The 213,112-nt window shown below is 74.6% G+C and carries 191 protein-coding genes and 3 pseudogenes; 119 read left to right on the top strand and 75 right to left on the bottom strand.

All coding sequences use genetic code 11. The annotated features are described in order from the left end of the window. Together C5N14_RS16575 and lpdA are read right to left on the bottom strand one after the other, a co-directional pair. On the bottom strand, positions 1–149 hold a 149-nt coding region (locus C5N14_RS16575), incomplete at its 3' end, for a biotin/lipoyl-containing protein (protein ID WP_305792066.1). Positions 150–222: 73 nt separating this feature from the next. Then, complete coding sequence (gene lpdA, locus C5N14_RS16570) at positions 223–1,614, bottom strand: dihydrolipoyl dehydrogenase (protein ID WP_117668974.1); 1,392 nt, start codon at positions 1,612–1,614, stop codon at positions 223–225. A gap of 177 nt (positions 1,615–1,791) precedes the next feature. On the opposite strand from lpdA, the gene C5N14_RS16565 reads away from it, so the two are divergent. Continuing rightward, positions 1,792–2,121 (top strand): hypothetical protein, encoded by a 330-nt coding sequence (locus tag C5N14_RS16565; RefSeq protein WP_117668973.1) that lies wholly within the window; start codon positions 1,792–1,794, stop codon positions 2,119–2,121. 105 nt (positions 2,122–2,226) lie between these two features. Here the strand turns inward: C5N14_RS16565 and C5N14_RS16560 are convergent, their stop codons facing one another. After that, positions 2,227–3,798: a leucyl aminopeptidase gene (locus tag C5N14_RS16560; protein WP_117668972.1), complete on the bottom strand. Its 1,572-nt coding sequence runs from the start codon at positions 3,796–3,798 to the stop codon at positions 2,227–2,229. A gap of 163 nt (positions 3,799–3,961) precedes the next feature. On the opposite strand from C5N14_RS16560, the gene gcvT reads away from it, so the two are divergent. Further along, positions 3,962–5,092 (top strand): glycine cleavage system aminomethyltransferase GcvT, encoded by a 1,131-nt coding sequence (gene gcvT, locus C5N14_RS16555; RefSeq protein WP_117668971.1) that lies wholly within the window; start codon positions 3,962–3,964, stop codon positions 5,090–5,092. An 89-nt stretch (positions 5,093–5,181) separates the two neighbouring features. On the opposite strand, the gene C5N14_RS16550 is transcribed toward gcvT, so the two are convergent. From C5N14_RS16550 to C5N14_RS34205, 4 genes are all read right to left on the bottom strand, one after another. Next, positions 5,182–6,468 carry a DUF2314 domain-containing protein gene (locus C5N14_RS16550; protein ID WP_117668970.1) on the bottom strand — a complete coding sequence of 429 codons (1,287 nt, stop codon included), beginning with the start codon at positions 6,466–6,468 and terminating at the stop codon, positions 5,182–5,184. Between the two features lie 64 nt (positions 6,469–6,532). After that, entirely contained in the window at positions 6,533–7,342 is an 810-nt protein-coding gene (locus tag C5N14_RS16545) for an adenosylcobinamide-GDP ribazoletransferase (protein WP_207892764.1), read from the bottom strand. After that, positions 7,332–9,317: a bifunctional adenosylcobinamide kinase/adenosylcobinamide-phosphate guanylyltransferase gene (locus tag C5N14_RS16540; RefSeq protein WP_117668968.1), complete on the bottom strand. Its 1,986-nt coding sequence runs from the start codon at positions 9,315–9,317 to the stop codon at positions 7,332–7,334. The genes C5N14_RS16545 and C5N14_RS16540 overlap by 11 nt, the downstream gene beginning before the upstream one ends. Before the next feature lie 130 nt (positions 9,318–9,447). Further along, positions 9,448–11,511, bottom strand: a complete 2,064-nt coding sequence (locus C5N14_RS34205; protein WP_371685854.1) for a protein kinase — start codon at positions 11,509–11,511, stop codon at positions 9,448–9,450. A gap of 153 nt (positions 11,512–11,664) precedes the next feature. Between C5N14_RS34205 and C5N14_RS16530 the strand changes: the two genes are divergently transcribed. Together C5N14_RS16530 and C5N14_RS16525 are read left to right on the top strand one after the other, a co-directional pair. Continuing rightward, positions 11,665–11,865, top strand: a complete 201-nt coding sequence (locus tag C5N14_RS16530) for a hypothetical protein (RefSeq protein WP_117669006.1) — start codon at positions 11,665–11,667, stop codon at positions 11,863–11,865. Beyond that, positions 11,865–12,665, top strand: a complete 801-nt coding sequence (locus C5N14_RS16525; RefSeq protein WP_117668967.1) for a site-2 protease family protein — start codon at positions 11,865–11,867, stop codon at positions 12,663–12,665. Before C5N14_RS16530 ends, C5N14_RS16525 begins: the two co-directional genes overlap by 1 nt. Before the next feature lie 64 nt (positions 12,666–12,729). Here the strand turns inward: C5N14_RS16525 and C5N14_RS16520 are convergent, their stop codons facing one another. Together C5N14_RS16520 and C5N14_RS33190 are read right to left on the bottom strand one after the other, a co-directional pair. Next, on the bottom strand, positions 12,730–13,728 hold the full coding sequence (locus C5N14_RS16520; protein ID WP_117668966.1) for an aldo/keto reductase family protein: 999 nt from the start codon (positions 13,726–13,728) through the stop codon (positions 12,730–12,732). Between the two features lie 61 nt (positions 13,729–13,789). Continuing rightward, a complete protein-coding gene (locus C5N14_RS33190) occupies positions 13,790–19,450 on the bottom strand; it encodes a WG repeat-containing protein (RefSeq protein ID WP_243639665.1) in 5,661 nt (1,886 codons plus the stop codon). A 161-nt stretch (positions 19,451–19,611) separates the two neighbouring features. Between C5N14_RS33190 and C5N14_RS16510 the strand changes: the two genes are divergently transcribed. Genes C5N14_RS16510 through C5N14_RS16500 form a run of 3 tightly spaced genes read left to right on the top strand, consistent with a single transcriptional unit; the run spans position 19,612 to position 22,308 of the window. Next, positions 19,612–20,463: an ABC-2 family transporter protein gene (locus C5N14_RS16510; RefSeq protein WP_117668965.1), complete on the top strand. Its 852-nt coding sequence runs from the start codon at positions 19,612–19,614 to the stop codon at positions 20,461–20,463. After that, positions 20,456–21,313 carry an ABC transporter permease gene (locus C5N14_RS16505; RefSeq protein ID WP_243639663.1) on the top strand — a complete coding sequence of 286 codons (858 nt, stop codon included), beginning with the start codon at positions 20,456–20,458 and terminating at the stop codon, positions 21,311–21,313. Before C5N14_RS16510 ends, C5N14_RS16505 begins: the two co-directional genes overlap by 8 nt. Beyond that, positions 21,310–22,308, top strand: a complete 999-nt coding sequence (locus C5N14_RS16500) for an ATP-binding cassette domain-containing protein (RefSeq protein ID WP_117668964.1) — start codon at positions 21,310–21,312, stop codon at positions 22,306–22,308. Before C5N14_RS16505 ends, C5N14_RS16500 begins: the two co-directional genes overlap by 4 nt. Before the next feature lie 25 nt (positions 22,309–22,333). Here the strand turns inward: C5N14_RS16500 and C5N14_RS16495 are convergent, their stop codons facing one another. The 3 genes from C5N14_RS16495 to nadA form a co-directional block, all read right to left on the bottom strand. Then, the gene (locus C5N14_RS16495; RefSeq protein ID WP_117668963.1) at positions 22,334–22,939 is read right to left on the bottom strand and encodes a DUF3043 domain-containing protein; all 606 of its coding nucleotides are present in this window, start codon (positions 22,937–22,939) and stop codon (positions 22,334–22,336) included. A 147-nt stretch (positions 22,940–23,086) separates the two neighbouring features. After that, complete coding sequence (gene murA / locus C5N14_RS16490) at positions 23,087–24,442, bottom strand: UDP-N-acetylglucosamine 1-carboxyvinyltransferase (protein WP_117668962.1); 1,356 nt, start codon at positions 24,440–24,442, stop codon at positions 23,087–23,089. 214 nt (positions 24,443–24,656) lie between these two features. Next, the gene (gene nadA, locus C5N14_RS16485; protein WP_117669003.1) at positions 24,657–25,853 is read right to left on the bottom strand and encodes a quinolinate synthase NadA; all 1,197 of its coding nucleotides are present in this window, start codon (positions 25,851–25,853) and stop codon (positions 24,657–24,659) included. 71 nt (positions 25,854–25,924) lie between these two features. Between nadA and C5N14_RS16480 the strand changes: the two genes are divergently transcribed. The 3 genes from C5N14_RS16480 (at position 25,925) to C5N14_RS16470 (ending at position 28,971) form a co-directional block, all read left to right on the top strand. Continuing rightward, positions 25,925–27,085 carry a glycerate kinase gene (locus C5N14_RS16480; protein ID WP_207892761.1) on the top strand — a complete coding sequence of 387 codons (1,161 nt, stop codon included), beginning with the start codon at positions 25,925–25,927 and terminating at the stop codon, positions 27,083–27,085. Positions 27,086–27,352: 267 nt separating this feature from the next. After that, entirely contained in the window at positions 27,353–27,721 is a 369-nt protein-coding gene (erpA, locus tag C5N14_RS16475) for an iron-sulfur cluster insertion protein ErpA (RefSeq protein WP_117669002.1), read from the top strand. 272 nt (positions 27,722–27,993) lie between these two features. After that, positions 27,994–28,971, top strand: coding sequence for a carbohydrate kinase family protein (locus tag C5N14_RS16470; protein WP_117669001.1), 978 nt, complete (start codon positions 27,994–27,996; stop codon positions 28,969–28,971). 131 nt (positions 28,972–29,102) lie between these two features. Here C5N14_RS16470 and C5N14_RS16465 read toward each other — a convergent pair whose 3' ends face one another. Both C5N14_RS16465 and C5N14_RS16460 read right to left on the bottom strand, forming a co-directional pair. Further along, complete coding sequence (locus C5N14_RS16465) at positions 29,103–29,330, bottom strand: DUF397 domain-containing protein (RefSeq protein WP_117668960.1); 228 nt, start codon at positions 29,328–29,330, stop codon at positions 29,103–29,105. A gap of 15 nt (positions 29,331–29,345) precedes the next feature. Next, positions 29,346–30,194: a helix-turn-helix transcriptional regulator gene (locus tag C5N14_RS16460; RefSeq protein ID WP_117669000.1), complete on the bottom strand. Its 849-nt coding sequence runs from the start codon at positions 30,192–30,194 to the stop codon at positions 29,346–29,348. A 108-nt stretch (positions 30,195–30,302) separates the two neighbouring features. On the opposite strand from C5N14_RS16460, the gene C5N14_RS16455 reads away from it, so the two are divergent. Continuing rightward, positions 30,303–30,605, top strand: coding sequence for a hypothetical protein (locus C5N14_RS16455; RefSeq protein WP_117668959.1), 303 nt, complete (start codon positions 30,303–30,305; stop codon positions 30,603–30,605). Positions 30,606–30,624: 19 nt separating this feature from the next. On the opposite strand, the gene C5N14_RS16450 is transcribed toward C5N14_RS16455, so the two are convergent. Both C5N14_RS16450 and C5N14_RS16445 read right to left on the bottom strand, forming a co-directional pair. After that, a complete protein-coding gene (locus tag C5N14_RS16450) occupies positions 30,625–30,888 on the bottom strand; it encodes a sulfurtransferase TusA family protein (RefSeq protein WP_243639661.1) in 264 nt (87 codons plus the stop codon). Next, complete coding sequence (locus C5N14_RS16445) at positions 30,885–32,036, bottom strand: cysteine desulfurase family protein (RefSeq protein WP_117668958.1); 1,152 nt, start codon at positions 32,034–32,036, stop codon at positions 30,885–30,887. Before C5N14_RS16445 ends, C5N14_RS16450 begins: the two co-directional genes overlap by 4 nt. A gap of 169 nt (positions 32,037–32,205) precedes the next feature. Between C5N14_RS16445 and coxB the strand changes: the two genes are divergently transcribed. Further along, on the top strand, positions 32,206–33,177 hold the full coding sequence (coxB, locus tag C5N14_RS16440; RefSeq protein ID WP_117668957.1) for a cytochrome c oxidase subunit II: 972 nt from the start codon (positions 32,206–32,208) through the stop codon (positions 33,175–33,177). Between the two features lie 10 nt (positions 33,178–33,187). Then, positions 33,188–33,616: a cytochrome c oxidase subunit 4 gene (locus C5N14_RS16435; RefSeq protein WP_117668956.1), complete on the top strand. Its 429-nt coding sequence runs from the start codon at positions 33,188–33,190 to the stop codon at positions 33,614–33,616. A 290-nt stretch (positions 33,617–33,906) separates the two neighbouring features. Here the strand turns inward: C5N14_RS16435 and C5N14_RS16430 are convergent, their stop codons facing one another. The 4 genes from C5N14_RS16430 to C5N14_RS16415 all read right to left on the bottom strand — a co-directional run bounded on the left by C5N14_RS16430 (position 33,907) and on the right by C5N14_RS16415 (position 37,302). After that, entirely contained in the window at positions 33,907–34,110 is a 204-nt protein-coding gene (locus tag C5N14_RS16430; protein ID WP_117668955.1) for a hypothetical protein, read from the bottom strand. A gap of 540 nt (positions 34,111–34,650) precedes the next feature. After that, complete coding sequence (trpD, locus tag C5N14_RS16425) at positions 34,651–35,697, bottom strand: anthranilate phosphoribosyltransferase (RefSeq protein WP_117668954.1); 1,047 nt, start codon at positions 35,695–35,697, stop codon at positions 34,651–34,653. A 135-nt stretch (positions 35,698–35,832) separates the two neighbouring features. Then, on the bottom strand, positions 35,833–36,228 hold the full coding sequence (locus C5N14_RS16420; protein ID WP_117668953.1) for a hypothetical protein: 396 nt from the start codon (positions 36,226–36,228) through the stop codon (positions 35,833–35,835). 105 nt (positions 36,229–36,333) lie between these two features. Continuing rightward, positions 36,334–37,302 carry a cytochrome c oxidase assembly protein gene (locus tag C5N14_RS16415; RefSeq protein WP_117668952.1) on the bottom strand — a complete coding sequence of 323 codons (969 nt, stop codon included), beginning with the start codon at positions 37,300–37,302 and terminating at the stop codon, positions 36,334–36,336. Between the two features lie 108 nt (positions 37,303–37,410). Between C5N14_RS16415 and C5N14_RS16410 the strand changes: the two genes are divergently transcribed. The 5 genes from C5N14_RS16410 to C5N14_RS16390 all read left to right on the top strand — a co-directional run bounded on the left by C5N14_RS16410 (position 37,411) and on the right by C5N14_RS16390 (position 42,583). Then, positions 37,411–38,010, top strand: a complete 600-nt coding sequence (locus tag C5N14_RS16410) for a heme-copper oxidase subunit III (RefSeq protein WP_117668951.1) — start codon at positions 37,411–37,413, stop codon at positions 38,008–38,010. Between the two features lie 72 nt (positions 38,011–38,082). After that, positions 38,083–38,919 (top strand): cytochrome c, encoded by an 837-nt coding sequence (locus C5N14_RS16405; protein WP_117668950.1) that lies wholly within the window; start codon positions 38,083–38,085, stop codon positions 38,917–38,919. Positions 38,920–38,986: 67 nt separating this feature from the next. Beyond that, positions 38,987–40,075 carry a ubiquinol-cytochrome c reductase iron-sulfur subunit gene (locus C5N14_RS16400; RefSeq protein ID WP_117668949.1) on the top strand — a complete coding sequence of 363 codons (1,089 nt, stop codon included), beginning with the start codon at positions 38,987–38,989 and terminating at the stop codon, positions 40,073–40,075. Then, a complete protein-coding gene (locus tag C5N14_RS16395) occupies positions 40,072–41,697 on the top strand; it encodes a ubiquinol-cytochrome c reductase cytochrome b subunit (protein WP_117668948.1) in 1,626 nt (541 codons plus the stop codon). Before C5N14_RS16400 ends, C5N14_RS16395 begins: the two co-directional genes overlap by 4 nt. A 190-nt stretch (positions 41,698–41,887) precedes the next feature. After that, positions 41,888–42,583, top strand: a complete 696-nt coding sequence (locus C5N14_RS16390; RefSeq protein ID WP_117668947.1) for a DUF4142 domain-containing protein — start codon at positions 41,888–41,890, stop codon at positions 42,581–42,583. A 66-nt stretch (positions 42,584–42,649) separates the two neighbouring features. Here C5N14_RS16390 and C5N14_RS16385 read toward each other — a convergent pair whose 3' ends face one another. The 5 genes from C5N14_RS16385 to C5N14_RS16365 all read right to left on the bottom strand — a co-directional run bounded on the left by C5N14_RS16385 (position 42,650) and on the right by C5N14_RS16365 (position 48,284). After that, entirely contained in the window at positions 42,650–42,937 is a 288-nt protein-coding gene (locus tag C5N14_RS16385) for an Lrp/AsnC family transcriptional regulator (RefSeq protein WP_117668946.1), read from the bottom strand. 121 nt (positions 42,938–43,058) lie between these two features. Then, the gene (locus tag C5N14_RS16380; RefSeq protein ID WP_117668998.1) at positions 43,059–43,886 is read right to left on the bottom strand and encodes a sugar phosphate nucleotidyltransferase; all 828 of its coding nucleotides are present in this window, start codon (positions 43,884–43,886) and stop codon (positions 43,059–43,061) included. Between the two features lie 131 nt (positions 43,887–44,017). Next, positions 44,018–44,554, bottom strand: a complete 537-nt coding sequence (locus C5N14_RS16375) for an NUDIX hydrolase (protein WP_117668945.1) — start codon at positions 44,552–44,554, stop codon at positions 44,018–44,020. A 53-nt stretch (positions 44,555–44,607) separates the two neighbouring features. Beyond that, a complete protein-coding gene (locus tag C5N14_RS16370) occupies positions 44,608–46,398 on the bottom strand; it encodes a bifunctional (p)ppGpp synthetase/guanosine-3',5'-bis(diphosphate) 3'-pyrophosphohydrolase (RefSeq protein ID WP_117668944.1) in 1,791 nt (596 codons plus the stop codon). A gap of 128 nt (positions 46,399–46,526) precedes the next feature. After that, positions 46,527–48,284, bottom strand: a complete 1,758-nt coding sequence (locus C5N14_RS16365) for a DEDD exonuclease domain-containing protein (RefSeq protein ID WP_117668997.1) — start codon at positions 48,282–48,284, stop codon at positions 46,527–46,529. A gap of 214 nt (positions 48,285–48,498) precedes the next feature. Here C5N14_RS16365 and C5N14_RS16360 point away from each other — a divergent pair, with 214 nt between their 5' ends. The 5 genes from C5N14_RS16360 (at position 48,499) to C5N14_RS16345 (ending at position 52,940) form a co-directional block, all read left to right on the top strand. Next, on the top strand, positions 48,499–49,836 hold the full coding sequence (locus C5N14_RS16360) for an NYN domain-containing protein (protein ID WP_371685856.1): 1,338 nt from the start codon (positions 48,499–48,501) through the stop codon (positions 49,834–49,836). Positions 49,837–50,014: 178 nt separating this feature from the next. Further along, the gene (locus C5N14_RS16355; RefSeq protein WP_117668942.1) at positions 50,015–50,230 is read left to right on the top strand and encodes a hypothetical protein; all 216 of its coding nucleotides are present in this window, start codon (positions 50,015–50,017) and stop codon (positions 50,228–50,230) included. Positions 50,231–50,428: 198 nt separating this feature from the next. Then, positions 50,429–50,563, top strand: a complete 135-nt coding sequence (locus tag C5N14_RS33775) for a hypothetical protein (RefSeq protein ID WP_256371523.1) — start codon at positions 50,429–50,431, stop codon at positions 50,561–50,563. Further along, on the top strand, positions 50,560–51,819 hold the full coding sequence (locus C5N14_RS16350) for a M48 family metallopeptidase (protein ID WP_117668941.1): 1,260 nt from the start codon (positions 50,560–50,562) through the stop codon (positions 51,817–51,819). Before C5N14_RS33775 ends, C5N14_RS16350 begins: the two co-directional genes overlap by 4 nt. After that, positions 51,816–52,940, top strand: a complete 1,125-nt coding sequence (locus C5N14_RS16345) for a glycosyltransferase family 4 protein (RefSeq protein ID WP_117668940.1) — start codon at positions 51,816–51,818, stop codon at positions 52,938–52,940. The genes C5N14_RS16350 and C5N14_RS16345 overlap by 4 nt, the downstream gene beginning before the upstream one ends. A gap of 149 nt (positions 52,941–53,089) precedes the next feature. Here C5N14_RS16345 and C5N14_RS16340 read toward each other — a convergent pair whose 3' ends face one another. The 5 genes from C5N14_RS16340 to C5N14_RS16320 form a co-directional block, all read right to left on the bottom strand. Continuing rightward, entirely contained in the window at positions 53,090–54,910 is a 1,821-nt protein-coding gene (locus tag C5N14_RS16340) for a bifunctional diguanylate cyclase/phosphodiesterase (RefSeq protein ID WP_117668939.1), read from the bottom strand. Next, positions 54,903–55,715, bottom strand: a complete 813-nt coding sequence (locus C5N14_RS16335) for an SAM-dependent methyltransferase (RefSeq protein ID WP_117668938.1) — start codon at positions 55,713–55,715, stop codon at positions 54,903–54,905. Before C5N14_RS16335 ends, C5N14_RS16340 begins: the two co-directional genes overlap by 8 nt. A gap of 195 nt (positions 55,716–55,910) precedes the next feature. Next, positions 55,911–56,579, bottom strand: a complete 669-nt coding sequence (locus tag C5N14_RS16330) for a response regulator transcription factor (RefSeq protein WP_007072219.1) — start codon at positions 56,577–56,579, stop codon at positions 55,911–55,913. Between the two features lie 7 nt (positions 56,580–56,586). After that, positions 56,587–58,284 carry a GAF domain-containing sensor histidine kinase gene (locus C5N14_RS16325; protein ID WP_117668937.1) on the bottom strand — a complete coding sequence of 566 codons (1,698 nt, stop codon included), beginning with the start codon at positions 58,282–58,284 and terminating at the stop codon, positions 56,587–56,589. A 14-nt stretch (positions 58,285–58,298) separates the two neighbouring features. After that, a complete protein-coding gene (locus C5N14_RS16320; protein WP_117668996.1) occupies positions 58,299–60,116 on the bottom strand; it encodes a long-chain fatty acid--CoA ligase in 1,818 nt (605 codons plus the stop codon). Positions 60,117–60,287: 171 nt separating this feature from the next. On the opposite strand from C5N14_RS16320, the gene C5N14_RS16315 reads away from it, so the two are divergent. The 6 genes from C5N14_RS16315 to C5N14_RS16290 all read left to right on the top strand — a co-directional run bounded on the left by C5N14_RS16315 (position 60,288) and on the right by C5N14_RS16290 (position 65,545). Next, positions 60,288–60,743 (top strand): SRPBCC family protein, encoded by a 456-nt coding sequence (locus tag C5N14_RS16315; RefSeq protein WP_117668936.1) that lies wholly within the window; start codon positions 60,288–60,290, stop codon positions 60,741–60,743. Positions 60,744–60,786: 43 nt separating this feature from the next. Continuing rightward, the gene (locus tag C5N14_RS16310; protein ID WP_117668995.1) at positions 60,787–61,473 is read left to right on the top strand and encodes a hypothetical protein; all 687 of its coding nucleotides are present in this window, start codon (positions 60,787–60,789) and stop codon (positions 61,471–61,473) included. Positions 61,474–61,540: 67 nt separating this feature from the next. Next, on the top strand, positions 61,541–62,497 hold the full coding sequence (locus C5N14_RS16305; RefSeq protein WP_207892760.1) for an ROK family glucokinase: 957 nt from the start codon (positions 61,541–61,543) through the stop codon (positions 62,495–62,497). A gap of 11 nt (positions 62,498–62,508) precedes the next feature. Continuing rightward, a complete protein-coding gene (locus C5N14_RS16300; RefSeq protein ID WP_117668934.1) occupies positions 62,509–63,213 on the top strand; it encodes an endonuclease/exonuclease/phosphatase family protein in 705 nt (234 codons plus the stop codon). Between the two features lie 104 nt (positions 63,214–63,317). After that, entirely contained in the window at positions 63,318–64,724 is a 1,407-nt protein-coding gene (locus C5N14_RS16295) for an NAD(P)/FAD-dependent oxidoreductase (protein ID WP_117668933.1), read from the top strand. Positions 64,725–64,750: 26 nt separating this feature from the next. Beyond that, positions 64,751–65,545: an alpha/beta hydrolase gene (locus C5N14_RS16290; protein ID WP_117668994.1), complete on the top strand. Its 795-nt coding sequence runs from the start codon at positions 64,751–64,753 to the stop codon at positions 65,543–65,545. Positions 65,546–65,564: 19 nt separating this feature from the next. On the opposite strand, the gene C5N14_RS16285 is transcribed toward C5N14_RS16290, so the two are convergent. From C5N14_RS16285 to C5N14_RS16270, 3 genes are all read right to left on the bottom strand, one after another. Next, the gene (locus C5N14_RS16285) at positions 65,565–66,983 is read right to left on the bottom strand and encodes a trehalose-6-phosphate synthase (protein WP_117668993.1); all 1,419 of its coding nucleotides are present in this window, start codon (positions 66,981–66,983) and stop codon (positions 65,565–65,567) included. A gap of 241 nt (positions 66,984–67,224) precedes the next feature. Then, positions 67,225–68,052: a DUF308 domain-containing protein gene (locus C5N14_RS16280; RefSeq protein WP_117668932.1), complete on the bottom strand. Its 828-nt coding sequence runs from the start codon at positions 68,050–68,052 to the stop codon at positions 67,225–67,227. A gap of 646 nt (positions 68,053–68,698) precedes the next feature. Further along, entirely contained in the window at positions 68,699–72,319 is a 3,621-nt protein-coding gene (locus C5N14_RS16270; RefSeq protein ID WP_207892759.1) for an AAA family ATPase, read from the bottom strand. Positions 72,320–72,420: 101 nt separating this feature from the next. Here C5N14_RS16270 and C5N14_RS16265 point away from each other — a divergent pair, with 101 nt between their 5' ends. Beyond that, a complete protein-coding gene (locus C5N14_RS16265) occupies positions 72,421–72,678 on the top strand; it encodes a hypothetical protein (RefSeq protein ID WP_117668930.1) in 258 nt (85 codons plus the stop codon). A gap of 81 nt (positions 72,679–72,759) precedes the next feature. Here the strand turns inward: C5N14_RS16265 and C5N14_RS16260 are convergent, their stop codons facing one another. Continuing rightward, positions 72,760–73,452, bottom strand: coding sequence for a Crp/Fnr family transcriptional regulator (locus C5N14_RS16260; RefSeq protein ID WP_117668929.1), 693 nt, complete (start codon positions 73,450–73,452; stop codon positions 72,760–72,762). Positions 73,453–73,689: 237 nt separating this feature from the next. Here C5N14_RS16260 and C5N14_RS16255 point away from each other — a divergent pair, with 237 nt between their 5' ends. The 6 genes from C5N14_RS16255 (at position 73,690) to C5N14_RS16230 (ending at position 77,998) form a co-directional block, all read left to right on the top strand. Beyond that, positions 73,690–74,187 carry a polyadenylate-specific 3'-exoribonuclease AS gene (locus C5N14_RS16255; protein ID WP_117668928.1) on the top strand — a complete coding sequence of 166 codons (498 nt, stop codon included), beginning with the start codon at positions 73,690–73,692 and terminating at the stop codon, positions 74,185–74,187. Positions 74,188–74,267: 80 nt separating this feature from the next. Next, positions 74,268–74,771, top strand: a complete 504-nt coding sequence (locus tag C5N14_RS16250) for a pyridoxamine 5'-phosphate oxidase family protein (RefSeq protein ID WP_117668927.1) — start codon at positions 74,268–74,270, stop codon at positions 74,769–74,771. Positions 74,772–74,934: 163 nt separating this feature from the next. Continuing rightward, the gene (locus C5N14_RS16245) at positions 74,935–75,963 is read left to right on the top strand and encodes a 6-phosphofructokinase (protein ID WP_117668926.1); all 1,029 of its coding nucleotides are present in this window, start codon (positions 74,935–74,937) and stop codon (positions 75,961–75,963) included. A 150-nt stretch (positions 75,964–76,113) separates the two neighbouring features. Further along, positions 76,114–76,932: a pyrroline-5-carboxylate reductase gene (gene proC / locus C5N14_RS16240; RefSeq protein ID WP_117668925.1), complete on the top strand. Its 819-nt coding sequence runs from the start codon at positions 76,114–76,116 to the stop codon at positions 76,930–76,932. Between the two features lie 76 nt (positions 76,933–77,008). Next, a complete protein-coding gene (locus C5N14_RS16235) occupies positions 77,009–77,359 on the top strand; it encodes a DUF2203 domain-containing protein (protein WP_117668924.1) in 351 nt (116 codons plus the stop codon). 153 nt (positions 77,360–77,512) lie between these two features. After that, positions 77,513–77,998 carry a GNAT family N-acetyltransferase gene (locus tag C5N14_RS16230; RefSeq protein WP_117668923.1) on the top strand — a complete coding sequence of 162 codons (486 nt, stop codon included), beginning with the start codon at positions 77,513–77,515 and terminating at the stop codon, positions 77,996–77,998. Positions 77,999–78,003: 5 nt separating this feature from the next. Here the strand turns inward: C5N14_RS16230 and C5N14_RS16225 are convergent, their stop codons facing one another. Next, positions 78,004–78,534, bottom strand: a complete 531-nt coding sequence (locus tag C5N14_RS16225) for a flavoprotein (RefSeq protein WP_117668922.1) — start codon at positions 78,532–78,534, stop codon at positions 78,004–78,006. A gap of 218 nt (positions 78,535–78,752) precedes the next feature. Here C5N14_RS16225 and C5N14_RS16220 point away from each other — a divergent pair, with 218 nt between their 5' ends. Next, complete coding sequence (locus tag C5N14_RS16220; RefSeq protein ID WP_243639659.1) at positions 78,753–79,280, top strand: hypothetical protein; 528 nt, start codon at positions 78,753–78,755, stop codon at positions 79,278–79,280. Between the two features lie 69 nt (positions 79,281–79,349). Here the strand turns inward: C5N14_RS16220 and C5N14_RS16215 are convergent, their stop codons facing one another. After that, positions 79,350–79,757, bottom strand: coding sequence for a hypothetical protein (locus C5N14_RS16215; RefSeq protein WP_207892758.1), 408 nt, complete (start codon positions 79,755–79,757; stop codon positions 79,350–79,352). Between the two features lie 222 nt (positions 79,758–79,979). Between C5N14_RS16215 and C5N14_RS16210 the strand changes: the two genes are divergently transcribed. Next, a complete protein-coding gene (locus C5N14_RS16210) occupies positions 79,980–80,783 on the top strand; it encodes an SGNH/GDSL hydrolase family protein (protein ID WP_117668920.1) in 804 nt (267 codons plus the stop codon). 93 nt (positions 80,784–80,876) lie between these two features. Here the strand turns inward: C5N14_RS16210 and C5N14_RS16205 are convergent, their stop codons facing one another. Further along, the gene (locus C5N14_RS16205; RefSeq protein WP_117668919.1) at positions 80,877–81,365 is read right to left on the bottom strand and encodes a glutathione peroxidase; all 489 of its coding nucleotides are present in this window, start codon (positions 81,363–81,365) and stop codon (positions 80,877–80,879) included. A gap of 148 nt (positions 81,366–81,513) precedes the next feature. Between C5N14_RS16205 and C5N14_RS16200 the strand changes: the two genes are divergently transcribed. From C5N14_RS16200 to C5N14_RS16185, 4 genes are all read left to right on the top strand, one after another. Then, positions 81,514–83,139 (top strand): glycosyl hydrolase family 18 protein, encoded by a 1,626-nt coding sequence (locus C5N14_RS16200; RefSeq protein WP_117668918.1) that lies wholly within the window; start codon positions 81,514–81,516, stop codon positions 83,137–83,139. 279 nt (positions 83,140–83,418) lie between these two features. Next, on the top strand, positions 83,419–83,901 hold the full coding sequence (locus tag C5N14_RS16195; RefSeq protein ID WP_117668917.1) for a hypothetical protein: 483 nt from the start codon (positions 83,419–83,421) through the stop codon (positions 83,899–83,901). A 90-nt stretch (positions 83,902–83,991) separates the two neighbouring features. Then, complete coding sequence (locus tag C5N14_RS16190; RefSeq protein WP_117668916.1) at positions 83,992–85,398, top strand: class II 3-deoxy-7-phosphoheptulonate synthase; 1,407 nt, start codon at positions 83,992–83,994, stop codon at positions 85,396–85,398. A 108-nt stretch (positions 85,399–85,506) separates the two neighbouring features. After that, positions 85,507–86,538, top strand: a complete 1,032-nt coding sequence (locus C5N14_RS16185; protein ID WP_117668915.1) for a low specificity L-threonine aldolase — start codon at positions 85,507–85,509, stop codon at positions 86,536–86,538. Between the two features lie 374 nt (positions 86,539–86,912). Here the strand turns inward: C5N14_RS16185 and C5N14_RS31775 are convergent, their stop codons facing one another. Both C5N14_RS31775 and C5N14_RS16180 read right to left on the bottom strand, forming a co-directional pair. After that, a complete protein-coding gene (locus C5N14_RS31775) occupies positions 86,913–87,353 on the bottom strand; it encodes a hypothetical protein (RefSeq protein ID WP_128763591.1) in 441 nt (146 codons plus the stop codon). Positions 87,354–87,665: 312 nt separating this feature from the next. Next, positions 87,666–90,812: a BTAD domain-containing putative transcriptional regulator gene (locus C5N14_RS16180; protein WP_117668991.1), complete on the bottom strand. Its 3,147-nt coding sequence runs from the start codon at positions 90,810–90,812 to the stop codon at positions 87,666–87,668. 198 nt (positions 90,813–91,010) lie between these two features. Here C5N14_RS16180 and C5N14_RS16175 point away from each other — a divergent pair, with 198 nt between their 5' ends. Next, complete coding sequence (locus C5N14_RS16175; RefSeq protein ID WP_117668914.1) at positions 91,011–92,180, top strand: serine hydrolase; 1,170 nt, start codon at positions 91,011–91,013, stop codon at positions 92,178–92,180. A 301-nt stretch (positions 92,181–92,481) separates the two neighbouring features. On the opposite strand, the pseudogene C5N14_RS16170 reads toward C5N14_RS16175, so the two are convergent. The 4 genes and pseudogenes from C5N14_RS16170 to pknB form a co-directional block, all read right to left on the bottom strand. After that, positions 92,482–92,712: pseudogene (locus C5N14_RS16170) on the bottom strand (ATP-binding cassette domain-containing protein); the annotation flags it as partial. Positions 92,713–92,731: 19 nt separating this feature from the next. Beyond that, on the bottom strand, positions 92,732–93,229 hold the full coding sequence (locus C5N14_RS16165) for a GntR family transcriptional regulator (RefSeq protein ID WP_117668912.1): 498 nt from the start codon (positions 93,227–93,229) through the stop codon (positions 92,732–92,734). Between the two features lie 428 nt (positions 93,230–93,657). After that, positions 93,658–94,527, bottom strand: coding sequence for a deoxyribonuclease IV (locus C5N14_RS16160; RefSeq protein ID WP_117668911.1), 870 nt, complete (start codon positions 94,525–94,527; stop codon positions 93,658–93,660). Between the two features lie 2 nt (positions 94,528–94,529). Further along, positions 94,530–96,515, bottom strand: coding sequence for a Stk1 family PASTA domain-containing Ser/Thr kinase (gene pknB, locus C5N14_RS16155; protein ID WP_117668910.1), 1,986 nt, complete (start codon positions 96,513–96,515; stop codon positions 94,530–94,532). A 176-nt stretch (positions 96,516–96,691) separates the two neighbouring features. Between pknB and C5N14_RS16150 the strand changes: the two genes are divergently transcribed. Then, positions 96,692–97,084 (top strand): Rv2175c family DNA-binding protein, encoded by a 393-nt coding sequence (locus C5N14_RS16150; RefSeq protein WP_117668909.1) that lies wholly within the window; start codon positions 96,692–96,694, stop codon positions 97,082–97,084. Positions 97,085–97,226: 142 nt separating this feature from the next. Here C5N14_RS16150 and C5N14_RS16145 read toward each other — a convergent pair whose 3' ends face one another. Both C5N14_RS16145 and C5N14_RS33975 read right to left on the bottom strand, forming a co-directional pair. Next, complete coding sequence (locus tag C5N14_RS16145; protein WP_117668908.1) at positions 97,227–98,309, bottom strand: polyprenyl synthetase family protein; 1,083 nt, start codon at positions 98,307–98,309, stop codon at positions 97,227–97,229. 95 nt (positions 98,310–98,404) lie between these two features. Beyond that, a complete protein-coding gene (locus C5N14_RS33975; RefSeq protein WP_305792065.1) occupies positions 98,405–98,848 on the bottom strand; it encodes a helix-turn-helix domain-containing protein in 444 nt (147 codons plus the stop codon). Between the two features lie 290 nt (positions 98,849–99,138). On the opposite strand from C5N14_RS33975, the gene metF reads away from it, so the two are divergent. Together metF and C5N14_RS16130 are read left to right on the top strand one after the other, a co-directional pair. Continuing rightward, a complete protein-coding gene (gene metF, locus C5N14_RS16135) occupies positions 99,139–100,056 on the top strand; it encodes a methylenetetrahydrofolate reductase [NAD(P)H] (protein ID WP_117668907.1) in 918 nt (305 codons plus the stop codon). A 43-nt stretch (positions 100,057–100,099) separates the two neighbouring features. Continuing rightward, positions 100,100–100,789, top strand: coding sequence for a CDP-alcohol phosphatidyltransferase family protein (locus C5N14_RS16130; protein ID WP_117668906.1), 690 nt, complete (start codon positions 100,100–100,102; stop codon positions 100,787–100,789). A gap of 121 nt (positions 100,790–100,910) precedes the next feature. On the opposite strand, the gene C5N14_RS16125 is transcribed toward C5N14_RS16130, so the two are convergent. From C5N14_RS16125 to C5N14_RS16095, 7 genes are all read right to left on the bottom strand, one after another. Continuing rightward, positions 100,911–102,398 (bottom strand): NAD(P)/FAD-dependent oxidoreductase, encoded by a 1,488-nt coding sequence (locus C5N14_RS16125; protein ID WP_117668905.1) that lies wholly within the window; start codon positions 102,396–102,398, stop codon positions 100,911–100,913. Between the two features lie 11 nt (positions 102,399–102,409). After that, positions 102,410–103,537, bottom strand: a complete 1,128-nt coding sequence (locus tag C5N14_RS16120) for a glycosyltransferase family 2 protein (protein WP_117668904.1) — start codon at positions 103,535–103,537, stop codon at positions 102,410–102,412. Then, the gene (locus tag C5N14_RS16115) at positions 103,534–104,355 is read right to left on the bottom strand and encodes a carotenoid biosynthesis protein (RefSeq protein WP_371685853.1); all 822 of its coding nucleotides are present in this window, start codon (positions 104,353–104,355) and stop codon (positions 103,534–103,536) included. Before C5N14_RS16115 ends, C5N14_RS16120 begins: the two co-directional genes overlap by 4 nt. After that, on the bottom strand, positions 104,352–104,942 hold the full coding sequence (locus C5N14_RS16110; protein WP_117668903.1) for a GNAT family N-acetyltransferase: 591 nt from the start codon (positions 104,940–104,942) through the stop codon (positions 104,352–104,354). The genes C5N14_RS16115 and C5N14_RS16110 overlap by 4 nt, the downstream gene beginning before the upstream one ends. Beyond that, positions 104,939–105,676, bottom strand: a complete 738-nt coding sequence (locus tag C5N14_RS16105; protein ID WP_117668902.1) for a monooxygenase — start codon at positions 105,674–105,676, stop codon at positions 104,939–104,941. The genes C5N14_RS16110 and C5N14_RS16105 overlap by 4 nt, the downstream gene beginning before the upstream one ends. Beyond that, a complete protein-coding gene (locus C5N14_RS16100) occupies positions 105,673–106,161 on the bottom strand; it encodes a YbaK/EbsC family protein (protein WP_117668901.1) in 489 nt (162 codons plus the stop codon). Before C5N14_RS16100 ends, C5N14_RS16105 begins: the two co-directional genes overlap by 4 nt. A gap of 117 nt (positions 106,162–106,278) precedes the next feature. After that, a complete protein-coding gene (locus tag C5N14_RS16095) occupies positions 106,279–107,334 on the bottom strand; it encodes a DMT family transporter (protein ID WP_128763590.1) in 1,056 nt (351 codons plus the stop codon). A 526-nt stretch (positions 107,335–107,860) separates the two neighbouring features. On the opposite strand from C5N14_RS16095, the gene C5N14_RS16090 reads away from it, so the two are divergent. The 9 genes and pseudogenes from C5N14_RS16090 to C5N14_RS16050 all read left to right on the top strand — a co-directional run bounded on the left by C5N14_RS16090 (position 107,861) and on the right by C5N14_RS16050 (position 118,956). Further along, positions 107,861–108,310 carry an SAV_6107 family HEPN domain-containing protein gene (locus C5N14_RS16090; protein WP_117668899.1) on the top strand — a complete coding sequence of 150 codons (450 nt, stop codon included), beginning with the start codon at positions 107,861–107,863 and terminating at the stop codon, positions 108,308–108,310. 281 nt (positions 108,311–108,591) lie between these two features. Continuing rightward, positions 108,592–109,326, top strand: a pseudogene (locus tag C5N14_RS16085) (hypothetical protein); the annotation flags it as partial. Between the two features lie 128 nt (positions 109,327–109,454). Beyond that, entirely contained in the window at positions 109,455–111,080 is a 1,626-nt protein-coding gene (locus C5N14_RS16080) for a DNA polymerase Y family protein (RefSeq protein WP_117668898.1), read from the top strand. 372 nt (positions 111,081–111,452) lie between these two features. Then, positions 111,453–114,725 carry an error-prone DNA polymerase gene (locus C5N14_RS16075; RefSeq protein ID WP_371685855.1) on the top strand — a complete coding sequence of 1,091 codons (3,273 nt, stop codon included), beginning with the start codon at positions 111,453–111,455 and terminating at the stop codon, positions 114,723–114,725. A gap of 89 nt (positions 114,726–114,814) precedes the next feature. Further along, entirely contained in the window at positions 114,815–114,994 is a 180-nt protein-coding gene (locus C5N14_RS16070; RefSeq protein WP_117668896.1) for a hypothetical protein, read from the top strand. 79 nt (positions 114,995–115,073) lie between these two features. After that, complete coding sequence (locus C5N14_RS16065) at positions 115,074–115,841, top strand: methyltransferase domain-containing protein (protein ID WP_117668895.1); 768 nt, start codon at positions 115,074–115,076, stop codon at positions 115,839–115,841. Beyond that, complete coding sequence (locus C5N14_RS16060) at positions 115,838–117,136, top strand: alkaline phosphatase family protein (protein ID WP_117668894.1); 1,299 nt, start codon at positions 115,838–115,840, stop codon at positions 117,134–117,136. Before C5N14_RS16065 ends, C5N14_RS16060 begins: the two co-directional genes overlap by 4 nt. Positions 117,137–117,185: 49 nt before the next feature. Beyond that, on the top strand, positions 117,186–118,445 hold the full coding sequence (locus C5N14_RS16055) for a DNA polymerase IV (protein WP_117668893.1): 1,260 nt from the start codon (positions 117,186–117,188) through the stop codon (positions 118,443–118,445). Positions 118,446–118,560: 115 nt separating this feature from the next. Then, positions 118,561–118,956, top strand: a complete 396-nt coding sequence (locus C5N14_RS16050) for a DUF3040 domain-containing protein (RefSeq protein WP_117668892.1) — start codon at positions 118,561–118,563, stop codon at positions 118,954–118,956. 195 nt (positions 118,957–119,151) lie between these two features. Here C5N14_RS16050 and C5N14_RS16045 read toward each other — a convergent pair whose 3' ends face one another. Beyond that, a complete protein-coding gene (locus C5N14_RS16045; RefSeq protein WP_117668891.1) occupies positions 119,152–119,325 on the bottom strand; it encodes a DUF397 domain-containing protein in 174 nt (57 codons plus the stop codon). Further along, positions 119,322–120,176, bottom strand: coding sequence for a helix-turn-helix transcriptional regulator (locus C5N14_RS16040; protein WP_117668890.1), 855 nt, complete (start codon positions 120,174–120,176; stop codon positions 119,322–119,324). Before C5N14_RS16040 ends, C5N14_RS16045 begins: the two co-directional genes overlap by 4 nt. Before the next feature lie 229 nt (positions 120,177–120,405). Here C5N14_RS16040 and C5N14_RS16035 point away from each other — a divergent pair, with 229 nt between their 5' ends. After that, entirely contained in the window at positions 120,406–120,591 is a 186-nt protein-coding gene (locus C5N14_RS16035) for a hypothetical protein (protein ID WP_117668889.1), read from the top strand. Between the two features lie 2 nt (positions 120,592–120,593). Then, on the top strand, positions 120,594–121,823 hold the full coding sequence (locus C5N14_RS16030) for a helix-turn-helix domain-containing protein (RefSeq protein ID WP_243639654.1): 1,230 nt from the start codon (positions 120,594–120,596) through the stop codon (positions 121,821–121,823). Between the two features lie 8 nt (positions 121,824–121,831). Here C5N14_RS16030 and C5N14_RS16025 read toward each other — a convergent pair whose 3' ends face one another. The 3 genes from C5N14_RS16025 to C5N14_RS16015 form a co-directional block, all read right to left on the bottom strand. Then, positions 121,832–124,303, bottom strand: a complete 2,472-nt coding sequence (locus tag C5N14_RS16025) for a DUF3488 and transglutaminase-like domain-containing protein (RefSeq protein WP_117668888.1) — start codon at positions 124,301–124,303, stop codon at positions 121,832–121,834. A 145-nt stretch (positions 124,304–124,448) separates the two neighbouring features. After that, on the bottom strand, positions 124,449–125,747 hold the full coding sequence (locus C5N14_RS16020) for a DUF58 domain-containing protein (protein ID WP_117668988.1): 1,299 nt from the start codon (positions 125,745–125,747) through the stop codon (positions 124,449–124,451). 2 nt (positions 125,748–125,749) lie between these two features. Continuing rightward, complete coding sequence (locus C5N14_RS16015; RefSeq protein ID WP_117668887.1) at positions 125,750–126,805, bottom strand: MoxR family ATPase; 1,056 nt, start codon at positions 126,803–126,805, stop codon at positions 125,750–125,752. Positions 126,806–127,350: 545 nt separating this feature from the next. On the opposite strand from C5N14_RS16015, the gene leuS reads away from it, so the two are divergent. After that, positions 127,351–130,188: a leucine--tRNA ligase gene (gene leuS, locus C5N14_RS16010; protein ID WP_117668886.1), complete on the top strand. Its 2,838-nt coding sequence runs from the start codon at positions 127,351–127,353 to the stop codon at positions 130,186–130,188. A 127-nt stretch (positions 130,189–130,315) separates the two neighbouring features. On the opposite strand, the gene C5N14_RS16005 is transcribed toward leuS, so the two are convergent. From C5N14_RS16005 to C5N14_RS15995, 3 genes are read right to left on the bottom strand one after another with little or no spacing between them, the layout of a single operon-like run. Next, positions 130,316–130,990: a TVP38/TMEM64 family protein gene (locus tag C5N14_RS16005; RefSeq protein WP_117668885.1), complete on the bottom strand. Its 675-nt coding sequence runs from the start codon at positions 130,988–130,990 to the stop codon at positions 130,316–130,318. Continuing rightward, entirely contained in the window at positions 130,987–131,706 is a 720-nt protein-coding gene (locus tag C5N14_RS16000) for a type 1 glutamine amidotransferase (RefSeq protein WP_117668884.1), read from the bottom strand. The genes C5N14_RS16005 and C5N14_RS16000 overlap by 4 nt, the downstream gene beginning before the upstream one ends. Continuing rightward, entirely contained in the window at positions 131,696–132,943 is a 1,248-nt protein-coding gene (locus tag C5N14_RS15995; RefSeq protein ID WP_117668987.1) for a MurT ligase domain-containing protein, read from the bottom strand. The genes C5N14_RS16000 and C5N14_RS15995 overlap by 11 nt, the downstream gene beginning before the upstream one ends. 355 nt (positions 132,944–133,298) lie before the next feature. Between C5N14_RS15995 and mraZ the strand changes: the two genes are divergently transcribed. From mraZ to C5N14_RS15870, 25 genes are all read left to right on the top strand, one after another. Then, the gene (gene mraZ, locus C5N14_RS15990) at positions 133,299–133,730 is read left to right on the top strand and encodes a division/cell wall cluster transcriptional repressor MraZ (protein ID WP_117668883.1); all 432 of its coding nucleotides are present in this window, start codon (positions 133,299–133,301) and stop codon (positions 133,728–133,730) included. Between the two features lie 204 nt (positions 133,731–133,934). Beyond that, positions 133,935–135,032, top strand: coding sequence for a 16S rRNA (cytosine(1402)-N(4))-methyltransferase RsmH (gene rsmH, locus C5N14_RS15985; RefSeq protein WP_117668986.1), 1,098 nt, complete (start codon positions 133,935–133,937; stop codon positions 135,030–135,032). Continuing rightward, a complete protein-coding gene (locus tag C5N14_RS15980; RefSeq protein ID WP_117668882.1) occupies positions 135,032–135,634 on the top strand; it encodes a hypothetical protein in 603 nt (200 codons plus the stop codon). The genes rsmH and C5N14_RS15980 overlap by 1 nt, the downstream gene beginning before the upstream one ends. A 3-nt stretch (positions 135,635–135,637) precedes the next feature. Beyond that, positions 135,638–137,857, top strand: coding sequence for a penicillin-binding protein 2 (locus C5N14_RS15975; RefSeq protein WP_117668881.1), 2,220 nt, complete (start codon positions 135,638–135,640; stop codon positions 137,855–137,857). Between the two features lie 52 nt (positions 137,858–137,909). After that, entirely contained in the window at positions 137,910–139,472 is a 1,563-nt protein-coding gene (locus tag C5N14_RS15970) for a UDP-N-acetylmuramoyl-L-alanyl-D-glutamate--2,6-diaminopimelate ligase (protein ID WP_117668880.1), read from the top strand. After that, on the top strand, positions 139,469–140,869 hold the full coding sequence (gene murF, locus C5N14_RS15965) for a UDP-N-acetylmuramoyl-tripeptide--D-alanyl-D-alanine ligase (protein ID WP_117668879.1): 1,401 nt from the start codon (positions 139,469–139,471) through the stop codon (positions 140,867–140,869). The genes C5N14_RS15970 and murF overlap by 4 nt, the downstream gene beginning before the upstream one ends. After that, entirely contained in the window at positions 140,866–142,002 is a 1,137-nt protein-coding gene (gene mraY / locus C5N14_RS15960; RefSeq protein ID WP_117668878.1) for a phospho-N-acetylmuramoyl-pentapeptide-transferase, read from the top strand. Before murF ends, mraY begins: the two co-directional genes overlap by 4 nt. Before the next feature lie 293 nt (positions 142,003–142,295). Then, on the top strand, positions 142,296–143,702 hold the full coding sequence (locus tag C5N14_RS15955) for an FtsW/RodA/SpoVE family cell cycle protein (protein ID WP_243639667.1): 1,407 nt from the start codon (positions 142,296–142,298) through the stop codon (positions 143,700–143,702). Beyond that, positions 143,702–144,808 (top strand): undecaprenyldiphospho-muramoylpentapeptide beta-N-acetylglucosaminyltransferase, encoded by a 1,107-nt coding sequence (murG, locus tag C5N14_RS15950; protein ID WP_117668876.1) that lies wholly within the window; start codon positions 143,702–143,704, stop codon positions 144,806–144,808. The genes C5N14_RS15955 and murG overlap by 1 nt, the downstream gene beginning before the upstream one ends. A 34-nt stretch (positions 144,809–144,842) precedes the next feature. Further along, positions 144,843–146,324 (top strand): UDP-N-acetylmuramate--L-alanine ligase, encoded by a 1,482-nt coding sequence (gene murC, locus C5N14_RS15945; RefSeq protein ID WP_117668875.1) that lies wholly within the window; start codon positions 144,843–144,845, stop codon positions 146,322–146,324. Beyond that, positions 146,321–147,139: a cell division protein FtsQ/DivIB gene (locus C5N14_RS15940; RefSeq protein ID WP_117668874.1), complete on the top strand. Its 819-nt coding sequence runs from the start codon at positions 146,321–146,323 to the stop codon at positions 147,137–147,139. The genes murC and C5N14_RS15940 overlap by 4 nt, the downstream gene beginning before the upstream one ends. A gap of 274 nt (positions 147,140–147,413) precedes the next feature. Next, entirely contained in the window at positions 147,414–148,529 is a 1,116-nt protein-coding gene (gene ftsZ / locus C5N14_RS15935) for a cell division protein FtsZ (protein ID WP_117668873.1), read from the top strand. A 9-nt stretch (positions 148,530–148,538) separates the two neighbouring features. After that, positions 148,539–149,285: a YggS family pyridoxal phosphate-dependent enzyme gene (locus C5N14_RS15930; RefSeq protein ID WP_117668872.1), complete on the top strand. Its 747-nt coding sequence runs from the start codon at positions 148,539–148,541 to the stop codon at positions 149,283–149,285. A 192-nt stretch (positions 149,286–149,477) separates the two neighbouring features. Next, positions 149,478–150,188 (top strand): cell division protein SepF, encoded by a 711-nt coding sequence (locus tag C5N14_RS15925; RefSeq protein WP_117668871.1) that lies wholly within the window; start codon positions 149,478–149,480, stop codon positions 150,186–150,188. Between the two features lie 29 nt (positions 150,189–150,217). Then, on the top strand, positions 150,218–150,517 hold the full coding sequence (locus C5N14_RS15920) for a YggT family protein (RefSeq protein ID WP_117668870.1): 300 nt from the start codon (positions 150,218–150,220) through the stop codon (positions 150,515–150,517). 52 nt (positions 150,518–150,569) lie between these two features. Continuing rightward, the gene (locus C5N14_RS15915) at positions 150,570–151,370 is read left to right on the top strand and encodes a DivIVA domain-containing protein (RefSeq protein WP_117668869.1); all 801 of its coding nucleotides are present in this window, start codon (positions 150,570–150,572) and stop codon (positions 151,368–151,370) included. A 73-nt stretch (positions 151,371–151,443) separates the two neighbouring features. Then, positions 151,444–152,160 (top strand): hypothetical protein, encoded by a 717-nt coding sequence (locus C5N14_RS15910; protein WP_117668868.1) that lies wholly within the window; start codon positions 151,444–151,446, stop codon positions 152,158–152,160. Positions 152,161–152,166: 6 nt separating this feature from the next. Further along, positions 152,167–152,466, top strand: coding sequence for a DUF167 domain-containing protein (locus C5N14_RS15905; RefSeq protein ID WP_117668867.1), 300 nt, complete (start codon positions 152,167–152,169; stop codon positions 152,464–152,466). A 22-nt stretch (positions 152,467–152,488) separates the two neighbouring features. Further along, complete coding sequence (locus C5N14_RS15900) at positions 152,489–153,994, top strand: potassium/proton antiporter (protein ID WP_117668866.1); 1,506 nt, start codon at positions 152,489–152,491, stop codon at positions 153,992–153,994. Between the two features lie 224 nt (positions 153,995–154,218). Beyond that, positions 154,219–154,638: a TraR/DksA family transcriptional regulator gene (locus tag C5N14_RS15895; RefSeq protein WP_117668865.1), complete on the top strand. Its 420-nt coding sequence runs from the start codon at positions 154,219–154,221 to the stop codon at positions 154,636–154,638. A 62-nt stretch (positions 154,639–154,700) separates the two neighbouring features. Then, complete coding sequence (gene lspA, locus C5N14_RS15890) at positions 154,701–155,315, top strand: signal peptidase II (RefSeq protein ID WP_117668985.1); 615 nt, start codon at positions 154,701–154,703, stop codon at positions 155,313–155,315. Next, positions 155,312–156,256: an RluA family pseudouridine synthase gene (locus tag C5N14_RS15885; protein ID WP_117668864.1), complete on the top strand. Its 945-nt coding sequence runs from the start codon at positions 155,312–155,314 to the stop codon at positions 156,254–156,256. The genes lspA and C5N14_RS15885 overlap by 4 nt, the downstream gene beginning before the upstream one ends. Positions 156,257–156,299: 43 nt before the next feature. After that, the gene (locus C5N14_RS15880) at positions 156,300–157,289 is read left to right on the top strand and encodes a hypothetical protein (protein ID WP_117668863.1); all 990 of its coding nucleotides are present in this window, start codon (positions 156,300–156,302) and stop codon (positions 157,287–157,289) included. Between the two features lie 97 nt (positions 157,290–157,386). Continuing rightward, positions 157,387–159,051: an AAA family ATPase gene (locus C5N14_RS15875; RefSeq protein WP_371685852.1), complete on the top strand. Its 1,665-nt coding sequence runs from the start codon at positions 157,387–157,389 to the stop codon at positions 159,049–159,051. A 56-nt stretch (positions 159,052–159,107) separates the two neighbouring features. Further along, positions 159,108–160,064: a DUF2567 domain-containing protein gene (locus C5N14_RS15870; RefSeq protein WP_371685851.1), complete on the top strand. Its 957-nt coding sequence runs from the start codon at positions 159,108–159,110 to the stop codon at positions 160,062–160,064. On the opposite strand, the gene C5N14_RS15865 is transcribed toward C5N14_RS15870, so the two are convergent. Continuing rightward, positions 159,979–160,680, bottom strand: a complete 702-nt coding sequence (locus C5N14_RS15865) for an LON peptidase substrate-binding domain-containing protein (RefSeq protein ID WP_117668861.1) — start codon at positions 160,678–160,680, stop codon at positions 159,979–159,981. The genes C5N14_RS15870 and C5N14_RS15865 overlap by 86 nt on opposite strands. A 106-nt stretch (positions 160,681–160,786) precedes the next feature. Between C5N14_RS15865 and hisD the strand changes: the two genes are divergently transcribed. The 10 genes from hisD to hisF all read left to right on the top strand — a co-directional run bounded on the left by hisD (position 160,787) and on the right by hisF (position 168,158). After that, entirely contained in the window at positions 160,787–162,109 is a 1,323-nt protein-coding gene (gene hisD / locus C5N14_RS15860; protein WP_117668860.1) for a histidinol dehydrogenase, read from the top strand. Positions 162,110–162,176: 67 nt separating this feature from the next. Next, entirely contained in the window at positions 162,177–163,250 is a 1,074-nt protein-coding gene (locus tag C5N14_RS15855; protein WP_117668859.1) for a histidinol-phosphate transaminase, read from the top strand. Positions 163,251–163,287: 37 nt separating this feature from the next. Then, positions 163,288–163,899 (top strand): imidazoleglycerol-phosphate dehydratase HisB, encoded by a 612-nt coding sequence (gene hisB / locus C5N14_RS15850; protein WP_117668858.1) that lies wholly within the window; start codon positions 163,288–163,290, stop codon positions 163,897–163,899. A 28-nt stretch (positions 163,900–163,927) separates the two neighbouring features. After that, entirely contained in the window at positions 163,928–164,098 is a 171-nt protein-coding gene (locus C5N14_RS32210; protein ID WP_165878132.1) for a hypothetical protein, read from the top strand. Continuing rightward, entirely contained in the window at positions 164,098–164,733 is a 636-nt protein-coding gene (gene hisH / locus C5N14_RS15845) for an imidazole glycerol phosphate synthase subunit HisH (RefSeq protein ID WP_117668857.1), read from the top strand. The genes C5N14_RS32210 and hisH overlap by 1 nt, the downstream gene beginning before the upstream one ends. Positions 164,734–164,808: 75 nt before the next feature. Further along, positions 164,809–165,132 (top strand): hypothetical protein, encoded by a 324-nt coding sequence (locus C5N14_RS15840; protein WP_117668856.1) that lies wholly within the window; start codon positions 164,809–164,811, stop codon positions 165,130–165,132. A gap of 32 nt (positions 165,133–165,164) precedes the next feature. Next, the gene (gene priA / locus C5N14_RS15835) at positions 165,165–165,890 is read left to right on the top strand and encodes a bifunctional 1-(5-phosphoribosyl)-5-((5-phosphoribosylamino)methylideneamino)imidazole-4-carboxamide isomerase/phosphoribosylanthranilate isomerase PriA (RefSeq protein WP_117668855.1); all 726 of its coding nucleotides are present in this window, start codon (positions 165,165–165,167) and stop codon (positions 165,888–165,890) included. Next, on the top strand, positions 165,887–166,318 hold the full coding sequence (locus C5N14_RS15830) for a RidA family protein (protein WP_117668854.1): 432 nt from the start codon (positions 165,887–165,889) through the stop codon (positions 166,316–166,318). The genes priA and C5N14_RS15830 overlap by 4 nt, the downstream gene beginning before the upstream one ends. Further along, on the top strand, positions 166,302–167,300 hold the full coding sequence (locus C5N14_RS15825; protein WP_117668853.1) for an NADP-dependent oxidoreductase: 999 nt from the start codon (positions 166,302–166,304) through the stop codon (positions 167,298–167,300). Before C5N14_RS15830 ends, C5N14_RS15825 begins: the two co-directional genes overlap by 17 nt. Positions 167,301–167,390: 90 nt before the next feature. After that, positions 167,391–168,158 carry an imidazole glycerol phosphate synthase subunit HisF gene (hisF, locus tag C5N14_RS15820; RefSeq protein ID WP_117668852.1) on the top strand — a complete coding sequence of 256 codons (768 nt, stop codon included), beginning with the start codon at positions 167,391–167,393 and terminating at the stop codon, positions 168,156–168,158. A 34-nt stretch (positions 168,159–168,192) separates the two neighbouring features. Here hisF and C5N14_RS15815 read toward each other — a convergent pair whose 3' ends face one another. After that, a complete protein-coding gene (locus C5N14_RS15815; protein WP_117668851.1) occupies positions 168,193–168,654 on the bottom strand; it encodes a hypothetical protein in 462 nt (153 codons plus the stop codon). A gap of 68 nt (positions 168,655–168,722) precedes the next feature. Beyond that, positions 168,723–169,457, bottom strand: coding sequence for a YitT family protein (locus tag C5N14_RS15810; protein WP_165878131.1), 735 nt, complete (start codon positions 169,455–169,457; stop codon positions 168,723–168,725). A gap of 59 nt (positions 169,458–169,516) precedes the next feature. Here C5N14_RS15810 and C5N14_RS15805 point away from each other — a divergent pair, with 59 nt between their 5' ends. Next, positions 169,517–170,974: a PLP-dependent aminotransferase family protein gene (locus tag C5N14_RS15805; RefSeq protein ID WP_117668850.1), complete on the top strand. Its 1,458-nt coding sequence runs from the start codon at positions 169,517–169,519 to the stop codon at positions 170,972–170,974. A 325-nt stretch (positions 170,975–171,299) separates the two neighbouring features. Here C5N14_RS15805 and C5N14_RS15800 read toward each other — a convergent pair whose 3' ends face one another. The 3 genes from C5N14_RS15800 to C5N14_RS15790 form a co-directional block, all read right to left on the bottom strand. Further along, positions 171,300–173,126: a long-chain fatty acid--CoA ligase gene (locus C5N14_RS15800; protein ID WP_117668849.1), complete on the bottom strand. Its 1,827-nt coding sequence runs from the start codon at positions 173,124–173,126 to the stop codon at positions 171,300–171,302. A 118-nt stretch (positions 173,127–173,244) separates the two neighbouring features. Beyond that, entirely contained in the window at positions 173,245–174,183 is a 939-nt protein-coding gene (locus C5N14_RS15795) for a terpene synthase (protein ID WP_117668848.1), read from the bottom strand. Positions 174,184–174,312: 129 nt separating this feature from the next. Next, positions 174,313–174,942 (bottom strand): TIGR03085 family metal-binding protein, encoded by a 630-nt coding sequence (locus C5N14_RS15790; RefSeq protein WP_117668847.1) that lies wholly within the window; start codon positions 174,940–174,942, stop codon positions 174,313–174,315. A gap of 151 nt (positions 174,943–175,093) precedes the next feature. Here C5N14_RS15790 and C5N14_RS15785 point away from each other — a divergent pair, with 151 nt between their 5' ends. The 3 genes from C5N14_RS15785 to C5N14_RS15775 all read left to right on the top strand — a co-directional run bounded on the left by C5N14_RS15785 (position 175,094) and on the right by C5N14_RS15775 (position 179,879). Then, positions 175,094–176,968, top strand: coding sequence for an ABC transporter ATP-binding protein (locus tag C5N14_RS15785; RefSeq protein ID WP_207892757.1), 1,875 nt, complete (start codon positions 175,094–175,096; stop codon positions 176,966–176,968). A gap of 213 nt (positions 176,969–177,181) precedes the next feature. Then, positions 177,182–178,969: an ABC transporter ATP-binding protein gene (locus C5N14_RS15780; protein ID WP_371685850.1), complete on the top strand. Its 1,788-nt coding sequence runs from the start codon at positions 177,182–177,184 to the stop codon at positions 178,967–178,969. A gap of 157 nt (positions 178,970–179,126) precedes the next feature. Continuing rightward, positions 179,127–179,879 carry a DUF2470 domain-containing protein gene (locus C5N14_RS15775; RefSeq protein WP_117668981.1) on the top strand — a complete coding sequence of 251 codons (753 nt, stop codon included), beginning with the start codon at positions 179,127–179,129 and terminating at the stop codon, positions 179,877–179,879. Between the two features lie 107 nt (positions 179,880–179,986). Here C5N14_RS15775 and C5N14_RS15770 read toward each other — a convergent pair whose 3' ends face one another. From C5N14_RS15770 to C5N14_RS15760, 3 genes are read right to left on the bottom strand one after another with little or no spacing between them, the layout of a single operon-like run. Next, positions 179,987–180,580: a TetR family transcriptional regulator gene (locus C5N14_RS15770; protein WP_117668846.1), complete on the bottom strand. Its 594-nt coding sequence runs from the start codon at positions 180,578–180,580 to the stop codon at positions 179,987–179,989. A 46-nt stretch (positions 180,581–180,626) separates the two neighbouring features. Next, positions 180,627–181,382, bottom strand: coding sequence for an ABC transporter permease (locus C5N14_RS15765; RefSeq protein ID WP_117668845.1), 756 nt, complete (start codon positions 181,380–181,382; stop codon positions 180,627–180,629). After that, the gene (locus C5N14_RS15760) at positions 181,379–182,167 is read right to left on the bottom strand and encodes an ABC transporter ATP-binding protein (RefSeq protein WP_165878130.1); all 789 of its coding nucleotides are present in this window, start codon (positions 182,165–182,167) and stop codon (positions 181,379–181,381) included. The genes C5N14_RS15765 and C5N14_RS15760 overlap by 4 nt, the downstream gene beginning before the upstream one ends. 25 nt (positions 182,168–182,192) lie before the next feature. Between C5N14_RS15760 and C5N14_RS15755 the strand changes: the two genes are divergently transcribed. The 6 genes and pseudogenes from C5N14_RS15755 to C5N14_RS15735 all read left to right on the top strand — a co-directional run bounded on the left by C5N14_RS15755 (position 182,193) and on the right by C5N14_RS15735 (position 187,017). Next, positions 182,193–182,420 carry a hypothetical protein gene (locus tag C5N14_RS15755; RefSeq protein WP_243639651.1) on the top strand — a complete coding sequence of 76 codons (228 nt, stop codon included), beginning with the start codon at positions 182,193–182,195 and terminating at the stop codon, positions 182,418–182,420. Next, entirely contained in the window at positions 182,417–183,421 is a 1,005-nt protein-coding gene (locus C5N14_RS15750) for an aldo/keto reductase (protein WP_117668844.1), read from the top strand. The genes C5N14_RS15755 and C5N14_RS15750 overlap by 4 nt, the downstream gene beginning before the upstream one ends. An 88-nt stretch (positions 183,422–183,509) precedes the next feature. Next, a pseudogene (locus tag C5N14_RS34200) lies at positions 183,510–184,232 on the top strand (phosphoribosyl-AMP cyclohydrolase); the annotation flags it as partial. Positions 184,233–184,412: 180 nt separating this feature from the next. Then, a complete protein-coding gene (hisI, locus tag C5N14_RS33175; protein WP_117668980.1) occupies positions 184,413–184,850 on the top strand; it encodes a phosphoribosyl-AMP cyclohydrolase in 438 nt (145 codons plus the stop codon). Next, a complete protein-coding gene (locus C5N14_RS15740) occupies positions 184,847–186,400 on the top strand; it encodes an anthranilate synthase component I (protein WP_117668843.1) in 1,554 nt (517 codons plus the stop codon). Before hisI ends, C5N14_RS15740 begins: the two co-directional genes overlap by 4 nt. An 80-nt stretch (positions 186,401–186,480) precedes the next feature. Further along, positions 186,481–187,017 (top strand): Trp biosynthesis-associated membrane protein, encoded by a 537-nt coding sequence (locus tag C5N14_RS15735; protein ID WP_117668979.1) that lies wholly within the window; start codon positions 186,481–186,483, stop codon positions 187,015–187,017. Between the two features lie 7 nt (positions 187,018–187,024). Here the strand turns inward: C5N14_RS15735 and C5N14_RS15730 are convergent, their stop codons facing one another. Further along, positions 187,025–187,282 carry a hypothetical protein gene (locus C5N14_RS15730; RefSeq protein ID WP_117668978.1) on the bottom strand — a complete coding sequence of 86 codons (258 nt, stop codon included), beginning with the start codon at positions 187,280–187,282 and terminating at the stop codon, positions 187,025–187,027. A 523-nt stretch (positions 187,283–187,805) separates the two neighbouring features. Here C5N14_RS15730 and trpC point away from each other — a divergent pair. The 5 genes from trpC to C5N14_RS15705 all read left to right on the top strand — a co-directional run bounded on the left by trpC (position 187,806) and on the right by C5N14_RS15705 (position 193,223). Beyond that, positions 187,806–188,609 carry an indole-3-glycerol phosphate synthase TrpC gene (gene trpC / locus C5N14_RS15725; protein ID WP_207892762.1) on the top strand — a complete coding sequence of 268 codons (804 nt, stop codon included), beginning with the start codon at positions 187,806–187,808 and terminating at the stop codon, positions 188,607–188,609. Between the two features lie 41 nt (positions 188,610–188,650). Next, positions 188,651–189,886 carry a tryptophan synthase subunit beta gene (gene trpB, locus C5N14_RS15720; RefSeq protein ID WP_117668841.1) on the top strand — a complete coding sequence of 412 codons (1,236 nt, stop codon included), beginning with the start codon at positions 188,651–188,653 and terminating at the stop codon, positions 189,884–189,886. A 4-nt stretch (positions 189,887–189,890) separates the two neighbouring features. After that, complete coding sequence (gene trpA, locus C5N14_RS15715) at positions 189,891–190,694, top strand: tryptophan synthase subunit alpha (protein ID WP_117668840.1); 804 nt, start codon at positions 189,891–189,893, stop codon at positions 190,692–190,694. 161 nt (positions 190,695–190,855) lie between these two features. Then, positions 190,856–192,019: a prolipoprotein diacylglyceryl transferase gene (lgt, locus tag C5N14_RS15710; RefSeq protein WP_117668839.1), complete on the top strand. Its 1,164-nt coding sequence runs from the start codon at positions 190,856–190,858 to the stop codon at positions 192,017–192,019. A gap of 16 nt (positions 192,020–192,035) precedes the next feature. After that, on the top strand, positions 192,036–193,223 hold the full coding sequence (locus C5N14_RS15705; RefSeq protein WP_117668838.1) for an NAD(P)/FAD-dependent oxidoreductase: 1,188 nt from the start codon (positions 192,036–192,038) through the stop codon (positions 193,221–193,223). Between the two features lie 70 nt (positions 193,224–193,293). Here C5N14_RS15705 and C5N14_RS15700 read toward each other — a convergent pair whose 3' ends face one another. After that, positions 193,294–194,145 (bottom strand): GNAT family N-acetyltransferase, encoded by an 852-nt coding sequence (locus C5N14_RS15700; protein WP_117668837.1) that lies wholly within the window; start codon positions 194,143–194,145, stop codon positions 193,294–193,296. A 145-nt stretch (positions 194,146–194,290) separates the two neighbouring features. Here C5N14_RS15700 and gltB point away from each other — a divergent pair, with 145 nt between their 5' ends. Together gltB and C5N14_RS15690 are read left to right on the top strand one after the other, a co-directional pair. Next, the gene (gene gltB, locus C5N14_RS15695) at positions 194,291–199,018 is read left to right on the top strand and encodes a glutamate synthase large subunit (protein ID WP_117668836.1); all 4,728 of its coding nucleotides are present in this window, start codon (positions 194,291–194,293) and stop codon (positions 199,016–199,018) included. Next, entirely contained in the window at positions 199,011–200,519 is a 1,509-nt protein-coding gene (locus tag C5N14_RS15690; protein WP_117668835.1) for a glutamate synthase subunit beta, read from the top strand. The genes gltB and C5N14_RS15690 overlap by 8 nt, the downstream gene beginning before the upstream one ends. Positions 200,520–201,246: 727 nt before the next feature. Here the strand turns inward: C5N14_RS15690 and C5N14_RS15680 are convergent. Further along, the gene (locus C5N14_RS15680; protein WP_117668833.1) at positions 201,247–202,791 is read right to left on the bottom strand and encodes a M1 family metallopeptidase; all 1,545 of its coding nucleotides are present in this window, start codon (positions 202,789–202,791) and stop codon (positions 201,247–201,249) included. 199 nt (positions 202,792–202,990) lie between these two features. Between C5N14_RS15680 and C5N14_RS15675 the strand changes: the two genes are divergently transcribed. The 3 genes from C5N14_RS15675 (at position 202,991) to C5N14_RS15665 (ending at position 207,434) form a co-directional block, all read left to right on the top strand. Then, positions 202,991–203,803 carry an SGNH/GDSL hydrolase family protein gene (locus C5N14_RS15675; RefSeq protein WP_117668832.1) on the top strand — a complete coding sequence of 271 codons (813 nt, stop codon included), beginning with the start codon at positions 202,991–202,993 and terminating at the stop codon, positions 203,801–203,803. 214 nt (positions 203,804–204,017) lie between these two features. Further along, the gene (locus tag C5N14_RS15670; RefSeq protein WP_117668831.1) at positions 204,018–206,591 is read left to right on the top strand and encodes an FtsK/SpoIIIE domain-containing protein; all 2,574 of its coding nucleotides are present in this window, start codon (positions 204,018–204,020) and stop codon (positions 206,589–206,591) included. 3 nt (positions 206,592–206,594) lie between these two features. After that, positions 206,595–207,434 (top strand): hypothetical protein, encoded by an 840-nt coding sequence (locus C5N14_RS15665; protein ID WP_117668830.1) that lies wholly within the window; start codon positions 206,595–206,597, stop codon positions 207,432–207,434. Positions 207,435–207,462: 28 nt separating this feature from the next. Here the strand turns inward: C5N14_RS15665 and C5N14_RS15660 are convergent, their stop codons facing one another. Beyond that, positions 207,463–208,419, bottom strand: a complete 957-nt coding sequence (locus C5N14_RS15660) for an FAD-dependent oxidoreductase (protein WP_117668829.1) — start codon at positions 208,417–208,419, stop codon at positions 207,463–207,465. A 189-nt stretch (positions 208,420–208,608) separates the two neighbouring features. Here C5N14_RS15660 and C5N14_RS15655 point away from each other — a divergent pair, with 189 nt between their 5' ends. Next, positions 208,609–209,517 (top strand): LysR family transcriptional regulator, encoded by a 909-nt coding sequence (locus C5N14_RS15655; protein ID WP_165878128.1) that lies wholly within the window; start codon positions 208,609–208,611, stop codon positions 209,515–209,517. Positions 209,518–209,746: 229 nt separating this feature from the next. Then, positions 209,747–210,151 carry a hypothetical protein gene (locus C5N14_RS15650; RefSeq protein WP_117668976.1) on the top strand — a complete coding sequence of 135 codons (405 nt, stop codon included), beginning with the start codon at positions 209,747–209,749 and terminating at the stop codon, positions 210,149–210,151. 198 nt (positions 210,152–210,349) lie between these two features. Here C5N14_RS15650 and C5N14_RS15645 read toward each other — a convergent pair whose 3' ends face one another. Continuing rightward, positions 210,350–211,018 (bottom strand): hypothetical protein, encoded by a 669-nt coding sequence (locus C5N14_RS15645; RefSeq protein WP_117668828.1) that lies wholly within the window; start codon positions 211,016–211,018, stop codon positions 210,350–210,352. A 146-nt stretch (positions 211,019–211,164) separates the two neighbouring features. Between C5N14_RS15645 and C5N14_RS31770 the strand changes: the two genes are divergently transcribed. Both C5N14_RS31770 and C5N14_RS15640 read left to right on the top strand, forming a co-directional pair. Beyond that, the gene (locus C5N14_RS31770; protein ID WP_128763589.1) at positions 211,165–211,425 is read left to right on the top strand and encodes a hypothetical protein; all 261 of its coding nucleotides are present in this window, start codon (positions 211,165–211,167) and stop codon (positions 211,423–211,425) included. Between the two features lie 47 nt (positions 211,426–211,472). Continuing rightward, positions 211,473–211,877: a hypothetical protein gene (locus C5N14_RS15640; protein WP_117668827.1), complete on the top strand. Its 405-nt coding sequence runs from the start codon at positions 211,473–211,475 to the stop codon at positions 211,875–211,877. 55 nt (positions 211,878–211,932) lie between these two features. Here C5N14_RS15640 and C5N14_RS15635 read toward each other — a convergent pair whose 3' ends face one another. Continuing rightward, positions 211,933–212,148 carry an AlpA family transcriptional regulator gene (locus C5N14_RS15635; RefSeq protein ID WP_243639649.1) on the bottom strand — a complete coding sequence of 72 codons (216 nt, stop codon included), beginning with the start codon at positions 212,146–212,148 and terminating at the stop codon, positions 211,933–211,935. Positions 212,149–212,228: 80 nt separating this feature from the next. On the opposite strand from C5N14_RS15635, the gene C5N14_RS33170 reads away from it, so the two are divergent. Next, positions 212,229–212,627 (top strand): hypothetical protein, encoded by a 399-nt coding sequence (locus tag C5N14_RS33170; protein ID WP_243639647.1) that lies wholly within the window; start codon positions 212,229–212,231, stop codon positions 212,625–212,627. Beyond that, entirely contained in the window at positions 212,624–212,926 is a 303-nt protein-coding gene (locus tag C5N14_RS15625; RefSeq protein WP_117668975.1) for a hypothetical protein, read from the top strand. Before C5N14_RS33170 ends, C5N14_RS15625 begins: the two co-directional genes overlap by 4 nt. Positions 212,927–213,112 lie beyond the last annotated feature (186 nt).

The raw sequence follows: 213,112 nt of genomic DNA, 5'->3' as shown, positions 1-213,112 counted from the left end.
GACGGGATCTCGGTGTCGACCTTGTCGGTCGAGACCTCGAGCAGCGGCTCGTCGACCTCGACGGTGTCGCCCTCCTGCTTGAGCCAGCGGGTGACGGTGCCCTCGGTGACGCTCTCGCCGAGCCGAGGCATGGTGACCGATACCGGCATGTTCTAAGACTCCTTCATTCCCCTGGTGCGATCTCGCCCGTCTGCCGCCGGACGCCGCGGAATCAGTTCTCGATCAGGCGTGCGCGTGCAGCGGCTTGCCGGCGAGGGCGAGGTGCGCCTCGCCCAGGGCCTCGTTCTGGGTCGGGTGGGCGTGCACGAGCTGCGCCACCTCGGCCGGGTACGCCTCCCAGTTGTAGATGAGCTGCGCCTCGCCGACCAGCTCGCCGACCCGGGCGCCGACCATGTGCACGCCGACCACCGGGCCGTCCTCGACCCGCACCAGCTTCACGAAGCCGGCGGTCTTGAGGATCTGGCTCTTGCCGTTGCCGCCCAGGTTGTAGTTGTACGTCTTGACCTTGTCGGCGCCGTACTGCTCCTTGGCCTTGGCCTCGGTGAGGCCGACCGACGCCAGCTCCGGGTCGCAGTAGGTGACGCGCGGGATGCCGGCCTCGTCGATCACGGCCGGGTTCTGGCCGGCGATCTCCTCGGCGACGAAGATGCCCTGCTGGAAGCCGCGGTGGGCGAGCTGGAGCCCGGGCACGATGTCGCCGACGGCGTACACGTTCGGCACGCCGGTGCGCAGCCGCTCGTCGGTCAGCACGTAGCCGCGGTCGGTCCTCACGCCCTGCTCCTCGTACCCGAGGCCGGCGGTGTTCGGGCCGCGACCCACGGCGACCAGCAGCAGCTCGGCCTCGACGGTCTCGCCGCCGGCGATGGTGACCTTGACGCCGCTGGCGGTCTTCTCGACCTTCTCGAACGGCTTGCCGACCTTGAAGTTGATCTTCCGCTTGCGGAAGGCCCGCTCCAGCGCCTTCGACGACTCCTCGTCCTCGGCGGCGACCAGCCGGGGCAGCGCCTCGACGATCGTCACGTCCACGCCGAAGGACTTCCACACGCTGGCGAACTCGACGCCGATCACGCCGCCGCCGAGCACGATCGCGGAGGAGGGGATCCGGTCCAGGGTCAGCGCGTGGTCGCTGGTGATGATCTTCTCACCGTCGACGTCCAGGCCGGGCAGGCTCTTCGCGTACGAGCCGGAGGCCAGCACGACGTTGCGGCCGGTGTACCGCCTGCCGTCGACCTCGACGGCGTTCGGGGCGACCAGCTTGCCGTGGCCCTCGACGATGGTGATCGACTTGTTGCCCTTCAGCATGCCCTGCAGGCCCTTGTAGAGCCGGGAGACCACGCCGTCCTTGTACGAGTTGACCGCCGCGATGTCGATGCCGACCAGCTCGGCCTTCACGCCGAACTGCTCCGACTCGCGGGTCTGGTCGGCGATCTCGGCGGCGTGCAGCAGGGCCTTCGTCGGGATGCAGCCGTTGTGCAGGCAGGTCCCGCCGAGCTTGCCCTTCTCGACCAGCGCGACGGTCAGACCCAGCTGGACGGCGCGCAGTGCGGTCGCGTAGCCGCCGCTGCCACCTCCGAGGATGACGATGTCGAAGGTTGCGTCGTTCGGCTCGCTCACGTCCAACTCCCAGTTCGCGTCACTGCATCGGGGGTCACGGCAGGGTGGCACGGACAGACCCCACCTCGGTCATCTTGTCACCACCACGCATCGGACGCGTACTGAGGTGCCCAACGACACGTCCCCGACACGTACGCTTGGCACCGGTTTCGATGACGGATCTGGGGGAGACGGTCGGTGGCGCTGTTCCGACGACGCAAGCAGGCGCGCCCGGCGGGCCGGGACCGTCCCGCGGACCGGGGTGATCTCGATCATCTCGAGAACTTCGTCCGGACCCGGCGGGGCGTCGAGGCGTACATCGAACCGCGGACCACCGTCACCGAGACCACGGTGATCCTGATCGCCGACGACGGGGAGTGGACCCGCCGGCGCATCGACGGCCCCGAGGGGGCCCGCCGCTTCGCCCACAAGCTGGCCATCCCGGTCTACGACGTGCGCCTGATGGGCTACCCGCAGCGCATGCGCGACTACAACGAGCGCCGCAAGCGCCGCCCCCACCACCCCTGACCCCCGCAGCCCCTGCGGGCCCCTCTTTCACGGAAAGAGCGGCCATCCCGCGCGGAATGGCCACTCTTTCCGTGAAAGTGCGCGTCTCTACGTGTGCGCGGGGGGTCAGCCGTTGGTGGCGACGTCCTCGACCAGGTGGACCAGGGTACGGACCGGGACGCCGGTGCCGCCCTTGGTCCAGTAGCCGGTCGGCTCGCCCGAGTGGTAGCTGGGGCCGGCGATGTCGATGTGCGCCCAGGCCACCTCGTCGGTGACGAACTCGCGCAGGAACACCCCGCCCTGCAACATGTGCCCGGCCCGGTCCATGCCGGCGTTGACCTGCGAGATGTCGGCGACGTCGGAGTCCATGCCCTTGCGCACGTCGTCCGGCAGCGGCATCGGCCAGGCCGGCTCGCCGACGGCGTCGCCGGCCACCCGGACCCGCTCGCACAGCTCCGGGGTGCCCATCACGCCGGCGATCCGCTTGCCCAGCGCGATCACCTGGCCGCCGGTCAGGGTGGAGGTCTCGAACAGGTAGTCGGCGCCGTCCTCGCAGGCCCGGGCGAGGGCGTCGGCCAGGACCATCCGGCCCTCGGCGTCAGTGTTGAGCACCTCCACCTTCTTGCCGTTGTACATGGTGATCACGTCGCCCGGCCGGTAGCTCGTGCCCGACGGCATGTTCTCGGCCATCGGCAGGTACCCCGTCACCGCGACCGGCGGCTTGAGCGCGGCGATCGCCAGCATGGCCGCGCCGACCGCCGCCGCGCCGCCCATGTCGGACTTCATCTCCCACATGCCCTGCGCCGGCTTGATCGAGATGCCGCCGGTGTCGAAGGTGATGCCCTTGCCGACCAGCGCCACCCGCTTGCCGGTGCCGCCGCCCTCGGGCGTGTAGGTCAGCTTGACCAGGCGCGGCGGGGCCTCGGAGCCCTGGCCGACGGCGATGATGCCGCCGTAGCCGCCGGCCGCCAGGGCCGCCTCGTCGAGCACCTCGACGCCCAGCCCGGCCGCCCGCGCGGCCTCGGCCACCGCGTCGGCGAACGCCGGCGGACGCAACATGTTCGGTGCGGTGTTCACCCAGTCCCGGGTGAGCCGGACCGCGCCGGCCACCGCCTGCGCCCGCTCGACCTCCGCCCGGGCGGTCGCGTCGCCGGCCTCCGGGACGGCGATCAGCACCTCGGCCACCGGCTCCCGCCGGGCCGGCTGCGGCCGGGTCTTGTACCCGGCGAAGCGGTACGAGCCGAGCAGCGCGCCCTCGGCGACCGCGCGCAGCGCGGCGGGGGCGTCGGCGTCGTCGGGCAGCGGCAGGGTCAGCGCCACCCGGCGCGCCCCGGCCAGGGCCCGGACCACCGAGCCGGCGGCCCGGCGCAGCGTCTCCGGCGCCGGGGCGGCGCCGGTCGGCTCCGCGCCGAGCCCGACCGCGGCGACGACCGGGGCGGTGACGGTGCCCAGGGTGGCCAGCTTGATCACCTCGCCCGGGGCGCCGGTCGCGCCGAGCAACGCCAGCGTCTCGGTCAGCTTGCCGTCGAAGGCGGCGGCGATGCTCTCGGCGCCGCTGGCGAGCAGCAGCGCGCCGGCCGGACCGCTGGCGGCGTCCTGCTCTGCGGTCTGACTGTGCAGGCCGATCACGATCGCGTCGACGGCGAGTTCGGCGGGGTCGGTGTCGACCAGGCTGATGGTGGTGCTGGACGATGTCACTGAAGCTACTCCGGGCGGGCCGGGCCGGCCGCGTCGTCGCGTACCGGCGATGAAGGTCTCCGGCGGCAACCTACCCGCCGGACGATTGGCTGTCCCACCGAACTGCTCCGGCGGGGTCCCGCCGATGCTAACCAGCCGTTCAGACACCGGTAAGTTGCCACCCATGACCGACGTGACCTCCGACGCCGCCGCGACCCGGCTGCGCCGTTCCCCGTTGCACGGGCGGCACACCGCCCTCGGCGCCAAGTTCGCCCCGTTCGGGGGCTGGGAGATGCCGCTGGAGTACGCCGGCGGCGGGGTGCTCAAGGAGCACACGGCGGTCCGCGCCGGGGTCGGGGTGTTCGACGTGTCGCACCTGGGCAAGGCCCGGGTGGTCGGGCCCGGGGCGGCGGACTTCGTCAACGCCTGCCTCAGCAACGACCTCGGCCGGATCGGCCCCGGCCAGGCGCAGTACACGCTCTGCTGCGACGACGCGACGGGCGGCGTGGTCGACGACATCATCGCCTACCTGCACGCCGAGGACCACGTCTTCCTGGTCCCGAACGCCGCGAACACCGCCGAGGTGGTACGCCGGCTGCGTGCCGCCGCCCCGGAGTCGCTGGTCGTCACCGACGAGCACGAGGCGTACGCGGTGCTGGCCGTGCAGGGGCCGCGCTCGACGGAGCTGCTCGGCGCGCTGGGCCTGCCCACCGACCACGGCTACATGAGCTTCCGCCCGGCCACCCTGGCCGGCGCCGACCTGGTGGTCTGCCGCACCGGCTACACGGGCGAGCTGGGCTACGAGCTGGTGGTGCCGGCCGAGCACGCCGTCCCGGTCTGGGACGCGATCTTCGCCGCCGGCCAGGCGTACGAGCTTCGGGCCTGCGGGTTGGCGGCCCGGGATACCCTGCGCACCGAGATGGGGTACCCGCTGCACGGGCAGGACCTGTCGCCGGAGATCACCCCGGTGCAGGCGCGCTCGGGCTGGGCGGTCGGCTGGGACAAGCCGGCGTTCTGGGGGCGCGACGCGCTGCGCGCCGAGAAGGCCGCCGGCCCGGCGCGCACGCTGCGCGGCCTGGTGGCGGTCGACCGGGCCATCCCGCGCCCCGGCATGCCGGTGTACGCCGGCGACACGCGGGTCGGCACGGTGACCAGCGGCACCTTCTCGCCGACCCGCAAGCAGGGCATCGCCCTGGCCCTGCTCGACACGTCCGCCGCCCTCGCCGACGGCGACACGGTCGAGGTGGACATCCGGGGCCGCCGGGCCCCCATGCGCCTCACCCGCCCCCCGTTCGTCACCCCCTCGGTCCGCTGACCCACCCCACCCCTCACCCCACCCCCACCCGGCCTCGGGCCCGGTCCAGCCCCGTTGGGCGAGGAAGGGGGTGGGATGGGGTGGGTGGGTTAGGCGGGGGGGTCGCCGGCGTCGAGGACTGCTTGGGTCCAGCCGCCCTCGACGACGCCGGTGCCGTCGAGCACCGCCCAGTCGACGACGTCCGCCGCCTCGATCGCCACGGGGGAGCCGATGCGGACCGTGGGGTCGGTGTCGGCGTCGGTGGCGCTGGCCCCGACGATCCGCTCCGGGGACTCCCACGAGGTCACCCCGGCCCAGACGTACTCCGGGCCCTCGTCGCCCGGCAGGCCGTACTTGACCACGAGCTGTGACTCGCCGGGCAGCCGGCCGGCCAGGAACCGGGCCCGGACGTCGTCCAGGCCGGCCCGGGCGGTGGCGATCGCCGTGCTCATCGCGTCGCCCCGGCGGGCGTAGCGCTTGTCCGGCTGGATGCCGTTGAACAGGGTGGCGCAGGCCGCCGCGAAGTACTTTCCGGCCGGCCCCGGGTGCCCCGGCGGCGGGCGCAGGCTCAGGAACGAGTCGGCCTCCGGGTCCGTGGCCGGGTCCAGCTCCAGCCGCAGTAGCACCGGCGCGGTAGCCCCGTGCTGCTCCGGATTGCCGTACGCCACCGCGATGTCGTGCCCGGTGATCGTGGCGAGCACCGGAAGCTGCACGAACGCCGGCACCTCCTCGCCGGCCAGCGCGTCGGTCCAGTCCCGCAGCAGCCGGCGGGCCGCTCCGGTCAGCACCGCGCCCCAGGCCCGGGTGAGGTGGTCGGGCACCCCCTGGGTCTGCAACTCCATCAGCCCGAACCGGCGCAACCCCTTGGTGGTGAACCACAGCCCGTCGGCGTCCGAGGAGTACGGCACCAGCACCCAGTCGACGAGCCGGATCCGGCCCTGCTCGTCGGGCAGCGAACGCAGCGCCGCCGCCGGGCCGAGGAACTGGAGGCCGAAGACGTCCACCACGTCGCCGTCGACGGTCTCGGCGACCGCGGCGGCGACCGCCCGGGCCGCCCACTCGTGCGCGGGCGGCCAGCCCGGCCGGTACTCCGCCTGCACGACCACCAGGTGGGTGGCCGCGGCGAGCCGGTCGAGCTGCGCCCCGGTCGCCCCGAACGCGGTGAGCAGGTCCGGCGGCAGCGCGGGGAACTCGGCGATCGACCGGGTGTCCACGCTCATCAGCGGGCTGTCCAGCATCTGGGTGGCCAGCCCGTGCACCGGCTCGGCGAGCCGGCCGGCCAGCGCCCGCACGGCGGTCTTCGCGCTGACCCTCGGCAGCCCCGTCATCGGCACCAGGTAGGTGGCGCTGAGCGACTCGGGGACCGGGACGGGCAGGAAGTCGTCGGTGATGAGCATGTGGGTCCCCCGTCTCCCCGCGCCGGCCTGTCGCCCGAAACGCTACCCGGCCGGCGTGCCCGGATCAGCGGGTCAGCACCAGACCCAGGTAGACCAGCGTGGTGACCAGTTCCACGGCGGCGCCGAGCACGTCGCCGGTGATCCCGCCGAGGCGGCGTACCACGTGGCGCAGCAGCGGGACCGCGACGGCGCCGGCGGCGAGCACGACGAGCGGCCCCTGCCACGGGCGGCCTGGCACGGCGGCGATCGAGACGGCCACGACGGCGGCCGTGCCGAGCGCCGCCGCGACCGGGCCGACGGTGCCGGCGACCAGCGCGCCCAGCCCGTCCGGCCGGGCCGCCGGCACGCCGCGGCGGCAGGCCAGGGTGACCCCGAGCCGACCGGCCGCCGTCGCCGTCACCACCGCCGCGAGCGCCGCCGGCCACGACCGGCCCGCCAGCTCCGCGAGCGCCGCCGCCTGCACCAGCAGTACGACCACCAGCGCGGCCACCCCGAACGGGCCGACGTCCGGCTTCTTCATGATCTCCAACGCCGCCGACCCCCGCCGGTACGACCCGAGCGCGTCCACGGTGTCGGCCAGCCCGTCCAGGTGCAGCCCCCGGGTGAGCAGGGCGCCCGCCGCGACCGTCACCCCCGCCGCGACCAGCGGCGCGGCGGCGGCGGCGAGGAGCAGCAGGGTCCCGGCCAGCACCGCTCCGAGCAGCGCGCCGACCGCCGGGGCCAGCGCCATCGCGATACCCGCCGTGGCCCGGTCCACCCGACCGGCGCGCACCGGCAGGACGCTGAACGTGGTGAGCGCGAGCCGGACGCCGTCGGCGAGACCTCGCCCGGCCCGCCGGTCGGTCCCGGACCGTTCGTCGGGTTCAGCCGGCACGCCAGCCGGCCGGGTCCGGCTGGGCCGGCTCGTCCGGCCCGGTGGTGGCCGGCCCGGGGCCGGCCGGCTCCGGCTCGCGGAAGTCGGGCTCGCCGGCGTCCGGGTCCGCATCAGCACCGCGGTCCGCCCCGCCGTCGCCCGCCCCGCCGTCGCCCGCCTCGTCGCCGTCCTGCCCGCCGTCGCCGCCGGGCCCCGGGCGGGTGGGCAGCGCGGCGGCCAGCGACAGCACCGAGCGCAACAGCGGCAGGGCGGTCAGCGCGTTGGCGCCCTCGCCCAGGTCGAGGCGCAGGTCCAGCAGCGGGGTCAGGCCCAGCACGTCGGCGGCGAGCCGGACCGCCGGGTGGCCGCCGCAGTCGGCGAGCAGGCACCAGTGCCGGGCCTGCCCGGCCAGGTCCCGGCTGACCATGCCGGCGGCCAGGCCGACCGGGCCGTCCAGCAGCACCGGGATCCGGCGGGCGGTCGCGCCGAGCAGCACGCCGGTCGCCACCGCGATGTCGCCGCCGCCCAGCTCGGCCAGGATGTCCTTGGCGTCCCGGGGGGACCGCCGGGTCCGGTGCATCGCGTCCCGGACCGCCGCGCAGCGCCGCATCCAGGCCGCGTCGTCGATCTCGCCGCTCGCCGTCACCACCCGGCCGAGCACGGCCGGCGGCTCCGCGCCGGCGGTCGCCGCGAGCACCGCCGCCGCGGCGGCGTCGGCACCCGCGCCGCACGCCGCCAGCACGAGCAGCCGTACGCCCGCGTCGGCGGCCCCCTCGGCCAGCCGCCAGCCGTACCGCAGGGCCTTCTCCACCGCCTCGTGGTCCAGCGCGGGCGCGTCCTCCATCGGCCCGGCGCTCGGCGCGTCCACCACCTGGAGGCCGGCGCCGCTGTCGGCGGCCAGCCGGGCCAGCACGCCCCGGCCGGCGCGGGCCTGCGCGGCCAGCCGGGCCGACTCGCCGGGCACGGACCCGGCGGCGGCGTTCCCGGCGTGGTCGCCGTGCAGCAGCAGCACCCGCACGTTGTCCCAGGGCGTCGGGGTGGCGGTGCCCTGGGTGGCGGCGGCGAAGCCGACGACCCGTTCCAGCACGCCCAGCCCGGAACCGGGCACGTCCAGGGTGGCGAGCCGTTGCACCGCCTGCGGCCCGGCGTACTCGTCGGGCATGGGCAGCTCCATGCCGGCCTGGATGACCAGGCCCGTGGTGACCATCGGCAGCGCCATGGTCGGTGCCGACCACGGCGCGCCGGCCGGCTCCGGCGGGGCGGCCGGGGTGAGCACGTCCGGCAGCGCGGCCTCCCGCTCGCCGCCGTCGGGCCGGGCGGTGGCCGGCTCCGACCGCGTGGACGCGTCGCCGGTCGCCGGCACCGGCGCGGCCCGGCCGGTGACCTGCCCGGCCGGCGTGCCCTGGCCCTGCCCGGCCTGCGTCGGGACGGTGGCGGTGCGCGGGACGGCGGCGGGCTTCAACCAGCACGCCTGGCCGGCGACCACCAGGACCACCGCGTCGCACGCGTCGGCGACCGCCCGGTTGGCCGCCCCGAGGGCGTCGGTGAACGCCCGGCCCAGCGGGGTGGTCGGCACCAGCGACAGCCCCACCTCGGGACTGACCAGCACCACCCGTGCCGGGCAGTCACGGACCGCCGCGGCCAGCTCGGCGATGGTCGCCGTGTCGTCCGCCGGCTGGTGGGCCGGGTCGAGCAGCACCGTCACCCAGCCGCCGAGGTCGTCGACGAGCAGCGTGTCGTTCGGCCCGGCCGAGGAGACGACGTCGGCCAGCCGGCGCGGGTCGTCGGCGGTCTCCTCGGTGGTCCAGCTCCCGGGGCGGCGGCTCCGGTGCGCCTCCAGCCGGGCCGCCCACTCGGCGTCCTCCGGGTCGCCGGTCGCCGAGGTCGCCACGTAGCGCACCGTGGGCGAGTCGGCCACCAGCGACTCCGCGAACTCGGACTTGCCGGAGCGGATACCGCCGAGCACCAGGACCGTGTTCCACCCGTCAACGGACATGCCCGTACCTTAAGGCCGCCGGACGCCGCCCCGCCCGCCGGCCCGTACCGGTGACCGGTGGCCGGGCGTCGCCGCCGTCCCGGCCCACCTGCGTCGACCGGTCCCCTGGTGTCGCCGCCGCCGGCCCGGCTCAGCCGCAGTGCTCGAACGGGCTGCCGTAGCCGACCCCGCCGACCGCGCCGCCCCACCGCACGCAGGTCCGGTCGGCGTCGGCCCGCACGGGCCCGGCGTAGTACGCGAAGGAGCCGCTGTCGGTGCTGCGGGCCTTCCCCTTCACCTCCAGGTACGCCGACACGGCCGACTTGACGCCGACGGCGGTGTCCTTGAGCGTGACCACGCAGTTCCGGCCGGTCGAGGTCTGGTAGAGCAGGAACACCCGACCCCGCCGGACCCCGTCGGAGCCGGTGAGGGTGGCCGTGTCGATCACCTGGTACCCGCTGCCGCAGGCCTGCGCCGCCGTGTACGGGTTCGGCTTCGGCTTCGGCGGGGCGGCCGTGGTCGGCGCGGTGGTGGCACTCCCGGCGCCGGAGGGGTGGGGCGTGGCCCCGTCGGCGGCCGAGCGTGTCGGCCGGGCGGAGGCGGTGGGGCGGGCGGACCCGGCCGGCGCGGTCGGGTCGGCGGCCCCGGTCGCGCCGGGCCGGGCCGGGTGCGCCGGACCGGTGCCGTCCGGCGCGGGCGTGGCGGACGCCGAGCCGACGGTCAGCGCCGTCCGCCGTTCCGGCGACGCCGGCTCCCCGGCCGGCCACAGCTTCGTCACGGCGACCACGGCGACCAGCACCGCGACCACCGCGCCGGCGACCCCGGCCAGGGCGAGGCGCCGGCTGCGGCCCGGCCGGCCCGCCGAGTCCTCCCGGGTGGCTGCCGAGCCGGCATCCGCCCAGCCGGGCCCGCCGGTCGCCGGGGCGGGACCCGCCGGGTACGGCCCCGGGCCGCCCGGCCGCAGAGCCCCGTCCGCGGGGCGGGCCGGCGGGCTCGCGGGCCGGGCCGCCGGCCCGACCGGCCACGGGGCCGACCCGCCGGGCAGTGGGGTCGGCGGTTGGTGCGGCGGGGGCGGCGGTTGGATCGGCGGGCCGGGTCGGGCGGCGGGGTCGGTGGGCTGCCGGGCCGGCCCGACGGACCACGGCGCCGGATGCTCCGGGCCGGGCGCCGCCACCGGACCGGCCGCGCCGGGTCCCCGCGCCGGCCGGGCCGGGCCGGGTTCCTCACCCGACGGGACCGCGCCGGCCACTCCCGTCGGATGGGCCGCGCCGGGTTCTCCCGTCGTCCCGGCCGGGCCGGGGACAGCCTCGGCCGGGCCGGGGACAGGGTGGGCCGGGGCGGGGACCGCCCAGGGCGGGCGGGCCGAGACCGGGAAACGGGCAAGGGTCGCGTCGCGGGCCTGCCACGCCGCGTCGGCCAGCTCCGCCGCGCTGGCGTACCGGTCGGCCGGGCGTTTCGCCATCGCCCGCGCGACCAGCTCGACCACCGGCGGCGGGATACCCGGTGGCAGCGGCGCCGGCTCGTCCTGGGCGTGCCGCAGCGCCACCTGCAACGGGTTCTCCCCGTCGAACGGCGGCCGGCCGGCCAGGCAGAAGTAGGCGACCGCGCCGAGGGCGTAGACGTCGGAGGACGCCGACACCGGCTGCCCGGTGGCCTGCTCCGGGGACATGTACGAGGCGGTGCCGAGCACCATGTGCGCGGCGGTGATGCCGGCCGTGCTCCGGGACCGGGCGATGCCGAAGTCGACCAGGACCACCGAGCCGTCCCGCTCGACCAGCAGGTTCCCCGGCTTGACGTCGCGGTGCACGATCCCGCCGGTGTGCGCGGCGTGCAGCGCCTCCGCCGCCTGCGCCACCACCGACATGGTCGACGCCGGGTCCAGCCGCCCGGCGCGGCGCAGCCAGACCACCAGCGGCTCGCCGTCGACGTACTCCATGACCAGGTAGCTCACCCGGCTGCCGTCGTCGAGGGCGGCCTGCCCGACGTCGTGCACGGCGACGATGCCGGGGTGCCGCAGCGCGGCCATCATCCGGGCCTCGGCCTGGAACCGGGTGATGAACTCCGGATCGTCGACCAGCGACGGCAGCAGCACCTTGACCGCCACCTCGCGGTCGAGCAGCGTGTCGGTGCACCGCCAGACGGCCCCCATGCCCCCGGTCGCGACCCGCTCGTCGAGCCGGTACCGGCCGTTGAGCACCATCCCTTGAGTCAGCACCGCGTCACCGTACCGGCGGCGCCGACCCCGGTCACCCACCGGCCGCCGGGGCCGGTGGCGGTCCCCGGGTGGAGCGTCGGGCCGTCCGGCGCCGCGGCCGACTACGCTTGCGGGGTTCGTCCCAGGGACTTCAGCGGCGAGGGGAGACGCGGCATGGCGTGGAGCTGGCGGTACGAGGGCGCGAACGGCGAGTCGACCGAGGGGCCGGCGGAGACGTTCGGGAGCCAGGCGGACGCCGAGTCGTGGATCGGCCAGACCTGGCGGGAGCTCGCGGCGTCCGGCGTCACCTCGGTCGCGCTCGTCGAGGACGACCGGGTGGAGTACCGGATGAGCCTGCAACCCCCGGCCGAGTGATGACGGGGGACCGCCCGGGCGGCGGCGAGCCGCTGGTGCTCGGCGTGCCCCGGGCGGCGTTCCGGCCCAGCCCGGTCTTTCTCGCCCTGGTCGCGCTCTTCGCGGCCAGCGGCGTGATGGCCTGGAACCGGTTCGGCAACGTCCGGTTCGACGTGTTCCTCTTCGTCGTCTCGGGCTGGCTGGTCTCGCTCTGCCTGCACGAGTACGCCCACGCGGTGGTCGCGTACCGGGCCGGGGACCGCAGCGTCGCGCACCGGGGCTACCTGACGCTCAACCCGTTCAAGTACACCCACCCGCTGCTGTCGATCGCGCTGCCGGTGCTGGTGGTGCTGCTCGGCGGCATCGGCCTGCCGGGCGGCGCGGTGTGGGTGGACCGGCACGCCATCCCGGGGCGGCTGCGGCACACCCTGGTCAGCCTGGCCGGCCCGGCCACCAACGTGCTGTTCACCCTGCTGCTGGTGGCCGTGCTGCGGATCGGGTTCGGCGGGGGCGGGTCGGTGGAGTTCTGGGCCGGGCTGGCGCTGCTGGCGTTCCTCCAGCTCACCGCCAGCGTGCTCAACCTGCTGCCGGTGCCCGGCCTGGACGGCGGCAACATGATCCAGCCGTGGCTGAACCCCCAGTGGCGGCGAATGTACGACCTGTTCGCCCCGTTCGGGTTCATCCTGCTCTTCGCGCTGCTGTGGAACCCGCGCATCGGCGGCTGGTTCTTCGACGCGGTCTTCGCCGTGGCGAACCTGCTCGGCCTGCCCCCGTGGCTCTACGCCGTCGGCCTGGAGCTGATCCGCTTCTGGCGCGGCTGACCCGGCGGCTGGGCGCGGCCGATCCGGGTCCGGCCGGCGCGCCCACGCCGGCCGGACCCGAGGGTCACGGCCGCTGGGGCGGGGACTGGGTCTTCGCCGCGTCGCGCTCGACGATCGGGTCGAAGATGTCGTCGATCGCCTTCAGCAGGCCCGCGTCCAGCTGCACGCCGGCCGCCTTGACGTTGTCGTGCACCTGCTCCGGGCGGGACGCGCCGATGATCGCCGAGGAGACGTTCGGGTTCTGCAACACCCAGGCGATGGCGAGTTGCGGCATGGTCAGCCCGGCCTGCTCGGCCAGCGGCTTGAGCTGCTGCACCCGGGTCAGCACGTCGTCGGTGAGGAACTTGGCGATGAAGCTCGCTCCGGACTTCTCGTCGGTGGCGCGGGAGCCGGCCGGCGGCGGCTGGCCCGGCAGGTACTTGCCGGAGAGCGCGCCCTGGGCCATCGGCGACCAGACGATCTGCCCGAGGCCCAGCTCCTCGCTGGTCGGGATGACCTCGGTCTCGATGACCCGCCACAGGATCGAGTACTGCGGCTGGTTGGAGACCAGCGGGACGCGCAGCTCGCGGGCGAGCCGGTGGGCCTGGCGGATCTCCGACGCCGTCCACTCGGAGACGCCGATGTAGTGCGCCTTGCCGGAGTGCACGACGTCGGCGAACGCCTCCATCGTCTCCTCCAGCGGCGTGCTGTGGTCGTACCGGTGGGCCTGGTAGAGGTCCACGTAGTCGGTCTGCAACCGGCGCAGCGAGCCGTTGATCGACTCCATGATGTGCTTGCGGGACAGGCCGCGGTCGTTGCGGCCCGGCCCGGTCGGCCAGTAGACCTTCGTGAAGATCTCCAGGCCCTCGCGACGCTCGCCCTTGAGGGCCCGCCCGAGCACCTCCTCGGCCTTCGTGTTGGCGTACACGTCGGCGGTGTCGAAGGTGGTGATGCCCGTCTCCAGCGCGGCCCGGACGCAGGAGGTCGCCGCGTCCTCCGCGACCTGTGAGCCGTGGGTGATCCAGTTGCCGTACGAGATCTCGCTGACCATCAGGCCCGAGCGGCCTAGGTGTCGGAATTCCATGCTCCGACCCTAGCCCGCTCGGATCATGGTCACCTGACGGCGGGCCGGCGCCCGGCACGGGTCACAGCAGCGGGCTGGTGTCGGCCAGGAGCCGGTCGATCTGCTCCACCACCCGGTCCCGGCTCGGGTGCACCGGGTCGAGCAACGGCTCGCCCCGCCGGTCGAGCGCGCCCCAGCGGCCGGCACCGTCGCCGACCAGGAACGCGACCGGGTGCACGACCAGCGCGGGGTGCGCCGGCGCCACGACCATCCGGCCGGCGCGGTCCACCACCCCGCGTCGGCCGTTCAGCTCCACCACGGCCAGGCCCTCGTCGGTGAAACCGTCGACGTAGCGGCCGTCGGCGAGCGCCGTGGTGAGGCCGTGGTACCGGGTCGGCACGACCACCGCACCGGTCCGGTCGACGGCTCCCCAGCCGCCGTCGGCCCGGACCGCCGCCACGCCACCCCGGAACGGGCGTACGTCGTCGAAGCCCGGCGGGATCGCCACGATGTTGGCCGGGTCGATCGCCATCCAGTTGCCGGCGCCGTCCATCGAGACCCAGGCCAGGCCGTCGGAGAACGAGCCGACCGCGCGGTAGCCGTTGTTCGCCTGGATCAGGGTGCGTCCGGTTTCGTCGATCAGCGCCCACCGGGTGCCCTCCGGGCGGCGTACCCAGGCCAGCCCCTCCCGGAACGGCTGCACCTCGGCGTAGTCGGTGCCGACGGCAAGGTTGCCGTCGGCGTCGGCGTACCCCCACCGGTCCAGGTCCTCGTCGTACGTGGGCACCGGCGGCCGGCCGGGGCGCAGGATCTCGTCCCGGCTGCGCGGGTGCGGGCCGAAGCCGTCCCGGGCGGCCCGCTCGGCGATCGCGTCGAGCGCCACCCGGGTCCGGCCGGTCAGCTCGGCGTCGGCCGCCCGGCGTAGGTCCAGCGCCCGCTCGAAGTGGTGGCACGCCTCGACCAGCCGGCCCTGGTCGTAGCTGCACCGGCCGGCGTGCTCGTGCAGGGCCGCGCGCAGCCGGTCGGGCAGCTCCGTCGAGTTGGCCTCGGCGAACAGCCGGTCGGCCTCGGCGAACTCGCCCCGCCAGCGCAACACGTGGGCCAGCCGCGCCCGCGCCAACGCGGTCCGCCGCAGCTCGCCGGTGGTCTCGGCGTACGTCAGGGCGAGCCGGGCGTCGTCGAGCGCGTCGTCCAGGTCGCCGAGGATCCGGGACGCGACGGCCCGCAGGCTGAGCAGCCGGGCCCGGGACCGGTTGTCCAGGGCGACGGCCAGCTTGGCGGTCAGCGCCTCCCGCACCGCACGCAACCGCTCCGGGTCGTCGGTCTCCTCCCGCAGCGTCCCGGGGTGCAGTCGCCACCGGAACGCCGCGAGGGTCCGCTCCGGGTCGGCCGCCCCGTCGGCCGGGGCGGCGCCCCGCTGGTCCTGCCCGACCCGCGCGCCCGTCCCGGGCACGGGCTCCGACCCGGCCGGCGACACCGGCCGTCCGGGCGGCCCGGAGGCGGGGTACGCCGGCACACCCGACCCGGAATACGCCGGTGGCCCGGAGACCGACTGCGCCGGTATCCCCGAGGCGGGCCGCGCGGGTGGCGCGGACACGGGCCGCGCGGGTGGCGCGGACACGGGGTGTGCGGGTGGCGCGGAGGCGGGGTGTGCGGGTGGCGCGGAGACGGGGCGCGTCGGCTGCTCCGGCGTCGGGGGCGCCGACACCGGTCCTGCCGGAGCCCTGTCCTCCGGCGTGGAGGCCGGTCCCTGCTCCGCCGGCCCGGCAACGGACGAGCCTCCCGCACTGGCCGTCTCGGCCGGCGGGCGGGCCGCGTCGGGGGCCGGCGGCTCGGGGGCCGGCGCCGGCTCGGCGGCCGGCGGTGCGGTCCTGCTCGGCCGGAACCAGGCGTCCGAGTGGTCCGGAGCAGGCGCGGGGGCGCGTGGCGTCTCGGTCGACACCGGGGCGTCGGGGAGGTTCGGTGGCGGTCCGGTCCGCGCTGCGGGGGAGTCGGCCGGCTGCTGGCCGGGCCGCCCCGGTTCCTGCCGGGACCGCGACGTCGGCTCACCCTCCGCCGTCTCCCCGAGATCCTGGACGGCAAGGCTCCCGTGCTCGTCGGCAACGACACGAGGCTCGTCGGGTACGACACGAGGCTCGTCGGGTACGTCGCGTGGTTCGTCCATCCAGACGCGCGGCTCGTCGGGTACGACACGCGACCCGGCGGCGCTGCCGAGAGCGTCGGCGTCCAGTCCGTGTGAGCCCAGTCCGTCCGGGTCCAGTCCGTCCGCGCCGTCGACGTCCGTGCCGGGGTCTTCGACGTCCGCGCCGGGGTCTTCGACGTCCGCCCCGGGGTCTTCGACGTCCGTGCCGACGGCGTCGTCGAGGTCCACGGGGAGGTCGGTGTTCTTGTCAGCGGGCAGCGGAACGTCCGGCGGCTCCGGGAATTCGTCCGGCGCGGCGTCGGCGTCGAGGCCTGGCCGGTCGCTGTTCGCCTCGTCGGGGTCCGTCGAGCTGGCGTCCGGCTCGGCGGTGCGTGGATCGGCGGTGCCCGAACCCGGCTCGACCGGCGGCTCCGGGGTGTCCGGGGCCGGAGGCAGCGGGCCGCGCGACGCCTCGGCGGGGTCCGGCTGACGCGGAACCGACTGTGATCCCGTGTCCTCGGCGGGGCTGTCGTCCTCGGCTGGGCGAGCCGACGACAACTCGCCCGCGTCGGGCGTCCCGACACCGGCGTCCGGCTCTGCGGGACCGGCGTCCGGCTCTGCGGGACCGGCGTCCGGCTCTGCGGTACCGGGGGCCGGGCTGCGGTCGGCGGGTGCTCCGGCGAGGGCCGGAGGGCGATCCGCCCGGGTGCGCGGTACCAACCCGGCAACGTCCACCGGTACGGATTCGTCAGCCACCGCGTCCGTCGGGCCCGCCACCGCCGGCACGTCGACCCCCGGGGCGGATCCCACCAGTGGTTCGTCCCACAGTGCGGGTGCGGGTGCGTGCTCGACCGGCTCGGGGGCCGGCAGGAACTCCAGTCGCAGCCGGGCCGCTGGCGGCCCGGAGACCGGCTCGACCGGCACAGTGGACGCCGCGCCCTCGGGCGGCCCGAAGACGGGCCGTACCGGCGGCCCGGGCTGGCTGGGTGGCCCGGTTACCGGTGCTGCCAGCGGCCCGGACACCGGCGCGACGGACGTCGGGCCCTTGGCCGCCGGGGCGGCGGGTGGCGGGGCAACCGGCTCCACCGGAGGCGCGGAAACGGGTGGCGCGGAAACGGGTGGTGTGGGTACGGGCGGCGCGGAGTCGGACGGTGCGGGAACGGGTGACCCGGAGACGGGTGGCCCGGAGACGGACGGTGCGGGCATGGGTGGCCCGGAGAGCGGCGGGCCGGATCCGGGGACACCCGCAACCGGCACGCCCCGGGCGGGCTGTTCGGGGCCGGCCGTGCCGGGAGCCGGCGGTCCGGCCAGTGGCGGGCCGGAGCTCGGAGGACCCGAGACCGGCCGACCCGGAGCAGACAGTCCGGCCACGGGTGGACCCGAAACCGGCGGACCCGTCACCGACCGGACCGGGATCGGCGGACCCGAAACCGGCCGTCCCGGGGCCGGAGCGCCGGAGGTAGGAGCGCCCGACACCCGCGCGCCCGACACCGGAGCGCCCGACACCGGAGCGCCCGAGACGGGCGCGTCGGTCGTGGACGGGGTGCGTCGCTCGTCGTGCGGTGCGCCGGCGGCCGGCTCGACCGGTGACCGGTGCGGCGCAGCCGGTCGGTGCGGCGGTGGGCCGAACCGGGGCGCGTCGCCGGGCCGCTGTTCGGTGCCCGGGCGTGCGGCCGGCCGGTCCGCGTGGACCGGATCCGGCCCGGGGCGACGGGCGGCCGGCGGGCTGGCCTCGGGGATGGGCCGGACCGGGGTCACGGGCGGGTGCCCGGCGGGCCGCGGGTCGTCGCGGCGCGGCAGCGTGCCCCGGTCGTCATGGCGCGGCGGGGCGAGCCGCCCGTCGTGGGTGGGCGCAGCGGGCCGGTTCTCGTGGGCCGAGGCGTCCCGGTCGACCGGCGTGGGATGCCCGTACCGGTCGGTGCCGGGCCGCGCGTCGGGCCGGCCTTCGACCGGTCCGGCCGGGCGGTGCGGGTCGGCCCGGGCGGGGTCCGCGAACCAGGGGTCCTGACGCATGCCGTCGACCCGTCCTGCGCCGTCGCCGGGCCGTGCGCCGTCGCCCGGCCGTGCCGGGTGGACCGGGTCGGTCGGGCGTGCGTCGGGGCGGGGAGCGTCGCCGGGGCGTCCGGGTGCCGGGCCCGGGTTGGGCCGCAGGGGACCGGGCTCCGGCCAGGGCAGCCCGCCGTCGCGGGCCGCCGCCGGCCGGACGGTCGGGTCGCGGTACGGCTCCGCCCACGAGGCGGCCTCCCGGCTGGCCTCCCGGTACGGTTGCCCGTCCCGCTCGACGGGACGGTGCGGTGCGCCGGGAGCGGGTCGGCCGACGTCCGGCTGGCCGACGCCGGCTCGGCCGGCATCCCGCTGCTCGTGCCCGGGCACCGGTCGGTCGGCGGGGCGCGCGGAGCCGGTGCCGGGCGGCGCCGGTCGGCCGTCGCGGTCCCGGGCCGGGCGGGCCTCCCGATCCGGGCTGGGCCGCCCGGCCCGGCCCGGGGCCGGCCAGCCGTCGCGCTCGAAGCTGGGTCGGCCGTCGCGCTCCTGGCTCGGGCGGCCGTCGTGGTCGACGGCGGGTCGGCCGTCGCGGTCCAGGGTGAACCGGGGACGTTCCGGCCAGCCGGATCGGTCGGGACCGGGCCGGTCGCCGGTCGTCCGGTCGTAGGGGTGGTGCGGGAATTCCTCCGGCTCGGGCAGCCAGCCCGGCTCGTGCCGGTGCGCGGGGGACACCGGCGCCGTCGGCCCGACCGGGGGAGTCCGCCGGCCGGGGCCGGTCGGGTGTCGCTGGTCGTACCGGTCGCCGTGCCAGCCGGCCGCCGGGTCGCGGTCCACCGTCCACTCGGGACGGCGCGGCTCGTGGCGCGCGGGCAGGTCCGGATCGGGCCGCGGCGGGTACGCCTCGACCGGGCCCCGGTCCGCCGGGCGCTGGTCGCGGCGCCACCCGCCGTCGTCGTGGCCCCGGCGGCCGTACCCGTCGTGGTCCGCCGCCGCCGGCCGGCGGTCCTCGCCCCGCCGGCCGTACCCGCGCTCGTCGTGTTCGGTGGTCCCGGCGCCACGCGGGCGCCACGCCTGTTCGCGCTCGTCGTGGCCGTGCCGGCCGGGATCCCGCTCGTCGTGGCCCCGGCGGGGGTACCCGTCCTGGTCGGCCGGGCCCGGGCGGTGGTCGACCCCGCCCCGCCACTGCTGGCCGCCGGGCGCCGGGATCCGTTGCTCGTGCACCGGCGACCGGGTGTCGTAACCGGCAAGGCGATCGTCGACGGGGGCGGCGTGGTCCCGCACCGGGCCGGCCCAGGCCGGGCGGGCGTCGGGCCGGCGCGGCTCGGCCGGGCCCGCGCGGCGGTCGTCCCGGTCGCGTCGGGTCTGGCCGTCCGGGGCGAGGCCCTCCCGGGGGTACGCCCCCTCGCGCCTGCCCGGCGCGGGGCTCACCGGCCCGGGGTCGGGGGCGGGGCTGACCGGCTGCACCCCGGCCCGGCCGACCACGGCGGCCCGGCCGCGGTGCTGGGGCGGCGGGTTCCGCAGGCCGATGTCGCCGGGGTAACGCTGCCCCGGGAACTGCGGCTGCCACTCGGTGGTCGGCTCGAACACCCAGGACGGCTCGGCCGGATCACGCCAGCGGTCGTAGAAGTCGCCGTTCATCGCAAGGCCTCGTCGCCGCCCGCGTGGCAAGCCCCGGTGCCCGGCTCGCGTCGCTCGCTCACGGCGATGTCACCTCGTTGGAAATTGTCGCGCTGGGCGCCCAGCCTGCCGGTAAAGTCGCCCGGTCCGGCACGGTGTGGCTGCGGAAGGAGGGTAACGGCGTGGGCTCGGTCACCGCCACTGTGGCACCGGCCACCGAGTCAAACGTTATCCTATGGTTTCGGACATTCGGGGCTATAGCGGGATCGGGATTCCGACGATACGCCACGTACCGCCAGGCGGCGGTGGCCGGCGCCGTCACCAACACCGTCTTCGGTTTCCTGCGCTGCTACGTCCTGCTCGCCGTGGCCGGCGCGGCCGGCGGCGCCGCCGGGTACGACCGGGAACAGCTCGCCACCTTCGTCTGGGCCGGGCAGGGCCTGCTGGCGGTGGTCCTGCTCTGGGGCTGGACCGACCTGGCCGACCGGATCCGCACCGGGGAGGTGGCCAGCGACCTGCTGCGGCCGGTCCACCCGGTGACCAGCTACCTCGCCACCGACCTGGGACGGGCCGGCTGGGCCGGCGTGTCCCGGCTGCTGCCGCCGGTGCTCGTGGGCCCGCTCTTCTTCGACGTCCACCTGCCCGCCCGCTGGCCGACCGTGCCGCTGTTCGTAACCTCCGTGCTGCTCGCGGTGGTGCTCAGCTTCGGCTGCCGGTTCCTCGTCAACGCCACCGCCTACTGGCTTGAGGACGTCCGGGGCCCGCAGATCCTCTGGGTCCTCGCCTCGGGGATGCTCGCCGGGCTCTACTTCCCGCTGCCCTTCCTGCCCGACGCGGTGTACCTGGCGTTGCAGTTCGGCACCCCGTTCCCGAGCCTGTTGCAGATCCCGCTCGACGTGCTGGTCGAGCGGGATTCGACGGCCACCCAGGTCGGGCTGGTCGCGGTGCAGGTCGGCTGGGCGGCGGCGGTCCTGGCGCTCTGCCGGCTGGTGCAGCGCCGCGCCGAGCGCCGGCTGGTGGTGCAGGGTGGCTGAGCCGGTCGCCCTGCCCCGGCAGCGGCCACCGGGGCGTCCCCGGCCGCGGTCCGGCCGGCTCGCCGCGTACCGGGCGCTGCTCGGGGCGCAGGCGCGGTCGCAGGCCGCGTACCGGACGTCGTTCGTGGTGGACCTGGTCGGCAACGTCGGGGCCACCGTCTTCGACGTGGTCACCGTGCTGGTGATCTTCGGGGTCACCCGGGAACTGGGCGGGTTCACCCTCCGCGAGACGCTGGTGATGGTGGGCCTGTCCACCGCCGCCTTCGCCACCGCCGACCTGCTCGTCGGCAACATCGAGCGGCTGCCCCGGTACGTGCGCACCGGCCTGTTCGACGCCGTGCTGGTGCGTCCGCTCGGCGCGCTGCCCCAGCTCCTGCTGATGGACCTGCCGCTGCGCAAGGTGTCCCGGGCGCTCTTCGGCCTGGCCGTGCTCGTCGTGGCGGTCGGCTCGGCGGGGATCGACTGGACCCCCGGCCGGGTGGCGCTGGTGCTCCTCGCCCCGCTGGCCGGGGTGGTCTTCTTCGGCTCGGTCTTCGTGGCCACCGCCACCGTCTCGTTCTACTGGACGGAGTCGGGGGAACTGGCCAACTCGGTCACCTACGGCGGGCGCGACTTCACGTCGTACCCCGTCACGGTCTTCGACGGCTGGTTCCGCGCGGTCTTCGCGTACGGGATGGGGTTCGCCTTCGTCAGCTACCAGCCGGCGCTGGCGCTGCTCGGCCGCGCCGACCCGCTCGGCCTGCCGGCCTGGGCCGGGTGGGCCGCGCCGGCGGTCGCGCTGGTCGCCGCCGCGCTCGCCGCCACCGCCTGGCGCGTCGGGGTCCGCCACTACCGGAGTACGGGGTCATGAGCGTCATCGAGGCACGCAACCTGCGCAAGGAGTTCACGGTCCGGGTCAGGGCGGGGCGGCTGCGCCGCGAGAAGCGCAGCGTCGGCGCGGTCGACGGGATCGACCTGCTCGTCGCGCGGGGCGAGATGCTCGGCTACATCGGCCCGAACGGCGCCGGCAAGTCCACCACCCTGAAGATGCTCACCGGCGTGCTCACCCCCACCTCCGGCGAGGTGCGCGTCTGCGGACTGCGCCCGGTGCCCGAGCGTACCCGGCTGGCGTTGCGCATCGGCGTGGTCTTCGGCCAGCGCTCCCAGCTCTGGTGGGACCTGCCGCTGCGGGACTCGTTCGACCTGCTCCGGCACGTCTACCGGGTGCCGGCCGCCGAGCACGCCGCCCGGCTGCGCCGCTGCCGCGACCTGCTCGACCTGGACGGCTTCCTGGACACCCCGGTCCGCCAGCTCTCCCTCGGCCAGCGGATGCGCGGTGAGCTGACCGCCGCCCTGCTGCACGGTCCGGAGGTGCTCTTCCTCGACGAGCCGACCATCGGGCTCGACGTGGTGAGCAAGCAGGCCGTGCGGGGATTCCTGGGTGAGCTGGGCCGGGCCGGCGACACCACCCTGGTGCTCACCACCCACGACCTGGCCGACATCGAGCGGCTGTGCCGGCGGCTCGTGGTGGTCGACCACGGTCGGGTGGTGCACGACGGCACGATCGCCGCGCTGCACGACCGGTACGGCTCGCGCCGCCTCGTCGTCGCCGACCTGGACGCCGCCCTGCCGGAGCCGCCGGAGCTGCCCGGCGCGCCGCTGCGCCGGGTCGAGGCCGAGGGGCACCGACTGGTCTTCGCGCTGGAGTCGGCGGGCGCCGCCGAGGTGGTGGCCGCACTGGCCGGGCTGGCCAGCCTGCGCGACATCTCGATCGTCGAGCCGGACATCGAGGAGGTCGTCGCCCGGCTCTACGCCGGCCCGGGAGGGCTCCCCGAAACGTTCGGCAGGGCAGGAATCACTTCCTGACCGCCGCCGTCCCGCCCGGTACGGGTCAGACCGGGTCGCCGATGTTGACCCGGGGCTCCGGCGCGCGCATCCGGCGGAAGGTGATCGACCGCATGATCGCGTACAGGTAGAGCGAGCCCAGCCGCTCGCCGCTGTTCGGGAAGCGTTCCCGGACCAGCTTCTTGATCTTGCGGCTGATCAGGACCGAGTCGATCACCACGCCGAGGGCGAGCGCGCCCCAGAGGATGTTCGAGATCAGCCGGACGATCGGCGGCATCGCCTGGTTCGAGCCGAGCAGCACGATCAGCGCCCCGCCGAAGAACCAGGTGCCCACCGTACGGCGGGAGTCGACCACGTTGCGGGCCAGCAGCTTCTCCGGACCGCGATCGCGCGGGCCGCCCTCGCGGCGGAACTCGGCCGACGACTCGGCGCGCAACCGCCGTCGCCGCTCCCGGGCCTCCTCCTTGGTCAGCGGCTTGGTCGGGCCGGCCGGCCGGCGGCCGGCGACGGGCCGCTTCGGCGTCTCCCGCCCCAGTTCCTTCTTGCTCGGGGTGTAGCCCCGGCGGGCGGGCGCGGACGCCTCGTCGGGCGTCACCGAGGTGACGGACTCGTCGACGAGGTCGGAGGACTTGCGGCGAAACAGCGACGGCACGGGGAAAGGGTAGCCAAACGCCCGCGCCCGGTGCACATCGCGGTGCACCGGGCGCGGGGCGGAGGTGAGCGAGGTTACTGGCGACCCCCCGCCGTGGGCGGTGTCACGGCCGTCCGACGTGGCCGGGGCCGCTCGGCGTGGGCGGTGTCACGGCCGCTCGGCGTGGGCGCCCAGGTCGGCCAGCTTGGCCTCGAAGTCCTCGTAGCCCCGGTTGATCAGGTCGACGCCGTACACCCGGGAGGTGCCCTCGGCGGCGAGCGCGGCGATCAGGTGGCTGAACCCGGCGCGCAGGTCCGGGATGACCAGGTCGGCCGCGTGCAGCTTGCTCGGGCCGGCGATCACCGCGGAGTGCTTGAAGTTGCGCCGGCCGAACCGGCACGGGGTGCCGCCGAGGCAGTCGCGGTAGACCTGGATGTTGGCGCCCATCGTGTTCAGCGCCTCGGTGTAGCCGAGCCGCTGCTCGTACACCGTCTCGTGGACGATCGACAGGCCCCGGGCCTGGGTCAGCGCCACCACGAGCGGCTGCTGCCAGTCGGTCATGAAGCCGGGGTGCACGTCGGTCTCCAACGCCACCGACTTCAGCTCGCCGCCCGGGTGCCAGAACCGGATGCCGCCCTCCTGGCCCGGGTCGCCCAGCTTCGGCGGCCGGGCGTCGGTGACCTCGTACTCGCCGCCGACCGAGCGGAAGACGTTCAGGAAGGTCATCATGTCGGCCTGCTGCGCGCCGAGCACCTCGACGTGGCCGCGGGTGGCCAGCGCCGCCGCCGCCCAGCTCGCCGCCTCGATCCGGTCCGGGATCGGCCGGTGGGTGTAGCCGTGCAGCTTCGGCACGCCCTGGATCTCGATCACCCGGTCGGTGTGTACCTTGATGATCGCGCCCATCTTCTGCAGCACGCAGATCAGGTCGATGATCTCCGGCTCGACGGCCGCGTTGCGCAGCTCGGTGACGCCCTCGGCCATCACGGCCGTGAGCAGCACCTGCTCGGTGGCGCCGACGCTCGGGTACGGCAGGGCGAACTTGGTGCCGTGCAGCCCGTTCGGGGCGGACAGGTGCAGACCTTCCGGGGTCTTGTCGACCGTGGCGCCGAACTCGCGCAGCGCCTGGAGGTGGAAGTCGATCGGGCGCGGCCCGATGTGGCAGCCGCCCAGGTCCGGGATGAACGCGTGGCCGAGCCGGTGCAGCAGCGGCCCGCAGAACAGGATCGGGATGCGGCTGGAGCCGGCGTGCACGTTGATCTGGTCGGTGCTGGCGCTCTCGACGTTGGCCGGGTCGAAGACCAGCTCACCGTCCTCCTCGCCGTCGGTGACCTTGACCCCGTGCAGGCCGAGCAGCCCCCGGACCACCTCGACGTCGCGGATGCGCGGCACGTCGAACAGCCGGCTGGGGCTGTCGCCCAGCAGGGCGGCGACCATCGCCTTGGAAACCAGGTTCTTCGCGCCGCGCACGCGGATCCGCCCTTCCAGCGGAGTACCTCCGTGTACGACCAGGACGTCGTCGGTCAACGCAACCTCCAGCGCGTCGGTGCTGCCGTGTTTGTGGTGATGCGGGAGTGGGTGGGGTGGTACCCGCGATGCGGCCGGCGGTAAACAGGCCCAGGTGTGTCGTCGCACCGGCAGCATAGCCCTCGGTGACCAGAATGGATGCGGTCACATCGCCCCGGAGGGCATGAATCGGGGTGTCAGGTGCGTAAACGCATCAGACTGTCACGCAGGGTGATCAGGATGTCGGCGCTGGAGTGTCGGCGCCGGGGAGGGCCAGCATCTGGTCCAGCGCCACCCGGGCGTGGTGCGCGGTGTCCGGGTCCACCGTGATCTGGTTGACCACCCGGCCGGCCACCAGCTCCTCCAGTGCCCACACCAGGTGCGGCAGGTCGATCCGGTTCATCGTCGAGCAGTAGCAGACCGCCTTGTCCAGGAACATGATCTGCTTGTCCGGGTGGGCCAGCGCCAGCCGGCGCACCAGGTTCAGCTCGGTGCCGACCGCCCACGCCGAGCCGGCCGGGGCCGCCTCGACGGCCCTGATGATGTACTCCGTCGAGCCCACGAAGTCGGCGGCGGTGACCACCTCGTGCCGGCACTCCGGGTGCACCAGCACGTTCACCCCCGGCACCCGCTCGCGGACGTCGTCGACGCTGTCCAGGGTGAACCGGCCGTGCACCGAGCAGTGCCCGCGCCACAGGATCATCTTCGCGTCGCGGAGCTGCTCGGCGGTGAGCCCGCCGTTGGGCTTGTGCGGGTCGTAGAGCACGCAGTCGTCGAGCGAGAGGCCCAGCTCCAGCACGGCGGTGTTGCGGCCCAGGTGCTGGTCGGGCAGGAACAACACCTTCGACCCCTGCGCGTACGCCCAGTCCAGCGCCCGCCTGGCGTTGGACGAGGTGCAGACCACGCCGCCGTTGCGGCCGACGAAGCCCTTGATGTCCGCCGAGGAGTTCATGTACGTCACCGGGACGGTGTCCTGCGCCACGCCCAGCTCGGTCAGCACGTCCCACGCGGTCTCGACCTGGGACAGCACCGCCATGTCGGCCATCGAGCAGCCGGCGGCCAGGTCGGGCAGGACCACCTTCTGGCTGTCGGTGGTGAGGATGTCGGCGCTCTCGGCCATGAAGTGCACACCGCAGAAGACGATGTACTCCGCGTCCGGCCGGGCCGCCGCCTCGCGGGCCAGCTTGAACGAGTCGCCGGTCACGTCGGCGAACTGGATCACCTCGTCGCGTTGGTAGTGGTGGCCCAGCACGAAGACCCTGTCGCCCAGCGCCGCCTTCGCCGCCGTGGCCCGGGCCACCAGGTCGGGGTCGCTGGGCGCCGGCAGGTCGCCCGGACACTCCACGCCACGCTCGGTGGCGGGGTCGCTGCCGCGGCCGAGCAGCAGCAGGGCCGTCGCGGTGTTGGAGGGTTCCACCCAGGTCGAAGTCACGACCACATGGTTCCACAGCCGGGCGAGAAGGCGGTCCGTGCCGGTGTGGGCTGCCGCACTGCCCCGTGCCGATGTGTCCTGCCACACTGCTCGGCATGCGCGTGCTGCTCTGCCCCGACAAGTTCGCCGGCACGCTGTCGGCCCAGGAGGTCGCCGCGGCGGTGGCCGAGGGCTGGCGGGAGGTGGCCGACGCCGACGACCTGCTCATCCGCCCGCTCACCGACGGCGGTCCGGGCTTCGTCGCCGTCCTCGCCGAGGCGCTCGGCGGGCGCCGGGTGCCGGTGCCGACCGTCGACCCGCTCGGCCGGCCGGCCGACGGTGAGATCCTGCTCACGGGCGACGGCACGGCGTACCTGGAGAGCGCCCAGGCGTGCGGCCTGCACCTGCTCGCCGCCGCCGAGCGCGACCCGAAGACCACCACCTCGTACGGGCTCGGCGCGCTGGTCACCGCCGCGGTGGAGCACGGCGCCCGGACGGTGGTGATCGGGCTCGGCGGTTCCGGCACCAACGACGGCGGGGCCGGTCTGCTCACCGCGCTCGGCGTCACCGCGCTCGACGAGGCCGGCCGCGCCCTGCCGTACGGCGGGGCGGCGCTGGCCGGGGTCGCCGGGCTGGACGGCGCGCCCCGGCTGCGGGGCGCCACCCTGGTCGCCGCGACCGACGTGGACAACCCGCTGCTCGGGCTGCACGGGGCCAGCAGCGTCTACGGCCCGCAGAAGGGCGCGACCCGCGCCGACGTGCTGCTGCTCGACGCCGCGCTGGAGCGCTTCGCCGGCGTACTGGAACGGGACCTGCCCGGCTGCCCGGCGGGCCTCGGCGCGCTGCCCGGCGGCGGCGCGGCGGGCGGCCTCGGCGCGGCGATCCTGGCCCTCGGCGGCCGGTGCGAGTCCGGCATCGGCCTGGTCACCGAGGCCATCGGGCTGCCCGCCGCGCTCGACGCGGCCGACCTGGTGGTCACGGGCGAGGGCTCCTTCGACCACCAGTCGCTGCGCGGCAAGGTCGTCGCCGGGGTGGCCGGGGCCGCCCGGGACCGGGGGGTGCCCTGCGTGGTGCTGGCCGGGCAGGTGAGCACCGGGCGGCGCGAGGCGGCCTCGGCCGGCGTCACCGACGCGTACAGCCTGGTGGAGCACTTCGGTGGGGAGGAGCGTGGCGGGCTCGCCGCGGCGCTCAGCCGCCCGGCGGAGGGGCTGCGCCAGCTCGGCGCCCGGCTGGCCCGCCAGTGGAGCCGTTGAGCGCCGGCCGGGTGGGCGGCCGACGGCCCGCTCACCCCCGCGGCTGGCGGCGCCGTCGAACGTCCGCTTCCCACCTATCCTCCTAGGACGGCCTCGCGGGGTGTGTGCGGGCCCCTATCCGGCGGGATCCCGGGCCCGGATCACGTCGAAGGGGTGGTCCCGGCCGAGGCGGCGTACGATCGGGTCTGCGACCACATCGGGAATCACTGGACGACGCGAGACGTTGGCCAGTGCGTCCAGACCCAGACCGCGCAGGGAGATTTCCACGTGACCACGCCAGCGCAGACCGAGTCGACCGAGGCCAAGACCCCTACTTCCGTCGTCCTCACCGACGTCGCGGCGCAGAAGGTCAAGGCCCTGATCGAGCAGGAGGACCGCAACGACCTGCGGCTCCGGGTGGCGGTGCAGCCAGGCGGCTGCTCCGGCCTGCGGTACCAGCTCTTCTTCGACGAGCGCTCGCTCGACGGCGACGTCGTCACCGACTTCGACGGCGTCGAGGTCGTCGTCGACCGGATGAGCGCCCCCTACCTGTCCGGCGCCACCATCGACTTCGCCGACCGGATCGACGCCCAGGGCTTCACCATCGACAACCCGAACGCGGGCAGCTCCTGCGCCTGCGGCGACTCGTTCAGCTGAGTCGGCGCCCCTTCGGCCGATGCGGCGGGGCCACCCCCGATCCGGGGGTGGCCCCGTTGTCTTTTTTGCCGGACGGCTGCGCCGTCCGTAGCCGCCCACGGGCGCTGTCGCGGCGGACCGACCAGGGTGGATCCGTCCCGGGCTGACGCCGGGTGTCCGGCCGTCGACGCGGGGCCGAACGGAACGTGACCGATCCTCGTCCGACCCGCGACCACGACACCGGCCGGCCCGGTAGGCTGACCCGCGCCGTGCTCCCGACCGCGAGGGTTGACATGAAGATCGCCGTGACCGGCTCGATCGCGACCGACCATCTGATGAGCTTCCCCGGCCGGTTCGCCGACCAGCTCATCGCCGACCAGCTCGACAAGGTCTCGCTGTCCTTCCTCGTGGACGACCTGGTGCTGCGCCGGGGCGGGGTGGCCGCCAACATCGCCTTCGGCATGGGGCAGCTCGGCCTGCGCCCGATCCTGGTCGGTGCGGTCGGCGCCGACTTCGCCGACTACCGCTCCTGGCTGGAGCGGCACGGCGTCGACTGTGACTCGGTGCACGTCAGCGAGGTGGCGCACACCGCCCGGTTCGTCTGCACCACCGACACCGAGATGTGCCAGATCGCCTCCTTCTACGCGGGCGCGATGAGCGAGGCACGCAACATCGAGCTGGCCCCGGTCGCGAAGCGGCTCGGCGGGCTCGACCTCGTGCTGGTCGGCGCCAACGACCCCGCGGCGATGCTGCGGCACTCCGCCGAGTGCCGCGAGCGCGGGTACGCCTTCGTCGCCGACCCGTCCCAGCAGCTCGCCCGGATGGACGGCGAGGACGTGGTGGGCCTGATCGACGGCGCCGAGTACCTGATGACCAACGAGTACGAGAAGTCGCTGCTGCAGAGCAAGGCCGGGTTCACCGACGCGCAGTTGCTGGACCGGGTGAAGATCCGGGTGACCACGCTGGGCAGCAACGGTGTGGAGATCGTCGGCCGGGACTTCGGCGCCATCCACGTGCCGATCGCCCGGGAGACCCGGGCGGTCGACCCCACCGGCGTCGGGGACGGCTTCCGGGCCGGCTTCTTCGCCGCGCTCTCCTGGGGCCTGGAGCTGGAGCGGGCCGCCCAGGTCGGCTCCCTGCTGGCGACCCTGGTGCTGGAGACCGTCGGCACCCAGGAGTACGAGGTGCGCCGCGACCTGTTCGTCAAGCGGCTCGCCGAGTCGTACGGGGACGTCGCCGCCGAGGATGTCCGGCCGCATCTGCTGCCGTAGGCCCGGCCCGGCCGGCGCGCTGAACTGACCAGCACGCGATGATCGTCTGCGGCTGAGTGGCACGACACGCCGACACAGTTGCCGCTCAGCCGCAGACGATCAAGGGACGTCGGCAGCGGCTGCCCTCGGCCCTAGCGCCGCGCCGCCTGCGGCGGGGCGACGGTGCCGGAGGTGGCCGCGGCGACGAACGCGGACCACTGGCGGGCAGGGAAGACGAGCGTCGGGCCGGACCGGTCCTTGCTGTCGCGCACCGCCATGACGTCGGGCAGGACGGCGCACTCCACGCAGTCGCCGTTGTTGGCGCTGCGGCTGCTGGTGAACCAGCGGGCGGCGGCGAGGTCGGGGGTGGGGTTAAGCATGGTGGCCTCCGAGGGTTAGGCCGCGCCGGCCAGCTCTCGGATCAACGCGCGCGACTCGGCGGGGGAGAGGGCGACCTGGCGCAGGTTGTCGGCCACCATGCTATAGGTGCGTACGCCGTCGGGGTCCTGCACGTACAGCGCCCCGTCGAGCACCTCGGTGTAGGCGATCGGCCGGACGTGGGCGAAGTCCAGCAGCACGAACTTCCCCAGCGGCGTCGCGGAGTGCGGCCCGTCCTCGGGGCGGAGCACCTGCACGGTGACGTTCGGCAGCTCGGACATGGCGACCAGGTGCGCGAGCTGGGCCCGCCGGGTCTCGTCGCCGTTGACCCGCAGCCGCAGCGCCGCCTCGCCGACCACCGCGTGCAGGGTGAGCGGCTCGTCGTCGGTGAGCCTCCTGGCCCGGGTCTGCCGGAAGGACACGAAACGCTCGGCGTGGTCGGGGCGGACGAACCCGGTGCCGAGGGTCAGCGCCTGGGCGTACTCCTCGGTCTGGAGCAGGCCGGGGATGACCATGGACTCGAACACGAACGCGCTGTCGGCCAGCCCTTCCAGGCCGACGTACGTCTTGAACCAGTCCGGCATCACGGCGGCCCAGGGCGCCCACCACGTCTTGGCGTCGGAGCGGGTGGCGAGCGTGGTGAGCCGGTCGATCGCCGGCTGGTCGGCCCCGCAGGCCCGCAGGATGTTCGCGATGTCCTCGGGAAACTGCTGGTAGCGGCCGGTCTCCATGTGGCCGAGCTTCGGCTTGCCGATGCCGGTGCGGGCCGCGAGTTCGGTCAGCGTCATCGGCGACTCGCGGCGATATCGGCCCAGCTCGGCCCCGATCAGCCAGCGCAGCGCGGAAGGATCTGTTCGCGGTCCCATCAGCTTCGCCTCCACGTTCGTGTACCGATGAAGACATCATGCCGCCACCACTTCCAATAGGCAATGCGACGGGCTATACGTATAGCAATCAACCTTCTGGAGGTGGCCATGCTTGACCCGACGACCGAGCCACTCGGCACGCCCGAGGAATTTCAGCTGATGCTTGTCGAGTTGGTGAACGAGTTCGCGCCCCGGCGGTTCGCGATCTGCGAGGAGCACGGCGACCGGGTCGACGGCCGAGTCTTCGCCTGGGGCATGTCGTTCGAGGACGGCGTCCTGCTCCACAGCGACGATCGGACGTCGACCGGGCACTTCGCGGACGCCGAGGGCGCACTCCGGCTCTTCAGCCGCACTGGTCGTCAACTCCGGTTGATCTGGATCGACGCCCTGCCATCGAGCACGAGCCCATGAGGCGCGGGTCGTGGGCGGCTCAGTGGGTGCGGCGGACCTCGTAGCCGGGGCCCTCGGAGTGCGCGGCGACGAACTCCTGGCCGCGCATCCGGCACCAGGCCGGGATGTCGACGGCCGCCGCCGGGTCGTCGGCGAGGACCCGCAGCACCGCACCGACCGGCAGCTCCGGCAGCCGGCGGGCCAGCCCGATCACCGGCAGCGGGCAGCGCTGACCCCGACAGTCCAGCACCTCGGCGGGGGCGGTCGGTGCCGCCGGCCTGGTCACCTCGTCCGGCCCGGTCACAGCCCCACCACCCCAGCCTCGGCGCGCAGCTCCGTGACGATCCCCGGCAGCTCGGCGAGGAACCGCTCCACCTGCGCCGGGGTCGTCTCCCGGTGCAGCGACACCCGCACGTTGCCGTGCGACAGCACCCCCATCGCCTCCAGCACGTGCGACGGGCGCAGCGTCGACGACGTGCAGGACGAGCCCGAGGAGACCGCGAACCCCCGGCGGTCCAGCGCGTGCAGCAGCGCCTCGCCGTCGACGTACAGGCAGGAGAAGGTGACCAGGTGGGGGAGCCGGTCGACCGGGTCGCCGACCACCTCCACGTCCGGCACCTCGGCCGCCACCCGGGCCCGGATCAGGTCCACCAGCGGGGCCAGCCGGGCAGCCTCGGCCGCCGCGTCGGCCGCCGCCGCGCGCAGGCTCGCCGCCGCCGCCACCACCGCGGGCAGGTTCACCACCCCGGGGGTACGCCCCGACTCCCGCTCGTCGGCCGGCCACGGCGACTCCCACCGGGTGCCCTTGCGCACCACCAGCAGCCCGACGCCGGGCGGGCCGCCCCACTTGTGCGCGCTGGCGGTCAGCACCGACCAGCCGCCCGGCACCGGGGCCCGCCCGACGAGCTGGGCCGCGTCGACGTACAGCGGCACCCCGGCGGCGGCGCACGCGGCGGCGGCCTCGGCCACCGGCTGCACGGTGCCCACCTCGTGGCTGGCCCCGATCAGCGCGGCGAGGGCCACGCCCGGCGCGGCGACCGCCGCAGACCAGGCAGCCACCTCGACCCGGCCGAGCCGGTCCACCGGCACGCAGGTCGCCGTGCCGCCGGCGGCGACGTGCCGCTCGGCGGCGTGCAGCACGGCTGAGTGCTCGATCGCGGAGTGCACCAGAGCGCCGCCCACCCGGCGCCGCCCGGCCAGGCCGCCGAGCACGGCCGAGTGCGCCGCGGTCGTACCGCTGGGGGTGAAGGACAGCTCGTCGGCGCGGACGCCGAGGGTGGCCGCGGCGGCCTCGCGGGCCGCGTCGAGCAGTTGCCGGGCCCGGCGGGCCTGCGTGTAGAGCCTGGCCGGATCGGCCCAGCCGTCGTCGAGGGCGGCCAGCAGGGCCTGCCGGGCGACCGGGTGCGGCGGCGCGGCGGTGGCCGCGTCCAGGTAGACCGAGGGTGCGCTCACGGCTCCGACGCTATCGCGCCGGTATGCCCAAGATCCCCCCGATGGGGGCGGACGGCCACCCCAACACGGTCAGGCCCGTCATGGTCGAGTAATCTGCGACCGTCGGTGACGCCTTTGCCGCTGGTACGGGGACAACAACCACCGCGGCGCGCTAGGGAGGCAGGACCAGGTGGTCGCAAGGAGTTCGGAGGTACGGCCGTCGGCCGTACGGCACAGCGCTTCCCCGGGAGCCGGTGGACGCCGGCGGCGTGGTGCTGGTCGGCTCGCCGGGCTCGGCCTCGGCGGCGCGGCGCTGCTGGTCCTGCTCACGGGCTGTGACGTCGGCAAGACCTTCGCCGGCTTCGGCTGGCCGCAGGGCGGCATCTCGCCCGAGTCGCACCGGATGTACAACCTGTGGATCGCGTCCTGCATCGCGGCGCTCGCGGTCGGCGTGTTCGTCTGGGGCCTGATCTTCTGGTGCGTGGTGCGCTACCGGAAGCGGGGCAACGACCTGCCGGTGCAGACGCGCTACAACCTGCCGATGGAGTTCCTCTACACGATCGCCCCGATCCTGATCGTGTCGGTGCTCTTCTACTACACGGCGGTCGTGCAGACCGACGTGACGAAGACGACGAAGAACCCCGACATCACGGTCGAGGTCATCGCCTTCAAGTGGAACTGGCAGTTCAACTACCGCGACGGCCAGGGCAAGGACGCCAACACGGTGGCCTCGGTGCTCGGCACCAGCGAGGTCATCCCGATCCTGGTCCTGCCGACCGACCGGTCCATCCGGTTCGAGGAGCACAGCAAGGACGTCGTCCACTCGTTCTGGGTGCCGGAGCTGCTGTTCAAGCGGGACGTCATGCCGGGCAACGTTCGCAACGTCTTCGAGGTCTCCAGCCTCGACGCCGAGGGCGCGTACGTCGGTCGCTGCGCCGAGCTGTGCGGCAGCTACCACGCGTTCATGAACTTCGAGCTGCGGGTCGTCTCCCCGCAGCAGTACGACCAGTTCCTGGCCGCCAAGCGGGACGGCAGGTCGACGCAGGAGGCGCTCACCGCGATCGGCGAGGACCCGTACGCCTCCACCACCGTGCCGTTCAAGACCCGGCGCGACACGGCCAACTTCAACCCGGACGACGTCACCGCCGGCGCGGGAAGCTGAGGGAGCGGGCATGAAGACCGAGTGGCGTATCTTCCTGGTCATCGCCGGGTTCCTCTTCGGCACGACGGTTCTCTACGGCGCCTGGACGTACGGCGACTCCGGCGGCCGGGTCGAGTGGGTCGGCACCGTGGCGCTGCTGCTGTCGTTCCTGCTCTGCACGATGTGCGGCGGCTTCTTCTGGTTCGTCTCCCGCCGCATCGACCTGCGTCCGGAGGACCGGCCGGACGGCGAGATCGCCGACGGCGCGGGCGAGATCGGCTTCTTCAGCCCGGGCAGCTACTGGCCCATCGGGCTGGCGTTGGCCGCCGCGATCGCCGGCCTCGGCCTGGCGTTCTGGCAGTTCTGGCTGATCGGCCTGGGCCTGCTGGCGGTCGTCTTCGCCGCCTGCGGCCTGCTCTTCGAGTACTACACCGGCACCCGGCGCACCGCCGAGCACTGACCGGCGCCCCGGCAACACGTCAGGAAGCCCGCACCCCGTTCCAGGGGCGCGGGCTTCCTGCCTGTCCGGCCCCGCCTCTGGTCGGGCGCGCTTCTGTCCGGCCCGCCTCTGGTCGGTCCCGTCGTGTTGATCGACTCGGTGTGCGGCATGTCGCGCCTTCGTAGACGCAGCAAGGAGCGTTGTGCGGCAACTGGAGTGGATCTTCGCCGGAACCCCGCCGGGCTGGTCAGGGCAGGTCGCGGGCGGGGCGCGGGTCGGTCAGGCGTCTGCTGGCCGGGGTGAGGTGCTGGTCAGGCGGCGTGGCGTCGGGACGCGCGGTGGCGGCGGCCGGTGAGCCGGGTGGCCGGGAAGGTGAACGTGGCGATCAGCACGGCTGCGCCACAGCCGGTGCAGGCCAGCTCCGGGCAGTCGGCGCCGTGGCCGTCGGCGCAGGGCGGCGCCTCGAACGGCTGCACGCCCCCGCAGGTATCGCAGTAGAGCTCGCGGTCCGACACGGGCGTCTCCTCTGGTTGCTGGACGCCGTCGTGGTCGCGCGGTGCCCGCCGGAGCGGCGGGACCGGGGACCCACGGGGACGTCGGCCGGCGTGGTGGCCGGTGGCCCGTCCGGCGGGCGGTGGCCGGACCGGGCATCGGAAAATCACTCGGATGTAGTTTCCCACGGAGGTGCGACACGTTCGGCGAGGGCCGTGGGTGCACCGACGGCTGCGGCCTACGCACCGAGGGCTACCGGCCGACCTGCCGGTCCGGTCCGCCGGCCTACGCACCGAGGGCTACCGGCCGACCTGCCGGTCCGGTCCGCCGGCCTACCACCGCTCCGGTCCGCCAGCCCGGCTGCCGCTCCGGCCTACCGCTGCCCCGGCCGCTGCTCCGGGGCTACCACCGCTCCGGGCCTAGCGCCGACCCGGCTGCCGCTCCGGGGCTACCGCCGACCCGGCCGCCGCCGCGGTCCGCCGGGTCGATCCCACACCGACGGCTGCGGTCAGTTGTCGGATGTGGGAGGGCTGGTCGGTGCGCGCCGACCAGCCGGCGGGCGGTCAGGCGGAGCGGGTGACCTCGATCCAGCGGTCCAGCGTGGCGGCGGCGGCGCCGGAGTCGATCGACTCGGCGGCCCGGGTCATCCCGGCGCGCAGCGCCTCGACCAGGTCGCCGTCGAGCGGGCCCTGGGTGGCCAGCGCGGCGGCGGCGTTGACGAGCACCGCGTCCCGCACCGGGCCGGTCTCACCGGCCAGCAACCGCCGGGCCACGTCGGCGTTGTACGCCGCGTCCCCGCCCCGCAGGTCGGCCAGGGTGGCCCGGGGAACCCCGAGATCCACCGCGTCCAGCAGCGCCTCCCTGACGGTGCCTGCCTGCGCCACCCAGACCCGGGTGGGTGCGGCGGTGGTGAACTCGTCGAGGCCGTCCTCGCCGCGCAGCACCAGCACCGAGTCGCCCCGGGCGGCGAAGACGGCCGCCATCACCGGCGCCATCCGCAGGTCGAAGCAGCCGACCGCGCCGGCCCGGGGCCGGGCCGGGTTGGTCAGCGGGCCGAGGAAGTTGAAGAAGGTCGGTACACCAAGCTCACGCCGGGTCGGGCCGGTGTGCCGCATGCCCGGGTGGAACCGGCCGGCGAAGCAGAAGCCGATGCCGGCCTCGGTCACGCACCGGGCCACCCCCTCCGGGGCCAGGTCGAGCGGGACGCCGAGGTACTCCAGCAGGTCGGCCGTACCGCACAGGGACGAGGCGGCCCGGTTGCCGTGCTTGACCACCCGGACCCCGGCACCGGCCACCACGAGGGCGGCCATGGTCGAGATGTTGACGGTGTGGGCGAGGTCACCACCGGTGCCGACCACGTCGAGCGCGGACGCCCGCAGTTCCTCCGGCAGTTCCACCGGCAGCGCCTCGCCGAGCATCGTCTCGACCAGCCCGGCCAGCTCGGCCGGGGTCTCGCCCTTGGCCCGCAGCGCGACGGCGAAACCGGCGATCTGCGCCGGAGCCGCCGAGCCGGCCATGATCTCGCCCATCGCCCAGGCGGTGTCAGCGGTGGCGAGTTCCTCACCGCGCAGCAGCGCGGAGATCAGGTGCGGCCAGGTCCGTTCGCCCATGGCGGGCCTCCCGAGCGGGCGTGGGGATGCGGGGGACGGGGTGCGACCGGCGCGGGCCGGCACGTCGGGCCGGGCGTCACCGGTGGCGCCCCGCCGGGGCGTGGCTCGGGCCGGAGTGGCTCGGGCCGAAGTGGCTCAGGCCGAAGTGTGGCTGCGCAGCAGGTCGGCCACGGTGGCGCCGGTGGTCACCGGGTCGAGCGGGTGCACCAGGGTGGCGTCGACCTCGGCGTACGCGGCCAGCCAGCGGTCGGCGGCGCGGGCGATCACCAGGCAGGTCGGGGGGGCGTCGTTCCGGTCGTCCTTGATCTGCCGGGCGATGCCGAGGCCGCCGCCGGGGCTCGCCTCGCCGTCGAGCAGCATCAGGTCGATCTCGTACTCGTCGACCAGCCGGATGCACCCGGCATAGTCGGACGCGTCGACGAACTCGATCTGCAGCCCGGGGGCGGGCCGGGTGCCGACGGCCAGCCGCATCCGGTCGCGGACCTGCGGGTCGTCGCTGTAGAGCAGGACGGTGCAAAGACGATCGCTCATCGCTGGCTGACTCCCACCTCGTAGCTGCCCGCTGATCGTACCCGCCGCCGCAGGCCGGTCGACCCCGCGCCCACGCGGCGCGGCCGGCGTACCGGAAAGGGCTGGTCAGGCTGCTGTTTCCGCCGCCTCCGCGGCGCGCTGGCGGGCCTCCTGGCGGTCCAGCTCGCGGTCGAGCCGGCGGGCCTCCCGCTCGGACTGGCGCACCCACTGCACCACCAGGACCGCGAGCATCGTCACACTGACGAACTCGCCGCCGGCCCACAGGATCCCGCCGGCGACCACCTGGTCGTCCCAGGGGTTGGACCAGGTCAGGTTGAGCGACGGGTACCAGTCGCCGCCGAAGAGCGTGGTGCTCTGCATGATGGTGAGCCCGAGCACGGTGTGGAACGGCACCGACAGCACCATGAGCAGCGCCCGGGCCGGGTACGGCCACCGGCCGGGCAGCGGGTCCAGCCCGAGCAGCGGCCAGAAGAACACGCAGCCGGTCATGATGAAGTGCGCGTGCACCACCTCGTGCGCCCAGGCGTGTTCGAGGGTGTAGCGGTACAGGTCGGAGAAGTAGAGCGCGAACGGGTTCACCACGAAGATGGCGAACGCCACCAGGGGGAAGCTGTAGATCCGGGCGATCCGGCTGTGCACGATCGCCAGCAGCCGCTTGCGCGGGCGGACCGGCAGGGTGCGCAGGGCCAGGGTGATCGGCGCGCCGAGGGCCAGGAAGATCGGCGAGACCATCGACAGCACCATGTGCTGCACCATGTGCACCGACAGCAGCGCGGTGTCGTACGCGTGCAGGCCGCTGACCGTGACCACGGCGATCCCGCCGAGGCCCGGGCCGAGGAAGAACACCGTGCGGGCGACCGGCCAGCGGTCCCCGCGTAGCCGGAGCCGGTGCACAGCGTAGAGGTAGAGCCCGGCGGCGAGCACCAGCCCGAGGGCCAGCCAGCTGTCCAGCCGGGTCTCGGTGAACACCCGGGCCACGGTGAACGGCGGCGGCAGCGGGTCGCCGCCGGCGGCCAGGGCCGGCGGTGCGGCGACCGCTGAGGTGGCGGCGAAGATCGAATCGACGTGCAGCACGCTTTTCAGGCTAGGCCAGGCGAACCGGACCGTCACGATCGGGCCACCCGTGCCACCGGTTTGGCCCCCCGCTGATCGCCGGCCGTGGTCAGGGGCAATAATGACCGCGTGACTGCGGCCCCAGCCATTGACAAGAGCCGGATCCACTCTCTGACGCGGCCCAACATGGTCAGCGTCGGGACGATCGTGTGGCTCTCCAGCGAACTCATGTTCTTCGCGGCGTTGTTCGCGATGTACTTCTCCATCCGCGCGGCGGCGCCGGAGCAGTGGGCGAAGCACACCGAGCTTCTCAACATCCCGTACGCGACCACCTTCACGGTGATCCTGGTGTTGTCCTCGGTGACCTGCCAGCTCGGTGTGTTCGCCGCGGAGAAGGGTGACGTCCACGCCCTGCGGCGTTGGTTCACGATCACCTTCGTGATGGGTCTGATCTTCGTGCTCGGTCAGGTGAACGAGTACCGGACCCTGGTCCACGAGGGCGTGAAGATCAACGCGGACGGGTACGGGTCGATGTTCTACCTGACCACCGGTTTCCACGGCCTGCACGTGACCGGCGGTCTGGTCGCCTTCATCATCTTCATGGTCCGCACGACCATGGGCCGGTTCACCCCGGCCCAGGCCACGTCCGCGATCGTCGTGTCGTACTACTGGCACTTCGTCGACGTCGTGTGGATCGGCCTCTACGCCATGATCTACTGGCTTCAGTGATCTTGGCGCGTCACGAACCGCGCCGCTGCCCCGTCCCCTGAGACAAGGTCCCACCGGTTAAGGACACAGGTCATGACTTCTGACAACGACCGCCGACGCGGTCTGCTCGCGCGGCTGCGCGGCGAGCGGTCCGCAGCGCGCAGCAGGGGCCGCCGCCGGCTGGGCGCCGCGGTCCGGCTGATCGCCGCGCTGACGCTGGCCGGCGGCGCCTACACCGTCTTCGCCCCCGGCGTGCAGGCGCAGGAAAACCCGCCGCTCACCGGCGCCGCCGCCGAGGGCAAGGCGCTGTTCGACGTGAGCTGCGTGTCCTGCCACGGTCGCAACGCGCAGGGCGTCGAGGGTCGTGGCCCGAGCCTGATCGGCGTCGGCGCGGCCTCGGTCGAGTTCCAGGTCAGCTCCGGCCGCATGCCGATGGCCCGCCAGGAGGCGCAGGCCATGCGCAAGCCGCCGGTGTTCACCGACGAGGAGGTCCGCCAGCTCGGCCAGTTCGTCCAGGAGCTCGGCGGTGGCCCGCAGGTCCCCGAGGGCGACCTGCGCGAGGGCGCCAACCTGGCGACCGGCGGTGAGCTGTTCCGGATCAACTGCTCGCAGTGCCACGCCTTCGGCGGTGGCGGCGGCGCGCTGTCCTCCGGCAAGTTCGCGCCGAGCCTGCGCCCCGCCAGCGACCGGCAGATCTACGCCGCGATGCTGAGTGGCCCGCAGAACATGCCGGTCTTCGGGGACAACCAGATCACCCCGGAGCAGAAGGCGGACATCATCGCCTACATCCAGGGCACCCTGAAGGCCGACCAGGACCAGGGTGGCTTCAACCTCGGTCGGTACGGGCCGTCCACCGAGGGCCTGGCGATCTTCCTGGTCGGCATCGTCGCGCTCGTCTTCGCCAGCCTGTGGATTGCGGGCAAGTCGTGACCGAGCGGATCATTCGATTCAGCGCTGTGGTGCCGCAGCCCGGCACCGCCCGTAGCGAGGTGACGGCATGAGCACCCAGACCGAGCACCAGGCCCCGCAGGGCCCGGAGCCGCTCGACGTTCACGACCCGCGGCTGAGCCGGTTCGACATCGTCCGGGAGGGCGCGCGTCGGGACGACATCGAGATCGTCCACTACGAGGAGCAGGTCGTCCCCGGTAGCCGGGCGGAGCGGCGGCTGACCCGCACGGTCGCCTCGTTCTTCCTGCTGACCGGCCTGGCCGCGACCGCCTTCCTGGCCGTCTACATCTGGTGGCCCTGGGAGTACGCGCCGGGCTCGGGCGGGGACAAGTACTACACCCCGCTGCTCGGCCTCACCCTCGGCCTGGCGCTGCTGGGCGTCGGCTTCGGCATCCTGACCTGGGGCAAGAAGTTGCTGCCCAAGGAGGTGTCGATCCAGGACCGGCACGTGGAAGACCCCGACGCGCCGGAGAGCCGCAAGATCACCGGCGAGACGATGCTCTACCTCGCCGACGAGCTGGGCGTGAAGCGCCGTCCGCTGCTGGGCATCTCGCTGCTGGCCGGCCTGGTGCCGGTCGGCGCGGTCGCCGCGGCGCCGCTGGTCGGTGGCCTGATCTCCAACCCGCACAAGAACAACCAGATGTTCACCACCGGCTTCGCCCCGGCCGCCGGCAAGAAGATCCGGCTGGTCCGCGAGGACGGCCGGCCGATCCGCCCGGCCGACATCAGCGCCGGCGGCCAGCTCACCGTCTTCCCGGGCATCGAGCACGGGGTGAGCAACCGGCACGCCGACTCCCCGACGCTGCTGATCCACCTGCGGGAGTCGGACGCCCAGAAGTCCCGCGAGGCCAACCAGCGGATCGGCCACGCGAACTTCATGTGGGGCAACTACGCGGCGTACTCCAAGATCTGCACGCACGCGGGCTGCCCGGCGAGCCTGTACGAGCAGCAGACCAACCGCCTGCTCTGCCCGTGCCACCAGTCCCAGTTCCTGATCACCGACAACGCGCGGCCGGTCTTCGGCCCGGCCAGCCGGCGGCTGCCACAGCTGCCGATCGAGGTGGACGAAGAGGGCTTCTTCGTGGCGCGGTCGGACTACACCGAGACCGTCGGGCCTGACTTCTGGGAGCGGCCGTGAAGCGTCGTAAGTTGGACATGGCGTCCGTGCCGGGCAAGGCCGCGGTGGGGGTGGACGAGCGGTTCCAGGTCTCCACCCCGCTGCGCAAGCTGCTGAACAAGGTCTTCCCGGACCACTGGTCGTTCCTGCTCGGCGAGATCGCGCTGTTCTCGTTCGTCGTGCTGCTGCTGACCGGTGTCTTCCTCACCTTCTTCTACGAGCCGGCGATGACCGAGGTCGTCTACAACGGCAGCTACGCCCCGCTGCGGGGCACGCCGATGTCCGCCGCGTACGCCTCCAGCCTGGACATCTCGTTCGACGTCCGCGGTGGCCTGATCATGCGGCAGATGCACCACTGGTCGGCGCTGCTGTTCATGGCCGCGATCGTCGTGCACATGCTGCGGGTCTTCTTCACCGGCGCGTTCCGCAAGCCGCGGGAGACCAACTGGATCATCGGCTCGCTGCTGTTCTGGGTCGGCTTCCTGGCCGGCTTCACCGGCTACTCGCTGCCGGACGACGGCCTGTCCGGCACCGGCCTGCGGATCGCCTCCGCGATCATGCTGTCGATCCCGGTGATCGGCTCCTGGGTCACCTCGTCGGTCTTCGGCGGGGAGTTCCCGGGCGACATCATCATCAGCCGGTTCTTCATCGCCCACGTCCTGCTCGTCCCGGGTCTGCTGGTGGCGCTGATCAGCGCCCACCTCGGCCTGGTCTTCAAGCAGAAGCACACCCAGTGGCCCGGCCCCGGCCGGACCAACGACAACGTGGTCGGCGAGCGGATGTTCCCGCGGTACGCGCTGAAGCAGGGCGGCTTCTTCATGGTCGTCTTCGGCGTGATCGCCCTGATGGGTGGTCTGTTCCAGATCAACCCGATCTGGTACTTCGGCCCGTACGAGGCGTGGGTGGTCTCGGCCGCCAGCCAGCCCGACTGGTACGTCATGTTCCTGGACGGTTCCACCCGCCTGATGCCGGCCTGGGAGATCAACATCCCGATCGGCGACGGGTACGTCATCCCGCCGCTGTTCTGGCCCACGGTCGTGCTGCCGGGCATCCTGGTCGGCCTCTCCACGCTCTACCCGTTCGTGGAGGCCCGCCGGCTCAAGGACACCCGCAGCCACAACCTGCTCCAGCGCCCCCGGGACGTCCCGGAGCGGACCGCGATCGGCGCGATGGCGGTGTCGTTCTACGTCGTGCTCACCCTCTCGGGCAGCAACGACGTGATCGCGGACAAGTTCCAGATCAGCCTGAACGCGATGACCTGGGCGGGCCGGATCGGCCTGCTGGTCCTCCCGCCGCTGGCGTACTACGTGACGTACCGGATCTGCCTGGGTCTCCAGCAGCACGACCGGGAGGTGCTGGCCCACGGTGTGGAGACCGGCATCATCCGGCGGCTGCCGGACGGCCGGTTCGAGGAGGTCCACCAGCCGCTCACCGCGGCGGGCCACGACGGCCACGGCGAGCTGGACTACGTCGGCTGGGTGGTGCCCAAGAAGATGAACCGGCTCGGCGCCCTCGGCCCGGCCGTCCGGGGCTTCTTCTACCCGATCGAGAAGCCGGCCGAGGCGCCGGTCTCGCCGGGGCACCCGCCGGTCGAGCCCCGGCCGGAGCGGGAGGAGATCGGCAGCGGCGAGAGCCGCCGCTGACCCGCCCGAGACACCCGCGCGTGGCGCCCGTCGGATCCCTCCGGCGGGCGCCACGTCCGTTTCCCGCCCCCGGGCGACCGCCGCCCGCTGTCCGCCGCCCCGGGCCCCACGCCGGACCGGTCGCCGATCCGCAGGGTTAATCCGGGTCAGCCGGGTATCCGTGCGGTCCAACGACAAAAGGGGGGGAAACATGTTGGGTCTCAAACGCCTCGGACTGCTCGCCACCCTGGTGGTGGTCGGGCTGGCGCCCGCGACGGCGGCGCAGGCCGCGGCGCAGCCGTCGACGCAGGACACCCAGTACCTGCAGGCGCTGCACCAGGTGAACCTGACGGAGATCGAAACCGGGAACCTGGCGCAGCAGAAGGGCCAGAACCAGCAGGTCAAGGACCTGGGTGCCCAGTTCGTCACGGACCACACCCAGCTGGACCAGACGGTACAGAGCACCGCGCAGCAGCTCAACGTCCAGCTGCCGAACGCGCCGAACGCCGACCAGCAGCAGGTCGTCGACAGGCTGAAGAACCTCAGCGGCGCCGAGTTCGACAAGGCGTGGGTGACCGCCGAGCTGGCTGGCCACGTCCAGGCCATCCAGGCCACCCAGACCGAGATCTCGCAGGGCTCCGAGCAGTCGGTGGTCCAGCTGGCCCAGAACGCCCTGCCGGTGCTCCAGGCGCACTACGACGCGCTGGTGGCCCTGGCCCAGACCCTGGGCGTCCCGGTCCCGCAGACCAGCGCCAGCGGCACGCCCAGCCCGGGTGGCAGCGCCACGACGCCGGCCCCGGGCGGCACCGAGTCGCCGACTCCGGGCGGCACCGAGTCCCCGACTCCGGGCGGCACCGAGTCCCCGGCCCCGGGCGGCACCGAGTCGCCGGCTCCGAGCGCGAGCTGACGTCGTAGCACCGCCGGTAGCCAGCCCATCTGTCGGTGGGCTGGCTACCGCCGTGCGTGGGGCGGGTCAGTCCGCGCTGGCCAGGCCGATCGCGAACGCCTCCTCCAGGTCGTGCCGGGAGTACGCCCGGAAGGCGATGTGCGACTCCGTGTCCAGCACGCCCGGCACCTTGGAGATGCTGCCGGCGATCACCTGGGCGATCTCGTCGAACTCCCGGACCCGCACGATGGCGATCAGGTCGCGATGCCCGGCCACGGAGTAGACCTCGCTGACCCCGGGCAGGTTGGCCAGGTTCTCGGCCACCTCGGGGATCGAGTCGGTGGCGCAGTCGATCAGTACGATCGCGGTGATCACGGGTCCGCCCTTCGTCGTGCGTCCACTCCCGCCGGTCGGCGTCGATCACCATGCTAGAGGCCACCCGATCCGCCCGGACCGGGGACGGCGGGTCGTCACGGGGTGAGCCGCCGGGCCGTGCTCAGCGGGGCGCGGCCGGTACGGTCAGGCCCCCCGCCGCGCGGACCACCCCGGTCAGGTGCTCCCCGGCGGCCACCTCGGCGCCCGGCCAGACCACCGAGCGGGTCACCTCGCCCCGCACCGTCGCCCCCGCGCCCACCACCGCCTCCCGGCATCGCCCGGTCACCGTGGCGCTCGGGTCGACCAGGTTGCCGCCGCCCGCGGCGTGCAGGTTCGCCGCCAGGTAGTCCGCCGGGGTGCCGGTGTCGTAGAAGGTGCCCCGGTACGGCACCACGGTCAGCGCCCCGGCCGCCTCGGCCGGCCGCCACACCGCCCGGACCAGGTCGCCCGGCGCGACGGGCAGGCCCCGCACCAGCCGCCAGGGCAGCAGCGAGAAGCCGACGAACCGGTGGCCGTCGAAGGTGCCGGGGGCGGCCGGGTCGTCGGCGGGCTGGCCGAGCAGGCGCACGGTCTCGCCGTCCCAGCCGGCCAGCAGGGCGGCGACGTCCGGGCCCGGCGCGGCGGCGGGATCCGCCAGGTACGCGTCGGCGTTGCCGACCAGCACGCCCCGGCCGGCGATCCAGTTCCGCAGGTTCGCCACGCCGCCGGCCGTGCCGAGCGGGTCGCCGGGCTCGACCGACAGGTGGGCCCGGCCGGCGACGTGCGCGACGACCTGGTCGCCGAGGTAGCAGGCGTTCACCGCGACCCGGGCCGGACCGGTGAGGCCGAGCCCGGCCAGCCGGGCCAGCGCCCGGTCCAGCAGCGGGGTGTTGCCGACCGGGCAGAGCGCCTTGGGCAGCCGCTCGGTCAGCGGGCGCAGCCGGGTCCCCTCGCCCGCGGCGAGCACCACCGCGCAGACCTCCGGCCCGCCTCCGGCGGGGCCCGGCGTGGTCGCGGCGGTGGGGTCGCCGGACCGGCCGGTCGGGGCACCGACGGGGCCGGCGCCGTCCGCCGGGCGGGCGGCACCGGACGCCGGGACGGTCACGCCGTCGGGCGGGGCGGCGACACCTCGCCGGCCCGTGGCCCGATGCCGTAGTGGCCGAGCAGGTTCGCCGTCGCCCGGCTCAGCCGGGGCAGGTCGTCCAGCGGGTGCCAGGCCGCCTCGAAGACCTCCGCGCCGTCGACCTTCAGCTCCGTGGTCGACGCCGGAACCTCCGTCTCGAAGACCACGTCCACCCAGCCCTTGGCGTGCACCAGCGCGTTCGGCACCGCCGGCCGGAGCCGGTCCGGGGCGAGCCGGACCCCGGACTCCTCGAACAGCTCGCGTGCCGCGCCGACGATCGGGTCCTCGCCGCGTTGCAGCAGCCCGGCCGGGAGCGTCCAACTGTGTCCCGGCGGCTGGCGCAGCAGCAGCAGGCGGCCGGGGCCGTCGGCCTCGGTGTCGCGGACCAGGGTGACCGCCCCGACGATGTACTTCGGTGTGGCGAGCCGGACCAGCCGGCGCCGCACCGACACGGGCAGCCGGTAGAAGAGCTGGTAGGCGAAGGCCCGTCCGGTGGCGCGGGAGCGGGGGATCATGGGTCCAGGCTAGTGGCCGGCGTGGGCCGCGCCGGCCACCGGGGGGAGATCGGTCACTGTCGGTGGTCCACCAGGTCGATGAGCTGGCGTACCACCGCGTCGGGCTCGATGGCCCGGTCGAAGACCGCCACCAGCAGGGTCTCCAGGTCGGGATAGCCCAGTTCCTCCGACAGCCGCAGCAGCGGCAGGTCGTTGGCCAGCCCCCGGTCGTGCTTGCGCAGCGCCAGCCCGATGGTGGCCCGGCCGAGGCGGACCTTGTCCGCGATCGAGATGCCCGGCTCGGTGTGCTCGGCGAACCAGCGGTTGATCTGCATCTGGGCGTGCGGGGACTTGACGAAGCCGAGCCACTCCCTGCGGGGGCCGCGAGGGGCGACGTCCGCCTCGAAGCCGGTCTCGGCGTCGGACTCGGTGAAGATCTCCACCACGTCGCCCTCGTCCAGCTCGGAGGAGAGTGGGGCCAGCCGGCCGTTGATCCGGGCCGCCAGGCAGCGGTCGCCCCGGTCGGGGCCCAGCTCGTACGCCACGTCCACCGGGGTCGCCCCGGCGGGGAGGACCACCTGCCGGCCCTCGGCGACCACCTGGACCTGCGCCTCGGCGAGGTCGCAGCGCAGCGACTGGAGGAACTGCGCCGGGTCCGCGGCCTCCTGCTCCCAGTCGAGCACCCGGCGCAGCCAGTCGAGCTGCTGGGCGCGGGTGGCGGCGGCCCCGGCGGTGCGGGGGAACCGGAAGTCGGCGGCGATGCCGTACTCGGCGGAGCGGTGCATCTCCTCGGTGCGGATCAACACCTCGACCGTGCGGTTCTTCGGGCCGCACACGGTGGTGTGCAGCGAGCGGTAGAGGTTGTTCTTGGGGGAGGCGATGAAGTCCTTGAACCGGCCGGGGACGGGCCGCCAGAGGCCGTGCACCGCGCCGAGGGCCGCGTAGCAGTCGGTCGCCGGACCGTCCACCACGATCACGATCCGGGGCAGGTCGTACGGGGTGCCGTGGCCGCCGCCGACGGTGTCCTTCCAGATCGAGTAGAGGTGCCGGGGGCGGGGGGCCACCATGGCGTCGACCCGGCTTCGGCGCAGCGCCACCTTCGCCTTGGCGACCACGTCGCCGAGGTACGCGTCCCAGCCGGGCCGGTCGTGCACGAACCGGGCGATCCGGGCGTGCTCGTCGGGCTCCAGGTGCAGCAGCACCACGTCGTCCAGCTCGCGTTTGAGGGTCTGGATGCCGAGCCGGTCGCAGAGCGGGACCAGCACCTCCAGGGTCTTGCGGGCGATGCGCTCCCGCGACGCGGCCGAGCGGACCCCGAGGGTGCGCATGTTGTGCAGCCGGTCGGCCAGCTTGATGATCAGCACCCGGACGTCCTTGCCGGCCGCGATGATCATCTTGCGGGTGGTCTCCGCCTCGGCGGCCTTGCCGTAGAACGCCTTGTCGAACTTGGTCACCCCGTCGACCAGGTGGGCCACCTCGCCGCCGAAGTCCTCCGCGAGGGCCTGGAGGGTGTAGCGGGTGTCCTCCACCGTGTCGTGCAGCAGCGCGGCGACCAGGGTGATGGCGTCCATGCCCAGCTCCGCGCAGATCTGGGCGACCGCCAGCGGATGGGTGATGTACGGCTCGCCGCTCTTGCGGAACTGGCCGCGGTGCATGTTCTCCGCGATCGTGTACGCCCGGCGCAGCACCGACGGGTCGGTGCCGGTGTGGATCGCCCGGTGGGTGCGGACGAGCTGGGTGACCGGGTCCGTCTCGGCGCTCGGCCAGCTCAGTAAGGACCGCAGCCGACGGGCCAGGGGTAGTTCACCCGGCTGGGTCGGGAGCGCGCCCCCCAGGGCGGCGCCGTGTCCGGCGTCGACGTCCACGAGGGACACCTCCTCACCCCGGCTCCACAGCCGCCGGGCACGGCAACCGGGAGCAGGCCCACGAAACGGGCACTACTGCACTTCCTTAACAGCCTAAGCGAGTCCGGGTCGTCCGATCGGTCACTTGGTCATGAGCGTTCGGTCGAGAGTTGGTGGGACGAGGCGCCCTCGGCCTTGCTGAGCAGGTCACGGAATCGGCCCGCACCGGCCACCGGAGACGACCAGCCGGACGACATCTCCACCAACCGGGTCTCGGGTCGCTCCAACCAGGACAGGATCCGCTCCGACTCCTCGGCGGAGGCCCGAGGCACCGGGCCGTGCCCGGGCGGGACCGTCTCGGCCGTCGCCCGGATCGCGTACAGCGTCGGTCGCGGGTGGACGCCGGGCGGCGAGACCCCGGCGCCGGCGAGCCGGCCGTGCCGGACCAGGGTCAGCTCCCAGCCGCCCCGGGCGGCCGGGCGGGCGGCGGCCAGCTCGGCGATGCCGGCGAGCGCGGCCAGCCGCTGCATCCGTACCGTCGCGCGCAGCACCGCGGCGAGCCGCGAGCGCACCACGGCTGCCTCCTCGTAGCGCTGGTCGGCCGCCAGCGTCTCGATCCGGGCCAGCAGGGCCTCGACCACGGACCCGGGGTCGCTGGCCGTGGCGGTGCGGAACGGCGCGACCGCGCGGTCGTCGTACTCCTGCGGGGTGATCCGGTGCTCGCAGGGCGCCGGGCAGCGACCCAGCTCGGCCAGCGCGCAGGCCGGGGTGACCGTGCGCAGCGACAGCCGGTGCGTGCACTGGCGCAGCGGCACGGCGTCGTGGAAGCCGGCGGCGGCCAGCTCGGCCGCCCGTCGGGAGCTGAACGGCCCCAGGTACGCCTCGTCGCCGGGAGCCAGCGACCGGACCACCGACAACCGGGGGTACGGCCCGTCGGTGAGCTTGAGCCAGACCATCCGCTCGGGGTACTTCGACCGCCGGTTGTACGGCGGCGCGTGCGCGGCGATCAGCCGCAGCTCGCGCACCTCCGCCTCCAGCGAGTGGGCGCACTCGACGGCCTCCACCCGCTCGGCGGCGGCGAGCATCTCGGAGATCCGGGCCCGCTTCTCGGCGGCGGTGAAGTAGCTGCGGACCCGGGTGCCGATGTCGCCGGAGGTGCCGACGTAGAGCGGCCGGTCGTCGGCGGCCCGGAAGATGTAGACCCCGGGGACCTTCGGCAACCCGTCGGCGAGGTGCCGCTTGCGCCGCTGGGTGGGGGTGACCGCCCGGGCGAACTCGATCGCCTCGCCGACCGTGTCGACCCGGTGCCCGCCCAGCCGGGCGATCAGCCCGTGCAGCACGTCGACCGTGGCCTTGGCGTCGTCGAGGGCCCGGTGGGTGGGCTGGGTGGCGGTGCGGAAGTACCCCGCCAGGGTGCCCAGCTTGCGGTTGGGCACCTCGTCGCGGGTGAGCACCCGGCGGGCCAGCGCCGCGGTGTCCAGCACCCGGGGGTTCGGCCAGCGGTAGCCGTGCCGCGCGCAGGCCGCCTTGAGGAAGCCGACGTCGTACGGCGCGTTGTGGGCGACCAGCACCGCGTCGGTGACGAACTCCAGGAAGCTCGGCAGCACCTGCTCGATCGGCGGGGCGGGGATCAGCATGGCCTGGGTGATCCCCGTCAGCACGGTGATGAACGGCGGGATCGGCACCCCCGGGTTGACCAGGGTGGCCAGCACCCCCAGCTCCTCGCCGCCGCGCACCTTGACCGCACCGATCTCGGTGATCCCGCCGCCGTCCGGCGCGCCGCCGGTGGTCTCCAGGTCGACCACCACGAAGGTCGTCGCGTACAGCGGCAGGGCGGGGTCCACCCCGTCGCCGGCGGCCCGGTCCAGCCCGGCCAGCGCCTGCTGGACGTACTCCTGTCGTACCACCTGCGGCACGCTAGTCCGCCGGTGCGACACTTACGCATCAGCGGCCCCAAACGTCACCACTGGTCTAGGATGAGAGATCGGCTCACTCACCGGGCGGTGGGCCCGGTCGCGGTGGGAGACTTGCCACATGCCCCTCACCGAGCCGTACGACGACAACCTCCCGGGGGAGGTGTCGGCCGGCGCCGTGCGTCACACCGGTGAGGACTCCCCGGACATCGACCGCACGTCCGAGGTGGTGGCGGCCGAGCCGGAGCCGACGCTGCCGGAGTCGGTACGCCAGCGGATCGTCGCGCTCACCGCCGCCGTGCTGCCGGTCCTGCCCGGCGACGAGGTGCCGGTGCCACTGCGCCGGGTGGCCAAGTTCGCCCCCAACCGCCGGGCCCGGCTCGGTGCGCCGGTGATCGCCGCCCAGCTCACCGCCGACCCGCTGTTCCGGCAGCGGATCACCGCCCGGGTGCTCGCCGACGCCGGCGACCTCGGCGCCGCCGTGGTCGAGGGCACCGCCCCGGCCGCCGCCGACCCGGTCGAGGTGGCCGCCCTGGCGTACCTGGCCCGGCCCCGGGGCTGGCGCGAGCTGATCGAGGCCAGCGGCGCGGCGGTGCGGGCCGAGGCGGACCGGGCCGTCGTCGACGAGCTGGTCCGCGAGGCCGAGCAGCGGGCCACCCGGGCCGAGCACGACCGGGCGGTGGCCCGGGTGGAGGCCGACAAGCTCCGCGACGAGTTGGCCCGGGTCCGCGAGGAACTCGGCCAGCTTCGCGAGGAGAGCCGCCAGCTCGCCCGTACGCTGCGGGAGACCCAGGCCCGGGAGCGCAGGGCCGGCGAGCTGCTGGCCACCGAGCGGGGCCGGGCCGCCCGGGCGGGGGCCGACGCGGACGCCGAACTGCGCCGTGCCCGGGCCCGGCTGGCCGAGGCCGAGGCGGCGGCCGGCGTGGCCCGGGCCAGCGCCAAGGAGGCCCGCTCGGTCGACGACGCGAGGCTGTGGCTGCTGCTGGAGACCATCGGGCAGGCCGCCGTCGGGCTGCGCCGCGAGCTGGCGCTGGACCCGGTCGACCGGCTCCCCGCCGACTTCGTCGCCGACGCCTTCGCCGACCAGTCGGCGGCCACCCCGGCCGGTGCCGCCACCCGGGCCCGCGACACCGACGACCCGGCCCGCCTCGACCAGCTCCTCGCGCTGCCCAGGGCGCACCTGGTGGTCGACGGCTACAACGTGACCAAACGCGGCTTCGGCGAGATGTCGCTGGAGCAGCAGCGCAAGCGGCTGATCACCGGGCTGGGCGGGATCGCGGCCCAGACCGGGGACGAGGTCACCGTCGTCTTCGACGGCGCGGAGCGGATGCACGGCCTGCCGCCCACCCCGCGCGGCGTGCGGGTGCTCTTCTCCCGCAAGGGCGAGACCGCCGACGAGCTGATCCGGCGGCTGGTCCGGGCCGAGCCGGCCGGCCGGCCGGTGGTGGTGGTCTCCTCCGACCGGGAGGTCGCCGACGGGGTGCGCCGGCACGGCGCGTACCCGCTGGGCGCCGACTCGCTGCTGCGCCGGCTGGCGCGTTCCTGATCCGGGGCGCTTGAACGCATCTGGGCCGTAGCGAGCCGGTTGTCCGATTCTGTCGTACCCCTGGCGTAGCGTCGGGATGACCGACGGTGGCCGGGCGGCGACGACGGGCGAGCTGGCGACGACGTGGTCGACCAGGTCGGGTCCCGCCCGCCGCCAACGCATCGCTTCAGGAGGAACGATGCTGATCGACTGCGACAGGTGCGCGATCCGGGGCGCGGGCTGCGCCGGCTGCCTGGTGACCGCGTTGCTCGACGCCGACGCCCCCGCCGGCGAGCTGGGCGCCGCCGAGCAGCGGGCGATCGAGGTGTTCGCCCGGGCCGGCTTCGACGTCGAGGTGCTTCCGCCCGCCGCGCCCCGCCGCCCGGCCCGCCCGGCCCGCCGCAGGGTGGCGTAACCGCCGACCGCGACTCGGGTGGCGCGACCGCCGACCGCCGCGGTGGGCGCGGCCCGGTCGGGCACGCCGCTGTCACGGAGCCGTCGGACGCCCGTGGCCGGGCGAGGCCGCCACCGCCGGCCGTGGGCGCGGTCGCCCGCCCCGGCGGCCGTACCGCCGTCGGGCCATAGGATGGGCGCTCACGGCGGGAGGAGTGGCATGACGCGGGTACGACGCGACGGCGGCGCGCGCGACGCGGTGCCGACCCGCCCACCAGCGGTGCCCGCCGCGGCCGGCCGCATGCCGGCCCGTGCCCCGCTGGCCCGGCGGGTGCCGGCCGGGGTGGCGGGATGACGCCGCGCGGCTGGGCGGTGCTCACCCTCGCCGGGCTGGCCGTGGCGCTGCTCGTCGCCAGCGCCCTGCTGGTGCCGTGGCACCGGCCGCCGGCCCCGCGCGTCGACCAGCTCGCCGCGCTGCGGGACCTGCCGGTCGACCAGGTCGCCCGCAGCCGGGAGTTCCGGGCCGCGCTGCGCCCCGCCGGCTGGGCCGGTCTCGCCCTCGGGCTGCTGGTGGCCGTGGCGCTCGGGCTCACCCCGCTGGGCAGCCGCCTCGTGGAGCTGGCAGGGCGCCCGTTCGGCGGCCACTGGATCGCCCAGGCGGTACTCGGCGGGCTGGCCGTGGTGCTCGTCGCCGACCTGCTCACCCTGCCCCTGGCCGCCTGGCGGCAGACGGTCCTCACCCGGTACGGGCTGAGCACCCAGGGCTGGGCCGGCTGGACGGCCGACCTGCTCAAGTCGTACGCGGTCAGCGCGGTGATCGGCGCGGTCGCGCTGCTCGGCTTCTACACCGTGACCCGGCTCGCCCCGCGCTGGTGGTGGGCGTTCGGCGCGGCCGGCGCGGCCGGGCTGGTGGTGCTGCTGTCGTTCGTGCTGCCGGTGCTGGTGGAGCCGGTGTTCAACCGGTTCACCCCGATGGAACAGGGCCCGCTACGCACCGAGCTGATGAGCCTGGCGGCCCGCGACGGCGTGCCGGTGCGCGACGTGCTGGTCGCCGACGCGTCCCGGCGTACCCGCGCGGTCAACGCGTACGTCTCCGGGCTCGGGCCGACCCGCCGGGTGGTCGTCTACGACACCCTGCTGCGCGAGGCCACCCCGGCCGAGGTGACCAGCGTCGTCGCGCACGAGTTGGGGCACGCCAAGGACCGGGACGTGTGGACCGGGACGCTGACCGGGGCGCTGGGTGCCGCGCTGGCCGTGGTCGTGCTCTACCTGCTCGGCTCGGCCGGCCCGCTGCTGCGCCTGGCCGGCGTCGACTCGATCGCCGAGCCGCGCGCGTTCCCGCTGCTGATCGCGCTGGTCACGGTGGCCGGGCTGGTGACCGCCCCGGTCCAGGCGCTGGTGTCCCGCCGGATCGAGGCCCGGGCCGACGCGCACGCCCTCGCCCTCACCGGGGACCCGGCGACCTTCGAGGCGATGCAGCGCCGCCTGGCCGGGGTGAACCTGGCCGACCCCGATCCGCCCCGCTGGGAGTACCTCTACTCGGCGTCGCACCCGTCCACGGTCGAGCGGATGGCCGCCGCCCGCGCCCACGCCAGGGAGGCCGGCCGATGAGCCGCACGCTGCTGATCACCAACGACTTCCCGCCCCGTCCGGGCGGCATCCAGTCCTTCGTGCACAACCTCGCCGTCCGCCAGCCCACCGGCTCCGTGGTGGTCTACGCGTCGAGCTGGCGCGGGGCGGAGAAGTTCGACGCCGACCAGCCGTTCGAGGTGGTCCGGGAACGCACCCGGGTGCTGCTGCCCACCCCGCTGGTCGCCCGGCGGGTCGCCCGGCTGGCCCGCGAGCGCGGCTGCGACACCGTCTGGTTCGGCGCCGCCGCCCCGCTCGGGCTGCTCGCCGCCGGGCTGCGCCGCCGCGCCGGCGTCCGCCGCGTGGTGGCCCTGACCCACGGGCACGAGGTGGGCTGGGCGGCGCTGCCCGCGGCCCGGGCCGCGTTGCGCCGGATCGGCCGGGGCGCGGACGTGGTGACGTACCTCGGCGAGTACACCCGGGTCCGGCTGGAGCGGGCGCTGCACGGGGTGACCGAGCTGCACCGGCTGGCTCCCGGCGTGGACGTCGAGACGTACCATCCGTCGGTCGACGGCGAGCCGGTCCGGGCCCGGCTCGGGCTGGCCGACCGGCCGGTGGTCGTCTGCGTCTCCCGGCTGGTGCCGCGCAAGGGCCAGGACATGCTGATCCGTGCCCTGCCGGCGATCCGCCGCCGGGTGCCCGACGCGGCGCTGCTGGTCGTCGGCGGTGGGCCGTACCGGGGCACCCTGGAGAAGCTGGCCCGGCAGACGGGCGTCGAGCGGGACGTGGTCTTCACCGGCTCGGTGCCCTCGGCGGACCTGCCCGCCCACTACGCGGCCGGCGACGTCTACGCCATGCCCTGCCGCACCCGCAACCGCGGCCTGGACGTCGAGGGGCTCGGCATCGTCTACCTGGAGGCGTCCGCGACCGGCCTGCCGGTGGTGGCGGGCGACTCGGGGGGTGCGCCGGACGCCGTCCGCGAGGGCGAGACCGGGTACGTCGTCTCCGGCCAGGATGTCGCCCAGCTCGCCGACCGGGTGGCCACCCTGCTCGCCGACCGGGACCTGGCCCGGCAGTTCGGCGCGGCCGGCCGGGCCTGGGTGGAGCGGGAGTGGCGCTGGGAGACCCAGGCTGCCCGGATGGCAACCCTCCTCACGGGCTGACCCCCACCCACCCCGCCCCGCGCCGCCCCGCAGGGGGTCGTCGTGCAAGTTCAGAGAAAGCGTGGCCTTCGGGGTGTGGGGAGGCCACTGATTCCGGGAATCTGCACGACCTTGGCCCCGGGCGGGGCGCCCCGGGGTGGGGAGTCAGGTTAGGCGGTCCAGGTGGTGGGTGGTGGGGGCGCGGGGCGGCCGAAGTGCCAGCCCTGGGCGGCGTCGCAGCCGATGGCACGCAGCCGGTCGGCCTGGCTGGCGGTCTCCACCCCCTCGGCGGTGACGGTCAGGCCCAGCGCGTGCGCCAGCGAGACCAGCGAGGCGAGGATCCGCTCGTCGGTGCGGCTGGCCGGGTCCTCCGTCGGGGCCCGCAGCCCGGCCACGAACTCCCCGGCCACCTTCAGCTCGGTCACCGGCAGGTCCCGCAGGTACGCCAGGTTGCAGTAGCCGGTGCCGAAGTCGTCGATGGCGATCCGCACGCCGAGGTCGGCCAGCACCCGCAGGGCGCGGACCGGCTCCTCGACGGCGCTCATCATGGTGCTCTCGGTGACCTCCAGCTGGAGCCGCTCGGGCGGCAGGCCGGTGCGGTCGAGCACGGCGCGCACCTCCTGCACCAGGCCGGGCCGGTGCACCTGCCGCACCGCCAGGTTGACGCTGACGAACGGCGCGGCGCCCCCCGGCCCGGTCCAGCCGGCCGCCTCCCGGCACGCCTCGGCGAGCACCCAGCCCCCGAGCGGGACGATCAGCCCGGTCTCCTCGGCCAGCCCGATGAAGCTGCCCGGACGCAGTTCGCCGAGCACGGGGTGCCGCCAGCGGACCAGTGCCTCGACGCCGAGCACGGTGCCGTCGCGCAGCGAGGTCAGCGGCTGGTAGTCCAGGTAGAACTCCCCCCGCTCCAGCGCCCCCGGGATCGCCGCGGACAGCGCGTACCGGGCCAGCTCCCGGCGGTTGCGGTCGGCGTCGAACAGCGACCAGCGGGCGCCCCCGGCGGCCTTGGCCCAGTGCAGCGTGGAGTCGGCGGCCCGCATCAGGTCGACCGGGGTGGTCCCGGCCACCGGGCGTTCGACAATGCCGATGCTCGCCGACACGGTCAGCTCGTGCCCGTCGACCAGGGCCGGCTCGCCCACCGCGGCGAGCGCCGCCTCGGCCACCTTCACCACGTCGTCGGTGCCGGCGGTCCGCTCGACCAGGATGACGAACTCGTCGCCGCCGAGGCGGGCGACCAGGTGTTCGCCGAGCGCCCGGCGCAGCCGGTCGGCGACCGAGACCAGCAGCCGGTCGCCGACCTGGTGGCCGAGGGAGTCGTTGACCACCTTGAAGCGGTCCAGGTCGAGGAAGCACACCCCGACCCGGTCGGCGCCCCGGCCCGGGGAGTCGATCGCGGCGGCGAGCCGCTCGGTGAACAGGGTGCGGTTGGGCAGGTCGGTCAGCGGATCGTGGGTGGCCTGATGCCGGAACCGGGCCTCGCTGTCGCGCAGTGCCTGTTCGGCCTGCGCCCGGGCCACCATCGCGGCCCGGCGGATGGATTCCTGCTCGTCCAGCGTGCGGTCCCGCAGCGCCCGGGCGTAGCCGGTGGCCACGGTGGCCAGCAGCCGGGCCAGGCGGTCCTCGATGTCCTCGCCGACCAGCCCCAGGTCGCGCAGCAGCCGGAGCTGCACGACCTCGATCGTGCGGCCCAGTCCTTCGGCGGAGGCGATGTGCGCCTCGACCAGCTCCGCCCCGACCTGGTGGCCGACCCGCAGGTCGAACGGCTCGGCCACCAGCGCCTCGGCCAGCCGGTCGGTGAGCCGTTGCAGCAGCGCCTCCAGTTGGGCCTGGGTCATCGGCAGGTAGCTGGTGCCGGAGACCGCCTTCGCCCAGGCCCGGGCGAAGGCCCCGGGGCGCGGGGCGAGGTGTCCCGGGCAGGCGGGTGCCCCCGTGGGCGAGGCGGGTGACCCGGGGTCCGGCGGGCCCGTCGGACCGTCGGACCGCTCACCCATCGAGCCGCCCGACGCCGCCCATGAAGACCGCCTGCTCGGCGCCCTCGGCGCTCTCCGGAGTCTCGGGGCGCCACTGTGGCACCCAGACCACGCCCGGGTCGACCAGCTCGAAGCCGTCGAAGAGGGCGGTCAGCTCGGCGCGGCTGCGGATGACCAGCGGGTTGTCGGTTCGCCGGTAGACCGCCTCGGCCTCGGCGCGTTCCCCGGTGTCGTGCCGGGCGTCGTCGCTGGCCTGGGAGAGCACCAGGTAGCTGCCGGGCGCCAGCGCCTGCCGCAGCTCCCGCAGGATCTGCGCCGGCCGGTCGGTGTCCGGGACGAAGTGCAGCACCGCCACGATCATCACCGCGACCGGCTGCGACAGGTCCAGCAGCCCGGTGACCTCTGGGTGGGCCAGGATCCGCTCGGGGCGGCGCAGGTCCTCCTGGAGCACGACGGCCCGGTCGTTGCCGCTGAGGATCTCCCGGCTGTGCGCCACCGCCACCGGGTCGACGTCGACGTAGACCACCCGGGCGTCGGGATCGATCCGCTGGGCGATCTCGTGCACGTTGCCGACCGTCGGGATCCCGGAGCCGATGTCGAGGAACTGGCGGATCCCGGCCTCGGCGAGGAAGTGCACCGCCCGGCGCAGGAACGCCCGGTTCGCCTGGGCCATCAGCGGCGCCTCGGGCACCGCGTCCACCATCGCCCGGGCGGCGGTGCGGTCGGCGGCGAAGTTGTGCGAGCCGCCGAGGTAGTAGTCGTACATGCGGGCCACGCTGGGGCGCTCGATGTCGATGGTGTCGGGTGCCCAGTCCGGCCGCTGCATGCCCTACCCCTTTTGTCAACGACGCGGAACACGCCGCCCCGCGCGGGTCACTCGGGTATTCTGCCCCGCCCGCCACGCGGGTGACCAGAGTGGGCCGCCTCCCGCCCGACCGGTCGGTCAGTGGGTCCCGTTGACCGGACCCGCCGGCCGTCGCGGAAACCCCGACCGACTACTGCCGGCCGGGCGGGGGAGCGGTCAGAACTTCGGCGCGTCCGGGGCTTCGAGCAGGCCGAGCCGCAGCGCGGTCATCAGTGCCTGGGCCCGGTTGGCCGCGCCCAGCTTCTCGTAGAGCTTCGAGATGTGGGTCTTGGCCGTCGACTCGCTGACGAAGAGCTGCTTGGCGATGCCGGCCACGCTCATGCCGTCGGCGAGCAGCCGCAGCACCTGACCCTCCCGGGGGGAGAGCTGCGGGCCGGACGGCGCGAGCCGCCGCTTCATCGCCTCGGCCAGGTCTGCCGCGGTGAACGCGCTCGGCGAGGAGGCGGCGTGCCGGGCGGCGGCCACCACCTCGTCGGCCGGGGCCGTCTTGGGCACGAACGCGCTCGCCCCGGCCTCCAGGGCGCCGAAGAGCTGGTCGTCGCCGGCGTACATGGTGAGCACGACGATGCCCATCGACGCGCTGGACTTGCGCAGCGCGCGGGTGGCCTCCAGGCCACTGCCGTCGGGCAGCCGCAGATCCATGATCACCACATCGGGCTGAAGGGCGCCGGCCTGCCGCACCCCCTCTGCCGCCGTGGCGGCCTCACCAACGACCTCGAACTGCCGATCCCGCTCGAAGGCGTGCCGCAGTCCCTTGCGGATCAGGTCGTGATCGTCGACAAGGAGGACCTTGGTCCGGGTGGCCGGTGTCGGGCTTGTGGTCATCCTCGGGTTACTCCACTTCTGCTGCTGCGGCGTTGCCGCGCACCCTATCGCGCCGGGGCGAGGTGCCGAGAACCACCGCCACCGTCGTGCCGCTGGGTCGACGCGGCCTGATCTCCAACCGGCCCCGGATACGTTCCGCCCTCTCGGCCATGATCGCAAGGCCATAGTGCCCGTCCGTGCGCTGCTCACCGATGCCGTGACCGTCATCCGACACTTCGATCTGCGCGTACGGCGGGTCCACCTCGCAGGTGACCCACAGGTTCGACGCCCCGGCGTGCTTGCGGGCGTTGGTGACCGCCTCCTGCGCGATGCGCAGGAGTTCCGCCTCGGTCGCGGCGGGCAGCCGGGCGGTCGACTCGTCCAGCGACAGGTGCACCCGCAGCCCGCCGGACGCGCCGACGGTGCGGGCGTACTCGGCGATCGCGGCGGCCAGTCCGCCGTGCCGGTCCACCTCGCTGCGCAGCTCGAACAGGCTCAGCCGCAGCTCGGTGATCACCCGGGTCACCTCCTGGCGCAGCAGGCGCAGCGACTCTGCGGTCTCGTCGGCGTCCTCGTAGACGGTGGCCAGGGCGTTGTCGATGCCGTACCCGACCATGACCAGTTCCTGGGCCACCCCGTCGTGGATCTCCCGGGCCAGCCGCTGCCGCTCCTCGTTGGTGGCCAGCGAGCGCACCTCGTCGAAGAGCAGGGCGGCCTCCAGCCGCAGCGCGGCCGGACGGGTCAGCGCGGTCACCCGGGACACCACCGGCGGCGGGTACGCCTGCGCGGCGTCCGCCTCCATCACCAGCATGCCGACCGTGCGGACGCCGGCGACCAGCGGCACGATCAGCGCGGAGACGTCGCCGCCCGTGTGCGAGCGGGCCTGCGAGCGGCTCGCGGTCTGCGGCTGCTGGCTGGCCCAGGCGTCGGCGATCGCCGAGTCCGCGTCGAGCGTGGTCTCCCAGTCGACCCGGTCCACGCCCACCTGGGCGAGCACCACCAGCCGCCCGCCGCCGCTGGCCGAGAGCACCGCCGCCCGCTCGGCCCGGGCCACGGTGCGCAGCTCCTCCAGCAGGTGCTCGGAGATGCCGCCCGGGTCGAGGGTGGCCCCGGGTAGCTGCCGGGCGACCGTGCGGAGCTGGGTCAGCAGCCGGGTGGCCTCGGCGTACGGCTGGGGCTTGCCCTCGCTGCGGACCCGCATCACCCGGTGCAGGGTGCCGGCCGTGTAGAGGCCGAGCCCGGCCAGGATCAGCCACTGGGCGCAGACCGCGAGGTACCCCGGCTGGCCGAGCTGGCGACCGCCGTCGACGCCGGTGAGCGCGGCGCTGACCAGCAGGGTGGCGGCGCAGACGGCGAGCAGCGCCGCGCCCTCGCGGAACCGGCGGCGCAGCGCGGTCACGGTCACCGGGACGGCGAGGTACGGCAGCACGGCCGAGGCGCCCAGCCCGCCGGCGGTGCCGTCGAGGGTGGTGACGGCGGCGACCTGGCTGGCGGCCAGCCCCAGCACCACCACCTCGGCGAAGCGGCTGAGCGGGCCGAGCAGCCGGTGCTGGGAGGCCAGGACGGCGGGCAGCCCGGCGACGCCCAGCAGGGCGATCCACCAGAGCTGCCCGACGTCGCGGGTGGCGAAGAGGGTGAGGACGGCGACCAGCGCGAGCATGACCACGCGCGCCGCGGTGGCGAGCGGCTGCGTGGGCGGCCGGGCGGGTGTCGGGGAGGCGGGCACGTGACGGATCGTAGTCAGCGCCGGTAGATGTCGGCGATCTCCGCCGCATAGGTCTTGTGCACGACCTGCCGCTTGACCTTCAGGGACGGGGTGAGTTCGCCGGTGGCCTCGGTGAAGTCGTGCGGCAGGATGCGGAAGACCTTGATCCCCTCGGCCTTCGACACCGACTGGTTGGCCTGGTCGATCGCGCCCTGCACCTCGGCACGCAGCGCGTCGTCGTCGCGCAGTTCCTCGGCCGTGGTGGTCTCCGGTCGGCCGTGGGCGGCCAGCCACTTCGGCAGCGCCTCCTCGTCGAGGGTGACCAGCGCGGCGATGAACGGCTGCCGGTCGCCGACGACGACGCACTGGCTGATCAGCGGGTGCGCCCGGACCTGGTCCTCCAGCACCGCCGGGGCGACGTTCTTGCCGGCGGCGGTCACGATGATCTCCTTCTTCCGGCCGGTGATGCTGAGGAAGCCGTCGGTGTCGAGCTGCCCCAGGTCGCCGGTGCGGAACCAGCCGTCCGCGCTGAGCACCTCGGCGGTGGCCGCCTCGTTGCGCCAGTACCCCTGGAAGATCAGGTCGCCGGAGATCAGGATCTCGCCGTCGTCGGCGATCCGGATGGTCACGCCGGGCAGCGGGCGGCCGACGGTGCCGATCTTCGTGGCGTCGGCCAGGTTCGCGGCGGCGGCCGGGGAGGTCTCGGTCAACCCGTACCCCTCGCAGATGGTCACCCCGATGCCGCGGAAGAAGTGGCCGAGCCGGGCGCCGAGCGGCGCGCCGCCGGAGATCGCGTCGCGGCACCGGCCGCCCAGGGCGGCCCGCAGCTTGCGGTAGACCAGCCTGTCGAAGACCGCGTGCTGCGCGCGCAGCCCCAGGCCCGGCCCGCCCGGCTTCTCCAGGGCCTCGCTGTACGCGACCGCGACCTGCTCGGCCCGGTCGAAGATCTTCCCCTTGCCGTCGGCCTCGGCCTTCTGCCGGGCCCCGTTGTAGACCTTCTCGAAGACCCGGGGGACCGAGAGCACGAAGGTCGGCCTGAACTTCTGGAGCTCCCCGATGAGGTCCCTCGTGTCGGCGCAGTGCGCCATGGTGGCCCGGGCCTGCACCATGCCGATCTGGATGAGTCGGGCGAAGGCGTGCGCGAGCGGGAGGAACAGCAGGGTCGACGCGCCCGGCCGCAGGAACAGGTTCGGCAGGACGGGCACCGCGTTGGCGATGTCGGCGTACATGTTGCGGTGGGTCAGCACGCAGCCCTTGGGGCGGCCGGTGGTGCCGCTGGTGTAGATGATGGTCGCCACGTCGTCGGCCCGGATCGCCGTGCGGCGCCGGTCGATCTCCATCGGGTCGACCTCGGCGCCGGCGGCGACCAGCTCGTCGACCGCGTCCAGCTCGATCTGCCAGACGTGCGCCAGCTCGGGCAGCCGGTCCCGGACGCCGGCGACCAGGGTGGCGTGCGCGGTGCTCTCGACCACGACCGCGACCGCGCCGGAGTCGGCCAGGATCCAGGCGGCCTGTTCGGCGCTGGAGGTCTCGTAGATCGGCACGGTGACCGCGCCGGCCGCCCAGATCGCGTAGTCGAACAGGGTCCACTCGTACCGGGTGCGGCTCATCAGGGCGACCCGGTCGCCGGGGGACACGCCGGCCGCGACCAGCCCTCGGGCCACCGCGACCACCTCGTCGCGGAACTGCCGGCAGGTCACCTCGGCCCGGCCCCGGCCCGCCTCGCCGGCCGACGGGACGGGGCGGACGAACTGCACCGCCTCCGGGGCGGCCTCGGCGTTGTCCCAGACCGGTTGGGTCAGGTTGGCCGAGTCGCCGACGGTGACGATCGGCGGAACGGAGAACTCGCGCACCTGCACTCCCTCGTGCTCGCACTGGCCGGGCGGGCCGGGGCCCGGACGGGTCGGCTACGTCGAAACCTACCCGCCCGTCCAGGTGGTTACGGTAGGGAGGTTGCCGGGGCGTTTCCCCCGACCCGGTCCGGGGGCGGGGCGCGCCGGCCCGCCGCCGGGTAGCCTCCCCCCATGGCGGACTCCTCCACCCAGTCGATCGTCATCGGCGCGTCACCGCAGCGGGTGGCGGCGGTGATCTGCGACTTCGCGCGCTACCCCGAGTGGACCGAGGCGATGCGCCGGGCCGAGGTCGTCGAGGAGTACGAGGACGGCTACGCCAGCCAGGTCCGGTTCACCATCGACGCCGGGGTGCTGGCCGACGAGTACCTGCTCGCCTACGAGTACTCCGAGGACCTGACCCGCATCGAGTGGCGCCTGGTGACGCCCTCGAAGATGCAGCGTTCCCAGCACGGGTCGTACGACCTGGTGGGCAACCCGGACGGGACGACCACGGTGACCTACACCCTGGAGGTGGAGCTCTCCGTGGGCATGCTCGGCATGTTTCGGCGCAAGGCCGAAAAAATGATCATGGATACGGCGTTGAAGCAGCTCAAGCGCCGGGTAGAGGAATCCGGTGCGGCGCGGTGACGCGACCGGCTGCGGCGCGCCCGGCACGGTAGAGGAGCCGACCATGGGGGGTACTGAGCCGGGTTCGGCCCGGGAAGAGGCGGAGCGGCTGGTCGCCACGGTGCTCGCGGCGGCCAGGTTGGCCGGCGCTGGTTCCGGTTCCGGGGCGGGTCCGTGGGGTCCGGTCGGTGGGATCCTGTCGAGTGTCCTCGGTCACAGTGGCGGCGGGCGGGCGGCCGGTGGGCCCGCCGGGGCCGGCCGGGGCGGTTTCGCCACCGGCGCGGCAGAATGCTGTATCTGCCCGGTCTGTCGCGGTATCGCGGCGTTGCGTGACCCGAGTCCGGAATTCGCCGAGCGGCTCGCCACCGGAGCGGGCGATCTGGCGGCCGGCGTGGCCAGCCTGCTGCGCGCGTTCGCCTCGGCCGGGGACCCCGCCCACCGCCCGCCGGAGCCGGAGGAGTCCTCTCCCGCCCCGCCCCGCACCGGAGCGGACCAGGGGTCGGGCGATCATGTGTGGCGCGAGGCCACCCGTACCGGGCATGATTCTCAGCCGGCGCCGGAGCAGGACGACGTGTGGTCCGCCGCGACCCGGGGAGAGGGTCCGGGCGTTCCGGCCGCCGTCGTGCCGCCCGTCGACGACGCCGGGCCGGACGCGCCGGGGGCTCCCCGGCCACCGGCCGGCCGACCCGTGGTGCCCGCCTCGCGGACACCCGGCAGCGCGGGCGAGGACGCACCAGGCGACGGGGCCTGACCACCGGACATCCCGGCCCACCCACGGCGGTTCGCCGTGCCGGTGCCGGGCAGCACAGCAGAGGGGAGTGGCAGCGGTGACGCTGACCATCGGAGTCGACGTCGGTGGCACGAAGGTGGCCGGCGGTGTCGTGGACGACACCGGCAGGGTTCTCGTGCAGGCCCGACGGGACACCCCCGCCGACAACGTGGCCAAGACCCGGGACGTCATCATCGAGGTGGTCACCGAACTCGCCGCCGGCCGGCAGGTCGGCGCCGTCGGCATCGGCGCGGCCGGCTGGATCGACGCCAGCCGCTCCACCGTCCTCTTCGCCCCGAACCTGGCCTGGCGCGACGAGCCGCTGCGCGAGTACGTCAGCACCGCGACCGGCCTGCCGGTGATCGTGGAGAACGACGGCAACGTGGCGGCCTGGGCCGAGTTCCGCTACGGCGCGGCCCGGCACGCCGACGACTCGATGGTCATGTTCACCATCGGCACCGGCGTCGGCGGCGGCATCGTGCTCGGCGGCGAACTGGTGCGCGGCGCCAACGGCATCGCCGCCGAGCTGGGCCACATGCTCACCGTCCCCGACGGCCACCAGTGCGGCTGCGGCCGGCTCGGCTGCATCGAGCAGTACGCCAGCGGCAGCGCCCTGGTCCGGTTCGCCCGGGCCGCCGCCCGCCAGGAGCCGCACCGGGCCACCGCCCTGCTGGAGCTGGCCGGCGGCGACGCCGAGGCAGTCACCGGCCCGATGGTGACCGCCGCCGCCCAGGGCGGCGACCCCGTGTCCGCCGAGGCGTTCGCCCAGGTCGGGCGCTGGCTCGGCACCAGCCTCGCCGACATGGCGCAGATTCTCGACCCGCAGGTGCTGGTCGTCGGCGGCGGCGTCGTCGAGGCCGGCGACCTGCTGCTCGGCCCGACCCGGCGGTCCTTCGCAGGCGCGCTGGCCCAGCGCAGCCGGCTCCCGGTCGCCGAGGTGCTCCCCGCCGAGCTGGGCAACACCGCCGGCGTGATCGGCGCCGCCGACCTGGCCCGCCGGCTCTGAGGCGGGCCCGGGTGAGCGAGAACGCGGGCGTGCCGCTGCGCGTCGTGTCGTACAACATCCACAGCCAGCGCGACGACACCGCCGCGCTGGCCGCGGTGGTCCGCGAGGCCGCGCCGGACGTGGTGATCGTGCAGGAGGCCCCCCGGCGGTTCCGGTGGCGGCAGAAGTCGGCCACGCTGGCCGAGTCGTTCGGGCTGGTGGTCGCCGCCGGCGGGCTGCCGTCGCTGGGCAACCTGCTGCTGACCAGCCTGCGGGTGCGGGTGCTCGACACCCGCTGCCAGCGCTACCCGCTGACCCCGGGCCGGCACCTGCGCGGCGCGGCGTACGCCGAGTGCCGGGTGGGCGCGGCCCGGTTCCTGCTGGCCGGCTCGCACCTGTCCACCGACCCGGCCGAGCGGCCCGCCCAGGCGGCGGCGTTCAAGCGGGAGTTGGCCGCCGCCGACCTGCCCGTGGTGGCCGGCGCCGACCTCAACGAGGGCCCCGACGGCCCGGCCTGGGCGACCGTGGGGCAGGGGCTGACCGACGCGGCGGTCGCGGCCGACCGGGCCGACCGGCACACCTACTCGTGCGCCGACCCACGCCGACGGATCGACTCGGTCTTCGTCGACCCCCGGATCACCGTGGTCGACTACGACGTGGTGGACACCCCGCAGACCCGCCGCGCCAGCGACCACTTCCCGGTCCTGGTCGACCTGCTGCTGCCGGCGGCCGACTGACCGTCCCGGGGTGCCCGGCCCTCCACAGGGGCTGGACAAACCGGTCGGGTTACCGGAAGGATCTCGCAGCGACCGGCACTCGTGCCGCACATAAGGAGAATCCGGTGTCCCCCTCCACCGACCCTGGCCGCCCCGAGCCGGAAGCGACGGCGCTCACCCCGACCCGGGACGGCCGCACCGTATCCGACCGGGGCGACACGGTCTGCGTCATCGGGGCCGGGGCAAGCGGCCTGACCGCAATGAAGAACCTGCGCGAACACGGTTTCGGCGTCGACTGCTACGAACGGGAGACCGGCATCGGCGGCGGGTGGAACTGGCGGCACGACCGCAGCCCCGTGTACGCCAGCACCCACCTGATCTCGTCGCGGCCGTTCACCCAGTTCCCCGACTTCCCGATGCCGGACGACTGGCCGGACTACCCGCACCACAGCCAGTTGCTGTCCTACTTCGAGCGCTACGCCGACCACTTCGACCTGCGCCAGCACGTCTGGTTCGGCACGGAGGTGGTCCGGGTCGAGCCGGTCGCCGGCGAGCGCTGGGACGTCACCACCCGCAGCACCGGCGGGTACGGCCCGGAGCGCACCTCCCGGTACGCCGCAGTGGTGGTCGCCAACGGCCACAACTGGTCGCCGAAGCTACCCCGCTACGAGGGGCTGGAGGAGTTCCGGGGCGAGATCATGCACGCCTCGTCCTACAAGGACCCGGCCCAGCTGCGCGGCAAGCGGGTGCTGGTCGTCGGGGCCGGCAACACCGGCTGCGACATCGCGGTCGAGGCGGCCCAGCAGGCGTCGCACTGCTGGCACTCGACCCGCCGCGGCTACTGGTACGCCCCGAAGTACGTCCTCGGCCGCCCCGCCGACCAGGTCAACGACACCCTGCTGGCGTTGCGGCTGCCGCTGCGGGTGCGGCAGTGGCTCTACCACTGGACGCTGCGGCTCACCGTCGGCGACCTGACCCGGTTCGGCCTGCCCAAGCCCGACCACCGGGTCTACGAGACCCACCCGATCGCCAACAGCCAGCTCGTCTACTACGTCGGGCACGGCGAGATCGCTCCGGTGCCGGACGTGGCCCGGTTCCACACCAAGGCGGTGGAGCTGACCGACGGCCGCCAGATCGAGCCGGAGCTGGTCGTCTTCGCCACCGGGTACCTTCCCCGCTTCGAGTTCCTCGACCCGAGGATCCTCGGCGACGCCGACGGGTCGGGCCGGCCCCGGCTGTGGCTCAACGCCTTCGCCCCCGGCCACCCGACCCTCGCCGTCGCCGGCCTGCTCCAGCCCGACTCGGGTCTCTTCCCCCTGTCGCACTGGCAGAGCGTGCTCTTCGCCCGGCTGCTCACGCTGCGCCTCACCCGGCCGGACCGGGCCGCCGCGTTCGCGAAGCGGGTCACGGCCGGGGTCGGCGAACGCTACTCCGGCAGGGTCAAGGACAGCAGCCGGCACTGGTTCGAGGTCGGCCACGCCGACTACCTGCGCGCCGTGCAGCGCGCGATGTACGACCTGGAGGAGAAGTGAGCGGCGGCGGGGAACGGGTGCGGATCATGCGCGGCCGGGAGTGGGCCCGCCCGGTCCGCCCGGCCCGCCGCGAGGTGCTCAGCGCGCTCCCCGAGCTGGAGCAGGGCCGCCCCCCGCTGCTGTTCGTGCCCGGCTTCGGGCACGGGGCGTGGGCGTTCGCCGAGCACTGGCTGGAGCACGCCGCCGGGCGCGGCTTCCCGGCGTACGCGCTGAGCCTGCGCGGGCACGGCGGCAGCGAGCCGGCGCCGGAGGCGACGCTGCGGGCGTACACCCACGACGTGACGCAGGTGGCGGCGGGCCTGCCGCGCCAGGCGGTGCTGGTGGGGCACGGCGCCGGGGCCCTGGTGGTCCGGCATGCCCTGGCCCGCTACCCGGCCCGGGCGGCGGTGCTGGTCGCGCCGGTGCTCGGCGACTGGGGGACGCTGGGCGCCGCGCTGCGCCGCAATCCCGGCGGCACCCTGCCCGCCCTGGTCGGCGGCGGGCTGCGGCTGAGCCGCCGGCAGCTGTTCAGCCGCGAGCTGCCCGACGCCGAGGCCCGCCGGTACGCCTCCCGGCTCGGCCGGGCCGGAAGGCGCGCGCAGTGGCAGTTGCTGACCCACCGCTCCCCGGAGCCGGCCGTGGGCCACCCCCCGGTGCTGGTGCTGGGCAGCCCCGACGACCGGGTGGTCCCGCCGGCCGCGCTGACCCGGGCCGCCCGGCGGCACGGCGGCGCGCCGCTGCTCTTCCCCGGGATGGGGCACGACCTGATGCTGGACGCCCGCTGGCGGGAGCCGATCGACGCCATCCTGGACTGGCTGGAGAAGGAGCCCGGCCCGGCCTGACCCCCGAGGGCCGGGCCGGTCAGCCGGTCGTGCTGATGTGGTTCAGCAGTGAGCCCCCGTCGTCGAGCGCGCTGAGGTAGGAACGCGCCCAGGCGAGGATGTCGTTGCGGTGCAGGTGCTCGCGCATCGCCCGCATCCGGGCGGTGACGTCGGCCGGGTCGGCCTGGAGCGCGGTCAGCAGCTCCTGCTTGAGCCCTTCCAGGTCGTGCGGGTTGACCAGGTACGCCTGCGACAGCTCCGCCGCCGTGCCGGCGAACTCGCTGAGCAGCAGCGCGCCGGTGTCGTCCACCCGCGCCGCCACGTACTCCTTCGCGACCAGGTTCATCCCGTCCCGCAGCGGGGTCACCGCCATCACGTCGGCGATCCGGTAGAGCGCGGCCAGTTCGGCCCGGTCGAACGGCTGGGTGAGGTAGTGGATGGCGGGCTCGCCGACCCGGCCGAACTCGCCGTTGATCCGCCCCACCTCGCGCTCGACCCGGTCGCGGAGGATCTGGTACTGCGTCACCCGCTCCCGGCTGGGCACCGCCACCTGCACCAGCACCGTGTCGCGCACCTTGACGTGCCCGCTGGCCAGCAGCTCGCTGTACGCCTTGAGCCGCTGCTCGATGCCCTTGGTGTAGTCCATCCGGTCGACGCTGAGGATGACGTGGTCCGGGTCGCCGAGGTCGTGGCGCAGCCGCCGGGCCCGGGCGGCCACGTCGGGGCGGCTCGCCAGCGCGGCCATCTCGGCGGTGTCGATCGAGACCGGGAACGCCCCGATCCGGACCACCCGGTCGCCGACGGCGATCCGCCGGTCGGTCGCCGGCAGCTCCAGCACCTTGGCCACCAGCTGGGCGAAGTTGTGCGCGGCCTGGGCGCGCTGGAAGCCGATCAGGTCGGCGCCGAGCATGCCGCGCAGCAGCTCGGCCCGGCGGGGAAGCTGCATGAACAGCTCCGGCGGCGGGAACGGCACGTGCAGGAAGAAGCCGATCCGCAGGTCGGGACGCAGCTCGCGGAGCAGGCCGGGGACCAGTTGCAGGTGGTAGTCCTGCACCCAGACCACCGCGCCCCGCTCGGCCACCTCGGCCGTCGCCTCGGCGAACCGCTGGTTGACCCGCTGGTACGCCTCCCACCAGCGGCGGTGGTACTCGGGCTGCTCGACCGCGTCGTGGTACAGCGGCCACAGGGTCGAGTTGGCGAAGCCCTCGTAGTGGTCGCGGAGATCCTCGGAGCTCAGCGGCACGGTGTGCATCCGGACGCGGTCGACGTCGGGCAGGGCCGGCGCCGGACCGGTGCCGCCCGCCCAGCCGACCCAGGTGGCCGGGGTGTGCCGGAGCAGGGGATGCAGGGCGCTCACCAGCCCACCGGGGCTGCGTCGCCACTCGCAGGCGCCATCGGGCGCCACACTGTCGTCGATGGGGAGGCGGTTGGCCACCACCACGAGTGAACTCTGTCGCATCTCGGGCATTCCGATCAGCAGAGACCGACCACCACGAGCGAGGAACAACCGGGCAGTCAGTGGGGGAAGTGACGTACAGCGGTATTCCTACTGACAGTAAGTTACACCACTGTTACGCCTTTCGCGGAGGGCGGTGGGCGTCCCGCAATTCGGGCACCCGGCGTCCGTGCCCGGGAACGGTACGCGACGGAGGGTGGACCTGCTGCCCCTCGGCCTGGGGCCCGCCTCCGCGCCGGGTGGGTCAGACCCGGGCGCCGTCGTCCGGGTCGTCGTCGGAGTCGTCGGGGCGCAGCCGCCAGATCAGCGTCACGAAGCCGGCCAGTATCCCGGTGAACCCGAACAGGGTGACCACCGACTTGTCCACCGGCAGCAGCGACGGCTCCAGGAAGAGCACGAAGCCGACGATGATGGCGAGCACGCCGGCCACCGCGTACTTGGAGATCCGGGGCAGCGGCGGGGGTGGCGGCGGGTGGTAGCGCTCCTCCGCGTCGTCGGGCAGGTCGGCGCCGAAGGTGTCCAACCCGTCCAGCAGCGACGGCTCGTCCTGCCGGCCCCGGCCGACGGAGACGCCGGAGATGTCGGCGGCCCAGGGCAGCCGGCGCACGTCGGTGGCGGTGCCACCCTCGTCCATCCCGGCCCGGCCGGTCCCGCCCGCCGCCGGCTCGCCCGGTTCGTCGTCGACGTCCTCCGCCGCTGGCCAGGGATGTGCCCCGGCGGCCGGGGTGGTGTGGAAGCCGGCCACGATGCGGGCCCACTCGGCGTCGACGTCCGGCTCGTCCCGGGTCGGCTCGGCGGGGGTCTCGTCGGTGAGCTGGGTGAGGTAGTCGCGCGCCGTGGTCAGGTGGGACCGGTCGACGTAGAGCCGGTCGACCGGCCGGGCCGGCACGGTGGTGGTGCGGGTGACGGGGTTCAGGTCGGCCGACGGCTGGAGGTACGCCGCGATGCCGCCGGCGGCCAGCACGTCGAGCAGGTGCTCGCCGACGCGCGGATCCACGTCGCCGGCGACGGCGTACTCGCTCGCGTCGAGCCCGTTGTCCCGCCGCCCCCGGCGGGCCCCACCCGCTGACACCGGACATCCTCCCTCGGAGCACCTCGCGGTGCGGTTGTCCCGGCGCCCCGTACGCCGTGCCCTGAATCGTGACACGTCGGGGCCCCGTTCCGGGAGTGCGTTGTGGCGTGCCGCTCCCGGTTCGTAGGCTCATGCCCGACAGTCCCGCTCGCCGACGGCGTCCCCGCGGGCCCGCCCCGGGGCGGGCCGAGGGCCCCGCCAGCCCGGGCGGGCGGTGGCGGCGTGGCTGCCCTCTCGGGACGGCCACCGGCCCTGTACTGGCTGATGAAGTACGCCATCCCCGGTCCCTGCCGAGGCTGATCTTCCACCCTCGGGTCGAGGGTCTGCACCACGTGCCCGACGCCGGTGCGGTCATCCTCGCCAGCAGCCGCCTGCCCTTCTCCGATTCGACCTTCACACCGCCGGTCGGCAAGCAAAAAGTCACAATCATCGCCAAAGCGGAGTACTTCACCGGTAAGGGGACCAAGGGCTGGCCGACGACGATGCTCCTCGTCGGCCCGGCACCATCCCGGTGGACCGCTCGGGCGCGGCCGGGGCGCCGCGATGTCACTGACGTCGCGGTATGCGGGTGGTGGATAGGCGCGAGGTAACTGACCTGGCGACGGGTCGACCGCCGGCCGCGTCCGGGTGGCCGGGGCCGGCGGGGCTACGCCTGCGGGCCGGCACCGGCACCGACACCGGCGAAGCGGAGCAGGCCCGGGGCGTGGTTGCGGGCGGCGAACTCCCGCACCTGGGCCAGCACCTCGGCCGCGTCCGCCGGGTCTTCCTCGCGCAGGGTGGGCACCGCGAGGGCGAGGGCGAGCGCGTGGTCGGTGGCGTCGCCCATCCGCCGGTACTGTTCGGCCGCCGACCGGAACAGCCCGGCGGCGGAGTGGGTGTCCCCGGCCGCCCGGGCGAGCGCGGCCTCCGTAGCCTGGCCGGCGGCCCGGGCCCACGGGGTCGTTCGCGGCGAGCAGGCCAGCAGGTCCCGGACCTGTCGGGCGGCATCCCCGCCGAGCACCACCGCGACGTGCCCGATCGCGGGGACCCACTCGGCGAACGGGATCATCCGGGTCCGCCGCCAGTCCTCGTCCAGCTCGGCGAGCAGCCGCAGCGCCTCGGCGTCGCGTCCCTGCACCGCCCGACAGAGTGCGGCGTGGGCCAGCGTCGAGCGGAGCACCCGGTGGAAGCCCGAGCGCCGGGCGGCCAGCACCGCCCGTTCCACCTGGTCGCCCTCGCCGCCCTCCTCGGCCCTGCGCCCGCCGGCCGTGCCCCCGCCCGTCCCGCTGGCGTCGCCCGGCCTGGCGTCGGCCGGGTCGGTGCCGGCCGGGTCGGTGTCGGCCCCCTGCGGGTGGGCGCGTAGCGCCCGCAGCCAGCCGGAGACCGCGACGATGTGCAGGTCCCACTCGGCGGTGGGCCGCCGGGTCGACTCGGCCACCAGCGCCGCCGCCGAACCCCAGTCCCCGGCGTAGTACGACCGGGCCCACTGGTCCTCGAAGCTCGTCGCCAGACTGTGCTCGCCGCCGAGGTCCAGCGAGCGTTGCTCGTCCACCAGCCGGGCCGACCCGGCCAGGTCGCCCTCCTCCTGCAACACCCAGGCCAGGTTGTGCACCGCCCGGCGGCGGCTGGTCAGCCGCTCCACCCGGCAGTGCTCGGTGATCTCGGCCAGCTCGGCGTACGCCTCGCCGACGCCGGACTGGTACCGGGCCACGGCGAGGGTGATCCGGGCGTTCGCGCTCACCTCGCGCAGTCGCAGGCGCTCGGCCAGCCCGGCGGCGGTCCGGGCCGCCGCGCAGGCCGGGTCGGTCTCCGCGTTGAGCATGTGCACCCGGGCCAGCTCCAGCAGGGCGCCCGCCTTCTCCTCGGTGTCCGGCAGGTCGGCGTAGATGCCCAGCGCCCGGTCCAGGCAGCGCAGCGTCTCCGACCGGTCGGCGCGGCTCCACGCCGCGGTGGCGAGCAGCGTCCAGGCCCGGGCCGCCCCGGTCCACTCACCGGCCTCGGCCAGCCGGTCGGCCAGCCCGGTCAGTTTGTCCGTGCCCCCGGCCACCAGGAACGCGTCGCCGTCGCGGTAGAACGCCAGCTCGGCGTCGAACAGCTCCAGCGTCGGGTCGGGCCCGCCGGCCAGGGCCAGCGCCCGCCCCACCAGGGTCGCGGCGGTGTCCAGCGCGTGCAGCTCGTTCGCCCGCCGGGCCGCGCGGTGCAGGGCGGCCCGCGCCGCCGGGGCGTACGGGGCGGTGTCCAGGCCGACGGTGCGGGCGATCTCGTGCGCCGCCCAGCGGTGGTTGGCCAGCACCTCGACGAGGTCGTGCTGCCGGCCGTCGGTGATCTGCTCCAACCAGTCGGCGGTGCGCTGGTGGCGCAGCACCCGCTCGGCCCGGGGGAGCCGCTGGTAGCAGACGTCCCGGACCAGGATGTGCCGGAACCGGTACTCGGGCTGGCCGGGCATCGTCGAGGTGGGCTGCTCGTACACCAGGTCGCGGCGTTGCAGCCGGTCCAGCGCCCGCTCGACCCACTCCACCGGCCGGCCCAGCGCGGTGGCCACCGGCCCCGGCCAGAACTGCACGCCGACCACCGCGGCGGCCTGGAGCACGGCCCGGTCGGACGGGTCGAGCAGGTCGAGCCGGTTGGCGATGACCGCCTGCACGGTGCGTGGCATCCCCGGGGAGCCGGCCGGGTCGAGCCGGACGTCCGGCCGGGCCGCGTCGAGCAGCCCGCCGTCGAGCAGCATCCGGGCGTACTCCTGGGCGTAGAGCGGGTTGCCGTCGGCGAACTCGATCAGCGGTCCCCGGGACTCCGGCGACAGCGCGGCCTGCCCGAGCAGCAGCGAGTAGAGGGTGTCGATGTCCGCGTCGTGCATCGGCGGCACCGAGATCGACATCGCCCCGCTGATCGTCCCGGTCCAGGCCGGGTGGCGCTCCCGCAGCTCCGGCCGGGCGGTGGCCACCACCAGCAACGGCACGCCGCGCGCCGCCGCGCCGAGCTGCTCGACGAAGGCGAGCATGGCCTGGTCGGCCCAGTGCATGTCCTCGAAGACCAGCACCGTCGGGCCGGCGGCGGCCAGGGTGAGCAGGAACCGCCGCCAGGACGCCTCGGTCTCGCCCGGGGTGAGCCGCTCGCCGGGCAGGCCGATCAGCGGGCCGAGCTGGCCGGCCAGCCGGACGCCGTGCCGGTCGGCCAGCCCGCCCAGGCGGTGCTGTAGCAGGTCGCCGAGGGCCGCCGGGTCGTCGACGTCCGACACGCCGACCCACCCCTTGACGATGTCGGCGAGGGCGGCGTACGTGACGTTCTCGCCGAACGGCGGGCACTGCCCGACCAACCAGGTGACCGGCGGTCCGGGCAGGCTGGCGGCGGTCCGGGCCAACTCGCGCAGCAGCCGGCTCTTGCCCACCCCGGCCGGACCGAAGACGGTGACCAGCTGCGAGGTGCGCTCGGTGATCGTCCGGTGCAGGGCGTTGACCAGCAGGCCGCGCTCGTGTTCCCGGTTGACCATCGGCGTCTGCTCGGCGCTGCTCAGGTCCCGCTGGGGCAGCGCGCGGACGGCCAGCCAGATCCGGCTGACCGCGGAGCGGCCCCGCAGCGTCACCGGGGGCTGGACGGCGTACTCCATGTCGTGCCGGGTGGCCGCCCAGGTGCTCTCGTCCACCACCACGCCGCCGGAGGGGGCGAGGGACTGCAACCGGGAGGCCGTGTTCACCACGTCCCCCGTGACGAAGCCCTGCCCGCCGTCGCGGGCGGCGGAGAGGTCGACCAGCGCCTCGCCGGTGGCGATGCCGACCCGGAACCCGAGCGGCGGATGCGGGCCGGTGGGCTGGCGGGCCAGGTTCCGTTGCAGCTCCAGCCCCGCGCGGACGCAGCGCAACGCGTCGTTGTCGGTGGCCACCGGCGCCCCGAACAGCGCCATCACCGCGTCGCCGATGTACTTCTCGACCACCCCGCCGTACTGGTGCACCAGCCGGCGCACGGTGGCGAAGTAGCCCTGCTGGAGGCCGCGGGCCTGCTCCGGGTCGGCCCGCTCGGCGTACGTCGTGAAGTCGACGATGTCGATGAACAGGACGCTGACCTGGCGGCGGTCCTCCTGCACCGCCACCGGCCGGTCGTGCAGCGGCTGGCCGCAGCTCGTGCAGAAGTTGGCCTCGGCACCGTTGGGGTGCCCGCAGCGGGCGCAGCTACGGCTCAGCGCCTGCCCGCACCCGCCGCAGAAGCGGTCGTCGGGACCGGCTTCCCGTGAGCAGTGTCCACACTTCAGGTCGATGGTCGGCTCCGTAGCGCGAGGTGGCCCCAGTATCACGCCCCCGCCGCTGAGTCGGCTACCCGATATGCGGGCGGACGATGCGGCTGATCGGGTCAGACTAACCTTCCACTCAGGAGATACACCGTCAGGAGAGTGCCGTGCACGTACGACTGTCCGCCCCGTGGATGGATGCGCGCGGGACCATGTGGGCCCCGGGCGACACGGTCGAGGTCGACGCCGTCACTCTCGCCTCACTGGAGGAGCAGGGCATGGTAGAAACGCCGGACGGCCAGGGCGCTGGTCCCGAGAGCACCACGAACACCACGTCGACGCCGACGCCGACGCCCAAGCCGACCGATCCGACAAAGATCGGTCCCGGCCCGGGCGCACCGCCCGCGGACGAGCCGGGCAAGTGAACAACGGGACAAGTCGATAACCGGTGAGAGGGCCGGCGGGCCTCGCCCGCCGGCCCTCTCACCGTCCGGGGGCGGGGTGGCTCAGCGGTCGCTCATGCCGGCCCGGCGGCGCAGCGCCGCCACGTCGGTGACCACGATCCGGCGACCCTCGGTACGCAGCCAACCGCGGCTGGCGAAGGAACCGATCGCCTGGTTGACGCTCTGCCGGGAGCCACCGGCCATCTCCGCGAGCTGGCTCTGGTTCAGCTCGATCGTGATCATCGGGGCCTGGCTCTCGCCGGCCAGCCGGACCAGCGTCTTGGCGACCCGACCGGGCAGGTCCAGGAAGACGTGGTCGGCGTTCTGCTCGGTCAGCCGGCGGATGAGCCCGCCGAGCGAGCGCATCACCACGTCGAGGATGCGCGGGTTGGAGTGCACCAGCTCCATGAAGGCGGAGCGGGACAGCGCGAGCGCCGAGCAGTCCTCGATGGCCTCCGCCGACGCCGAGCGGGTGGAGGCGTCGAGCAGGGAGACCTCGCCGAGCACCTCCGGGGGGCGGATCACCGACAGCACGGCCCGTTCGCCGGTCGGCGCGGTGCGGAACACGGCCACCGCGCCCCGGCGCAGCACGATCAGCGACTCGCCCGGGTCGTTCTCGACGAAGAGCAGTTGGCCCTTGCGGTACGTCCGCGGCACCGCCGCCGCGATCACCCGCTGGCGCACCTCCGGTTCGAGGCCGGCGAACATGTCGACCCCCGTGAGGGCGTCACCCGGCTCCGGCAGGCGCATCTCCACGGCCCAACCCCTCCCCGGTCAAGGACCACAACTCGCAGCCGGGTGAACCTGACAGTCCCCGGTACGAGGTTCTGAACCGGTTCGACGTCCGGTAGCGGTACACATCAGATCATGACGGTCCAGTCGCTTGCTGTACACCCCTGGAAACACTTCCGTGACACTCCCGAGCTGCGGCGAAGGGCGGCGGGGCGGGCCCCGGCCGACGGCGGGTGGCGCGGGTGGGCCAGGATGGGGACGATGGTCTACCGCTATTTCTACGACTGCGAGTTCATCGAGGACGGGCGCACCGTCGACCTGGTGTCGATCGGCGTCGTCGACGAGAACGGGCGCGAGTTCTACGCCGTCTCCACCGAGTTCGACGACTCCCGGGCCGTGCCCTGGGTGCGCCGCAACGTGCTGGACAAGCTCCCCTCGCCGGCCGACCGGGCCTGGCGGTCGCGGGAGCGGATCCGCGACGAGCTCTACGAGTTCCTCGTCGAGCCGGTCCGGGACCGGCCGGGCGAGCAGTTGGAGCTGTGGGCCTGGTACGCCGCGTACGACCACGTGGTGCTGGCCCAGCTCTGGGGGGCGATGCCGGCGCTGCCCCGGGAGATCCCCCGGTTCACCAAGGATCTGCGGCAGCTCTGGGACGACCGGGGGCGACCGCCGTTGCCGAACGCCGACGCCGCCCGGCACGACGCGCTGGTCGACGCCCGGCACAACCTCGCCCGCTGGCGCGCGATGACCGCCCGCTGACGTTCGTCGGCTCCCTCGGGTTTGGTCGGGTCCGTCCCGGGCACCGGGTCGACGTCCGGTCGATCGAGGGAGGTACCGCCATGAGCAGTGAGCCGACCAGCGCCACCGACGCCCGGCACCGGGTCACCGAGCTGATCCGTGAGGCGCGGATCTGCATGCTGACCACCATCGGCCTGGACGGGCGGCTGGTCAGCCGGCCGATGGGGCTACAGGCGGCAGAGTTCGACGGCGACCTGTGGTTCTTCGCCCACGCCGACTCGGCGAAGGTCCGCCAGCTCCGGGTCAACCCGGAGGTCAACGTCGGGTTCTCCGACCGGCGCAACGACGCCTGGGTCTCGCTGTCCGGCACCGCGCAGGAGGAGTACGACCGGGCCCGCGCCGAGCAGGTGTGGAACCCGTTGCTGAAAACCTGGTTCCCGGACGGGCTGGACACCCCCGGGCTGACGCTGATCAGGGTGCACGTCAGTTCCACGGAGTACTGGGACTCGGCGAGCAGCACCGTGGTCAACCTGCTCGGCTTCGCCAGGGCGGCGGGCACCGGCAAGCCGCCGAGGGCGGGGGGTGGCCAGGAGACGACCTGCTGAGCTGTGGGCGGCTGCCCGGGGCGCGCGGCCGGCGCGCAGGTACGACGGCTACAGTTCGCACTGACGGCCCGCCCCGGGCCGGCAATGGCGCCGATGGTCTGATCTGACACATATCCTGGGGCAAATCGGGCTTCACCTGATGCTCCAGGAGGATGAGCAGATCATGCGTATCGGCGTGCTCACCGGCGGCGGCGACTGCCCGGGTCTCAACGCGGTAATCCGGGCGGTGGTCCGCAAGGGCGTCGCCAGCTACGGTCACGAGTTCGTGGGCTTCAAGGACGGCTGGAAGGGTCCGCTGGAGGGCCTGTCCAAGCCCCTGGGCATCGCCGAGGTGCGGGGCATCCTGCCGCGCGGCGGCACCATCCTCGGCTCGTCCCGCACCAACCCGTTCAAGATCGAGAACGGCGTCGAGCGGATCAAGGAGAACCTCGCCGCGCAGGGCGTGGACGCGCTGATCGCGATCGGCGGCGAGGACACCCTCGGCGTCGCCACCAAGCTGCACGAGCTGGGCGTCAACGTCGTCGGCGTGCCGAAGACGATCGACAACGACCTCGGCGCGACCGACTACACCTTCGGCTTCGACACCGCCGTCAACATCGCCATGGAGGCGATCGACCGGCTGCACACCACGGCGGAGAGCCACCACCGCACCCTGGTCGTCGAGGTGATGGGCCGGCACGCCGGCTGGATCGCCCTGCACGCCGGCCTGGCCGGCGGCGCCAACGTCATCCTGCTGCCCGAGCGGCAGTTCGACGTCGAGCAGGTCGCCGGGTACGTCGAGAAGCGCTTCCAGCACCAGTACGCCCCGATCGTCGTGGTCGCCGAGGGCGCCCAGCCGCTCGACGGCCAGATGGTGCTGCACAACCAGGAGCTCGACTCGTTCGGCCACGTCCGCCTCGGCGGCATCGGCCAGTGGCTCGCCGAGCAGCTGGAGGCCAAGACCGGCAAGGAGGCCCGCACCGTCGTGCTGGGCCACATCCAGCGCGGTGGCACCCCGACCGCCTTCGACCGGGTGCTCGCCACCCGGCTCGGCCTCCAGGCGATCGACGCGGTGCACGAGGGCGACTGGGGCAAGATGGTCGCCATGCAGAGCACGGACATCGTCCGGGTGCCGCTGGCCGAGGCCACCCGCGAGCTGAAGACCGTGCCGCTGGAGCGGTACAACGAGGCCGAGGTCTTCTTCGGTAGCTGACGCCCACGCGGCGCGTGCGGCACCCCCTGCGGGTCGCCGCACGCGCCGCCGGGTGCCCCGCCGCGCCGGTCCAGGGCGTCCGCGGCGGGCGGCTACGCCCGGGGGGCGACACACCCTGGGACGACGCGAGGCGGGTAAGGGGGTACGGCCATGGCGGCGGGGAGACACATCGTTGCGGTGATCGGGGCCGGCAAGATCGGCGAGCTGATGCTCTCCGGGCTGCTGCGGTCCGGGTGGCCGGTGGAGCGGCTGCTCGCCACGGCGCGCCGGCCGAGCCGGGCCGAGGAGCTGACCGCCCGCTACGGCGTCCGGGTGGTCGACAACCTGACCGCGGTCGACGAGGCGGCGGTGCTGGCCGTCTCCGTGAAGCCGCAGGACGCCGCCGCCCTGCTCGACGAGATCGGGCCGAAGGTGCCGGCCGGCAAGCTGGTGATCTCGCTCTGCGCCGGCCTGCCCACCACCTTCTTCACCCGGCGGCTGCCCGAGGGCACCCCGGTGGTGCGGGTGATGACCAACACCCCGGCCCTGGTGGACGAGGCGATGAGTGCGATCTCGGCCGGCGCGCACGCCACCGGCGAGCACCTGGCCCTGGCCGAGGAGATGTTCTCCCCGCTCGGCGCGACCGTCCGGGTCCCCGAGTCCCAGCAGGACGCCGTGACCGCCCTTTCCGGCTCCGGGCCGGCGTACTTCTACCTGCTGGTCGAGGCGATGGTCGACGCCGGCATCCTGCTCGGCCTGCCCCGGCAGGTCGCCCACGAGCTGATCGTGCAGACCGCGATCGGCTCGGCGGTCATGCTGCGCGACTCCGGCGAGCACCCGGTCAAGCTGCGCGAGGCGGTCACCTCGCCCGCCGGCACCACCATCGCCGCCATCCGGGAGCTGGAGAACCACGGCGTCCGGGCGGCCATGCTCGCCGCGCTGGAGGCCGCCCGCGACCGGGCCCGGGAACTGGCCGCCCAGTCCGAGTAGCGCACCCGTCCCCGCCACGGTCCCGCCGGCGGACCGGCGGGACGCGTCACCCACCGCCGTGCCCCATACTGGCGCGGTGTTCACACTCGCCCAGGCGCGGTTCCTGGTGGCCACCCTGCGTCCCCGCATCGACGAGCTGATCCGGATCCGGGCCGACCTGGCCGAGCTACGCGCCGATCTCGCCGACGGGGGCCTGAGCCCGCTCGGCGGCCTGGCCGAGGTCAAGGCCCTGGAGGCCCGGCTGCACGGCGTCGTGGACGAGCTGCACGAGCACGACATCCAGGTCAAGGGCATCGCCCCGGTGCTGCTGGACTTCCCCGGCGAGCAGGCCGGCCGCCCGGTGCTGTGGTGCTGGCTGGAGGGCGACTCCGACGTGCGCTGGTACCACCGCGTCGAGTGCGGATTCGCCGGCCGCCGCCCGGTGTGAAACGGCGCCCTCCCGACGCCTGACCCCGACCGTGGCGGGAGGCCGGGCCGGGCCGGCGGCCAGGTGCGGCGCCGGTCGTGGCGGCGAGGGCGCGGGAGACTGAGCCCTGGGAACTGCCGACGCGCCGAGGGGCACCGGGGGTACGGTCCCAACATGATCATCGTGCGTCGAGCGGCCGTCGGGGACGCCTCCGAGATCGTCCGGCTGCGTGGCGTCATGCTGGCGGCGATGGCCGGGGCACCGCCCGCGCCCGGCCCCTGGCAGGAGGCGGCCCGGGAGACGCTGCGCGACCGGCTGGCCGAGCCGCAGGGCGCGATGGGCGTCTTCGTCGTCGACAAGCCGGATGGGCCAGGGGAGCTGGCCGCCGTCGCGGTGGGCACGATCGAGCGCCGGCTCGGCGGCCCGGACAACCCTGGCGGCCTGACCGGGTACGTCTTCAACGTCGTCACCGACCACGGCTACCGGCGGCGCGGGTACTCGCGGGCCTGCCTGGAGGCGCTGCTCGACTGGTACCGGAAGCGCGGCGTGGGCAAGATCGACCTGCGGGCGACGGCGGACGGTGAGCCGCTCTACCGGTCGCTGGGGTTCGTTCCCACCTCCGGCCGGACGCTGCGCCTGAGCCTGCCGCCGGCCGACTGACGGGCTCAGCGGCCGGTCCGAAGGTGACGCCTCAGCGGTTCGCTCACCAGGTGCCACGGGTGCTCCCCGGCCTCCGTCCCCGGCCGGAGGGCCGAGGTTTCCGTGAACTCCACGCCGGCCCCGGCGAGCAGCCGGACGTGTCCGGCGTACGACGGGTGCGCCGTCAGGCTCCCCTTGGCGTACGGGGAGACGAGGATCGGCAGACCCGACATGAGTAGCTCGTTGAGGATGCCGAGGGCGACGCTGTCGTTGATGCCGAGCGCCCACTTGTTGACGGTGTTGAAGGTCGCGGGGGCCACCAGGACGGCGTCGGCCTCGGGGTGCACGGCGGGATCTCCGGGCGACCGGGGCGTCCAGCGAACGGGGTGACCGGTCCGCTCGGCCAGGGCCTCCCGGTCGACCCAGGTGGCGGCCGTCGGCGTGGCGATCACGCACACCGTCCAACCGTCCCGCATCAGCAGCTCGACCAACCCGCCGATCCGCTGCGCCGGGGGAGCGGCGCACACCACCAGGTACAGGACCGGACGACCGGTCACGAGACCCGCTCACCCACACTGCGCTTCGCAGATCGGGTTGAGCCCGGAGAAGGAAGCCCGGATGTTGGCTGCTTGGCATGGTTTAGCTGAGCGGTGTTGCTGAGTACCAGAAAGGCGACGTGACGCACCGCATGGTGTTCCGGTATGGGGTCATTGGGGCTCACCCGCTGAACGTCGTTCACCTGCTGCCTCGCTGATCATTCGTCATCGGCCCTGCTGTGCAGTTCGTCGAAGATGTCGAGGCGAGGGCTTGCGGCACGGGGGCGACCGGTCACCTCTTCGAGGTACGCCCCGGCGAGCCGCTCTGGTTGGGCCCGCCGGCCGAGACCGGGCTGACCCTCCACCCGCGACCCCGCCGGGACCTGCTCCTGGTCGCCGGGGGCACCGGCCTCGCGCCGCTGCGCGCCCTCGTCGAGCAGGTCGCCGCCGCTCCGGACGGCCGCCGGGTCACCCTCGTCGTCGGGGCGCGCACCTTCGCCGACCTGTACGACGCGATCAGCCTGGACCGGCTCCAGCGCGCGTACGACTGGCTGACCCTCGTCCCGGCGTTCTCGCACGACGTCCTCGCCGGGCCGGCGGAGCGGGGCGACGCGCTCACCCTGGCCCTGGACCACCATGAGCCCGGGCAGGAGGTGTACGTGTGTGGGCCGCCGGCCATGCTCGCCGGCGCGCGGCTGCGGCTGCTGGCGGCGGGGATCCCCGCCGAGCGCGTCCACCTCCCCTCGGACGTGCGGTCGCCAGGGTGACCGGTGACCGGGCCGCTGCTGACCAGGGACGCCTGCCGCCGGGGCGGTGAGCAGGGGCCCCGGTCAGGCTCAGGCGTCGGCGTAGCGGCGGGCGGCGAGGGCGGCGCGCAGTCTCTCCGCGTCCACCCGGGCGGGGACGTCGAAGTCGCCCGCCGGGTCGGCCGCGTAGAACGCCGCGTACGCGGTGGTGTCCCGCTGGAAGCGCCAGCCCTCGGCGAGCGGCCCGACGTCTGCCGCGTCGTACCCGAGGGTGTCGAGGAACGCGGTGACGGCGGCCTTCGCCGCGGCGTCGTCGCCGGCGATCGGCAGGGCGCTGCGGTCGGCGGCGCCGGTCGGGCGGGCCAGGGCGAGCAGGGGCTTGAAGTAGATGTTGTTGAGGCCCTTGACCACGGTGGACTCCGGCAGGTGCCGCTGGAGCAGATCACTGGTGGTGGACTCGTCGTCCAACTCGGGGAGCCGCAGCGGGATGGTGACCACGACCAGGTCGCCGGCCGAACCCGGGCGGCCCGAGGGAAATTCCCGACCGATCCACTGGGTTATTTGGCGTCCTGCGACTCCGGCTCGGGCGTCCGGTGACTTCGGGCGCTTGTGGACCGAACCACCCCTATCCACCCCTGTAGGGGATCGGTGATCTTCCATTAGGACTGGATTCAGTGATATCTATCTTTCACTACCACTTCCCACCCCCAGGAGTGCGACGTGCGGAGATCCCGTCTCGTTACCTTCGCCGTGAGTGTCGCGGCGACCCTCGGCGCCACGCTCACGCTGGCCGTCCCCGCCCAGGCCTCGGCCAGCGACCGCTACGTCGCCCTCGGCGACTCGTACGCCTCCGGCGTCGGCGCCGACAGCTACACCGCCGAGAGTGGCGCGTGCAAGCGCAGCACAAACGCGTACTCGGCGCTCTACAACACCAACATCAAGCCCGCGTCGTACAAGTCGGTCGCCTGTTCCGGAGCGATCACCACGGACGTGATCAACAACCAGCTCTCCGCGCTGTCGTCGACCACCACGCTGGTCAGCATCACCATCGGCGGCAACGACGTCGGCTTCACCACGATCATGTCCACCTGCGTGCTCCAGGGCGAGAGCCAGTGCGTGGCCGCCGTGCAGGCCGCCGAGACCAAGGCGCGCACCGAGCTGCCCGGCAAGCTGGCCAACGTCTACAACGGCATCAAGGCCAAGGCGCCGTCGGCCCGGGTCGTGGTCGTCGGATACCCGGTCTTCTACCAGCTCGGCACGACCTGCGTCGGCCTCACCGCGACCTCCCGGACGAAGATCAACGAGGGCATCAACCTCGTGGACGACATCATCCGCACCGCCGCCACCTCGGCCGGCTTCAAGTTCGCCGACGTGCGGTCGGCCTTCGTCGGCCACCAGCTGTGCAGCTACGGCGAGAAGTGGATGCACGCCCTGAACTTCCTCAACCTCGGCATCTCGTACCACCCGACGGCGGCCGGTCAGGCCGGCGGCTACTACCCGGTGTTCCGCGCCGCGGCGGGCTGACCGGGCCGGCCCCGCGCCGGTGACCTTCGAGGCCGCGCGCCCACCTCGGGTGGGAGCGCGGCCTCGCGTGTGTTCCGGGCGCCTACCCGGTCGTCACGCCGGCAGCACCTTCTCGACCGCCGCGCGCAGGTTCGGGGAGTCCGGCGCGACGGTCGGGGCGAACCGGCCCGCCACCGTGCCGTCCGGCGCCACCAGGAACTTCTCGAAATTCCACCGTACGTCGCCGGTGTGCCCGTCCGGGTCCGGCGTGGACACGAGCTGCGCGTAGAGCGGGTGCCGGCCCGGGCCGTTGACGTCCACCTTCTCCGTCAGGGGGAAGGTCACCCCGTAGTTGACCTGGCAGAACTCGTCGATCTCGGCGGCGGTGCCCGGCTCCTGGCCGGCGAACTGGTTGCACGGCACGCCGAGCACCACCAGGCCCCGGTCGGCGTAGGTCTCGTGCAGGGCCTGGAGGCCGGCGTACTGCGGGGTGAGGCCACAGCGGGACGCCACGTTCACCACCAGCAGCGCCCGGCCCCGGTGGCGGGCGAGGTCGGCCGGGCCACCGGCCAGCGCGTCGATCTGGGTGTCGAAGACGGTCATCCGCCGAGGCTACCGACCGGCGGCGACGGCCGGGCGGATCCCCGTTTCCCGAGGATCGACGCATGTGCATCTTGACGAAGTGATGACGCCGTGAGTAGCGTCTCACCATCCTTTTGGAAAGTTTCCTAACTGTTTGGGGAGACGCCACATGAAGAGATCGCTCCGCCGGGCCCTCTGGGCCGGCGCCGTGGTCGCGATGACCGTCGCGGCGGTCCCGATGACCTCGGCGTTCGGCGCCGGAAGTGTGACCGCCACGTTCGCCAAGGCGCAGGACTGGGGGACCGGTCACGAGGCCCGGGTGACCGTTGCCAACGGCTCCGCCGCCAGCGTGGACACCTGGCGCATCGAGTTCGACCTGCCGGCCGGCACCACCATCAGCAGCTCCTGGGACGCCGACGTCACCAGCAGCGGCAACCACTACGTCGCGGTGAAGAAGAGCTGGGCCGGCCCGCTCCCCGCCGGGGCGAGCTTCAGCTGGGGCTACAACGGCACCGGGGCGTACAAGGCGCCGCTGAACTGCACCGTCAACGGCGCGCCGTGCGGCGGCGGCACCACCCCGACCACCAGCGCCCCGCCGCCGACCACGACCCCGCCGACCACCACCCCGCCGACCACCGCGCCCCCCACGACCCCGCCGCCGACCACCCCGCCGCCCGGCGGGGGCAAGAAGGTCGTCGGCTACTTCGCCGAGTGGGGCGTCTACGGCCGTAACTACCACGTCAAGAACATCCACACCAGCGGGTCCGCCGCGAAGCTGACCCACATCCTGTACGCCTTCGGCAACACCACCGGCGGTCGTTGCAGCATCGGCGACAGCTACGCCGACTACGAGAAGGCGTACACCGCCGCGGACAGCGTCGACGGCGTCGCCGACACCTGGGACCAGCCGCTGCGCGGCAGCTTCAACCAGCTCCGCAAGCTGAAGAAGATGTACCCGCACCTCAAGGTCATCTACTCCGTCGGCGGCTGGACCTGGTCGGGCGGCTTCACCCAGGCCGCGCAGAACCCGACCGCGTTCGCCGAGAGCTGCTACAACATGGTCGAGGACCCGCGCTGGGCGGACGTCTTCGACGGCATCGACGTCGACTGGGAGTACCCGAACGCCTGCGGCCTCACCTGTGACACCAGCGGCCCGAACGCCTTCAAGAACGTGGTCAGCGCGCTGCGGACCAAGTTCGGCTCCTCGGCGCTGGTCACCGCGGCCATCACCGCCGACGGCAGCACCGGTGGCAAGATCGACGCCACCGACTACGCCGGTGCCGCGCCGAACCTCAACTGGCTGATGCCGATGACGTACGACTTCTTCGGCGCCTGGGCGGCGCAGGGCCCCACCGCCCCGCACTCCCCGCTCACCTCGTACGCCGGCATCCCGCAGCAGGGCTTCTGGAGCGACGCGGCGATCCAGAAGCTCAAGAGCAAGGGCATCCCGTCCGACAAGCTGCTGCTCGGCATCGGCTTCTACGGCCGGGGCTGGACCGGGGTCACCCAGGCCGCCCCGGGCGGCACCGCCACCGGCGCGGCCCCGGGCACCTACGAGGCCGGCATCGAGGACTACAAGGTCCTCAAGAACACCTGCCCGGCCACCGGCACCGTCGCCGGCACCGCGTACGCCAAGTGCGGCAGCAACTGGTGGAGCTACGACACCCCGTCCACCATCGGCGGCAAGATGACGTACGCGAAGAACCAGGGCCTCGGTGGCGCGTTCTTCTGGGAGCTCTCCGGCGACACGACCAACGGTGAGCTGATCGGCGCCATCAAGGGCGGTCTCGGCTGAGCCGAAGGCCGACGCAACACCCACCCGGCGGGGAGGGACCGCGCACCGGTCCCTCCCCGCCCGCTCGTGGCGCCTGGCCCTCGTCGCCGCCTCCCGCGCGGCAGGCCCGCGCCGGCGCCCCAGCCCGCCTTCGCCCCCACCCGGCCCGGTGCCCCATCCGCCCCCCGCCCCCACCCGGCCCGCCGGCCCCCGTGGCGCACCGGGTGCGCGGCGGGTCCGGGGCGGTGTGTCAGACTCGCGCATCGGCACCTGCCCGTGCCGGGTCGAGGGGAGGGACGGATGGCTGTGGCTCATTCCAGGGCGGCGCTCGTCGCGGCGCTCGCGCTCCTGCCGTTCACCCTGCTCGGCTGCGGGCTCGGCGGTGCCGACGAGAAGGCGGCGGAGCAGCCCGGCCGGGCGCCCGCCGAGGAGGCGGCCACCAAGGCCCGCGAGCGGGTGCAGGCGTACCTCGACGCGATGATCGCCAAGGACGTCGCAGCCGGACGCAGTCAGCTCTGCGCCCCCGCCCAGGGGAGCTTCGACTCCGCCGCCACCGGCCCGAACGGCGACTTCGCCGACCACTTCACCGTGACGGAGGCGGCCATCACCGACGTCCGCCCGGGCGCGGCCGGGCAGGAGGTCAGCACGTCGGTCACCGTCACCGTCGGCACCCGCGAGGCCACCCGGCCGCTGCTGTTCACCGTCACCCGCAGCGGCGCCGACTGGTGCGTCGCGGGGGAGGCGCCGGGCGGCCACACCCCCGGGCCGTCGGTCACCCCCTGACGCCGACCCCCACGGGCCGGGACCTCCCAACTGCCGGAACCGTCACCCTCGCCGCCGGGGCCCTCCGGCGGTCGCCGTACGCTTTCTGTCATGCGCCATGAGTGGCATCAGCTGAGCCATCCCGAGGTGGGCAGCCCCGGCCTACAGACCAGCCGTCCGACCGTCGACTCCGCCGAGGACGCCGCCCTCGGCCTGGACCGCTGGCGGGACCTGCCCCGGGCGCAGATCCCGCCGTGGCCGGACCCGGCGGCGGTCGCCGAGGTCTGCAAGGTGCTCGACACCGTGCCGTCGGTCGTCGCGCCCTACGAGGTCGACCAGCTCCGGCAGCGCCTCGCGCTGGTCTGCGAGGGCAAGGCGTTCCTGCTCCAGGGCGGCGACTGCGCGGAGACCTTCGTCGACAACACCGAGAGTCACCTGCTGGCCAACGCCCGCACCCTGCTCCAGATGGCGATCGTGCTCACCTACGGCGCTTCCCTGCCGGTGATCAAGGTCGCCCGGGTCGCCGGGCAGTACACCAAGCCCCGGTCGCTGCCGACCGACGCGCGGGGCCTGCCGGCCTACCGCGGCGACCTGATCAACTCGCTGGAGGCCACGCCGGAGGCGCGGGTCGCCGACCCGCAGCGCATGATCCGGGCGTACGCGAACTCGGCCGCCGCGATGAACATGCTCCGGGCGTACCTGGCCGGTGGGCTGGCCGACCTGCACGCGGTGCACGACTGGAACAAGGGCTTCGTCAAGAGCTCCCCGGCCGGCGAGCGCTACGAGGCGATCGCCCGGGAGATCGACCGGGCGCTGGCCTTCATCAACGCCTGCGGGATGACCGAGGACGACGCGCTGCGCACCGTCACCCTCTACTGCTCCCATGAGGCCCTCGCGCTGGAGTACGACCGGGCGCTCACCCGGGTCTCCGGCAGCCGCGCGTACGGCCTGTCCGGGCACTTCCTCTGGATCGGCGAGCGCACCCGGCAGATCGACGGCGCGCACATCGACTACATCTCCCGCATCGCCAACCCGATCGGCGTGAAGCTCGGCCCGACCACCACCCCGGACGAGGCGATCGAGCTCTGCGAGAAGCTCAACCCGGAGAACATCCCCGGCCGGCTGACCCTGATCAGCCGGATGGGCAACCACCGGGTCCGCGACACCCTGCCGCCGATCGTGGCGAAGGTCACCGCCGCCGGCGCGAAGGTCGTCTGGCAGTGCGACCCGATGCACGGCAACACCCACGAGTCGTCCAACGGCTACAAGACCCGGCACTTCGACCGGATCGTCGACGAGGTGCTCGGCTACTTCGAGGTGCACCGGGGCCTGGAGACCCACCCGGGCGGCCTGCACGTCGAGCTGACCGGCGAGGACGTCACCGAGTGCCTCGGCGGTGCCCAGGGCATCGAGGACCTCGACCTGCCCGACCGGTACGAGACAGCCTGCGACCCGCGGCTGAACACCCAGCAGTCGCTGGAGCTGGCTTTCCTGGTGGCGGAGATGCTCCGTGGCTGACGCGAGGAGTGAGCTTGCGAGCCCCGCAGTCGGCGGCCGAAGGGACGACTGTGGCTGACGCGAGGAGTGAGCTTGCGAGCCCCGCAGTCGGCGGCCGAAGGGACAACCGTGGCTGACCCACTCATCGACCTGCGGTCGGACACCGTGACCCGGCCTACCGCCGGGATGCGGGAGGCGATGGCCACCGCCGAGGTCGGCGACGACGTCTACGGCGAGGACCCGACGGTCAACGCCCTGGAGGCCGAGGTCGCCGCCCTGTTCGGGCACGAGGCGGCGCTGTTCGCCCCGACCGGGTCGATGGCCAACCAGATCGCCCTGCAACTGGTGGTGCCGCCCGGCGACGAGCTGCTCTGCGACGCCGACGCGCACATCGTCACGTACGAGATCGGCGCGGCGGCGGCGTACGGCGGGATCTCGTCGCGGACGTGGCCGGCGGTCGGCGCGGACGTCGACCCCGACCTGGTCGCCGGCATGGTCCGGCCGGACGGCTACTTCGCGGTGCCGACCCGGGCGATCGCCGTGGAGCAGACCCACAACCGGGGCGGCGGCGGGGTGATCCCGCTGGCCACCCTGCGCGAGCTGCGCCGGGTCGCCGACGCCAACGGGCTGGCCCTGCACTGCGACGGCGCCCGGATCTGGCACGCCCACGTCGCCGACGGCGTGCCGCTGGCCGCCTACGGCGCCCTGTTCGACACCATGTCGGTCTGCCTGTCCAAGGGCCTCGGCGCGCCGGTCGGCTCGCTCGTCGTCGGCAGCGCGGAGAAGATCGAGCGGGCCCGGTTCGTCCGCAAGCGGATGGGCGGCGGGATGCGCCAGGCCGGCGTGCTCGCCGCTGCCGGCAGGTACGCCCTGGCGCACCACGTCGAGCGGCTCGCCGACGACCACGCGAAGGCTGCCCGGCTGGCCGAGGCGGTCGCCCCGTTCGGGGTGCTCGCCTCGGCGGTGCGGACGAACATCGTCCCGCTGGACCTGACGAAGTCCCCGCTCGACGCACGGGGCCTGGCCGCCGCCGCCCGCGCCGAGGGCGTACTGATCTCGGTCCTCGGCCCGCGTTCCGCCCGCCTGGTCACCCACCTGGACGTCGACGACACCGCCATCACCCAAGCCACCCAAACCCTGACAAAGATCCTCCGCCCCTAACCCCCACCCCACCCCCACCGGCCATCGCAAACTTGCATGCCGGCACCGCCCACGGCCCAGGCGACGTCCGCCGGGCGTACGAGGCGATGGCTAACGTGTGGTCGGCATATGGCTACCAGGACGCCCCCATCGAGGTACTGCGAATGCTCGTCAACGCAACCGAGATCGGCTACATGGCCGCGCTCAACGACATCCGGGGCGGGGACCTCGACGGCGACATCCTCCAATGGCGCCCAGACCTGGCCGAGCAGTAGCCCATGATTCAGCTACCTCGCTGGCTCCGAGGCCAACCCCGGTTTCCCCTGACGATCGTCGGACACGGCCGCGCCCACCACGCGCACCTGCCCGCCAAACTCCCGGCAGCGATCCACAGGCTAACGGCTCGACGTCGGCCGCATCGAGGATTGCCGTCGTCCACCAGGACGGCGGCCTGATCTAACTACGTTCGGTGACCGCATGACGGAGGGATGCGCGCGGATCGCGGCTAGATCCGTTAGCAGGGCGGACGAGTTACGCGGCACCGGGATGTCGACGTCGTCGTCGAGGTGGTGCCGGCCGTATTGGTCAGGCGGGCTCCCCCAACCTCGATACGGTCGAGGCGGCTGCGACGGCCCCAGACGGGTGGTCCCCGGCGGGGCGAGGCTCCCCGTGCACGTGTGGGTCCAGTCCTCGCCGAGGCCGAGCACGTACGCGAACGACGTGTCGAGCGCCATGGTGTCCAACTGGGCGGTCGGTCCGTCGCTCGTGCCGGGCAACGCCGCGCCGGCCGGCGACGCCACCCAACTGACCTCGACGCCGCCGGGCAGCATGAACATCCGCGAATGTGCCAGATCCCACCGCCCAAACGCGACATCGATCGCCCCAGCCAGTTCGACGAGGGTGTGCCGGCGGCTTGCTGGGTGTAGGGGTGATGCCGTCATGGGCCGTCCGCCGCGTGCCGCGCACGCTCGGCGTGCAGGCCGGCCACCCTGCAGATGTCCCCGGACAACATGAGGTCGGGAACCTCGGCCTTGCCAACCTTTTACCGCCTGACCTCGTAGACCTCGGCGATCGTTCTGGGGATGCCGGTCTTCTGCACCGTCACGACAAATGTGCGGCCGCCACTGTTAGTGATCTTAATTGCGGCCTCATGAACGCGAATTCGTCAGCCGGTCGATGGCCTCTTGCCGTGTCATGTCGGCGCCTCGGCGGTAGGCCCTGTCGTATTCGGTACGGCCGAGCCGGTCCACGAGAGCCTCCACGAGCGAGCGTAGTTCGACGTCGCCGTGGTCGAAGGTGCCCCGGATGGCCTGGCTCAGGCCGAGCGCGCCGGCCGCGCCGGCCGGATCGCCTTCCAGAAGGAGCAGCCAGGCCAGGAGTTGGGCGGCTGATGAGGTGTCCATGCGCGCCTGCGCCGCTTGGACGGTGCGGAGCAGCAGCTCGCGTGCGCGTGCGGCGTTCCCGGCGGTGAGGAGGTTCGCCATCCTGGCGGGGACCAGCACGTTCTGCACCGTCTCGGCCGGAACGAGTAGCTCGCAGGCGAGCGTCTCCATCCGGTCGAGTTCATGATCGGCCCGTTCGACGTCGCCGGAGCGGCGGTACAGCTCGGCCAGGTTGCCGAGGACCTCGATCTCTAGCATGGGGTGACCGCGGTCCCAGGCCGCTCGTTCGGCGGTGTCGATGTCGTGCCGGGCGCCGGTCAGGTCGCCGCCGCGCATGCGTTCGGTGGCGAGGCCGAGCCGGGTGGAGACCTCGTCCTGCGAGCCGAGGTCGGTGGCGATCGCGATGCTGCGCTCGTAGGCGGCGATCGCCTCGTCATGGTCACCGCCGGTGGCGTGGATCTGCGCCATGCCGATCAGCATCTTCGCTGTCCACCATCGGTCGCCCACCTCCTCGAACGTGTGCAACGCCGCTGCCATCGCGGTCGCGTAGCCCTCCCGGTCGACCCGTTCGCGATATCGCATGGCTTCGACCACGAAGGTGCAGGCGATCGCCCAGTGGTCCGAGCTGCTCCGCACCTGGGCGATCTCTCGATCGACCAGCTCATCGAGCCCGAGTATCGCCGCCATCAACAGTGACATCGTCAGCAGCATCGGATAACGTCGCCGCGCGCCCGTGCGCGCGCAGTCGTCGATGAGCGCGCGCAGCCGCTCGGGGTCTGTGATCGGCCCTCTCTCGCTGGCCACCAGGTGGATCGCGGTGAACGCGGCCCGGGCGTCCGCGGGTAGCGCATCGCCGAACTCGAGAACTCTGGCCACGTAGGCGTCGGCCCGACTGTCGTAGCGAAGCATGACCCAGTACCAGTACAGCGGGCCGAGGGTCCGGGCCGCCGCCTCGGCGTCACCGCCGTCGATGGCCGTTTGCAGAGCGAACATCAGGTTGTCGTACTCGGCCTCGAACAGCCGCAGCGACTCCACCTGCTTGTCCGAGCGCAGCAGCGGCTCGTGTTCCTCGGCCAGGTCGGCGAAGTGCCGGATGAGCCTGTGCAGAACCTTTTTGTCTTCCCCCGCGAGTCGGAGTTTGTCCGCCGTGTGGGTTCGGATTGTTTCCAGCATTCGGTACCCGTCGCCGACCGGCTCCATCATGGACTTGTCGACCAGGGACTCGAGCACGTAAAGGACCTCGCCTGTAGGGAGCGTCTCATCCGAACAGACGGCCTCGACCGCGGCGATACCCGTTCTCGCGGGAAATATCGACATCCGGCGGGCCAGCGTCCGTTCTTGATCGGTGAGGAGATCCCAGCTCCACTCGATGACCGCATGCAGCGTCTGCTGCCGGGGCTGGGCGGCCCGGTTGCCGGTGCTGAGCAGCCGGAAACGGTCATCTAATCGCCGGGCGACCTGGTCAGCGCTCATGGTCCGCAGCCGCGCCGCGGCCAGCTCCAGGGCGAGCGGCAGTCCGTCGAGCCGACGCACGATATCCACGACTGGGGCTGTCGTCGTCGCGTCCAGTACGAAGCCGGGCCGTACGGCTGCCGCCCGATCGAGGAACAGCCGTACCGCGGCCGATCCGGAGGCGCGGACGGGATCCGCGTGTGCCGGGGGGAGATCGAGCGGACCCAGCCGGCACAGCGCCTCACCCATGACCTCAAGCGGCTCCCGGCTCGTGGCCAGGATGGTCAGGTCCGGCCGGCGCTCGAGCAGGTGCAGGGCGAACTCCGCCGCCGGTCCGGAGATCTGTTCGCAGTTGTCCAGCACCAGTACGCCTTCGCCGCCGGCGAGCAGATTGACCACTCGATCCAGGGGTGTACTGGAAGGCCGGCCGTCGGCGGTGTTGAGCGTGCCCAGAACCGCCTCGGGCAGCCCGTCCGGTGTGCTCACCCCGGCCAGGGGAACGAGCCAGACCCGGCCGCGGCGATGGGCGCGGTGCAGGCTCACCGCCTTCACGGCCAGCCGGGTCTTCCCCACACTCCCGGGCCCCACGACGGTGACCAGCCGAGAGCTCTCCAGCAACCCAGCCAGCAACCTCAGCTCGTCCGCCCGACCGACGAAGTTGGTCAGCTGGGCCGGCAGACGTCCGGGCGCCGCTTCCGGCGATGCCTGCCGGGGCTCGGGGATGTCGAGCTTCCCCCGCAACACAGCGAGGTGCGTCTTTCGCAGTTCCGCTGAGGGATCGATGCCCAGCTCCTCGGCGAGCGTGCCGCGGACCTCCTCGAACAGGACCAGCGCGTCGGACTGGCGGCCGGCCGCGGACAGGGCTCGCATCCGCAATCCGGCCAGCCGTTCGCGCAACGGGTGGCCAGCGGCCAGCGCCGCCATATCGGCCAGGATCTCGTCGTGGCGGCCCAGTTGCAGCTCCGCCTCGAACCGGTCTTCGGTGGCCGCGACGCGCAGCTCCTCCAGGCGCGCGCCAGCCGTACTGGCGAAGGGGGCATGGAGCACGTCGGCCAGCGCTTCTCCCCGCCACAGCGCCAGTGCCTCGCCCAGCAGCGAGGCCGCCCGCTGCGTGGCGCCTGCGGCGAGTTCGTGGTCGCCCCGCTTCGCCAGCTCCTCGAACCGGTGGGCGTCGACGTCCTCGGCGTGTACGTGCAGGCGGTACCCGCCGGCCGCCGTCTCCACGACCCCGGCCCCGCCCAGAGCCCTGCGCAGTCGATGCACCAGCGCATGCAACGCGTTGATGGTGCCCCCGGGCGGGTGCTCCCCCCACAGACCGTCAACGAGCGATTCGAGCGATACCACCTCCCCCGTGGCCAGTGCCAGCCGGGCCAGCAGCGCGCGAACCCTGGCGCCGCCGACGTCGATCGGCGCGCCGTCGTCGGCGTAGACCCGGACCGGCCCCAGCATTTCAATCCGCATGCCCACAAGGCTATGAGGGCCGGGCGCCGATGGGACACGGGCCACTGCGCGGCCAGCACGTGACAGTCCCTGATAGTGGCTCCGTGCCGTCTGTAAGAGCGTTATAAGAGGCCTGTCAGCGCCCGTGGACATCGTTGTGGGCGTACGGAAACGCGTGACCTTCCATCAACGGACACGCGACGGTTCCCTCCGAAAGGCATGGATATGACAGGCAATGCAGACAACGCGGGGCGCGAGAAGCTGCAGCGGGTGCTCGACTGGGCCGTGGCCGAGGCGGGCGTACCCGGCATCGTGGCCGAGGTTCGGGATGCGAACGGAAGCTGGTTCGCAACCGCCGGAGTAGCCAACATCCAGACCGGTACCCGGCGTCAGCCGGGGGAGCACGTGCACACCGGCAGCAGCGGCAAGGCCTTCACCGCCGCCGTGATGCTGACCCTCGAGGCCGAGGGCAGGCTCAGCCTCGACGACACGGTGGAGAAGTGGCTACCGGGCGTGCTGAACGTCAACGGCTACGACGGCAACAAGATCACCATCAGGCACCTGCTCAGCAACACCAGTGGCCTGTTCTCCACCGGCCTGGCACCGGAGCTGGGCCACCGCTACGCCACCCGCTCCGGGTTCGTCAAGCATCGCTTCGACGAATTCACCACCGAAGACCTGCTCAGGCTGGCGGTCTCCCAGCCGCCGGTCGGCGAGCCCGGCGATCGCTTCGAGTACGCCAACGGCGGCTTCTACCTCGCCGGGGCGATCATCGAGAAGGTCACCGGCAACAGCTATGCCGAGGAGGTCGACCGCAGGGTCATCCAGCCACTCGGCCTGACCAACACCTACGTGCGCCCCACCCAGGACACCGGATACCCCGATCCGCACCCGCGCGCGTACTCCAACCTGTTCTACAAAGACGGCACCGACCCGGCGATGGTCACCCCGGAGAACTGGGAATCGATGATCGAGGAACCCGGTCTCGAGCCCCTCGACGTCACCGAGTTCAACACCTCATCGGCCTGGTCAGCCGGTAACGTCGTCTCCACCATCGGCGACATGATCCGGTTCATCAACGCGATGGCGAGCGGCAGCCTGCTGCCGCCGGCCCAGCACCGCGAGATGTGGACCACGGTCTCCACCGAGGGGAGTTACTGGATGCCGCACGCCCGATACGGCCTCGGCCTGTTCGAGTTCGACAAGGAGGCCACGGGCGGCCGGACGCTGCGCGGCGTGGGTGGCAGCCTCTGGGGATCCTTCATCTGCACGGTAGGCACCCCCGACGGCAAGCACACCATCGCCTTCCACACCAACACCGAATGGAAGACCTGGGACCTCCTCTTCAAGGTCATCGAAGCGGAGTTCGGCACTTCCATCCCTGCGTAAGCGTGCGGCCCGCTATCGGCTCGGGTGCCCATGAAAGACAGGCACGAGCCGGTAGCGGGCCCGATCCAACAGCCCGACGCCAACTGGAGCGCCTCCGGGCGCTAAAGGCTTGGTCAGTGAGCACGGTCGACACCCTCAACTCGGCAGTTCCGGATGCCGAGCGACGTTAGCGGACGGCCACGGAACGTGACGGCTCTGGCTGAGGGTGACACGCCCGGTCGGCGGCAGATCCGGATACCAAGATCGCTGGTGCTACGTTGCTGCCCCGGGTGTGCGCCACTCGCGAGGTCAGCTATCGGGCCGGCGTGTCCTGGGCGACGAACGCGATACCGTCCAGCGCGGCCGGGGACCCGGCCGGTCGGCCACCGAGCACCGCGACGGTACCCGCGGTCGGGTCGGCCAGGCCGACCGCGAGATTGAGCAGGGTGCTCTTGCCCGCCCCGTTCGGGCCGACCAGCGCAACGACGTGCCCGGCGGGAATCGCCAGGGTGCACTCGCGCAGCGCCCAGGTGCGGCCGTAACACTTGCCCAAGCCCTTGTTTCAATGACATTCACGCGACGCCCTTCCTCTTGTCATCTGCTGCCCCGCGTCGTCCGCCCCTCTGGCGGGAGGTGCTGGGGCGGCGCGCACGGAAATCCCGCAACACGTTGGTGAACAGCGCCACCATGCCGTCCTCGTCCAGCCCGGCCGTGTCGGCCGTGGCCAGCCAGGCAAGCAGGGAGCCGCGAAGCCCGGCCAACTCCGGCAACGTGACCTGGCTGAGCGTGGCCTCGATGAAGGTGCCTTGGCCGGGCCGGCCGGCCGCCAGACCCTTCGTCTCCAACTCCCGGTACGCCTTGAACACCGTGTTCGGGTTGATGGCCAGCGACGCGACCACGTCTCTGATCTTGGGCAGTTGGTCGCCCGTGGCGAGGTAGCCAAGCCGCAGCGCGTGCTCTACCTGCTGCACCAGTTGCAGGTAGGTCGGCACGCCAGAAGACGGGTCGAGCCGGAACTCGATCGGCGACCCGGACAGCCGCGGGCCAGCCTCCGAATCTTCACCGCCCATTTGGCTGTTCCCTTTTTCTATCTCCATAGAACAGGATAACAGCAGATGATCACAGAGTTGTCAAACGCCAGGTGAGAGCATGCGGGACTCGCGACCGCCCGCTCCTGGATGGGAACGCCGGAACAGACGCAGGTGGTCTGGTATAGGACGGAAGGCACACGCCGACCGACCGCCACCGCGGTCGCCGAGGCGATCGAGAACGGTCTTGAGCGATGGCACGGCCGGTACGTGATCGGGTATGACGGTGACGTACCGCAACCCCACCCGGATCACCCCTACCCCCGATCGCCCCGGTGATCAAGAGGTTTGCGTCGGGATCCGGCGCTCGGATTACGTAAAGCTCTTGATCAACGTGGCCCGTCCGGGTGATCGGGCGCGTCCAGGCGGTGTCCGGGTGGATCGGTGGGGTGGTGGGGGTGGGGGGTGGGTTAGGGGTGGAGGCGGGTGAGGGTGGCTATGTCGGTGGCGTGGCCCTCGTGTTTTTCTGAGGGGGTCTCCACCACCACCGGGATGCCCGCCGTGGCGGGGTGGGCCATCAGCTCGGCGAACGCCGGCTCGCCGATGGTGCCCTTGCCGATGTTCTCGTGCCGGTCCCGGGTCGAGCCGCACAGGTCCTTCGAGTCGTTGGCGTGCACCAGCCGCAGCCGGTCCGGCCCGACCGTGGCGACCAGCGCGTCCAGGCAGGCCGTCATGCCGCCCTCGGCGGCCAGGTCGTGCCCGGCCGCCCAGGCGTGGCAGGTGTCGAAGCAGACGCCCAGGCCGGGGTGCCGGTCCACCGCGTCCAGGTACGGGCCGAGCTGCTCCACCCGGGAGGCCAGCGACCGGCCGCCACCCGCGCTCGGCTCGACCAGCAGCAGCGGGCCGCCCGCCGCCAGCGTCTCGTCGAGCAGCGGCAGCAGCGCCTCGCGTACCTGCCGCATGGCCGCGTCGGCGTGGCCCGTGTCGACCGCGCTGCCGGCGTGGAACACCACCCCGAGGGCACCGATCGCCCGCCCCCGGCGCAGCGCGTGGGCCAGGGTCTGCGCCGACCGCTCGACCGTGGCCGGGGTGGGGGAGCCGAGGTTCACCAGCAGCGACGCGTGGACGAACACCGGTACGCCCCGCTCGGCGCAGCCGTCGCGGAACAGCGCGTCCTGGGCCGGGTCGCCCGCCGGGAGCGCCCAGCCCCGGGAGTTGGAGACGTAGACCTGGACGGCCTCGGCGCCCGTCGCGTCGACGTACGGCAGGGCAGCCTTGGCCAGCCCGCCCGAGGTGGGGGTGTGCGAGCCGACCGGCCGGTGGACAGCGGACGCGGACATCGCTACAGACACCCGATCGTGATCGGGGTACCCGGCGCCACCTGGGCGTTCTCGCCCGGGTTCTGGAACCGGACGATGCCGTTCGGGTTGAACTGCACGTTCACCGGGAAGCCCTGGCTCTCCAACTGCTGCTTGGCCTGCGGGCAGGGCAGGTCGACCACCCGGGGCACGACCACCGGGGCGGGGCCCTTGCTGACGTCCAGCTTGACCTGGGCCCCCTTCTCCACGCCCGCGCCGTCCGCCGGGCTCTGCCCGAGGACCTCGTCCTTCGGCTTGGGCGAGTCCTTGTACGTCTCCACCGGCACCAGGCCGAGCTGGGTCAGGGCGGTGCGGGCCTCGTTGACGTTCTTGCCGACGAGGTTCGGCACCGAGATCGGGGCCTTGCCCTTGCTCAGGATGACGGTGACCTTCGCGCCCGGCTTGACCTCGGCGCCGACCTTCGGGTTGGTGTCCACCACCACGCCCTCGGGCAGGTTGTCGTCGTACCGGGGGGTGCCCTTGGCGACCACCAGTTTGGCGTTGACCAGGTCGGCCTCGGCCAGTTCGAACTCCTTGCCGACCACGTCGGGCACGGGGAACCGGTCCGGCCCCAGCGAGAGGGTGAGGGTGATGGTGCCGCCCTTGACGATCCGGGCGGCCGAGGCCGGGCTCTGCGCCACCACGCCGTCGCGCGGGATCTTCTCGTCGTAGCGGGGCTCGGCGTACTCAAGGGTGAAGCCGCCCCTGGTCGCCTGCGCCTGCGCCTCGGCCTTGCTGAGGCTGACCAGCTCCGGGGCCACCGTGTACCGGCCCACCCCGAACCACCAGCCGGTGAGCGCGGCGATCAGGACGAGCACCACGGCTGCCGCCAGCAGGCCCACGCGCCCCCGCTGGTCGCCCAGCACCCGGGCCCGCAGCGCGCCGATCCGGCCGCCCGGGCCGGTGTTCTCCGGCGCGGCCCGGCGCCGGTGCGGGCGCGGCTCCTTGTGCTCGGGCAGCCGGGCCCAGGCGGGGCGCTCGGCGGGCCGGACCGCCGCGACCACCATGGTGGGCTGCGCCAGCGGGGCCGCGTCGTCGGTCACCGCGCGCAGCACGGCGGTGTGCGCGTTCTGGTCGCCCAGGTCGTCGCGGGCGACCTGGACCTCGGCCAGGAGGGCGCCGGCGTCGGTCGGCCGCGCCTCCGGGTCGCGTCGGGTGGCCCGGGCGACGAGGTCGTCGAGCGCCCTCGGCAGTCCGGGCACCAGCGTCGAGGGGGCCGGCACGTCGCGGTCGACGTGCTGCCAGGCGACGTCCACCGGCCGGTCGCCGTCGTACGGGACCCGGCCGGTGAGCATCTCGAACAGCACGATGCCGGCCGAGTAGACGTCGGTGCGGGTGTCGGAGTGACCGTCGGTGACCAACTCCGGCGCGACGTACGCCACCGTGGCCATGAGTTGGTTGCCCGGCTCGTCCTCGGCGCTGGCCTCCACGGCGCGCGCCAGCCCGAAGTCGGCGACCTTGACCACGCTGTCGACCAGGTTGGCGACGCCGCCGGTGGGCGCCTCGGCGACCAGCACGTTCTCCGGCTTGACGTCGCGGTGCACCAGGCCGGCCCGGTGTGCGGCGGCGATCGCGGCGAGCATCTGCTCCATGATCGCCAGCGCCTCGTCCGGGTGCAGCCGGCGCCGCTCGGCGAGCACGTCGCGCAGCGTCCGGCCGCGCACGTACTCCATCACCAGGTACGGCAGGCCGGCGTGGGTGCCCTGGTCGTAGACCGCCACCACGTTCGGGTGGGTCAGCCGGGCGATGGTCTTCGCCTCGTCGGTGAACCGCTCCAGGAACCCGGCCATCCGCGCCCGCGTCTCGGCGGCCTGGGTCGGGTGAATGATCTTGACCGCGACGGTGCGCTCCAGGCGCTCGTCGGTGGCGGTGTACACGGTCGCCATGCCGCCACGGGCCACGCGACCGCGAATGCGGTAGCGCCCGTCGATCAGCGAGCCCAGCAACGTGTCGGCGACCTGTGTGTCCATCGGCAGGCAGTCTATGTGTCCAGAGGGTAGAGGTTGAACAGGATGCTACAGCCGGCTGGCCGGCCGGCCCGTCCCGCCGCGCTCGGGCCGTCCCCGAACCCTCCCGGCAGCCCGTCCGGGACTGGTCGAGGGGGTGCCCCTCGCCGTCGCCGCCGACGGCGTGACAGGGTGATCGGGTGACCGACTCCGTACCCTCCGACCAGGCTGCCTCCGGTGCCGGCCCCGCCGGCCCGACCGATCCGGCCGGCTGGCTGACCCTGCCGGACGTCGCCGAGCGCCTCGACCTGTCGATCAGCAAGGTGCACCAGATGATCCGGGACCGGGAGCTGCTCGCGGTGCGCCGCGACGGCGTCCGCCGGATCCCCACCGACCTGGTGGCCAACCGCACCGTGCTCAAGCACCTGCCCGGGGTGCTCACCCTGCTGACCGACGCCGGCTACGACGACGAGGCCGCGCTGCGCTGGCTCTACGAGCCCGACGACACCCTGTCCGGCGGTACCCCGGCCGCCACGCTCGGCGGCGACCACGCCCGCGAGGTCAAGCGCCGCGCCCAGGCCCTCGGCTTCTGACCCCTGACCCACCCCGCCCGCCCCCTGTTCCCACGGCACCGGGCGGGTCGGCCGTACCGGACCTGTCCCGCCGTTCCGGGCCTTTCCCGCCGTTTTCGGGCGGGTCCGGAACGGTGGGCGGGCCCGGGTGGCCGGGACGGGGTCAGTCGGCGCGGCGGGTGGCGGCGATGGCGAGGTCGACCAGGGCCTGGCGGGCCTCCGTCTCCAGGTCGACGGTGGCCAGCGCGGCCAGCGCCGTGTCGGTCAGCGCGACGATCCGCTCCTCGGCGCGGGCCAGCGCCCCGGTCGAGGTGATCAGCTCGCGCAGCCGGGCCACCCCGTCCTCGTCCAGGCCCGGGTCGCCGAGCCGGCCGAGCAGCAGCTCCCGGCCGGCCGCGTCGGTGGCCTCCACGGCCGCCGCCACCAGGTACGTCCGCTTGCCCTCGCGCAGGTCGTCGCCGGCCGGCTTGCCGGTCTGCGACGGGTCGCCGAACACTCCCAGCACGTCGTCGCGCAACTGGAACGCCTCGCCCAGCGGCAGCCCGTACGCCGAGTAGGCCGCCCGGACGTCCGCCCCCGCGCCGGCCAGCGCGGCGCCCAGCAGCAGCGGGCGCTCGACCGTGTACTTCGCCGACTTGTACCGGGCGACCTTGCCCGCGCGTTCCACCGAGGTGTCCCCGGTGGCCTGGGTGAGCACGTCGAGGTACTGCCCGACGGTGACCTCGGTGCGCATCTCGTCGAAGACCGGGCGGGCCCGGGCCACGATCCGCGGGTCCAGCCCGGCGGAGTGCAGCAGCTCGTCGGACCAGACCAGGCACAGGTCGCCGAGCAGGATCGCCGCCGCGTCACCGAACCCGTCGGCGTCGCCACCCCAGCCGGCGCCCCGGTGCCGGGCGGCGAACCGCCGGTGCACCGCCGGCTCGCCGCGCCGGGTGTCCGAGCGGTCCATCAGGTCGTCGTGGATCAGCGCGCTGGCCTGCACGAACTCCAGCGCCGACAGCGCGGTCACGATCTGGTCCGAGTCGCCCCCGCCGGCACCCCGGAACCCCCAGTACGCGAAGGCCGGACGCAGCCGCTTGCCGCCGCCCAGCACGAACGCCTCGATCGCCTCGGCCACCGGCACCAGGGCGTCGTCGACGCCCGCCATCCAGATTCGTTGGCCGGCCAGGAACTCGGTCAGGGCCTTGTCGACCCGCTGACGCAGGCCGGCGCGGTCGACGGGGGACACGGGAGCAGCGTGGGTCACGCCCCGACGCTAGCGGGTCGCCCGGGGCCGTGCCGCATCCGCGGCCCGTGGCGCGCCGTGGGCCGCCCCGACCACCGGGCGTCGTCGCGCCGGGTTCATTGCCTGGTCGCGGGCGGTGACCGCCGGCCCGCCCGGCGAGCGGGCCGGCCGGGTGACGGAGCCGGCCGGGTGGCGGGGCCGGGCGGGGCAGGTGGCGGCCCGCCGCGCCGGGGCGGGCGCCGTGCCGCCGTACCGCCGGCTCGGGGGTGGGCCGGGTCAGCCGGTGGCGTGCCCCGGCGAGCTGGCCGGCTCTGCCCGGCGGCCTCGGCCAGCAGCTCGACCGGCACGGCGAGGACCACGGCCAGCCATCCCAGCCAGAAGTCCCCCGGCACGCGGAGCTGCCGCTCCCAGCGGGACACCTCGTGCCGGCTCAGCGTGGGCACGCCCGAGGCGGCGCACAGCTCGGCGGCGAGGAACTGCTGACTCCGGCCCCGGGCCAGCCGGAGCCGGGCGAGCAGCGGCCCGAGCAGCTCGGGCCGGGGTGGCGTGGACGGCGTCATCGGTCCTCCGGGAGGGGTCGGCGCGGTGGCGGCGTCGACCTGCCCGGACGGGCGGGACCGGTGTTGCCGCCGGTCGGTGCTGACCCCCCGCGCGGGCCCCCGGGAGCCGGCCCCGGCCGGCCCCGTCCGCGCTGCCCACCTGTCTACCCCGGGGGTACGACGGTCTGCCCGGCCGGTGGTCGTGGGCGTGAGCCCCACCTCGTACGGGTGCGGGTCGGTCCCGGCTGCTGTGGGTCGCGCCAGGTGGGAAGGTTCTGGGTCCGGCAACCGCCGGCCGCTAGAGTTCAGGCGTGGCGCTCGGTCTTCCCTCGGTCCTCCCCAATCCGCAGCCGGCGATCGGGGAGCTGATCCGCGACCGTCAGCCGACCTTCTCGTTCGAGTTCTTTCCGCCCAAGACCCCGCGCGGCGAGCAGCTGCTCTGGCAGGCGATCCGCGAACTGGAGTCGCTGCGCCCGTCGTTCGTCTCGATCACCTACGGGGCCGGCGGGTCGACCCGGGACACCACGGTCGCGGTTACCGAGCGGATCGCCACCGAGACCACCCTGCTGCCGATGGCGCACCTGACCGCGGTCAACCACTCCGTCGCCGAGCTGCGCAACGTCATCGGCCGGCTGGCCGGCGTCGGGGTGCGCAACGTGCTGGCCGTGCGGGGCGACCCGCCGGGCGACCCGGGCGGGGAGTGGGTCCGCCACCCCGAGGGCGTGCTCTACGCCGAGGACCTGGTCCGGCTGGTCCGCGACGCCGGCGACTTCAGCGTCGGGGTGGCCGCCTTCCCGTACAAGCACCCGCGCTCGGCCGACGTGGCCAGCGACACCGCGCACTTCGTCCGCAAGTGCCGGGCCGGCGCGGAGTTCGCGATCACCCAGATGTTCTTCGACGCCGACGACTACCTGCGGCTGCGCGACCGGGTGGCGGCGGCCGGCTGCGACACCCCCATCCTGGCCGGAGTGATGCCGGTCACTCAGCTCAGCACCATCGAGCGTTCGACACAGCTTTCCGGGGCGCCGTTCCCGCCGGCCCTGGCCGCGCGGTTCGCCGAGGTCGCCGACGACCCGGAGGCGGTCCGCCGGCTCGGCATCGAGCAGGCGGCCGAGATGTGCCGGCGGCTGCTGGACGAGGGCGTCCCCGGGATCCACTTCATCACCCTCAACCGGTCCACCGCGACCCGGGAGGTCTGGCAGCAGTTGCAGGTCGGCACGCGGGTGTGACCCCCGTGGCGCGACACCTGGGCGCCGATGGGACGGTTGATCCGTGGTGGGCACTCAGCTGAACTGGGACGAGTACGCGACGGCGTGGGCACGGTTGCACGGGGGCTTCGACCCCCGGGCGGCGGCCCCGGTGGTACGCGCCTGGCTGCGGTTCGCCTACCACGTCGGGTACGTGCTGGGCCGGCTGCGGGTCACCCCGACCGCGGTCACCGTGGCGGGCGTGCTGCTCTGCCTCTGCGTGCCGCTGTTCGCCGTCCGGCCGGTGAACGGGCCGGTCATCGGTGCGCTGTTCGTGCTGGCCGCCTCGGTGGCCGACAGCGTCGACGGTGCGGTGGCGGTCGTCACCAACCGCACCACCCGGCTCGGGTACGTCTACGACTCCGTGGCCGACCGGCTCGGCGAGGTCGCCTGGCTGGCCGCGTTCTGGCTGTTGGGCGCGCCGGGCGCGCTGGTCGCCGCCGCGGGCGGGCTGTCCTGGCTGCACGAGTACGTCCGGGCCCGGGCGGTCTCGGCCGGGATGCGGGAGATCGGCGCGGTCACCGTGGGGGAGCGGCCCGCCCGGGTCTGCGTGGCCCTGGTCGGGCTGCTGCTGGCCGGGCTGGCCGGGCTGGTCGACCCGGACCTGACCGCCGGCACCATCACCATGGCCACCGCCGTCTGGGTGCTGCTCGCCGGCTTCGGCCTGGGCCAGCTCCTCTCCACCGTCCGCCGCGCCCTCGTCAACGCCGACTGACCCCACCCCAACCCCCGCCGTGCCCCCGCCGCGCCGTGGCGTGCAATTTCACGGAATGAGTGGCCTCCAGGCTCGTCGAGGCCACTCATTCCGTGAAATTGCGAGGAACTTGGGGTGGGGGCTAAGCCCAGGCGGGGCCGATCTCGTCGGCGACGATCTGGGCGGAGAGGGTGACCATCGGCAGGCCGCCGCCCGGGTGGGTGGAGCCGCCGACCAGCCAGAGGCCGGCCGCCGGGCCCCGGTTGGCCGGGCGGAGCAGGCCGCCGGCCGTGCCGTAGATCGACCCGCCGGGCGCGCCGGTGGCGGCGCCCAGGTCGGCCGGGGTGCGGACCTCCCGGAACGCCAGCCGGTCCCGCACGTCCACGCCCCGCTCGGCGAGCACGTCGAGGACCCGGTCGGCGTACGCGTCGGCGAGCCCCGGCCGCCGCCAGTCCACCGCCCCGGTGGCGGTGCCGTGCCGGGCGGCGTTGACCAGCACGAACCACGCCTCGTGCCCGGCCGGGCGGACTGCCGGGTCGTCGGCGACGGTGACGAAGACCGTCGGGTCGGGCGCGGGGCGGGCCCGGATCCCGCGTCCCGGGTGGCCGAAGACGGCGTCGAACTCGGCGTCGTGGTCGCGGGGGAAGAACACGTTGTGGTGGGCCAGCCCGGTGTCGCCAGCCACCCCGAGCAGCAGCACGAAGCCGGCGAGGCTGCGGTCGGTGAGCCCGGCCAGCCGGCGCGGGCTGGGCAGCAGGTCCCGGTAGACGGTCAGCGCGTCCACGTTGGCCACCACCACGTCGGCGGGGACCGGCGCGGCGACGCCGGCCAGGCGTACCCCGTGCACCCGGCCGCCCGCGGCGTCGATCCGGGTGACCGCGGTGCCGGTCCGCACGACCACGCCCAGGTCCAGGCACCGGGTCAGCAGCGCGTCGGCGAGGGTGCCCAGGCCACCGTGCAGGTACCAGCCGCCGAACGTCAACTCGGCGTACGGGACGGCCACCAGCGCTGCCGGGGCCCGGCGCGGGTCCGCCCCGGTGTAGGTGGCGTACCGGTCCAGCAGCATCCGCAGCCGGGGGTCGGACAGGTGCCGGCGGCCCAGCCCGCGCAGGGTGCGGCCGGGACCGATCGCGGCGAGGTCGCCCAGCCGCCAGGCCAGCGCGGCGAGGTCCAGCGGGGAGTCCACGGCCCGGCGCAGGACGTCCCGGTGCGAGGCGTCCCAGACCCGGGCGGCGCGGTGCCACAGCCGCTGCCAGTCGGCGGCGGCCCGGTCGCCGAACGCCGCGCCGACCCGGGCGGCGAACCCGGCCGGGTCGGCGCACGAGTCGAGCGTGGCCCCGTCGGGGAAGACGTGCCGGACGATCGGGTCCAGCGGCGTCAGGTCGAGGTACTCGTCGAGCTTCGCCCCGGTCGCCTCGAACAGGTCGTGGAAGACCTCCGGCAGGGTGAGCAGGCTCGGTCCGGTGTCGAAGTGGAACGCCCCGGCGGAGCTGTCGTGGACGTACCGGCCCAGCTTGCCGCCGACGGTGTCGGCCCGCTCGAAGACGGTCACCTCGTGCCCGGTGGCGGCCAGCCGGGCGGCGGCGGCCAGCCCGCCCACCCCGGCGCCGACGACCACGATCCGCGCCATGACGTGCCCTCCTAGCTGACCGGACGACCACGCCAGGACAGGCGCCGCCGCTTCCGCAGATGGTACGACCGCAGGGTCAGCCAACCGAGGACCACGACCGACACGGGGTGGCCGAGCGCGTCGGGCCACCATCGGCCGCCGGTCGCCCGGGCGCTGACCGCCCGCCCGGCCGCCCCGAGCAGGTAGCCGAGCGCCGCGAGGGCCGCGACCGCCGGAGCGCCCGCCGCGAGGGCGGCCAGCGCGATCAGCGGGGGAGCGGTGTACAGCAGGAGCAGCAGGGCCAGCACGGCCGCCGCCGCGCCCGGGTGGCCGAACGTGGCCCACAGCGACTTGGTGTAGCCGTCGCGTAGCTGCGGCCAGTCGTCGTACATCCGGCAGGCGGCCAGTCGGGAGCCGTCGGCCAGGGCGATCCGGCCGCCGGACCGCTTGACCGCCCGGGCCAGCTCGATGTCCTCCAGGATCCGCGCGCGCACCGCGGCGTGCCCGCCAGCCGCGTCGTACCCGGCCCGGTCCGCCACCAGGAACTGCCCGCCGGCCGCGGCCAGCGACGGCCGCGGCGAGCGTTCCATCGCCCGCAGCGGCAGGAAGGTCAGCCACAGCCACTGCAACAGCGGCTGCACCAGCCGGTCGGCCACCGTCGCCACCACGATCCGGGGGTACGGCGACAGCAGCGCCACCCGCGCGGCGCGCAGCTCGGCCACCGCCGCCGCCACCGCGTACGGGGTGAGCACCACGTCGGCGTCGACGAAGGCCAGCACGGTGGCGGCCGGGTCGGCCCGGGTGGCGAGCTGGTGGCAGGCGTGCGGCTTGCCCAGCCAGCCCGGCGGCGGGGCGACCCCGGTGAGCAGGGCGACCCGGGGATCGGCGCCGGCCACCGCGCGGACCACGTCGGCGGTGCCGTCGGTCGAGCCGTCGTCGAGCACCACGATCCGCAGGTCGGGCACGCCCCGCTGGGCGAGCAGCGCCCGCAGGCACGGGGTGACCCGGGCGGCCTCGTCGCGCAGCGGCAGCAGCACCGCGACGACCTCGGCGACCCGCACCGGCCCGTCGGCCGGGCGGCGCAGCCACCGGGTGGCGTTGACCCAGGTGTGCGCGGTGAGCGCGGCCACGCCCACGACCAGCAGCAGGACGCCGGTCATGCGGTGGCGTCGGCCGGCCGGCGCGGGCGCCGCTCCCGGCGTTCCCGGACCAGCGCCAGGGCCAGGGGCCCCGCGGCCACCGCCATCCCGGCCGCGCCCCACACCGCCGAGGCGGGCAGGCCGAGGAAGACCGCGTGGGCCAGGATGCTGGACAGGTACGTCCACAGGTAGAGCGCGAACATCGGGTCGTCCCGGGAGTCCGCGTGGTCGATCACCGGCCCGGCCAACGGGCGCAGCACCGCCATCAGCAGCACCGCGAAGAGCAGCCAGCCGAGGTAGTTGCTGACCGGCACGCCGGGCAGGCCGGGCAGCGCCGGGGTGACGTCCCGCCACACCCAGTAGCCCTCGGCGACCATCTGCGGGTCGAGGAAGAGGTCCCAGGCGGCCAGCCCGACGGCTGCGAGGGCCACCCGGCCGACCCCGGGTGGGCAGAGCCGGGCCGCGGTCAGCCAGGCCGGCCAGGCCATCCACGTCCAGGCGAGCGGGATGATCAGCGGCACCCCGGCCAGCTTCGGGCCCAGCTCGCCGGAGTAGTCGTAGCTGCCGAACGGGAAGCCGGTGGCCACCCCCAGTGCCTCGATCGCGAAGCCGCCACCGGTGGCCACGGCGACCAGCGCCGCCGCCGCCCGGGGTCCCCGGCTCAGCAGCGCGTGGCCGACCGAGAGCAGGTACCCGAGCACGACGGTGGCCACGGTCAGCCCGGCCCGGGCGGGGCCGGTGGTGAGCGGGTAGCAGATCTGGGCCAGGACCAGCACGCCCAGCCCGGCCGGGGGCAGCCGGCCGCCCAGCCCGGCCCGGGGCAGCCGGGGTCGGGTCACGGTGTGTCCGGGCCCGGGGCGGAGGCCGCCCGGTCCGCCGGGGACTGCGGGGTGAGCGGGAGGTCCCGGCCGAGGATGCCGAACGGGCGTTCGTCGCCGGGGAACTGGAAGTGGCGCAGCACGTCGACGAAACCGAACCGGCGGTACAGCCGCCAGGCCCGGGAGCGCCGCTCGTCGGCCTCCGGCGTGGACAGCAGGGTGGTGCTGCCCGAGGCCATGGTGAGCAGGGCGGTGAGCTGCCGGGCGCCCAGGCCGTGCCCCTGCGCGGGCGGCCGGACGTGCAGCTCGACCACCTCGAAGCAGTCGGCGAGCCAGCGTCGCCGGGCGGCGCCGTCCAGCGCCCGGTGCACCTGGTCGTGCCACCACTGGCCGGGGGCGCCGAGGTAGCCGTACCCGAAGCCGGCCAGGTGGCCCTCGGAGGTGAGGCTGGCGACGGCGCGGAAGCCGGGGCGGCGTACGTGGGTGGCGATGTAGCCGCGCCGGGCCTCCAACAGGTCGGCCCGGTAGTTCATCGCCTCGCCGTAGACGGCCACCACGTCGTCCAGCCGCCGGACCAGGTCGTCCGGCGTCCAGCGCACCAACCTCATGCCCGCCCATCCTTCGCCGTCTCCGGGTCGCCGTCGGCGACCCAACCCAGCACCGACCGGTCGCCGACCACGTCGCGCACCTCGAACCGCGCGAAGAGCTCCTCCGCGTACCACCCCTCGGTGGGGGTGCGCGTGATCGCGGCGCGGTGCTCGGGGTGACGGTACGCGAACGCGCCGAGGTCCGCCGCGTCGCGCCACACGCTGACCGTGCCCTGCCAACCCAGCGGGGCCTCGCCGACGCCGAACCGGGCCAGCAGGCCGGGCGCGGCGTGCAGGGCGGCGGCCACCGGCGGAACCGCCCGCCAGAAGGTGACCGCCCGGCGGGGCCTCAGCCGGGCCCGGGTCAGCGCCAGCACCGGGCCGGCGATCCGGCTGCCGGACGGCTCGCCGAACGGGCGCCGGCCGGACCACTCGCCCCGGCTGGTCAACGGGCGCAGGTCCACCCGCGCCGAGGAGCGGGCGACGCGGGACCAGGAGCGGCCCACCGGCGAATCGTCGAAGCCGGCCGCGGCGGCCGGGGAGTCCCAGACGGCCAGCGCCGCCCAGCGGGTCAGGTCGGCGTCGCCGGGGCCGAAGCCGGTGCCCGTCCCGGTGCCGAGCAGCTTGCCGAACCGCACCCCGCCGGTGCGGCGCAGCCGCGTCGGGTGCGTCGCCATCCGGGCCAGCGCGCCGGGCAGCGCCGCCCGACCGATCCGCCAGACGTGCAGGGTGACCAGCTCGGGTACGCCGGTCACGCCACCTCGGTCGGGGTGCCGGCGGTGATCCGGACCAGCTCCGCGTACGTGGTGGGGAAGACGGCCTGGGGCACCCCGCCGGCCGCCCAGACCTCGTCGTACCGCTCCAGGGCGGTGTCGACCAGGGTGCGCAGCGGCGCGGGGTGGCCGAGCGGGGCGACCCCGCCGATCACCTGGCCGGTGTGCTGCCGGACGAACTCGGGGGTGGCCCGGCGCAGGTGGGTGATCCCGAGGGACGCGGCCAGACCGGCCGTGTCCACCCGGTGCGCGCCGGAGGTGAGCACCAGCAGCGGCGCGTCGTCGGCGGCGAAGACCAGCGAGTTGGCGATCGCGCCGACGCCCACGCCGAGCGCCTCGGCCGCCGCGGCGGCGGTGTGCACGGCCTCGGGCAGCAGGCGGACCTCGCTGGGCCGACCCGCGCCGTCCCGCGTGTCCGCGGCGTCGAGGGCCTCCTGCACGGCCCGTACGTTCGGGTGTGACTGCATGGGGTCATTCTCCCCGGCCCGTTCCCGCCCGGTTCCCAGGGGCAGTCCGGGTCTCGTCCGGCCCGCTCGTTGCCACCAGTCCGCCACCCAGAAGTACGAGTACGGCGTCTTGTCTTTTCAGGTGCGCCTCGCGGTGACAGGTCCACCCTCGATCTGGTCGGACCCCCTGGACGGCCGGGCGCCGTCCCGACGGCCGGGGTCGGCGAGACGGAACCTGCGGGGCGGGGCGGCGGGCGCGGGCGGCACGGTCGCCCGGGGCGTGGCCACCCGGGCCGTCTCGGCCAGCGCCACCCCGAGCAGCACCAGCGCCCCGCCGCCGAGCTGGGCGGCGTTGAGCGTCTCGCCGTCGCCGATGACCACCCAGGCGACCGCCGCGGCGAGCACCGGCTCCACCATGCCGACGATCCCGACGCTGGTCGCCGGCAGGTGCCGCATCGCGCCCGCCACCAGCAGGTACGGCACGATCGAGCCGAGCACCACCACGTACCCGCAGAGCAGGGCGACCGGGACGCCCGCGGCGCTGCCGGTCAGCGGCTCCCAGCCGCCGGTGCCGGCGGTGGCCGCCCGGGTGAGCAGCCCGGCCACGGTGGACGCGCCGAACGCCCAGGTGCACAGCGACAGGGTGTCCCGCCCCTGCACGCCGCGCGCGCCGAGCACGTAGTAGCCGGCCAGGAAGACCGCCGCGCCGAGGCCGGCGAGCATGCCGAGCCCGTCCAGCTTCAGCTCGCCCCACACCTCGGCCACGCAGCCCAGCCCGGCGAGGCTCAACGCCAGTCCGGCCCAGAGCCGGGGGCGGACCCGGTGCCGCTGGCCGAACCGGGCCCAGAGGGCGACCAGCAGCGGGGCGGAGTACTCGAACAGCAGGCCGAGGCCGACCGGCAGCCGGGAGATGGCGACGAAGTAGAGCATCGGCACCAGGAAGAAGCCGGTCAGGCCGTACGCGACCAGCAGCGGGATCTGCCGGGGGGCGGCCCGGAGCCGGCGCGCGCCCGGGCGCAGCAGCAGGCTCAGCAGGAGCAGACCGGCGACGGCGCCGAGCGCGCGCAGCAGGGTGAGCTGCTGGGCGTTCAGGCCGGCCCGGAGCACCAGCTTGGAGACCGTGCCGTTGACGGCGAACAGGGCTCCCGAGCCGAGCACCATGGCGACACCGAGGGCGGGGCGGGGAGTCGTCACGAGCAGAGGCTAGCGCTGCGGTCGTCAGGGACGTAGGGGGCAGGCACTCGTTACCCGTCCGGGCCCCGCGCGGGCGGCGGCCGGTCGGGTCTCGTCCGGTGCGCCGCGCCGGTCCGGCGTGCGGGGTCGTCGGTCCGCCGCGCCGTCCGCCACACGTTGCATTTTCGTCGGGGGCGAGGTGTACTGTCAGCAGCAGTTAGAACGAGTGTTCGATTGCCTCGAACGTTCGTTCCAACAGCCCGGGCGGTGTTTCGCGGCGCCGGTCCCCGGGCGGTGCGGCTCCGCGGGCCGCACCTGGGTCCCGGGCAGTCGCGAGTCCGGGCCCGTCAGGCAGGAGCGTCGCCCGCCGCCCACGACCCCCGGGCGGCGGGCGACGAACCCGCCGGTACGCCGGCCGGGTGTGGTGTGGGGAAGCGTCCACACCCGGCCGGCCCCACCGGTGCGTCTTCCTCCGCACCACTCGACGGCCTGCGCGCCGGCGGCCCCGGTCGCCGCGCCCGGCCCGGCCACGTGGAGGAGACAGCCCATGCCGACCAACCCGGCCCAGCCACCGACGGTGCCGGCACACGTGCTGCCGCACCGCACCCCGGCCCAGCTTCTCGCGGTGGCCCGCCACGGGCTGGCCGAGGCCGCCCGGACCGACCCCGACGGGCTGCGCTACGCGGCCGCCCACCTGGCCGCGCTCCGCGCCGCCGCGGCCCTGCTCGCCGCCCGGGCCCGTCCCGCGCCGGCCCGGCGCAACCGGATCACCAGCGTCTGGGTCCTGCTCTCCACCGTCGCCCCCGAGCTGGACGAGTGGGCGGCGTTCTTCGCCGCCGGCGCCAGCAAGCGCGCCGCCGCCGAGGCCGGCATTCCCCGGGTGGTCAGCGCCCGGCAGGCCGACGACCTGCTCCGGGCGGCCGAGCAGTTCGTGGCGGTGGTGGAGGCCACTCTCGGGCTGGCCCACCAGCCTGCGCTCGACGGCCTGGCCGCCTGAGCGAGCCGCCCTGGCGGGCGCTGGTTCCCGGCGGGGGGGCTGCCCCCGCCCAGCCCGCCCCGCCCCCGCGTCGGCGCCGCCCCGCCGGTGTGTGACGACGCCCCGTTCCTGCGGCGGCACTCCCGCCCGCTCGGGCTCACCCAGGTCGGGCGGGTCCGGCGGCACCCGGTCCGGCGGCACCCGGTCCGGTGCCGGGCCCGGCGTGGCCCGGCGCACCACGACTTCAGCACGATCCGGCACGCACGATTCCGGCACGACGAGCACGACGGGGGGTAGGTCCGATGGCGGGCCGCATGGTGGTCGGTTCCGCCGCACTCGCGGGCCTGGTGCGTCCGGCGAGCGCGCCGGACCCGGCCGGGGGGCAGCGAGTGCTCCCGGTGCCCCCCGAGCTGACCGGCCTGCTGCCCAACCGGGGGCTGCGCCGGGGCAGCACGATCGCGGTAGCCACCGGCCAGCCCCGGCGCAGCGGCGGCACGTCGCTGGTGCTGGCGCTGCTCGCCGAGGCGTCCCGGGCCGGCTCGTGGTGCGCCGTGGTGGGGGTGCCCACCTTCGGCGCGGGCGCGGCGGCCGAGGCCGGGCTCGCCCTGGACCGGCTCGCCCTGGTGCCGCAGCCGGGGCCGGAGTGGCCCACCGTCGTCGCCGCGCTGATCGACGGGGTGGACGTGGTGGTGGCCGCCGTGCCGGCCGCCCTCTCCGCCTCGGTCGCCAACCGGCTGGCCGCCCGGGCCCGGCAGCGGGGCAGCGTGCTCGTCCCATACGGCCGCTGGGACGGCGCGGACGTCACGTTGCAGGTGGTCCGGGGCGTCTGGGAGGGGCTGGGACAGGGCCGGGGCCGGCTGCGCCGGCGCGAGGTGACCGTCTCCGCCCGGGGGCGGGGCGCTGCCGCCCGGCCCAAGGAGATCAAGGTCTGGCTCCCCGGCGACGGGCTCACCCGGGTCATCCCCCGCCCGGCCGCCGTCCCGGCGGCCTCCGTCACCGGCCGGTCGACCGCCGGCCGGCTCCGCCCGGTGCCCCCGGCGTTCCTGCCCGCCTCCGACGTCCGGCCCGGCCGTGGCGGGCCCGTTCCGGACATCCCGCCCGGCCATGGCGGGCCCGTTCCGGACGTCCCGCCCGACCGTGGCGGGCTTGCCGCGGTCGGTCCCGGGTGACCGGGGTGCCGACGCGCACGCTGCTGCTCTGGTGCCCGGACTGGCCGGTGCTCGCCGCCGAGATCGTCGAGGGGGTACCGGCCGTCGGGCCGGTCGCCGTGCTGCACGCCAACCGGGTGGTCGCCTGCTCCGAGCGGGCCCGCGCCGAGGGCGTCCGTCGGGGGCTGCGCAAGCGGGAGGCGCAGGGACGCTGCCCGCAGCTGACCGTCGTCGACCACGACCCGGGCCGGGACGCCCGGGCGTTCGAGCCGGTGGTCGCCGCGGTCGAGGAGGTCGCCGCCGGGGTCGAGGTGGTCCGTCCGGGCGCCTGCGCGCTGGCCGCGCGGGGTCCGAGCCGCTATCTCGGTGGCGAGCAGGCAGCCGCCGAGCGGATCATCGAGCAGGTCGCCCAGACCTGCGCGGTGGAGAGCCAGGTGGGGATCGCTGACGGGGTGTTCGCCGCCGGCCTCGCCGCCCGCGCCGGGCAGGTGGTGCCCGCCGGCGGCACGCCCGGGTTCCTGGCGGGCCTGCCGGTGGAGGCGCTCGGCCGGCCGGCGCTGGCCGACCTGCTGCGCCGGCTCGGCGTCCGTACCCTCGGGGACTTCGCCGCGCTGCCGGCGGGGGACGTGCTGGCCCGGTTCGGGTTCGACGGCGCGCTGGCCCACCGGCTCGCCGCCGGCCGGGACCACCGGCCGTTGGCCGTCCGTCAGCCCCCGGCCGACCTGGCGGTCACCGCCGACCACGACGAGCCGATCGACCGGGTGGACGCGGCGGCCTTCGCCGCCCGCGCGTTGGCCGAGCGGTTGCACGACCGGCTGGCCGCGCACGGCCTGGCCTGCACCCGGCTCGGCATCGAGGCGGTCACCGCGGACGGCCAGGAGCTGCACCGGGTCTGGCGGCACGACGGCCTGCTCACCGCCGCGGCCATCGCCGACCGGGTGCGCTGGCAGTTGGACGGTTGGCTCTCCGGCAGCACCGGCCGGTCCGGCGCCCGCCCGGCCCGGCCGACGGCCGGGATCATCCGGTTGCGGCTGGTGCCCGACGGGGTGCTCGCCCAGGTCGGCCTGCAGCCCGGGCTGTGGGGGGAGACGGGCGAGGAGCGGGAACGGGCGCACCGGGCGCTGAGCCGGGTGCAGGGCATCCTCGGCCCCGAGGCGGTGGTCACCGCGGTGCTCGGCGGCGGGCGGTCCCCGGCCGACCAGGTGCGGCTGGTGCCCTGGGGCGACGAGCGGCTGCCCGCCCGCCCGGGCGGGCCCACCCGGCCGGCCCAGGACGCCCTTCCGGCGCCGGTGAACCCGGCGGGGTCCGGGACGGTCCCCCCGTGGCCGGGCCGCCTTCCGCCGCCCGCGCCGGCCGTGGTGCTCCCCGCGCCGCTGGCCGCGACGGTGTACGACGCCGCCGGTGAGCCGGTCGGGGTCAGCGCCCGGCTCCAGGTGAGCGCCGCCCCCGCCCGGCTGGTCGTCGGCACGGCCCGCCCGGTGGACATCGTCGGCTGGGCCGGCCCGTGGCCGGTGGACGAGCGCTGGTGGGCGCCGGCCGAGGCCCGCCGCCGCGCCCGGTTCCAGGTCTGCCTGGCCGACGGCGCCGCCCTTCTCCTCGCGGTCGAGGCCGGCCAGTGGCTGGTGGAGGCCATCTATGACTGACCGACGGGCCGTCTACCCCACGGAGCTGGGAAGAACTCGGCCCCTCCGGGGCCCGGAACCTCTCCGGATCTCTGCCGAACCGGGGGCGCGGTGAGTTTCCACAATCCGCGGATGCCGTGGGCGGAGTTGGAGCGGGTGCTCTCCGGGCGAGCCGGCGACGCCGCGTCGGGCGACGGTGCGTCGGGCGACGGTGGGTCGGGCGACGGTGGGTCGGGCGACGGTGGGTCGGGCGACGGTGGGTCGGGCGACGGTGGGTCGGGCGACGGTGGGTCGGGCGACGGTGCCTTCCGGAGCAGCGGGGTCGGGAGCGGCGCGCCCCGGGGCGGTGGGGCCAGGGCTGGGGCCGGCGGGCGAGGAGCTGACGGGCGGCACCTGCACGTGGTGGATCCGCTCGCCGTCGACGCCGACGGGGGCGACGCGCCGGCCTGGAGCCGCCGGCGGGAGCCGTACCGTCCGCCGGAGCTGTCCCGCCCCGGCGGCGCGGTGCCCTACGCCGAGTTGCACGCGCACAGCAACTTCAGCTTCCTGGACGGGGCGAGCCACCCCGAGGAACTGGCGGCGGAGGCGGCCCGGCTCGGGCTCACCGCGCTCGCCGTCACCGACCACGACGGCTTCTACGGCGTGGTCCGCTTCGCCGAGTCGGCCCGTACGCTGGGGCTGCCCACGGTGATCGGCGCGGAGCTGTCGCTGGGCCTGTCGGGCCCGCAGAACGGCGAGCCCGACCCGCGTGGCGCCCACCTGCTCGCCCTGGCCCACGGCCCCGAGGGGTACGCGCGGCTGGCCCGCACCATCGCCCGCGCCCAGCTACGCGGCGGGGAGAAGGGCCGCCCGGACTACGGCGAGCTGGAGGAGGTCGCCGCCGAGCTGCGCGACCACGTGCTGGTGCTCACCGGCTGCCGCAAGGGGCACGTGCCGGCGGCGCTGCTCACCGAGGGCGTCGACGCGGCGGCCCGGGAGCTGGACCGGCTGACCGCGCTGTTCGGCGCGGACACGGTGGCGGTGGAGCTGACCGACCACGGCCACCCGGTCGACGCCGACCGCAACGACGCCCTCGCCGAGCTGGCCGCCGCGACGGGGCTGCCCACGGTGGCCACGAACAACGTGCACTACGCCACGCCGGGGCGGCGCCGGCTGGCCACCACCCTGGCCGCGGTGCGGGCCCGGCGCAGCCTGGACGAGATCGACGGCTGGCTGCCCGCCGCGTCCACCGCGCACCTGCGCAGCGGGGCGGAGATGACGGCCCGGTTCGCCGCGTACCCGGGCGCGGTGGCCCGGGCCGCCGAGTTCGGCGCGGAGCTGGCGTTCGACCTCCAGCTCGTCGCGCCGCGACTGCCGGCGTACCCGGTGCCGCCGGGGCACACCGAGATGACCTGGCTGCGTCAGCTCACCATGGACGGCGCCCGGGAGCGGTACGGGCCCTGCGCAGCGCACCCGGAGGCGTACCGGCAGCTCGACCACGAGCTGCGGATGATCGAGGAACTGGGCTTCCCCGGCTACTTCCTGGTGGTGTACGACATCGTCGCGTTCTGCCGCGCGCAGGACATCTACTGCCAGGGCCGGGGGTCGGCGGCGAACTCGGCGGTCTGCTACGCGCTGCGGATCACCAACGTGGACGCCGTCCGGCACCGGCTGCTCTTCGAGCGCTTCCTCGCCCCGGAGCGCGACGGCCCGCCCGACATCGACGTGGACATCGAGTCCGACCGCCGGGAGGAGGTGATCCAGCACGTCTACGCCCGGTACGGCCGGGAGCACACCGCCCAGGTCGCCAACGTCATCTCGTACCGGCCCCGGTCGGCGGTGCGGGACGTGGCGAAGGCGTTCGGCTTCTCGCCCGGCCAGCAGGACGCCTGGAGCAAGCAGATCGACCGCTGGGGCTCGGTCGCCTCGGTCGACGTCGAGGGCATCCCCGAGCAGGTCGTCGCGTACGCCGACGAGTTGCAGACGTTCCCCCGGCACCTGGGCATCCACTCCGGCGGGATGGTCATCTGCGACCGGCCGGTGATCGAGGTCTGCCCGGTGGAGTGGGGCCGGATGCCCGGCCGCAGCGTGCTCCAGTGGGACAAGGACGACTGCGCCGCCGTCGGCCTGGTCAAGTTCGACCTGCTCGGCCTCGGCATGCTCTCCGCCCTGCACTACGGCTACGACATGATCGGGGCCAGCCTCGACCTGGGCGACATGACGCTGGACGACCCCGAGGTGTACGCCATGCTCTGCCGGGCCGACTCGGTCGGGGTGTTCCAGGTGGAGAGCCGCGCCCAGATGGCCACCCTGCCCCGGCTCAAGCCCCGCGAGTTCTACGACCTGGTGGTGGAGGTGGCGCTGATCCGTCCCGGCCCGATCCAGGGCGGCTCGGTGCACCCGTACATCCGGCGCAAGAACGGCCAGGAGCCGGTGACGTTCGCCCATCCGCTGATGCGCAACGCGCTGGAGAAGACCCTCGGCGTGCCGCTGTTCCAGGAGCAGCTCATGCAGCTCGCCATCGACCTGGCCGGCTTCGACGCGGCCGGGGCCGACCAGCTCCGCCGGGCGATGGGGGCCAAGCGCTCGGTGGAGCGGATGGCGCAGATCGCCGACCGGCTCTACGCCGGGATGGCCGGGCGGGGCATCGTCGGGGAACTGGCCGACGACGTCTACCGCAAGCTCACCGCGTTCGCCAGCTACGGCTTCCCGGAGAGCCACGCGATGAGCTTCGCCTACCTGGTGTACGCCAGCTCCTGGCTCAAGCGCTACCACCCGGGCCCGTTCCTGGCCGCCCTGCTCAACGCCCAGCCGATGGGCTTCTACTCGCCGCAGACCCTGGTCGACGACGCCCGCCGGCACGGGGTGGAGGTACGCCGGCCGGACGTCAACGCCAGCGGCGCGAAGGCGGTGCTGGAGTCCACCCCGGCCACCCGGTGGGGCAGCGCCGCCGGGGAGCCCCCGCACGAGTGGGGCCTCGGCGGGCCGGCCGTCCGGCTGGGGCTGGGCGGCGTGCGTACCCTCGGCGACGGGGTGGCCGAGCGGATCGAGGCCGAGCGGACGGCGCACGGGCCGTACCGGGACATGCCGGACCTGGCCCGGCGGGTGGGTCTCACCGCCGCACAGCTGGAGGCGCTGGCCACCGCGGACGCCTTCGCCTGCTTCGGGCTGACCCGGCGGCAGGCGCTCTGGGCCGCCGGGGCGGCGGCCCAGGACCGGCCGGGCCGGCTGCCGGGCACGGTGACCGGCACGACCGCCCCGACCCTGCCGGGGATGGAGGCGGTGGACCGCCTCGTCGCCGACGTCTGGGCGACCGGGCTGTCGCCGGAGAGCCATCCGGCCCGGTTCGTCCGCGACCGGCTCGACGCCCTCGGCGCGGTGCCGATCGCCCGGCTCGCCCGGGTGGAGCCGGGTCGGCGGATCCGGGTCGGCGGGATCGTCACCCACCGGCAGCGGCCGGCCACCGCCGGCGGGGTCACCTTCCTCAACCTGGAGGACGAGACCGGGATGCTCAACGTCACCTGCTCGCCGGGGCTGTGGCAGCGCTACCGGCGGGTGGCGCGGACCAGCGCCGCCCTGGTGGTGCGCGGCCGGTTGCAGCGGCACGAGGGGGTGATCAACCTCACCGCCGACCGGCTCGACCCGATCGAACCGCCGGTCGCCCCGGCCTCCCGCGACTTCCGGTGACCGACGTTACAGTGTGGCGGGCGATCGCGCGGGAGACTTGTGACCGCGCGCGGGCAGAGTGGCCCGGGTTCCACGAAGGGGTAAGACAAGTGGCGGGTAACGACACGTACACCGGTGCGGTGGCGAACGCCCGACGCACCCGGCTCGGTGCCGGTTGGGTCGCGGCGGACACCACCGAGGCTCGCGAATACTCGGTGACCGACGGCCCGGTGGCCAACGCCCGCCGGTCCCGTGCCGAGGAGGACCCGGCCGGCGGCGGCGAGTCCTGACCCCACCCCGGCCCGGAGCCCGCCCGGCCCCACCGGTCGCCGTTCTCCGGCCACCGGACACGCCGGGCGACTGGACCAGGTGACTAGGCTCGACCGCGTGGAGCAGACCCGTGGCCGGCTCACCGGCCCGCCGTTGACCCCCCGTACCGCCGTCATCTGGTCCGTGCTCCGGGCCGAGCTGGACCGCCGCGCCGGTGACCGGCTCACCGTCCTCGACGTCGGCGGCGGCACCGGCGGGTTCGCCGTGCCGCTGGCCCAGGCCGGGCACCGGGTCACCGTGGTCGACGCCAGTCCCGACGCCCTCGCCGCGCTGACCCGCCGGGCCGCCGAGGCCGGCGTCGCCGACCGGGTCCGCGCGCTCCAGGGCGACGGCGACGCGCTCGCCGGGCTGGTCGAGCCGGCCAGCGTCGACCTGGTGCTCTGCCACGCCGTGCTGGAGGTGGTCGACGACCCCGCGCCGGTGGTGGCCGCGCTGGTCGCCGCGCTGCGCCCGGGCGGCGCGGCCAGCGTCCTGGTCGCCGGCCAGGCCGCCGCCGTGCTGGGCCGGGCGATGAACGGCCACCTCGACCTGGCCGCCACCGTGGCCGCCGACCCGGCCGGCGCCGCCGGTCCCCGGGACACCCTGCGCCGGCGCTACGACGCCGACCGCGCCGTGGCGCTGCTCACCGCCGGCGGCCTGACGGTCGAGGAGATCCACGGGGTACGCGTCCTGGCCGACCTGCTCCCCGCCGCCGTCGCGGACGGCCAGCCGGCCGCCCTGGTCGAGTTGGAGCGGGCCCTGGCCGCCCAACCGCCGTACCGGGACCTCGCCGCCCAACTGCACCTGTTCGCCCGCCGGCCGGCATGACCGGGCCCGTCCCGCCCCCGCCCGGCGATCCGCTCCGCTCGGCTCCGCCCGGCGGGCCGGTGTCCCCGACCGCGCCGCTCCGCCCGGCACCGGGGCCGGTGTCCCCGGTCGCGCCGGCCCGCCCGGCACCGGGGCCGGCGTTCCCGGTCGCGCCGCTGGAGCCGGTCGCGCCCCGGTACGGCGGCGGGAGCCTGGCCGACGTGCTGCCCAGCGCGCTGGCGGTGCTCGGCGTGCCGGGGGCCGCGGACCTGCTCGGGCTGGCCCCCCGGCTGGCCGGGGTGCGGCGGGTCGCCGTGCTGCTGGTCGACGGGCTCGGCTGGTACCAGATCCCCACCGCCGCCCCGTACGCCCCGACCCTGGCCGGGCTGGCCGCGACCGTCGGCCGCCCGCTCACCTCCGGCTTCCCGTCGACCACCCCGACCAGCCTGGTGACCCTGGGCACCGGCGTGGCGCCCGGCGCGCACGGGGTGCTCGGCTTCAAGGTCCGGGTGCCCGGCACCGACCGGGTGCTCAGCCACATCGAGTGGACCGGCGACCCCGAGCCGCTGCGCTGGCAGCCCGTCGCCACCCAGCTTGAGCGGGCCCGCGCCGCCGGGGTGGCGGTGACCGTGGTGAGCCGCCCCGAGTACGCCGGCAGCGGCCTCACCCTGGCCGCCAACCGGGGCGGCGACTACCGGGGCGCCGCGGACGCCGACGCGCTCGCCGCCGCGATGCTCACCGCGCTGGCCGCCGGGACCGGGCCGACCCTGGTCTCCGGCTACCACCCCGACCTGGACCGGCACGGCCATCTCAGCGGGGTCGACTCCGCGCCGTGGCGGGTCGCCGCCGCCGTCGTGGACGCGTTGCTCGCCCGGCTGGTCGACGGCCTGCCGCCGGACGCCGCGCTGCTGGTCACCGCCGACCACGGCCAGCTCGACGTGCCGGCGGCGGACCGGGTCGACTTCGACGCCGACCTCGGGCTGCGGGCCGGGGTGCGGGTGCTGGCCGGCGAGCCCCGGGTCCGCTACCTGCACGTCGAGCCCGGCGCGGCCGACGACGTGGTGGCGGCCTGGTCGGCGGTGCTCGGCGACGCGGCCCGGGTGCTGCACCGGGACGAGGCGGTGGCCACCGGCTGGTTCGGCCCGGTGCCGGAGGAGCACCTGCGCCGGGTCGGCGACGTGGTGGTGGTCTGCCGGGGCACGTCAGCGGTGGTGGCCACCCGCTCGGAGAAGCCGATCGAGTCGCGCCTGGTGGCGTACCACGGGGCGGACACGGCCGCCGAGATGACCATCCCGCTGCTGGTGGTCCGCGGCTGAGGCGTCGTGCGGCCTCCGGGGTGTCGTACCCGGGGGCTAGCCTGCGGGGATGGGCCGCAGTCAGTCGTTGCCGCGTGGGGGCGATCCGCGCTTCGGGCCCGACGGCGACGACTCCGGCTGCCCGATCCTGCACGTCGACATGGACGCCTTCTTCGCCTCGGTCGAGGTGCGTCGCCGCCCCGAGCTGCGCGGCCGGCCCGTCGTGGTCGGCGGGGTCGGGCCGCGCGGCGTGGTCAGCTCCGCCAGCTACGAGGCCCGACGGTACGGCGTCCGCAGCGCCATGCCCACCATGCGGGCCCGGGCGCTCTGCCCGCACGCGGTCTACCTGCCGCCCGACTTCGCGCAGTACACGGCGGCCTCCCGGGCCGTCATGCAGGTCTTCCGGGACGTCACCCCGCTGGTCGAGCCGCTCTCGCTCGACGAGGCGTTCCTCGACGTGGCCGGCGCCCGCCGGCTCTTCGGCTCACCGGCCGAGATCGCCCGGCGCATCCGTGCCCGGGTCGAGCGGGAGCAGGAGCTGACCTGCTCGGTGGGGGTCGCACCGACCAAGTTCGTGGCGAAGCTCGGCTCCACCCGGGCCAAGCCCGACGGGCTGCTGGTGGTGCCGGCCGGCCGGGTGCTCGACTTCCTGCATCCGCTGCCGGTCTCCGCGCTCTGGGGGGTGGGGGAGCGGTCCGCCGAGACGCTGCGGCGGCTGGGGCTGACCACCGTCGGCGACCTGGCCGAGGCGCCGTTCGGCATGCTCCGCAAGGCGGTCGGGGAGGCCGCCGCTGCCCACCTGCACGAGCTGGCCTGCGGGCGCGACCCGCGCCGGGTCACCCCGGAGCACGCGGAGAAGTCGATCGGCGCCGAGGTGACCTTCGACGCCGACGTCGGCGACCCGCTGGAGATCCGCCGGTCGCTGCTCGCCCTCGCCGAGAAGGTCGGCATCCGGCTGCGCCGGGCCGGTCAGGTCGGGCGGACGGTGTCGATCAAGGTGCGGATGGCCGACTTCCGCACGGTCAACCGCTCGCGCACCCTCGGCGTCCCCACCGACACCGCCCGGGAGATCTTCGACACGGCGTGGGCGCTCTACACCGTTCTCGACCCTGGCGATCGGATCCGCCTCGTCGGGGTGCGGGTGGAGGGGCTCGCCCCGGCGGGGGAGACCCCGCAGCAGCTCACCCTCGGCGCTCCCGAGCGTGGCTGGCGGGAGGCGGAGGCGGCGGCCGACGCCGCCGCTGCCCGTTTCGGGCGGTCCGTCATAGGTCCGGCGAGTCTGCTCGGGCGTCGCGATCGGGGGCGAAATGAAAATCCACCCCGCCCATAGGTCGTCCCGCTTTCCGACGCGCGACCCCCCTCGTAGACTTGGCGGTAAGCAGCCGGTTGGCTGTCACGGTCTGTCGGCCCGCCCGGGCCGACCCACGTGACCGGGGAGGAGTGCCGTGCCGCTCTCGGAGCACGAGCAGCGGCTGTTCGAGCAGATCGAGCGGTCGCTTGCCGAGGACCCCAAATTCGCCTCGGCCGTGCGTGCCAGCGATCCGCGCTTCCATGCGCGGCGTCGTCTGCTCGTCGCTGCCGGCGCGATCATCGTTGGCCTGGCTTTGCTGGTCTACGGTGCGGTGATCAAGACTCCACCGCTCGCGGTGGCGGGTTTCGTCGTCATGCTGGGTTCGGCGGCGTACGCGGTGCAGTCGCACCGTCGGGCGCAGTCCCCCGACCTGCACGTGGTCGGCGGGACGACCAGTCGGCGTCGTCCGCGTGGGCGGTCGGGCCGGCGGTCGTCGTTCCTGGACCGGATGGAGGACCGGTGGCGGCAGCGCCCGGAGGGGCACCGCTGACCCGGCCCCTCCACTGATCCCCGGTCCCGCCGTCCCGGCGGGGCCGCGCCGATTCCGGCCCGTCCGACGACGGGCCGGCGTTTCGTGCCCGCGCCGTGCCCGACCGGCGCCCGCTCAAGCGGCTGAACCCGGGCGGTCAGAGCAACACCCCCCGGACGTTGAATGCCCGGGGGGTGTTCGTCAGTCGACGGAGCGTCAGCGCCTGAGCCCGTCGACGAACGAGGTCCAGGCGGTCGGGCTGAACGACAGCACCGGCCCCTGCCGGTCCTTGCTGTCGCGCACCATGACGGCCTGGGGCGGCGTGGCAACCTCCACGCAGTCTCCGCCCGCGTTGCTGCGGGTGGACTTCTTCCACGTCAGCGTGGTCATGTCAGCTCCTCTGCGATGGATGCGATTAGTTTGCGAGACTGCGCCTCGCTCAGGGCCTTCTTCTCGATGGCGGACCACAGGTCTCCGTATGCGGCGACCTCGGCGGGTTTTTCGAGGTAGAGAGCGCCGGTGAGGCCGTCGGAGTAGATGATCGACGGCTCGCTGCTGCCGTCGAAGTCGAGGATCGTGAACGCACCGTTGGCCAAGCCGGCACGGTGCAGACCGACGCCGAAGGGCAGCACCCGCACGGACACGTTGGGCTGACGACTGACGCCGATGATGTGGCCGAGTTGTTCGGTGTCCACGCCGCGTCGCACAACCGCTTCGTCGAGCATGATGTCGACCTGGGGGGCCGGCGGCATGGTCCGGGTCAGCAGGGCCTGCCGGCCGAGTCGCACCGCCACACCTCGATCGATCTCCTCGGTGGTCATGTCCGGGCGTCCAACTCTATAGACCTGGGTCGCGTAGGACTTCGTCTGAAGCAGGCCAGGGATCAGCAGCGGCTCGTACTTGCGGAGACGGGTCGCGCTGGCTTCCAGGCCCACGTAAAGCTCGAACCACTCGGGGATGGCATCGCCGTACGAGTGCCACCAGCCGCGACCCTTCGTCTCCTTGGCGAGGCCCATCAGCGCCTCGGTGATTTCTGGTGACGCTCGGTAGATCCTGCACATGGCCTCCACGTCCAGCGACCGCATCGACGTCGCGCCGGTCTCGATCCGCCATATCTTCGGAGTCGACCACTCCAGTGCGTCGGCTGCTGCCTTGATCGTCATGCGCGCTTCCTCGCGGAGCTGGCGCAGATAGCGCCCGAGCTGGCGCCTCGGGACTGTCGAGCCCGTGCTTGTCGTCACTGACCACTCCTATCTCCGTGACTACATACCGGGCGAAAGCTGCGCTCGATATGTAACACCTACCGACCACGCTTAGCAATGGAATTTAACATGACAGATCTTCACACTTCATTTCATCCAGGATGTAATATTGCACTACTGGCCTCCGTCGGTGAAGCATGGCGCTGGGTGTGGTGGTCGGATGACCGAGAGTGGCCCGGCCGCCACGCCCCCGACGAGGAGGGGCGGGATGGGCAGACACGTCTCGTACAGCGAGTTCATCGCCGCCGTGGCCCTGACCCTGGCGCGGCGGCACAGTCCGGCGTGGAACCACATCCTCAAGCGGGTGACCTGCCGATGTGGCCGGGACCTGCCCTGCCAGGTGCGGCACCGCATCCCGATCAACCGGGGGCACTGGCCGGGTGAGGAGGCGTGACCGTGCACGGATCAGCCACGGACGAGCTGCCGATAGGCCGCCGGGTCGCGTACTGGCGGGGCCGGCGGGGCATGTCGCAGCAGCAGTTCGCCGACGCTATCGGGAAGTCGAAGAGCTGGGTCGACAAGGTGGAGCGGGGGGTCCGCGCGCTGGACAAGCTGTCCAGCTTGCAGGCCATCGCCGATGGGCTCCGGGTCGACCTGCGGCTGCTGCTCGGCAAGGACGCCGAGCGGGAGGCGGGCTCGGACGGGCTGCCGGACAGGGCCAGCATCGACGCGCTCCGGGGTGTCCTGGCCCGGTGGGGGCCGGTCCAGCTCGGGCGCGGTCAGTCGACGCCCACCCTCAGCGACCTCGGGAAGGCCGTCGACCATGCCGGGCTGGCCTGCCAGCACGCCAGGTACGCCGACCTGGTCCGGTCGCTGCCGAAGCTGCTGCTCGACGCCCAGCAGGTCCGGGCGGCCAACCCCGGCGCGCCGGAGGCCGCGCAGCGCCTGGCCGAGGCGTACCGGATCGCGTCGGCCGTGATGCGCAAGGCCGGGATCAACGACCTGGCCTGGATGGCGGCGGACCGGGCGCTGACCGCCAGCCAGGACGCCGACGATCCGTTCCTGACAGGTGCCTGCGCCGCCCAGTTCGGGTACACGCTGCTCGCCCAGGGGCAGGCCCGGCACGCGGTGGAGATCGGCATCGCGGTGGCCCACCAGATCGCCCCGCCGAGTCCGCTCGATGCCCCGCCCGACCAACTGTCGGTCTACGGCACGCTGCTCATCGTGGCCGCGCTGGGCGCTGCCGCCCTCGGCCACGCCGACAGCGTTGCCGAACTGGTAGGCCAGGCCGGCGAGGCGGCGGAGATCGTCGGCGACGGGCAGGACCACTACCGGACCGCCTTCGGTCCGGTCACCGTCGAACTGGCCCGCATGGCGACGGCGGTCGAACTCGGTACGGGCGCCGTTGACCCTGCCGCGCATCAGCGGCTCATCGAAGGCACCGCCTTCCGGCGGCTACCGCCGGAGCGCCGGGCGGCCTACCTGCTCGACGCCGCGAACGGGTTCATGCAGACGGGCGACCTGACCACCGCCGGCCAGGCACTGGTGAGCGCCGACCGGGTGGCGCCGGCGGAGGTCCGCAACCGGCCGCTGGGCCACGAACTGCTGGCGACCCTGCTGCGCCGGTCGCCGGCGGCGAGCCTCGACGTCCTGCGCCTGGCCGACGAGATCGGAGTGGTGGTCTGATCGACGGATCATCTGGCCGCGCGGTTGGCCAGCAGCCGGCGCGGGTCCCAGCGGAGTAGCCGGTACCGGGCGTCGCCGGTGGTGGCCACCACCCGCGAGGACGTGTCACTCACCGCCGTCCGCCAGCGCAGCAGCACCGACGGGGGCAGCACCGTGGCCAGCACCCTGGTCCGCCGGTCGGCCCGGGCGGCGAGCACGCCGCGGACGCTGCGCAGGGCCGGGGCCAGTTCCTCACCGGCGAGCGGGTCGCGGGCGTAGCGGGCCCGCTCCTCGGCGCGCCCGAGCAGCCGTGCCGCCGCCGCGGCGGCGGCGTCCTCGGTCAGCGCGTCGGCGGCCAGGCGCTCGGCCGTCGCCCGGGGGGTCTCCGTCCGGTCCACCCGGACCCGGTAGTCGACCAGGGTGTCGAGCAACTCGTCCCAGGCGGCGTGCGCGTCCGCCCGGGCCCGGTCGGGGTCCACCCCGACCACGATCGTCCGCTCGACGCCGTCCCGACCGGTGCCGGCGTCCACCATGGTCGCCGTCGGGACCGCCGCCACCCGGGTGCCCCGGCGTCGGCGCAGCGCCGCCCGGCGCAGTGCCGGCACCGCGAGCAGGCCGAGCAGGACCAGCACCCCCGCCGTCCACCAGGGCCAGACCGGGGCCTGCCGGGTGGGATCGCCGGCCCCGACGGCCAGGCCGGCGTCGGTCTCCCGGTCGGGCCGGTCCGGGCCGGCGGCCTCCGCCGAGGGGTCGTTCTCGCCCGGGGTGACCGGCGCGCCGGGCTCGGGGGTGACGGACTCCGGGGCGTCGGTGTCCGGGGCCCACGCCGAACGGGTCGAGCCCTGCACCCCGTACGCCGGGGTGGCGTCGAAGGGCACCCAGCCCATCCCGTCGAAGTAGACCTCCGTCCAGGCGTGCAGGTTCCGGTTGGTCAGCACGTACCCCTCGTCGGTGCGGCCCGTGCCGTTGGTGAAGCCGAACGCCACCCGGGCCGGGATGCCGGCCGCCCGGACCAGCCACGCCATCGCCGCCGCGTACTGCTGGCAGAAGCCGGCCTTGTTGTTGAGGAAGTCGACGATGTCCTGCCCGCTGGTGCCGCCCTTGGTGGTCAGGCTGTAGGAGAAGCCGTTGTCCGAGGAGAAGTAGTCGTAGATCGCCCGCACCTTGTCGTAGTCGGTGCGCTCGCCCCGCACGAGGCCGGCGACGAGGGTGTCCACCTGCGACACCGGCGGGGTCGCGGTCTGCCGGAGCCGGAGCGGGTGGTCGGCCGGCAGGGAGGTGGCGCGGCGCAGCGCCGCCGGGCTGTACGTCGACCGGACGTAGTCGAACGAGTAGCGCTTCTCGCGGGAGTCGTCCCGGTTGGAGAAGACCAGTTGGAGGGCCGGGTCGTACCGCCAGTTGCCGCCCAGCTCCTCGATCCGCACGGGCTCGCCGTAGACCGGCAGCAGGGGCATGGCGAAGTTCTTCGTCGTCTCCACGGTGGCCCGATACCGCCGCTGCTCGACGCCCTCCCGGGCCTCCTGAGGCGGGTCGGGCAGCCCCCGGGTCACCGCCTGGCCGGTCGGGCTGCCCACCCGGAAGCCGTCCGCCTCAAGCTGGTCGGCGACGCCGAAGCGCAGGTAGAACGGGCCCGACTCGGTGGTGGTCACCTTCACCATGTCGGCGACCTCGGACTGGTTGAGCTCGCCGCTCAGCGCGGCGAACAGGTCGACCCGGCCCGGGTTGCCGCCCTGGCCGGCGCGGCCGGTGCCGTTGCCCGTCCCGGAGCCGAGGGTGTCGAGCAGCCCGCCGGTCATCCCCGGCACGGCCAGCGGCAGCACCACCGCCAGCGCGACCCCCACCACGGCCAGCCGGCGCCCGGCGGCGGCCAGCGGGGACGACTCCCACACGTCGACGTCCCGGCCGTCACCGGTGAACCGGCGGCCGAACCGGCGCACCCGGTCGACGTTGTCGGCGACCAGCAGCCAGAGGTAGCCGGCGGCGCCGACCACGAACGGCACCGCGGGGACGCTGTCGACGTACACCGCGACCGGCACCGAGTAGATGGCGAGCATTGGCAGGCCGGCCAGCGCCGGACGGCGCAGCCCGACGGAGAGCACGTCCACCACCAGCGCCACCCCGCCGATGCCGAGCACGCTGATGAACAGCAGCGGGGGGGTGTCGGGCACCTTCACCCGGTACGAGCGCATGTCCTGCGCGGACGCCCCGACCAGCTCGCCGAAGTGGGCGAAGGTGGCCGGGGTGGGCACTAACGCCACCAGCTCCCCGCCGCTGGGGAAGATCCAGGTCAGCGCGAGCACCAGCCCGGCGAGCATGCCCAGCGCCTGCCCCCACAGCGGTGCCCGGACCAGCCGGGTCAACGCCGCCACCCCGGCCACCACCGCGACCGCGATGGTGGCCTGGATGAGCCAGGTCCAGCGTTCGAAGATGGCCGACAGCGGGGCCGCCGAGAGCAGGGTCGCGCCGGCGGCCACGAAGCCGAGGTTGCGGGTCGCGGTCACGGGACCACCCTTCCGGTCTCTGTCACGCCCGGCGCGCCGGGCCCCTCACCCGCCCCCGCTCGGGAGGCGTCACCGCACGCCCCCGCTCGGGAGGCGCCACCGCACGCTCCGGCCGGGGCGTCGGTTCGCCACCCCGGCCGGAGCGTCACTTCACGCCGCCCGCGACGGTCTCGGCCAGCGCCGCCCGCAGGGCGAACCCCTGCGAGCCCCGGCCGGCCTGCGGCCAGAGCGCGGGCAGCCGGGCCCCGTGGTCGATCCCGATCACCCGCCACCCGTTGCGCACCAGGGCGAGCGCGGCGGCGCCGTGCGCGTGGTCGGCCTCGGCCCGGGCCCGGGCCGGCAGGTTCAGCCAGGTGGAGCTGTTCAGCAGGAAGCCGACGCAGGTGGCGCCGTTGCCGCGCAGCCCGGCGAGCAGCTCGGCCTCGGCGGTGCTCAGCGAGCCGAACAGCGCGATGATCAGGCCGCCGTCGGCGCGCTGCCGGACCCGCTGCACCAGCGTGGTGATCTCGCCGCGCGGATCGAGCCGGACCTCGGCGAGGTGGTCGAGGAGCACGCCGTCCCCGGTGCCCTCGGTCGCGTCGACGTCCGCGCCGTCGCCGGTGACCAGGCGCAGCTTGTATCCGGCATGGCGCAGGTGCACGGCGATGCTGGCCGCAGCGGAGACGGTCCACTCGAAGCTCGCCGTCGGCCCGTCGCCGCGGTGGCCGTACCCCCGGGTGTCCAGGACGACGGTGGCCCGGCTCTCCCAGGGCTGCTCCTCGCGGCGGACCATCAGCTCCCCGGTGCGGGCGGTCGACTTCCAGTGCACCCGGCGCAGGTCGTCGCCCATCCGGTACTCCCGGGTCGCCGCGTCGTCCTCGCCGTGCACCGCCACCGAGCGGGCCCGGCTGTCGCCGCTGCCCGCGTACTCGCCGGGGAGCCGGACCGAGGGCAGGGCGGTGACCTGCGGGATCACCGTGAGGTGGTCGGTGCTGGGGAAGCCCCGGCTCAGCTCGCACAGCCCGAACGGGTCGGTCAACCGGACCACCAGCGGGCCCACCTCGTACCGGCCGCGCACGTCCGCGCGGACGGTGTACGCCACCGAGCTGGCCTGGTGCGCGCCGAGCCGCTCCAGCACCACCCGGGGCCGGCTGCCCAGCGCGTACGGCAGCCGGTCCTCCAACAGCAGGGTGCCGGTGGGCAGCCGGGACATGTTCTGCAACCGCAGCACCACCCGGGAACTGGCCCCGACCGGCACCCGGTGCGGCTCCAGGGACCGGTTGCAGGCCAGCTTGTACCGGCTCCGCCCGACGTACGCGGCGGCCAGCAGCGGCAGGATGGCCAGCAGCACGGCCACCCGAAGCAGGTCCTTCTCGCCGAGGATGACGGCGGAGACGCCCGCGGCCAGCGCCGCGGCCAGGAAGGAACGGCCGCGGGTGGTCAGCCCTCGGAGCCCGTCGCGCACGGTCACCGCCGCCGGGGCTCGTACGGGGCTCGGCCGTTGCCCTCGCCGGTGGGCCGGGTGTCGTACGGGGAGCGCTGGCGGTCGTGCGGCAGCGCGAGCCGGTGCACCAGCTCGGACACGATCGCGTCGGTGGTGCGCCGGGCGAGCTGGGCGTCGGCGGTCGGGATGATCCGGTGGGCGAGCACCGGCACCGCGAGCGCCTGGAGGTCGTCGGGCAGGACGTAGTCGCGCCCCTCCAGGGCGGCGACGGCCCGGGCGGTGCGCAGGAGCTGGAGGGTGGCCCGGGGGGAAGCGCCCAGCCGCAGGTCGGGGGCCTCCCGGGTGGCGGTGACCAGGTCGACCGCGTACTGCTTCACCGCGTCGGCGACGTGCACCTCGCGGACCGTGGCGATCAGCCGGCGGACCGTGTCGGCGTCGGAGACGGCCCCCAGATCCTGGAGCGGGTCGGCCGCGCCGTGCCCGTCCAGCATGGCCAGCTCGGCCGCCGGGTCCGGGTAGCCCATCGCGATCCGGGCGGTGAACCGGTCCCGCTGCGCCTCGGGCAGCGGGTACGTCCCCTCCATCTCGATCGGGTTCTGGGTGGCGATCACCATGAACGGGGTCTGCAACTGGTAGGTGACCCCGTCGACGGTGACCTGCCGTTCCTCCATGCACTCCAGCAGCGCGGACTGGGTCTTCGGCGAGGCCCGGTTGATCTCGTCGCCGACGACCAGGTTGGCGAAGACCGCCCCGGGACGGAACTCGAAGTCGTGGGTCTCCTGGTTGTAGACGCTCACCCCGGTGACGTCGCTGGGCAGCAGGTCCGGGGTGAACTGGATGCGGCGCACCGAGCAGTCGATCGACCGGGCGAGGGCCTTCGCCAGCTTGGTCTTTCCGACGCCTGGGACGTCCTCGATGAGGAGGTGGCCCTCGGCGAGCAGGACGGCGAGGGCGAGCCGGACCGTGGCGGTCTTGCCCTCGATGACCTGCTCGATGTTGGCCACGATGGCCTCACTGGCGGCGCGGAACTCGTCGTGCGGCAGCAGACCGCCAACCTCGTCCCAGGTCTGTTGTGTCACGGGCCTCCTCCTCGTCGCCGGAACGGCAGCTCTGTTACAGAGCACCTGGACCCGCCGTTGGGTTCGCAGCGGGAAGAGTTTCGTCTGCCGCAGAAATCTCAATGGCCTCTCAGGCTAACCATGTTTGTCGTGATCGCCGACCCCCGCAGGAAGTCGGCCGGTTACGCCCCAAATATTCGCCGGACGGGGGAAACGGACCCCCACCGTCGGTGAACGGGCCGGGTCGGTGTCCCGCCTCCCGGTGGCGGGCGACGTGGCCGCCCGGCCGGCGGGGTACACTCCCCGACATGGCCGGAGTCTTCCAGCTTCTTACCGGGCCGTGCTGATGCGCTGACGCGCGACAGCACGGCGGCCCCTCCTGCGCGAGGGGCTTTTTTGTGCCCTTCGCCGGCCGTGGCCCGGTCGCCGGGCGGCATGACCCCTCCGTCGGGCGGCCGGCGGCGGGGCGGGCCGGCTCCCCATACCGACATGACCGCGCCGAGCGAGGTCAGCAACCAGCCCGGCCGTGGCGTGGCCGGCGGCGACGAGCGAAGCGAGGAGACGCCATGAGTGAGGCAGCATCAACGGGCGACATCCCCCCGTACCGGTACACCGCGGCCCTGGCCGACGAGATCGAGCGGCGCTGGCAGGACACCTGGGAGCGGGAGGGCACCTTCCACACCCCGAACCCGACCGGACCGCTGGCCGACCCCGACCACCCGCGGGCCGGCGCGGAGAAGCTGTACGTGCTGGACATGTTCCCGTACCCGTCGGGGGCCGGTCTGCACGTCGGGCACCCGCTGGGCTACATCGGCACCGACTGCTTCGCGCGGTACCAGCGGATGGCCGGGCGCAACGTGCTGCACGCGATGGGCTTCGACGCGTTCGGGCTGCCCGCCGAGCAGTACGCGGTGCAGACCGGCACCCACCCGCGCACCACCACCGAGGCGAACATCGGCCGGTACAAGGCACAGCTACGCCGGCTGGGGCTGGCCCACGACGACCGCCGCTCGGTGGCCACCATGGACACCGACTTCTACCGCTGGACCCAGTGGAACTTCCTGCAGATCTTCAACTCCTGGTACGACCGGGAGGCGAGGCGCGCCCGCCCGGTCGCCGAGCTGATCGCCGAGTTCGCCGGCGGCACCCGGCCCACCCCGGACGGCCGCCCCTGGGCGGAGCTGACCGTGGCCGAGCGACGGGCGGTCGTCGACGACCACCGGCTGGCGTACGTCTCGGAGGCGCCGGTGAACTGGTGCCCGGGGCTGGGCACCGTGCTGGCCAACGAGGAGGTCACCGCCGACGGCCGCTCGGACCGGGGCAACTTCCCGGTGTTCAAGCGGAACCTGCGGCAGTGGATGATGCGGATCACCGCGTACGGTGACCGGCTGCTGGAGGACCTGGACACCCTGGACTGGCCCGAGCCGATCAAGCTGATGCAGCGCAACTGGATCGGCCGGTCCACCGGCGCGCACATCGACTTCCCGACCGCCGTCGCGCCGGTCCGGGTGTTCACGACCCGGCCGGACACCGTCTTCGGGGCCACCTACATGGTGCTGGCCCCCGAGCACGAGCTGGTCGACGCGCTGGTGCCGGCGGCCTGGCCGGAGGGCACGAGGGACGCCTGGACCGGCGGGCACGCCAGCCCCGGGGCGGCCGTCGAGGCGTACCGCAAGGCGGCGGCGGCCAAGACCGACGTGGAGCGGCAGTCCGACACGAAGGAGAAGACCGGCGTCTTCGTCGGCGCGTACGCCACCAACCCGGTCACCGGCGGGCAGATCCCGATCTTCATCGCCGACTACGTGCTGGCCGGCTACGGCACCGGCGCGATCATGGCGGTGCCCGCCCAGGACGAGCGGGACTGGGCGTTCGCCGAGGTGTTCGACCTGCCGATCGTGCGGACGGTGCAGCCGTCCGAGGGCTTCGCCGGCAAGGCGTACACCGGGGACGGCCCGGCGATCAACAGCGCCGCGCCCGAGCGCGGCCTGGACCTGAACGGCCTGGGGGTCGCCGACGCCAAGGCGGCGATCATCGCCTGGCTGGAGGCCAACGGCCACGGCACCGGCGCGGTCACCTACCGGCTGCGCGACTGGCTGTTCTCCCGGCAGCGCTACTGGGGCGAGCCGTTCCCGATCGTGTACGACGAGACCGGGGCCACCATCGCGCTGCCGGAGGAGATGCTGCCGGTCGAGCTGCCCGAGGTGGACGACTTCTCCCCGAAGACGTTCGACCCCGACGACGCCGCCAGCAACCCGGAGACCCCGCTGTCGCGCCGGCGCGACTGGGTCGAGGTGGAGCTGGACCTGGGTGACGGGCCGAAGCGGTACACCCGGGAGACCAACGTGATGCCGCAGTGGGCCGGCTCCTGCTGGTACGAGCTGCGCTACCTGGACCCGACCAACGCCGACCGGTTCGTCGACGCCGAGAGCGAGCGGTACTGGATGGGCCCGCGCGCCGAGGGCGACTGCGGGGGCACCGACCTGTACGTCGGCGGCGCCGAGCACGCCGTGCTGCACCTGCTGTACGCCCGCTTCTGGCACAAGGTGCTGTACGACCTGGGCCACGTCTCGTCGTTCGAGCCGTACCGCAGGCTGTTCAACCAGGGCATGATCCAGGCGTACGCGTACACCGACGCCCGGGGCTCCTACGTGCAGGCCGAGGAGGTCGTCGAGCGCGACGGCGGCTGGTTCCTGGACGAGCAGGAGGTGCGCCGCGAGTACGGCAAGATGGGCAAGTCGCTGAAGAACGTGGTCACCCCCGACGACATGTGCGCCGCGTACGGCGCGGACACCTTCCGGGTGTACGAGATGTCGATGGGCCCGCTGGAGGTGTCCCGCCCGTGGGAGACCCGGGCGGTCGTCGGGTCGTACCGGTTCCTGCAGCGGGTCTGGCGGGCCGTCGTCGACGAGCAGACCGGCGAGCTGCGGGTCACCGACGACCCGGCCGACGAGGCCACCCGGCGGCTGCTGCACAAGGTGGTCGACGGGGTCCGGGGCGACATGGAGGGGATCCGGTTCAACACCGCGATCGCCAAGCTGATCGAGCTGACCAACGGGCTGACCCGGCTGCCGGCCACCCCCCGCGAGGTGGCCGAGCCGCTGGTGCTGATGGTCGCCCCGTTCGCCCCGCACGTCGCCGAGGAGCTGTGGCGCCGGCTGGGCCACGACGCCTCGCTGGCGTACGCGGACTTCCCGGTCGCCGACCCGGCGCTGCTGGTCGCCGAGACGGTGACGTACCCGGTGCAGATCAACGGCAAGGTCCGCGGCCGGGTCGAGGTCCCCGCCGACGCGTCCGAGGACGACGTCCGCGCGGCGGCCCTGGCGGCGGTGGCGTCCTCGCTGGCCGGCAAGGACCCCCGCAAGGTCATCGTGATCAAGGGCCGGATGGTCTCCATCGTGGCCTGACCCGCGCCCCTCGCCCCCCTCGCCGTAGCGGGCGCAAATTCACGGAAAGAGTGGCCTCCCGACGCGGGATGGCCACTCTTTCCGTGAATTTGCGCGGATCTTGTCGGGGGGTCAGTGGGTCAGTGCGTCAGGGGGGTGTGCGGCGTTCGGCGCGCCACCACTGGTGGACCAGCGCCGCGCTGGCGATCAGGCCGAGGCCGGCCGGGGCGACGGCGTACCAGTTGACGTCGCCCGGCGAGGTGGCCGCCGCGCCGAGTGCCGCGTAGCCGAACGCCGTCGGGGCGGAGGCGAGGACGCTGCCGGCCAGGAACGGCAGCACCCGGGCGCCGGTGGTGCCGTAGCCGTAGCTGACCAGCCCGTACCCGGAGATCGGCAGCAGCCGGACCGTCATCACCCCGAGCACGCTCTGCCGGGCGAACCAGCCGTCGAGGCGGGCCAGCCGGCCGCGCACCCGTTCGGCGACGAACTCCCGGCCCAGCACCCGGCCGACGGTGAAGCCGATCGCCGCGGCCAGCAGCGCCGCGCCGAGGGCGTAACCGGCCCCCGGGAGAGGGCCGAAGATCGCCCCCGTGGCGAGGGTGACGAAGGTGCGGGGGACCAGGGCGACCAGCAGCAGCGCCCCGCCGACGACCGCCGCGACCGGGGCGTACCCGCCGAGGGAGTCGGCGAGCCGGGGCAGCTCCGCCGCGTCGGGCCGGGGCACCGCCGGCAGCAGCGCCGCGAACCCGGCGAGCAGGAGCAGCAGGAGGGCGAACCGGCGCGCCGCCGGCTGCCGGAGCAGCCGCCGGACCGCCGGGATCATGCCCGGGCGGCGGCCACCGCGGCGCGGCGCTCGGCGCGGAGCCGGTCGGCCCAGGTGTCGTCCAGCGGCGGGAGCTGGTGCGCGCCGGTCGCCCAGCGCAGCAGCAGGTCGGCCAGCGCCGGGTTGCGGGCCAGGGCCGGGCCGTGCGAGTACGTGCCGAGCAGCTTGCCCCGCCACGCGCCCTCGGTGGCCCCGTCGTTGCCGACCCCGGCGGTGACCCGGGCCAGCGGGGACACCCCCGGGCCGAGGTGGGTCCGGCCGCCGTGGTTCTCGAAGCCGGTGAGCGCCGGCACGCCGAGCCGGGGGTCGATGTCGCCGGCCAGCTCGCCGACGGCCCGGGACGGGCCCCGGTCGGAGGAGAGGTCGAGCAGCTCCAGCCCGGTGCACTGGGCGCCCTTGGCGAAGAAGGAGGTGCCGAGGAGCTGGTAGCCGGCGCAGACGCCGAACACCACCGACCCCTGGGCGACGGCCCGGTGCAGGCCGCCGTCGGCCCGCAGCCGCTGCGCGCCGAGCGCCTGGGGGCCGTCCTCGCCGCCGCCGATGAGGTAGATGTCGGCGGTGGCGGGCAGCCGCTGGTCGGAGCGGACCTCCAGCACCTCCACCGGCATTCCGCGCTGCTGCGCCCGGCGGGCCAGGATCAGCATGTTGCCCCGGTCGCCGTAGGTGGACAGCAGGTCGGGGTAGATCCAGACGATACGCAGGCTCTCAGTTGACACGGTCCAGCTCCGCTCGGATGTCCTGGAAGGCGGTGTAGTTGGCGATGACCTCCAGACGGCCGGGCGGTACGGCCCGGACCGCCTCGGCGAACGCCCGCACGTGCTGGAACGGCACCCCGTTGACGTCGAGGCGGACCGCCAGGTCGTACGCCCGGTCGCCGGTGATCAGCACCTGCCGGCCGCGCAGCGGGGCGAAGTCGACGTCGAACAGCCAGGAGGTGTCCAGCCCGTCGGGGTCCCGGGCGTTGATGGACAGCAGTGTCGGGGCCACGTCGGCCATCTCGAACGCCTCCAGCCAGCTCGCCGGGTTCTTCGCCAGCAGCAGCCGGATGTTGCGCCCGTCCCGGTCGACCTGGGCGTAGCGGCCGGCGACCGAGGTGACGGAGCCCAGCCGGGAGACCGCGTCGACCGGGCGTACGCCGAACTCGGCGGCGACGGCCAGGGCGGTCGCCGCGTTGCCCAGGTTGACTTTGCCGGGGAGCTGGAGGGTCACCTTGTGCCAGGCCCCGGTGGGGTCGAGCACGCCGTCGTCCTCCACCGTCCACTGCGGGCCGGGGCGGCGCAGCGGGCAGCCGCTGCACCACCACTGCTCGCCGGAGCGCTGGATGGTGTGGCCGCACTCGGGGCAGACCCACGAGTCGTCGTGCCAGCGCTGGCCGGCGCTGAACCAGGTGACGTGGGGCGGCCGGACGCCGCGGGCCGGGTCGCCGGGCGGGGTGGCGGCCCACACCACCATCGGGTCGTCGGCGTTCGCCACCACCCGCACGTCCGGGTGGTTGACCAGCGCGGCCCGCCAGAGCTGCGCCATCATGGCGACCTCCTTGGCCCGGTCGAGCTGGTCCCGGGAGAGGTTGAGCAGCGCCACCACGTGCGGCTCGGTCGCCTCCAGGACCTGGGCCAGGTAGTGCTCGTCGACCTCCAGGACCGCGTACGGGGTGCTGCCGGCCTTGGCCAGCGCCGAGGTGTGGCCGGTGGGCATGTTGGCGCCGAAGGAGTTGGTGGCCACCCGGCCCAGGACGCCGACCGCCGCGGCGGCCAGCCGGGTGGTGGTCGTCTTGCCGTTGGTGCCGGAGACGAGCGCGATGGCGCGTCCGGCAGACAGGTGGGCGAGCAGGTCCGGATCGATCTTCAGGCCGATCCACCCGCCGATCACCGAACCGTCACCACGACCCGCGGCTCTCGACAGCGCCGCGGCGGTCCGCGACACCGAGCTGGCCACCTTCGCCCGCAGGGGCATCTTCGCGTCCGTCACGCGAGCGAGGTTACCGGACCGCCGCCCCCGCCAGATCGCCGCCGACGGCGAACCGTTCGGCCGGGGACGCCCGGCGGACGGCCAGCGCGTGTTCGACCGGACGGAGTCGATCTATGTCGGGTAGTGGACGCCCCGTCGGGGGCGCTCCGGCCCTCCACTCCGCTCCACCCCCTCTGACGTGCTGTTTTGCGTTCGGAAACGCCGCGCCGCGCGGGCGATTCTGGTTGCAGGTGGAGGGAAGTGGAGTAGAGTGGGGCCCAATGGTGAGGCCGGGAGGGCCCCACCGGCCCGGGGGGAGGCGGCGCCGCGAACGCCGCTGAAGGGCGAGGGGGTTGGGCCGATGTTTCTCGGCACTCACACCCCACGCCTGGACGACAAGGGCCGGTTGATCCTTCCGGCGAAGTTCCGGGATGAGCTGGCGGGGGGTGTCGTGATCACCAAAGGGCAGGACCGCTGTCTCTACGTCTTCCCGATGCCCGAGTTCCAGCGCATCGCCGACCAGTTGCGCGCGCAACCCATGACGCACAAGGCGGCCCGGGCGTACAGCCGGGTCTTCTTCGCCAGCGCGCACGACGAGGTCCCGGACAAGCAGGGCCGGGTCACCATCCCGGCCCATCTGCGGGCCTACGCGGCGCTCGACCGGGACCTGGTGGTGATCGGGGCGAGCACGCGGGTGGAGGTCTGGGACAGGGCAGCCTGGGAGACCTACCTCGCCGAGAGCGAAGACGACTTCGCCGACATCGAGGAGGGGGTGCTGCCCGGCGGTCTGTAGGGCGTGACGACGCCCGACGTACTGCGAGATCTCCAGCCGCTTTCGAGTTCCTGGCGCCCCTTCCCCGGTGCCAGGCGCACGATCTCATCGGAGGGCCGCGGCCTCCGGCGGGCGGGAGCGGATGGGGATCTGGCGGTACGACGGAGGCGTCGTGACGACGGCAGGCGCGGAGAGAAACGGACGATTCAACCAGTGGGGGTCGACATGGGGGAGCTTCGCGGCACGCACGTGCCCGTGCTGCTCGAGCGGTGTCTCGAGTTGCTGGCCCCCGCGCTGGACAGGGGCGACCGCACGATCCACGTCGACGCCACGCTGGGCCTGGCCGGTCACGCCGAGGCGGTGCTGCAACGGCATCCGCGCACGGTGCTGATCGGGCTGGACCGGGACACCGAGGCCCTCGCGCACGCGCGGGTCCGGCTGGCCCGGTTCGCCGACCGGGTCCACCTCGAACACGCCGTCTACGACGAGCTGCCCGAGGTGCTGGGCCGGCTGGGCTACCCGGCGATCGACGGCGTCCTGTTCGACCTGGGCGTCTCCTCGCTCCAGCTGGACGCGCCCGACCGCGGGTTCGCCTACGCGCAGGACGCCCCGCTGGACATGCGGATGGACCAGACCCGTGGGGTGACCGCCGAGGAGGTGGTCAACAGCTACCCGCACCCGGACCTGGCCCGGGTGCTGCGGGTGTACGGCGAGGAGAAGTTCGCCGGGCGGATCGCCTCGGCGATCATCCGGGAGCGCGAGCGGGCCCGGATCACCTCGTCGGCGCGGTTGGCCGAGCTGGTCAGGGAGAGCATCCCGGCACCCGCCCGACGAACCGGGGGACACCCGGCCAAGAGAACGTTTCAGGCTTTACGGATCGAGGTAAACAGGGAGCTGGCAGCGCTGGAGACGGCGCTGCCGGCCGCTCTCGACAAGCTCGCCGTGGGTGGTCGCATGGTGGTCCTGTCCTACCACTCGCTGGAGGACAGGCTCACCAAGGCGGCCCTCACCGACCGGGTCCGCAGCAAGGGCCCGGTCGACCTCCCGGTCGAACTTCCCGGGTTCGGTCCGACGTTCCGGCTGCTCAGCCGGGGCGCGGAGCTGCCCGGGGAGGCGGAGGTCACCGCGAACCCGCGCGCCGCCTCGGTGCGCCTGCGGGCCGCGGAACGGATCGACCCGGAGGCGGAGCAGCAGGGGCGGGCCGACCGCGAACGGTCCCGCCGGCGGGTCCGGGCGATGCACCAACCGGGGTCGGCGGGATCGGCGGATCCCCGGCCGGTGCGAGACGACGACGCAGGGACGGACGAAGAGGGGGAGGGATGATGAACGTTGACAAGCGCGACGGCCGGGACACCGGCGTCGGGCAGCGCGCACCGCGGTCGGGGGGCCGGACCGCGGCGCAGCGGACCACGCGGACCGGGGTTCCGGCGGCGGGAGCCGGCCGGCTCGACCGGCAGCGGGAGACTCGCGCCCGGGGGGCGCGCGAGTTCCCCACCAGCGGCAGCGCCGCGCTGCGCCCGGCCGAGCGGACCAGCCCGGCAGCGACCCCGTCGCCGCGGCTGCGGGTCGCCCCGCCGCCGCCGGTGTCGGTGCCGCGGGCGCCGTTCGTCGCACTGATCCTGGTGCTGGTCGTCGGCGGGGTGCTCGGCATCCTGCTGGTCAACACCAAAATCAACGAGAACTCGTTCCGGATCGAGCGGCTCCAGCAGCAGCAGGCGAAGCTCGACGTGGACGAGCAGCAGTTGAAGAAGGAGATCGCCGACGCGAAGGCCCCCGGCAACCTCACCGCCGCCGCCAAGCGGCTGGGCATGGTCGAGGCCGAGGAGCCGGCGTACATCCGGCTGCCGGACGGCCGGATCATCGGCGTGCCGCAGCCCGCCAACGGCCAGCCCTCGGTGACCAGCCAGCAGGGCGCGGGAGGATAGCCGGTGCCGCCGAGATCGGACGAACCGCGCCGGGACCCCACGGGCTCCCGGCGCGGTTCGTCGCGCTCGACGGGCGGGCGGGGCGAGCCGCGCTCCGGCGAGCCCGGCGTGGGGGGCATCTCCGACGCGCGGGCGTACACCCCCCGGGGGCGGACCATCCGCGAGGAGCGCGGCGCGCTCGGCCGGCCGAGCGCCGGGGGCGCCGAGCAGCGGCGTACCCCCCGGGGCACCCGGGCCGGCGGCGACCCGTTCCGGCCGGCGTTGCAGGTGCTCGACGGCGGCCGGGCCGGCGCGACCCGCGCGGGCCGGCGGGAGAGCGCCCCGACCGGGCGCTCCGGGGTGGTCCGGACCGTCCAGGCCCGACCGTCCCGGGCGCTGCCCGACGACGACTTCGACGCCCCACCCGCGCCGCGCCGCCGGCCCGGCCCGCGCCGCCCGGACCGGCCCGCCGCCCGGCGCGCGCCGCGCAAGCCGCGCAAGCCGCCCCGGCTGGCCGACCCCCGGCGCCGGCTGCGCCTGGGCACCCTGCTCGTCCTCGCGCTGTTCGCCGCCATCGGCATCCGGCTGGTCGTCCTCCAGACCGTCGACACCCCGGCGTACGCCGGCGGCGGGGTGGCAGGCCGGCTGACCGGGGTCGACCTGCCCGCCCCCCGGGGCGCGATCTACGACAGCACCGGGGCCCCGCTGGCGCAGAGCGTCGAGGCCCGGTACGTCTTCGCCGACCCCACCCGGGTCAAGAACCGCACGGCGACCGCCCGGGCGCTGTCGCCCCTGCTCGGCCTGCCCGCCTCCGAGCTGGCCGCGCGGATGAAGCCGCGTACCCGGGAGAACGGCCGCGCCTCCCAGTTCGAGTACCTGGCGCGCGGGGTGTCCATCCCCACCGCCAAGAAGATCATGGCGCTGGACCTGGCCGGCATCGGCGTGCACCGTGACGAGCGGCGCGAGGTGCCCGGCGCCGACCTGGCCGCCAACCTGCTCGGCTTCACCAGCCAGGACATGGTCGGCCTGGAGGGGTTGGAGGCCCGCTACGACGACCTGCTGCGCGGCGAGATCGGCCGCCGGGTGTACGAGGTCGGGCAGGGCGACCTGGGCGCCCCCATTCCGGGCGGTTACAGCAGAACCACCCCGCCGAAGCCGGGCAACTCCCTGGAGCTGACCATCATCCGGGACCTCCAGTTCAAGTCGCAGCAGGTGCTCCGGGGCCAGATGGTCAAGGCCCAGGGCAGCGTCGGCGTCGCAATCGTGCTCGATCCGCACACCGGGGAGGTGCTGGCCCAGGCCAGCCACCCCACCTACAACGCCGCGAAGCCCGACGAGAGCGAGCCCACCGACCGGGAGGACGCCGCCACCAGCTTCGTGGTCGACCCCGGCTCGATCCACAAGGCGATCACCTTCGGCGCGGCGCTCCAGGAGGGCGTCGTCACACCGGACACCGCGCTGCCGATCGCCAACACCATCCGCAGGGGCGACACCACCTTCCGCGACACCCACCCGGCGAACGGGCAGAAGATGAGCCTCGCCGGGATGCTGGCGTACTCGTCGAACGTCGGCACCATCGAGATCGCCGGCAAGCTCGGCCCGGACCGGCTGATCGACTACCAGAAGCGCTTCGGGCTCGGCCAGCCCACCGGCGAGGGCATGCCGGGCGAGGCCAGCGGCCGGCTGCTCCCCGCCGAGCAGTGGAGCGAGTCGTCGTACGGGTCGGTGCCGATCGGGCACAGCGTCGACGCCACCCCGCTGCAGATGGCCGCGGCGTACGGCGCGATCGCCAACAACGGCACCTACGTGCAGCCGCACCTGATCAAAGAGGTGATCAGCGGGAAGGACGGCAGCCGTACCCCGGGCAAGGCGCCGGTCACCCGCTCGGTGCTCAGCCCGCAGAACGCGGCGGCGCTGCGGACCATGCTCCAGGCGGTCACCACGGTCGACGGGGCCACCGGGCTCGCCGCGGCGGTGCCCGGCTACCAGGTGGCCGGCAAGACCGGCACGGGCATCCGCTACGTCGACGGCAAGCAGCAGCCCGGGGAGGTCGGCTCGTTCATCGGGATGGCCCCGGCGGACAACCCGCGGTTCGTGGTGGCGGTCTTCGTGTGGAGCCCCGGGGGCGGCGGCGGGGCGGTCGCCGCGCCGGCCTTCCGCGAGATCATGGGCTTCACGCTCAGCCGGTACCGGGTTCCCCCGTCGGCGGCCAAGCCGCCCAAGTTCGAGGTCTTTCCGCGCTGACCAGGCGCGGGGGGACATCATCGGTGAGTGGGGACGAACCACCGGGGCGGCTGTGCGGTCGGGACCGGACGACCGGGTAGGGTCTGACGCCGTGCCCGGCAATCCACGCCCCCGTACCGTGACCGGACTCCGGCTCGGCGATCTCGCCGACCGGCTCGCCGTCGAGCCGCCGCCAGGCGCCGCCGACGTCACGGTGACCGGGGTGACCCACGCCAGCCAGGAGGTCCGCCCCGGCGACCTGTACGCCGCGCTGCCCGGCGCCCGCCGGCACGGCGCGGAGTTCGCCGCCGGCGCGGTGGCCGCCGGCGCGGTGGCCGCCCTGACCGATCCGGCCGGCGCCCCGGCGGTGGCCGCTGCGGGCCTGCCCGCGCTGGTGGTGCCCGACCCCCGCGCGGTGCTCGGTGGCCTGGCCTCCGCCGTCTACGGCGACCCGACCGCCGGGCTGACCGTCATCGGGATCACCGGCACGGCCGGCAAGACCTCCACCGCCTACCTCGTCGAGTCGGGGCTGCGCGCCGCCGGCCACGTGACCGGGCTGATCGGCACGGTGGAGACCCGGCTGGGCGACCTGGTGGTCGACAGCGTTCGGACCACCCCGGAGGCCACCGACCTGCACGCCATGCTGGCCGCCGCCCGGGAGCGCGGCGTGACCGCGCTGGTGATGGAGGTCTCCAGCCACGCCCTGGCGATGGGCCGGGTCGGCGGGGTGCGGTTCACCGTCGGCGGGTACACCAACTTCGGCTCCGACCACCTGGACTTCCACGCCGACTCGGCGGACTACTTCGCGGCCAAGGCGCAGCTCTTCGACGGGCGCTGCGCGGTCGAGGTGCTCAACCACGACGACCCGGCGCTGCGCCCGCTGTTCAGGCCCGCCACGGTCAGCTACTCGGCCGCCGGCGACCCGACCGCCAGCTGGTACGCCAGCGACGTCGACGGCGAGGGCTACGCCCAGCGGTTCGTCGCCCACGGCCCCGGCGGGCTGACCGTGCCGGCCGGGGTGGCGCTGCCCGGTCGGCACAACGTGGCCAACGCCCTGCTGGCCATCGCCGTGCTGGTCGCCGCCGGGGTGGACGCGGCGACCGCCGCCGCCGGGGTGGCCGCCTGCGGCGGGGTCCCCGGCCGGCTGGAGCTGGTCTCCACGGTCGGCCCGGTGCGCGGGGTGGTCGACTACGGGCACAAGCCGGACGCGATCGTGGCGGCCCTGGCCGCGCTGCGCGAGCTGAGCGCCGGGCGGCTCATCTGCGTCATCGGCGCCGGCGGCGACCGGGACCGGGGCAAGCGGCCGGTGATGGGCGCCGCCGCCGCGCAGGGGGCCGACGTGGTGGTGGTGACCGACGACAACCCGCGCACCGAGGACCCGGGCGCGATCCGGGCGCAGGTGCTGGCCGGGGCGTACGGGGCCGGCGCGCCGGCGCGCATCGTCGAGGTGGCCGGCCGGCGGGCGGCGATCGACGAGGCGGTCCGACTGGCCGCCCCGGGCGACGTGGTGGCCGTGCTCGGCAAGGGGCACGAGCGCGGGCAGGAGGTGGCCGGCGAGGTGCTGCCGTTCGACGACCGGACCGAGCTGGCGGACGCGCTGCGCGCCCGCTTCGGGGACCTGGCGGGGCAGCGGTGATCCCGCTGACGCTGGCCGAGGTGGCCGGGGCGGTCGGCGGCCGGCTGCTCGCCGCCGACCCGGCCGCCCGGGTCACCGGGCCGGTCGAGTTCGACTCGCGCAAGGCCGGGCCGGGCGCGCTGTTCGTGGCGTTCCCCGGGGAGCAGGTGGACGGGCACGACTACGCCGTCGCGGCCGTCGCGGCCGGCGCGGTCGCCGTGCTCGGCACCCGGGAGGTGCCCGGGGTGCCGATGGTGCTGGTCGCCGACGCCCTCGACGCGATGGGCCGGCTCGCCCGGGCCGTGGTGGACCGGCTGCCCGACCTGACCGTCATCGGGCTGACCGGTTCGTCCGGCAAGACCACCACCAAGGACCTGATCGCCCAGCTCACCGTCCGGCTCGGCCCCACGGTGGCGCCGCCCGGGTCGTTCAACAACGAACTGGGACACCCGTGGACGGCGTTGCAGGCCGGCCCGGACACCCGGTTCCTGGTGCTGGAGAAGGGCGCCCGGGGGGTGGGGCACGTGCGCTACCTGTGCGAGGTGGTGCCGCCCCGGATCTCCGTGGTGCTCAACGTCGGCGTGGCGCACCTCGGCGAGTTCGGCTCGGTGGAGAACATCGCGCTGGCCAAGGGGGAGCTGGTCGAGTCGCTGCCGGCCGACGGGCTGGCGGTGCTCAACGCCGACGACCCGCTCGTCGACGCGATGGCCGGGCGCACCCGGGCCCGGGTGGTCCGCTACGGCGAGGCGGCGCACGCCGACGTCCGGGCGGAAGACGTGACCCTGGACGGGCGGGGCCGGGCGTTGTACACCCTGGTGGTCCCGGAGGGGAGCGCGCCGGTGCGGCTCGGGCTGACCGGCCGGCACCAGGTTTCCAACTCGCTGGCCGCCGCCGCCGTGGCCCGGGAGCTGGGCATGCCGTTGGCCGAGCTGGCCACCGCGCTGGGCGAGCTGGGGCTGGTCTCCACCCGTCGGATGGACGTCTTCGAGCGCCCCGACGGCGTGACGGTGATCGACGACTCGTACAACGCGAACCCGGCGTCGATGGCGGTGGCGCTGCGGGCGCTGGCCGGCATGCGTGGCGGGGGGCGGGCGGTCGCGGTGCTCGGCTACATGGCCGAGCTGGGGCCGTACGAACGGGACGGGCATCTGGAGGTCGGCCGGCTCGCGGCCGGCCTGGGGGTGGACCGGCTGCTCGTGGTGGGCGAGCCGGCGGCGCCGATCCATGAGGGCGCGACAGCGGTAGAGGACTGGGGAGGAGAGTCGGTGCTGCTCACCGATCAGGCGGCGGCCGTCGAGGTGCTGCGGGGCGAACTACGACCGGGCGACGTCGTCCTGGTGAAGGGCTCCCGGTACCGCACCTGGGAGGTGGCCGACGCGCTGCGCGTCGACGCCACGGGCGAGGGGGCCGCCGCATGAGGGCGGTGATCATCGCCATCGGGGTGGCGTTCCTCGTCTCGCTGTTCTGCACCCCGATCGCGATCAAGGTGTTCGCCCGGCTGAAGGCCGGCCAGCCGATCCGATCGAACCTCGGGCTCGCCAGCAACGAGGGCAAGAAGGGCACGCCGACGATGGGCGGCGTGGTCTTCATCCTGGCCACCGTCATCGCGTACGTCGCGGGGCACCTGGCCCTGACCACCCTGCCGGACGCGCAGATCGCCCAGGTCGAGCCGACGATCACGGCGCTGGTCCTGCTGGGCCTGATGGTGTTCTCCGGCGCGGTCGGCTTCATCGACGACTTCCTCAAGGTCCGCAAGCGACACAGCGGCGGGCTCAACAAGCGGGGCAAGCTGGCCGGGCAGATCCTGGTCGGTGCGATCTTCGGCATCGTCGCGCTGTACTTCCCGAGCAGCATGACCGACGCCAGCGGCGCGGCCACCAACACCGAGACGGTGGGTGCCAGCACGCTGAGCTTCATCCGGGACATCCCCGCCCTGGACATCAGCAAGATCGGCGCGGTGGTCATCTTCATCTTCGTGGTGATGGCGGCGACCAACGGCGTGAACCTCACCGACGGCCTCGACGGCCTGGCCACCGGCGCCTCGGTGATGGTCCTCGCGGCGTACGCGCTGATCGCGTTCTGGCAGTACCGGCACTGGTGCGCCGACCCGGCGTACACGGCGAACCCGAACAACTACTGCTACACCGTCCGGGATCCGCTGGAGATCGCGCTGATCGCCGGGGCGGCGGCCGGGGCCTGCGTCGGCTTCCTGTGGTGGAACACCTCGCCGGCCCGGATCTTCATGGGCGACACCGGGGCGCTGGGCCTGGGCGGCCTGATCGCCGGCATGGCGATGTCGACCCGGACCATCCTGCTGCTGCCGATCATCGGCGGGCTGTTCGTGATCATCACCATGTCGGTGGTCATCCAGATCATCTCGTTCCGCACCACCGGCAAGCGGGTGTTCCGGATGTCGCCGTTGCAGCACCACTTCGAGCTCGCCGGCTGGAGCGAGGTCAACATCGTGGTCCGGTTCTGGATCATCGCCGGGATCGGGGTGGCCATCGCGCTGGGCCTGTTCTACAGCGACTTCCTGGCCGCGATGGGCTGAGCCGCCCGGGTCGCCGACCGCCCGTCGGGCGCGGCGGCCCGGCCGGAGAGCCGGAAAGGAGATCCTTTGTCGCGCGGACCGCGATGACAGGGGATCTCCTTTCGGCGGTACGACACGCCGACCACGGCGTTCGGCGGGAACGGGCCGGCCGCATTCGCGATGATGGGCGGGTGGGGGAGGACCGAGGTACCGGCACGACGACAGACACCCAGCCGCGGCGGGCCGCAGGGGCGGAGCGCACCGCCGACCCGCCAGCGGTGGGCCCGGCGTTCGGCCTGGACGCCGCCGGCGGGCTGGCCGCGCTGCGCGGCCTGCTGGCCCGGCCGCTGGCCTCGTACTACCTGCTGATCTCCAGCGCCGGCCTGCTGCTGGTGATCGGCCTGACCATGGTCTTCTCGGCGACCAGCGTGAAGAACTACGCCGAGGTGGGCAACGCCTTCGCCGACCTCACCCAGCAGGCCATCTTCGCGGTGATCGGCGTGGTGGCGTTCTGGCTCTGCCAGCGGCTGCCGGCGAGCACCTACCGCTCGGTCGCCCGGATCGCGCTCGGGGTCGCGGTGGCGCTGCTGCTGGTGCTGAACCTGCTGCTCGCCCTGAACTCGTTCTTCGAGGTGGAGCAGGTCGGGCCGCTGCGCGCCGACCTGCTCTGGCTGTTCGTCGGCGGCATCCAGCTCCAGCCCTCCGAGCTGGCGAAGTTCGCGCTGGTGCTGTGGGGCGCCGACGTGCTGGCCCGCAAGGGCGCCCGGCTGGGCTGGTGGAAGGAGTTGGCCACCCCGCTGTTCCCGGTGGTCGCACTGCTGTTCGTGCTCGTCGGCTACAACGACGTCGGCACCATGCTCTGCCTGCTCGCCCTGGTCGTCGGCCTGCTCTGGGCGGCCGGGGTGCGGGCCAAGGTGTTCGCGGTGCTGTCGGTGATCGGACTGGTCGGCATCGGCCTGCTGGTCGCCGCCGCCTCGCTGGGCGCCGGGTCCGGGGCGCGCGGGGAGGAGAACTACCGGCTGGCCAGGCTCACCCTGTTCTTCAACCCGCCCGACCCGGTGGAGTGCTTCGAGACCTGGTGCTACCAGACGGCCCAGGCCCGCAACGCCATCGAGCACGGCGGCTGGTTCGGCGTGGGGCTGGGCAAGAGCAGCCTCAAGTTCGGCTGGCTGCCCGAGGCGCACAACGACTTCATCTTCGCGATCCTCGCCGAGGAACTGGGCGTGGTCGGCTGCATGGTGCTGATCACCCTGTTCGCGGTGCTCGGCTACACCGGGCTGCGGATCGCCCGCCGGGTGGAGGACCCGTTCCGCCGGCTCGCCGCGGCCGGGGCGACCACCTGGCTGGTCGGCCAGGCGATCATCAACATCGGCGGCGTCATCGGCCTGATGCCGATGACCGGTGTGCCGCTGCCGTTCATCTCCGACGGCGGAAGCGCCCTGGTGGTGACCCTGGCGGCGATCGGGATGCTGGCGTCGTTCGCCCGCGCGGAACCCGACGCGGCCCGAGCCCTGCATGCGCGTCCACCCGCCCGATGGGTCCGACTACTCTGGGCCCCGTTGCCGCCGCTTCCCGGCCGGCGCCGCCGTCCGGCGCCGCCGCCGGCGGACCGTGGGTCCGTACCCCGGTCCCGGGCGCGGCGCGAGGACGACCAGGCCGCATCCCGCGCCGCCCGGCCCGACCGGGCCCGGGGCGGGTCGGCGAGCGAGAGGAGACGCTGATGGGTCCGCTGCGTTCGGTGGTGCTCTGCGGAGGGGGCACGGGTGGCCACATCTACCCGCTGCTCGCCTTCGCCGACTGCCTGCGCCGACACGACCCGGGCGTCCGGATCACCTGCCTCGGCACACCGAAGGGCCTGGAGAACGAGCTGATCCCGCCGGCCGGCTACGACCTGCGGCAGATCCCGGCGTACCAGCTTCCCCGGTCGGTGAACATGAGCCTGGTCCGCACCCCGGACCGGATGTGGAAGGCGGCCCGCGCGGCGGGCAGGGTGATCGACGAGGTCCGGGCCGACGTGGTCGTCGGCTTCGGCGGGTACGTCTCGGTGCCCGGCTACCTCGCCGCGTGGCGGCGTGAGCTGCCGATCGTCATCCACGAGGTGAACGTGCCGCCGGGGGTGGCCAACCGGCTCGGGATGAAGTTCACGAAGAACGTCGCGGTGGGCTTCCCGCACCAGCCGGCCCAGTCCGAGGTACTGCGCGACGCCCGGGTGGTCGGCGTGCCGCTGCGCCGGGGCATCGCCGGGCTGGACCGGGCCGCCAACGCCGCCGCCGCCCGCGCCCACTTCGGACTCCGCCCCGACCTGCCGGTGCTCTTCGTCGCCGGCGGCTCGCAGGGTGCCCGCTCGATCAACCTCGCGGTGGCCGGGGCGGCCAAGGAGCTGGCCCGGCACGGGGTGCAGGTGCTGCACGTGATGGGCGCCCGCAACGAGCCGGTGCCGGTCCCCACCGACCTGCCGGTGCCGTACGTGACCCTGCCGTACCTGTCCCAGATGGAGATCGGCTACGCCGCCGCCGACCTGATGCTCGGCCGGGGCGGGGCGATGACCTGCGCCGAGGTCGCGGCGATCGGCCTGCCCACCGTCTACGTGCCGTACCCGCACAGCAACCAGGAGCAGAAGCGCAACGCGCTGCCCGTGGTGGAGGCCGGCGGCGGGCTGCTCGTCGACGACGCCGAGCTGACCCCGGCCTGGGTGGAGGGCACGATCATTCCGCTGATCCGCGACCCGCACCGGCTCGCCGCGATGGGCGCCGCCGCGGCGGCCTACGGGCGGCGCGACGGCGACGAGGCGCTGCTGAACTTCGTCTACGAGGCGGTGGCCCGTTGAGCGGGCCGACCGTCGAGACCGGAAGGTACCCGTCATGAACACCGCGCAGTTCACCCCGGCCGGCACGCTGACCGCCGAGGACCTGGGCCGGATCCACCTGATCGGGGTCGGCGGGGTCGGGATGAGCGGGCTGGCCCGGCTGTTCCTGACCCGGGGCCTGCCGGTCTCCGGCAGCGAGCTGCGGGAGTGGCCGTCGTTGGCCGGGCTGCGCGCGCTGGGCGGGACCATCCACTCCACCCACGAGCCGGCCAACCTCGACGGCGTCGACACCGTCGTCTACTCCTCGGCCATTCCCCAGGACCACCTGGAGATGGTGGAGGCGCGCCGGCGCGGGCTGCGGGTGCTGCACCGCTCCGAGGCCCTGGCCGCGGCGATGACCGGCCGGCGGACGGTGGCGGTGGCCGGCACCCACGGCAAGACCACCACCACCTCGATGGTGACGATGGTGCTCCAGCAGGCCGGGGTCGATCCGTCCTTCGTGATCGGCGGGGAGATCTCCGAGGTCGGCTCCGGGGCGCACCACGGCACCGGCGAGCACTTCGTGGTCGAGGCGGACGAGAGCGACCGCTCGTTCCTCATCTACCGCCCGTACGTCTCGGTCATCACGAACATCGAGGCGGACCACCTCAACACCTACGGCGACCTGGCCACCCTGGAGGCGGCGTTCGCCGAGTTCGCCCGACTCACCGACCCCGACGGGTTCATCGTCACCTGCGCCGACGACCCGGGCGGGCGGCGGCTGGCCGAGACGCTGCGGGCCGAGGGCCGCCGGGTGCACACGTACGGCGAGGCGCCGGACGCCGACCTGCGGCTGAGCGAGATCGTCTCGTCCGCTCAGGGGGTGCGCTACCTGGCCGAGGTGGACGGCCGCTCGCTGGGCGAGATCCGGCTGCCGGTGCCGGGGCGGCACATGGGACTCAACAGCGCCTCGGCGGTGCTGACCGCGTACCTGCTGGGGTTGCCGGTCGAGGCGGCGGAGGCGGCGCTCGGGTCGTTCCCGGGCGTGCGGCGGCGCTTCGAGCGCAAGGGCGTCGCCGACGGGGTGCTGGTCTACGACGAGTACGCCTACCATCCGACCTCGATGACCCTGGCGTTGCAGACGCTGCGCGAGGTGGCCGGCGCGGGTCGGCTGATCGTGGTGTTCCAGCCGTACCGGCTCTACCGCACCCGGGACCTCCAGGCGGAGATCGCCGCGGCGCTGGGCATCGCCGACGAGCTGGTGCTGCTGGAGGTCTTCGGCCCCGGCGAACTGCGCCAGCCCGGCGAGGGCTCGGCTGCGCTGATCGAGGCCGTGCCGCTGCCCGCCGACCGGAAGGTCTTCGCGGACTCCTGGGACGACGCGCCGGCGGAGGTGGCCCGCCGGGCCCGCTCCGGCGACGTGGTGGTGACCATGGGCGCGCCGCCCATCTCGCTGATGGGCGACCAGCTCCTGGACGCCCTGTCGGCCCGCGCCCGTGCCGCCGCCGGCGTCGGCCCCGCCGTCGACCCGGACGGCTCGGCGGCCACCACCGGATGAGCCCCGGTCCGGCGCGCGGGCGTACCACCGGCGCGGACCCGGGCGGCGGCCGGCGCGGGCCGGTGCGCCGCTGGCAGCTGGTCCGGGCCGGAACCGACGCGGTGCCGCCGTCCGCGCGGCGGTTCATGGCCCGGGCCCGGCAGCGCCGGATGCGCGCGGCGTTGCCCTGGGCGGTGGCCGCCGGGGTGCTCGTCGTGGTCGCGCTGGTGGCCTGGACGGTGTTCGGCACCGGCCTGCTCGGGGTGCGCGAGGTCCGGGTGGAGGGCGCCAAGCTGGTCAGCCCCGTGGAGGTCCGCGAGGCCGCCGGAGTACCGGACGACTTCCCGCTGGCCCGGGTGGACCTGGCCGGCACCGCCCGGCGGATCGGCGCGCTGGCCCCGGTGCAGCAGGCGACGGTCACCCGGGACTGGCCGGGCACGCTGGTGGTGCGGGTGGTGGAGCGGACGCCCGTGGCGGCGGTGCCGCAGGGCGGCGCGTTCGCGGTGGTCGACCGGTCCGGGGTGGTCTTCCGGTCCCTGCCTCGGCCGCCGGACGGCCTGCCGGTGGTGCGGGTCGGCCGGCCGGGCCCGGAGGACCCGGGCACCCGGGCCGGGCTGGAGGTGCTGGCCGCGCTCACCCCGCAGCTACGTGGGCAACTGGTGGAGGTGACCGTGGCGGGGTTGGCCCGGATCAGCCTGCGGTTGGCCGGCGACCGGACCGTGGTCTGGGGGGATGCCACCCGGGGCGCGGACAAGGCCCGGGTGGCCACCGCCCTGCTCGGTCGTGAGGCCGACACGATCGACGTCAGCGCCCCGGACGTGGTCACCTTCAAGTGACTGGCCGGTCAGCGGCCCGTCCGGGGTGGCCGGTGGCGCGCGGCGGTGAGGCGTGGCCCTCTCCTGGCGGCGACACGCCGGGCGGGTCCTTGGCTCCGGGCGTGGGGCCGCTTACGTTGCCCCGAAGAGGATCAGTGGTTGACATAACTGTAAGCCTCTAGTAGAGGGTGAGGGTTCAGCTCTCGGCCTCGTAGGGACAGGCTGACTGTCGACGCTGGTCTGGCCAAGCCGTGTGGGGTCGGCCCATGCCAATCTCGAAGGGAAAGGACCGGAGATGACACCTCCGCACAACTACCTGGCGGTCATCAAGGTCGTCGGCATCGGGGGCGGCGGCGTCAACGCCGTCAACCGGATGATCGAGGTTGGGCTCAAGGGCGTCGAGTTCATCGCGATCAACACCGACGCGCAGGCGCTGCTGATGAGCGACGCCGACGTCAAGCTGGACGTCGGCCGCGAGCTGACCCGCGGACTCGGCGCGGGCGCCAACCCGGACGTGGGCAAGAACGCCGCCGAGGACCACCGCGACGAGATCGAGGAGGTGCTCAAGGGCGCCGACATGGTCTTCGTGACCTGCGGCGAGGGCGGCGGCACCGGCACCGGCGGCGCGCCGGTGGTGGCGAACATCGCCCGCAAGCTCGGCGCGCTGACCATCGGCGTGGTCACCCGGCCCTTCTCCTTCGAGGGCAAGCGCCGCCAGGTGCAGGCCGAGGCGGGGATAGACGAGCTGCGCAACCAGTGCGACACGCTGATCGTCATCCCCAACGACCGGCTGCTGGCGCTCGGCGACCGCAACATCAGCATGATGGACGCGTTCCGCACCGCCGACCAGGTGCTCCTCTCCGGTGTCCAGGGCATCACCGACCTGATCACCACCCCGGGTCTGATCAACCTGGACTTCGCCGACGTCAAGAGCGTGATGAGCGGCGCGGGCAGCGCCCTGATGGGCATCGGCAGCGCCCGCGGGGAGAACCGCGCGGTGGAGGCGGCCGAGGCGGCCATCTCCAGCCCGCTGCTGGAGCAGAGCATGGACGGCGCGCGCGGCGTGCTGCTCTCCATCGCCGGCGGCTCCGACCTGGGCCTGTTCGAGATCAACGACGCGGCCCAACTGGTCACCGACGCGGCCCACCCGGACGCCAACATCATCTTCGGCGCGGTCATCGACGACGCGCTCGGCGACGAGGTGCGGGTCACCGTGATCGCCGCCGGCTTCGACGGCGGCACCCCGGCGTACAAGGCGGCCGAGCCGGGCCGCAAGACCAACCAGAACCAGCCGGCCCAGCCCGCCGCGCCGGTGCCGCCGCAGACCACCATGCCGGCGCCGACCCAGTCGCCGCGCCGCGTGCTCTTCGACGACGTGGACGTGCCGGACTTCCTCAAGAACGGATCCTGACCAGCGGCGATGACCGACGCGAAGCCGACCGTGCGCCCGGACCGCCGGGCCGAGCTGGCGGCCGGGCTGGCCCAGGTCCGGGCCCGGATCGCCGATGCCTGCGCGACCGCCGGGCGGGACCGGTCCGAGGTCACCATGGTCGCGGTCACCAAGACCTACCCGGCCTCCGACGTGCTGCTCCTGGCCGGGCTCGGGGTGACCGAGGTGGGGGAGAACCGGGACCAGGAGGCGGCCGGCAAGGCCGCCGAGGTGGCCGCCGCCGGGGTGGCCCCGCGGTGGCACTTCATCGGGCAGTTGCAGCGCAACAAGTGCCGCTCGGTGGTCCGGTACGCCGACGTCGTCCAGTCGGTCGACAGCGCCCGGCTGGCCCGGGCGCTGGGCGCCGCGGCGGCGGCCGGCCGGGACCGACCCCTCGACGTGCTGGTCCAGCTCAGCATCGACGGCGACCCGGCCCGCGGCGGCGCGCTGCCGGGCTCCGCCGATCCGGACGCCGGGCTGGGGCCGGTGGCCGAGGCGGTCGCCGGCGCGGCCGGGCTGCGGCTGGCCGGGCTGATGGCGGTGGCCCCGCTGGGCTGGGAGCCGGAGCGGGCGTTCGCCCGGCTGGCCGAGGTGGCGCGGGAGTTCCGGGCCGCCCATCCGGAGGCGGTCGCCCTCTCCGCCGGAATGAGCGGCGACCTGGAAACCGCGATCGGGTACGGCGCGACACATGTCCGCGTCGGCAGCGCGTTGCTCGGAATGCGTTCCACGCTGCGGTAGCCTGACCGCGAGAGAAGCAAATTACATCAGTGTTGTTTCAGGAGCGGCGTCCCGTTGTCAGGGGGCAGGGCCCGAGACCGCGAATCGCGGGCCGGGGATTGCCGCTCCGGTCCGGTGGGCAGTTGGTAGTCCACTCGCGAGAAGCGACACGGCACGGGGGCGCGTGCCGCACGGCGGACGGAAGGGCGCGGGATGGGTGCACTGCGCAAGGCGGGGGTCTGGCTCGGTCTGGTCGAGGAGGACGACGAGCGGGCCTACGACGACGGTGGCTACGACAAGGGTGGCTACCGCGAGTCGCGTTACCGGCAGGGCCGGTACGCCGAGGAGTTCGCCGACGACGATGACGACGAGGCCGACGAGCCGCCGGCTCCCCGGCCCCGGGCCGGGGAGCGGGGTCGGCTGACCGAGCGTTCCGCGAGCCGCCCGCTGGACGGCGACCGGGCCGAGTCCGACCGGCCGGAGCGGGTCGAGCGCGAGCGCCCCGACCGGTCCAGCGTCCGGTCGATCACCCGCAACTCCACCGGCGACGGCTCGGGCGCGCTGACCTACCACACCCGGGACAACCTGGCCCTGGCCCCGCAGTCGCAGAGCCGGGAGCGGGTGGCGCCGGCCGAGGAGGAGCAGCGGTACCAGATCACCACGCTGCACCCGACCACGTACCGGGAGGCCCGCACGATCGGGGAGCACTTCCGCGACGGCGTCCCAGTGATCATCAATCTCACCGAGATGGACGAGGCGGATGCCCGCCGACTGGTCGACTTCGCCGCCGGGTTGGCGTTCGGCCTGCGCGGTACGATCGAGCGCGTGACCAACCGGGTGTTCCTGCTCTCACCGGCCAACGTCCAGGTCACCGCGGAGGACAAGGCCAAGATTGCCGAGGGCGGGTTCTTCAGCCTGAGTTAGCCCCGCCCGACCGAGGGACGTCGCCTGCTGTGTTGTCGATCCTGCTGCAAGTCCTGTACCTGATTCTGTATGTCTTCCTGATCATTCTTCTGGCCCGGTTTGTCCTCAGCGCGGTCCTTGCCTATGGCCGCCGCTGGCAGCCGGGGCGGGGAGCGACGGCGGGACTGGAATCCGTGTGGAGCGTCACTGATCCGCCTCTCAAGGCGTTGAGGCGTGTGATCCCTCCGCTGCGAATTGGTACCGTGAGCATCGACCTGGCCTCCCTTGTGCTCCTGGTTATCCTGTTCGTGCTGATGGAGTTCGTGTTGAAGCGGCTGATCCTAGGGTGAACACCCGCAGGTCCAGCCCGCTACGCGGCCGCAACTGACCCGAGGAGTTTCGATGCCGCTGACCCCGGCCGACGTCCACAACGTCGCCTTCAAAAAGCCGCCGATCGGCAAGCGGGGGTACGACGAGGAGGAGGTCGACGCCTTCCTGGACGAGGTCGAGCGTGAGCTTGCCCGTCTGATCGAGGAGAACAACGAGCTGCGCGCCCAGGTGGAGCGCGGTGGTCGTGGCGGTGCCCCCGCCGGCCCCGGCGGCGACGCCCGGCTCGCCGCCGAGCTCAACGACGTCAAGGCCCAGCTCGACCGGGTGCAGCGCGACAAGGCGGCGGCCGAGCAGGCCGCCCGCGCGATGCAGGCGGAGCTGGAGCAGGTCCGCGCCCAGGGCGGCGCGACCGCGACCGGCGACGGCGAGCAGCAGGCGCTGCGGGTGCTGATGATGGCCCAGCGCACCGCCGACGACCACGTCTCCGACGCCCGTCGCGAGGCCGACCAGCTGCTCTCCGAGGCCCGTTCCAAGGCCGAGGAGGTCACCCGCGAGGCGCGCGCCAAGGCCGACGCGCTGGAGCGCGACGCCCGCCAGCGGCACCAGGAGGCCATGGGCGGCCTGGACGCCAAGCGCACCGCGCTGCAGAAGCACATCGAGGAGCTCAAGCAGTTCGAGCGGGAGTACCGCACCCGGCTCAAGGCGTACCTGGAGAGCCAGCTGCGCGACCTCGACGGCCGGGGCCAGGGCCTGGAGGCCGAGATGACCCGCGAGGGCAACCGGGCCGTGGGGGGCAGCAACGGCCTCGCGGCTGCCGGCCTCGCCGGCTCGTACGGCGGCGGTCGTTCCGGCGCTCTGGAGTCGGGCCGCTGATTCCGGTGCGGCGGTCGTCGTGGGGACGACCGCCGACCGCGCCCACCTGAATCCGACGCGGCGGGGGTGAGCCGTGATAGTCGCAAGCCTGCTGCTCATCCTCGTCGCCGTCGTGCTTCTGGTGGTCGGCCTCACCGGGGGCTCCAGCCTGCTGCTGGCCGCCTCCATCGCGGCCAGCCTGCTGGCCGCCGTCGCGTTGGTGGTCGGTGCCCGCCAGGCAGCCGCCACCCGGGCGGCAGCCGGGCGGTCCGACCCGGACGCCCACCGGGCCCGCCGGCGACCGGCCGGCGACGACCCGGAGGCCGGGGAACCCACCCCGGCCGGACCGGACATCCCGGTCCAGCACGTTCCTACGACGAGCGGTGCCGACGACACCGGGTGGCGGCAATCACCCGGTTCGTCGGCCGTCGGGGAGGACCCGCACGTCCCGCCCGCCGACGGGCAGCCGTACCCGGCCGAGGGCCCGCACGACCTGTCCTTCGACGGGCAGCCGTACGCCGACCAGGACGATCCGTACGCCGGCCCGGCCGACCCGGACCAGGTCGCCGTGCCGCCGGACGAGCCGCCCGCGCTGCGGGTGTCCCCGCCGGACGCCGCGCTGGTCGCCCGGCTCGACGCCGAGGTCCAGGTCGTCGACGGGCGCCCCCGCTACCACCTGGCCGACTGCCCGCACCTGTTCGGCCGTGACGCCGAGCCGCTGCCGGTGGCCGAGGCCGTCCGGCTGGGCTTCACCCCGTGCGCCCGCTGCGCGCCGGACACCTTCCTGCTCGCCGACGCCCGGCCGCTCTGACCCCCGATGGACGACACGCTCACCGTCGCCGTACGGGTGAAGCCGGGGGCCGCCCGGGCCCGGGTCGGCGGCCGGCACGACGGCCCGCACGGGCCGGCCCTGGTGATCGCCGTGAACGCCCCGCCGGTCGACGGCCGGGCCACCGAGGCGGCCCGGCGGGCGCTGGCCGACGCGCTCGGCGTCCGGCCGGCGGCCGTGTCGCTGCGGGCCGGCGCGGCCAGCCGGGACAAGCTCTTTCTCGTCGAGCGCCCGCCGCCGGAGCTGGCGCAGGCGCTGCGCCGGCTGCGCGACGGGGCCGACCGGTGACGGCTGCCCGTCCCGGGTCGGCATGACCCCCGGGTTCGACCTGGCACTGCTGCTCGGCGCCGCGGTGCTGCTGGTGGCCGTCGGCGCGGTCCGGTTCTCCACCCGGCTGGGCGTGCCGAGCCTCCTGGTCTACCTCGCGCTCGGCGTGGCGATCGGCGAGTCCGGGTTGGGCATCCGGTTCGACGACGTCGAGCTGACCCGCACCCTCGGTTTCTGCGCCCTGATCGTGATCATCGCCGAGGGCGGGCTGACCGCCCGGTGGAGCACCCTGCGCCCGGTGCTCGGGCTGGCCGCGGCGCTGTCCACCGTCGGGGTGGTGGTGAGCATCCTGGTGGTCGGCCTGTCGGTGCACCTGCTGCTCGGGTTGGACTGGCGGCTGGCGATGCTCTACGGCGCGGTGCTCTCGTCCACCGACGCCGCCGCCGTCTTCGCCACCCTGCGCCGGCTGCGCCTGCCGCCCCGGCTGGTCGCCACCCTGGAGGCCGAGTCGGGGATGAACGACGCCCCGGTGGTGCTGCTGGTGGTGTTGCTGTCCCGCTCGGCCACCGATGCCGCCCACCCGTGGTGGTACGAGGGCCTGCTGCTCGGCTACGAGCTGGGGGTGGGCGCCGCGGTCGGGCTGGGCGTCGGGTTCGCCGGCCGGGCGGCGTTGCGCCGGGCGGCGCTGCCCTCGGCAGGGTTGTACCCGATCGCGGCGGTCGGCTTCACCGTGCTCGCGTACGCGGCGGGCGCGGTGCTGCACGCCTCCGGCTTCCTGGCCGTGTACGTCGCGGGGGTGCTGCTGGGCAACGCCCGGCTGCCGCATCGGCAGGCCATCCTCGGCTTCGCCGACGGGCTGGCCTGGCTGGCCCAGATCGGCCTGTTCGTCCTGCTGGGGCTGCTGGCCTCGCCGGGTCGGCTGGACGCGGCGCTGCTGCCGGCGGTCGTCGCCGGGCTGGCGCTGGTGCTGGCCGCCCGGCCGCTGTCGGTGGCGGTGTCCGCCTGGCCGTTCCGGTTCGGCCTGCGTGACCAGGCGTTCCTGTCCTGGGCCGGGCTGCGCGGGGCGGTGCCGATCGTGCTGGCGACCATCCCGCTGTCGGAGCGGGTGCCGGGGGCGGAGCGGCTCTTCGACGCGGTCTTCGTGCTGGTGGTCATCTTCACCCTGCTCCAGGCCGGCACGCTCGCCCCGGCCGCCCGCTGGTTGAGGGTGACCGCGCCCGCCGAGCCGGCGGAGATCAGGGTGGAGATCGCGCCGCTGGAGCGGATGCGGGCGGACCTGCTGCAACTCGAGGTGCCTGCGCAGTCGCGGCTGGCCGGGGTGCACGTGGACGAGCTGCGGCTGCCGGCGGGTGCCTCGGTGACCCTGGTGCTGCGCGACGGGGCGGGCTTCGTGCCCGGCCCGGACACCCGGCTGAAGGCCGGCGACAGCCTGCTGATCGTCGCGACGGCGGGGGTGCGGGACGCCACCGAGCGACGGCTGCGCGCGGTCAGCCGTCGGGGGCGCCTGGCTCGGTGGTTTGGCGAGTACGGCGAGGATCGCGACGGTTGATCTGCTAGCGTTCCTTTTGCCCAATTAAGGGCTTTTCGGGGCGGAATGGCGGGGCGGCGGTGCGGCACGTTGTCGGACGCCTGTACGTTCCGTATTCTTGCCAACCTCCGGAGTGCACGGCGATCGCTGCCGTGCGCCCGTTTTGTTACCTGGGGGCGCCAGGCCGGCGGCCCCTGTCCAGGGGCCGCGGCAGCGCCGCGGCGCCGCGGCGCGAGGGAGCGACGATGGCGAAGCCAGCCGACACCAGGACCGCCGGCCGCAAGCCGGTGGCCAAGGCCACCCGCAGCGCCGCGGAGACCGACAAGATCCGGGCGGCCCTGGCGGCCCGGCGGGACGAGTTGCGCGCCGAGTACGATCAGACGCTGAGCGAGATCACCGAGCTGCAGCGCGACCGGCTGACGGACTCGGCCGGGGACGACCAGGCCGACACCGGTACCAAGACGTTCGAGCGGGAGCAGGAGATCTCACTCGCCAACAGCATCCGGGAACGGATCGCGCAGGTCGAGCGGGCGCTGGAGCGGCTCGACGAGGGCGGCTACGGCTGGTGCGAGCGGTGCGGCGACCCGATCCCGGTGGAGCGGCTCGCCGCCTTTCCGTCGGCGACCCTCTGCGTGAAGTGCAAGCAGCTGGAGGAGCGGCGCTGACCTCGCTCCCCGGCCGATCAGGACGGTGAGTGATCACCGCCGAGAGCGTCGATGGGGAGCAGATGACGGCTACACCGCCCGCCGGGTCCGAGACCCGCACCGCCGAGCCGGGCGGGAGTGGGCCTCTCGCCCGGCGCCGGGCGATCGTGATCCTCGTCTCGGTCGCCCTGGTGGCGTTCCTGGCCGACCTGCTCACCAAGCACTTCGCCCTGCTCGCGCTCAGCGACCGGGAGCCGGTGAGGCTGCTCGGGGGAGCGGTCTACCTCAGCCTCACCCGCAACAGCGGGGCGGCGTGGAGCATCGGCGCCGACCACACCTGGGTCTTTCCGCTGATCACCACCGCGGTGATCGGCTGGATCGGCTGGATGGCGCTGCGGCTGCGCTCGCTGCCCTGGGCGGTCTCGCTCGGCCTGGTGCTCGGCGGGGCGCTGGGCAACCTGGCCGACCGGATCTTCCGCGCTCCCGGCCACTTCGTCGGCCACGTGGTCGACATGATCAGCCTCTTCGACCCGTACGGCCAGGTGTGGCCGGTGTTCAACCTGGCCGACAGCTCGCTGGTCTGCGGCGTGGTGCTGGCCGTGGCGCTGGAGCTCACCGGGCGCCAGCGCGACGGCTCCCGGCTCGGCAAGGACAAGGCCGCCGACGAGGCCCCGGCCGCGCAGCGGGAGCGGGCATGACCGCGGCGTTCGCCGCGGGCGGCGACCAGCGGTCCCTGCCGGTGCCGGACGGCCTGGACGGGATGCGGCTCGACCAGGCCGTGTCCCGGCTCTTCGGGCTCTCCCGCACCGCCGCCGCGGCCCTGATCGACGCCGGCGACGCGCTGGTCGACGGCGCGGCGCGGCCCAACTCGCACAAGGTCAAGGCCGGCTCGTGGCTGGAGGTGACGCTGCCCGCCCCGGTCGCCCCGCCGACCGTGGTGCCGCAGGCGGTTTCCGGCCTGCGCGTGGTGTACGCCGACGACGACATCGTGGTGGTGGACAAGCCGGTGGGCGTGGCGGCCCACCCCAGCCCCGGCTGGACCGGACCGACCGTGATCGGCGGGCTGGCCGGCGTCGGGCACCGGATCTCCACCAGCGGCGCCGCCGAGCGCCAGGGCGTGGTGCACCGCCTCGACGTCGGGACCACCGGGATCATGGTGGTGGCCAAGAGCGAGCAGGCGTACACCGCGCTGAAGCGCGCCTTCAAGTACCGCGAGGTGGAGAAGCGCTACCACGCCGTGGTGCAGGGCCACCCGGACCCGCTGCGCGGGACCATCGATGCCCCGATCGACCGGCACCCGAACCACGACTACCGGTGGGCTGTGGTCTCCGGCGGCAAGCCCAGCGTCACCCACTACGACACGCTGGAGGCGTTCCCGGCGGCGAGCCTGCTGGACGTCCGGCTGGAGACCGGGCGGACCCACCAGATCCGGGTGCACTTCTCCGCCCTGCGGCACCCCTGCGTGGGCGATCTCACCTACGGCGCGGACCCGACGCTGTCCGCCCGGCTGGGCCTGGACCGGCAGTGGCTGCACGCGAGGTCGCTGAGCTTCCTGCACCCGCGGACGGGTGACGAGGTGACCTTCGTCAGCGACTACCCTGCCGACCTGGAACGGGCGTTGCTGATCCTCCGCGACTGACCCGACGTCCGCCGAGACTCATCCGACGAGGGGGACCGCCCCGGTGCGCGCTGCCGAACCGCCGCAGTCCGACCAGCAGCCGCGCGACGACCAGCCGCTGCCGGTCCCGGACCCCGGGCCGGCCGTCGCGTCCGGCCCCGCCGCCGGTCCGGCCGTGCCGGCAGCGGCCCGCCGGCTGCCCCGCTGGCTCACCTCGGCCGCGGTGGCGGCGGTGGCGGCGGTGCTGCTCACCGCCGGATGGGCGAGCCGCCAGGACCGGCCGGCGGGGGACCGCACGGTGGGCGAGGTGACCCGGGTCGGGATCGCCTCGGGCGACCCGATCCCCGGCTACCTGCGCGCCGCCGAGGCCGAGCTGGCCGCCCTGTCGGCCGCCGGGTCGCCGGCCGGCACGTACGCGCTGGTGGCGTTCTCGGCGTACGTCGCCCCGGGCGGGCTGCCAGCGCTGCTTGACGGCGTGTCCGTCGCGGAGGTGGTGGCCCGGGCGCCGCTGCCCGGCCGGCAGACCGAGATCGTCCGACTGGCGGTCCAGTGGCTGCCGCAGGACGTGACCGCCGGGATGGCCGGGGTGGCCGACCGCAAGGACCGCGAGGCCATCGACCAGCGGGCCCGGGCCGCCGGCGCCGCCGACCCCGAGCTGCGCCGGGGGTACGAGACCGGGGCGCGGGTCGCGGCGGGCGAGGCGGCGGCGTACCGGGCGGGGTGTGCCTGCGCGTACGCGGCGGTGGTGCGGGGCACGCCGGAGGCGCTGCGGGACCTGGCCGGCCGGCCCCGGATCCGGGCCGTCGACCCGGCCCCCGAGCTGCGCCGGCTGGACCGTGCGGTGGTCACCCCGCCGCTGCCCGAACAGCGCGACGTGGCCCGCCCGCCGGCCGACACCGGGCCGGTGCCGGGGGTGGGCGAAACGTCGGAAGCGGCACCGAAGGTCGCGGCGTCGTCACCGCCCGTCGGCCCGGCGTCGGCCGGACAGGTCGCGCCGAGCGCCGCGACCTCGCCGGATACGGCCGGCGGCGGCCCGGCGGCGGTGCCCCGGTGACAAAGACGGATCAGGATGTGCACGGACCGGTGTGGTCCGAATAGGGTTTCGTTCGTAGCCTGTCAGGCGGAGATCGATGGCGCTGGGAGGGCGAGCCTTGGACGGCACGGAGACCGGCTGGGGTCGACCGGCCGAGCCGGCACCGCGGTGGCGGGCGCTGCTCGACCGGGCCCGCCACGGCGGTCGCACCGCGGAGCAGGCCGAGGCCGACCATCGTGCCGAGGAGGCGTCCCGGGCGGCCCCCGAGCCGTTGCCCCGGCGCGTGTCGGGCAACGGCTACGCCGGGCGGGCGGCGGCGATCGGCCCGTCCGCCGAGCCGTCGTACGGCGCGGAGCCCGGCCACCGGGCCGAGCCGCCCCCCGGGGGCTACCGGGCCGGGGCGAGCTACCGGGTGGACCCGGCCTACCGGATCGACCCGTCCTACCAGCCTGACCCGTCCTACCAGCCCGAACCGTCCTACCGGGCCGAACCGACGTACCAGGCCGAACCGACGTACCGGGCCGAGGCGGCCTATCCGGTCGAGCCGGCGTACCAGGTCGAGCCGTCCTACCAGCCCGGACCGGCGTGGCGGGCCGAGCCGGGCCGCCCCGAGCCGGAGCCGGTACGCCGGGCCGACCCCGCCCCGCCCGCCCAGTCCCGCTACGCGTTGCTGGACAACGGCTACCGGCCCGAGCCGCCGCCGGCCGAGTCCCGGTACGCGTTGCTGGACAGCGGCGGCTACCGGCCCGAGCCGACCTACCAGCCAACGGCGGAGCCGGTCGAGCCGGCGTACCGGCCGGCGGTCGAGCCGGGCTACCCGGTCGAGCCGGCGTACCGGCCGGCGGTCGAGCCGGCGTACCCGGTCGAGCCGGTCTACCAGCCGCCGGTCGAGCCGGCGTACCAGGCCGGGCCGCCGGCGGTGGTGGACCGGGGCTACCCGGCCCGGATCGAGTGGCGACCGCCGAGCCCGGAGAGCGAGCTGGAGCGGGCCGCCGGGGTCCTCCGCCGCGAGTTGGGCACCCCCCGGGTGCTCGCCTTCGCCAACCCCAAGGGCGGGGTGCACAAGACCACGGCCACGGTGCTGGCCGCCGCCACCGTCGGCAGCGTGCGGGGCCGGGGCGTGCTCGCCTGGGACGACAACGAGCTGCGCGGCACCCTCGGGCTGCGCGCCGGCAGTGCCCGGCACGCCCGGACCATCCGGCACCTGATCCACGACCTCGCCCAGATCGAGATCCTGGAGGGCGGGGCCCTGCTGGGGCAGCTCGACGACTACCTGCGGCACGCCTCCGACGGCTCGTACGACGTGCTGGCCGGGGAGGAGAGCCCCCGGTTCGCCCAGCGGCTGGACCAGTTCACCGTCAAGCGGGTGCTGGAGCTGCTGCGCCGTACCCACGACGTGGTCTGCGTGGACACCGGCAACAACGTGGAGAGCCCGAACTGGCGGTCGGTGATGCAGGCGGCCGACCAGCTCGTGGTGACCACCGTGCCGCGGGAGGACGCCGCGTTCAGCGCGGACTGGATGCTCGACCTGCTGCACGAGGTCGGCATGGGCGAGCTGGCCGACAACGCGGTCACCCTGATCTCCTGCCCGACGCCCGGCCGCTCCCCGCTCCAGGACGACCTGGAACGGCACTTCGCCACCCGCACCCGGGCCGTGGCCGTGGTGCCGTACGACCCGGCGCTGGAGACCGGGTCCTCGATCGAGTACCAGCAGCTCCAGCCGGAGACCCGCCAGGCCTGGCTGCGCGCCGCGTCGATCATGCTCGAACCCTTCGCCCGCTGAGGTCGTCCGGCGGCACCGCCGCCCCGGGCGCGGGCCAGGTCTGGAAGGATCAACCGGTGAGCCCGGACACCTCCGATTCCGACCGCCCCGTGCCCCCACCCGCCGCGCCCGGCGGGCCCGAGTCAGGGGCGCAACCCCGGCCGGCGGCGGGCCCGCAGGCCCCCGGACGGTCGGCCGGCCTGCCGGTTCCGGCGGGCACCCCGGCCGCCGCGCCCGGCGCGGACCCGCTCGCCTGGCCGGCCCCCGGGCCGGCGACGCCCGACACCGGGAACGTCCCGCCCCCCGCCGCCGACCGGCCCGCGCACCGGCCGGGCCGGTCGCTCGCGGTGGCGCTCGGCGCGGCGGCGGCGCTGGGCGCGCTGGGTGTGCCGCTGGGGCTGCTGTGGGCGGCTGTCGCGCCCGACACCCCGGTGGTCAAGACCGCCGAGGGTGCCGTCTACGCCCAGCCGCAGCCGGAGCAGCCGATCGCCGCGGACGGCTGGTTCAGCATGCTCGGGCTCGGCTTCGGCGTGCTCGCCGCGCTGGCCCTGTGGATGCTGCTGCGTCGCCGCCGGGGGCCCGCCGGGCTGCTCGCCGGCGTGCTCGGCGGGCTCGCGGCGGCCCCGGTGGCCTGGCAGGTCGGTCGCCGGATCGGCCTGTCGACGTACGACCGGCTGCTGGCCGACGCCCCGCCGGGGCAGGCGTTCACCAAGCCCGCCGACCTGCGCGCCGGGGGCGTGCACTGGTTCCTCGACGTGCTCCCGGTGCCGTACGGCAACCTGCTGCTGCCGGCGTTCGCCGCGGCCGTGGCGTACACCCTGCTGGCCGGCTGGTCCCGCTGGCCGTCGCTGCGACCGGAGCCGCCGCCCGAGCTGGCCTGGGTGCTGGCCGCCCCGCCCGGCGGCCCCCCGGCCGGCCCGCCCTCCGCGACCCCCGGCCCCCCGGGGGTCAGTTCGGGGCCGGCGGGCTCGCCAGCTCCGACAGCGGCACCGGAACCGCCCGCACCTGGCGCAGGAGAGCCGCCTCGCGGTTGAGCAGCCGCAGCTCGGCGCGGAGCCGGGCGGCGGTGTCGTCGATGGCGAGCAGCCGCTGCCGGTCGTCCACGGTCAGCAGGGCCGTCGCGGCGACCAGGTGGGACAGGACGGTGGGGTCCTCCGGGAGCTGCTCGGAGATCTCCTCCGGGTCGGGGCGGATCAGGCCGAGGTACTGCCGGAACACCGAGATGACCCGGGCCGCCAGCAGGTCGGCGCCCTCGTCCGGGCCGCCCGGCTCCGGCAGCCACTCCACCTCGGCGGTCAGGTACGGCTCGGCCCGCTCGTCGACGTCGGTGACGCGGAACCGCCGCCGCCCCACCGTGACGATGTCGAACCCGCCGTCGGTCAGCTCGGTCACCTGACGCAGCTCGGCGGTGCAGCCCACCTCGTGCAGCGTGACGTCCCCGACGCCGGGGACGGGCCGCTCCGTGGCCCCGGGGGCCACCTCCCAGCCGGCCCGGATCGCCACCACCCCGAACTCGCGGGGCGCGCCCTCGGGCAGGCTCACCAGATGGCGCACCAGGGCTCGGTAGCGCTCCTCGAAGATGTGCAGCGGCAGCACCAGGCCGGGGAAGAGCACCGTCCCGAGGGGGAAGATCGGCAACCGTGCAGTCACGTGGTCGAGCCTAGCCCGCCCGCGCCGCGTCGGCGTGGCTCGGCTCACCGTCCCGCCGTGCGGACGGCGCGGGTCCGGGCCGGGCCGTCCGCCTAGACTCGCAAGCGTGTTGAATCGGATCGACCTGCGCGGCGGCGGCCGGGACCCCCGCCGCCTGCTGCCCCGTGCCCAACTCGACGTCTCCGTGGCCGTCGAGCGGATCCGCCCGCTCGTGGAGGCGGTCCGGGAGCATGGGTACCCGGCGATCCGGGAGGCGAGTGAGCGGTTCGACGGCGTCTCGCCGGAGCGGCTGCGGGTTCCCGCCCAGGCGATCGCCGAGGCCGAGGGGACGCTCGACCCGCCGGTCCGCGCCGCGCTGCTTGAGTCGATCAGCCGGGCCCGGAAGGTGCACGCCGACCAGCGGCGCACCGACCACACCACGCAGGTGGTGCCGGGCGGCACGGTCACCGAGCGGTGGGTGCCGGTGGACCGGGTCGGCCTGTACGTCCCCGGCGGCCTGGCGATGTACCCGTCGACCGTGGTGATGAACGTGGTCCCCGCCCAGGCGGCCGGGGTCCGCTCCCTGGTGGTGGCCAGCCCGCCCCAGCAGGCCAACGGCGGCCTGCCCGACGCCCGGGTCCTCGCGGCCTGCGCGCTGCTCGGCGTCGACGAGGTGTACGCCGTCGGCGGCGCCCAGGCGGTGGCCATGCTCGCGTACGGCTCGCCGGTCGACCCCACCGGCGCGGAGCGCTGCGACCCGGTCGACATGATCACCGGCCCGGGCAACATCTGGGTGACCGCCGCGAAGCGGCTGCTGCGCGGGGTGGTCGGCATCGACGCCGAGGCCGGCCCCACCGAGATCGCCATCCTCGCCGACGACACGGCCGACCCGGCGCACATCGCCGCCGACCTGGTCAGCCAGGCCGAGCACGACCCCCTCGCGGCCAGCGTGCTGGTCACCCCCTCGCCCGCGCTGGCCGAGGCGGTCGAGCGGGAACTGGCCCGCCAGGTGCCCGCGACCAAGCACGCCGAGCGGGTCAGCACCGCGCTCACCGGCGAGCAGAGCGGCGTGGTCCTCGTCGACGACCTGGAGGCCGGCCTGCGGGTGGTCGACGCGTACGCCGCCGAGCACCTGGAGATCCAGACCGAGAACGCCCGCGAGTGGGCGCTGCGGGTGCGCAACGCCGGGGCGATCTTCGTCGGCGCGTGGTCGCCGGTGTCGCTGGGCGACTACTGCGCGGGCTCCAACCACGTGCTGCCCACCGGCGGCTGCGCCCGGCACTCCTCGGGCCTGTCGGTGCAGTCCTTCCTGCGCGGCGTCCACCTGGTGGAGTACACGCGCGAGGCGCTGCGCGAGGTGGCCCCGCACGTGGTCACCCTCGCCGGGGTGGAGGACCTGCCGGCCCACGGCCAGGCGGTCAGCGCGCGCTTCCCGGAGGACGCCCCGTGAGCGAGCGAACCATCAGGCTCAGCCCGCACCGGCCGCAGGCCGGCACCGAACGGAGCGGGGTGGCGGCATGACCAGGCTCGACGACCTGCCGATCCGCGACGACCTGCGCGGGCTGTCGCCGTACGGGGCGCCGCAGCTCGACGTGCCGGTGCGGCTGAACACCAACGAGAACTCCTACCCGGTGCCCGAGCCGGTGGTCGACGCGATCGGCAAGGCCCTCGCGGCGGAGCTGCGCGACCTCAACCGGTACCCGGACCGGGACGCCGTGGCGCTGCGCGCCGACCTGGCGGCCTACCTGGGCCACGGGCTCACCGTCGAGCAGGTGTGGGCGGCCAACGGCTCCAACGAGATCCAGCAGCAGCTGCTCCAGGCGTTCGCCGGCCCGGGGCGCAGCGCGCTCGGCTTCACCCCGGCGTACTCGATGCACCCGCTGCTGGCCCTGGGCACCGGCACCCGCTGGGTGCCGGGCCGACGCGGGGCGGACTTCGGGCTGACCGCCGACGAGGCGGTTGCCCAGGTCCGCGAGCACCGGCCCGACGTGGTCTTCCTCTGCTCGCCGAACAACCCCACCGGAACCGCGCTGGACCCGGCGGTGGTCGCCGCGGTGCTGGCGGAGGCCCCCGGCATGGTGGTGGTCGACGAGGCGTACGCCGAGTTCGCCCGCCCCGGCGCGGTCAGCGCCCTCGCGGTGCTGCCCGGCCACCCGAGGCTGGTGGTGAGCCGGACGATGAGCAAGGCGTTCGGCTTCGCCGGCGGCCGGCTCGGCTACCTGGCCGCCGACCCGGCCGTGGTGGCGGCGGTGCAGCTCGTGCGGCTGCCGTACCACCTCTCCGCGCTCACCCAGGCCGCCGCCCGCGCGGCGCTGGCGCACCGCGACGCCCTGCTCGGCACGGTGGCCGCGATCAAGGAACAGCGGGACCGGATCGTCGCCGAGCTGCGCGCCCGGGGCCACCGGGTGGCCGACAGCGACGCCAACTTCGTGCTGTTCGAGGTCGGCGGCGACCAGGCGGCGGCCTGGCGTGCCCTGCTCGACGCCGGTGTGCTGGTCCGCGACGTCGGGCTGCCCGGCTGGCTGCGGGTCACCGCCGGCACCCCCGCCGAGACCGATGCCTTCCTCACCGCAGCGGAGAGAGTGCTGTGAGTGTGCGAGCCCCGCAGTCGCGACCGAAAGGCGAGCAATGAGCCGGACCGCCCGGGTGGAGCGGATCACCAAGGAGACCAAGGTGCTCGTCGAGATCGACCTCGACGGCACCGGAGCGGCCGAGATCGGCACCGGGATCGGCTTCTACGACCACATGCTGCACCAGATCGCCCGGCACGGCGGCTTCGACCTGACCGTGCGCACCGTCGGCGACCTGGAGATCGACGCCCACCACACGATGGAGGACACCGCGCTGGCCCTGGGCGCCGCGTTCGACGAGGCGCTGGGGGACAAGGCCGGCATCCGACGGTACGGCTCGGCCACCGTCCCGATGGACGAGGTCCTGGTCCGGGCCGCCGTCGACCTGTCCGGCCGCCCGTACGTGGTGCACGACGAGCCGCCGCTCGCGCCGTACATCGGCCCGGTCTACCCGACCAGCATGACCCGGCACATCTGGGAGTCCTTCGGCCAGGCGGCCCGGATCACCCTGCACGTGGACGTGCTGCGGGCGGCCCGCCCCGGCGGCCACCCGGACGCCCACCACGTGGTGGAGGCCCAGTTCAAGGCGGTCTCCCGCGCGCTGCGCGAGGCCACCGCCATCGATCCGCGCGCGGCCGGCGCGATTCCCAGCACGAAGGGCGCGCTGTGAGGCCGGGCGCGCGGAAGGGACGATCCTGATGGGGTCGGTGCTGCCGACGCTGCTGCTGATCCTCGCCGGGGTACTGGTCGGCGGGGTCTGGTCGCTGTACCGCCAGGGCGCGCCCCGCGGCGCGGTGGTGATCACCGCGCTGCTCGCGGTGCTGGCCACCATCGGCGGGGTGCTCTGGCTGCTGCCCGGGGAGGGCTGATGACGAAGCGGATCGTGGTGCTCGACTACGGCTCGGGCAACCTGCGCTCGGCGGAGCGGGCCCTGGAACGGGCCGGCGCGGACGTCACGGTGACCGACGACCTGACCGCCGTCGCCGAGGCCGAGGGCCTGGTCGTCCCGGGCGTCGGCGCGTTCGCCGCCTGCATGGCCGGGATCGAGGCGATCGGCGCCGGCCCGGTGATCGCCGAACGGGTCGCCGCCGGCCGCCAGGTGCTGGGCATCTGCGTCGGCATGCAGGTGCTCTTCGAGCACGGGGACGAGCACGGGGTGGTCACCAAGGGGCTCGGGCTGCTGCCCGGCGGGGTGACCAGGCTGACCGCCGCCCGGCTGCCGCACATGGGCTGGAACACGGTGCACGCCCCGGCGTCGTCGACGCTGTTCGCCGGCCTGCCGTCGGACAGCCGCTTCTACTTCGTCCACTCCTACGGGGTGACCGACCCGGCGGCGCTGGCCGCGGCCGGGGCGACGGTGACCACCGCGCACCACGAGACGGACTTCGTGGCCGCGGTGGAGCGCGGCGTGCTGTCGGCCGCCCAGTTCCATCCGGAGAAGTCGGCCGACACCGGCGCGGCGCTGCTGCGCAACTGGCTGGCCACCGTGACCGTCGGTGGCTGAGCGGGGCACCCGGCCGGGCCACACCGCGGCCGGCCGCCCGCCCGCCGGCCCGGCGGCGCCGGGCCGGGGCGCCCGATGAGCAAGGAGCGGGCCCGTCGGCGGGAGGCCCGCGAGGCCCAGCTTGAGCGGGAGCGGGCCGTCCGCCGCCGCCGGGTGGCCCGCCGGGAGCGCCGCCGCGCGGTGGTACGCGGGCTGATGCCGCGCTGGCCGCGCCGCCGTTCGGGCCGGCTGGCCCGGCACACCCGGGGCGAGCGGGCCGCGATCGTGGGGCTGACCGGGGTGGCGGTGCTCGGCATCTGGAGTTTCGTCGACGACCTGGCGCTGCGGGTGGTGCTGGTCGTGTTGTTGCTGCTGGTCCTTCCGGCGGTCGTGGTGATCGCCCTGGACCGCCGGTCCTGATCCACCGTGTTCCCGAATCGAGGAGAAGAGCGTTGAGCCTCACCCTGTTGCCCGCCGTGGACGTCGCCGACGGCCAGGCCGTCCGGCTCGTGCAGGGCGCCGCCGGTAGCGAGACCACCTACGGCGACCCGTTGGAGGCGGCGCTGGCCTGGCAGCGCGACGGCGCGGAGTGGATCCACCTGGTGGACCTGGACGCCGCGTTCGGCCGGGGCTCCAACGCCGCCCTGCTGGCCGAGGTGGTCCGCCGGCTCGACGTCAAGGTGGAGCTGTCGGGCGGCATCCGGGACGACGAGTCGCTGCGGGCCGCCCTGGGCACCGGCGCGGCCCGGGTCAACATCGGCACGGCCGCGCTGGAGGACCCGCAGTGGTGCGACCGGGTCTGCGGCGAGTACGGCGACCGGGTCGCCATCGGGCTGGACGTGCGGGGCCGTACCCTGTCGGCGCGCGGCTGGACCCGCGACGGCGGGGACCTGTACGAGGTGCTGGAGCGGCTGGACAAGGCAGGCGCCGCCCGGTACGTGGTGACCGACATCACCAAGGACGGCACCATGCGCGGGCCGAACCTGGACCTGCTGCGCGAGGTGTGTTCCCGCACCGCCGCCCCGGTGATCGCCTCCGGCGGCGTCTCGACGCTGGACGACCTGCGGGCCCTGGCCACCCTGGAGCCGGTGGGCGTGGAGGGCGTGATCGCCGGCAAGGCGCTGTACGCGGGCGCGTTCACCGTGCGGCAGGCCCTCGACGTGCTGGCCGCCGCGTGACCGTCACCCGGCTCGGCTCGGGCGGCCCCTGGGAGCAGCTCTACGGCTACTCCCGGGTGGTCCGGGCCGGCGACCGGGCCGTCACGGCCGGCTGCACCGCCACGGTCGACGGGCGGGTCGTGCACTGCGGCGACGCCGCCGCGCAGACCGCCCAGGCGCTGCGGATCGGCCTGGCCGCGCTGGCCGAGGTGGGCGCGGAGCCCGGGGACGTGGTGCGCACCCGGATGTACGTGACCGACCGCGCGTACGCCGACGAGGTGGGCCGAGCCCACAACGCCGTGTTCGGCGCGGTCCGTCCGGTGGCGACCCTGGTCGTGGTGGCCGCCCTGCTGGACCCGGACCACCTGGTCGAGGTGGAGCTGGAGGCGTACCTCGGCGCGGCCCCGACCAGCGACCGAGAGGACGACACCCGTGACGGTCAACCGTGAGATCCACCTGGCCTCCCGCCCGCAGGGCTGGCCGACCGCCGACAACTTCCGCCTCGTGGAGACCGAGGTGCCCACTCCGGGCCCCGGCCAGCTCGTGGTGCGCAACCAGTTCATGTCCGTCGACCCGTACATGCGGGGGCGGATGGACGACGTCAGGTCGTACGTGCCGCCGTTCGCCCTCGACGCCCCGCTCGACGGTGGGGCGCTCGGCGAGGTGGTGGCCGGCGAGGCCGACGGGATCGCCCCGGGCGACACGGTCCTGCACGGCCTCGGCTGGCGGGAGTACGCCCTGGTCGACGCCCGGAGCGCCCGCAGGATCGACCCCGACCTGGCCCCGGTGAGCGCGTACCTGGGCGTGCTCGGCATGACCGGGCTGACCGCGTACGCGGGGCTGCTCGACGTGGCCGCGATGAGGCCGGGCGAGACCGTCTTCGTCTCCGGCGCGGCCGGCGCGGTGGGCAGCATGGTCGGCCAGATCGCCAAGCTCAGGGGCGCCGGCCGGGTGGTCGGCAGCGCCGGTTCGGCGGCCAAGGTCGAGCGGCTGGCGGGGCTGGGCTTCGACGCGGCGTTCGACTACCACGACGGCCCGGTGCGCGACTCGCTCAGGGCCGCCGCGCCGGACGGGATCGACGTCTACTTCGACAACGTCGGCGGTGACCACCTGGAGGCGGCCATCGGCGCGATGCGGCCGCACGGCCGGGCCGCGATCTGCGGGATGATCGCCCAGTACAACGACACCGAGCCGCCGGCCGCCCCGCGCAACCTGGCGCTGGTCATCGGCAAGCGGCTCACCCTGCGCGGCTTCCTGGTCGGCGACCACGGCCACCTGCGCGGCCAGTTCGTCCAGGAGGTCGCCGGCTGGCTGCGCGAGGGGAGGCTCTCGTACGACGAGACGGTCGTCGACGGCATCGCCCGCGCCCCGGAGGCGTTCCTCGGCCTGCTGCGCGGCGAGAACCTCGGCAAGATGCTCGTCCGACTGTAGACCGCCGCCCCCACCGCCTAGCCTCGCGCACCGGAGGCGGTGCGCGGGCGGTCACGGGGGGTTCGGGTGGGAGGGGATAGGCTTTCCGGCATGACGGTGGCGGTACGGGTCATCCCGTGTCTGGACGTGGATGCCGGGCGGGTGGTCAAGGGGGTCAACTTCCTCGACCTGCGTGACGCCGGCGACCCGGTGGCGCTGGCGGCGGCGTACGACCGGGCGGGCGCGGACGAGCTGACCTTCCTGGACGTGACCGCCTCCTCCGGCGAGCGGGGCACCATGCTCGACGTGGTGCGGCGCACCGCCGAGTCGGTCTTCATCCCGCTCACCGTGGGCGGCGGCGTCCGGCAGGTCGCCGACGTCGACACCCTGCTGCGCGCCGGCGCCGACAAGGTCGGGGTGAACACCGCCGCGATCGCCCGCCCGGAGCTGATCGCGGAGATCGCCGACCGGTTCGGCCGGCAGGTGCTGGTGCTCTCCCTCGACGTGCGGCGGGCGCCGGCCGGCGCCACCCCGAGCGGCTTCGAGGTGACCACCCACGGCGGTCGCCGGGGCACCGGGATCGACGCCGTCCAGTGGGCGCGCCGCAGCGCCGAGCTGGGCGCGGGGGAGATCCTGCTCAACTCGATGGACGCCGACGGCACGAAGGCCGGCTTCGACCTGGAGCTGATCGGCGAGGTCCGCCGGGTCGTCGACGTGCCCGTGGTGGCCAGCGGCGGAGCGGGCGAGGTCGGCCACTTCCCGCCGGCGATCGCCGCCGGGGCGGACGCGGTGCTCGCGGCCAGCGTCTTCCACTTCGGCGAGCTGAGCGTCGGCGAGGTCAAGGACGTGCTGCGCGGCTCGGGTCACCCCGTCCGCTGACGCCCCCGGGCCTGCGCCGGGCCCGGTCCCGAGGTCAGCCCCGACCGGAGTGGCCCTCCGGTGAGCGGCGCGGGGCCGGGATCGAGCGGACCGCGTACTCCTGCACGGCGGCGGCGTGCTCCTCCTCCTCCAGCGTCCAGTCGGCGCTGCCGGGGGTGTGCCGCCGGCTCAGCACGCCCTGCACGGTGTCCACGGCGGTGGCCAGGCCGGCGCTCGGCCGGGTGCGCCACAGCCGCTCCCCGTCGGCGGTGAGCCGGAACCAGCCGTCCGAGACGCTGACCAGGCCGGCGCCGAGGAGCCGCCGGACCGCCGTCTCCACCTCGTGCCGTTCGGGGATGGCGTGGTTCAGGTGGTCGGCTGTGGAGAGCACGTCAGTGAGCCGGACGCCCTCCGGCCGCCGGGTGGACGCCGCCCGGCGGTGCCGTCCCGCGCCGTTCGCGATCACCAGTGAGACGAAGATCCAGGCGTCGGCCCAGCGCCATCCGTTCTCCCCCATGCAGGAATGATGCCGTGCGGCGCCGAACAAGGAAACACCCACTTTTCCCGGCGTGGCATCACCGCAGCTCAGCGCGGCTGAGTGCAGTCCGCCGCCGGTGCTTCGACCGCATTATGGCCGCCCGCCTCCGGGCCGGCCGCGATCCGATCGCCCGCCTCCGGGGCGGCCGGATCCGGCGCGGCGGGCTTCCCGGGTGGCAGGTCCACCGTGAAGAGGGGCAGGAAGAACTGGACCAGCGGCCCGATGGTGAGCGCGTAGGCGACCGTGCCGACGCCGACGGTGCCGCCGAGCAGCCAGCCCAGGGCCAGCACGGTGACCTCGATGACGGTGCGCACCAGCCGGACGGACCGTCCGGGCCGGCGGGCCACGTACCCGGTCATCAGGCCGTCGCGGGGGCCCGGGCCGAGCCGCGCGCCGAGGTAGAGGGCGGTGGCGGCGCCGTTGCTGACGATGCCGGCGACCAGCAGGGCCGCCCGCGCCGCGAGCGGGCCGCCGTCGGGCAGCACGGCCAGGGTGGCGTCCACCACCAGCCCGATCACCACCACGTTGCTCACCGTGCCCAGACCTGGACGCTGCCGCAGCGGGATCCACAGCAGCAGCACCAGCGCGCCGACCGCGATGGTGACGGTGCCGAACGACAGCCCGGTGCGCCGGGCGAGCCCCTGGTGGAACACGTCCCACGGGTCGAGGCCGAGCCCGGAGCGGATCATCAACGCCATGCTGACGCCGTAGAGGACCAGGCCCGCGTAGAGCTGGGTCAGTCGTCGGACCGGCCGCTGCCGGAGATTGCCAATCGGTGCCATGCATGCCACCCTAGGGTCCAATTGGCGCCACATGAGGAGCCAATATCGGGAGGGTGGCCATGACGAGTCAGGTGCGGGGTGCCCAATTGGCCCGGCTGCTCGGGCAGTGGCACGCCCTGCCGGGTCGCCGCCGCAGCCCGGACTACGCGGCGCTCGCCGCCGCCGTCCGGGGGCTGCTCGCCGACGGCCGCCTGCCCCTGGGGGTGCGCCTGCCCGCCGAGCGGGAACTGGCCGAGGCGCTGCGGATCAGCCGGACCACGGTCACCGCCGCGTACCGGCTGCTGCGGGAGACCGGCCACCTGGCCAGCCGGCGGGGCGCGGGGAGCTGGACCATGCTCCCGGGCACCCACCGGGTCGCCAGCACCGGGCTGTGGACCCCGCAGGACGACCGGGACATGATCGACCTCGGGGTGGCCGCGCTGGCCGCCCCGGCGGAACTGGTGCCCGCCGCCCGCGCCGCCGCCGAGGACCTGCCCCGTTACCTGGGCGGGGCCGGCTACCACCCGACCGGAATCATCGAGCTGCGCGAGGCCGTCGCCGCCGGGTACACCGACCGGGGCCTGCCCACCTCGGCCGACCAGATCATGGTCACCAGCGGCACCCAGCACGCGCTGGACCTGGTGCTCCGGCTGACCCTGGCCCCCGGCGGCAGCGTGCTGGTCGAGTCGCCGACCTACCCGAACGCGCTCGCCGCGCTGGCCGCCCGGCGGGCCCGGATCACCACCCACGGGCTGGCCATTGACGGCGCCGGGTGGGACGCCGAACTACTGCTGGGCAGCCTGCGCCAGGGGCGGCCGAAGCTGGCGTACCTGATCCCGGAGTTCCAGAACCCGACCGGGCACCTGATGCCCGCCGAGCTGCGCGAGCGGGTGGTCGGCGCGGCCCACGCCGCCGGCACCGACCTGGTCATCGACGAGTCGTTCGTGGACCTGCCGCTGGACGGCACCCCGCTGCCGCCGCCGGTCGCCACCTTCGACCGGCACTCCCGGGTGATCTCCATCGGCGGGATGAGCAAGCCGTACTGGGGCGGCCTGCGCATCGGCTGGGTCCGCGCCTCCGCCCCCCAGGTGCAGCGGCTGGCCGCCGTCCGGGTCGGGATGGACATGGCCAGCCCGGTGCTGGACCAGCTGGTCGCGGTCCACCTGCTGGCCGACGCGCCGGCCATCGTGGCCACCCGCCGGGCGCAGCTCGCCGCCCAGCGCGACGCGCTGACCGGTGCGCTCGCCCAGCGGCTGCCCGACTGGCGGGTCACCGTCCCGCGCGGCGGGGTGACGCTCTGGGCCGAGCTGGACGGGCCGATCTCCAGCGCGCTCGCCCGGGCCGCCGAGGAGGTCGGCGTACGGCTGGCTCCCGGCCCCCGGTTCGGCCTGGACGGGACGCTGGAGCGGTTCCTGCGGCTGCCGTTCACCCTGCCCGCCGCGGACCTTGTCGAGGCCGTGGGACGGCTCGCCGCGGTCCGGTACGACCTGGACCGCGCCGGCCGGTCGCAGTGGCGGGAGCCGGCGGTCATCGCCTGAGCCCCGCCCCGCCCTGCCGTGGCTCCTCGGCGGACAGGACGACAGCCCCGGCCCGCGGGCGTTCGGTGGCCGGTCGGGCCGCCCCGGCCGCCGCCGGGTCCTGCCCGCGCGGGACGAGCCGCTGCCCCGGAGCCGACGTCGGGCGATCAGGGGCGGGACCGGGCCGGTGGCCGACAGCGAGCCCGGCGCCGCCGGATCCGCCGGCTGGCGATGGAGGAACAGCGGGCGGCCGGGATCGAGGAGAGCCGGTGGCGGGGCGAGCACCGGTGAGACGCCGGCGGCCGTGTCCCGGGACGGGGGGACACGGCCGCCGGCGGGACCGCGGTCAGAGCTCGGCGAGCGTGCCGGCGTACATCTTCTCGATCTCGGCCGCGAAGTTGCTCTCCACACCCCGGCGCTTGATCTTCAGCGACGGGGTCATCTCGCCGTGCTCGATGGTCAGGTCCCGGGGGAGGACCGTGACCTTCTTGATCGTCTCCCAGCGGTTGAGCTTGGCGTTGAGCTGCGCGACGTACTCCTCGACCATGAGCCGGGCCTCGTCGGAGGCGACGATCTCGGCGTACCCGCGGCCCTCCAGCGGGCCGCCGGCCGCCCAGCCGGCGATCGCGTCCGGGTCGAGGCTGACCAGCATGGTGCAGTAGTTGCGGGCCTGGCCGATCACGATCGCCTGCGAGGTGTACGGGCAGAGCGCCTTGAACACGCCCTCGATGTGCGACGGCGCGATGTACTTCCCGCCGGAGGTCTTGACCAGGTCCTTCTTCCGGTCGGTGATGCGCAGGTAGCCGTCGTCGTCGAGGCTGCCGATGTCGCCGGTGCGGAAGAACCCGTCGTCGGTGAACGCGGCGGCGGTGTCCCCGGGCAGGTTGTGGTAGCCGCGCATCACCGGACGGCCCCGGACCAGGATCTCCCCGTCGGTGTCGATCCGGCACTCCAGGTCGCCCATCGCCCGGCCCACGGTGCCGATGCGCAGCCCGTCCGGGGGGTTGACGAAGTTGCCGGCGCTGGTCTCGGTGAGGCCGTACCCCTCCGAGATGGGCAGGTTGGCGGCGGCGAAGAAGCCGGCGATCTCCTTGCTCAGCGGCGCGGCGCCGGAGACCAGCACCCGGATCCGTCCGCCGAGGCGGGCCTGGAGCTTGCTGAACACCAGCTTCTCGGCCAGCGCGTACTTCAGCCTCAGCCCGCCCGGGACCGGCCGGCCGGCCTGTTCGAGGGCCACCTTCTGCTGGCCGACCCCGACCCCCCAGGCGAAGATCTTCGCCTTGACGCCGCCGGCGTCCCGGGCGGTGGTGACCGCCTTGTTGTAGACCTTCTCGAAGACCCGGGGCGCCCCGCACATCAGCGTCGGCCGGATGATTCCGAGCAGCTCGACCAGCTTCTCCACCCGGCCGTCGACGTAGGTCGGCAGGCCGACGTGGGTGGCCCCGCAGAGCAGGGTCTTGCCGAACGAGTGGGACAGCGGGAGCCACAGGTACTGCAGGTCGTCGTCGCGCAGCAGCCCGACCTCGGCCTGCGCGACCCCCTCCCAGCACCAGCCGCCGTGCAGCAGTTCGACGCCCTTGGGGCGGCCGGTGGTGCCTGAGGTGTAGATCAGGGTGGCCAGGTGGTCCGGCCCGATCCCGGCCACCAGCCGCTCGATCAGCCCCGGCTCGGCGGCGAGCGCGCGGGCGCCCTGCTCCTCCAGCTCGGCCAGGGTGAGCTGGGGCACGGCCGCGGCCGGATCGGCCGCGCCGTCGAAGAGCACCACGTGGGTCAGCGCCGGCAGCTCCGCGCCGGCGACCTTCGCGGCCTGGGCCGGGTTCTCGGCGAACAGCACCCGGGAGCCGGAGTCGGCGACGATGTACGTCGCGTCCTCGGGCTCGGTGGTCGGGTACACGGTGGTGGTGGCGCCGCCGGCGCACATGATGCCGAAGTCGGCGATGACCCAGTCGAGCCGGGTGCTCGACAGGATCGCCACCGGGTCCTCCTGGCCGACACCGAGCCCGTGCAGCCCGGCCGCGACGGCCCTGGCCCGGTGTCCGACCTGCTCCCAGGTCAGCCAGACCGGCCCGGAGTCGTCGGGGGCGGGGTGGGCGAAGGCATGGCGGTCGGGGGACGCCGCGACGCGCTTGAGGAACATGTCGGGGATGGAACGGTACGGTACATCGAGAGCCATCGCTGTAGCCGCCTTCGGGGGTGGAGGCGTGACGGGGGTCACGTCATTCTGCGGTTACCGAAGGGTATTGCCTGTACCCGCGCGTCGGCTAGCCCCGGCGGCCCCGCCGGCGCGGGGCTCAGGCGTACCGGGCGGCCCGGGTGGACCAGTCGTAGGTGGCCCGCACCCAGTTGCTCCGGGCGGCCAGGAACGGACCCACCGTCGGGTCGTCGGCGAGCAGCGCCGCCTCCCGCTCGGCGTACACCGCGAGGGTGCGGTTGAACCGGTCGGCGGCGGCCCGCAGCGCCGCCGGCTCGTCCTGGCCGGTCTCGGCCGCGATGGCGCTGACCAGGTTGTGCGCGTCCGGACCCGACTGGTTCTCCTTGTCGTACGAGAAGAGGTCGTTGCACCAGCAGACCAGGTCCGCGGCGAGGGTCTCGACGTCGACCAGCGCCGGCTCGACCCGGCGCGCCGCCGCGGGCGGGGCGTCGTACGCCAGGTCGGTCAGGGTGAACGCGGGGTGTACGGCGCCGGTGTGCCGGCGGAGCTGGACGTACTCCGCCACCCCGGGGACGCGCCGGTGTTCCCGGTTCGCCGCCTCCCAGAGCAGGGCCAGCAGGTAGTCGCGCACCTGGCCGACGAAGCGCAGCAGCAGGGCCGGGGAGCCCTGGGCGCGGGTCCGCCGGCACAGGTCGTCCAGGGCGTCGCCGAGCGGCCCGCGGCCCGGTTTCCCCGGCGCGCCGTGCCGGTCCAGCACCTCGAGCAGGTCGGCGACGGCCGGGGCCAGCCGGGTCGGGGCGGCGCCGAGGCCGTCCTCGTCGCACGCGTCGTCGACCACGAACAGCCAGGTGACCAGGTCGGTGAGCAGGCGCAGCCGTTCGTCGGCGGCGTCCGGGCAGGTGCGCCCGGCCAGCTCGGCGGCGGCTGCCCCCCGTAGCCGGATCAGCCGGTCTCCGTTGGTGATCAGGCCGAGTTCCTGCGCCCAGGCGAGGCTCGCCTCGGCGGCCAGGTCGGTCTCGGCGTGCCGGCGTGGGGGGAACGGCGGTTCGTCCAGGGCCGAGACCGCGAAGCTCCGCATGTCGCCCCCTCCGGATGTGGCCGCCCCGGGCGGGGCGACGGCCGGACGAGGGTACGTCAGGGCCGATCGACATTCATAATTTGGCCACGACCGGTTCACGCCCGTGTGTGACCGGGGGATCACGATCCGTCAGATGCCCAGGTTGGCGGACCTCAGTCGCGCGGACAGCTCCGCCGGCCCGTCCACCTGAACCCGGGCCACCCGCTGCCGGCCGGTCAGGAACAGCACCAGTTCGCCCGGCGCGCCGACCAGCCGGGCCCGCGGCCCGCCTCGCCCCGCCGACAGCTCGCCGTGCCCGGGCGCCTGCACCAGCAGGTCGGCCGGGAAGCGGCGCAGCGCCAGCCGGCCCAGCACCGCGGCCCGGCGCCACAGCACGGCGTGCAGCCCGGCCGGCAGGTTCCTCGGCTGCCACCCGGGCCGGGCCCGCCGGACGTCCTCGTGGTGGATGTAGAACTCCATGGTGTTGACCAGTTCGTCGGTGAGCGGGTTGCTCACCGGGCTCCACACCGGCGGGCGGCGGACCTGGCCGACCAGCTCGGGGAACGGCCGGGCCGCGATCCGGGCCCGCACCCCCTCGGCGTACCCGCGCAGGGGCGGCAGCACGATCCCGCCGGCGGCGTCCGGCCGGCGCTCCCGGGCGATCAGGTGGGCGGCGAGGTCCCGGACCGACCAGCCCTCGTTGATCGTCGGCGCGTCCGGACCCAGGCTCAGCATGAGGTCGGCGAGCGCGTCGCGCTCCGACCGGGCGTACCGCGTCATCGCCCGATCGTAGGCCGGTCCGGTGTGGTCGGCGCGGCGGCGCCGTCAGGGGGCGCGACGTGACCACCGACATACCCGTTCCGGGACGGCGCGGGTGGACCGGACCGGTAAGGATGAGGGGGGAGAATTGCGGCTTACGGCGGGGGAGAGCGTGACCAGCAGGACAAGTCGGGACGTGCTCGGCCGGGGGTTGTCCGTGCTCGGCCGGGCGATCCGGGAACAGCCCCGGATCTTCGCGGTCGCGGTGGCCGGCAGCGTGCTGTTCGGCGGGCTGGTCATCGCCAGCGCGTACGTCGTCGGCGCGGTGGTCGGCGACGTGGTGGTGCCGGCGGTCGAGCGCGGGTCGGTGGGCGTGGCGGCCGTCGCCCTCGCCGCCGGGGCCCTGTTCGGCATCAGCGTGCTGCGGGTGGTCGGCATCTTCGGCCGCCGGATCGGCGCCGGCTACATGCAGTTCCGGCTCCAGGCCGCGTACCGTCGCCGGGTCACCCGCCGCTACCTGGACCTGCCGCTGTCCTGGCACCAGCGCAACGCCACCGGCACCCTGCTGTCCAACGCCAACTCCGACGTCGAGGCGGCCTGGTACCCGATCGCCCCGCTGCCGTTCGCGGTCGGCACGCTGGTGATGCTGGTCGGCGCGGTGGTCTCGCTGTTCGTCACCGACTGGGCGCTGGCCCTGGTCGGGCTGGCCGTGTTCCCGGCGCTGTTCGCCCTCAACGTGGTCTACTCCCGCCGGATGGCCCCTCGCCAGGCCCGCGCCCAGCGGCTGCGCGCGGAGGTCAGCGGGATCGCCCACGAGAGCTTCGACGGCGCCCTGGTGGTCAAGACGATGGGCCGCGAGGCCCAGGAGACCGCCCGGTTCTCCGCCCGGGCCGGCGAGCTGCGCGACGCGCTGGTCGCCGTCGGCCGGCTGCGCGGCGTGTTCGACCCGATGCTGGAGACCCTGCCCAGTCTCGGCACCCTCGCCGTGCTGGTGGTCGGCGCGTTCCGGCTCCGGCAGGGCGCCATCACGGTCACCGAGCTGGTCAGCGTGGCCTTCCTGTTCACCGTCCTGGCGTTCCCGGTGCGGGCCATCGGCTGGGTCCTGGCGGAGCTGCCGCGCAGCGTCGCCGGCTGGGACCGGGTGCGCCGGGTGCTCGACGCCACCGGCGAGATGCCGTACGGGGACGTCGCGCTCGACCCGGCCGACCCCACCCCGGCCACCCTGGACTTCGCCGATGTCGGCTTCGCGTACGAGCCGGCCGAGGCACACCTGCCCGGCGCCGAGGTGCTCGGCGAGGTCTCCTTCACCGTCCCGGCCGGCGCAACGGTGGCCCTGGTCGGGCCGACCGGGGCCGGGAAGTCGACCGTCGCCGCGCTGGCGGTGCGGCTGGTCGACCCGGACGCCGGCACGGTCCGCCTCGACGGGGTGGACGTCCGCCAGCTCACCGCCGGATCGCTGGCCGGCGCCGTCGCGCTGGTGGCGCAGGTGCCGTTCGTCTTCGACGACACGGTCCGGGCCAACATCACCCTGGACCGGCCCGGCATCACCGACGAGCAGGCCTGGGCGGCGCTGCGGCTGGCCGAGGCGGACGGCTTCGTCGCCGCGCTGCCCGACGGGCTGGACACGATGGTCGGCGAGCGGGGCACCTCGCTCTCCGGCGGACAGCGGCAGCGGCTCACCCTGGCCCGGGCGCTGGCCGGGCGGCCCCGGCTGCTGGTCCTCGACGACGCCACCAGCGCGGTGGACCCCAGGGTGGAGGCGGCGATCCTGGCCGGGCTGCGCGCCCCGACGGCCGGGGGGCCGGCCGCCTCGATCCTGGTGGTGGCGTACCGGCGGGCCACCATCGCGCTGGCCGACGAGGTGATCTACCTGGAGCACGGCCGGGTGCTGGCCCGGGGCACCCACACCGAGCTGCTCGCCTCCGTTGCCGGCTACGCCGACCTGGTCACCGCCTACGAGCAGGCCGAGACCGACCCCCAACAGCAGCGCACGCCCGACGAGGTCACGCCGTTGGCCACGGGCCTGGAGATCGAGGTGGACCGGTGAGCGCGAGGAGTGAGCTTGCGAGCCCCGCAGTCGGGAACGGGGGCGGCACGGTGAGCGCGAGGAGTGAGCTTGCGAGCCCCGCAGTCGCGAACGGGGGCGGCACGGTGAGCGCGAGGAGTGAGCTTGCGAGCCCCGCAGTCGCGAACGAGGGGCGGGACCGGTGAGCGCGAGGAGTGAGCTTGCGAGCCCCGCAGTCGCGAACGAGGGGGACCGGTGAGCGTGGCGGAGGCCGAGCGGCCGGCGGAGGAACCGGCCGAGAGCACCTGGCGGACCCTGCGGCGGGGGCTGGCCCTCTCCCCGGAGCTGCGCACCGGCCTGGCCGGCACGGTCGCCCTGGCGTTGGTCTACATGGTCGGCCGGGTGGCCGTGCCGGTGGCCGTGCAGCAGGGCATCGACAAGGGCATCGTCGGCGGGCTCGACCTGGACGTGGTGTGGACGGTGGTGGCCGCCACCGTCGCCGTGCTGGTGGTGACCACCACCTGCGGGTACCTGATGATGCGGCGGCTGTTCACGGTCAGCGAGACCGCCCTGGCCAACGTGCGTACCCGGGCGTTCCGGCACGTGCACGACCTGTCGATGCTGCACCAGCAGTCCGAGCGGCGCGGCTCCCTGGTCTCCCGGGTGACCAGCGACGTCGACCAGATCACCCAGTTCCTCCAGTGGGGCGGAGTGATCCTGATCGTCAACCTCGGTCAGCTCGTGGTGACCACGGCGGTGATGCTGGCGTACTCGTGGCAGCTCACCCTGGTGGTGCTCGCCGCGTTCGCGCCGGCGGTGCTGGTGATCCGGCTGTTGCAGCGCCGCCTCGCCGGGGCGTACGGGGTGGTCCGGCAGCGGACGGGGGCCCTGCTCGGCACGATCGCCGAGAGCGTGGTCGGGGCGCCGGTGATCCGGGCGTACGGGATCGCGGGACGGACCGCCCGCCGGCTGGACACGGCGATCGAGGGGCAGCGGCAGGCCCAGCAGCGGGCGATCCGGATCAGCATCCTGGGCAGCTCGGTGGGGGAGTTGGCGGCCGGGCTGGCGCTGGCCGGTGTCGTCGTCCTCGGGGTCGCCCTCGGGGTGGACGGCACCCTGTCGGTCGGCCAGCTCACGGCGTTCCTGTTCCTGGTGACGCTGTTCATCCAGCCGGTGCAGATCGCCACCGAGGTGCTCAACGAGGCGCAGAACGCGATCGCCGGCTGGCGGCGGGTGCTCGACGTGCTGGACGCCGTCCCGGACGTGGCCGACCCGGGCGAGCAGGGGCGGGAGCTGCCGTCGGGTCCGCTGGACATCCGCTTCGCCGGGGTGAACTTCGCCTATCCGGGCGGGCCGCCGGTGCTGCACGACGTCAGCCTGGAGATCCCGGCGAAGAGCCGGGTGGCCGTGGTGGGGGAGACGGGCAGCGGCAAGACCACCTTCGCCAAGCTGCTCACCCGGCTGATGGACCCGAGCGGCGGCGAGGTGTTGCTGTCCGGGGTGCCGCTGCCGCGGGTCCGGTTCGCCTCGTTGCGCGCGCGGGTGGTGATGGTCCCGCAGGACGGCTTCCTCTTCGACGCCACCGTCGGGGAGAACGTCCGGTTCGCCCGGCCGGAGCTGACCGACGCCGAGTTGACGACCGCCTTCACCGAGCTGGGGCTGGCGGACTGGCTGGACGGGCTGCCGGCCGGGCTGGACACCCCGGTCGGCGAGCGCGGCGAGGCGTTGAGCGTGGGGGAGCGGCAGCTGGTCGCGCTGGCGCGGGCGTACGTCGCCGACCCGGACCTGCTGGTGCTGGACGAGGCGACCAGCGCGGTCGACCCGGCCACCGAGGTCCGCCTCCAGCGCACCCTGGACGCGGTGACCCGGGGCCGGACGACCCTCGCGATCGCGCACCGGCTCTCCACCGCCCAGGCCGCGGACGAGGTGATCGTGGTGGACCGGGGCCGGATCGTGCAGCGTGGCCCGCACGACGAGCTGGTCCGCGAGCCGGACTCGGTCTACGGGCTGCTCTACGCCTCGTGGCTGGAGCAGACCGGCTGAGCAGGCCGGCTGAGCAGGCCGGGTGGGCGGGCCGGGTGGGCGGGCCGGGTGGGCCGGCCGGAATCGGCTGGCCGGTGGACGTGGGGGCGCGGGTGGTCTACCGTGCTGCTTAGGTAAGCCTAACCTTCGGAGGTGGGTCATGCGCCCCAGCCCCGCCCTGCGGCCCAGTCCCGCCGAGATCGTCCGGACCCTGGTCGCCGGCCGGCTGCCCGGCCTGGCCTACCTCGCCCAGCGGCCCGGCCCGTTCCACGTCCGGCACGTCACCGATGCCGAGGGCCGGGTGCTGCTGCTCGTACCGGTGCACAGCGACCTCGCGGCGGCCCTGCCGCCCGGCGGCGACGTCGCCCTGGCGCTCGACGTGCTGGACCTGCCGCCAGCGGCCGGCGCCCCGTCGTTGGGCCGGGCCTGGGTCTCCGGCTGGGCGGTCGCGCTGCACGGCGACGAGGGCCGCCGCGCCGCGCTGGACTTCGCCGAGGCGGACCCGACGGGCGACCTGCTCGACGTGGGCACCCGGTTCCGGTTGCACCGCTTCGAGGTGGCCGAGGCCCGCCTGGAGCGCCCCGACGGGCTGCTCCGGATCGATCCGCTGGCGTACGCGGAGGCCGAGCCGGACCCGCTGCACCCGGTGGAGGCGGACCTGCTGGCCGAGCTCACCGTGCACCACGGCCGGGCGATGACGGCCTACGTCCGGCGGCAGCTCGGCCTGGCCGACGCGGCCCGGGTCGACCCGCCCCGGGTGGTGCGGGTCGACCGGTACGGCCTGGTGGTCTCCTTCGGTTCCGCCGGCGCCCGGCGGCGGGCCCGGCTGGCCTTCCCGCGCCCGGTGGCCGACCACGGCGAGCTGGCCCGGTTGCTGCACCCGGTGTTCTGCCGGCAACCCGAGTCGACCCGGCTGACCGGCCCGGCCTGACCCGACCCCGCACGCGCCCCCGCAACCGTCGCACCTGCGGGCGCGTCCGCCGGGCCCGTCGGCGTCCCCGCGCAGGGGATGGGCAGGGAGGCCGGTTCCGCGCGGCCCTACGAGAGGTGGCCGCGCAGGTACCGCTGGACCGTGGGAGCGATCGCGGCGACCAGGATCTCCGCCGGTGCGGAGGCGACCGGCTCCAGCCGGATCACGTGCCGCATCATCGCCAGCCCGATCATCTGGGTGGCCACCAGCGACCCGCGCAGCGGCCGTTCGGCCGGGTCGACGTCGAGGTGGTCCAGGACGCGGCGCAGCACCTGGGTGACCAGGAACTCGCGCAACAGCCGGGCGGTCCACTCGTTGCTCACCCCGGACCGCAGCAGGGCCACGGCGGCGGCGCCCGCCGGGGAGTCCCAGATCCCCAGGAACGTGCGGACCAGCCGTTCGCCGATGCCGTCGGCGTCCCCGCCGAGCATCCCGGGGAGCAGTTCGCCGGGGTCGAGCGGGGCGTTCATCGCGGCCAGGAAGAGCCGGTCCTTGCTGCCGAAGTAGTGGTGCACCAGCGCCGGGTCCACCCCCGCCGCCCCGGCGATCGACCGGATCGAGGTCGCGTCGAAGCCCCGCTCCGCGAACCCGGCCCGGGCCGCGTCGAGGATCGCCTCCCGGGTGTCCGGGTTCCCGGGTCGCCGGCCGGTCCGTCGCACCATCGCCGCCCCTCGCTCGTCCGCCGTCGTGCCGTCCGCGCCCGGCGGCTCAGCCGCTGCGCCGGCGCAGGGTGGCCGCGGCGAGCACCAGCGCCAGCACCACCGCGCCGGCCACCACCCCGAGGTCCCGCCACATGGTGCCGGTGGGGTCGGCGTGCGCGCCGACCTCTTGCAACGCCTCGACCGCGTACGACAGCGGGAGGGCGTAGCTGACCGCCTGGAGCCAGCCGGCCATCTCGTCGCGGGCGACGAAGAGCCCGCAGAGCAGTAGCTGGGGGATCACCACGACCGGCATGAACTGTACGGCCTGGAACTCGGTGCGGGCGAACGCGCTGCAGAACAGCCCGAGGGCCACCCCGAGCACCGCGTTGACCACCGCGATTCCGATCACCAGGGCGCTGCTGCCGGCGGTGCTCAGCCCGAAGACCCAGTACGCCACGGCCGCGGCGATCGCGGCCTGCCCGGCGGCGGCGACGCCGAACGCGATCCCGTAGCCGAACAGCAGGTCGAGCCGGCCGAGCGGGGTGGTGAGCAGCCGCTCCAGGGTGCCGGAGGTGCGCTCGCGCAGCATCGCGATGCTGGTCACCAGGAACATGATCACGAATGGGAAGACGCCGAGCAGCACCAGCGCCACCCGGTCGAACATGCTCGGCCGGCCGGGCGGGGTGGGCTGGTCGGCGTACATGAAGTTGACGAGGGTGAGCAGCAGCGCCGGCACCACCACGAGCAGGGCCACGGTGCGCCGGTCGTGCCGGAGCTGGCGCAGGATGCGCCCCGTGGTGGCGGCCAGGATGCGCGGGCTCACGACCGGCCCCCGGCCGCGTCGCCCGGCCGCGTGGCGCCCCGGGGCGGGTCGGCCGAGCCTCCCGTGCCGCCGACGGTGCCGCCGGCCCGGATCAGGCGCAGGAACGCCTCGTCGAGGTCGTCGACCCCGGCGGCGGCGCGGACCGCGTCGGGGGTGTCGTCGGCGATCAGCCGGCCCTCGCGGATCAGCAGCAGCCGGTCGCAGCGGGCCGCCTCGTCCATCACGTGGCTGGACACCAGCAGGGTCGTCCCGGTCGCGGCGAGGGCGTGGAACCGGGCCCACAGGTCGGCGCGCAGCACCGGGTCCTGCCCGACGGTCGGCTCGTCGAGGACGATCAGCTCCGGCTCGCCGACCAGCGCGCAGGCCAGCGACGCCCGGCTGCGCTGGCCGCCGGAGAGGGTGCCGACGAGCTGTCCGGCCGCCTCCGCCAACCCGACGTCGGCCACCGCCCGGTCCGCCTCGGCCCGGCCCCGGCCCTGTAGGACGGCGAAGTACCGGGCGTTCTCCCGGACGGTGAGGTCGGCGTACACGCTGGGCGCCTGGGTCAGGTAGCCGACCCGGCTGCGCAGCGACGCCGCGCCGGCCGGGCGGCCGAGCACGGTCACCGAGCCGGAGCGGACGGTCTGCACGCCGACGACGGCCCGCATCAGGGTGGTCTTGCCACTGCCGCTGGGCCCGAGCAGCCCGGTCACCGAGCCCCGCGGCACGGCGCAGCTCACGCCGTGCAGCACCCGCCGCCGGCCGCGCTCCACGACCAGGTCGTGGACCGCGATCGCGTGGTCCATCGTCACCTCCGGATCTCATCGCCCTATGAAATCAACGCTAGATGAATTCTTCCCGGGTCACAACGGGGTTGACTTCGAGCGCGCTCGCTACGCGGAACTGGCCCGGCAGGGCGACCGGACGCGGGGTGCCCGCCGGGCGTTGTTCGAGGCGCACCGGGCCCGGGTACTGAGGCAGATCGGCGAACTGGAGGAGGACCTCGAGGTGCTCAACTACAAGATCGACATGTACCAGCGGACGGAGGGCTGCGGATGAGGCGTCGACGGGTGGGGGCGCACGGGCCGGAGGTCTCGGCGATCGGTCTCGGCTGCATGGGGATGAGCTTCGCGTACGGCGGCGCGGACGACGCCGAGTCGACCCGGACCCTGCACCGGGCCCTGGACCTCGGGGTGAACCACCTCGACACCGCCGACATCTACGGCCAGGGCGCCAACGAGCGGCTGCTCGCCCCGGTGCTCCGGCAGCGCCGCGACGAGGTCTTCCTGGCCACCAAGTTCGGCAACCGCACCAGCGGCGGCTCCGTCGGCGGCACCGGGACCCCCGGGGCGTACGTCGACAGCAGCGCCGCCTGGGCCCGCCAGGCCTGCGACGCGTCGCTGAGCCGGCTCGGGGTGGCCGCCATCGACCTGTACTACCTGCACCGGCGCAACCCGGACACCCCGATCGAGGAGACCGTCGGGGCGCTGGCCGACCTGGTGGCGGCCGGCAAGGTCCGGCTGATCGGGCTGTCCGAGGTGAACCCGGCGACCCTGCGGGCGGCGCACGCCGTGCACCCGGTGGCCGCCGTGCAGATGGAGTACTCGCTGTTCACCCGGGACGTCGAGGGCGAGATGCTGGCCACCTGCCGGGAACTGGGGGTGGCGCTGGTGGCGTACTCGCCGGTGGGCCGGGGCCTGCTCACCGGGGCGATCACCCGCCGCGACCAGCTCGCCGACGGTGACTGGCGGGCCGGGGCGCCCCGGTTCGCCGAGGGCAACCTCGACGCCAACCTGAGGCTGGTCGACGAGGTCCGGGCGGTCGCCGCCGAGGCCGGCTGCACCCCGGCCCAGGCCGCGCTGGCCTGGCTGCTGGCCCAGGGCGAGGACATCCTGCCCATTCCCGGCACCAAGCGGGTCCGCTACCTGGAGGAGAACGCCGCCGCGGCCGACCTGCGGCTCGGCGCCGAGCAACTGGCCCGGCTGAGTGAGGCGGTCCCGCCGGGCGCCGCCGCCGGCGAAAGGTACCCTGAGGCAGGAATGAGAACCGTCGGGCACTAGCCTTCGGACCGGGCACTAGCCTTCGGACCGGACAGCCGGTCCGGCATCGGGCATTGCGCCCTGATCGGGCGTACGGCACGATGGCGCGGTGGGTCACGCTGCGTCACCTGAAGGCGGGTTCCTCGACGACTGGGCCGCCCGGCTGCGGCAGGCGGCCGAGCGACCCGTCGTCGGCATCCTGCTGCGCGGCAGCCACGCCCGGCGGGCCGCCACGGCACACAGCGACGTCGACCTCGACGTGCTCGTCACCGACGGTGCGCCGCCCCGGACGGCCGCCCCGCCGATCAACGCCCCGTACGCGGCCCGCCGGGCCTACCTGGCCGAATCCGGCGGTCGGCTGACCCACGTCTCGGTGGCGGTCCGGGACGTCCGCTCCTGGCTGGCCCGGCTGGCCCAGCCGGCCGACTGGGCGTTCGGGCTGCCGGTCACCGCGCCCGCCCGGCTGGTGTGGGCCGACGAGCACTGGCGCGACCGGATCGACCTGACGGTGCTCTGCCAGCCCGCCGACGAGCCGCGGTTGGAGGAGCTGATCGCCACTCTCGGTAAGGTCGCCGGGGCCCGGGCCCGGGAGGACCACCTCGGCGTCCGGCTCGCCGCCGCCGACCTGGCCCGGCTCTGCCCGTCCGTGCTCCGGCTGGCCAACCCGTCGGTGCGGGTGGTGTCCCGGCGGGCCGCGTTCACCGCCGCCCTCGACCTGCCGGTCGCCCCGCCCGGGTACCGCGACGACATGCTGCTCTGCCTCGGCGTGCGCCCCGGCTCCACCGGAGCCCTCTGGGCCGCCGCCGGGCGGCTGGTCACCGGCACCGTCCCGCTGGTCCGCCCGTACGCCGACGAGATCGCCGCGGTGGCCGGCGCGGACCTGGCCGACGCCCTCTTCGACGGGCGGCTGGACCGCTACCTCGTCCAGCTCACCGGCGTCGCGACGGCCGCACCACGGCCGCGGCGGGAGCCGTCGCCGGTGCCCGCTCCGCGTGCGGGACAATGGGTCACTGTGCCCGTACCTGACGCGCCGACGACCGGCGCCAACGCCCCTGCGAACCCGTCGGCGGCCGGTGGGCCGGCCCGCCCGTCCCGGCTCGACCCGGCCGTCGCCGCCCGGCTGCGCCGCAACCCCGACGGCCTGGTCGCCGCCGTGGTCCGCCAGCACGACACGGGCGAGGTGCTGATGGTCGCCTGGATGGACGACGAGGCGCTGCACCGCACCCTCACCACCGGCCGGGCCACCTACTGGTCGCGCAGCCGCCAGGAGTACTGGGTCAAGGGCGCCACCTCCGGCCACCACCAGCACGTCCGCTCCGTCGCCCTCGACTGTGACGGCGACGCGCTGCTGGTCAGCGTCGAGCAGGTGGGTCCGGCCTGCCACACCGGCGAGCGGACCTGCTTCTTCACCGAGCTGCCGGTCACCTCCGCACCTGGAGACCCCTCATGACCGACGGCTCCGTCAGCCCGGACCAGGCATCCTTCACCGACCTGGCGGCCCGCTGGCGGGTCGTCCCGGTCGTCCGCCGGCTGCTCGCCGACGCGGAGACCCCGGTCGGGGTGTACCGGAAGCTGGCCGGCGGGCCGGGCACGTTCCTGCTGGAGTCCGCCGAGCAGGGCGCCGGCCCCGCCGGTTCGGCCTGGTCGCGGTACTCGTTCATCGGGGTGCGCAGCGGCGCGACGCTCACCGAGCGGGACGGGGCCGCCCACTGGACCGGCCAGCCGCCCACCGGACTGCCCACCGGGGGCGACCCGGTCCGGGTGCTGCGCGAGACGGTCGACGCCCTCGCCGGCCCGGCCTGGGACCCGGCCAGCGGCATGCCGCCGCTCACCGGCGGCATGGTCGGCTACCTGGGATACGACCTGATCCGCCGCATCGAGCGGCTGCCCGAGCTGACCGAGGACGACCTCGGCGTGCCCGAGCTGGGCATGATGCTGGCCACCGACCTGGTGGTCCTCGACCACTACGACGGCTCGGCGATCCTGATCGCCAACGCGGTGCTCCCGCCGCCGGACGAGCCGGACCGCGACGCCCTGGTCGCCGCCGCGTACCACCACGCGGTGGGGCGGCTGGACGCGATGACCACCGCGCTGTCCCGGCCCATCCCGCCGATGATCTCCACGGTCGACCGGCCGGCGGTCGGCGACGTGACCAGCCGCACCGAGGAGGGTGGTTACCCGAAGGCCGTCGAGGCGGCCAAGGAGGCGATCCGGGCCGGCGAGTGCTTCCAGATCGTGCTCGCCCAGCGCTTCGAGCGGCCGACCCACGCCGACCCGCTGGACATCTACCGGGTGCTGCGCACCACCAACCCCAGCCCCTACATGTACCTGCTGCGCTTCGACGGCTTCGACATCGTCGGCTCGTCGCCGGAGGCGCACCTGAAGGTGAGCACCGGCCCGGACGGGCAGCGCCGGGCCCTGCTGCACCCGATCGCCGGCACCCGTCCGCGCGGCGGCACCCCGGAGGCGGACGCCCGGCTCGCCGCCGAGCTGCTCGCCGACCCGAAGGAGCGCTCCGAGCACGTGATGCTGGTCGACCTGGGCCGCAACGACCTGGGCCGGGTCTGCCGGCCGGGCACCGTCGAGGTGCCCGAGTTCGCCACCATCGAGCGGTACAGCCACGTCATGCACATCGTCTCGACCGTGGTCGGCACCCTGCGGGAGGACCGGTCGGCCTTCGACGCGCTCGCGGCGACCTTCCCGGCCGGCACCCTGTCCGGGGCGCCGAAGGTCCGGGCCATGGAGATCATCGAGGAGCTGGAGCCGGTCCGGCGCGGCCCGTACGGCGGCACCGTCGGGTACTTCGGCTTCGGCGGCGACCTGGACATGGCGATCGCCATCCGCACCGCGCTGATCCGCGACGGCCGGGCGTACGTGCAGGCCGGCGCCGGAGTGGTGGCCGACTCCGACCCGGCCGCCGAGGACCAGGAGACCCGGAACAAGGCCGCCGCCGTGCTGGCCGCCATCGCCGCTGCCGAGACCCTCCGGCCGGCCCGGTGACCGGCCCGGCGATCGACCCGACCACCGCGGGGCCCGGCGGGGACACCCCCGGCGCGCCGGCCGCGCGGCGCCGGCGCGAGATGACGTACGCGGTGCTGCTCTGCCTGGCCGGGGCGGGCCTGGCGCTGTGGGCGTCGACCCGCACCTGGTCGGTCGAGCTGACCGTCCGGCCCACGCCGCTGCCCCCGGTGCGCGAGGCACGCACCGGGGCGGGGCTGCTGCCCTGGCTGTCGGCGCTGGCCGTGGTCGGGCTGGCTGGCGGCGGCGCGGTGCTGGCCACCCGGGGTGCGTTGCGCCGGCTCGTCGGCGCGCTGCTGCTGGCGCTCGGCGCGGCCGTGGCGGCCGGCGGCGGATACGGGCTGGTCGCCGCGTTCGACGGCGAGGTCAGCCGGCAGTGGCCGGCGCTCTGCCTGGTCGGCGGGCTGCTCGCCGGCGCCGGTGGGGCGCTCACCGCGCTGCGCGGCGCGGGCTGGCCGGCGATGGGGGCCCGCTACGAGCGGCCGGCCCGGCGGGTCGGCGCCGAGCCGGGGCGCGCGGCGGCCGGCCCGGTCACCGGGCGGCGCACCACCGAGGCGTGGGACGCGCTGGATCGCGGCGAGGACCCGACGGCCGGCTGACGGGCGGTCAGCCGACCGGCTGGCGGTCGCGGACGGTGGCCCGGGCGGCGGCCAGCTCGGCCACCAGGCGGTCCAGCTCGGCGCGCTGGTCGGCGCGGGCCCGGTCGGCGCAGACCGCCTCCCAGGCGTTGCCGCGCGCGGTGCGGACCCGGCCGTCCCCCACCACGGCGCGCTCCAGGGTGTGCACCACCCCGACAGCGAGCGACGCGACGGTACGGGAGATGGTGGTCAGTCCGAGGGCCGGGTTGGGCTCGGTGTTGCTCATGGTCACCCCGCACGAGGATCGTTCCGACGGTTTCGGGCCGCGCGTCGCCGCGCCGTCCGGCGGCCCGGGCAGGCGCGTCATCGAGTCTGCCCGAGAAAGACGATGCCCGGCCCACGTTTCGCCCCGGTCACCGGCACGTCAACTGTCCTGCGGGGCCGGCGACCTGGAAAGGGCCGTTCCGCCTTGACCTTCGTCACAGCACTGACCGAGATGCGCGGCGCGTGGGCGCGGCCCGACAATGGTCGAATGAGAATGGGTACCCGTCGATGGGCCGACCGGCGAACGTGCCGGCCGCGGGGTCACCGCGATCGATGGGGACGGTCGCGCTGCGTGATGTGGCGTTCACCGGAAGTCGGGCATTATGCCGCAGCCCATCTCGTGAGGAGCGCCATACCCCCGGCACCCGGTCCCAGGTGGCGCCCCCTAGCATCGGCCCATGACACCCGGAGAGGGGAGTCCGTTGGTGACTGCTGACCATGCGCACGCGGAGGGGGACGGGGCCGGTCCGGCGGCGTCCGGAAGCGTGCTCGACGAGATCCTGGCCGGTGTCCGCGAGGACGTCGCCCGGCGGCAGGAGCAGGTTCCGCTGGAGCGGATCCGCGAGCTGGCCGCCGCCGCGCCCCCGCCGCTGGACGCGTACGCGGCCCTGCGCCGGCCCGGCGTGGCCGTGATCGCCGAGGTGAAGCGCTCGTCGCCGTCCAGGGGACAGTTGGCCGAGATCGCCGACCCGGCCGAGCTGGCCGCCGAGTACGCGGCCGGTGGCGCCCGGGCGATCAGCGTGCTCACCGAGGGGCGCTGGTTCGGCGGGTCGCTGGACGACCTGGCCGCCGTCCGGGCCGCGGTGAAGGTCCCCGTGCTGCGCAAGGACTTCGTGGTCTCCAGCTACCAGGTGCACGAGGCCCGCGCGCACGGCGCCGACCTGGTCCTGCTGATCGTCGCCGCGCTGGAGCAGAACGCCCTGGTCGGGCTGCTGGAGCGGATCGAGTCCCTCGGGATGACCGCGCTGGTCGAGGTGCACACCGAGGAGGAGGCCGACCGGGCCCTGGAGGCCGGCGCCCAGGTGATCGGGGTCAACGCCCGTGACCTGCGTACGCTGGAGGTCGACCGCTCGGTGTTCGAACGGATCGCCCCCGGCCTGCCCAGCAGCGTCGTCAAGATCGCCGAGTCCGGCGTGCGCGGGCCGCACGACCTGATCCGGTACGCCTCGGCCGGCGCCGACGCCGTGCTGGTCGGCGAGGGCCTGGTCACCCAGAACAGCCCCCGCGAGGCGGTGGCCGGACTGGTCAACGCCGGCAACCACCCGGCCACGCCCCGCCCGGTGCGCTGACCCGCGCCGGGGGCGAGAAGCAGCAGCGAGAGGACACCGCGATGAGCGCCAACGCCCCGGCCCCGGCCGGCCAGGTCCCCGACGCCGCCGGTCACTTCGGCCGGTTCGGCGGCCGGTTCGTCCCGGAGGCGCTCGTCGCGGCGCTCGACGAGCTCGACGCGGCGTACCGCAAGGCGATGGGCGACGAGTCGTTCCGTGCCGAGTTCGACGCGCTGCTGCGCGGCTACGCCGGCACCCCCTCGCTGCTCTACCCGGCGAAGCGGTTCTCCGCGAAGATCGGCGCCCGGGTGCTGCTCAAGCGGGAGGACCTCAACCACACCGGGGCGCACAAGGTGCGCAACGTCCTCGGCCAGGCGCTGCTGACCAAGCGGATGGGCAAGCGGCGGGTGATCGCCGAGACCGGCGCCGGCCAGCACGGCGTGGCCACCGCGACCGCCGCCGCCCTGTTCGACCTCGACTGCGTGGTCTACATGGGCGAGGTGGACACGCGGCGGCAGGCGCTCAACGTGGCCCGGATGCGGATGCTCGGCGCCACCGTCGTCCCGGTCACCACCGGTTCGCGCACCCTCAAGGACGCGATGAACGAGGCGATGCGGGACTGGGTCGCCAACGTCGACGACACCCACTACCTGATCGGCACCGCCGCCGGCCCGCACCCGTTCCCCGAGATGGTCCGGGACTTCGTCCGGGGCATCGGCGAGGAGGCCCGCCAGCAGTGCCTCGACCTGACCGGCGCGCTGCCGGACGCGGTCGCGGCCTGCGTCGGCGGGGGCTCCAACGCGCTGGGCATCTTCCACGCCTTCGTCGGCGACCCCGGCGTGCGGCTGTACGGCTTCGAGGCCGGCGGCGAGGGCATGGAGAGCGGGCGGCACGCGGCCAGCATCACCGGCGGCTCCTCCGGTGTGCTGCACGGCGCCCGCACGTACGTGCTCCAGAACGCCGACGGGCAGACCATCGAGTCGCACTCGATCTCGGCCGGCCTGGACTACCCGGGCGTCGGCCCGGAGCACGCGTGGCTGCACGACAGCGGCCGGGCGACGTACACGCCGGTGACCGACCGCGAGGCGATGGCCGCGTTCGAGCTGCTCTGCCGCACCGAGGGGATCATCCCGGCGATCGAGAGCGCGCACGCGCTCGCCGGCGCGCTGAAGATCGCCCCGGGGCTCGCCGCCGAGCTGGGCCGGGAGCCGGTCGTCGTGGTCAACCTCTCCGGCCGGGGCGACAAGGACGTGCACACCGCCGGCGAGTACTTCGGCATCCTCGACAAGGAGCAGTGAGAACGTGAGCCGGATCGGGGTGGCGTTCGACAAGGCCCGGGCCGACGGGCGGGCGGTGCTGGTCGGCTGCATGCCGGCCGGGTTCCCCACCGTCGAGGGCAGCATCGCCGCGATGACCGCCATGGTCGCCGCAGGGGTGGACGTCATCGAGGTGGAGATCCCGTACTCCGACCCGGTGATGGACGGCCCGGTGATCCAGAAGGCCAGCGACATCGCCCTGACCGGCGGCGTCCGCACCGCCGACACGCTGCGCATCGTCGAGGCGGTCGCGGCCACCGGCGCCCCGGTGGTCACCATGACCTACTGGAACCCGATCGAGCAGTACGGCGTCGACGCGTTCGCCCGGGACCTGGCCGCGGCCGGCGGCACCGGCCTGATCACCCCCGACCTGATCCCGGACGAGGCCGACGAGTGGCTGGCCGCCTCGGACGCGCACGGGCTGGACCGCACCTTCCTGGTCTCCCCGTCGTCCACCGACGCGCGGCTGAGGATGACCGTGGAGCACTGCCGGGGCTTCGTCTACGCCACCGCGATCATGGGGGTCACCGGCGCCCGTTCGCAGACCTCCGACGCGGCCCCCGTCCTGGTCTCCCGGGTGCGCGAGGTCACCGACCTGCCGGTCGGCGTGGGGCTCGGCGTCGGCACCGGCGCGCAGGCCGGCACGGTCGCCGGGTACGCCGACGGGGTGATCGTCGGCAGCGCGCTGGTCCGCTGCCTGCTCGACGCGCCCGACCCGGCCGCCGGCCTGGCCGCCCTGCGCACCCTGAGCGCCGAACTCGCCGACGGGGTGCGCGACCCGCGTCGCTGACCGCCCGGCTGCCGGGCGCCGCCGCGGCCTGCCGCACCGCTGGCGCGGGGCGGTGGAAACGGGCGACCGCCGTACGTCGCGGGTCGTCGGGCCGACGAGCCGCGCCGGTTCACCCGACCGGGGTGCCGCTGCGGCGGTGCGCAGCGGTAGCGTGTGCACCCGTGACCCTCGCCTCGACGATCCCCCAGGCGGCCCTGCCGAGCCCCAGCACGGCCGTCTGGCAGCTCGGCCCGCTGCCGCTGCGGGCGTACGCGCTCTGCATCATCGCCGGCATCGTGGTGGCCTGCGTGGTCACCGAGCGCCGGCTGCGCCAGCGCGGCGTCGCCCCCGGTGCGGTGCTCGACATCGCCGTCTGGGCGGTGCCGACCGGCATCATCGGCGCCCGGATCTACCACGTGATCACCTCACCGGAGAAGTACTTCGGCGCCGGCGGTGAGCCGCTCAAGGCGTTCGCCATCTGGGAGGGCGGCCTGGGCATCTGGGGCGCGGTGGCCGGCGGGGCGCTCGGCGCCTGGATCGCCGCCCGCCAGCTCGGTATCCCGTTCGCCGTGGTGGCCGACGCGCTCGCCCCGGGGCTGCCGCTGGCCCAGGCCATCGGCCGGTTCGGCAACTGGTTCAACAACGAGCTGTACGGCGGCCGGACGACCCTGCCCTGGGGGCTGCGGGTGCACGACATGGACCCGAGCAACCCCGGTCACGCGAAGGTCGTGGACGGCGAGCCGGTGCTGCTGCCCGGGCTGTACCACCCGACCTTCCTCTACGAGGCGCTGTGGAACATCGGCGTCGCCGCCCTGGTCCTCGTCCTGGACCGGAAGCTGCGCCTGGGCAAGGGGCGGGCGTTCGCGCTCTACGTGATGGGCTACACCGCCGGCCGGTTCTGGATCGAGCTGATGCGCACCGACGAGGCCACCCACATCCTCGGTGTCCGGCTCAACGTCTTCACGGCCGCCCTGGTCTTCGTCGGCGCGCTGATCTACTTCCTGCGGGTCCGTGGCCCCCGGGAGTACCTGGTTCCGATCGGCGGGCCCGCCCCCGCCCCGGCCGGCGGCGGCGACGTCTCCCAGGTCGACCTGTCCGAGCGCGAGGCCGGCGCGCAGGCCACCGCCCCGGAGGGGTACCGGGTGGTGGGCGAGGAACAGTTCCGCGAGTACCGGGACACCGGGGTCGTCCCCGACGGTCCCGACCCGACCGCGGACGCCGCCGCGCCGGATCCCGGGGCGGCCGGGAACGACGCGCCAGCCGACCGCGACGCGCCAGCCGACGTGTCGCCGGGCGACGAGCGGGCCGGCACGACCGGCCCCCGCGCCACCGACCGGGAGAGCTGAGCGGGGGAGGGGCGGCATGCGTACCGCGGTGGTGGTCGGGGCCGGGATCGGTGGCCTCGCGGTCGCCGGCGCGCTCGCCCGGTCCGGGTGGCAGGTCACCCTCCTGGAGCGCGCCGACCGGGTCCGCCCGGACCCGACGGCCCTCGTGCTCTGGCCCAACGGGGTACGCGCGCTGCGCGCCCTCGGCCTCGGCGCGGGCCTGGACGCGATCGCCACCCCGCTGCCCGACGGTGGTATCCGCCGGCCCGACGGGCACTGGCTGGTGCAGCCCCGCCCCACCCCGGCCGACCGGATGCCGGTGGTGGTGCACCGGGAGGACCTGCACGACGCGCTGATCGCGGGCCTCGGCGAGCGGGTGGAGCTGCGTACCGGCGTGGCGGTGCGCACGGTCCGGGCCGAGTCCGGTGAGCGGCCCTCGGTCGGCGACGGCCGGCAGCGCTTCGAGGCCGACCTGGTGGTCGGGGCGGACGGCACCGACAGCGAGATCCGCCGGCAGTTGGCCCCGGAGTCGGGGGTGGTCAGCTCCGGCTGCGCCGCGTGGCGGGCGGTCATCCCCTGGTACCGGGCGCCCCGGCTGCCCGCCGACCAGCCGGTCGGCGGGGAGACGCTGGGCGCCGGATACCGGTTCGTGGCCGCCTCGCTGGGCGAGCGCGGTTCGTCCGGCGGGTCGAGCCGGGGCGGCATCTACTGGGTGGCCACCGCGGCCGGCGCGCCCCGGCCGGAGCCCCCGCAGACCCAGCTCGCGCTGCTCCGCCGCTGGTACGCCGGCTGGCCCGCCCCGATCGGCGAGCTGCTCGACGCCACCGACCCGGCCGACGTGGTCCAGCAGGAGATCCGCGAGCTGCGCCCGCTGCCCCGCGCGTACGGCTTCCCGGCCGGGCCGGGCGGGGTGGTGCTGCTGGGTGACGCCGCCCACGCCATGCCCCCGCACCTGGGCCAGGGCGCCTGCCTCGCCTTCGAGGACGCCGCCACCCTCGCCTCGCTGCTGCGCGAGGCCCGGCTTCCGGACGCCGTCGCCACGTACGACCGGCTGCGTCGGCCCCGGGCGGCGACCGTGGTCCGGCAGACCCGGCGGATGTCGGCGGTGCTCCAGGCCCGGGGCCGGCTCGCCCTGCGGGCCCGGGACGCCGCCCTGGGCACCATCAGCCCCCGCCTGCTGTCCACCGCGGCCTCCGTCGCCGCCCAGTGGCGCCCCCCGGCCTGACCGGCGGACCCGCCCGGCCGGCCGGGGCCCGTCCCGGTCGGCGTGCCGGGAACCGGGCGGTGGGGCGGGCTCAGATGAGCGCGGCGGGCTCCGCGACGCAGGCGGTGCCGACCCGGCGGAAGCCGACCCGGACGTAGACCCGGGCGATCTCCTCGCTGCCGGCGGAGAGGAACACCAGGTCGGTGCCGGCGTCCAGCAGCGCCCGGGCGAGGGCGGCGGTGACCGCCGCGCCGAGGCCCCGGCGGCGGGCCGCCGGCAGGGTGGCGACCCCGGCGATCTCGGCCACCTCGCCGACCCGCATCGCCATCCCGCTGGCCAGCGGCCCGTCGGCGGGCGTCCCGGCGAGCGCGGACAGCCGGCCGCCGTCGGCGACGCGGGCCCGCTCCTCGTCCAGCGTCGCCACGTCCAGCTCGGTGACCGCGGCGTCCCGCTGCGCCGGGCCGGCCGTACCCCGGGCGGTGCCGGCGGCGGAGAACCCGACCGCGGCGACCGCCCGCCGGGCGGCCACGTCGGCGGCGAAGCCGGGCGCGGCCGGGTCCAGCAGCCGCACCGGTACGTCGGTGAACTCCCCGGGGGCGGCCAGCGCGGCCGGGTCGAGCACCATCAGCGGGGCCTCCAGCACGGCCAGCCCCGCCGAGCGGGCCACCGCCAGCAGGTCCGGGTTGCGCTCGTGCACCCACTCGAACGCCTCCGGCAGGCCCAGCTCCCGCTGCCGCTCCCGCACGGCGCTCACGTCGGCCAGCGAGGGCGGCTCGGTGGCGTCCAGCCGGGGCCGTGCGTAGAACGGCCAACCCGCCCCTTCCCGGACGAACAGCACCAGCGGGCCGTACTCCTCCGGCCGGGCGGAGTCCCGGGGCACCGCGTCGTAGAAGTGCTCCAGCCGGTCGAACGTCCCAGTCGTCTCAGCGCGTACGTGATCCACCGCGCGAGACTATCCTTCCCAGCATCTGGAAGTGTGATCAATCTGAACTGGCCTTGCGCCGCAACCCCTAACGTAGACTCAATAGACCCATAAGGGCCGACGTCGTCCCGACCATGATCCAACCTGAGTGACGACAGGAGCCCCGGTGGCCTTTCCGTACCCTCCCCGCCAGCAGTCGGCCCCACGCGCGACCGGGCTCTACGACCCCGCGCACGAGCACGACGCGTGCGGGGTGGCCTTCGTTGCGGACCTCTACGGCCGGCGCTCCCACGCGGTCGTGGCCAACGGTCTCGGCGCCCTGCTCCGGCTGGACCACCGGGGCGCCCGAGGCGCGGAGCACAACACCGGCGACGGCGCCGGCATCATGATCCAGGTGCCGGACGCGTACCTGCGCGCGGTGGTCGACTTCCCGCTGCCGCCCGCCGGCGAGTACGCCACCGGCCTGGTCTTCCTGCCGACCGACGACGCCGGCGAGGCCCGCGCCCGCCGGGTGCTGGAGAAGTACGCCCTGGTCGAGGGCGCGGAGATCCTGGGCTGGCGGGACGTGCCGACCGACCCGAGCGGCCTCGGCGAGACCGCGCTCGCGGCGATGCCCCGGGTCCGGCAGGTCTTCCTCGCCGCGCGCCGGCTCACCGACACCCCGGCCGGCCCGGCCGGCTCCCCGCTGTCCGGCCTCGACCTGGACCGGGTGGCGTTCTGCGTGCGCAAGCAGGCCGAGCGGGAGAGCGCCGAGCGGGGCGTGCCGGCGTACTTCCCGTCGCTGTCCGGCCGGACCATGGTGTTCAAGGGGATGCTCACCCCCGACCAGCTCCCCGAGTTCTTCCCCGACCTGACCGACGAGCGGGTCGACAGCGCCATCGCGCTGGTGCACTCCCGGTTCTCCACCAACACGTTCCCGTCGTGGCCGCTGGCCCACCCCTACCGGATCATCGCCCACAACGGCGAGATCAACACGATCCGCGGCAACCGCAACTGGATGCAGGCCCGCGAGGCGCTGCTGCGCAGCCCGAACATCCCGGGCAACATCCGCCGGGTCTTCCCGGTCTGCACCCCCGCCGCCTCCGACTCGGCGAACTTCGACGAGGTACTGGAGCTGCTGCACCTGGCCGGGCGCAGCCTGCCGCACGCGGTGCTGATGATGATCCCGGAGGCGTGGGAGAACGACCCGGACATGCGCGCCGACAAGCGCGCCTTCTACCGGTTCCACGCCAGCCTGATGGAGCCGTGGGACGGGCCGGCGTCGGTCGCGTTCACCGACGGCGAGATCGTCGGGGCGGTGCTGGACCGCAACGGCCTGCGCCCGGGCCGCTGGTGGCGCACCTCCGACGGGCTGGTGGTGCTCGGCAGCGAGGCCGGCGTGCTCGACCTCGACCCGGCCACCGTGGTCGCCAAGGGGCGGCTCCAGCCGGGCAGGATGTTCCTGGTCGACACCGTCGCCGGCCGGATCGTCTCCGACGACGAGATCAAGACGGAGCTGGCCGCCGCGCAGCCGTACGACGAGTGGCTGCACGCCGGGCTGATCGACCTGACCGACCTGCCGCCGCGCGAGCACATCGTCTACACCCACGACTCGGTGCGCCGCCGCCAGCAGACCTTCGGGTACACCGAGGAGGAGCTGAAGATCCTCCTCGCGCCGATGGCCCGTACCGGCGCCGAGCCGCTCGGCTCGATGGGCACCGACACCCCGATCGCCCCGCTGTCCACCCGGCCCCGGCTGCTCTACGACTACTTCCACCAGCTTTTCGCCCAGGTCACCAACCCGCCGCTGGACGCCATCCGCGAGGAGCTGGTGACCAGCCTCCAGCACACCATCGGCGCGGAGGCCAACCTGCTCGACCCGGGCCCGGCGAGCTGCCGGCAGATCGTGCTGCCCTACCCGGTGATCGACAACGACGAGCTGGCCAAGATCCTCTCCATCGACGAGGACGGCGACCTGCCCGGCTTCAAGGCCGTGCGGGTCTCTGGGCTGTACCGGATCCGCGACGGCGGGGCCGGCATCAAGGCCCGGCTCACCGAGATCTGCCGGCACGTCTCCGAGGCGATCGAGGACGGCGTGCGCATCCTGGTGCTCTCCGACCGGGACTCCAACGCCGACCTGGCCCCGATCCCGTCGCTGCTGCTCACCGCCGCCGTGCACCAGCACCTGGTCCGCGAGCAGACCCGCACCCAGGTGGCGCTGATCGTCGAGTCCGGCGACTGCCGCGAGGTGCACCACGCGGCCGTGCTGATCGGGTACGGTGCCGCCGCCGTGAACCCGTACCTGGCCTTCGAGTCGGTCGAGGACATGATCGCCACCGGGGTGATGACCCGAGTCGAGCCGGCCGAGCCGGACGAGTCGCCATCGAAGCTGGCGGCGAAGGCGGTGCGCAACTACGTCAAGGGGCTCGGCAAGGGCGTCCTGAAGATCATGTCGAAGATGGGCATCTCGACCGTCTCGTCGTACTGCGGGGCGCAGGTGTTCGAGGCCGTCGGTCTGGACACCCGCCTCGTCGAGCGGTACTTCCGGGGCACCCCGAGCACGATCGGCGGCGTCGACCTGCACGGCATCCACGCCGAGGTGGCCGCCCGGCACGCGCTGGCCTGGCCGGCGCCCGGCGCGGTGGCCACCGACCGGCTGGAGGTCGGCGGCGAGTACCAGTGGCGCCGCGAGGGCGAGCTGCACCTGTTCAACCCGGAGACGGTCTTCCTGCTCCAGCACGCCACCCGCAGCCGCCAGTACGACGTCTTCCGCCAGTACACGGCCAAGGTCGACGAGCTGGCCGCCAAGGCCGGCTCGCTGCGCGGCCTGTTCACCCTGCGCACCGGCGTCCGCCCGCCGGTGCCGCTGGAGGAGGTCGAGCCGGCCACCGAGATCGTCAGGCGGTTCGCCACCGGCGCCATGTCGTACGGGTCGATCTCGGCCGAGGCGCACGAGACCCTCGCCATCGCGATGAACCGCCTCGGCGGCAAGTCCAACACCGGCGAGGGCGGCGAGGACGTCGAGCGCCTGCACGACCCGCAGCGCCGCTCCGCGGTGAAGCAGATCGCCAGTGGCCGGTTCGGCGTGACCAGCGAATACCTGGTCAACGCCGACGACCTCCAGATCAAGATGGCCCAGGGCGCCAAGCCCGGCGAGGGCGGCCAGCTCCCCGGCAACAAGGTCTGGCCGTGGATCGCCCGGACCCGGCACGCCACCCCGGGCGTCGGCCTGATCTCCCCGCCGCCGCACCACGACATCTACTCGATCGAGGACCTGGCCCAGCTCGTCCACGACCTCAAGTGCGTCAACCCGGCCGCCCGGGTGCACGTCAAGCTGGTCAGCGAGGTCGGCGTCGGCACCGTCGCGGCCGGGGTGGCCAAGCTCAAGGCCGACGTCATCCTGATCTCCGGCCACGACGGCGGCACCGGCGCGTCCCCGCTGAACTCGCTCAAGCACGCCGGCACCCCCTGGGAGCTGGGGCTGGCCGAGGCGCAGCAGACCCTGCTGCTCAACAAGCTCCGCGACCGGGTCACCGTGCAGGTCGACGGCCAGCTCAAGACTGGCCGGGACGTGCTGGTCGCGGCGCTGCTCGGCGCCGAGGAGTTCGGCTTCGCCACCGCCCCGCTGATCGTCGAGGGCTGCGTGATGATGCGGGTCTGCCACCTGGACACCTGCCCGGTCGGCATCGCCACCCAGAACCCGGTGCTGCGTGAGCGGTTCACCGGCCGGCCGGAGTTCGTGGAGAACTTCTTCCTCTTCCTCGCCGAGGAGGTCCGCGGGTACCTCGCCGAGCTGGGCTTCCGGTCGATCTCCGAGGCGATCGGGCGCACCGAGGTGCTCGACGTCGTACCGGCCGTCGACCACTGGAAGGCCCACGGCCTCGACCTCGGTCGCGTCCTGCACCTGCCGGAGCTGCCGGCCGACGCCGCCCGGCGCGGCGTCCGGGCCCAGGACCACGGCCTGGAGCTGGCGCTGGACAACGAGCTGGTCGCCCTCGCCGGGCCGGCGCTCACCGACGGCACGCCGGTGCGGGTCGAGGTGGCGGTGCGCAACGAGCACCGCAGCGTCGGCGCGATGCTCGGCGGCGAGGTCACCCGCCGCTTCGGCGGGGCCGGCCTGCCCGCCGACACCATCGAGTTCCTGCTGCGCGGCACCGCCGGGCAGTCGTTCGGCGCGTTCCTGCCCAGCGGGGTCACCCTGCGTTTGCACGGCGACGCCAACGACTACGTCGCCAAGGGCCTGTCCGGCGGTCGGATCGTCGTCCGACCGGACGCCGCCGCGCCGTTCGTCGAGGGCGAGGCCAGGCCGGGTGAGCGCGCCGAGGACCAGATCATCGCCGGTAACACCATCCTGTACGGGGCCACCGCGGGCGAGGTCTTCCTGCGCGGCCGGGTCGGCGAGCGGTTCGCGGTGCGCAACTCCGGCGCGGTGGCGGTCGTCGAGGGCGTCGGCGACCACGGCTGCGAGTACATGACCGGCGGCACGGTGGTGGTGCTCGGCGAGACCGGGCGCAACTTCGCCGCCGGCATGTCCGGCGGCACCGCCTTCGTCTGGAACCTCGACCGGCGTCGGGTCAACGCGGAGCTGGTCGACCTGTCGCCGCTGCGCGACGAGGAGCGGGACCGGCTGCACGAGCTGGTGCACCGGCACTTCGCCGAGACCGGCTCGGCGGTCGCCGAGGCGCTGCTGAAGCGCTGGCCGGAGGCGGTGGAGGAGTTCACCGCCGTGGTGCCCCGGGACTACCGCCGGGTGCTGGAGATCATGCGGGCCGCCGAAGCCGCCGGCCGTGACGTCGACGACGCGGTGATGAGCGCATTGGCGGCGTCAGCCGCCCCGGCGACGCCGTCGGCGCCTTCCGATGCGTCCATGCCGCCCGCCCCGCGGGCGGTCGCCCAGGAGGTGGCTCGTGCCTGACCCGAACGGTTTCCTGCGCTACAACCGGCGGCTGCCCGCGCGCCGGCCGGTGCCGGTGCGGATCAGCGACTGGCGGGAGGTGTATCCGCCGGCCGGCGAGGAACTCGTCCGCGAGCAGGCCACCCGGTGCATGGACTGCGGCATCCCGTTCTGCCACGATGGCTGCCCGCTGGGCAACCGCATCCCGGACTGGAACGACCTGGTCCGGACCGGTAGCTGGGACGCCGCGGTGGACTCGCTGCACGCCACCAACAACTTCCCCGAGTTCACCGGCCGGCTCTGCCCGGCGCCGTGCGAGGCCGCCTGCGTCCTCGGCATCGGCGGCGGCGCCCCGGTCACCATCAAGCAGGTCGAGGTGGAGATCGCCGACGCCGCGGTGGCCCGGGGCGGGCTGGATCCCCGCCCGGCGGGGGCCCCGACCGGTCGCTCGGTCGCCGTGGTCGGCTCTGGTCCCGCCGGCCTGGCCGCCGCCCAGCAACTGGCCCGCGCCGGCCACGCCGTCACGGTGTACGAGCGCGACGACGCGATCGGCGGCCTGCTCCGGTACGGCATCCCCGACTTCAAGCTGGAGAAGCAGCACATCGACCGGCGGATCGCCCAGTTGGCGGCCGAGGGCGTCCGGTTCCGCACCGGGGTGAACGTCGGCGTCGACGTGACCGCCGAGCAGCTGCGCGAGGCGCACGACGCGGTGCTGCTCGCCTGCGGCGCGCTCCAGGGCCGGGACACCCCCGAGACCCCGGGGCGGGAACTGCGCGGCGTACACCAGGCGATGACGCACCTGGTCGCGGCGAACCGGGTGGTCGCGGCGGCCGGCGGCGGCCGACCGGCCCTCGCGGTGCTGCCCGACGGCACCCCGATCGACGCGGCCGGCAAGCACGTCGTGATCATCGGCGGCGGCGACACCGCCGCGGACTGCCTCGGCGTGGCCCACCGCCAGGGCGCGGCCGGGGTGCACCAGCTCGACCTGTACCCGGAGCCGCCGCACTCCCGCGACGCCGGCCGGGACCCGTGGCCGACCTGGCCGTGGATCCTGCGCAACTACCCGGCGCACGAGGAGGGCGGCGACCGGGTGTTCGCCGCCGCCGTGCAGGAGTTCGTCGACGACGGCACCGGCCAGGTGAAGTCCGTCCGGATCGCCGAGGTGACCGTCGAGAAGCGCGACGGCCGCCGGATCGTCACCCCGCTGCCCGGCTCCGAGCGGGAACTCCCGGCGGACCTGGTGCTGCTGGCGATCGGCTTCGAGGGCACCGAGCGGCAGCCGCTGCTGGAGCAGTTCGGGGTCGCCCGCAACGCCCGGGGCGCGATCGACGCCCGGCCGGACTGGCAGACCGACGCCGACGGCGTCTTCGTCGCCGGGGACATGCACCGGGGCGCGTCGCTGATCGTCTGGGCGATCGCCGAGGGGCGCGCGGCAGCCGCCGCGATCCACGCGTACCTCGGCGGGGTGGGCGAACTGCCCGCCCCGGTCGACCCGGCGCGGCAGCCCCTCGCCGCCCGCTGACCGCGCCGAGGCGTTGGACCGCGCCGAGGCATTGGACCGCGTCGAGGTGTTGGACTGCGTCGCGGTGTTGGACTGCGTCGCGGTGTTGGACTGCGTGGAGGTGTTGGACCGCGTCGAGCCGCCGATCTCGCGAGCGCCGTGACGGCCGGCGGGCCTGGACCCTCGTGTCCCCGGCCCGCCGGCCGCCGTGCGGGCCGGGCCGGTGGCCGGCGCGGGACTGACCCCTCCTCAGCGCTTTGGAGCTGATGTCGTCAGCGACTCGGGCGGCTCGGCACCGCCCCACTCACCACCCCGGCCCCCGCCCCGACGCCTGCCAAACCGCCCCGTCGGTGTGGCCAGCCTCTTCATGGCGTGGCCATTGCTTGGCGGTGTGGCCACTGTGCTGGCGGTGTGGCCACTGGCTGGCGGTGTGGCCATCGTGCGGCGTTGTGGCCACTGCGGCGTGCCCACTGTCTTGGCGGCGTCGCCACCGCCTTGGCGGCGCGGCCCGGCTCCGGAAGGCCCGGCTCCGGAAGGCCCGGTCCCGGAAGGGCTGGCCCCGGAAGGGCTGGCCCGGCGGGCGTCGCGATGCGGCCCGAGCACGGCTGAGTCGTCCGCGACATCAGCTCCAAAGGCGGCACGGGGCGTCCGCCGACCGTCGGCGGACGCCCCGTGCCCATGTGTCACTGGGCGGATGGGAGAGGTTGGCGGACAGGAAGGTCGGCGGACAGGAAGGTCGGTGGATGGGTCAGTGGGCGAGGAGCCGGTGGGACTCGCGGAGCCTGGCCCACGACTTCGGTTCGGCCGGCGCGGTGGCGGTGCGGGCGGCGGCCGAGTCGGACAGCTCCGGGCGGCCCTTCGTGAACAGCCAGGTGGTGAACACCGCGTTCAGGTCCTGGCCGGAGACCTGCTCGGCGAGGGCCTGGAACTGCTCGACCGTGCCGTTGCCGTGCCGGTGGGCGGCGGTCCACTGCGGCAGGATCCGGAAGAAGGCATCGTCGCCGACGGCCAGCCGGAGCTGGTGCAGGGCCATCGCGCCCCGGTCGTAGACCGCCCCGTCGAAGACGTTGTCGGCGCCCGGGTCGCCGGGCGTGACCTGCCAGAACTCGTCGTCGGCCGGGTAGGTGGCGTAGGTGAAGTCGAACAGCTCCTGCGCGGTGCCCTCGCCCTGCTCCTCCGACCAGAGCCACTCGGCGTACGAGGCGAAGCCCTCGTTCAGCCAGATGTGCCGCCAGTCCGCCACCGAGACCGAGGCGCCGAACCACTGGTGGGCGTTCTCGTGGACGACCACGTAGGTGTTCGACCCGCGCCGCCAGAAGCCCGGTCCGTACACCGGGCGGGTCTGCGTCTCCAGGGCGAAGCCGATGCCGTCGACCGGCCCGGCCACCCCGCCCTGCGCCTCGAACGGGTACGGCCCGAAGATCGTGCTCTCCCAGTCGACGATCTCGGCGGTCCGCTCGATGCTGGCCCGCGCCGCCGGACCGAGGGCACCCAGGCTGGTGCTGTACGCGTTGACCACCGGCTGCCCGTTGGGGGCGGTGTCGGTGACGATGTCGTACTGGCCGACGGCCAGGAACGACTCGTACGTCGCGCCGGGACTGGTGCTGCGCCAGCTCCACCGCATCCGGTTGCCCGCCTCGGCCAGCGGCGGGCGCGGCTGCACGCCGTTGCTGAGCACCTCGACGCCGGCCGGCACCGACACCGACACGTCCCAGTTCGCCTTGTCGAGGGGGTGGTCGTTGCTCGGGTACCACCACCAGGCCGACTCGGGCTCGTTCACGGCGAGCCCGCCGTCGGCCGTGCGGGTCCAGCCGCTGTAGCCGTTGACCAGGGTCTCCGACGGCACGCCGGCGTACTTGACCACGATGGTCAGGGACTGGCCCCTGACGATCGGACGGGGTGCGGTGATCGCCAACTCGTGGACGCCCTCCCGGGCGAAGGTGGCCGAGAAGCCGTTGACCCGCACCGACTCGACGTCGAGCAGGAAGTCCAGGTTGAACCGGGACAGGTCCTGGGTGGCCCGGGCCAGGATGGTGGTGGTGCCGCTGAGCTGGTCGGTGGCCGGCTCGTAGCGCAGCCGGATGTCGTAGTGGTCGACGTCGTAGCCACCGTTGCCGTAGTCGGGGAAGTAGCTGTCGCCCAGGCCGGGGTCGCCGGGGGTCGGCGCGGCGGGGGCGAGGGCCGGGCGGCCCCAGCCCGATCGGGCGGCGGCCTGGCCGGGGTCGGCGGTCGCGGCCGTGCCGGCGGTGGTGACGGTCAGGGCGGCGATGGCCGCCGCGAGAACGCGTCGCACGAGGTGGACTCCCTCCGTCGAGGTGTACGCCCGATCAACCTAATCGACGGTTGTGAACATGTGTGTTCCGCGCGCGGATTCCGCGGCCTATTCCATTAATGTGAATATTTCGATATCATTACCGCCCAGTAACAACCACCACCCTTGGCCACGCGCGCGGTTCCGAGGATCCACCACCCCTGCCCCGTGGAGGTTCCCCATGCCCCAACGCCCGCTGGCCCGCGCCCTGACCGCGCTGGTCGCCGTCCTCACCGCCGCCGTCGGGGCGGCGGCCGTCCCCGGCGCCGCCCACGCCACCGCCCACGCCGCCGCGGGCGTCAACTACGTGGCCCTGGGCGACTCGTACTCCTCCGGCGTCGGCGCGGGCCCGTACGACCAGTCCACCTGCCTGCGCAGCGAGAAGTCGTACGCCCCGCTCTGGGCCGCCGCCAACCAGGTGGCCAGCTTCACGTTCCCGGCCTGCGGCGGCGCGGTCACCGCCGACGTCATCGGCAGCCAGGTGAACGCGTTGAGCACCGGCACCACCCTGGTCACCATCACCATCGGCGGCAACGACGCCGGCTTCGCCGACGTCATCACGAGCTGCCGGTTCGGCAGCACCAGTAGCTGCACGGACGCGGTGAACGAGGCGAAGGTCTTCGCCACCGGCGAGCTGCCCGGCCGGCTCGACCGCACCTACGCCGCGATCCGCGACCGGGCCCCGAACGCCCGGCTGATCGTGCTCGGCTACCCGCGCCTGTTCGAGACGGGATCGTGCGGGCTGCTGGCGATGAGCACCTACAAGCGCACCATCCTCAACGAGGCCGCCGACCTGCTGGCCTCGGTGACCGCCGGCCGGGCCGCCGCGGCCGGGGCCACCTTCGCCGACACCCGCCCGTACTTCGCCGGGCACGGCGTCTGCGCCGCCGCGCCGTGGATCCGTGACGTCAGCGGCGTCATCGAGGCGTACCACCCGAACGCCGACGGCTACCGCTACGGCTACCTGCCCGCGCTGACCGCCGTCACCGGCTGACCCGGGCCGCCCGGAACGCCGCACCCCACGAAGCGCCGGTGGCCGGCGGTCCACCCCTGGACCGCCGGCCACGCCGGCGACGCCGGTCACGCCAACGGGACCATCACCCACGCCGACGGCTCGGCGCCGACGCCCGGCCTGCGGGACTGTCCGATGCCGCCGCGCGTCCGTTAGGGTTCGCTGGACCGGACGGCCGTTGCGTGGGAGGCAGAGGGTGGGCAGGCTCGCGGCGGCGTACGGCCGGGCGGTCACCGCGCACCGGCAGGCCCGCGACCGGCTGGACCGGGCCCGGCTGGCCCTCGGCGCGCCGCCGGCGGCCGTCACCGGCGCCGCCGAGGTCGTCGCCCGGCTGGCCGGCCTCGGCAGGCGGCTCGCCGCCCCCAGCCCCGGCGCGACCCCGCTGACCGAGACGCCCGTCGGCGTCCGGGTCGGCGAGGCGACCACCCTGGACGGTGGCTTCCCGGTGCTCGTCCCACTCGGCGGCGGCTGCCACCTCACCGTCGACGCCGACGCCCGCGACCCCCGCGTCGGCGAGCTGCTGCGCGCGCTGGTGCTGCGGCTGCTGGCCACCGCCCCGGCCGGCACGGTCCGGGTCGCCGGGATCGACACGGTGGCCTTCGGGGCCACCTTCCTGCCGCTGCGCCCGCTGCTCGACGCCGGGGTGCTCGCCCCGGCCGCCACCACCGCCGCCGAGGTCGCCGCGCTGCTCGACGAGGCCGAGCGGCACGCCCGGGCGGCGCAGCACGCCGCCCCGTCCGCCCGGGAGTTGCTGGTGCTGGTCGCCGCCGCCGCGCCCCCGCCCCCGGAGCTGGCCCGGCTCGCCGCGCTCACCCACGCCGGCCCGTCCGCCGCGGTCTGCGTGCTGCTCGCCGGCCACCCGCAGGCCGGCGCGGCCGAACCGCCGCCGCTGGGCGCGGCCACCGCGCTGCGGCTGATGCAGCGGTACGCCCACGTCGGCGACCCGCCCGAGCACCCGTTCAGCGCCGACGGCTCCGGGCTGGCCGCCCCCGTCGTGCTCGACGGGGACCTGCCGCCGGCCACCGTGGCCGCCCTCGCCGGGCACCTCGGCCCGGCCGTACGCCGCGACACCCCGCCCACCTTCGCCGACCTGCTGCCCGCCCGCCGCTGGACCGAGTCGAGCGCCGCCGGGCTGTCCACCGTGGTCGGCCTGGCCGGGCGGCAGCCGGTCACCGTCGCCTTCGACGACGCCACCCCGCACTGGCTGGTCGCCGGGCGCACCGGCGCCGGCAAGACCGTCTTCCTGCTCGACGTCCTCTACGGGCTGGCCGCCCGCTACTCACCGGCGCAGCTCCAGCTCTGGCTGCTCGACTTCAAGGAGGGGGTCAGCTTCACCGAGTTCGTCCCCACCGAGCGGGACCCGTCCTGGCTGCCGCACGCCCGCGCCGTCGGCATCGAGTCCGACCGGGAGTACGGCCTCGCCGTGCTGCGCGAGCTGCGCCGGGAACTGAACCGGCGGGCCACCGTGCTCAAGCGGCACGGCGTCACCAAGCTCGCCGACCTGCCCGGCGACGCGGCGGTGCCCCGGATCGTGGCGGTCGTCGACGAGTTCCAGGTGCTGCTGGCCGGCACCGACGCCGTGGCCCGGGAGGCCGTCGACCTGCTGGAGGAGCTGGCCCGCAAGGGCCGCTCGTACGGGGTGCACCTGGTGCTGGCCAGCCAGGCCACCACCGGCATCGAGTCGCTGTACGGGCGCGCCGAGGCGATCTTCGGGCAGTTCCCGCTGCGGGTGGCGCTGCCTGGCGGCGCGGGGGCGCTCGACCCGCTCAACGGCGCCGCCAACGCGCTGCCGATCGGCGCGGCCGTGCTCAACACCGCCGCGGGCGCGGCTGGCGCCGACACCGTGGTCCGGTTCCCCGACGCGTACGCCGCCCGCGCCGACCTGGCCCGGCTGCGCCACGAGCTGTGGCGGGACCGGCCGGCCGGCGACGGCCCCCCGGCCGTCTTCCGGGGTTACGAGGCCGCGCGGCTGGAGGACGACCCCACCTTCGCCGGGCTGCGCCCCGGTGCCGGGCCCCCGGTCGCCCTGGTCGGCCGCACGGTCGACGTGGCCGGCAGCACGGCGTCGTTCACCCTGGACGCCACCCCGGGCCGGCACCTGGCGGTGGTCGGCACCGCGACCGCCGGCGCGGACGTGCTACGGGCCGCCGCCCTCAGCCTCGCCCGGCAGCACGCCCCCGGCGACGCCCGGTTCCTGCTCGCCCCGCTGGTCGCCGCAGCCGGCCCGGCGGCCGACGAGACCGCCGCCGCGCTCGCCGCCACCGGTCACCCGGTCGAGCGGCTCGACCAGGCCGCCCTGCGGGACCGGCTCGCCGCCCTCGCCGCCACCCCGCCCGCGACCGTTCCGCCGGCCGCCACCCCGCCCGCGACCGCCGTCCCGCCCGCCGGCCGGACCTACCTGGTGCTGTTCGGCGCGGACGCGGCGTCGGCAACCCTCGCCGGCACCGACCCGGTCACCTTCCGCTCCGGCCACGACGACCTGCGCGCCCTGCTGCGCGAGGGCCCCGCCCGCGGCGTGCACCTGCTCGGCTGGTGGCGTGGGCTGCGCCGGCTCGCCGACGACCTCGGCGGGTCGCACCACCGCGACGACGCCGCCTGCCTCGTCGCGCTGAACGTCCCCGGCGCGGAGCTGGGGCTGCACCTGGGCGAGCACGACCTCGCCCACACCCCGCGCGCCGACCGGGCGCTGCTGGTGGACCGGCACGACCAGCGCACCCGGCTGATCGTGCCGTTCGCGCGGGCCGGGCACGAGCGGGACGAGGAGCACTGAGCGGTGTCCACCTTCTCCGAGTACGCCGCCCTGGCCCGACAGCTCGCCGACCAGCGCCGCGAGACCGACCAGGACGCCGCCGCCGAGGCCGGCCGCCGTCGCGCCATGCACGCCACGCTCGACCAGCTCACCCGGCGCCTCGCCGTCCAGTCCCACCGCCTCGGCCAGCTCGGCCACGCCATCGGCCTGCCCGCCGACCCGCCACCCGCCGCCGGGGGAGACCGCTCCGGGACGACCACCCCCGGAAGCAGCACCCCCGGGGCGACGTCGTCCGGCGGGACCTCCGGGGCGGGGGCGGTGCCCGACGGCGGCGCAGCCGCCGCGCCGGGGCGGCCGGGCGTCGGGGCGTACCCATCGGGTGCCCCGGGCGGGGCGGTGGTGGCGCTGCCGGCGGCGGCCGGGGTGCCCACACCCCGCGCCGCGGTCGCCGACCCGGCCGCGGAGCTGGCCGAGGCCCGGCGGCTCGCCGACGAGACCGACCGGCTGGTCCAGGTCACCGAGGCCGTCGCCCGGCAACCGCCGCTGCTGCCGACCTGGTCGCCGCTGGCCCGGGCGCTGGCCGTGTACACCGGTTGCGCGGCGGCCGGGGTGGTGCTGATGCTGATCATGGTGGTGGCCGCCGACCTGGCGGTGGTGGGCCTCGGCGCCCTCTACGCCGCCACCTGCGCCGGGCTGCCGGTGCTCTCCTTCGTCGCCGGGTACCTGGTGCTGGGCCGGTGGGGGCGGCCGGCGCTGGGCTCGGACCAGCCGCCCCGGTTCGTCCCGCTCGGCTTCGTCACCTGCGTGCTGCTCGTGCCCCTCGCCTACTGCGGCTACCTGCTGCTGTTCCGCCTGGTGCGCTGACCGCCGGCCCGTCGGCCCACCGGCCGGATCAGCCGTCCAGGGCCAGGCGGGCGACCTCGGCGGCGCAGCCCCAGGAGAGGGTGACGCCGGCGCCGCCGTGCCCGTATGCGTGCACCAGCCGGCCGCCGACCGGCCCGGCCGGCTGCATCTCCACCCGGGGACCGCCGTGCCGGGCCGGCCGCAGCCCGATCCGCTCGCCGAGCACCGGCGCGTCGGCCAGTTCCGGCACCAGCGCCACGCAGCGGCGCCGGATCGCCGCCGCCGTCTCCGGGTCGGGCCGGGTGTCCCACACCCCCGGCTGGAACGTGCCGCCGAGCACCACGTCGTGCCGGCGCGGGTGCACGTAGGTGATCCCGGCCGGGGCGTCTTCGTCGCGTACCGAGGTGGTCAGGCCCGGGTTCGCCACCAACACCAGGTGCCCGCGCACCGGATGCACGGCCGGGTCGGCGGCGAGCCAGCCGGCCGCCAGCCCGGTCGCGTTCACCACGATGGGCGCTGCCTCGAAGGCCTCGTCCAGCCGCTGCACCCGGCGGCGCCGCACCCGCCCCCCGCCCGCCTCGACCCGCTCGGTCAGCCACGCCAGGTACGGCGTCATCTCCACCATCGGCGCGGTGAACCGCAGCAGCGTCGTGTACGGCTCGGCGGCCGGCTCGGCCACCAGGTCCCCGGTCGCGTCCGCCCACCAGGGTGGGCCGGCGTAGCGGTGCCGCAGCAGCATCCGGGTCGGCCGGGCCACCACCCCCGGCACCCCGCCGACCGCCTGGCGGCCCAGTTCCGCGTGGGTCTCCCGGGCCCAGCGCAGCACCCGGGGATCCTCCTCCGTGTGGCTGGGGAACCAGACCGCGGCGGCCACCGCCGACACGGTGTCGGCCGGGTCGTCCGCGGTCCACACCGTCACCCGCGCGCCCCGCTCCTGGAGCGCGACGGCGGCCGTCAGCCCGATCACCCCGCCGCCGACCACCACCACGTCCGTCGTCTCCGTCATCGCCGCTCCCTCCGGTCGTCCACGGCCGTGGTGCCGTGGCTGTCGTTCGCTGCCGGTCGTCCACGGCCGTCGTGCCGTGGCTGTCGTGCCGCAGCGTCATGCCGTGGCTTCGGATCGTGCCCGGGTGAACGGTGCGCCGTCCAAGACGGAAACGGCAGCGGGCGATAAGCGGCGCTTATGATGGCGGACATGCCCGACTCCGCGACCCGGGACCCCTGGTGGGACCTGCGCCGGCTGCGGTACTTCGCGGTGCTCGCCGAGGAACTGCACTTCACCCGGGCCGCCGCCCGCCTGCACGTCGCCCAGCCGGCGCTCAGCCAGCAGATCCGGGCCCTGGAACGCCAGCTCGGCGTCCCGCTCGTGCACCGCACCAGCCGGGGCTGTGTCCTGACCGAGGTGGGGCAGCGGGTCGCCGCCGAGGCCGGCCGGCTGCTCGCCGACGTCGACGCCGGCACCGCCCGCATCCGTGACCTGGTGCGGGGCCGGGACGGCCGGCTCCGGCTGGCGTACACCCGCTCGGCCCGCGGCGGCCGGGTGGACGCGCTGGTGGCCCGGTTCCGCGCCGCCCACCCCGACGTGGAGGTGGTCGCCGAGACCGCCTGGACCGCGCCGAACGTCGCCGGCCTGCTCACCGGCCGGCTCGACGCGGCGTTCGTCCGCACACCGGTCGAGGAGCCGGGCCTGCGGTGCCGGCTCGTCGACACCGAGGAGTTGCTGCTCGCCCTGCCGGCCGGGCATCCGCTGGCCGCCGGCCGCCGCCGGATCAGCCGGGCCGAGGTGGTCGACCTGCCCGCGGTGATGTGGCCACGCGAGAACGGCCCCGGCATGTTCGACCGGACCATCGCCCAGGTCTGGCCGTACGGCGGCTTCCGCCTCGTCCGGCACGAGCCGGACGACGAGCAACTGCTGCGCGCCGTGGCCGGGGGAGACGTGGTCGCGGCGGTGCCGGCCGGCCGCGCCCGCGCGCTGAAGGTGCCGGGGGTACGGCTGCGCCGGTTCACCGCGCCGACCCCGACCGTGGACGTGCGGCTGGCCTGGCCCCGCGACACCACGAACCCGGCCGTCCACCGCCTCCTCGCCCTCCTCGACGACGACTGACCCGGGGCCGGGATCGAGGGTCCGGACGCGCTCGACGACCGGACCTCCATGATCGACTCGGGCGTAGATCGACTCGGGGTGCGGCATGTCGCGCCTTCGAGCCGCGCCGAAGCCACGACATACCGCATCTCGTTTCGGCACTCGTGGACCTTGGCCGATACTCGTCTGCTGTGGACGATAGGTATCCAGGACTCGGCGGCGGGCTGGGTCGGGCGACGGGGAGGTGCCGGTGAGCGGGGAGCTGGACGGGTTCGTCATCGGGTACGTGCCGGCGGGAATCGGCGCGGAGGTGTCCGATTTCGCCAGCGAGTGGGAGGACGTGCGCTTCCGTACCCGGGTGTGGGAGCGGCAGGTCGAGGAGGGCTACCGGGTCGACCTGCGGGTGCACGTCCTGCGCGGCGGCGGGCTGGGCACCCTCGACGAGCTGCGCGACTTCCTCGCCGGCTACCACGAGCGGGACGCGGCGCAGTGGCGGCCGACCGAGTTCGTGGACGGCGACGTCACCGGCCTGGTCGGCGACGGCGAGGCGTTCCGGCTGGTCGAGCCCGGGGTCGCGGTCGACGTGCTGGCCGACCCGGAGCGGGTGCCGGAGGCGGAGCTGCGCGCCGTGCTCGCGCGGATCCACCCGGGCTGAGCCTGCGGTGTCGCCCTGGCCAGGGTCGCCCTGGGCCGGTGCCGGGTGAGCCGGTCGAGTCGAGCCGGACGCCGCGCCTTGGCCGTGCCGGGGCGGGGGCCGCCCGGTCCGGCCAGGCACCTGCCCGACCTGCGACGACGCCTCCTCCGGCGGCGGCGCGTGGCCGGCGGATCGGCCGAGGTCGGGTTGGGCGGAGGGTCAGCGCCCAGCATCGGGGCTGCGGGCGGTGTCCCGGAACTCCGCGACGTCCCGCAGCCGCTGACCGAGGTCGCCCAGGCTCTCGGGGCTCGCCTCGGCCAGCTCGACCAGGCACCGCGCCCAGAGGTGGTAACCGTCCGGCGCGCACCCGGTGGCCTCCCGGGCCAGCCGGAGGCCGTCCAGGGCCCGGTCGGCGTCGCCGCGTTCCGCCGCCGTCCGGGCGAGGTCGAACCGGCCGGCGGCGAAGGCCAGCAGCCGCCGCAGGTGCTCCGCCGTGGTGGCGAGCCGATCCCTGAGGTTGGCGATCCGGGCCGCCTCGGGCTCGTCGGCCTCGTCCTCCTCGGGGGCGGCGGCCAACGCCTCGACGGCCAGGGCCGGGACGGACGCGGTGACGTCGTCGTCGTGGGCCGGGGGATGGCCGTGGCGGATCGCGCCGAGGCCGGCCAGCGCGGTGAGGTCCCTGCGCACCTGCTCGCCCAGGATCGCGACGACCTGGTCGGTCGCGTTCCTCACCTGTTCGTGGTCGTGGCCGGCGAGGAGGCCGTCGAGCGCGAAGGTCAGGTCGTGCAGTTGGCCGGACACGCCGGCCAGGCCCTCCGCCAGGAACGCGATCTCCTCTTCGAGCCGTTCCAACACCTCGTCGGCGGTACTGAGGACGCTGTCCCGCATGGCTCTCCCGGTCGTGTCGGTCGACTCTGATCGCGAAGAATCTTGACCCATCAACGGATGAAGATCGTCGATAGTTCTCGCGAATATCTGTCGGATATCCGATACGCCTGTGGTCGGCGAACATTGGCGGCTCTTCATATCCTGTCGTGTTCACCGTCGACTGTGGACGTCGAGAATCGCGGATTCTCGAAGGTCTCTGCCGGCAAGCGGGAGGAGTTCGTGCCAGCGCGTACGTCGTCAGTGCCATCCGCGACCGGATGCGCGCCGAGGATCTGGACGCCGAACTCGTCCGGCGTGGCATGACCGTCACCGCCGAGGGGCGCGCTCGCGCCAGGGCGCTGCGCGCCCGGGTGGAGCAGGAATGGACTCCAGGTCGCCGGGCTGCCTTGCGTGAGCGGTCTCGCTGAGCGGCGCAGGAGATGCTCGGCGAGACCGGGAAGCAGGCCCCTGCGGCATGACTGAGCCCGACCTGCCACCGGTGCGGCTCGTGCTGGACCGGTCTGCGCTGTTGGCCTACCTGGCCGGCTCCATGGATGTCGCCGAGCCCATCCACGAGGTGGCTCAGGATGGCGTTCGCTTCGGGGTGCCGGCCATTGTTGTCGCCGAGGTGCTGGCCGTCGCTGACGACCCGGCTGACCGGGCCATGCTGCACCGGCTGCTGGAGCGTTCGGCCTGCGCGGTGCTGTCGACCTGGGGGGAGGACTGGCAGGAGTTGGCGTACTGGCGGAACTTCACGGGCCGAGTCGACCTTGCGGCTGTGGTGATGGCGGTACTGGAGCACGATGCCTGCGTGCTGACCGGCGAAGCAAAGGTGTACGGGGATGGTGCCGACCTGCCCGTTATCCGCTTTCCGGCCTGAGTCACACGTCTACCGCCACGTCCTGGCAGCGCGTCGGCCGTGCCCGGCTGGCCGGTCAGCCCGGGGTGTCGTCCTCGGTCGGGCGCGGTTGGCGGTGCTTCTTGATCCACTCTTCGACGTCCCCGGCCAGCCACACCTTCATGCCGCGTAGCTCCTGGTAGGGCTTCGGGAAGGTGGGGTACCGGGAGAGCTGCTGGAACCGCTGCCGCGAGACGCCCAGACGCTCTGCGATCTCGTAGGGCCCCATCAGGAACCCCGGGCCACGGTCCATGAAAGCCGAACGTAGTTAGATGACTACTATCCGATTGGCTATTGCCAATTGACTCGTTGTCCTACCGGGATCGTGGCTGAATGCCGCGAAGAGTGTCCTACAAGGAGTATCTGCTCGCCACGGCGATGACCCTGGCCCGCCGGCACAAGCCGGTGTGGTCGTGGATCAGGTGGCGGTACGTCTGCAAGTGCGGCAACGAGCTGCCCTGCCGGCACAAACACAAGATCCCGATCAAGCGCGGGCACTGGCCGGGTGAGGCCAGTGACCGCGCACGGTCCCGTCCTGCCCGTCTGGCTCTGCGCCGGCTGCGCCGCCCCTGGCCCTGCGCCACCCGCCGGCACGAACTGCTCCAGGAGTACGCGGCCTCGCCGATCGCCCTGGCGCTCTACATGGGCTCGTACTACGTGTCCGCCAGCCAGGACATGAGCTGGGCCCCGGCGGGGACGCTCCACCGCCGCTTCCTCGGCTGGCTGAGATGATCGACTTCTGGGCGGGGGCGCTCCTGCACGTGACCCGGGCGGCGAGCCCTCAGTTCGCACGGCCGATCTTCTTCCGGCTGATCCGCGTGCACGCGGACTGGATCACCTACGACGGCTGGATCTGGCTCGACGGGTACCAGTTCAACGCCAAGGGTGACGCGGCGGCGCGACGGTCGATCTTCGTCCAGAAGGCCGGGCTTCAAGTGCTGGCCCCCACCGCAGTGGAATCGACCCCGGTCGACCGCCGAGCGCGCCGGCCCCGACGGCCGACCCCCGGGAGGGTGGCATCGGACTCATAGTTCCGCGTGCATTCTTCCGCTCGCTGGAAGCGCCCTTTGTCGATCGGATGATGGCGAGGCCGTTTCACTTTCCGTGGAAGTCCCAGGGCGCACTTTGTCGGCTTGACGTCGGTCACGCCGCTTAGGCGGATTCCTGGTAGCGAGATCCAATCGGCAGGGGTAACGTGCTCCGACATTGATTATCCC

Source organism: Micromonospora sp. MW-13 (genome assembly GCF_003434305.1).
Taxonomy (GTDB): Bacteria; Actinomycetota; Actinomycetes; order Mycobacteriales; family Micromonosporaceae; genus Micromonospora.
This window is presented reverse-complemented; position numbering and strand designations above follow the sequence as displayed.

What these genes read in the sequence shown, in the direction of transcription:
- gcvT (WP_117668971.1), top strand. Translation starts at nt 3,962, where the DNA reads ATGACCGACGTGACCTCCGACGCCGCCGCGACCCGGCTGCGCCGTTCC.
- C5N14_RS16550 (WP_117668970.1), bottom strand. Translation starts at nt 6,468, where the DNA reads ATGCTCATCACCGACGACTTCCTGCCCGTCCCGGTCCCCGAGTCGCTC.
- C5N14_RS16540 (WP_117668968.1), bottom strand. Translation starts at nt 9,317, where the DNA reads ATGTCCGTTGACGGGTGGAACACGGTCCTGGTGCTCGGCGGTATCCGC.
- C5N14_RS16530 (WP_117669006.1), top strand. Translation starts at nt 11,665, where the DNA reads ATGGCGTGGAGCTGGCGGTACGAGGGCGCGAACGGCGAGTCGACCGAG.
- C5N14_RS16525 (WP_117668967.1), top strand. Translation starts at nt 11,865, where the DNA reads ATGACGGGGGACCGCCCGGGCGGCGGCGAGCCGCTGGTGCTCGGCGTG.
- C5N14_RS16520 (WP_117668966.1), bottom strand. Translation starts at nt 13,728, where the DNA reads ATGGAATTCCGACACCTAGGCCGCTCGGGCCTGATGGTCAGCGAGATC.
- C5N14_RS33190 (WP_243639665.1), bottom strand. Translation starts at nt 19,450, where the DNA reads ATGAACGGCGACTTCTACGACCGCTGGCGTGATCCGGCCGAGCCGTCC.
- C5N14_RS16500 (WP_117668964.1), top strand. Translation starts at nt 21,310, where the DNA reads ATGAGCGTCATCGAGGCACGCAACCTGCGCAAGGAGTTCACGGTCCGG.
- C5N14_RS16480 (WP_207892761.1), top strand. Translation starts at nt 25,925, where the DNA reads ATGTGTCCTGCCACACTGCTCGGCATGCGCGTGCTGCTCTGCCCCGAC.
- C5N14_RS16470 (WP_117669001.1), top strand. Translation starts at nt 27,994, where the DNA reads ATGAAGATCGCCGTGACCGGCTCGATCGCGACCGACCATCTGATGAGC.
- C5N14_RS16465 (WP_117668960.1), bottom strand. Translation starts at nt 29,330, where the DNA reads ATGCTTAACCCCACCCCCGACCTCGCCGCCGCCCGCTGGTTCACCAGC.
- C5N14_RS16460 (WP_117669000.1), bottom strand. Translation starts at nt 30,194, where the DNA reads ATGGGACCGCGAACAGATCCTTCCGCGCTGCGCTGGCTGATCGGGGCC.
- C5N14_RS16455 (WP_117668959.1), top strand. Translation starts at nt 30,303, where the DNA reads ATGCTTGACCCGACGACCGAGCCACTCGGCACGCCCGAGGAATTTCAG.
- C5N14_RS16435 (WP_117668956.1), top strand. Translation starts at nt 33,188, where the DNA reads ATGAAGACCGAGTGGCGTATCTTCCTGGTCATCGCCGGGTTCCTCTTC.
- trpD (WP_117668954.1), bottom strand. Translation starts at nt 35,697, where the DNA reads ATGGGCGAACGGACCTGGCCGCACCTGATCTCCGCGCTGCTGCGCGGT.
- C5N14_RS16420 (WP_117668953.1), bottom strand. Translation starts at nt 36,228, where the DNA reads ATGAGCGATCGTCTTTGCACCGTCCTGCTCTACAGCGACGACCCGCAG.
- C5N14_RS16405 (WP_117668950.1), top strand. Translation starts at nt 38,083, where the DNA reads ATGACTTCTGACAACGACCGCCGACGCGGTCTGCTCGCGCGGCTGCGC.
- C5N14_RS16400 (WP_117668949.1), top strand. Translation starts at nt 38,987, where the DNA reads ATGAGCACCCAGACCGAGCACCAGGCCCCGCAGGGCCCGGAGCCGCTC.
- C5N14_RS16390 (WP_117668947.1), top strand. Translation starts at nt 41,888, where the DNA reads ATGTTGGGTCTCAAACGCCTCGGACTGCTCGCCACCCTGGTGGTGGTC.
- C5N14_RS16375 (WP_117668945.1), bottom strand. Translation starts at nt 44,554, where the DNA reads ATGATCCCCCGCTCCCGCGCCACCGGACGGGCCTTCGCCTACCAGCTC.
- C5N14_RS16355 (WP_117668942.1), top strand. Translation starts at nt 50,015, where the DNA reads ATGCTGATCGACTGCGACAGGTGCGCGATCCGGGGCGCGGGCTGCGCC.
- C5N14_RS33775 (WP_256371523.1), top strand. Translation starts at nt 50,429, where the DNA reads ATGACGCGGGTACGACGCGACGGCGGCGCGCGCGACGCGGTGCCGACC.
- C5N14_RS16350 (WP_117668941.1), top strand. Translation starts at nt 50,560, where the DNA reads ATGACGCCGCGCGGCTGGGCGGTGCTCACCCTCGCCGGGCTGGCCGTG.
- C5N14_RS16345 (WP_117668940.1), top strand. Translation starts at nt 51,816, where the DNA reads ATGAGCCGCACGCTGCTGATCACCAACGACTTCCCGCCCCGTCCGGGC.
- C5N14_RS16340 (WP_117668939.1), bottom strand. Translation starts at nt 54,910, where the DNA reads ATGGGTGAGCGGTCCGACGGTCCGACGGGCCCGCCGGACCCCGGGTCA.
- C5N14_RS16335 (WP_117668938.1), bottom strand. Translation starts at nt 55,715, where the DNA reads ATGCAGCGGCCGGACTGGGCACCCGACACCATCGACATCGAGCGCCCC.
- C5N14_RS16330 (WP_007072219.1), bottom strand. Translation starts at nt 56,579, where the DNA reads ATGACCACAAGCCCGACACCGGCCACCCGGACCAAGGTCCTCCTTGTC.
- C5N14_RS16315 (WP_117668936.1), top strand. Translation starts at nt 60,288, where the DNA reads ATGGCGGACTCCTCCACCCAGTCGATCGTCATCGGCGCGTCACCGCAG.
- C5N14_RS16310 (WP_117668995.1), top strand. Translation starts at nt 60,787, where the DNA reads ATGGGGGGTACTGAGCCGGGTTCGGCCCGGGAAGAGGCGGAGCGGCTG.
- C5N14_RS16290 (WP_117668994.1), top strand. Translation starts at nt 64,751, where the DNA reads ATGCGCGGCCGGGAGTGGGCCCGCCCGGTCCGCCCGGCCCGCCGCGAG.
- C5N14_RS16285 (WP_117668993.1), bottom strand. Translation starts at nt 66,983, where the DNA reads ATGCGACAGAGTTCACTCGTGGTGGTGGCCAACCGCCTCCCCATCGAC.
- C5N14_RS16255 (WP_117668928.1), top strand. Translation starts at nt 73,690, where the DNA reads ATGGTCTACCGCTATTTCTACGACTGCGAGTTCATCGAGGACGGGCGC.
- C5N14_RS16250 (WP_117668927.1), top strand. Translation starts at nt 74,268, where the DNA reads ATGAGCAGTGAGCCGACCAGCGCCACCGACGCCCGGCACCGGGTCACC.
- C5N14_RS16245 (WP_117668926.1), top strand. Translation starts at nt 74,935, where the DNA reads ATGCGTATCGGCGTGCTCACCGGCGGCGGCGACTGCCCGGGTCTCAAC.
- proC (WP_117668925.1), top strand. Translation starts at nt 76,114, where the DNA reads ATGGCGGCGGGGAGACACATCGTTGCGGTGATCGGGGCCGGCAAGATC.
- C5N14_RS16230 (WP_117668923.1), top strand. Translation starts at nt 77,513, where the DNA reads ATGATCATCGTGCGTCGAGCGGCCGTCGGGGACGCCTCCGAGATCGTC.
- C5N14_RS16205 (WP_117668919.1), bottom strand. Translation starts at nt 81,365, where the DNA reads ATGACCGTCTTCGACACCCAGATCGACGCGCTGGCCGGTGGCCCGGCC.
- C5N14_RS16200 (WP_117668918.1), top strand. Translation starts at nt 81,514, where the DNA reads ATGAAGAGATCGCTCCGCCGGGCCCTCTGGGCCGGCGCCGTGGTCGCG.
- C5N14_RS16195 (WP_117668917.1), top strand. Translation starts at nt 83,419, where the DNA reads ATGGCTGTGGCTCATTCCAGGGCGGCGCTCGTCGCGGCGCTCGCGCTC.
- C5N14_RS16190 (WP_117668916.1), top strand. Translation starts at nt 83,992, where the DNA reads ATGCGCCATGAGTGGCATCAGCTGAGCCATCCCGAGGTGGGCAGCCCC.
- C5N14_RS31775 (WP_128763591.1), bottom strand. Translation starts at nt 87,353, where the DNA reads ATGTTCATGCTGCCCGGCGGCGTCGAGGTCAGTTGGGTGGCGTCGCCG.
- C5N14_RS16180 (WP_117668991.1), bottom strand. Translation starts at nt 90,812, where the DNA reads ATGCGGATTGAAATGCTGGGGCCGGTCCGGGTCTACGCCGACGACGGC.
- C5N14_RS16175 (WP_117668914.1), top strand. Translation starts at nt 91,011, where the DNA reads ATGGATATGACAGGCAATGCAGACAACGCGGGGCGCGAGAAGCTGCAG.
- C5N14_RS16165 (WP_117668912.1), bottom strand. Translation starts at nt 93,229, where the DNA reads ATGGGCGGTGAAGATTCGGAGGCTGGCCCGCGGCTGTCCGGGTCGCCG.
- C5N14_RS16160 (WP_117668911.1), bottom strand. Translation starts at nt 94,527, where the DNA reads ATGTCCGCGTCCGCTGTCCACCGGCCGGTCGGCTCGCACACCCCCACC.
- pknB (WP_117668910.1), bottom strand. Translation starts at nt 96,515, where the DNA reads ATGGACACACAGGTCGCCGACACGTTGCTGGGCTCGCTGATCGACGGG.
- C5N14_RS33975 (WP_305792065.1), bottom strand. Translation starts at nt 98,848, where the DNA reads ATGACGCCGTCCACGCCACCCCGGCCCGAGCTGCTCGGGCCGCTGCTC.
- C5N14_RS16125 (WP_117668905.1), bottom strand. Translation starts at nt 102,398, where the DNA reads ATGGCGCGGATCGTGGTCGTCGGCGCCGGGGTGGGCGGGCTGGCCGCC.
- C5N14_RS16120 (WP_117668904.1), bottom strand. Translation starts at nt 103,537, where the DNA reads ATGACCGGCGTCCTGCTGCTGGTCGTGGGCGTGGCCGCGCTCACCGCG.
- C5N14_RS16110 (WP_117668903.1), bottom strand. Translation starts at nt 104,942, where the DNA reads ATGAGGTTGGTGCGCTGGACGCCGGACGACCTGGTCCGGCGGCTGGAC.
- C5N14_RS16100 (WP_117668901.1), bottom strand. Translation starts at nt 106,161, where the DNA reads ATGCAGTCACACCCGAACGTACGGGCCGTGCAGGAGGCCCTCGACGCC.
- C5N14_RS16090 (WP_117668899.1), top strand. Translation starts at nt 107,861, where the DNA reads ATGCCGACCAACCCGGCCCAGCCACCGACGGTGCCGGCACACGTGCTG.
- C5N14_RS16060 (WP_117668894.1), top strand. Translation starts at nt 115,838, where the DNA reads ATGACCGGGCCCGTCCCGCCCCCGCCCGGCGATCCGCTCCGCTCGGCT.
- C5N14_RS16055 (WP_117668893.1), top strand. Translation starts at nt 117,186, where the DNA reads ATGGGCCGCAGTCAGTCGTTGCCGCGTGGGGGCGATCCGCGCTTCGGG.
- C5N14_RS16045 (WP_117668891.1), bottom strand. Translation starts at nt 119,325, where the DNA reads ATGACCACGCTGACGTGGAAGAAGTCCACCCGCAGCAACGCGGGCGGA.
- C5N14_RS16035 (WP_117668889.1), top strand. Translation starts at nt 120,406, where the DNA reads ATGGGCAGACACGTCTCGTACAGCGAGTTCATCGCCGCCGTGGCCCTG.
- leuS (WP_117668886.1), top strand. Translation starts at nt 127,351, where the DNA reads ATGAGTGAGGCAGCATCAACGGGCGACATCCCCCCGTACCGGTACACC.
- C5N14_RS16005 (WP_117668885.1), bottom strand. Translation starts at nt 130,990, where the DNA reads ATGATCCCGGCGGTCCGGCGGCTGCTCCGGCAGCCGGCGGCGCGCCGG.
- C5N14_RS15995 (WP_117668987.1), bottom strand. Translation starts at nt 132,943, where the DNA reads ATGCCCCTGCGGGCGAAGGTGGCCAGCTCGGTGTCGCGGACCGCCGCG.
- mraZ (WP_117668883.1), top strand. Translation starts at nt 133,299, where the DNA reads ATGTTTCTCGGCACTCACACCCCACGCCTGGACGACAAGGGCCGGTTG.
- rsmH (WP_117668986.1), top strand. Translation starts at nt 133,935, where the DNA reads ATGGGGGAGCTTCGCGGCACGCACGTGCCCGTGCTGCTCGAGCGGTGT.
- C5N14_RS15980 (WP_117668882.1), top strand. Translation starts at nt 135,032, where the DNA reads ATGAACGTTGACAAGCGCGACGGCCGGGACACCGGCGTCGGGCAGCGC.
- mraY (WP_117668878.1), top strand. Translation starts at nt 140,866, where the DNA reads ATGAGGGCGGTGATCATCGCCATCGGGGTGGCGTTCCTCGTCTCGCTG.
- murG (WP_117668876.1), top strand. Translation starts at nt 143,702, where the DNA reads ATGGGTCCGCTGCGTTCGGTGGTGCTCTGCGGAGGGGGCACGGGTGGC.
- murC (WP_117668875.1), top strand. Translation starts at nt 144,843, where the DNA reads ATGAACACCGCGCAGTTCACCCCGGCCGGCACGCTGACCGCCGAGGAC.
- C5N14_RS15940 (WP_117668874.1), top strand. Translation starts at nt 146,321, where the DNA reads ATGAGCCCCGGTCCGGCGCGCGGGCGTACCACCGGCGCGGACCCGGGC.
- ftsZ (WP_117668873.1), top strand. Translation starts at nt 147,414, where the DNA reads ATGACACCTCCGCACAACTACCTGGCGGTCATCAAGGTCGTCGGCATC.
- C5N14_RS15930 (WP_117668872.1), top strand. Translation starts at nt 148,539, where the DNA reads ATGACCGACGCGAAGCCGACCGTGCGCCCGGACCGCCGGGCCGAGCTG.
- C5N14_RS15925 (WP_117668871.1), top strand. Translation starts at nt 149,478, where the DNA reads ATGGGTGCACTGCGCAAGGCGGGGGTCTGGCTCGGTCTGGTCGAGGAG.
- C5N14_RS15915 (WP_117668869.1), top strand. Translation starts at nt 150,570, where the DNA reads ATGCCGCTGACCCCGGCCGACGTCCACAACGTCGCCTTCAAAAAGCCG.
- C5N14_RS15905 (WP_117668867.1), top strand. Translation starts at nt 152,167, where the DNA reads ATGGACGACACGCTCACCGTCGCCGTACGGGTGAAGCCGGGGGCCGCC.
- C5N14_RS15900 (WP_117668866.1), top strand. Translation starts at nt 152,489, where the DNA reads ATGACCCCCGGGTTCGACCTGGCACTGCTGCTCGGCGCCGCGGTGCTG.
- C5N14_RS15895 (WP_117668865.1), top strand. Translation starts at nt 154,219, where the DNA reads ATGGCGAAGCCAGCCGACACCAGGACCGCCGGCCGCAAGCCGGTGGCC.
- lspA (WP_117668985.1), top strand. Translation starts at nt 154,701, where the DNA reads ATGACGGCTACACCGCCCGCCGGGTCCGAGACCCGCACCGCCGAGCCG.
- C5N14_RS15885 (WP_117668864.1), top strand. Translation starts at nt 155,312, where the DNA reads ATGACCGCGGCGTTCGCCGCGGGCGGCGACCAGCGGTCCCTGCCGGTG.
- C5N14_RS15855 (WP_117668859.1), top strand. Translation starts at nt 162,177, where the DNA reads ATGACCAGGCTCGACGACCTGCCGATCCGCGACGACCTGCGCGGGCTG.
- hisB (WP_117668858.1), top strand. Translation starts at nt 163,288, where the DNA reads ATGAGCCGGACCGCCCGGGTGGAGCGGATCACCAAGGAGACCAAGGTG.
- C5N14_RS32210 (WP_165878132.1), top strand. Translation starts at nt 163,928, where the DNA reads ATGGGGTCGGTGCTGCCGACGCTGCTGCTGATCCTCGCCGGGGTACTG.
- hisH (WP_117668857.1), top strand. Translation starts at nt 164,098, where the DNA reads ATGACGAAGCGGATCGTGGTGCTCGACTACGGCTCGGGCAACCTGCGC.
- C5N14_RS15840 (WP_117668856.1), top strand. Translation starts at nt 164,809, where the DNA reads ATGAGCAAGGAGCGGGCCCGTCGGCGGGAGGCCCGCGAGGCCCAGCTT.
- hisF (WP_117668852.1), top strand. Translation starts at nt 167,391, where the DNA reads ATGACGGTGGCGGTACGGGTCATCCCGTGTCTGGACGTGGATGCCGGG.
- C5N14_RS15815 (WP_117668851.1), bottom strand. Translation starts at nt 168,654, where the DNA reads ATGGGGGAGAACGGATGGCGCTGGGCCGACGCCTGGATCTTCGTCTCA.
- C5N14_RS15810 (WP_165878131.1), bottom strand. Translation starts at nt 169,457, where the DNA reads ATGGCACCGATTGGCAATCTCCGGCAGCGGCCGGTCCGACGACTGACC.
- C5N14_RS15805 (WP_117668850.1), top strand. Translation starts at nt 169,517, where the DNA reads ATGACGAGTCAGGTGCGGGGTGCCCAATTGGCCCGGCTGCTCGGGCAG.
- C5N14_RS15800 (WP_117668849.1), bottom strand. Translation starts at nt 173,126, where the DNA reads ATGGCTCTCGATGTACCGTACCGTTCCATCCCCGACATGTTCCTCAAG.
- C5N14_RS15795 (WP_117668848.1), bottom strand. Translation starts at nt 174,183, where the DNA reads ATGCGGAGCTTCGCGGTCTCGGCCCTGGACGAACCGCCGTTCCCCCCA.
- C5N14_RS15790 (WP_117668847.1), bottom strand. Translation starts at nt 174,942, where the DNA reads ATGACGCGGTACGCCCGGTCGGAGCGCGACGCGCTCGCCGACCTCATG.
- C5N14_RS15770 (WP_117668846.1), bottom strand. Translation starts at nt 180,580, where the DNA reads ATGGTGCGACGGACCGGCCGGCGACCCGGGAACCCGGACACCCGGGAG.
- C5N14_RS15760 (WP_165878130.1), bottom strand. Translation starts at nt 182,167, where the DNA reads ATGGACCACGCGATCGCGGTCCACGACCTGGTCGTGGAGCGCGGCCGG.
- C5N14_RS15755 (WP_243639651.1), top strand. Translation starts at nt 182,193, where the DNA reads ATGAAATCAACGCTAGATGAATTCTTCCCGGGTCACAACGGGGTTGAC.
- C5N14_RS15750 (WP_117668844.1), top strand. Translation starts at nt 182,417, where the DNA reads ATGAGGCGTCGACGGGTGGGGGCGCACGGGCCGGAGGTCTCGGCGATC.
- C5N14_RS15740 (WP_117668843.1), top strand. Translation starts at nt 184,847, where the DNA reads ATGACCGACGGCTCCGTCAGCCCGGACCAGGCATCCTTCACCGACCTG.
- C5N14_RS15735 (WP_117668979.1), top strand. Translation starts at nt 186,481, where the DNA reads ATGACGTACGCGGTGCTGCTCTGCCTGGCCGGGGCGGGCCTGGCGCTG.
- C5N14_RS15730 (WP_117668978.1), bottom strand. Translation starts at nt 187,282, where the DNA reads ATGAGCAACACCGAGCCCAACCCGGCCCTCGGACTGACCACCATCTCC.
- trpB (WP_117668841.1), top strand. Translation starts at nt 188,651, where the DNA reads ATGAGCGCCAACGCCCCGGCCCCGGCCGGCCAGGTCCCCGACGCCGCC.
- C5N14_RS15705 (WP_117668838.1), top strand. Translation starts at nt 192,036, where the DNA reads ATGCGTACCGCGGTGGTGGTCGGGGCCGGGATCGGTGGCCTCGCGGTC.
- C5N14_RS15675 (WP_117668832.1), top strand. Translation starts at nt 202,991, where the DNA reads ATGCCCCAACGCCCGCTGGCCCGCGCCCTGACCGCGCTGGTCGCCGTC.
- C5N14_RS15660 (WP_117668829.1), bottom strand. Translation starts at nt 208,419, where the DNA reads ATGACGGAGACGACGGACGTGGTGGTGGTCGGCGGCGGGGTGATCGGG.
- C5N14_RS15655 (WP_165878128.1), top strand. Translation starts at nt 208,609, where the DNA reads ATGCCCGACTCCGCGACCCGGGACCCCTGGTGGGACCTGCGCCGGCTG.
- C5N14_RS15645 (WP_117668828.1), bottom strand. Translation starts at nt 211,018, where the DNA reads ATGCGGGACAGCGTCCTCAGTACCGCCGACGAGGTGTTGGAACGGCTC.
- C5N14_RS15640 (WP_117668827.1), top strand. Translation starts at nt 211,473, where the DNA reads ATGACTGAGCCCGACCTGCCACCGGTGCGGCTCGTGCTGGACCGGTCT.
- C5N14_RS15635 (WP_243639649.1), bottom strand. Translation starts at nt 212,148, where the DNA reads ATGGACCGTGGCCCGGGGTTCCTGATGGGGCCCTACGAGATCGCAGAG.
- C5N14_RS33170 (WP_243639647.1), top strand. Translation starts at nt 212,229, where the DNA reads ATGCCGCGAAGAGTGTCCTACAAGGAGTATCTGCTCGCCACGGCGATG.
- C5N14_RS15625 (WP_117668975.1), top strand. Translation starts at nt 212,624, where the DNA reads ATGATCGACTTCTGGGCGGGGGCGCTCCTGCACGTGACCCGGGCGGCG.